This is a genomic window from Roseivivax sp. CAU 1753 (assembly GCF_054482575.1).
Map to the genome: position 1 here is coordinate 1 of NZ_JBTLRF010000001.1, position 223,645 is coordinate 223,645.

A 223,645-nucleotide genomic window follows, 5' to 3' on the forward strand; every position below is an offset into this window, starting at 1 on the left:
GCGAAAACGTTGATTGCAGGCCTTCATCAGAAGGCCGATACCCGCACCCGGAATGGCAAGGGTGTGCGAACGCGCATTTGCTAGCAAATACGCTGCCTCGCACTCCGCGCCCAAAGGGCGCGGATCTGGGTTTTACTCGGTTTGGTGGTCATAGCACGAGCAAAACACCCGGCTCCATTCCGAACCCGGCCGTTAAGTGCCGTCGCGCCAATGGTACTGCGTCTCAAGACGTGGGAGAGTAGGTCGCCGCCAAACCTAGCAAAACCCAGAAAAATACCCGCGCTCAAGCAGCAACGCGGTAGCGCAGACAAACCCGTATCTCTCGAAACGATCTCAGGACCCGCGACACACAAACGTCGCGATATCAGGGCAACCGCAAACCAACGCACCGCCCACACAACCAGGGCTCAAGCAGCGCAAGCAGTAGCCCAAACAACCAGGGCTCAAGCAGCGCAAGCAGTAGCCCGAACAACCAGGGCTCAAGCAGCGCAAGCGGTAGCCCGAACAAATGTCGCGGGATGGAGCAGTCCGGTAGCTCGTCAGGCTCATAACCTGAAGGTCGTAGGTTCAAATCCTACTCCCGCAACCAAAACCCCAAATCAACCAACCCCCACACACCAGGCAACCAGCGCCCGTAAATGACAGGGCGTTTCAACGCCTTGCGCGGCGGCATTGACCCAATGCATCAACTCTCGAGCGCGGGCTGGCGCCGGGTCGGGCCGGGCCCTGGTTCCGGCCGTGACGGACACTGTGCCCCGGTACAATTCACCAACATCCTGCAATATTTTTTGCGAATTTCGGGCTTTCTCCGTAGCAATGGGTATTCCGCAAGCGGAAACCTGCCGCTAGGGTCGCGGCACTTAACGATCCGCCGGGGAGGGGTCGATCGGACATCAGCGCTGCCTGCGGGCAGTGCCGCCGACAACTCCCGGGCCATTCAATGGGAGGAACCACATGGATCGTCGTTCATTTCTGAGAACGTCCGCACTGGGCGGCTCGGCTGCCGCGGCTTCGACGCTTGCCGCACCGGCATACGCGCAGGGCCAGCGGACCCTCACCATGGTCACATCCTGGCCCCGCGGTTTTGCGGTGCTGGACGATGCGGCCAGCTACCTCGTGGATTACGTCAACAAGCTGTCCGACGGCGAGCTGACCATCGACAAGAAGGCCCCGGGCGAGCTTGTGGGCGCGCTTGAGGTGTTCGACGCGGTCTCGTCCGGCCAGGCCGACATGTACCACTCGGCTGACTACTACTTCGTCGGCCAGCACCCGGCCTACGCCTTCTTCACCGCCGTGCCGTTCGGTGGCACCGCGCAGGAAGTGGCCAACTGGTATCACCACGGCGGCGGCCAGGAGCTGCACGACGAGCTGGGGTCGATCTTCAACCTCAAGGGCCTGATCTCGGGCAACTCCGGGTCGCAGTCCGGTGGCTGGTTCCGCAACGAGATCAAGTCCGCCGAAGACTTCAACGGCCTCAAGTTCCGCATGCCGGGCCTTGGCGGTCAGGTCCTGGGCAAGCTGGGCGCATCGGTCCAGAACATCCCCGGCGGCGAACTCTACCAGGCGCTGTCCTCGGGCGCGCTGGACGGTCTCGAGTGGGTCGGCCCGATGGCGGACGAGCGCGCGGGCTTCCAGGAAGTGGCCAAGATCTACTACACCGCGGGCTTCCACGAGCCGGGCTCGGCGCTGGCCTCTTCGGTCAACCTCGATGTCTGGAACGATCTGTCCGAAAAGCACCAGAACATTCTCAACATCGCTTCGCAGGCGGTGACGCACTATCAGCTGGCGGAAACGCTGGCCAATAACGGTGCCGCCCTTGCGCGTCTGCAAAGCCAGGGCGTCCAGACCCTGCAATTCCCCGACGACGTGTGGGATGCGTTCGGCGTGGCCTCGAAAGAGGTGATGGACGAGAACATGGGCGATGAGCTGTTCGCCAAGATCCGCGAGTCCTTTGACAAGAGCCTTGCGTCTTCGGCAGCATGGATCAACAAGTCCGACGGCTACTACGTCGAACAGCGCGTGCGCGTGCTGGGCGAGGGCTGAGCCCCAGGTCTGAACGACACCGAGGGCCCCGCACTTGCCGGGGCCCTTTCGCGATGATGGAACAGGGATAGCTCCGGCACGCGAGACCGGGGAGGGGGGACATATGGAACAGGACGCAGCAATCGGCCTTGGCGATGCGTTTGCAGCACTTGGCTCCGGCATCGTCTGGGTGCTCGGAAATATCGCGATGGCCTTCTACAACCTCGGCTATGCGATCACCCATCCCGGGCTCTGGCTTGACTGGTCCGACAAGGAATCGGTCATGCGCTTCGTCTTCTACGGCGGATCGTCGGATTTCTTCTTTGTGGTCTTCACCGCCTTTCTCGTGCTGACGGCGGTCGGGCTCTGGAACAACAAGGTCATGTGGGCCACCGTCATCGGGCTCGAGGGGCTGGCCAATGTGCTTGGCCGCGTCTTCGCCTGGGCGGGGCTTCTGATGGTCATCCAGCAGGTGGTGATCGTCTTCATGCAGCGCATCTTCACCCGGCCCGACATCTCGTTCGGTCTGGGCATTCCGCTGACCTTCGACATCTCTTGGTGGGCCGAAGAACTCAAACTTTACAACGCTTTGGTCGTGGCGCTCTGCCTGACCTACACCTTCGTTCAGAAGGGCCATGTGCGCGTCGACCTGGTCTATGCCTCGGTCAGTTTCCGCGCCAAGCGCGTGATCGACATGCTGGGCAGCCTGTTTTTCATGATGCCGATGGCGGTGCTGATCTGGATGTATGCCTGGTTCTTCATGTGGCGGCACCTCATCGTGCCCAAGCCGTCGGCGTCCGACACGCTGGAACGGCTGGTGATGAAGGCCCGTGCGATGCGCTGGAACGTCGAGACGATCGGCTTCAGCCCGAACGGCTTCACCGCCTATTTCCTATTCAAGATCCTCCTCCTGGCGATCGCGGGCCTGATCTTCCTGCAAGCCATCGCGTTCTTCTACCGCTCCTATCTCGAGTGGAAGGAAGGGCCTGAAAGCGAGGACAAATATCTCGACATCGACGTGCTGGAAGATCCGGTCGAAGTGCACGCGCACCGCGTCGATATCTAAGGGCAGGGGACAGAACATGCTTTTCGGACTGGACGGGGTCGAAATCGGCCTGATCATCGTCTTCATCACGCTTTTCTCGGCCATCCTGTCGGGCTTCCCGGTGGCCTTCGCCATCGGCGGCGCCGGGGTCATTTCCTTCGGGATCATCGCGGCGCTCGACAGCGCGGGGCTGCTCATCCACCAGGCGCTCGACACCAGCTCGGCAGAGTTCGCGGCAACCGTGGCCGAGGGCGCCAATGCCAAGGCCATCTCGGTCTTCACCCATCCGGACCTGCCGCGCATCGCCACCGGCGTGTTCGAGAATGGCTGGCAGACCGCGCTTGACCGCAACGTGTCCTTCATCGTCAACCGCATCAACGAACGCGTGCTTGCGGGCCAGTCCATCGAGACGCTGCTGGCGGTGCTGATGTTCGTGCTGATGGGCATCGTGCTCGAACGTTCGAAGATCGCCAACGACCTCTTGACCACCATGGCGCGGGTCTTCGGCCCGCTGCCCGGCGGTCTGGCTGTGTCCATCGTGGTGGTGGGGGCGTTCCTTGCCGCCTCGACCGGGATCGTCGGCGCGACCGTGGTCACCATGGGCCTTCTGGCCCTGCCCACGATGCTGCGCAACAACTACTCGCCCGAACTGGCCACCGGCGTCATCGCCGCCAGCGGCACGCTGGGCCAGATCATCCCGCCGTCCATCGTGATCGTGCTTCTGGGCACGCTGGCCGGGGACCTCTATTCCGCCGCGCAGGAAAACCGCGCCCAGCTTGCGGGCTGCACCGATGCGCTGACCTATCTCGGCGAACCGGCGGTGGTGTCGGTCGGCACGCTGTTCCAGGCGGCGCTGCTGCCCGGCATCCTGCTGGCCTTCCTCTATGCGGCCTATGCCTTCGGCTACGCGCTGCTGAACCCGTCAAAGGCCCCCGCGGTCGCGATGGGCGAAGCCACGGGCGAGGTCATCACCCGCGGCGAAAAGCTGACATGGTTCCTGATGGTGCCCGTGGCCCTGATCGTCGGCACTATCCTTCTGTCAAACGTCAACCTCGTCGGGTCGCAATCGACGCAGGTCGACAGCTTCACCACCTCGGGCGAAACCGCGTCGCTGCGCACCAATGTCGGTCCGGCCTGCCAGGCCTCGATGATCGACCTGCACGGCCAGAAAGCCTGGGACCGGGCCGTCGCCGAACAGGCCGCCATCGCCGAATCCGGCACCGGCGTCTCGAGCGAACGGCGCACGGCCGAACAGATCGAGGCCGCCCGCGCCGCGCAGATCGCCGACGCCGCCCCGATCGGCACCGGCATCGCCCTGATCGCGCTGTTCTTCGGCCTGATGCTGTCCGTGGGTCGCGGTGTCGCGCCCATCGACGAACCCTTGCCGCTGATCGCGGGCGCGCTCGGGACGCTGGCGCTGCTGCTGGTCGATATCGTGATCCTCGGGCCCACCACCTCGGTGCTGGCGACCCTGGCCTGGATCGTGCCGCCGTCGCTGGTGGCGCTCTGGGGGGTGAAACACGCCGCCGCCCGCATGGGCCGGAACGAACTGATCCGCGTGGTCTTCCCGCCGCTGGTGCTGATCATCGCGGTGCTGGGCTCGATCCTCGGCGGCATCACCAACCCGACGCCCGCTGCAGCCCTCGGCGCGGCCGGCGCGATCATGCTCGCGGCCTACCGAAAGCTGAGCGAGCAGGGCAAGGATCCGTGGATCATCACCTGGTCGACGCTGGCGGTGATCGCGATGATCCTGATCGGCATCAACTTCGACCTGCGCATCAACATCGAGTCGGTCTCCGCGGAATCCTGGTTCGGATTCTTTCTGGCCTACGGCGCGTATCTGTTTGCGTTCTTCGGCCTGCTCTATGCCTGCTGGGTGCTGTTCGCGGGCGGCGTGCTGACGCCTGCGGTGCGCGAGACCGCCAAGGTGACCTCGATGGTCTTCACCATCCTGATCGCCTCGCAGCTTCTCAACCTCGTGGTGATCTCCTTCGGGGGTGAACACTACATCCAGCAATTCCTGCAAAGCTTCGACAACGAGTTCAAGGTCTTCCTGATCGTGATGCTGGTGCTGTTCGTGCTGGGCTTCGTTCTCGACTTCCTCGAGATCATCTACATCGTCGTGCCCATCGTCGGACCGGTGATCTATGGCGGGTCTTTCGATCCGAAATGGGTGACCATCATGATCGCGGTGAACCTGCAAACCTCGTTCCTGACACCGCCCTTCGGCTTTGCGCTGTTCTACCTGCGCGGCGTCGCCCCGAAAGAGGTCACCACCGGCCACATCTATCGCGGCGTCGCGCCCTTCGTGCTGATCCAGGTCCTCGGCCTCGCGATCCTGTGGTTCTTCCCGGGCATCGTGACCATCGTGCCCGACCTGATCCCGAACTGAGCCGGCGCAACCGCAGAAAAGAAAAACCGCCGATCCACCTGCGTGGGTCGGCGGTTTTGCATCGGGCATCCCGGTAATCCGGGGCAGGCGCGCCCGCCCGGTGGCCGGACGCCATGCCTTCGCGCTTCCGTCAGGGGGGATGTGCCCGCACATGGCCACCGGCCTTGATGGCCCCGGTCCTGCAAATCGCGCCTAGCGCGTCGTGGTGTCCGGCAACGAGATATTGGCGACCTGCTCGGCGATGGGGTCGGTGCCGTGCGGCTCCAGCTCGTCGCTGAAATCCTCTTGCCCGGTCAGCAACTCCCACGCACCATGGCGAAACACCTCGAGCCCGGCAAAATTGCGCTTGTACCCCATCTTCTGGCTGCCCGGCACCCAGTAGCCAAGATAGACATAGGGCAGGTTGGCCTCGCGCGCGAGGTCGACATGATCGACGATCATGTAGGCCCCCAGCGATTGCCTCGGCAGGTCGGGCTCGTAGAAGGAATAGACCATCGACAGCCCGTCATCGAGCACGTCGGTCAGGCAAACGGCGGTCAGCTGCTCGCTCTCGCGGTCCATGTATTCGACCACGCGGCTGCGGATCGGGGTTTCCTCGACCATCGCGGCAAATTCGAAGATGTCCATGTCGGCCATGCCGCCATCGGCGTGCCGCGCATCCAGATAGCGCCGGAACAGGCTGTATTGCTCTTCGGTCGCCCAGGGGCTGGTGGCGCGGCGCAACAGATGGTCGTTGCGGTTGAGCGTGCGGCGCTGGCTTTTCGACGGCTGAAACTTCGACACGTCGATGCGCGCCGACAGGCAGGCCGAACAGTCCGAACAGGATGGCCGGTAGAGCACGTTCTGCGACCGCCGGAAGCCCTGCTTGGACAGCGAATCGTTCAGCCGTTCGGCCTGCGGTCCCTGCAACGCGGTAAACAGCTTCCGCTCCATCCGACCGTCCAGATACGGACAGGGCTGCGGCGCGGTAACATAGAACTGCGGTGCCAGGGGCAGCGAATGGCGCATGGATCGGTGGGTCCGGGACGTTGCTGAGACAATGGCGACGGTAACAATGAAATTCCGGGTCGCCAAGACCTCAAAAGCGCGGGCTTTCGGTGCATGTGCCCGCCGGTCCGGGACTGCCCCGGCCCGGCCCGGGGTCGCAGCAGACCGGCCACGGACCGGCCCGGGGCGGCACCCGGCTTAGGCGCGGCAGTTGATCATCACCGTGCCCAGGACCAGGTCGGTCAGGCTCTGCTTACGCTCGGTCGACAGCATCAGCAGGATCGAGCCCAGCTGCACGATGGCCGTCGCCACCGACAGCGCATAGCCCAGCGTATGCAGGAAGGCCGTGGCCGGATCGAGCCGGTTGGCATAGGCGTCGCGCAACTCGATCGACATCGCCCGCATGCCCCAGGTGGCCGATCCGGTGGCCAGCGTCACCCAGCGATAGGTGAAGCTGACGGCAAACCAGATCACCGGCAGGAAGAACAGCGCGATGCCAAGGGTCATGACCATGATGGGCACCATGATGATGGCCACGAAAACGGTGTCGATGATCCACGCCACGAACCGCTTCAGCGTCACGCTGTCATAGAACTCCGGCTGGCGTACCGGGTCGGGCAGATGGCCGGGATCGGGCCGATGATAATGGACGGTCGTCATGGGGGCTCCTTGCGCGGCTGGCACGGCGTCAAACGGTGCGGTGTCGGGGTCAACGGGCCCCGGAATGCGGGGCCCACTGCAATTGTTCAGGCGCTTTCGGGCGGTGTGTCGCCATCGGCGCGGGTCTTGCGGTCATCCATGAACTGGTCGAACTCGGCCTTGTCGCGGGCATCACGCAGCCGCTTGAGGAAGCTTTCGAATTCGGCCTGCTCCTGCTCCAGGCGGCGCAGCGTTTCGGACTTGTAGGCGTCGAACGCCATGTTGCCAGAAGGCTTCATCGCCGAAAAGGCGTGGCGCGTGGTCGAGGTGCGGCGGGAAGAACAGGAAAACATGCGTTTGCTCCAGATCATGTAGGCGAGAAGGGCAAGGCCCACGGGCCAGAAGAACACGAAGCCCAGGATCATGGCGATCATCCAGGCAAACTTGCCCTTCTGGTCGAGCCACGCCTCGGATCGGCTCAGCCAACCCGCATTGGCGGGAAGCGTGTGGGGTTCGGCGGCAATGCTCATGTCGGTCTCCATCTCGGCTTCATCGCGGGATTGCGATGTAAATGCCTTTCACATTACAACAGATCGGCATTCCGCGACCCGGTTTCAAGACGCGATGTGAATACTTTTTACATTTTTCCGCTCAATCGGTAAAATCCGCCCAAATGGCACCGGTCAGCCGCAGCAGATCCGTACCCGTCAGGCAGACCACATGCCGCGGCGTGCCCGCGGCGGCCCAGACCACGTCGAATGTCAGCAGATGCGGGTCGATCCAGGTCGCGATCGGCGCAAGATGTCCGATCGGGGCGACCCCGCCGATGGCAAAGCCGGTCTGCGCCCGGATCAGCGCCGCATCGGCCTTGCCCAGGGCGGTGCCCGCCAGGGCGCTGGCCTTGGCATCGTTGACCCGGTGGCCGCCCGCCGTGAGAAACATCACCGCCCGGCCGGTCCGCTCGGCGCGGAAGATGATGGATTTCACGATCTGGTCGACGTCGCAGCCGATCGACGCCGCCGCGTCCGCGGCACTTCGGGCCTGACCCACCTCGCGGATATCCGGCGCGACCCCGCCCGCGTCCAGTGCCCGTCGCACCCGCATCATGCTCTTGCTCATGAACACCCTCCATTGTCCCGACGCATGAAACGCCACCGCTTTTGCCTGTGCAAGCTGACGTAGCCGTTGCGCTTTTGCGCGGCGCATGGCCAAGTCGGCGTATGGATTTCGCTTCTCGCATGACCCGCTGCCCGCGTCCCTTCAGCCCCGACCAGGGCCGGGACGCCTTGACCGCCGCCGCCTGGGCCTCTGGCCCGATTGCCGATCTTCTGTCGGGCACCGCAGGCTCCAGCCCCTATCTGCGCGCCCTGATCGAGAAAGAGCACGACTGGCTCGAAGGCGCGCTCGACGACGTCGATGCCGCCCTGCCGACGCTGTTCGCGGCCCTGCGCACGGCCCCGCCCGACACCCGCGCCGATGATCTGCGGCAGGCCAAGCGCCGGGTGGCGCTGTTGATTGCACTGGCCGACCTGGGCGGTGTCTGGCCGCTCGAAGCCGTCACCGGCGCGCTGACCACCTTTGCCGACCTGTCGGTGCAACTGGCGCTCGAGGCCACCGTCGGGGCCGAGATCCGCCGTGGAAAACTGCCCGGCGCCACCGAGGATGACATTCCCCGGGCCGGTGGCATGGTCGCGCTGGCCATGGGCAAGATGGGCGCGGGCGAGCTGAACTATTCCTCCGATATCGACCTGATCTGCCTGTTTGACGAGACCCGGTTCGATCCGGCGGACTATCACGACGCCCGGTCGAGCTTTGTGCGCGCCACCCGCAAGATGTCGCAGATGCTGTCCGATCCGACCGGCGAAGGCTATGTCTTCCGCACTGACCTGCGCCTGCGGCCCGACCCGGCGGTCACCCCGGTCTGCCTGGCGATGGAGGCCGCCGAGCGCTATTACGAAAGCCTCGGCCGCACCTGGGAACGCGCCGCCTATATCAAGGCCCGCGCCGCGGCGGGGGATGTGGAGGCGGGCGCGCGCTTCCTGACCACGCTGACCCCCTTTGTCTGGCGCCGCCACCTCGATTTCGCCGCGATCCAGGACGCCCACGACATGCGGTTGCGCATCCGCAAGCACAAGGGGCTGGGCGGCCCGATCACGCTGCCCGGCCACAACATGAAGCTCGGGCGCGGCGGCATCCGCGAGATCGAGTTCTTCACCCAGACCCAGCAGATCATCGCCGGCGGTCGCGACCCGGACCTGCGCCTGCGCGGCACCGTCGAAAGTCTGCATCGCCTGGCGGAAAAGGACTGGATTCCCAAGACGTTGGCGGACACCTTGTCGGATCACTACCGGGCCCATCGCGAGGTCGAGCACCGGGTCCAGATGATCCACGATTCCCAGACCCATCTGTTGCCGAATTCCGACGAAGGATTCGACCGGCTGGCGTGCCTTATGGGAAAGGATTCCAAGGACTTGAAGGGCGAAATCAAGAGACGACTCGAAGAAACGCACGGGGCCACCGAAGGCTTCTTCAAGCCCGACACCACCGAAGATCACGACGCCCAGGAGATCGATTTCGGCAAGGACATCCTTGCCCGGTGGCCGTCCTATGCCGCCATGCGCTCGGCCCGCGCCGAGACGATCTTCGACCGGCTGAAGCCGGACATCCTGAAGCGGCTGCAAAAGGCCGCGCGTCCGCAAGAGGCGCTGGTCGCCTTCGACGGCTTTCTGGAAGGGTTGCCCGCGGGTGTGCAGCTGTTCTCGCTGTTTGAGGCGAACCCGCAGCTTATCGACCTTCTTGTGGATATTGTCGCGACATCTCCGGACCTTGCGCGGTATCTTTCACGCAATGCGCAAGTGTTCGATGCGGTCATCGGCGGCGATTTCTTCGCCGATTGGCCGGGGCTTGATGCCCTGCGCGCGGCCTTGGCCGAATTGCTGGCGCGGGAAGACGATTACGAACGCCGTCTCGACGCTGCCCGGCGCTGGGGCAAGGAATGGCACTTCCGGGCCGGTGTGCACCTGTTGCGCGGGCTTTCCACCCCGCGTGAGGCCGCCCGCCAATATGCCGACGTGGCGGAGGCGTCGCTGGCGGCGCTCTGGCCCGTGGTGGTGGCGGAATTTTCCCGCCGCTACGGCGCGCCGCCGGGCAAGGGGGCGGTTGTGCTCGGCATGGGGTCGCTGGGCGCGCGCCAGCTTCACGCGCGCTCGGATCTCGACGTGATCGTGATCTACGATGCCGATGGCGTGGCGGAATCAGATGGCAAGAAGCCATTGGCAACAAGGGCTTACTATGCGCGGCTCACGCAGGCGCTGGTGGCGGCGATCACCGCGCCCATGGCCGAGGGCCGGGTCTACGAGATGGATATGCGGCTGCGGCCCTCGGGCAACCAGGGCCCGGTGGCCACCGCCTTTCCCGCGTTTCGCGAATATCAGGAAACCCAGGCCTGGCTTTGGGAACACATGGCGCTGACGCGCGCGCGGTTCGTGGCGGGCGAGGCCGCGCTCGGGGCGACGGTCGAGGCGTTCCGCGCCGAGCTGCTGTCGAAGCCGATCGACCGGGGCAAGGCGCTGGTCGAGGTGGCCGACATGCGCGCGCGGATCGCCGCCGCCAAGGGGGCAGGCGCAGTCTGGGATCCCAAGATCGGGCGCGGTCGCCTGCAGGAGATCGAGCTCATCGCGCAGGTCGGCGCGCTGTTGTCCGCAAAGACGCCGCGCGGCGTGCCCGAGGGGCTGCGCGCGCTGGCAGAGGCAGGTCTCTTGCCGGACGCCGACGCCGAGACCCTCGTGGCGACCTATCGCTGTCTCTGGGCGCTGCAGATCGGCGCGCGGCTCGTCAGCGAGGGCGCATTCGATCCCGAAGAGGCCGGTGGCGGGGCGGTGGATTTTCTGCTGCGGCTGACCGAATTCGACACGACCGATGCGCTGGTCGCACAATTGACGCAGCGCACCGAAACCGCGGGCCGCATCGTCGACGCGGTCTTGCAGACGGGATCGACGACATGACCGCCATCGACCACGACCCCAGGGGGTTGATCCGCGAAGCCTACCGGATCGACGGGATCGGCATCGAGGATTGCCGCACCATCTTCCTGGATTGGGTGCTGGGCCTGCCGGTCGAGACCGACAACGCGGTCGCGATCCGGGCGATGCTGGCGCGATACGGCCAGTCCGGCCATCCCATGACCCGGGTGCTGGAAGAGGGGCTGGCAACGCTGGGCGCGCCGCGGCGTCGCGGCGGCTGGCGGGCCAGGCACTGACGGGCAGGGCGGCACGACGGCACAGCGCCCACGAGGCCCCGGATCGGGGTCCGGGGCGGTCGCGTCGGACGGCGCGGGTGTCTGTCCCGGGCCTGACCCGGGACCTCGGGGTCAGCGCGGCAGAGCGGCGGCCTCGCGCGCCAGGGCGGTAATGCCGTCCCAGTCGCCGGCCTGCATCAGGTCGCTGGGCGCGACCCAGGACCCGCCGACGCAGAGCGTGTTCGACAGCCCCAGATAGTCCGGCGCATTTTTCAGTGACACGCCGCCGGTGGGGCAGAAGCGCACCTGCGGCAGCGGCGCACCGATGGCCTTGAGGGCTTTCGCGCCGCCATTGGCCTCGGCGGGAAAGAACTTCTGCACCGTATACCCGCGCTCAAGCAGGTGCATGACCTCGGTCGCGGTGGCGACGCCGGGAAGCAGCGGCAGGTCGGCGGCTTCGCAGGCGGCAAGAATCGTATCGGTCGCCCCCGGAGAGACGCCGAACTTCGCCCCCGCCGCCACGGCCTTTTCGACATCCTGTGGTGTCAGCAGCGTTCCGGCCCCGACCACGCCGCCCTCGACCTGTGCCATTTCGGCGATCGCCTCGAGGGCTATGGGCGTGCGCAGCGTCACCTCGAGCACGGGCAGGCCGCCTGCCACCAGCGCCTCGGCGAGGGGACGGGCATGGGCGAGGTCGTCGATCACGAGGACCGGAATGACGGGGGCCAGCTTGCAGAGGCGTTCAGAGGCGCGGCTGGCATCTTGGGGTGTGATCATCGGCTGTTCCGCATGTTGGAGACGCAAAGGCGCGTATTTGTGAAATGGAAAGGGGCGGGGGTGGTCAGACCACAACCGCCGCACCGTCGGAGGCGAGCCCGACATTCTGGCGGAAGGCTTCGAACAACTCGCGCCCGACGCCGTGGCCGTTGTCGCTGAGGTCGGCCCGGGCGGGGTCGCGACTGTCGAAATCCGCCGCAAGGCAGGTGATCTCGCCCCGGGTGGCATCGACCCGGATCGTGTCGCCGTCGCGCACACGCGCGAGCGGGCCGCCCTTTGCCGCCTCGGGGGACAGGTGGATGCAGGACGGCACCTTGCCCGAGGCCCCCGACATCCGCCCGTCGGTGACCAGCGCCACCTTGAGGCCGCGATCCTGCAGCACCGCGAGGATCGGGGTCAGCGAGTGCAATTCCGGCATGCCGTTGGCCGAGGGGCCCTGGAAGCGCACCACCACCACCGTGTCTTCGGTAAATTCACCGGCCTTGAAGGCGGCCTTGACGGAATGCTGGTCCTGAAAGACGCGGGCCCGGGCCTCGATCACGTGGCGCTCGGGGGCGACCGCCGATGTCTTCATCATGCCGCGCCCGAGATTGCCGTGAAGCTGCTGCAGGCCGCCGGTCTTCTGGAACGGATCCTCCGCCGGGCGCAGGATCTTGTCGTTCTGGCTGACGCCCGCGCCGGCCGCATAGACCACGCGGTTGTTCTTGAGCTGCGGTTCCTGGGTGTAGAGCGACAGCCCGTCGCCCGCGACGGTTTTCACGTCCGCGTGCAGCAGGCCCGATTTCAGCAGGTCGCCGATCATGAAGGACAGCCCGCCCGCGGCGTGGAAGTGGTTCACATCCGCCAGGCCGTTGGGATAGACCTTCGCCATCAGCGGCACCGCGTTCGAGATTTCGTTGAAGTCCTCGAGGGTCAGTTCGATCCCCGCGGCGCGCGCCATGGCGGGCAGGTGCAGCACCAGGTTGGTGGACCCGCCCGTGGCCATCAGCCCCACCATGCCGTTGACGAAGGCCTTGGCGTCGAGGATGTCGCAGACCGGGCGGTAATCGTTGCCGAGCGCCGTGATCTCGGCGGCGCGTTCGGTGCCCGCCACGGTCAGCGCCTCGCGCAGCGGCGTGTTGGGGTTGACGAAGGACGCGCCCGGCAGGTGCAGGCCCATGAACTCCATCAGCATCTGGTTGGTATTGGCGGTGCCGTAGAAGGTGCAGGTGCCCGGCCCGTGATAGGACGCCATCTCGGCCTCCATCAGCTTGTCACGACCGATCTCGCCGGCGGCGAATTGCTGGCGCACGCGCGCCTTTTCGTCATTGGGCAGACCCGAGGTCATCGGCCCGGCGGGCAGGAAGATGCCGGGGATATAGCCGAAGGTGGCCGCGCCGATGATCAGCCCCGGCACGATCTTGTCGCAGACGCCAAGGTAAAGCGCCGCGTCGAAGGTGTTGTGCGACAGGGCGACCCCCGCCGCCAGCGCGATCACATCGCGCGAGAACAGCGACAGCTCCATACCGACCTGGCCCTGCGTGACCCCGTCGCACATGGCCGGAACGCCGCCCGCGACCTGAGCCGTGGCACCGACATCGCGCGCCGCGGCGCGGATCACGTCGGGGTAGCGTTCGAACGGCTGATGCGCCGACAGCATGTCGTTATAGGCCGTCACGATCCCGATATTGGGCGCACGGCCAACCGCCAGCGTGTCCTTGTCGCCGCCCATCGCGGCATAGGCATGGGCCTGGTTGCCGCAGGACAGGTGCGCCCGGCGCGGGCCTTCCTCGGCGGCGCGGCGCATCCGGTCGAGATAGGTGGCGCGGCGCGTCTCCGAGCGTTCTTCGATCCGGTCGGTCACTTTGGCGATGGTGGCATTGAGGGTCATGGGCGGGATCTCCTTCCCCGAGAGGGACGCATTCTTTCTTCTTCCCCGAGAGGGACGCATTCTTTCTTCGGATGAGTAACGCAGTTAGCGCTAACGGTAAAGGCAATTCCGTTGTCGGTCGGGCAGGTCTCGATGGCGGTCCGGCGGCATCTCGCAGATGCGCGCGGGGCGTGGGCGGGCGTGGGCAGCACAAGGCGTGCACGAATATTAACGTTAACGCGCCGCAATCCGGCCTGATTCGTGTCGCAGAACCACAGTCACAAGGAAGTCGCAAAACCACCGCGACGACAAGGGTTGCCGTTCCGTGGCGGCCAGAGGCGCCGCAGACGCGACGGATGGATTGGAGAACGATATGGTAACGGCAAAGCGCATCCTGGCCTTCGCGGCCCTGCTCGGTCTGACCGCCTGTGGCGGCATGGAGACCGCATCGCGCAACGCGATCGGCGAGAACCTGCCGCCAGCGCAGTACGAACCGCAATCGGCCCAACCGCAGACCCTGGCACCGGTGACGCTGGTCGGCTTCGAGGTCAGCGTGCCCGACAGCCTCAAGGTGTCGGAGGTCAACGGCTACATTCCGCGCGGCGATATCGTCTGGCGCGGCGATCCGCGCGGCGACCGTTACGCGCAGGTCAAGGCGATCTTCGAGGCCAGCCTGATGGAAAGCGCGGCGGATCTGACCGAGGGCGTGCCGGTCAACGTCAAGGTGGTGGTGCGCCGCTTCCACGCGCTGACCGAAAAGGCCCGCTATACCACCGGCGGCATTCACAACATCGTCTTCGATGTCGCGATCTACCATTCGGTGACCGGCGAATTGTTGCGTCCGATCAAGACCGTGAAGGCCGACCTTAAAGCTTATGGCGGGTCCAGTGCCATCGCCGCGGACGCCCGTGGCGAGACCCAGAAGGTCCGCATCACCGAGCATCTGCGCCAGACCTTCCTGGCAGAGCTGACGGTCGCGGCCGGGCACCAAAATGCCAGCCTCGGCGTCATTCAGGCGATGAACTACGTGCGCTGACTTCCCCCCGCGATCAGGACTGGATAAGAGGGCGCCATGACAGCGCCCTCTTATCCCGTGATCCGCCTGAAACCCAAGGCCAATGCCCGTGCCATCCGGCGCGGCTTTCCCTGGGTTTTCGCCAATGAGCTTGTGCTCGACCGTCGTGCCAAGGGCCTGCCGCCGGGCAGTATCGCCCTGCTCGAGGACCATGACCGCAAGCCCCTGGGGCTGGTCGGGGTCACGCCCGCCTCGAAGATCGCCGCGCGGATGCTCGACCCCGATCCCGAGGCGGTGATCGACACCGCCTGGCTGACCGCGCGGCTCACCCGCGCGTTGTCGCATCGCGACCGGCTCTATGATGCGCCCTTTTACCGCCTGATCCATGCCGAGGCCGACGGGCTGCCCGGCGTCATCATCGACCGCTTCGGCGATACAGCGGTGATCCAGCCCAATGCCGCCTGGGCCGACGCGCTGATCGACCCGCTTTGCGCCGCATTGGCAGAGGTCACGGGCGTCACCACGATCCTCAAGAACGCGGGCGGGCGCGGGCGCGCGCTCGAAGGGCTCGACGATGTGGATGCGCAGATGCTGGGCGCCGCCCCCGATGCGCCGCTGCCGGTGGAGATGAACAACGCCACCTACATGGCCGATCTGACCGGCGGCCAGAAGACCGGGCTCTTTTACGACCAGCGTCAGAACCAGGCCTTCGCCCAACGGCTGGCGCGGGACGCGCGCGTGCTCGATGTGTTTTCCCATGTGGGCGGTTTTGCCCTGGCGGCGCTGGCGGGCGGTGCCAAAAGCGCTTTGGCCGTCGACGGATCCGAGCCTGCGCTGACCCTGGCCCGCGCCGGGGCGGCGGCGATGGGGGTCGCGGATCGCTTCGAGACCCGGCAGGGCGATGCCTTCGACGCGCTGGCAGCCCTCGGGCAAGAGGCGCAGCACTTCGATCTGGTGATCTGCGATCCGCCCGCCTTCGCGCCCGCGAAAGCCGCGCTCGAGCCGGGGTTGCGCGCCTATGAACGGGTGGCGCGGCTGGCCGCGCCGCTGGTCGTGGAGGGCGGCTACCTTGTGCTGTGCTCCTGCTCGCATGCGGTGGACCTGTCGGCCTTTCAGGGCGCGTGCCTGCGCGGCATCGGTCGCGCCGGACGCCATGCGCAGCTGATCCATACGGGCGGGGCAGGGCCGGATCACCCGCTGCTGCCGCAACTGGCCGAATCGGGCTATCTCAAAGCGTTGTTCTTCCGCCTTTGAAGGTTCTGATCGACACCTGCGTGATGTACCCCACGGTCATGCGGTCGGTGCTGCTGGGGGTCGCGGCGACGGGGGCCTTCACGCCGCTCTGGTCGGCCCGCATCCTCGAGGAATGGGCCCGTGCCGCGCGCAAGCTCGGCCCCGGCGGCGAGGCGCAGGCGCGCGGTGAAATCGCGGCCCTGCGCGCCCGGTGGCCCCGCGCCGAGGTGACATGGAAGCCGTCGCTCGAAACGCGGCTCTGGCTGCCCGATCCCAACGACATCCACGTTCTCGCCGCCGCAATCGCCGGGTCGGCGGATGTGATCCTGACCCTCAACGCGCAGGATTTCCCGCGCGGACCTTTGGCCGGCGAAGGCTTGTCGCGGGCCGATCCCGACGCCTTCCTGCTGGGCCATTACCATGCCGCGCCGGGGCGTGTCGCGGAGGTCTGCGCGCAGGTCCTGGCCGAGGCGCGCCGCCTTTCGGACCAGCACTGGGAGATGCGGGCGCTGTTGAAAAAGGCGAAATTGCCGCGCCTCGCCAAGGCCCTGACGGTCGATGCCGCGCCCGGGCCATCTTGAACCCGGCCCCTTGGGCTGTTAGCTCGGACCGAACCTGACGTTTTCCCTTAGGCTTTGCAGGAGGCGCCCCCGGTGGCAGTCCCGGCCCCCCGTCTCGAGATCCGCAACCTTACCCGCCGTTTCGACGGCAAGACCGTCGTGGACGATGTGTCGCTGTCGATCATGCCCGGCCATGTGACCTGTCTGCTCGGGCCCTCGGGGTGCGGCAAGTCCACCACGCTCAGGATGATCGCGGGCGTCGACATGCAGGACGCGGGCGAGATCTACGTCGATGGCAAGCTGGTCTGCGACACCCTGTTCCGCATTCCCCCCGAACGCCGCTCGATCGGGCTGATGTTTCAGGATTTTGCGCTGTTCCCGCATCTGACGGTCGAACGGAACGTGGCTTTCGGGCTCAATGGCAGCCGGTCCGAAAACCGCGCCCGGGTCGAGCAGTTGCTGGGCCGCGTCGGCCTTGGCCACTTCATCGCGTCCTATCCGCACGAATTGTCCGGCGGCGAACAGCAGCGCGTTGCCCTGGCCCGGGCGCTGGCCCCGCGCCCCCGGGTGATGCTGATGGACGAGCCGTTCTCGGGGCTCGACAACCGCCTGCGCGACGGCATCCGCGACGAGACGCTGGCGCTTCTGAAAGAGGAAGGCACCAGCGTTCTGCTGGTCACGCACGAGCCGGAAGAGGCGATGCGCATGGCCGATGAAATCGCGCTCATGCGCGACGGGCGCATCGTGCAGCGCGGCGCGCCCTACAACATCTACAACGCCCCCGCCGACAAGGCTGCCGTGGCATTCTTTTCGGATATCAACGTGTTGACGGGCACTGTTCAAGGTGCTTTGACCGACACGCCCTTCGGCCAGTTCCTCGCGCCCGGCGTGCCCGACGGCGCCCGCATGGATATCGTGTTCCGCCCGCAGCACGTCTCGATCGACTTTGACCGGCAGGGCCGTGGCCCGAACCCCACCGCGATCCAGGGCACGCCCGCGCGCGGCATCGTCGAACGCGCGCGCTTCATGGGGTCCGAAAGCCTTATCGAATTCCGCATGGAGCATGACCGCGAAGTGCTGCGCGCCACGGTGCCGAACGTGTTTCTGCCCAAGGTGGGCACGCCGATGTGGCTGTCGGTGCGGCGCGATCGTTGCTTTGTCTTTCCCGCCGACGGTTGAAGCCACCCGCCACGGTCCCGCCGCATGCCACCGCACACCGGCACAGCCGCGTTCCGGCGCCGCCGCCTTTGGCGTCGCTTTTACCGTCAACGATGCCCGGTGGCGGCCCGGTAATCCTCAAGCCGCTTGCCCGGCTCGTCGACGAAGAGGCCGGGCAGGGGCATCAGCTCCTGCACCCGGTCGATGCGGAACGACAGGAAATCGCCTGCCGTCTCGTCCCAGACGATGGCTGTCCAGATCCGGCCCCAGTAATCCAGATGCAGCGGCCGCACCACGCGCGCCTCCGCCGCGTCGCGCAGGCGGATGCGCAGCTTCTGCCGGGCCCGGATCGCGGCCCGAAAGCCCGGCATGTGGCGAAACCCCTCCGCCGCCTCGGCGAAGGGGTAGGTGGCAAAACCAAAGCGCTTTGCGGCCATGCCGGTATCCTCGGGCAGCACCGCCTCGATCTTCTGCGACAGGGTCTCTGCCGCCTCCGAAACGCGGTCCATCCCTGCGGTTCCGACCGCCGCCAGGCCTAGGTGCAGCGCCTCCAACTCGTCCTCGGTCAGGTTCAGCGGCGGCAGCGTCGTCATCGCGCGCGCGGTAAATCCGCGCCCGCGTTCGCCCTCGATCGGCACCCCCGAGGCGGCCAGCGTGTCCATGTCGCGATAGATCGTCCGAAGCGACACACCCAGCGCCCGCGCCAGATCCTCGGCGCGGTGCAGGCGACCGTCCTTGAGGCGGGTCATCAGGGCATAAAGCCGGTCGGCACGGTGCATCGGTGATTCTCCGGGGGGCTGGTTCGGGCGCGGCCGGTTTTGTCATCAAACTGGCAACTGACAGAATAATGGCAAAGAATGCGACCGCACCACCCCGAATGCGGCCCCTTCCGCCGCATTGGCGCTTTTCCGGGGCCGCCGAAATCGTTATGCCGCTCTGCAGGAACTTCGCGGGACGGGGCGCTTGGCGCGTCTGAACATCCTGCCTATCGGGAGAGGCATCATGCTCAACAATATCGGCCTTCCGGGCCTTCTTCTCATCGCCGTCGTCGTGCTCGTGCTGTTTGGCCGGGGCAAGATCTCGAGCCTCATGGGCGAGGTCGGCAAAGGCATCACCGCCTTCAAGAAAGGCGTGAAGGACGGCTCGGAAGAGCTTGAAAACGAAGACGACAAGTCCGAGACGGCGCGTGACGTCACGCCCGAGACCGAAAAAGACAAGGTCTGAGGCGGCCTGATGTTCGATCTGGGCTGGACCGAGCTTCTGGTCATCGGGATCGTCGCGTTGATCGTGGTCGGCCCGAAGGACCTGCCGGTGCTCTTTCGCAATGTCGGCCGCTTCGTCGGCAAGGCCAAGGGCATGGCGCGCGAGTTTTCCAAGGCGATGAACGACGCCGCCGACGAGTCGGGCATGAAGGATGTGCAGAAAACCTTCAAATCCGCGACCAACCCGCTCAATTCGGCGATGGACGGGGTGAAATCCGCGGCGCGGGACATGACCAACCTCGACCTCGACAACACGTCGACCGGCAAGGGCGGCAGCGCCAAGCCCAAGCCCGAGATCAAGCCCAAGACCGACGCGGCCCGCAAGATCGAGGCCGCCACCGCCCGCAAGGCCGCCGAACGCAAGCAGCGCGAGGCCCAGGAGGCCCTGCAGAAGGCCGACGAGATCGAGAAATCCCTCGCCGCCCGTGACGGAGACAAAGCGTGAGCGCCGAAGACGACATCGAGGACAGCTCTGCCCCGCTGATCGAGCATCTGGCCGAGTTGCGCAACCGGCTGATCCACTCGGTCGTGGCCTTCATCATCGGCATGGTGATCTGTTTCACCGTCGCCACCCCGATCTTCAACTTCCTGACCGATCCGCTTTGCACCGTGCTGGCGGCGCGCGGTCAGGATTGCGACCTGATCTTCATCTCGCCGCAGGAAGGCTTCTTCGTGGCGATAAAGGTGTCGCTGCTGGGCGGCTTCATGCTGGCCTTTCCCTACATCGCCAACCAGATGTGGCGTTTCGTGGCCCCCGGTCTCTACCGCTCCGAAAAGGGCGCGTTCCTGCCGTTCCTGGTGGCCTCGCCCTTCATGTTCATCCTCGGCGCGTCCTTTGCCTTCTACGTGGTCACGCCGCTGGCCTATGATTTCTTTCTCGGCTTCCAGCAATTCGGCGCCGAGGGCGAGGCGCTGGTGGACGACGACGTCACCCAGGGCCTGTCGGTGGTGTTCCAGGGCTCGGCGCAGGAATACCTCAACCTGACCATCAAGTTCATCGTGGCCTTCGGGCTCTGCTTCCAGTTGCCAGTGCTGCTGACGCTGATGGGCAAGGCGGGACTGGTGTCGGCCAAGGGCTTGGGCGACGTGCGCAAATACGCCGTCGTCGGCATCCTCTTGCTGGCCGCACTGGTGACGCCGCCCGACGTCATCACCCAGGTGATCCTCTTCGTGGTGGTCTACGGCCTTTACGAGGTCTCGATCCTCCTGGTGGCCCGCGTCGAGAAGAAGCGCAAGGCGGACCTGATGGCGCAGGGGCTCTGGTTCGAGGATGACGACGACGACGGTGACGACGACGACGGTGACGATCCGGATACGCCCGCGGCTGCGCGCGACGATGCGGCGGACCTCGACGACGAGGAAGCAGAGGACCTCGCGGACGAGGTCGAGGACCCGCTATGGGCCGAGTTCGACGCGGAGGACGACACCGAAGAGGGCACGAAAAAGTGACCGATGAGGTGCTCACGCGGATCGCCGAGGCGCTGGAGCGGATCGCCCCGGCGCCGCGCGCGGCCCCCGATCTCGGCGCCGCCGAGGCTTTCGTCTGGCATACCGGCCCGGACCGGCTGGAGCCGGTCGCGAAGGTCAGCCGGGTCGACCTTTCGCTGCTCATCGGCATCGACCGCGCCCGCGACACGCTGCTGGCCAATACCCGTCGCTTCGCCGCCGGCAACGCCGCCAACAACGCGCTCCTCTGGGGCGCGCGGGGCATGGGCAAATCCTCGATCGTGAAGGCGGTCCATGCGGCCATCGTGGCCGAGGGCCATGCGCTGCGGATCGTGGAACTGCAGCGCGAAGACCTGCCGTCCGTCGCGCGCCTCCTGAACATCCTGCGCGCCTCCTCCGACCGGTTCCTGCTGTTCTGCGACGATCTGTCGTTTTCGCATGACGACCAGCACTACAAATCGCTGAAGGCGGTGCTTGATGGCGGCATCGAGGGTCGGCCCGAGAACGTGCTGTTCTACGCCACCTCGAACCGGCGGCACCTCATGCCCCGCGACATGATCGAGAACGAACGCTCGTCCTCGATCAGCCCCTCCGAGGCGGTCGAGGAAAAGGTGTCCCTGTCGGACCGCTTCGGCCTCTGGCTGGGGTTTCACCCCTGCACGCAGGACGACTACCTGGCAATGATCGCGGGCTATTGCGCCGCCTACGGCGTCGCCGTGGACGCCGAGACCCTGCGCGCCGAAGCCATCGAATGGCAGGCCACGCGCGGTGCCCGCTCGGGCCGTGTCGCCTGGCAGTTCTTCCTCGACCTGGCGGGACGCCAGGGCATCCGCGTCGATTGAGCCCTCGCGCCCGGGCTGACGCCCGGTCGTGCGGGCCAGATTGCGCCCGGGCTGCGCCCGGTCGTGCAGGCAGGATTGCACCCGGGCTCCGCCCGGTCGCCGGGGGCCGCGCCCGGGCTGCGCCCGGTCGTGCAGGCAGGATTGCGCCCGGGCTCCGCCCGGTCGCCGGGGGCCGCGCGGCTGCGCCGCGCGGGGCCTTTGGATATTGACAGGGCACATGAACGGCGTGGCGCAAGAGGTTGCGGCGGCGGGATTTTCTGCTGAGAGGCGCTTGAGCCGGCAGTCTGCCTCTCAAGACGCCTGTGCAATGGTGAACGGTCCGGAGACGCGTCAAGGCCGTGCCGCGCGTGCCGCGCGGTGCCTGCGGCAGCCTTGACCCGCCTCCGAACCGGGAGGGGCGCGGGGCGGGTCGTGATGCGCCCTAGTTCAGGTAGAGGTTCGGGTCGACCGCGTCGAAGCCGTCGCGCACCTCGAAATGCATGCGCGCCGGGTCGCCCGCGCGCACCTTGGCGATGCTCTGGCCGCGGCTGACCGCGTCGCCCTTGGCCACCGTGATGCCGTCGATATGGGTATAGACCGTCAGAATGTTGTCCGCGTGCTTGATCACCAGGATCGGGATGCCGTCGGTATTGGTGGTGATCGCCGCGACCGTTCCGCTGGCGGCGGCCTTGACCACCGTGCCCGCCGGGGCGGCGATGTCGATGCCGTCGTTGCTGCCCGGGGCATATTCGCGGATTATGGTGCCCGAGACCGGCATCCGGAACGCGCCCTGGGGTGCCGGGGCGTCGCTGACCTCGCCCACATCGGGCGCTGGGGTGGCGGGCGCGGGGGTGGCCGCAGGGGCCAGCGGGGCGGCCTCGGTGACCGGCGCGGGCGGCAGCGGATCGGCGGCCGAGGGCGGCATCGGCGTCGGTGAGCCCTGACCCGGAGAGGTCACGTTCGCGGCGACCTGGGTACCGCCGCCGGTGGCCAACGGGATCAGCAGGTACTGGCCCTCGCGCACGGAATAGGCCTGGTCGAGCCCGTTCCAGTCCGCCAGCGCGCGCGGCGTCACGTTATAGAGCCGGGCGATGGAATAGGCGGTCTCGCCCCGGCTGACCTGGTGACGCACGGGCTCCACCGCGCCGGGCTTCGGCGCGACGGTGCCCGCGGGCACCGGGGTCGCCGCGGCATTGTCGATGGCGGTCGAGGCCAGCGCCGAGATGTCGACGGCCCCGGTCGCGGCAGAGGGTTCGGCCACCCGGCGCGGCAGGGCCACGATTTCGCCCGCGCGCAGCGGGTCGTTGATCTCGATGCCGTTGTAGCGCGCCAACTCGCCCGCGGGCAGGCCGACCCGGTTGGCGACCGTCCCCAGCGTATCGCCGCGCTGCGCGACCGCCACCTGGTAGGTCGGGTAGGAAATCACGCCGCGCGCATCCGGCGCGGGCCGCGACGTCGTGGCGTTGATCGCGGCTTCCGACGTGTTGGCCGAGGTCGGCCGCATGTCGAAATCCATCGGCCCCGCGCAGGCGCCCAATCCCAGAACCAGCACACCCGCCCATCCCAGTCGCGCGCGTGCGGTTCTCACCGGTGCGATATCGGTCATCTTGCTCATCCTCAAATCCGCGTCCCGTTACGTTCGGGGCGTTCTGACGTCATTTCGCGCGCGGCTGCACGCATCAACTCTCGCGCCCGAGTCCCTCGATCAGGGGGACGAAACGCACAGGGCGTAATTCCTGGTAGTCAAAGCCATCCTCGGTCCGGGTGACCCGGATCAGGCTTTGCACCGCATCGGACTGACCGACCGGCACGACCATGATACCGCCGATCTTGAGTTGGGCCAATAGGGGGCCGGGCGGGTCCTCGGCGGCGGCGGTCACGATGATGCGGTCGAACGGCGCCTGATCGGGCAGCCCGAAGCTGCCATCGGCGGTAAAGGCGGTGATGTTTGTCAGCGCCAGCGCATCGAACACCTCGCGGGCTTCGCGCACCAGTCGGCGGTGGCGGTCGACGGTGTAGACGCGGCGCGCAAGCTGGCTCAGCACCGCCGCCTGGTAGCCCGACCCGGTGCCCACCTCGAGCACCTTGTCGCGCGGGCTGACATCCAGCGCCTGGGTCATCAGCCCGACCACCGAGGGCTGCGAGATGGTCTGCCCGCAGGCGATCGGCAGCGGCATGTCCTCATAGGCGCGGTCGGTGAAATAGTGCCGGATGAAGGGGCCGCGGTCGATTGCCTCCATCGCCGTCAGCACCCGCGTGTCGGTCACGCCGCGCGACCGCAGCGCAAAAAGGAACTGCATCTTGCGTTCCGCATCCGATGTCATGAAAGCGCGTCTTTCAGCCCGTCGAGATCGTCATGCGCGGTCAGGTCCGCGCGCATCGGCGTGACCGAGATGTAGCCCTGCAGGTTGACATGGGCGTCCGACCCTTCCGCCGTGGTCTTGCGTTGATCGCCGCCCTTGATCCACAGAAAACGGCGGCCCGCGGGCGACAGCTGCGGTTCGACCGAAAAGCCCGTATCGGGGCGCTTGCCCTGCGCCGCCGCGGTGATGCCGGCCACCGCCGCGGCGGGCACCGGCGGGAAATTGACGTTGTAGAACACCCGGTAGGCCGGATCCGCCGACGCGGTGCGCCCGATCAGGCGGCGGATCACGTCGGCGCCATGCACCCGGGCGGCCTCGAACATGTCGGACGCGTTCCAGATCTCGGGGCCGATGAACTGCGACAGCGCGATCGCCGGAAGATCCTGCAACGCGGCCTCCATCGCAGCCCCGATTGTGCCGGAATAGAGCACGTTCTCGGCGGAGTTGTTGCCGCGGTTGACGCCCGACAGCACCAGATCCGGCGGCGCGTCGGTCATCACGTCGTGGATCGCCGCCAGCACGCAGTCCGCGGGGCTGCCTTCGGCGGCGAAGGTGCGCGGGCCCAGCTCCGACACCATGAAGGGCTGCGAATAGGAAATGGTGTGCCCGACGCCCGATTGCTCGAAGGCGGGGGCGACGGTCCAGACCTCGCCCGAGGGGCCCGCGATCTCGGTGGCGATCTGTTTCAGCACCGCAAGGCCGGGCGCGTTGATGCCGTCGTCATTGGTGATGAGTATGCGCATGATCCCGCCTGTCTGACCGCTTAGGGGCGTGCATAGGGAATGGGGCCGCGCGGGGCAAGTCCGGGCAGGCGCGCGGCGCGCATTGCAGGGTTTCTGCGTGCCGACGGGGGTGGGGAATATCGCAGAGGTGTGTCGCGCGGTGGTGCGAAACACCGGGCGGCGTGCGGATGGTGCCGTGGGAGATGCGTTTTTTTGGAAAGATGAAGGGGCGGCGTGGCGCTATACATCGGATGTCGGGCTGGCGGGCGCGGTCGGGCTGGCTACAGGATCTCCGGCAGGAGGGCTGCGGCGGCGTCCTTCGGGCTGGGCAGGCTGGCCTTGTCCTCACCGGGGAAGAACCGGCCCCGGGTGGCGCTGCGGAACGGCGCGGGGGTCAGGATGCGCACATCCGGGCCGGTGTTTTCGGTCTCTGCCATCCACGACCGCGCCAGCGCGATCTGTGCTGCCTTGGTGGCGCCGTAGAGGCCGAAGAACTTCTGCCCGGCGCGCGGGTCGTCGAAAAACACCGCGCGGCCTTCGGGGCCGATCAGGGCCGAGACGAAGGGGATGAGATGGCCCATGGCGGTGACGTTGGTATCGACCGATTTGGCCCAGTCGCCCTCGGCGATGTGGTCGGCGGGGGTCAGCGGGCCCGCATGCACCGCCGTATGCACCCAGAGCGCGGCCCCGCCCCAGCGGTCATGCACCGAGCGGCAGAGATGCGCCATGGCATCGCGCTTGGTGATGTCCATCGGGGCCAGCGTCGCCTCGTGGCCACGCGCCTTGATGCGGTCGTCCAGATCCTCGAGCCCGCCCACGGTGCGGGCGACGGCGATGACGTGATGCGTCTCCGAGAGGGCTTCGGCCAGGGCGAAGCCCAGACCCCGGGACGCGCCGGTGACGAGGGCTGCGGGTTTTTCCATGGCGGTCATGTCGCGTGACGCGCGGGGCTTGTCAACCGCGCCGCATCAGCTGCCGGGGATTTCGATCCAGAGCGTGCGACCGTCGCGTGCGGCCAGCGCCAGGCGGGTCTTGTCGATGGCCGCGACCTGGCGATTGCCGACCTGGCTGCCGGGGGCGACCTTGGCGACCTCGCCCGAGGGCAGGCGCAACAGTGCTGTGGGCGCGTCTTCGGTGCCCATCACGCCCAGAAGGGCGATGACCGACAGATCGATATCGGCATGGGTGGTTGCGGTCTCGGCGACGTTTTCGGGTGTCGCGGGGGTTTCGGGGTTGGACATGTCCATCTCGATTTGCTGCGGTGCGGCGTGCGTATGCGGCAACCGTGGAAGGCTCAAGCCGGGTCATGCTGCATGTGCAGAAAGTCGCTGGCAGGCGGGCGGAGGATCGCCTAGCGCCGGCCGGTCAGGTGCGGGCGGATGTCCGCGCCGATGGCCGCATAGAGATCGAGCACAGCATCGAAGGACAGACCGTCGGTCACGGCCGCCACCAGCGCGCCGTCCGCGGGCCGGAAATCCGGTCGCGCCTCTGCCGGTCCCGCATGCATGACGCCCGCGGCACCGGTTTCCAGCAGCGGCGGCAAGGCATTGGCAAGCGTTGCGGGGAACCGCGCCGCGGTCCCGTCGCCCGCTTCGATCCGGTCGAGCACCGCGTAGAAATCCGGCGGTGACACCGCGAGCCAGGGCGCCAGATGGACCGCGTCCTCGGCCCCGCGCAGCGGGATTGCCAGATGCGCGCGCAGAAAACGCGCATCGCCCAGGCGGCACAGCTCGGAAGACAGCTTGTCGTCGCCCTCGGTCACCACATCGCCGGGCCCGGGCACCGCGAAAGGCCAGACATCCGGCGCATCGAAGCCGATATCGACCAGCCCGCCGAAACTGCGCCCGCAGCACGGGCAGGCATAGTCCGGATCGTTCAGCCGCTGCCAGCGGGCATCGAGCGCCAGCAGGTTCACTCGGCCGCCGTCTTCAGCTGAAAGCCCTTTTCGATCTGGTCCGACGGTTCGACCGGGTATTCGCCCGAGAAACAGGCGTCGCAATATTGCGGGCTCGCCTTGTCGCGGCCACTGGCCTCGCCCACCGCGCGATACAGCCCGTCGAGCGAGATGAAGCGCAGCGAATCGATGCCCAGATGGTCTCGCATCTCGTCCTCGGACATGGTCGCGGCCAGCAGCTTTTCGCGCTGCGGCGTGTCGACGCCGTAAAAACACGGCCAGGCCGTCGGCGGGCTGGCGATGCGGAAATGCACCTCGGCGGCGCCGGCATCGAGGATCATTTCCTTGATCTTGCGGCTGGTGGTGCCACGCACCACCGAATCGTCGACCAGAATGACCCGCTTGCCCTCGATCAGCGCGCGGTTGACGTTCAGCTTCAGCCGCACGCCCATGTTGCGGATCTGTTCGGTCGGTTCGATGAAGGTGCGGCCCATGTACTGGTTGCGCACGATGCCCATGCCGTAGGGGATGCCCGATTCGTGGGCAAAGCCGATGGCGGCGGGGGTGCCGCTGTCGGGCACCGGGCAGACCAGATCCGCCTCCACCGGGGCCTCGCGGGCCAGTTCCACGCCGATCTGGCGGCGCGTCTCGTAGACCGAGCGGCTGCCGATGATCGAATCGGGGCGGCTGAAATAGACATGCTCGAAAATGCAGAAGCGCGGCTTGCGCGGACGGAAGGGGCGGTGGCTTTGCACGCCGTCCTTTTCGGTGATGACGACCATCTCTCCGGGGTCGATCTCGCGCACATACTCGGCGCCGATGATGTCCAGCGCGCAGGTCTCGGATGCCAGCGCCCAGCCATCGCCGATGCGGCCCAGCACCAGCGGGCGCACGCCCAGCGGGTCGCGCACGCCAATCAGCTTGGTGCGGGTCATCGCCACCACCGAGAACGCACCCTCGACCCGGCGCAGCGCGTCTTCCATCCGGGCCGGGATGTCGCGCTGCAACGACCGGGCCATCAGGTGGATGATGCATTCGCTGTCCGACGACGACTGGAAGATCGAACCGCGCTCGATCAGCTCGCGGCGCAACGCATCGGCATTGGTGATGTTGCCGTTATGCGCGATCGCCGCCCCGCCCATCGAGAACTCGCCGAAGAACGGCTGCACGTCGCGGATCTGCGTCGGCCCCTTCGACCCGCTGGTGGAATAGCGCACATGCCCGATGGCCAGCGCGCCGGGCAGGGTCTGCATCAGCGATTGCGAGGTGAAATTGTCGCGCACATAGCCAAACCGCCGGGCCGAGTTGAACCCCTGTTCGGGCGCGTAGGACACGATGCCGCCAGCCTCCTGTCCGCGATGCTGCAGCGCATGCAGCCCGAGCGCCACGAAATTCGCCGCATCGGCCGCGCCGACAAGGCCGAAGATGCCGCATTCCTCGCGCAGCTTGTCATCGTCGAACGGATGGGCGGGGGGCATGTGGGCGTCGGACAAAGGGCAACCTTCCGAATCCATGTCTGCTGTCGCGCCCTGCTTAGTGCCTTGGACGGCGCGTGTCACGGTGTCATCATGCCCCGGCAGGGCGCGCCGCGTCAGGCGTCGTTCGCGCCGGGCGCTTCGCAGACGCCGACAAGCGATTCGTACTGGCGTGTCACCCAGCCCAGCGCCTCGTCGGGGTTGCGGGCCTCGATCTCGTCGGTAAAGCGCGAAAACACCGCCGCGGCGCGGCTGTCATCGACCATGGGGATGTCCTGGGCGGTGATCACCGTCTGGTAGACGAAGAACGCGATCGCCACCAGCAGCACGCCGCGCACCACGCCGAACAGAAAGCCCAGGCCCTGGTCCAGGCCACCCAGCACCGACCGGTGCACCAGGCTCGAAAACAGCGGCGTGAAGAACGACACCACGATCAGCGCCAGCGCGAACACCGCCGCGAAGGCCGCGATGATCGACAATTCGCAACTGTCCGACAGGAATTCCCCGATCACCGGCATTTCCTTGACCAGCGGCTGGACCTGCGGCGCGAAGATGAAGGCCAGGAACGCGGCGGCGATCCAGCCCGCGATGGCCATCACCTCGCGGACCAGGCCGCGCGAATAGGCCAGAAGTGCAGAAAGCACGATCACCACGGCGACGACGCCGTCGATTGCTGTAAAGCCTTCCATTGCCTGTCTCTTTCCTCAGCCGATTTTCAAAACGCGGATCAGCCCGCGCCGAATACTTCACCTACAAAGGCCGCGAGATCGCTCATTCTCGTCAGGCGCAGCCCGGATGCATCCACGTTCTTGCCGCCCTCGGGGGCGATGGCGGCGGAGAAACCAAGTTTCTGCGCCTCTTTCAACCTGTTTTCGGTTTGCGACACAGGCCGAAGCGCTCCTGATAGGCTGATTTCCCCGAAAACGACAGTTTCGGGCGGCAATGCCGCATCCTCGCGCGCCGAAAGTAGCGCCGCGGCCACAGCCAGATCGGCGGCGGGTTCGCGCACCTTCATGCCGCCCGCGACGTTCAGATAGACATCGAGCCCGGTAAACGGGATGCCGCAGCGCGCCTCCAGCACCGCGAGGATCATCGCCAGACGCCCGCCATCCCAGCCCACCGTGGTGCGGCGCGGCTGCGCCAGCGATGTCGGTGCCACCAGCGCCTGAAACTCGCACAGGACCGGCCTGGTGCCCTCGATCCCCGCGAAAACCACCGATCCGGGGCTGGGCGCGCCGCGTTCGGACAGAAACAGCGCCGACGGGTTGGTCACCTCTGCCAGTCCCGCGCCGGTCATCTCGAAGACGCCGATCTCGTCCGCCGGACCGAAGCGGTTCTTGACCGCGCGCAGGATGCGGAACTGGTGGCCGCGCTCGCCCTCGAAATACAGCACCGTGTCGACCATGTGCTCGACCACGCGGGGGCCCGCGATCTGGCCCTCCTTGGTGACATGGCCGACCAGAACAACGGCGGTATTTCGCCGCTTGGCGAAACTTGTCAGCTCATGCGCCGCCGCGCGCACCTGGCTGACCGAGCCGGGGGCGCTTTCCACGTGGTCGGCCCACATGGTCTGTACCGAATCGATGATCGCGAGGTCGGGCTTTTCGGCCTCCAGCGTGGTGATGATGTCGCGCAGGTTGGTCTCCGCCCCCAGCGACACGGTGGCATCGCCCAGCCCCAGCCGCCGCGCCCGCATCCGGATCTGCGCCGAGGCTTCCTCGCCCGAAATATAGACCACCTTCAGCCCCGCCCCCGCGAAGGCCGCCGCCGCCTGCAACAACAGCGTCGACTTGCCGATGCCCGGATCGCCGCCCACCAGAATCGCCGAGGCCGGGACCAGCCCGCCACCCAGCACCCGGTCCAGTTCGGACAGCCCGCAGGCGGTGCGCGGCGGCGGTGTCTCCTGCGCCGCAAGATCGCTCAGCGGAATGGTGCGCCCGCGCGTGGCCCCCAGTGTCTTGGCGGCGGGGCCGGTCGACAGCGGGGCCTCTTCGCGCACGGCATTCCATTCGCCACAGGCTTCGCAGCGTCCCGCCCATTTGGTGGTGACGTTGCCGCAATTGGCGCAGACAAAATTGGATTTAGCGGCTTTGGCCATGCCGCCGCTTGTGGCCGAGACGCGCGCCCCCCGCAAGCCGGTAGCAGCCGCCCTGACGACCGGCGCGCGTGTCGGCGCGGTTTACTGTGCCGCGCGGCGCGACAGCAGCTCGACGATCTCGCTGTCCAGCGGAAGACCTGCCTCGTCCTCTTGCTCGGGCCCCATGCCGGTCGCGGTTCCGGTCTCGGTGCGCTCGGGCGTATCCTCCAGCCAGTCGCGCGACGGTGCCGCCACCTTGGCGACCTCCGCATCGGCCTGCCAGGCGGCCACCTCGTCCGCATCGACGCCGACGGCTTCGGTCTCGTAGAGCTCGGGCAGCAGGTCCGACAGTTCCTCGCAGATCCGGGCCAGTTGCGACTCGGCGACCGCTTCGTCCATCTCGACCGCTTCGATCCAGCTGCGGATCTGCACCGCATGGGCCTTGGCCGCGTCGAGGCGACGGTTGAAATCGGCGACCTCGTTCTGGCGCTGGGTCAGGAAGTCGCGCGCCCGCATCACCGCGTCGTCGGAATAGACCCGTGCCAGGTCGCGGGCGAGGTGGCTCATCTGCGCCGCGACCTCGATCACCGGCGCTTCCAGTTCGGCCAGATCGGGATGCTCGCGCAGATAGGCGATGCGTTCGCGCACCGAGTCGAATTCGGATTTCAGGTTGAAAAGGCCCTTGCGGTCGGCCGCGTGGGCGGCGCGATAGGCGCGGGTCACATCCTCCATGTTGATATGGAAGCGGCGGTGCGACGTCTCGAGCGCCAGCACCCGGGCGTTGCCGGGCAGGTAGGCCAAAAGCCCCACCAGCAGCGTCGTGCCGACGATCTGCACCACCATCCCGGCCTCGGGATAGGCGACGCCGCCGAATTGCAGGGTCAGGTCGATCCAGGGCATGTAACCCAGCGCCGCGGCACCCGTCATGGCCAGCGCCACAAGCCCGGTGATCACCAGCAGCGCCGCGGTAACGTACTGGAAGGCAACCCGGACGGCCCAGAAAACGGATGTGACAATACGCGACATGGATGGGTCTCCCAAGACCACGAAAGAATCGGCCCCGACAGGGCGCATCCATCTATATTAGGCGGGATAATGCCGATGGGTATGAATTGTGTCAAAAAAAGTGTGCATTGTCATGAAAAGAGATCAAAATCCCGGTTTCGGTATCACTGTTCCCGATTCTGATACAATCACATCAGGGTCGCGCCCCAGAGCCCCAAAAATCCAAGCAGAACAACCACATGCAGCGCGTCTATCCAGCGCCTTGCGCGGGTCGGCACGAAGCCCGACACGAAAAACAGCGCCGACAGCGCCAAGGGGACCCGGACGCCCTGACCGGTGGCCAGAAGCTGTGCCAGCGGTGAATACCAGCCCTGCATGTGCAATCCGAGGGCGGGCGCGAAGGTCACCAGGATGAACAGCGCCGCCACCAGTGCGGTCAGACCGGCCAGCATCCGCGACGGCCCCCGCGCCAGCGCCGCGCGGATCAGCGCCAGGATCAGCAGCACTTCCAGATAGACAAACCGCTTGACGAAGATCAGCGCAAACAGCGTCGGATCGGGCTCGATCAGGCCGCTCACGTCGCGCCGCCGGAATAGCTGCGCGCATAGCGATGCCCGAGCGATGTCAGGATCTCGTAGCCGATGGTGCCCGCCGCCTCGGCAAGGCTGTCGACCGACTGGTGACGGCCCAGGAACTCGACGCTGTCGGGCAGGGCGGGCACGTCGGTCACGTCGATGCCGATCAGGTCCATCGAGACACGGCCCAGCACGCGGCAGCGCGTTTCGCCCGCGAAGACATGCGCACGCGGCCCCATGGCGCGCAGCAGCCCGTCCGCATAGCCCGCGGCGATGGTCGCGACCCTTGTGGGATGCGGCGCGACCCAGCTGTTGCCGTAGCCGACGGTTTCGCCCGCCGCCACGTCGCGGACCTGAATCACCGGCACATCGAGATAGGCCACCGGCAGCGCGTCGGCGAAGGGCATGCCGCCGTAAACCCCGATCCCGGGCCGCGCGAGGTCGAAATGATAGGCCGGACCCAGAAGGATGCCGCCCGTCGCCGCCAGCGACCGTGGCGCGTCGATGCCGTCGGTCATTTCCTCGAAGGCCCTGAGCTGGGCGGGGTTCATGCCATGCTCGGGCGCGTCGGCGCAGGCCAGGTGGCTCATCACCAGCCGGGGGGCCTGCGCCAGGGCGATGTCGCGCAGCGCGGCCCATTCGGCGGGCTCCATGCCGAGCCGGTTCATGCCGCTGTCCAGCTGGATGCCGAAGGGATGGCCGGGCAGGGCCTCCACGTGGCGCAGCATCTGGTCGATCGAGTTCAGCATCGGCACCAGGTCCGCGTCGCGGATGCGCGCCGCGTCACCGGCCATATGGCCGGAAAAGACGCAGATATCGGGGCCGGGGCCCAGTACGCGCCGCAGCGCCACGCCTTCCTCGGCAATCGCCACGAAGAACCGCCGCGCGCCCGCCTGCGCCAGCGCCGGTGCGACCCGGTCCATGCCCAGCCCGTAGGCGTCCGCCTTGACCACCGCCGCGGTCTCTGCGGTGTTTTGCCGGTCAAGGTTGCGCCAGTTGGTCACCAGCGCGTCGAGGTCGATATGAAGCGTCGCTTGGGTCATGTCCGCTCTTTGCCATGGCGGCGTCAGAGGTCAAGCCGGAATTGCGGGCACTCTGCCCGGTCGCCCCAGGTGGGCGCGGCGTCGCGCCGCCCTGAAGGGCAGCCCTCCGCCGCGCCCCGCCTGCATGGGACATGCATGCGGGGGACGTCTGGCGGGTGGTCGGGTGACATGTCGGGGTCGGGCCCTTGGCATCGACAGAGCCCCTGCCGAGATGCGGTTCAGGGGCAGGTCTGCCCTGAACACGGCCGCATCCAAGGGTGATGTCCGCCGCGCCCGCCTCAAGGCCAAGCCGCGCGTGCCGCGCGGTGCCTGCGGCAGCCTTGACCCGGACGCGGCGGACCCGCATGCGGTGCCGTCCTTGCCAGATCGGCACCGTTGCGGCGGCGTTTTGGGTGCAGTGAAAGCGGCGTCAATTCAACCGGTTGCGCGCCTGCGTGAAGACGTTGCATCAAGCGTCGCGCCGCCCCTGCAGGCGTGCCCATGCCCCTGATCAGAAGCCCTGATCGGGGGTCTGCCAGGGTTTTACCAGGTTGCCGAAGCGGGTGAACTGGCCCTCGAAGCTCAGCTCGACCGTGCCGATCGGGCCGTGGCGCTGCTTGCCGATGACCACTTCCGCCTTGCCGTGCAGACGCTCCATCTCTTCCTGCCAGGCGGCCATCTTGTCGAGGTCATGATCGCCGGGTTTTTCGCGTTCCTTGTAGTATTCCTCCCGGAACACGAACATCACCACATCGGCATCCTGCTCGATCGACCCGGATTCGCGCAGGTCCGACAGTTGCGGGCGCTTGTCTTCGCGGCTTTCCACTTGCCGGCTGAGCTGCGACAGCGCCATCACCGGGATCTCCAGTTCCTTCGCGATGGCCTTCAATCCCATGGAAATCTCGGCGATTTCCTGCACGCGGTTGTCGTTGCGCCCGGTGCCGCGCACCAGTTGCAGGTAGTCGACGATCAGCACATCCAGCCCGTGCGTCCGTTTGAGCCTGCGCGCGCGCGCGGCCAGCTGCGCAATGGGCAGCGCGGGCGTGTCGTCGATATAAAGCGGGCAGGCCTCGAGGCTTTTGGCCGCCTCGACGAAGCGGCGGAACTCCTCTTCGGTCATGTCGCCGCGGCGGATCTGTTCCGACGGCACTTCCGCGGCCTCCGACAGGATCCGTGCGGCCAGCTGTTCGGCGGACATCTCGAGCGAATAGAACCCCACCACGCCACCTTCGATGGCGCCCTCGGTGCCGTCGTCTCGCACCCCGCGCTTATAGGCCTTGGCGACGTTGTAGGCGATGTTGGTGGCCAGCGATGTCTTGCCCATCGACGGACGCCCGGCAAGGATCAGCAGGTCCGATTTGTGCAGCCCGCCCAGCTTCTTGTCGAGATCGTTGAGCCCGGTCGACACGCCCGCCAGCCCGCCTTCGCGCTTGTAGGCCGCGTTGGCGACATTGACCGCGCTGGTCACCGCGCGCAGGAACGACTGGAAGCCCTGTTCGGCCTGGCCCTGCTCGGCCATGCGATAGAGCGCCTGTTCGGCCTCGACGATCTGCTCGCGCGGCTCGGAGGCCACATCGACCTTGGCCGCCTTTGACGAGATGTCGCGCCCGAGCCCGATCAGGTCGCGCCGCACCGCCAGATCGTAGATCATGGTGGCGTAATCCTTGACCGCGAAAGACGCGATGGCGGCCCCCGCCAGCCGCATCAGGTAGGCCGGTCCGCCCAGCTCCTTCAGGCCCTCGTCCTCCTCCATGAACGCCTTGAGCGTCACCGGCGAGGCGAGGTTGTTCTTGGCGATCCGCGCCGCCGCGACCTCGTAGATGCGGGCATGGACCGGGTCGTAGAAATGCTTGGCGGTGATGATCGAGGCAACCCGGTCATAGACGTCGTTGTTGGTCAGGATCGCGCCCAGAAGCTGCTGCTCGGCCTCGATGGAATGGGGCATGGTGTCGGGCGCCTGCACCTCGGCGCCGGTTGCGTTGAAAGTGGTGACCTCGTTCATGACCGATCCGATTCTCGCGCATTTTCCGTAGACGGTCTGGTTAGGACACGGGCTGCGGATCGTGCAAATTGTATCTTTCTGGGGATAAGTCCCCCGACGCGGCAGCGCGCCCATATCTTGCGGCAGGTGCCGTCAGATTGCCAACATAAAGTGGCGCAACCCCGAATTGTTGCAACACGACGTTGCGGGAACGCGCCCGATCGCGTCCCTCATCGTTCTAGGTCGGTCTGTGTCGATCCGTGGCGTCTTGTGGCGTCCCGTGGCGTTCTGCGGGCGGGGTCAGCCCTGCCGTGCGGCCTGCCAGGCGCGCGGGTCGCGCAGGAAGCTTTCGACCTCGCCCAGCGTCTCGGCGTCGAAGGCTTCGCGGCGCTTGGCTTCGGCCAGCACGTCCCACCAGGTGCACAGATGGTGCAGCGTCACGCCATGATCGCCCAGCGTTGAAATCGTCTCGGGGAAGATGTCGTAATAGAAGATCACCGCCGTATGCGCGCAGGTGGCCCCGGTGTCGCGGATCGCATCGACAAAGGACAGCTTGGAGCCGCCATCGGTGGTCAGATCCTCGACCAGCAGCACGCGCTGGCCCTCGGTCATCGCGCCCTCGATGCGGGCATTGCGACCGTAACCCTTGGGTTTCTTGCGCACATAGGTCATCGGCAGCGCCATCCGCTCGGCCACCAGCGCGGCAAAGGGGATGCCCGCGGTTTCGCCCCCGGCGATGTTGTCGAAGGCCTCCAGCCCGGCGTTACGCATCACCGTGACGGTCAGGAAGTCCATCAGCGTCGCCCGGATGCGCGGGTAGGAAATCAGCTTGCGGCAATCGATATAGCTGGGCGAGGGCAGGCCGGAGGCCAGCGTATAGGGGTCTCGCGCGTTGAAATTTACCGCTTCGATATCCAGCAGCATGGCGGCGGTCAGGCGGGCCATCTCTTCGGGGGCGGGGTAGCTGGTGGGGATCATCTGGGGGCCTTTCAGGTCATGCGCTCGGGCGTTCGGTTAGCGCGAAAGGGCGGTCGGGGGAAGAGTTGGGTTCGGTCACGGTCCGGGAACGGCGATATCACAAGGGCGCTATCCGACGAATGGTCGGCACAAGCGACATGGTTCGGATGCGCCGATCCGGCGGCTTGGCGCTTCACGCGTCGAAATGCGCGCTTTGTCTCGACGGATCATCGCTTTGGTCGATCGGTGCGCTGGCTTGCCCGACGCGCCAATCCGGTGGGGCCGGATCGGCGCTGGCGGGGCAATCAATCCACCCGCCAATGCAGCGGAAAGCCCGGATCGAAGACCGTCACCGGGCCGTCCCCGGTCTCGATCTTGGCCGGATAGTCCACCGGATCGCCCCGGGTCAGCGTCACCGTGTCCTCGTGCGGGTCGAGCCCGTAGAACCTTGCCCCGTTCAGCGACGCGAAGCCCTCGAGCCGGTCGAGGCAGCCGTCCTGCTCAAAGACCTCCGCCAGGATCGACAGCGTGTTGGTGGCGGTGAAACAGCCCGCGCAGCCGCATCCCGATTCCTTCGCCGCGTCCACATGCGGCGCGCTGTCCGTGCCCAGGAAAAAGCACGCCTCGCCCGACATGGCCGCCGACCGCAGCGCCAGCCGGTGAATTTCGCGTTTGGCCACAGGCAGGCAATAATAATGCGGCCGGATGCCGCCCACCAGCAGGTGATTGCGGTTGATCACCAGATGATGCGTGGTGATCGTCGCGGCCAGATCGTCCCCGCCCGAGCGTGCATATTCGACGCCATCGCGGGTGGTGACATGCTCCATCACGACGCGCAGACCGGGCGTCGCGTCGCGCAGCGGGGCCAGAACCCGGTCGATGAACACCTTTTCGCGGTCGAAGATGTCGACCACAGGCTCGGTGACCTCTCCGTGCACGCACAGCGGCAGGCCGATCTCGGCCATGCGTTCCAGCACCGGGCGCACCTTGTCGAAATCGGTGACCCCCGAGGCCGAGTTGGTCGTCGCCCCCGCCGGATACAGCTTGACCGCTTTCACCAGCCCGTCCGCATGCGCCCGCGCCACGTCGTCGGGGTCGGTGTCTTCGGTCAGGTACAGCGTCATCAGCGGCTCGAACGCCGCGCCCTCGGGCAGGGCGGCCATGATCCGGTCGCGATAGGCGGCGGCATCGGCCCCGGTCACCACCGGTGGCACGAGGTTCGGCATGATGATGGCGCGGCCGAAATGGCGGGCGGTTTCGGGCAACACGGCAGCCAGCATCGCGCCGTCGCGCAGATGCAGATGCCAGTCATCGGGGCGGCGAAGGGTCAGGGTTTTCATGGCGTGGCGAATATCATGACCGCCGCGTCCGCACCAGTATCAAGCGTGTCTCCGGCCCCATCGCGCGGCGGCTGTCATCACACATTGAGTAGGGCGCGCCGATGGGGCAAAATGGGGCGATACCCGTCCACCCCGCAGCCGGAGCGGCCCCTCATGTTTCTGACCTTTTTCGTGGCCATCTGCGCCGGTGCCGCGGTGATGTCGCTGCAACCCCGCCTGACCGAGATCCTCTGACGTCACCTGGGCGAACGGCACATGCCGGATGCGCCGGGCCGCCGTGTCATCGCCTTTGCCGTGGCGCTTGCCATCGCGGTCGCGCTGTTGTGGTTGCTTGGGGTGCGGGCCAGCCCGATGGCGCTGCTGGTGGGCGGGCTGATCGGCCATTTCCAGGCGCAACTGCGCGAGGTCATCCTGTCGCGCCGCAACTAGGGCACTCCCGGGCGGCGCGTCCCGGTGCGTTGATCGCTGGTCAGCGCGCGGCGGTCTTGCCGTCCGGCGCGTCGGTATCGTCGTCATCGGGCCCATCGCGGCCATCCGTGCCCGACGCCCCAAGCTCTTCCCCTTCCTCTTCCATCCTGCGCAGCGCCCGCAGCCGTCGCCGGAATCGCGGCGCGGTCTTGCGACTGGCCACGTTCGAACAGAGCAGCCGCACAAGTTCCAGCCGCTCGTCGGATTCCACCCGCGCCAATAGCTTGCGCAGATAGGGGCCGTAGTCGCGTCGCGCCCGCATCAACCGGGCAAAGGCCAGATCGTCCAGCGTACCGTCCACCGCTGCGCGCAGCAGGGGCCGCAGCAGCTCCATTTCCAGCAGGGCACTCTGCAGGGTGCCGCCCATGAACGGCAGCCGCAAATTCGTGACATTGGAGCGATAAAACAGCGCCGCGTGCATCGCATCGAGGTATTCGCGCGGATCGCACAGCACATAGGCCCGCAGCGCGCCGTCCAGCATGTCGGGCGCATAGCCGTAGCGGTCGGTGAAATCCATGCGCCGATACTCGACGAACCGTTCGTCCCAGCCGGTCATCCGCGGATCGAGCGTGGCCTGCGGTTGCAGCGCCAGCACCGTCGCCCCGGGGGCCGCGACCGAATAGGCCGCCGCCGCGTAGCCGCAAGGCCCCGCGCCGAAAAAGATCACCCGGTCGAAATCGTCGAAGAACCCGTCATCGGTCAGCTGGTCGAAAAACCCGAAGACCTGCGCGTCGCGGAACCATGTGTCGTTCTTCGACACCACGGACAGCAGCGACCAGCCCTCGGCCTCGGCCACCTCGAGCGCGACGGGCCGGTTGGTCTCGGTCAGCGCTTGGATGCCCGAAAAGCTTTCGAAGCTGACCAGCAGCGTGTCACCGTCTTCGTTGAACAGCGCATGGTGCCGTTTTCCCAGCGGTTCGAAAAAGCCGTTGGTCTCGCCGATGCCCTTCAGACGCGTGCGCCAGGTATCGTAATCCAGCCCCGCCAGATCGATATGCCATGCAGTTTCGTTCGGCATGTTGCCACTCTTCCTCGGACTCGCCCGCAGACGTCAGCGCTGCTTTGTTGGAAACAATGCCCGCGCATTTTGACGAAAATGCGCCTGTGACGAGGAAATTCAAAGGGGTTACCGGTCAGACCTGCGGGTTTTCGTTGGCGCGCAGCCCGTAGGATTTCAGAAAACCCGCAGCTTTCGGGGGCAGCGGCTGCGATGGGCGCGTCATCATCAGCCGCCCCATCAGCGCGCGATAGGGCTCCTGCAGCATCAGCGCGTCGAACCGCGCCCGCCGCCAGTCGACCGCCGCCGCGTGCAGCCGCCCCAGCTCCGCATCCTGCCCCAGCGCCGCGCGGATCGGTGCCGCCATTGCGCTGACCGGCGCGATGCTGCGGTCCTCGTCGGTGTTGAAATTCCGCTCCACCCAGTAGTCCAGCCCCAGCAGATGATCCGTGTGCACCGCCCGCCCGCGCGCCGCCTTCAGCACGTATTCCTCCATCGAACCAAGCGGATAGTGATTGAGCTGGACAAGCTGCTGGTTGTCCTGACCAAAGGTCGAAAAGATCCGCCGGGTGCGGAACTGCGCGTCCAGTTCGCGCCCCGAGCCGTCGAACCAGCGCGCGTGCCCGACCTTTGCCTTGTCGGGGTCGCGGGGCCGGTGCACGCCCGGTTTGCGGTAGCTTCCGTCGTTGCGATAGAGCGTCTTGAACATCGCCGCCCGCCACGGCCAATGCATCACCTTCGGCGCGGCGCGGGTGAACCGCTCCGGCACCGGTGTCGGCGCGTAGCGCACCTGTCCCGCGCAGCCGAACAGCCGCCATGTCAGCGTGATCGCCTGCGCCTCGGGCAGCGCCTCGATCAGCGCGGGCAGGGTGCGCGCGCCCACATGCACGTTGACGAACTCGTCCACATCCAGCGGCAGGATCCAGTCGGCCTGCGCCACCACCGGTTGGCTTGCCGCATCCTTGAGCGCGGTGAACTGGATGCCGCCCTTGTCATACGGCCCCGGATTGCGGCAATGCGTGACATGGCCGATCTCCGCCAGCCGGTCGAGGATCGCATCGGTGCCGTCGTCGCAGTCGTTGCTATAGGCCAGCACATGTCCGATCCCCGCCGCCCGCGCGTGGGCCAGCCAGTCGAGCAGATAGGCCCCTTCGTTCCTGACACAAAGGATCGCAAGGATATTCAACGGCCTAGAAGCCTTTCTTGAAGCATACGACCTTGGCCTGCGACACTTTCGGGAAATAGGTCAGCCCGGCCTTGTGGAAGGCGTCGAACACCGCCTGCACGCCGTCCTGTCCGATCCATTGCGGATGCAATTCGACCACCGCCGCGCGCAGATGCGACAGGTCCGCCGCCGGCAGAAGCGCCGCCTCCGCGCCTTCGATGTCGCACACGAGGAAAGTCGGCTTTAGCCGCTCGGTCACCGCGTTGATGTCCATCTGCGGCACCTCCACCGTATCGATGATGCTGTCGGGGTCATCCTCCCGGCAAAGCGAGGAGCCGAGGAAGTCGCGCCGGATATAAAACGGCACCGGGTCGCCCGGCCCGTCGCTCAGCACCGCGTTGGTGGCCACGATGTCTTCACGTTCGTTCAGCCTGTGCACCGCGCGGATGAACGGCAAGAGCCTCGGGTTGGCCTCATAGGTCTCGATCGCCTCGAGCGGGCGGCGCCGCGCCATCAGCGTCGACATGTAGCCGATCCCCGATCCCAGTTCGAGAACGCGGTCGTCGCGGCGCAGAAGCTGGGTCACGGCCCGCGTTTCCTTGTCCTCGTAACCCTCTGACGTCAGGGCTTTTTCCGTCCTGCGCGATATGTATTCCCGGTCGCGCGGAAAGCGCAGCCCGTTCGGGGTCTCGAATGTGTCCGTCACCGCTTGCGCCATGATCTCAGCTCTCCATATCCAGCGCGAGCGCATAGGCCACGCGTTCCATCTCGGTCAGGTTCAGGTGCAGCGCCTGCTGATACAGGTCCTCGAATTCCGGCATGCCGTGCAGCTCTTCCGCCTTGCGCCGGTGCCAATCCTGACCGGTCTTGTGCAGCGCGGCCAGTTCGGGATCGGCGATCAGCCGGTCATATTCCGCCCGCAGGCGCGGCGTGTTGCGCTTGATCGTGATGTCGCGCGCGCCCGACCAGTCCATGCGGATCCAGTAGTTCAGCCCGATCGAGCGATCCACATGCAGCGCCCGCCCGCGCTGGCGCTTGATCAGGAACGACTCCGCTGAACGCAATGCATAATGATTGAGCTGCAAGAGGTCGTAACCAATCGATTTTTTCGAAGACCGCCAGCCGTTCTTGAGGGCCTCCGCGGTCATGTCCTGACCCGATCCGTTGACCCAGCGCACCTGCGCCTCGGCGCCCTCGACCAGCTTGTTGGGGCGGTGGCACGACAGCTTCTGATAGGCTCCGATATTGCGGAACATGGTCTTGTAGCCCCAGACCGTGTGCGGCTTGGGGCAGAACCTTGGCGCGCACTGGTCGAACTGGTCGATCACGAACGCATCGGACAGTTGCGTCACGCCCGAATGCCCGAACAACCGCCAGGTCATCGCCACATTGGTCGCCTCGGGCACGCGGGCGAAAAAATCGTCCAGCGTTCCGTCGCCGCAGCGGACGTTGATGAACTCGTCCACGTCGATATGGATGATCCAGTCCGATTGCGTCACCACCGGTTCCTTCAAGGCCCGGTTAAGCGCGAATTGCTGCGGCGAGTTGCCTTTCCAGGCGTCGTTGTTGCGGTGCTCGACGATCCCCATGGCATCCAGCCGATCCAGGATCTCAGCCGTCTGGTCCTCGCAACCATTTGTATAGATAAGGAAATTATCCACGCCGATGGCGCGGTGATAGGCCACCCATTCGAGGATGTAGGGGGCTTCGTTCTTCATGCAGCCGACGATGACGCGCCCGGTCGATCCCTCGGGCAGGACGCGCGCGGGCATCTCGGGGAAGGCCGCGGCCAGCTCTTCCTCGTTGACCGTGCCAAGCGTGTTGTGCGGCGCGAAGGGCGACCCGCGCAGCTGCGCGAACTTCTGCTTGGCCAGGGGCGGCAGGATCTTCGCCGCCTCGGTCGTCAGGCCGTCGTCAGGCACCGATGCGTCGCCCGCGGCCTCGCTGGGCAGACCGACCGCCAGTTGCGCCAGTTCCGGCGCCTTGGCCGCGCGTTCCTCCTTCGCCGCCTGCTCGATGCGCCAGCGCGCCGCCATCAGGTATTGCGTCGCCCGGAACCCGAACAGCGGATCGGCCTCGACCCAGGGGTCAGAGTCCACCGGCGGGATCAGCGGCGCCCATCCCAGCCTCGGGTGATCTTCGGCCAATGCCTTAAGATCATCCGAGAACATGCTGGAAACAGAATGCAAACTGCCAGGATCGATCGGTGGCCCGTCGACCTTCATCTCGCCCACCAGCCTGCGCCAGAGCGGGCGGCCCAGGATCGTCTCGGGCGTTTGCAACAGCCGCAGAACTACGTCGTTGAACAGCCGCGCACGGGTCATCCATGCGGCGGGCGGGGCGGCGGGCCGGTCCACCGCCTCGGCCTTGCCGAAGGACGCAGAGATCCCGAAGGCCTCGCGCAGGGCCTCTGTCGCGCCCTCCGACCACAGGCTTTCCGGATCGAGACCCCAAAGCCGCGTCGACTTGGCCCCGAAAACCGCATCCCATTCGGCCACCAACCGCTTGATATCCAACCAGAACGGCGCGCCCTGTACGTCGGCGAACACACCCTGTTCCGGGGCCGGTTCGGGCCGGGCCTCAAGCGCTGCGTCCCACCAGCTGTCCGCGCCCACCAGCGCCAGATCGCGCGACAGCGGCACCGCGCGCCCCTCGATCACCTGCGCCGCATAGGCCCGCGCCAGCATCCGCGCCGGATCGTCGATCTGCGCCAGGATGGTGATATCCTCCGACATCGGCGCCAGCAGATCGCGCAGCCGCGCCCGCTCGGACGTCGTGGTCAGGGCAGACCCCAGCTGGTGACACGACAGGATCAGCACCTCGGGTTCCGCCCGTGCAACCTCGGCCATCAGCGCCGCGGCCACCTCCGCGCGCAAGCCGGCCTGCCTGTCGGGCAGGGTGAAGCCCCGGTTGAAACGCAGCGTGTCGACCGCGTCCGGGTCGCTGACCGCCATGAACAGCCGCGTGTGGTTCCTGGCCCCGGGCGAGCGCGCGTAAAGCACGCCCTTCGATGCCAGTTGCGCCCGCTTGGCGTCGAACACGCGCTGCACCCGCTCGGAAGATTGCGCCTCGGGACCGATATGCACGATGATCCTCATGGCGCGGCCCCTTCCGCCGCACGGGTGTTGCCGCGCTCGTTGGCATGTCCCCACCAGGGCAAGTCGCGCCCGATGAACGCCCCGATCTTCGCCGGGGCCTCGGGATCGGTGATGTCGTATTCCAGAAAATCGTCCCGCGCCGCGAAGGCCGCGCGCAGATAGGCGTAATGCCCCTCGACCCAGCGCGTCAGCTCGGCCTCGTGCTGCCCGTAGCCCTCGGGCAGGCCCGGGATCGCGTGTTTCGGCAGCCGCCCGGTGCCGAGGTTGCGCCAGGCCATCATCGAGCCGACGATATCCTCGGGCGCGCGGTAGGACAGCAGAAACCTCGTGCCCGGATGATGCGCCGCGATCGCCGCGAGCAGCCCGTAATCGAACTGCGGCCAGTAATTCGCTCCGCCCCCGATGGCGCTGATCTCGGAAAAGGCGTCGAACTCCTCCATCGCCGCCAGCGGATCGCCGGTGGCGAAATACGCGTCATAAAAGCACTTGCCGACGAACTCGTCCCGCAACGCGTCATGCGCGCTCTGGCCTTCGCGGACCTTCCAGTCCGCCACGTTCAGCCCCGCCCGGCGCAATGCCTTGCCCAGCGTCGTGGTGCCCGACTTCGGCAGGCCAAGGTTGACGACACGCAGACGGCTCATGGGGCAAGCCCCAGCTCTGCCATCAACTCGGCCTCTCCGGGGGGCAGGGCCGGCAGGCGCTGCAGATGCGCGTACATCTCGCGATAGCTGTCCTGCGCCAGAAGCTGGTCGCGCTTTTCGACATGCGCGCGGACTGAGGCCGCATGCAGCGCGCCGATCTCGGGGTCGGCCTTCATCGCCGCCAGGGCGCCCTGCAGCGCGGGCAGGTAGCGCCGGATCGACAGGTCCTGCCAGGCCGGATCGTTGCGTTCGCGCCAATAGGTGTCGTCGAAGGCGCGGTTTTCGCGGTTCACGTCGCCCCGGTCGTTCTTGACCAGATAACTGTCGAGCGAGCGCAGCGCGTAATGGTTCAGCGTCGCGAATTCCCGCGCGCCGGCCGCCGGGAACTTGCGGATGCGCCGCGGATTGGCCGCCATCAGGAATTTCTGCGGCACCTTGCGCCCCGACCCATCGGTCCAGCGCGGATAGTGATGGGTCTCGACCCGCTTGCTGAAAAAAGGCCGGTGCGCGCCGTAGTATTGCAGTGGAAAATCCTGCCGCACCAGGGTCTTGACCTCGATCGCCGTCTCGCCGCACCACAGGTCGGGATTGTGGCTGCGGGTGAACTGTTCGATCACCGGGCGGTCCTCATAGCCGGTCACCCCGTCGCTGGCGAAAAACTGGAAGGTGACCGAGATGGCGCCGGGGTCGCCGCAGGCCGCAACCAGCGCCGGAATGGTGTGATCGCCCACATGGATATTGAGGAACTCGTCCACATCGGCGATCCAGACCCAGTCGGCGGCCTTGACCACGCTTTGATGCGCCGCGTCCTTCAGCGCCTCCATCTGGTAGTTGCGCCCTTCGGCCGGGTTCGGCAGATGCACAACCCCGCCCCGCGCCTCGAGCGCATCCAGCAGATCGTCGGTGCCATCGGTGCAGTCGTTTGAATAGAAAAGAAAATCCGTCACGCCCAGACGCCGGTTGAAGGCAATCCACTCCAGCAGGAACGGACCCTCGTTCTTCACGCAGGTCACCGCGGTTATCCGCATGCCCGCGCCCCTGCGCCATTGCCGCCCATTCGCCTGTCACCTTCCGCTCTGCCGTCCGGGTCCCGTTTTGCCACGGGTCCGTTTGTTTTTCCTGAACATAGAGGGATCGCGCAAATCGCGTCAATTCCGCATCCGCCCGCAACGGAAGGTCGCAATCCAACTGCGACCTATGCGCTATTGATTCCCGGGCCGGTTCCGGGCCCTCTGGCCCGAACACAACCCGCGAGGCGACACCATGACGGCACCGACATCCATCGACAACGTCCAGGACATGCTGGCCGCGACCGGCTATGTCTGCGGCCGATCCCTGGCCACGGTGGTGTTTTTGTCGCTGAAACTGGGTCGGCCGCTGTTTCTCGAGGGCGAGGCGGGCGTCGGCAAGACCGAGATCGCCAAGGCACTGTCGGCGGCGCTGGGACGCAAGCTGATCCGCCTGCAATGCTACGAAGGGCTCGATGCCTCCTCGGCGGTCTATGAATGGAACTTTCCCGCCCAGATGATCGCCATCCGCACCGCCGAGGCGCAGGGCGACGCTGACCGCGACATCCTCAACCGCGAATTGTTCGGTCCCGACTTCCTGATCGAACGCCCGCTGCTGCAGGCCATGCGCCCGGACGAAAACGGCGCGCCGGTGCTGCTCATCGACGAGCTGGACCGCACCGACGAACCCTTCGAGGCGTTCCTGCTCGAGGCGCTGTCGGATTTCCAGGTCACCATCCCCGAACTGGGCACCATCAAGGCCCCCGAACCGCCCATCGTGATCCTGACCTCGAACCGCACCCGCGAAGTGCACGACGCGCTCAAGCGCCGCTGCCTCTATCACTGGGTCGATTACCCGAACTTCGACCGCGAGGTGGAGATCCTCACCGCCCGCGCCCCCGAGGTCGCGGCCTCCCTGTCGCGCGAAGTGGTGGCCTTCGTGCAGCGCCTGCGCACCGAGGATCTGTTCAAGAAGCCGGGCGTCGCCGAAACCATCGACTGGGCCAAATGCCTGCTGGCGCTCGATGTCATCGATCTTTCGCCCGAGGTGATCTCGGACACCCTGGGCGCGATCCTGAAATATCAGGACGACATCCAGAAGATCCAGGGCTCGGAGGCCAAGAAGATCCTGGACGACGCCAAGGCGTCGCTCGTCGACGCATGAGTGTCGCGCTGATCCCCCGGCGCTCCGCCTGTGTCACGGTCACGGCATGCGTATTTGGAAAATGGAAAGACAGCAGCGCGGCGCTCTTGTCTTTCCATTATGAAAATACGCACATCCCGTCCTGTCCCACGGGCCGCACGGTCTGAGATGGTCGAATACGCGCCCCTTGAGGTTCCCGACACGCCGCGCCTGGCGCAGAACATCATTCATTTCGCCCGCGCGCTGCGCAAGGCCGGTCTGCCGGTGGGGCCGGGACGGGTGATCGACGCCATCCGCGCGGTCGAGGCGGTGGGTTTTTCCGAGCGGTCGGATTTCTACTGGACCCTGCATGCCTGCTTCGTGTCGCGGCCCGAGCATCGCACCGTCTTCACCCAGATCTTCCGCCTCTATTGGCGCGATCCGCGCTATCTCGAGCATATGATGTCGATGCTGATCCCGGCGGTCCGCGGTGTGCAGGACGAAAAGATTGCCCAGGCCGCCGAGCGACGGGCCGCCGAGGCGCTGCTGGACGGCACCCAGCCGGATCTGCCCGACCGTCCCGAAGAGCGCGAGGAAGACCTGCAAATCGAGATCGACGCCTCGCAGACCATGAGCGAGGAAGAGCGTTTGCGCAGTCTCGATTTCGAGCAGATGTCCACGTCCGAGATCGCCGAGGCCAAGCGCATGCTGGCCAAGCTGCGCCTGCCGGTGAAGCCGATCCTGTCGCGCCGCCAGTTGGCCGCGCGGCTGGGCCACCGGCCCGACTGGCCAAGAACCATGCGCGCGGCCATGCGCCAGGGCGGCGAGATCCGCAGCTTTGCCAAGACCAGGCCGCGTCCGCGCTGGCCGAACCTGGTGGTGCTTTGCGACATCTCCGGCTCGATGAGCCAGTACAGCCGCATGGTGCTGCATTTTCTTCATGCGGTCGCCAACGAGAAGGGCGCGGGCTGGGCCAGGGTCCACGCCTTCACCTTCGGCACGCGGCTGACCAATATCACCCGGCATCTGGCCACCCGCGATGTCGACCAGGCGCTGAAAGCCGCCGGGGCCGAGGCGCAGGACTGGGAAGGCGGCACCCGCATCGGGCAGTGTCTGCACGCCTTCAACCGCGACTGGTCGCGCCGGGTCATGGGGCAGGGGGCGGTGGTCTTGCTGATCACCGACGGGCTCGATCGCGACCCCGAGGAGGGCCTCGCGCGCGAGATGGAGCGGCTGCATCTCTCGGCCCGGCGGCTGATCTGGCTCAACCCGCTGCTGCGCTGGGACGGCTTTGCCCCCAAGGCCCGGGGCATCCGCGCCATGCTGCCGCATGTAGACAGCTTTCGCGCCGGGCACTCGGTGCAGACGCTCGAGCAGTTGGCCCAGGCCATATCCCAGCCCGACGACCCGGGCGAGAAGACCCGCCTGATGCAGGCCATCGCCGACGGCTGACGCAGCGGAATCGGCAAGAACCGGCCTTCTTTTTTGCGCCATGAAACCGGGATGCCGCGGCGGGCGTTTGTCCTGCGATGGCCCGGGGATTCCCCCGGGCGTGACAATTGGAGGATCACGATGACACGCCGGTTTCTCAAGACCACCACTGCCGCGGCCCTGGTTGCGGCGCTGTCCGGCCCGCTTGCGGCGCAGGATCTGCTGAGGCTGGGCAATCTGGCCCCCGACGCCGCGATCGCGATCATCATCGAGCAACGCGCCGCCGCCGAGGCGGAAGGCAACACCGCGCGGGTCGCGGAGCTTGACCAGATGCGCGCGCAGATCGAAGCGCAGATGACCCCTGCGCCCGAGCCTGCCGATGTGGTCGACCAGGCCGCCCCGTCCGCCGGTCCCGTCGATGGGTCCGAACCGGTGGATGCATCCGATCCGGTCGATGCCGCGACCCCGGCGGCTCCTGACGCTGAAGTCGCACCCGAGGCGGATGTCGCCGCGGGTGACGATGCCGCGCCGACCGCCGATCCGGTGCCCGCGCCCGTCCCCGTCCCGGTCCCCGCCGCCGAGGCAGAGGCCGCGCCGGTCAATGACGGTCAGGCGGTGGACGCCGATGTCGCCCCGGCGACCGCGCCGCTGGACGCGGACCTGAGGGACGCGCTGGAAGAGGCGGTCGGCCAGCAGGACGCCGAAGCGGAAGCCGAGGCCGCGGCAGAAGCCGAGACGGAAGCGGCGGTCGAAGCTGAGGTCGAGGCCGAAGCGGACACCCCGGTCGAAGCGCCCGAAGCAACCGCGGCAGAGGCCGAGGTCGTCGCGCCCGACCCGCAGGCCCAGGCCGACGTGATTGCCGAGGATGACGCCGCAACCAGCGCCGCCGCCGCCGCCGCTGCCGGTGACAGCGCCGGTGCCGAGCCCGAGATTGTCGAAGAGACCGTGACCGAAGAGACCGCGCGCGGATCGGACGAAGAGTTCGAGACCACGCTTCAGCAAGGCAATGCCGCCGCCGCACAGGCCAACGCGTCGGACGACAAGGACGACGACAACGACCGCCAGGATGAAATCCTGCGCGGTGCCGGGGCCGCCCTGCTGGGTCTGGGCGCGCTGGCGGTCGGTGACATGCTGCGCCCCAACGAGGCGGTCGTCTCGAACACCGGCGACCGCATCGTGGTCGAGCGTGACGGCCAGTTCCGTGTCCTGCGCAACGACGATGCGCTGCTGCGCCAGCCGGGCTCGAACGTGACCACCTATCGCTACGACGACGGTTCGACCCGGACGGTGGTGGTGCGCGAGGACGGCTCCGAGATCGAGACGATTCTCGCCCGCGACGGGCGTGTGCTGCGCCGCACCCGGACGCTGCCCTCGGGCGAAAGCTTCGTGCTGTTCGACGACACCGAGACCAAGGCCGAGGTGGTGGTCAACGATCTGCCGCAGGTCAACGACCGCCGCGTCACCAACTTCCGCGATGTGTCCGAGGACGACCTGAGCCGGGCGCTGCAGCGTCTCGACGGCGAAGCGGCGGGCCGCACCTTCTCGCTCAATCAGGTGCGCAACATCGATCAGGTGCGCAAGCTGATGCCCGAAATCAACGTCGATACCGTCAACTTCGAGACCGGCTCGGCGGTGATCCGCCCCGAAGAGGCCGAAGAACTGTCGGCTCTGGGGCGCGCGATCCGCAACCTGATCGCCGACAACCCGTCCGAGGTGTTCCTGATCGAGGGGCACACGGATGCGGTCGGCGGGGCCGGGTACAACCTGGCGCTGTCGGACCGGCGGGCGGAATCGGTGGCGCTCGCGCTGAGCGAGTATTTCGATGTGCCGCCCGAGAACTTGGTGATCCAGGGCTATGGCGAGAGCGATCTGCTGATCCCGACCCAGACCGGTGAGCGCGCCAATCGCCGCGCCGCCGTGCGCCGCATCACGCCGCTCTTGCAGGCGTCGCGGTAAGGTCGCGCGAGGTTGCGATTCCGTGTCCCCGCCTTCGGGCGGGGGCGCGGAACTGTCCCGCCGTCACGGCACCGGCCGTGCTTGTGGCGATGGCGGGATGTGCGTTTTTTGGGAAAGATGAAGCGCGATGTCAGGTCTTTGCCGGAAAGGACGCCGCGTGTGGCGATTTCGGGACTCCTGGCCTTGAAAAGGGGGTGCGATGCGACGGATGATGCAACAGGCGGGACGGGTGGCTTTGGCCGCGCTGATCGGCACCGGGGTGTCGGCGGCGGGTGCGGACGGTGGTGAGGGTGCGCTGTTTCGCGATCTCGATCCGGCACGGTCGGATCTGGCCGCGTTTCGCTGGCAGGCGCGGATCGTCCTGATCTTCGCGCCGGGCCCCGAGGATGACGCGCTGAGCGCCCAGATGACCGCGTTGAGCGCCGCCGAGGCCGGGCTGGCGGCGCGGGACATCATCGTGTTGACCGATGCCGATCCGACGCGCCGGGGCGCGCTGCGCCAGCGCCTCGCGGGGTCCGGCTTTACCGTTTTGCTGATCGGCAAGGATGGCGGCGTCAAGCGGCGCGGATGCGCCCGTCGCCGCCGACAGTCTTTTTGCCACCATCGACGCGATGCCGATGCGCCAGCGCGAGATGCGCGCGCCGGACTAGCCGAAGATTTCTTCGAACGCGCCACGATAAAGCGCCGAGAGCTCGGACAGCGGCGCCTCGGAGCTGCCGAAGCGGACCGTGTCGCCCTTGAACGCGCCCACGCTGCGGATCGGTACCTCGGCGCGGGTCGCCTCGACCATCAGTAGCTCTGCCGCATCGAAGCTGCAGGCGACCAGATAGCGGCCCTGGTCCTCGCCGAACAGCGTCGGCGTATCCTCGGGGTCGATCTGCACGCCGACCCCCGCCGCCTCAGCCATGGTGAAGGCCGCCAGCGCCAGCCCACCGTCCGAGATGTCCTGGCAGGCCTGGATATGATCGCGCATGGCGCGGATGAAGGTGCCGTTGCGCCGCTCGGCCTCAAGATCCACATGCGGCGCATCGCCGTCGGTGCGGTTGAACACCTCGGCCAGCAGCGCCGATTGCCCCAGATGGCCCAGCGCGTCGCCGATCATCACCAGCACGTCGCCGTCGCGCGGCAGACCGAGGATCGGGGCCTCGCCCGCCGCGATCAGCCCGACCGCGCCGATGGTGGGCGTGGGCAGGATGCCGGTGCCGTCGGTTTCGTTGTAAAGCGACACGTTGCCCGACACGATCGGCATGTCGAGCGCCAGACAGGCCGCCCCGATGCCTTTCAGCGCGCCGACGAACTGGCCCATGATCTCGGGCTTCTCGGGGTTGCCGAAATTCAGGTTGTCGGTCGTTGCCAGCGGTTTTGCCCCCACCGCGCAGAGATTGCGGAACGCCTCGGCCACCGCCTGCTTGCCGCCTTCCTCGGGGTTGGCCATGACGTAGCGCGGTGTCACATCCGAGGTGAAGGCCAGCATCTTGTCGGTGCCATGCACCCGGATCACCCCCGCGCCATAGCCCGGGCCCGCCACCGTGTCGGCCATGACCTGGCTGTCATATTGTTCGTAAAGCCAGTGCTTCGCGGTGTAGTTCGGACAGCGCAACAGCGCCCGCAGCCCGTCGACGGGGTCGATCTGCGGCACATCCTCAAGCGGCGCGGCGGCGGGCGTCGGCACCCAGGGGCGGTCGTATTCCGGCGCGTTGCCCGACAGCGCCCGCAGCGGCAGATCGGCCATCACCTTGTTGTTCTGCATGATCAGGAACCGGTCTTCGGCCAGCGTCTCTCCGACGATGGCGAAGTCGAGATCCCACTTTTCGAACACCGCGCGCGCCTCGGCCTCTTTCGCCGGGTCGAGCACCATCAGCATCCGCTCTTGGCTTTCCGACAGCATCATCTCATAGGCGGTCATGCCCGGCTCGCGGCAGGGCACGCGTTCGAGATCGAGCCGCACGCCCAGCTCGCCCTTGTCGCCCATCTCGACCGCCGAACAGGTCAGCCCCGCGGCCCCCATGTCCTGGATCGAGATCACCGCCCCGGTCTGCATCAGCTCGAGGCAGGCCTCCATCAGGCGCTTTTCGGTGAACGGGTCGCCGACCTGCACCGTGGGGCGCTTTTCCTCGATGGTCTCGTCGAACTCGGCCGAGGCCATGGTCGCCCCGCCGACGCCGTCGCGGCCCGTCTTCGCCCCCAGATAGACCACCGGACGCCCGACGCCCGAGGCGGCGGAGTAGAAGATCTTGTCGGCATCGGCGAGGCCCGCGGCAAAGGCATTGACCAGGCAGTTGCCGTTATAGGCCGGGTCGAACCGGGTCTCGCCGCCGACGGTCGGCACGCCGAAGGCATTGCCGTAGCCGCCGATGCCCTCGACCACGCCATGCACCAGCTGGCGCGTCTTGGGGTGCGCCACTTCGCCGAACGACAGCGCGTTCATCGCCGCCACCGGGCGCGCGCCCATGGTAAAGACGTCGCGCAGGATGCCGCCGACGCCGGTCGCGGCGCCCTGGTAGGGCTCGATATAGGACGGGTGGTTGTGGCTCTCCATCTTGAAGACCACCGCCTGACCGTCGCCGATATCCACAACGCCCGCGTTCTCTCCGGGGCCGCAGATGACCTGCGGGCCTTCCGTCGGCAGGGTCCGAAGCCACTTCTTCGACGACTTGTAGGAACAATGCTCGTTCCACATGGCCGAGAAGATGCCCAGTTCGGTAAAGCTGGGGTCGCGTCCGATGATTTCGAGGATGCGCGCGTATTCTTCGGGATTGATGCCGTGGGCGGCGATCAGCTCGGGCGTGATGGCCGGCTCTTGCATGGTCCGATGCTCCGATGGTCAGGCTTCGGGCGCTGTCTAAGCCAGGACCCCGGCGGTGTGAAGGGGGGGGCGGGCCTTATCGCCAGCCCGCCGCCTGCCGCGCCTCCCGGTCCAGCACCTCGGGTTGCCGCACCAGCGTGCCCTCCGCAAAGAAGGGCGACGCCGTCTGCCCGCGCAGCCGCGCCGCGATGCCGCGCCCGATCAGCCCCCAGGCCGCCGCCGCCATGCCGCGCTGCCTGACCGGGCGTGCCGCGTGGTTGGTGTGGACGTGGGTGCGGCAACGCCCGAACGCCTCCGTGCCCTGCGGCAGAACCATGCCCACGAAGGGCAGCGCGGGCGTCGCGATGGTGTTGGCGACCGGGGTGTCGCAGCAGGCGGCATACCAGCGCACCACCCCTTTCGAGGTCATCCGCAGCGCCCGCAGATGGTCGGCCCCGCGGGGGATCGTCAGGCTGTCGGGCAGGGTCTGGAGGATCAACGTGCCGCCCTCGGGACTCAGCAGGCCACCCGCCTTGTCCGGGTCGTTGCGGCAAAGATGGCGGATATAGCTCTGACACCCGTTGCAATAGCAGGTGATCAGCTTGCCCGGCATCGACCGCGCCAACACCCAGCGGGTCGCGTCACAGCTGCAAGACAGGGCGAGGGCGGGCATGGCGGCGTGTCTCCGGCGGGTCCAGCGCCGCCAGACTGGCATGCCATACCGTCCCGGAGCAATAAAAAGGGGCCGCCCGAAGACGGCCCGAGGTGAAGATCCGGCAGGTCGGGATACGGAAACCTGGCGGATTTCGGACCGGGCTCAGCCCGGCCAGAACCGGCGGTGCACCCCGGCCTGCACCATGTGATGCTCAAGACCGATGTCGCGCAGAAGATGCGGATCGTGCGGCACCTGATGCCGACGAAGCCGGGACCGCGCCGCCCGGGCCGTCAGCGCCCCGGCGAGTGTGCGCATGATAGCGGCGGCGACCCCGCTACGGGGCGCATCAGCCGGAGCAACCTTTTCGGCAGGCGATGCAGCGGTGGACATGGTCGGTCTCCCTGACGTGACGGGCGGGGGTCTTCGGTGGCGGAACGGGCAGGGGCAGGCGGCGGGTTTCGGATGCGCGCATGTTGCGCGCGTCGGGTTCACGGGCGTCGGATCGGTCGGGCTGTGTATTGACACAATGCGGTGTGCGGGTGCATCTGGCAGATACAATGAGTCGCGCCGGCCGATCGAGGAAAACATTGTCATGGATACAATTTTGTCGGGCTACGCCGCCCGGGCGCGCACGGGGCCGAAATACCGGGCGCTGGCCGAGGCCATCCGCGACGGCATCGCCACCGGGGCCCTGGTGCCGGGGGCCAAGTTGCCGCCGGTGCGCGACCTGGCCTTCGACCTCAGGATCACGCCCGGCACCGTGGCGCGCGCCTATACGATCCTGACCGACAGCGGTGCCGCCACGGCCGAGGTCGGGCGCGGCACTTTCGTGGCCGCCGATGCCGGCCCGCGCCGCGCCGCCCCCCTGCCGGTCTGGCCGCAGGGCGGTGGCGACCGGGACCAGCACGATGTCTCGCTCTATTCGCCCAGGCTGCCGGATTGCGGACAGGTACAATTGGTACAATCGGCCTTCGCCCGGCTGGCGCAGCACCCGCCCGAACGGTTGATGAACTATCCCTCCCGCCCCAGCTTTCGCCCCGCCCGCGCGGCGGTGATCGACTGGCTGGCCAGCACGCCGCTGGGGCCGGTCTCCGAGGCGGACCTCGTGCTGTCGCATGGCGGGCAGAACGGCATCGGGCTGGCGATGCAGGCGGTGCTCAGGGGCGCGAAACCCACCGTGCTGGTCGAGGAACTGTCCTATCCCGGGTTTCGCCGCGCCGCCGAACTGCTGCGCGCCGAGGTGGTCGCCGTGCCGATGGACCGGGACGGCCTGCTGCCCGATGCGCTCGACACGCTGGCGCGCAAGCACGCCGCGCAGATCCTCTGCACCTCGCCCGAGATCCACACCCCCACCGGTCTGCTGACCCCGCTGTCGCGGCGCCGCGCCATCGCCGAGGTCGCCCGCAAGCGCGACTTTCACATCATCGAGGACGATTGCTGCCGCATCGGCCGGTCGCACACGCTCAGCTACCGCGCCCTGCTGCCGACACAGGCGTGGTACGTCACCTCGATCTCGAAATCCGTCACACCGGCCCTGCGCGTGGGCTTTACCATCGCCCCGGATGGCTGGCAGGCCGAGCTGCGCCGGGTCGCCGAATATGGCTTTTTCGGCATCGCCCCGCCGCTGGCCGATCTTGTGGCCGACGTGCTCGGCGACCCGGGCCTGCCCCGGGTCCTCGATGCCGTGCGCGCCGAATATGGCCGCTACATCCGCGCGGCGGTGAACACGCTCGGGGGCTTCGATCTGACCTGGCGCGAGGACATGCCGTTTCTCTGGCTGCGGCTGCCGCAGGGCTGGCGCGCCGCCGCCTTCGTGCAGGCCGCCGAGGTCGAGGGCGTGCAGATCCGCGCCGCCGACGAGTTTGCCCTGCGCGACGGCTTCGCGCCCCATGCGGTGCGCCTGTCGATCAACGCCCAGGTCTCGCTGGCCGCCTTCGAGGCCGCGTTGGGCCGCCTCCGTGCGCTGCTGGAAAACCCGCCCGACCGCATCGCCGTCTGACGGGGCAGGGGCGCAGGCCTTCGAGGCCCCGGATCGCGGTCCGGGGCCGCGGCCCGCCTTGCCCATCCCCGCAACCGCACGCCCGTCACCCCGCACGCCCCGCGCACGGCCCCGGCACCGCCCGACGCCTGCGCCCCGCGCATGCCGCCCCAAAGCCATGGGGTAATATAATACCTATTTTGCAAGCCATTGTTTTCGCACGTCTTATCCCCGTCAACCGCGCTTGACTGTGCAACGGGCATGACTATAACCCGCCCATCGGATTGCGCCGCGCACGGGGATTGCCCCCCGTGTCCGGCCATACACACCAGGAACCACCAGGAACCCAAGGGAAACCTGAACATGAAAACCTTCTCGGCAACACCCGCCGACATCGAGAAGAAATGGATCGTGATCGACGCCGAAGGCGTTGTTCTCGGCCGTCTCGCCTCGATCGTGGCGCAGCGCCTGCGCGGCAAGCACAAGCCGTCCTTCACCCCGCACATGGACACCGGTGACAACGTCATCGTCGTGAACGCGGACAAGGTCCAGCTCACCGGCAAGAAGCGCCAGGAAAACTTCTACTGGCACACCGGTCACCCGGGCGGCATCAAGTCGCGCACCAAGGAACAGATCCTCGAAGGCGCCCACCCCGAGCGGGTGGTCTTCCAGGCCGTCAAGCGCATGATCCCCGGCAACCGCCTGGGCCGTCAGGTGATGACCAACCTGCGGGTCTATGCCGGGGCCGAGCATCCCCACGAGGCGCAATCGCCTGAAGTGATCGATGTCAAGTCGATGAATTCCAAGAACACCCGGGTGGCGAAGTAATGGCTGAGCAAATCAACTCCCTCGAAGAACTGGGCCAGGCTGCCGGCATCGACGCCGCCGCACCCCAGGCCGACGTGACGATCCAGCGCGAGCCGGTCCGCGACGCGCTGGGCCGCGCCTATGCCACCGGTCGCCGCAAGGACGCCTCCGCGCGCGTCTGGATCAAGCCGGGCTCCGGCAAGGTCACCGTCAACGGCAAGGAACTGAACGCCTATTTCGCGCGTCCGGTGCTGCAGATGATCCTGCGCCAGCCCTTCACCGTCGCCGGTGTCGAGGACCAGTTCGACGTGATGGCCACCGTCAAGGGCGGCGGTCTTTCCGGTCAGGCCGGGGCGGTCAAGCACGGCGTGTCCCGCGCGCTGCAGCTTTATGATCCCAGCCTGCGCGCCGCGCTGAAAGCGGCAGGCTTCCTGACCCGCGACAGCCGCGTCGTCGAGCGCAAGAAGTACGGCAAGCGCAAGGCCCGCCGCAGCTTCCAGTTCTCCAAGCGCTAAGCGTCGCACCACGACATCGGACAGGGCCGCTCTTCGGGGCGGCCTTTTTCGTGGCCCCGGTCCCGATCCTGCTCCCGAACCTGTTCCCGGTCCCGATCCCGGTCCCGATCCGGCGTCCCAGGCGCACGCGCCCCTTTTTCGCACCCTGAAACCGCGCTACCACCGCAACAGCGAAAGGACGGCCCATGCAGCGGATGCGCTTTGACGAGGTGATGGATCATGTGACGCAGGTGCAGGGCACGGTCGCGCCCGGGCGTCTCACGCTTTTCGCGATCCTGCGCGACGAGATGGATTTCCTGCCCGCCTTTCTGGGCCATTACCGCGCCCTGGGGTTCAACCAGTTTCTCATCTTCGACGACCAAAGCACTGACGGCACAGGACAATACCTTGAGGCGCAGCGCGATGTCGTGCTCTACCGGGCGGACCGGACCTTTGGTGCGCCGGTCCAGATCGAGGCCCCCGACGGCACCCTGAAAGAGGACCGCTTCGGCACCTATCTCAAGGCCGCGATCCCGCATGTGGCCTGCCCGGGTGACTACGTCGCCTATTTCGACGCCGACGAATTCCTGATCCTGCCGCCCGGCGTGTCGGACGCCGCTGACATCGTCGCCCGGCTCCGGGCCCAGAAGGCCGCCTGCGTCACTGCCTCGGTGGTCGAGTTCTTCCCCGAAACCATCGCCGACTTTGCCCTGCCCATGCCCGACACCGCCGCGGGGCTGTTCTCGGCCTACCCGTATTTCGAACCGGACCCGCTGGTACAACTCAACCCCGGTGCCGATCCCTCGCTGATCGGCGTCGCCAAGACCCAGGCGCTGTTCGACGCCTACGGCATCCGCCCGCGTGTCGAAGGCGGTCTGCTCAAGCGCCTGATGACCCCCAAACGCGACCGCAAGGCGCAACGGTTCATGCGTTCCCCGCGCCACAAGACGCCCTTCGTGCTGCGCGATGCGCAGACGTGGCAGGTCGGATCGCATTACTGCAACCGCCCGCCCTCGGACGACACCCTGCTGACCATCGCGCATTTTGTCTTCACGTCGCGCTTCGCGGACAAGATCGCCCGCGCCCGGTCCTGGGGCGCGCATACCTCGGGGGCCGCGAAATACCGCTACTACGCAGAGTTGCTGGACCGGATGCGGGCCGGGCAGGGGCGCTTCACCGGCCCCGACTCGGTCCGCTATGCGCAGCCGCAACAGATGGTCGATGCCGGTCTGATGCGCTGGTAGACGGTCACAGCACCCGGTCCGCTCCGGGCCAAAGCGCGCGCACCTGCGGCAGCCGCTCGGCCACCGCCGCGTAGACCGGCGCGTAATGCCGGGCGATCTCGATGCGCACGTCCTCGGACACTTTCGATCCCTTGCCGCGTGCATTGACCTGCCGCGCGCCCGCCTCGGCCTCGACCGGTACGCCCGCGAACTCCGCCAGCGCGCGGGTGCCCTCGGGCGTGAAGATCTCCTCGAACAGCGCAATATGCCGGTCGGACGCGGGAAACACCGCCTCGATCGCTTCCAGAGTGCGGTCATAGCGGCTGCGCGCCTCGGCCTCGGCGCTGGCGTAAAAGCCCCGCAGCGGCGCGTCATTGGCATCCGACAGCGGCAGGCGGCCCTTTTCCATTTCCATGCGCATGTGCGACCGCAGCCGCTCCACCGGGTCGCGCATGACGAAAATGGCCTTGGTGGCGATGCCGCGCGCTTCAAACCCCTGTCGGATCATCTTTAGCGTCTCGGATGGCAGGGCGGCATAGGACGGCGTGATATCGCCCGTGCGCACCACGCCGCGCTTGTTCAGCAAGCCCGCGAAATAGTCGAAATAGGCCGTCGGATCCTGCTGCAGGCGCCAGCGCAGATGGGCCGCGGGCTCGGCCCCGCCCAGCGCCGTCTTGGCCCGGGCACGGATGTGTCCGAACCGGGTCGGCGCGGCCACCGCGTAGCGCGCGAAAACGCCGCCCAGCCGATGCTCCCAGATCTGGTACTCGCCCAGTCGCCCGAAGTTGCTGCCCTTGGCCCGCGCCAGATAGGCCTGCACCCAGCTCGAGCCGCATTTCTGCCCGCCAAGTCCCAGAAAGAAGGTCGGCTGGGCCATCGGGCTATTCCGTATCGGTGCCGCGCAGCGCCAGGATCGCCACGATCCCGACCACCGCCAGCCCTACCACCGCGATATTGGCGGGCTGCGCGTTCGACACGATGACGCCGACCAGCGCCCAGATCACCGTCAGCCCGTATTCCGGCGCGCGGTGCAGCCGGTATTGCACCACAAAGGCGATGGCCAACCCGATGCTCAGCGCCAGCAGGGCCGCGGGCGTCTGCCCCATCCAGCCATACCCCGCCATGATCAGGCCCAGCGACACCGACGACGCCGCCGTCAGCCAGCCCGCATAGATCGCCACCGGCGACAGCTGCCAGAACCGGTCCTCGTCGCCCAGCCGGAACAGCGCCGCCAGCGCGGTGCCCAGCATGGTCCAGATCATCACCGTGGCCCAGAACACCGACACGTTGGCCACCGGGATCCAGCCCGCGCCGATCACCAGGCTCAGGGTCAGAAGCGGGCGCGCGGCGGCCCAGTCATCCTCGTCGCGGCGGCGCAAGAGGCCAAAGGCCGCGCCCGCGATCAGCCACAGATAGATCAGCCCCCAGATCGAAAAGGCGTAGCCCGCGGGCTGCACCGGCGGGTCCTCCTGCGGCACCGGGAACTGCCCGGCCGAAAACCCGTTGAACCCCGCGCTGAAGAACGGCGAGGCGGCAAAGGCGATCGCCGCCAGCAGAACCGCAACCGCCCAGACCGTCTTTGCGTTGTCGCTCATGCCAATTGCCCTTCCGCCGTGATCCGACGCCGACCGCCGGTATAGGAATGCAACACCTCGGGCAGGGTGACAGATCCATCCGCCTCCTGACCATTCTCCAGCACCGCGATCAGCGCGCGCCCCACCGCCAGCCCCGATCCGTTCAGCGTATGCACGAACGCAGGCTTGCCGCCGCCCGCGGGCTTGAACCGCGCGTTCATCCGCCGCGCCTGGAAATCGCCGCAGGTCGAAACGGACGAGATCTCGCGATAGGTGTTCTGCCCCGGCAGCCAGACCTCGAGGTCATGGGTGCGGCCCGCGCCAAAGCCGATATCCCCGGTGCAAAGCGTCACCGTCCGGTAGGCCAGCCCCAGCTTTTCCAGGATCCCCTCGGCGCAGCGCGTCATCCGGCGGTGCTCCGCGTCGCTTTCGTCGGGATGCACCACCGACACCATCTCGACCTTCTCGAACTGGTGCTGACGCAACATCCCCGCCGTGTCGCGCCCGGCGCTGCCTGCCTCGGACCGGAAACACTGCGTATGCGCCACGTAGCGGCGCGGCAGATAGCTCTCGTCCATGGTCACGCCGTTGACGATGTTGGTCAGGCTCACCTCGGCGGTCGGCACCAGCCACCAGCCATTGGTGGTGCGATAGCTGTCCTCTCCGAACTTCGGCAACTGCCCGGTGCCAACCATCATCTCGTCGCGCACCAGCACCGGCGTCCAGGTCTCGGCCAGACCGTTTTCTTCCACATGGGTGTCCAGCATGAACTGCGCCAGCGCCCGGTGCACCCGCGCCACCGCACCCGACAGCACCACGAACCGCGCCCCCGACAGCTTCGCCGCGGTTTCGAAATCCATGCCGTCCCGCACCGCCGCCAGCTCGTAATGCTCTTTCGGGGTAAAATCGAACACCCGGGGCGTGCCCCAGCGGTGAATCTCGACGTTATCGGCCTCGTCCTGGCCCTCGGGCACGTCGTCATGCACCGAGTTCGGCAGCTCCAGCAGCCTGTCGGTCAGCGCCGCGTCCAGATCCCTGGCCCGTGCCTGCATCGCCGCGACCTCGGCCTTCTTGTCGCCCACCAGCGCGCGCAGCCGCTCGAATTCCGCGTCATTGCCCGATGCCTTGGCCTGTCCCACGTCCTTCGCGGCGGCCTTCTGTTCGGCCTGTGCCGTCTCGGCGGCATGGATCGCCGCGCGGCGTTCCTCGTCCAGCGCAAGGATCGGCCCGGATGCGCCCTGGATCCCCCGCTTGGCCATGGCGGCGTCGAAGGCTTCGGGATTGTCGCGGATGGTGCGGATGTCGTGCATCTTGGGGGGCCTCGTCTCTGCGTCGCCTGAGTCGTGCGCGGTTATGCCCCAAAGCGCTCAGGGTGTGTAGGGGCGAGCCACCTCCCGGATGACCCAGGGGTCGACCGGCACCACCACCGCGTTGCCGTCCAGGATCGACGAGATCACCCCGACGATCCGGCGCGCGTCGCCCGACCCGTAGAACACCGGCCCGCCCGACATGCCTTTTGACGCAGCACAGCCCAGATACCACTTGCCCCGCCGTTCGCGCCCGTCGCAACCGTCGCGCAGCACCTGGGCGCCGGGCGCCTCGCGCGGATAGCCGATCAGTTCGAACGGCCCCGACGGCCCCGAGGCCCCGACCCGCAGCACCGGCATGTCGAGCGCCCGGTCCAGCCGCAACAGCGCCACGTCATGCGCCACCACGATGCCGTCTTCGTCCACAGCATCCGGGTGCAGCAGGATCTCCTCAACGCTGGCCGCCCCCAGATGCGCGCCATCCTCCCAGCCCGCAACAAAGCCAAGCCCCCGTGTGCCGCGCTTGCGCCCGTCGTCGAAGGTCACGCAATGCGCCGCCGTCAGGATCGTCGCCGGGCCCACCAGCGTCGCGGTGCAGAGCCTGAGCTTCGAGAACCCGCCCCCGAAAAGCCGCCCCACCGACGGATCGGCGGCGTGCAGCGGCGTGGCAAGCAGGATCAGAAGTAGGACAAGGCGCATCGTCAGGAGATAGCGACCGGGCAGGCGTCGTCAATCCGGGTCGGGCGGGGTGTAGGTTTTGGGGTCAGCCCACCATTTCTGCCATTCGCGTCCAAATCGAATTCCCAGTTCTACTTTCGGCCAATGAGTTGGCCATTTCACTTCGTCCGGTAGTTGAACGGTGGCATCGCCAAAGACACGTTCAAGTTCCAAATCCGAAATGCCAGTCATGCTCAAGTCGATGTGCCTGAATGCAGCTCCGCAAATATGACTGTGAGATAAGCGTGAGTGCGCATTCATGCGGCAATGGCTGAATAAAGCACATCTTAGAATTGCCGTCCGGAACGAAACGTTTTTCAAGTCGATATGCTCAATTTTCGCAAAGTCGAATTCGGTATATAGCAGGGAGCTCCAAGCCAAACCTTCACCCCGCAATTTGGCATACTGAAGCCAAGTCGCATCCATCTCTGCGCGTTGCAGTTTGGCTCCGCGCAGGTCGGCGGCGGTCATGTGCGCGTTTTGAAACTTCGCATGCGCCAATTTGGCATCGCACAGCTTGACACCGTGCATTGATGCGCCTTCGAAGTTGCCATATCTGAAATCGAGGGCGTTCAATCGAAACCCTTGCAAATTGGCCTTGGATAAATCGACGCAGTCCTCATGCTCCTTGTTTTCGACAAGGTTTTTATTGAGGCGGCCTACGGTCTGAACAGCCCGTTCCATATCAATTCGCTGTGCTGTCAGGCGCTTTGACCATAATGCGAACATTCTAAGAGAGGCGTCGTGTGGCGATACATGAAGTTCCTCAAGTGCCTCTTTTTTCGTCAGGCCCTCTCCGATGGGTTCATCTTGCATCAACCGCCGCACCTCCAGATAGGGATGCGTCTGCGCCGATAGTCCCGGCTCAACTCGCGCACGTAAAGGCAGAGCAGCCGCACCACGCGCTTGGCATTCTGTGGTAGCTCATCCACCAGCCCCTCCAGCCGGTCGATCGCGGCAGAGCGTCGCACGATGTCGTCTTCCCAGACATCGTGCGCCTTGTAGGCCCCGTCCTCATCCTTCAGCGTCACCTGCCGCCGCGCATAAAGATCCGCCGCCGCCTCGGTGATCTTCTGGTTATACAGCGATTCCTTGGCCGTTTGAGTCTGCTCACGCGACAGCTTCAGCCGGTTGAGCGTCACCGGCAGCGCCACCACCGCGCCCAGCGTCGCGGTCAGTCCGGCCAGCGTGATCAGGGTGAAGCGCCAGTCGACACCGGCCTCCAGCCCCGCGTCGCCCCGCATCGCCGGAACCGACAGCCAGACCAGCGTCCGGATCAACCCGTAGAACAGCCCAACGGTCAGCAGCCCCCACAGGATCGCCCCCGCTATGGCCAAGACCTCGGGCACCGCGGAAATTCCAAGCGCTTCGCGCCAGTCCCTGGTCGTCGCCTTTCCCGTGTCATCCGGCTTGGGCAGCCCCCATGCCACAAGGGCCGATCCCGCCAAAAGCAGGGCCAGCGCGATGGTCGTCCAGACAAAGCCTTCTTCGAAGGGAAGTGTGATCACCGTCTCGGCCGCCATGGGCGCGCTCCTCACTGGGATCGTCTCGGCGCGCGCATTGGCAGGGACCGCACCGGCAACACCTCGTAAACAATTGTTAATGAAACACAAAACCTTTCGCATGCGAAAGCTTTTTCTGCCCTCGGGCCAAAACGCGGCACACCCGCCGCGACCATCGCGCCGCACGGCCCCACAAACCGCCGCCAAGCCTGCTTGCATCACCGCGCGCCAATCCATAGGTTCCGCCAAACTTCAAACATGCGGGGCCGTGTGCCCTGTCCCCACCGACAAAGGAGCCCCCCATGGACGGCAGCGCACTGGCACAGTTCGTGCCCCTGATCCTGATCTTCGCGATCATGTATTTCCTTCTGATCCGCCCGCAGCAGAAGAAGATGAAGGAACACACCAAGATGGTCGAGAACCTGCGGCGCGGCGACCAGATCGTCACCCAGGGCGGGCTGATCGGCAAGGTCGTCAAGGTCAAGGAAGGCAACGAGATCGAGGTCGAACTGTCCGAAGGCGTCAAGGTCCGCGTGGTGCAGAACACCGTGGCGCAGGTCATCTCCAAGACCGAGCCCGCCAACAGCTAGGCCGCCGCGCCGCCCCCTTCCGTCAGAAAGCCCGTCCATGCTTCAGATCGACACCTGGAAACGCGTCCTGATCCTGCTCGTGGTGGCTGTCGGCGTGGTCTTCTCCGCGCCGAACCTGTTCTACGAACGGGTCGAGGCCCACAATGACGCGGTCACCGCGATCGAGCGGCAGGGCGAAACCGAGGAACGGCTTGCCGCGAAATCGGTCTGGCCCGACTGGCTGCCCGCGACCATCGTCAACCTTGGCCTCGATCTGCGCGGCGGCGCGCATCTGCTGGCCGAGGTGCAGGTCGCCGATGTCTACGACACCCGCCTCGAGGCCATGTGGCCCGAGGTGCGCGACCTTCTGCGCCCCCTGCGCGACGAGGTCGGCACCATCCGCCTGCGCAGCGACACACCCGGCGAATTGCGCGTCCGCCTGGGCAACCCCGACGGCATGCAGGCCGCCATCGCCGCCGTGCGCACGCTGGCGCAACCGGTGGCCTCGGTCGCCGCTGCCGGGGCCTCCGACATCGAGGTTGCGGGCCAGGACGACGAGTTGGTTGTCCGCCTGTCGGAGGCCGAGCAGACCGCCACCGACGACCGCACCGTGCGCCAGGCGCTCGAGATCATCCGCCGCCGCATCGACGAGGTCGGCACCCGCGAGCCGACCATCCAGCGCCAGGGCGAGGACCGCATCCTGATCCAGGTGCCCGGCATCGGCTCGGCGGCTGAACTCAAGGAAATCATCGGCACCACCGCCCAGCTGAGCTTCCAGCCCGTGGTCGGTCGCGCATCGTCGCAGACCGCCGATCCCGGCATCGGCAACGAGATCCTGCCATCGCTCGACGAAGAGGGCGTGTTCTACGAACTGGAACGCGCCGCCGTGGTCTCGGGCGAGGAACTGGTCGATGCGCAACCGGCCTTCGACCAGAACGGACGCCCCGCCGTCAACTTCCGCTTCAACTCCTCGGGGGCGCGCAAATTCGGCGACTACACGGCGGAAAACATCGGCAACCCCTTTGCCATCGTGCTCGACGACGAGGTGATCTCGGCCCCGGTGATCCAGTCGCACATCCCCGGCGGCTCGGGCATCATCACCGGCAACTTCTCGGTCGAGGAGTCGACCCAGCTTGCGGTGCTGTTGCGCGCCGGGGCGCTGCCCGCCGGGCTGACCTTCCTCGAGGAACGTACCATCGGGCCGGAACTGGGCCAGGACAGCATCGACGCGGGCAAGATCGCCACCATGGTGGCCTTCGCGATGGTGCTGGTGTTCATGTTCGCGGCCTACGGGCTGTTCGGCCTCTTCGCCAACGTGGCTCTGATCCTGAACATCGGCATGCTGTTCGCGGTGCTGTCGCTGATCGGCGCGACGCTGACCCTGCCGGGGATCGCGGGCATCGTGCTGACGGTCGGCATGGCGGTGGATGCCAACGTGCTGATCTTCGAGCGCATCCGCGAGGAACTGAAGACCGCCAGGGGCCCCGCCCGTGCCATCGAGCTGGGCTATGAAAAGGCGCTGTCGGCGATCGTCGATGCCAACATCACCACGATCATCACCGCAATCATCCTGTTTGCCATGGGCTCGGGTCCGGTGCGGGGCTTTGCCATCACGCTGGGCGTGGGCATCGTCACCTCGGTCTTCACCGCGATCTACGTCACCCGTCTGTTCGTCACCATGTGGTTCGAGCGCAAGCGCCCGAAGACCATCACCGTCTGAGAAGGCCCCCCCATGCGTCTCAAACTCGTCCCCGACGATACAACCTTCGATTTCTTCAGCCGCACCAGGATCTGGCTGGGGATCTCGGGCGTGCTGATGGCCATCGCCTTCGTGTCCTTCATGGTGCAGGGGCTGAATTTCGGTATCGATTTCCGCGGCGGCACCACGATCCGCACCGAAAGCGCGCAGCCGGTGGATGTCGGGGCCTACCGCGCCGCGATGCAGGGGCTGGACCTGGGCGATATCGTCATCTCCGAGGTGTTCGACCCCAGCTTCGGCGACGACCAGAACGTCGCCATGGTGCGCATCGGCGCGCAGGACGACGCCGAGGCGGTGACGCCCGAAACCATCCTTGCGGTCGAGGCGGCGTTGCAGGGGGTGGCCCCGGGCATCCGCTTCACCTCGGTGGAATCGGTCGGTCCGAAAGTGTCGGGCGAATTGATCCAGACCGCCGTGATCGCCGTCGTGCTCGCCATCGGGGCGGTGCTGATCTACATCTGGCTGCGCTTTGAATGGCAGTTCGCCGTCGGCGCCGTGGTGGCGCTGGTGCATGACGTGCTTCTGACCATCGGCATCTTCTCGGAGTTGCGGATCCAGTTCGACCTCGCGATCATCGCGGCGCTGCTGACCATCGTCGGCTATTCGCTGAACGACACGGTCGTGGTCTTCGACCGGGTGCGCGAGAACCTGATCAAATACAAGAAGCGCGATCTGAAAGAGGTGCTCAACATCTCGATCAACGAGACCCTGAGCCGGACGCTGATGACGTCGCTGACCACCTTGCTGGCGCTGATCGCGCTGTTCGTGCTGGGCGGCGACGTGATCCGGGGCTTCGTCTTCGCGATGATCTGGGGTGTGGTCGTCGGCACCTATTCGTCGATCTTCGTGGCCTCGGCGCTGCTCTATCGCCTTGGCGTCAAGCGCGACTGGGAAAAGCCGGACCCCGGGGCGGGCACGCAATTCTCGAATATCGACGCCTGAGCGCTCGCCGGGAAAGAACGGCGGGCCGCGCGTCGGCGGGCCTTGCCCTGTCCGGATCGCGCCCAATGTCCTATGATCCCGGGATCCGCCACGACTGAAAAGGAGCCGCGCCCATGCGCCTGAACGAGATCGTCTATACCGATGCGCAACCGGTCGACAGCTACGGGCCGGGGTTCTTCCGGATCGGTGGCACCGCCATCGAGGGCGCGCTGTGCCTGTCGCAACGCGGCACGACGGCCTGGGGCGGTTTCGAGGATGCCGCCACGCTGCTGGACCTGGCCGGTGAGATCGACGTGCTGTTCATCGGTACCGGGCGCGAGATTACTCATATTCCCAAGGCCTTGCGGTCCGAGCTTGACGCGGCGGGCATCGGTGTCGAGGTCATGGGCTCGGCCTCGGCCTGCCGGACCTACAACGTGCTTCTGTCCGAAGGGCGGCGGGTGGCGCTGGCGGTTCTGCCGCTGTGACGCGGATGTGCCCGTGGCGGCGGCAGGAGCGAGGGACCGGCCCCTCGCGCTCCCCGGAGTATTTTCGGTCCGATCGTGACAAGGGGCCTGTCTGCCGGAGCCGGGACACGCGGGCGGGGCGGGGTTCGGCGGCGCTCGCCGCGCCGGGGCGAAGGGCTGCGGGGCAAGGCCGGTTGGGACGGGCGCGGGGCGGCCTTACCGGGGCGTGCGGCGGGTCAGGGTCTTGGCAATGTTGCGCGTGAGCGGTCTGTCGGTTTCCCGGGGCGGGGTTGCGGTGCTTGACGGGGTCGGGTTGGCGCTGGCCCGGGGCGAGGCGCTGGTGCTGCGCGGACCGAACGGGTCGGGCAAGACCACATTGATCCGCACCATCGCCGGGTTGCAACCGCCGCTCGAAGGGGCTGTCGAGGGCATCGAGGCGGTGGCCTATGCGGGCCATCAGGACGGGCTGAAGACCAGCCTGACGGTGACCGAGAACCTGGGTTTCTGGGCGTCGGTCTATGGCGCGGGCGGTGCCTCCGCGGTGTCGGAGGCGCTGGCGCGGTTCGACCTCGGGGCGTTGCGGGACAGGCTGGCGGGCAATCTGTCGGCGGGGCAGAAGCGGCGGCTTGGGCTGGCGCGGTTGCTGGTCACCGGGCGGCCGGTCTGGGTGCTGGACGAGCCCACGGTGTCGCTGGATGCGGCGTCGGTGGCGTTGTTCGCGGCGGCGGTCAAGGCGCATCTGGCCGAGGGCGGTGCGGCGCTGATGGCGACGCATATCGACCTCGGCCTGCCCGAGGCGCGGGTGCTGGACGTGACGCCGTTCAAGGCGGATCCGAGGGCGCGGGCCGGTGACGAGGCCTTCCTGTGAGGGCGCTGTTGCTGCGCGATCTGCGGCTGGCGATCCGGGCCGGGGGCGGCTTCGGGCTGGGGCTTGCGTTTTTCCTGATCGTGGTGGTGCTGGTGCCGTTCGGGGTCGGGCCCGAGACGCAACTGCTGGCGCGGATCGCGCCGGGCATCCTCTGGGTCGGGGCATTGCTGGCGTGTCTGCTGTCGCTCGACCGGATCTTCGCGCTGGACTGGGAGGACGGATCGCTTGACCTTCTGGCCACCGCGCCCTTGCCGATGGAGGGGATCGTGACGGTGAAGGCCCTGGCGCACTGGGTCACCACCGGTCTGCCGCTGGTGCTGGCGGCACCGGCGCTGGGGTTGCTGCTGAGCCTGCCCGAGGGCGGCTATGTCTGGCTGTGCCTGTCGCTCTTGATCGGCACCCCGGCGCTGTCGGTGATCGGCACCTTCGGCGCGGCGCTGACGGTGGGGTTGAAGCGCGGCGGTCTGCTGTTGTCGCTGCTGGTGCTGCCGCTTTACGTGCCGACGCTGATCTTCGGTGCGGAAGTGGCGCGGCGCGGGGCCGACGGGCTGGCGGTGGAGACGCCGCTGGCGATGCTGGCGGGGCTGAGCTTCGGCACGCTGGCGCTTTTGCCCTTCGCCTCGGCGGCGGTGCTTCGGATCAACCTGCGGTGAGCCGCGGCGCGGGGGCGTGGACAAGCCCTGCCGAGATGTGAATTGTGCGCCGCGAGGCAAGTGCTTAAAGGATGGCCCATGTCGCTTTGGGAATACGCAAACCCCGTCAAGTTCATCCGGACCACGGACCGGGTGTTGCCCTGGATCGCCGGGCTGGCGCTGCTGTGTCTGCTGGTCGGGCTGGTCTGGGGGTTCTTCTTCACGCCGGACGATTTCCGCCAGGGATCGACGGTCAAGATCATCTACCTGCATGTGCCCGCGGCGCTGATGGCGATCAATGCCTGGCTGATGATGCTGGTGGCGTCGCTGATCTGGATCGTGCGGCGGCATCACGTCTCGGCGCTGGCGGCCCGCGCGGCGGCCCCGGTGGGGGCCACGATGACGGTGATCGCGCTGGCCACCGGGGCGATCTGGGGCCAGCCGATGTGGGGCACCTACTGGGCGTGGGATCCGCGGCTGACATCGTTCCTGATCCTGTTCCTGTTCTATCTTGGGTACATGGCGCTGTGGTCGGCGATCGAGAATGACGACACCGCCGCCGATCTGACCGCGATCCTGTGCCTGGTGGGATCGGTCTTTGCGCTGCTGTCGCGCTACGCGGTCAACTTCTGGAACCAGGGGCTGCATCAGGGGGCGTCGCTGTCGCTCGACAAGGAGGAAAACGTGGCGGATGTGTTCTATTTCCCGCTGCTGGTGTCGATCGCGGGCTTTGTGCTGCTGTTCGTGGCATTGGTGTTCCTGCGCACCCAGACCGAGATCCGGGCGCGGCGGATGCGCGCGTTGCTGGCAAGGGAGCGGATGGCATGATGCCCGAACTGGGAAAATACGCCGAGGCGGTGCTGTCGGCCTATGCGGTGTCGCTGGTGCTGATCGTGGCGCTGGTTGCGGTCAGCGTGGCGCGGGCGCGGCGGGTGCGGCGCGACCTGAACCAGGTGGAGGCGCGCCGTGGCTAGGATCTCTCCTCTGATGGTGCTGCCGCCGCTGATCTTCGCGGCCTTCGCGGGGCTGGCGTTCTTCGGTATGTTCCGCGACGACCCCGAGGGGTTGCCGTCGACCCGCGTGGGCCAGCCCGCACCGCCGATCACCGATGTGGCGCTGGAGGGATATCCGGGGCTGGAGCCGGGCGCGTTGTCTTCGGGCGCGGTGACGCTGGTGAACTTCTGGGCCAGCTGGTGCCCGCCCTGCCGGGTCGAGCATCCGCAGCTGCTGGCCTATCAGGCCGAGGGGCTGGACATCGTCGGCGTCAACATCAAGGACCAGGCCGGCAATGCGGCGACGTACCTGGCCGAGGAAAGCAACCCGTTCAGCGCGGTGCCCTTCGATCCGGCCGGGCGCACGGCGATCGACTGGGGCGTGACGGCCCCGCCCGAGACCTTCATCCTGGACGGCGACGGCGTGGTGTTGCACCGCTTTACCGGGCCGCTGATCGGCACCGATTTCGAGACCCGGTTCGTGCCTGCGCTGGAGGCCGCGCGGGCAGGCGGGGCGGATTGATAGACTGTCGATCGTGCGGTGTGCGGTGATTTGGTGCGCTGTGATTTCTTGCGCTGTGATCCGGTGCGCTGTGATCCGGTGGAGCGGGCCGGGGGCCCGCGCCGGGGATGTCGTCGCAGTCCTTTGGCCTGCGCCTCCGGTGGGGGTGGATTACGAGGTTCTGCGCGGACCGGGGCTGGGACAGGCGCTGGCCGCGGGGGCACAGGACAGCGATTGCCGTGGTTTGACCTCGGTGTGACTGGCGCCATAGACGGTCAGGCCGATCAGGATCAGCGCTTGCAGGATGGTCAGGATCTTCATGTCGGTGCCCCGGTCGTTTCTTGTGATTTGTCTGTTTTGACACCGGTGTAGCGTCGGGGCGGGGTGTTTGTCGGCTCACGAATTTGCGATGGGCGGGGACCTGCCGCCGGGCTTTCTGCTGCCCCGCGGGGTCTGTGACCGGGGCCGGGACCAGGGGCCGTGCGGGGTGTCAGAGGAAGGTCAGGCCCAGGGCGATGATCGTGCCCGACAGGATCAGGTGGATGATGCAGAAGCCCATGATATCCTTGGCGCGCAACCCGGCAATCCCGAGGATCGGCAGCGCCCAGAACGGCTGCACCATATTGGTCCAGGCATCGCCCCAGGCCACCGCCATCGCGGCGCGGGCCATGTCGAGGCCGAGCGCGTCGGCGGCGGGCAGGATCACCGGGGCCTGCACCGCCCATTGACCGCCGCCCGAGGGCACGAAGAAGTTGACGATTCCCGCCGACAGGAAGCTCCAGAACGGCAGCGTCGCGGGGGTGGCGAGGTTGACCAGCCCCTGCGAGATCGAGGCGGCCAGACCCGATTGCACCATGATCGCCATGATGCCCGCGTAGAACGGGAACTGGATGACGATGCCCGCGCCGCCCTTGACCGCATCGGTCAGCGCATTCAGCAGGTTGCGCGGCGAGCCGTGCAGCAGGATCGCCAGCGACAGGAAAAGGAAGTTGATGACGTTGAGCGAGAGCGCGCCGCCGCCGGCGAAGTGGTTCAGCGACCAGGCCAGACCGGCGAGACCCACGACAAGCGACAGCGCGGGGCTCAGTTCAAGCCATTCGGCGGGGGTCGGGGCGTCGGGCCGGGGGTGCGGGGCGTCCTCGAGCAGGGCGGGGTCGACGAAGATCTCTTCGCCCGCTTTCGGCAACATCGCGCGGTTGATGAACGGAACCGCAACAAAAAGCGCGGCCACGATGATCAGGTTGAACGGCGCGAAGATCGTTTCGGAGGTGGGAATGACGCCCGCCAGATCGGCGAAGGGATGGCCCTCGGTCGCGATGGAGAGCGGCACGGAGCCTGCCAGCCCGCCATGCCAGACGATGAAGCCGGAATAGGCCGAGGCCACCAGCAGGCGGTAATCGACCTTGACCACGCGGGCCAGTTCCTTGGCGAAGAGCGCGCCGACCACGAGGCCGAAGCCCCAGTTGATCCAGCTGGCGGCGAGCGAGACGAAACTGACCATCAGAATCGCGCCGCCGGGGCTGCGGGCGAGACCCGCGAGCCTTGCCAGCAGGCCTTTGACCACGGGGGTCGAGGCCATCATGTAGCCGGTGACAAGCACCAGCAGCATCTGCATCGAGAAGGTCAGCAGCGACCAGAAGCCGTCGCCCCAGATCTCGACCACCTCGAGCGGGCCGGTGCCCTGGGTGAAGACGGCGGCCAGGGCGGCCACAATGGTCAGCACGAGAACGAAGACAAACGGGTCGGGCAGGTAACGGTCGACGATACGGACCATCGGACGTGAGAGCGCGTTCAGCATGGTGTGACCTCCTCGATTGATGTTGGATGTGCCCTCTAGCAACTGTCCGCGCCAAACCCAACGGCTGCGGCGGGTTTGCAATTGTGCAAGCCCGCGCGCGCCGGAATGCCCCGGTCCGGGGGCGATTTCCGTCGGCGGGGCAGGCGTGCGGGACAGGGTGAATGCGCAGGCGGACACAGGAAGTCGATCGGGGGGCAGGCACGAAAAAGGCCGCGCGGGGGGCGCGGCCTTCTTGCGATTTCAACAGGCGCTCAGTGCGCCGCGTCTGTGCGCCGCATCTGTGCGCCGCGTTTACGCCGCCTTGGCGAGGTTGCGCAGCACGTAGTGCAGCACGCCGCCGTGTTCGACGTATTCCACCTCGATGGCCGTATCGATCCGGCACTTGATCTCGATCGTCTTTTCGGTGCCGTCCGCGAAGGTGATCTTGCAGGGGCACATCGCGCCCGGCGTCACGTTGTCGAGCCCTTCGATGGAGACGGTCTCGTCGCCCTTGAGGCCCAGGGACTTGCGGGTGTCACCGCCGGTGAACTCGAACGGGATCACCCCCATGCCGACGAGGTTCGAGCGGTGGATACGTTCGAAGTTTTCGGCGATCACGGCCTTGACGCCCAGAAGCGAGGTGCCCTTGGCGGCCCAGTCGCGGCTGGAGCCCGCGCCGTATTGCTCACCGGCGAAAATCACCAGCGGCGTGCCCTGTTCCTGGTAGGCCATGGCGGCGTCGAAGATCGGCATCTGGGTGCCGTCGGGGCCCTTGGTATAGCCGCCCTCGACGCCGTCCAGCATCTCGTTGCGGATGCGGATGTTGGCGAAGGTGCCGCGCATCATGACCTCGTGGTTGCCGCGCCGCGAGCCGTAGGAGTTGAACTCGCGCACGGGGACCTGACGTTCGACCAGGTACTTGCCGGCGGGCGTGCTTTCCTTGAACGACCCGGCGGGCGAGATGTGGTCGGTGGTGACCATGTCGCCCAGCATCGCGAGGACGCGCGCGCCCTCGATGTTGGTGATCTCGCCCTTTTCGGCGCCCATGTTCTGGAAGTAGGGCGGGTTCTGCACGTAGGTCGAGGTGGACGGCCAGTCGTAGGTCTGGCTGTCGGTGGTTTCGACCGATTGCCACTTCTCGTCGCCCTTGAAGACGTCGGCGTACTTTTCCTGGAAGCTTTCGCGGGTGACGGTCTTTTCGACCAGTTCCGCGATCTCCTTGGCGGTGGGCCAGATGTCCTTGAGGTAGACATCCTTGCCGTCGGGGGTCTGCGCGATGGGATCCTTGGCGATGTCGATGTTCATGTCACCGGCCAGCGCGTAGGCCACCACCAGCGGCGGCGAGGCCAGGTAGTTGGCGCGCACATCGGGGCTGATGCGGCCCTCGAAGTTGCGGTTGCCCGACAGCACCGAGGTGGCGATCAGGTCGTTGTCGTTGATCGCCTTGGAGATCTCGTCCTGCAGCGGGCCGGAGTTGCCGATACAGGTGGTGCAGCCGTAGCCCACGAGGTTGAAGCCGATGGCATCGAGATCGTCCTGCAGCTCGGCCGCTTCGAGATAGGCCGACACGACCTGCGACCCGGGGGCCAGCGAGGTTTTCACCCAGGGCTTGCGGTCGAGGCCCAGTTCGCGCGCCTTGCGGGCGACGAGACCGGCGCCGATCATCACGTAGGGGTTCGAGGTGTTGGTGCAGGACGTGATCGAGGCGATCACGATGGAGCCGTCATGCAGCTGGTAGTTATGCTCGTCGGTCTTCACGAAGCCGCGCTTGTGGTGGCCCTCGTCGCCGGGGATGTCCACCGGCTCGGGCGCGCCGCCTTCGCCTTCCCAGCGGACCTCGGCGGATTCGGTGGCATCCGCGCCGCTGCGCACGCCCTTGACGTAGTCGCCGAACGCCTTGGCCGCGCCGTCGAGCGCGATGAAGTCCTGCGGGCGCTTGGGGCCCGAGATCGCGGGCACGACGGTCGACATGTCCAGTTCGAGCGTGTCGGTATAGACCGGCTCATAGCCGGGCTCGCGCCACATGCCCTGTTCCTTGGCATAGGCCTCGACCAGCGCGAGGGTGTCCTTGTCGCGACCGGTGGTGTTGAGGTAGCGCAGGGTTTCGTCGTCGATCGGGAAGAAACCGCAGGTTGCCCCGTATTCGGGGGCCATGTTGCCGATGGTGGCACGGTCGGCCAGCGGCACGTTGTCGAGCCCGTCGCCGTAGAATTCCACGAACTTGCTGACCACGCCCTTTTCGCGCAGCATCTGCACGACCTTGAGCACGAGGTCGGTGGCGGTGGTGCCCTCGACCATCGCACCGGTCAGCTTGAAGCCCACGACCTCGGGGATCAGCATGGAGATCGGCTGGCCGAGCATGGCGGCCTCGGCCTCGATGCCGCCAACGCCCCAGCCCAGCACGGCCGCGCCGTTGACCATGGTGGTGTGGCTGTCGGTGCCCACCAGCGTGTCGGGATAGGCCACCGTCTCGCCGTTCTGGTCGGTGTCGGACCAGACCGTCTTGGCGAGGTATTCGAGGTTGACCTGGTGGCAGATGCCGGTGCCCGGGGGCACAACGCGGAAGTTGTTGAACGCCGACTGGCCCCACTTGAGGAAGGTATAGCGTTCGATGTTGCGTTCATATTCGCGGTCGACGTTCATCTGGAAGGCGCGCGGATTGCCGAACTCGTCGATCATCACCGAGTGGTCGATGACCAGATCGACCGGGTTGAGCGGGTTGATCTTCTGCGGATCGCCGCCCAGCGCCTTGATGCCGTCGCGCATCGCGGCAAGGTCGACCACGGCGGGAACGCCGGTGAAGTCCTGCATCAGCACGCGGGCCGGGCGATAGGCGATTTCGCGCGGGTTCTTGCCGCCCATGGTGGCCCATTCCGAGAACGCCTTGATGTCGTCGGTGGTGACGGTGTTGCCGTCCTCGAACCGCAGCATGTTCTCGAGCACCACCTTGAGCGCGATGGGCAGTTTCGAGAAGTCGCCAAGGCCGGCCTGTTCTGCGGCGGCAATGGAATAATAGGACACGGCGTTGCCGCCGACCGTCATGGTCTTGCGGGTCTTGTTGCTGTCCTGGCCTACGGTGATGGGCATGAATGAGCCTCCCTGGCTTGGCGTGACGATGGGGGTTTGGATGCTGTCTGCCCGATGCGGTGCCGCCGATCAAGGGGGCAGGGGCGAAAATGTATACCATAGTGCACAAAAAAGTTCCCGAGGGACACGGTTGCCTTCCGCTCGCGCACAATCGCAATTCCTTGATTGTTCATTTCACGTCGCCATGGCTACATCGACAAGACACCTTAGCGAGGTATCGAAACATGACAATGCGTCCCATGCTGTGCGTCCTCGCGGTCGCGGCCCTGGTATCGGGCACGAGCGCGCGTGCGGATGACATGCCGGTCGTGGTCGAGCTGTTCACCTCGCAGGGGTGTTCGTCCTGCCCGCCCGCGGATGCGCTGCTGGCCGAGCTGTCCGCGCGCGACGACGTGATCCCGCTGGCGCTGCACGTGGACTACTGGGATTACATCGGCTGGAAGGACAGTTTTGCGAAACCGGCCTTTACCGCGCGCCAGAAGGGCTATGCCCAGGCGTCCGGGCGGCGGTCGATCTATACGCCGCAGATGATCATCGACGGAGAGTTCGACGTGGTCGGCAACCGCCCGATGGACGTCACCGCGATCATCGACCGGCAGGAGGATCGTCCGAACCCGGTCGGCATCCTGATCGCGCGCACCGGCGGCACCCTGACGGTGACGCTGGACGCGACGTCCCCGGTGGGTGCGGTCGATCTGCATCTGGTACGCTATGCGCCGCACCGGAACGTCGCCATCGAGCACGGCGAGAATGCCGGGCACACGCTGGCCTATTCGCATGTGGTGACCGACTGGACGACAATCGCGCGCTGGGATGGCAAGGGCCGGTATCAGGGCAAGGCGGACGTGGCGGGCACGTCCCCGATCGTGGTGCTGGTGCAGAAGCCCGATCACGGCCCGGTGCTGGCGGCGGCCCGTTTGCGCTGACGTTTCATCTGGCGCTTGGGTTTCCAGCGCCGGTGGATCCAGAACCACTGCGCCGGATCCGCGATGATGCGCGCCTCCAGCCGCGCGCTGATGGCGCGGGTCATGGTCAGCGGATCGCTGTGATCGACGGGGGCCTCGAAGACGCAGGTGAAGGTGAGGCCGTCGGGGTTGCGGATGCCGAAGAACGGCACCAGCAGCGCGCCGGTCCTGAGCGCGATCTCGGCGGCCGAGGTCAGCGTCGGCGCGGGCTGGCCCAGAAAATCGAAGGTCTCCCCGGCGCTGTCATAGACATCGAAAAGCAGCACCGCCATGCCGCCCTCGCGGACGTGTCGGACAAGACCGATGGTGCCGCGGCGGCCCTGCTCGAACACCGGGCCGGAGAGCGCGTGCATGTTGCGCGCGTAGTGATCGTTGAAGAACGGGTTCGACATCGGGCGGTAAAGACCGCCGATCCGGTAGCCGCGCGCCACCAGTGCGGCGCGCGGGGCCTCGAAGTTGCCGAAATGGCCGGTGACGAAGAGCACCGGTTTGCCCGCCGCGCGGGCGGCCTCGATGGCGGGCAGGCCGTCGCCGCAAAGTGGCGCGTCGGCCATCCGCGTCAGCAGTTCCGCGACGCCGTAATTCTCGATCATGGTACGCCCGGCGTTGTCGGCCACGGCATTGGCGATGCGGCGGCGGTCGGTCGCGGGCATGTCGGGCCAGACATGGGCAAGGTTCGCCTCGGCGCGCGCCCGGTAGCCGGTCAGCGGCGCGATCACCCGGGCGACGGTGCGGCCCATGAGCCAGAGACGGAAGCGCAACGGCAGCCAGAGCGCGGCCCGGATCAGACCGCGCAGCGCCCGGTCGACCAGCCAGTCGGACCAGCTGCCCCGGGGGCGGGCGGTGTCGTCGTCATCCTTGGGGTCTTGCACGCCGCGGCCTCATCCTGTGACAGCTGGTAACAGCCCCTTGTCTTAGGACGGGGGCCGCGGGGCGGCAAGTCGCGGGTTCATTCCGCGTCGCCGGGGACGCGCAGCTGGATTTCGCCGCTGTCGGCCATCTCGCGGATGGCGGCGACGACCTGGGCCTGCGCCGCCTCCACATCGGCGCGCGGGGCACCAACGCGTTCGGCGCTTTCCTCGCGCAGGGTGGCGGCCATGCGGCGCGACAGGTTTTCCAGCAGGAAGTCGACCGAGCGGTTTTCCTGTTCGCCGAGCGCCCCGCCGAAGGCCAGCGCCAGCACGTCGTTGGCCACATCGCGGGTGACCTTGGGGGCGTCTTCGGGGGCGAGACGGGTGTGGATGTTCTCGAAGGTGAAGATGGTGCGGCGCACTTCCTCGGCGAAGGCGCTGTCGGTTTCGTCGAGGCCGGTCAGCACATCGTCGCGGGTGGTCGACTTCGAGAAGTTGAGGATGCTGCCGATGCGGTCGACCGGGTCCTTGGCGAAGGCGCGCGGCGGGCGGGCATCGAGTTGCGCGGCAAGGCTGAGGCCGATCCGGTCGACGGTTTCGGGCGTCACGCCGCCGGTCTTGGAGACCGCGTATGTGATGCGGCGGGCGCGGGGGCCGGGCAGGTGGCTGAGCAATTCCGCCGCCCGGGACACATCGAGCTTGGAGAGCATGACCGCCGCCACCTCGATGCTTTCGGTTTCGACCAGCTTGGCCAGCGTTTCCGACGATTCGCGCCCGATCCGTTCCCACGGGTCGCCGATGCGGCGCACCCCGGCTTCCTTGCGCATGCGCGCGGCGGTCTGCGGCGAGATGCGCCCGTCAAGCGCCGACAGCGCGCCCGCCACATCGCCGGGAAAGGACAGGCCGACTTCCTCAAGCTCGTCGGCGAATTCGGTGATCACGGCGTTCAGCGTGGCGCGGTCCACATAGCGCATGGTGCCCAGCTGGTGGGTCAGTTCGGTCTGCAGCGCGTCGGGCAGCGACGCCAGCGGCACCTCGGCGCCTTCGTTGAGGATGAACTGCACCACGATCGCGGCCTTGGCCCGCCGCCCGAGCGTCAGCGGCCGGCGCGTCGGCGCGCGCGGCGCCGCGGCGGGGCCGGACAGGGCCGACGGTTGCGGCAGGAAGGGGGTCAGCGAAGACATCAGGCGGAATCTGTCCGGTGCTAGGATGTCTTAACTGCTAGAACCCGGGGGTTAAGGAATCTTCACCAAACCGGCAAAATCGCATGAAAAAAGGCGACCCTCGGGCCGCCCTTTGCAGGATTTCGGTGCTGTCGCGGCCTGTCAGCCGCTGACAACCGTGCAGGTTCCGGTCTCGGTGTCGTAAACCATGCCTTCGGCGCAGGTCATCCGGGCCTCGTCGTGGCCACAGGCCGCAAGGGCCGAAACCGTCGTTGCCAGGGTCAGGACCATGGCCGTCAGTGCCGTTCGGATCATCGTGTCGCTTCTCCTTCTGGGTCAGCGAAAGATAGCACGGCCTGACCCGGCGTCAAAACGCGAATTGTCGCGCGGCGGGCGGCGTTTCAGTCGGTGCCGAAGACCCGCGCGAAGATCGTGTCGACGTGTTTGGTGTGATAGCCGAGGTCGAACTTCTCTTCGATCTGGGCGGGGGTCAGCGCCGCTGTCACGTCGGCATCGGCCAGCAATTCGGTCTTGAAATCAGCGCCTTCTTCCCAGACCCGCATGGCGTTGCGCTGCACCAGGCGATAGGAATCCTCGCGGCTGACGCCGGCCTGGGTCAGCGCCAGAAGCACCCGCTGGGACATCACGAGGCCTTTGAACTTGTTCATGTTGGCCAGCATGTTGTCGGGATAGACCACCAGTTTGTCGATCACGCCGGTCAGCCGCGCCAGCGCGAAATCGAGCGTGATGGTGGTGTCGGGGCCGATGTTGCGTTCCACCGAAGAGTGCGAGATGTCGCGTTCGTGCCAAAGCGCCACGTTCTCCATCGCGGGGACCACGGCCATGCGCACGAGGCGGGCAAGGCCGGTGAGGTTCTCGGTCAGGACCGGGTTGCGCTTGTGCGGCATCGCCGAGGAGCCTTTCTGGCCCGCCGAGAAGAACTCTTCGGCTTCCAGGACCTCGGTGCGCTGCATGTGCCGGATCTCGGTCGCGATATTCTCGATCGAGGCACCGACGACGCCCATGGCGGCGAAGAAGGCGGCGTGGCGGTCGCGCGGGATCACCTGGGTCGAGATCGGTTCGGGCTTGAGGCCGAGTTGCGCGCAGACATGTTCCTCGACCGCCGGGTCGATATTGGCGAAAGTGCCGACCGCGCCCGAGATCGCCCCGGTGGCGACCTCGTCGCGGGCGGTCTTCATGCGGGCAAGGTTGCGGTCCATCTCGGCGTAAAAGCGCGCGAAGGTCAGCCCCATGGTGGTGGGTTCGGCATGGATGCCGTGCGACCGGCCGATGCGGACCGTGTCCTTGTGTTCATAGGCGCGCCGTTTCAGCGCCGCGAGCAGCGCCTCGATATCGGCGATCAGCAGGTCGGCGGCGCGCACCAGCTGCACGTTGAACGTGGTGTCGAGCACATCCGACGAGGTCATGCCCTGATGCACGAAGCGGGCCTCGTCATTGCCGATGATCTCGGCGAGATGGGTGAGGAAGGCGATCACGTCATGCTTGGTCACGGCCTCGATCTCGTCGATGCGGGCGACGTCGAATTCCACGTCCCGGGCCTTCCAGACGGCGGCGGCGTTTTCGCGGGGAATCACCCCCAGATCGGCCTGCGCGTCGCAGGCATGGGCCTCGATCTCGTACCAGATCCGGAATTTCGTCTCGGGTGCCCAGATCGCAACCATCTCGGGGCGGGAATAACGCGGAATCATCGGGGTCAGCCTTTCCGGACTTGTCTCAGGGTTGGCGCAGGTCATAGACTGCAGGTGCAGCATGAACAAGGGAAGGGAGGCACCCATGGCGATCCGGCTTTCGACCTGCCCTGCACCTGATCTTCCGTTCGAGTTGTTCGATTTCGAAGGCGTATGGCGGTTTCGCCGCAAGATCACGGACCGGAAACTGGGCCAGATCTCACAGGGGCGCGGCACCCTGCGGCTGACCCGCGACGGCGACATGCTGAGATACGAGGAACAGGTCACGCTGGACATGCCCGGCCAGCCCCCGATCGAGGGCACGCGGCGCTATCTGTGGCGGGCCTGCCCGCGCGGCATCGCGGTGCTGTTCGAGGACGGTCGGCCCTTCCACGTGATCGGCCTGCCGGACCGCGCGCCCCGCGACACCCATCACTGCGAGCCGGACATATACACGGTGTCCTACGATCTGGGCGACTGGCCGCTCTGGTCGGTCACATGGGAGGTGTCGGGCCCGCGCAAGGATTACCGGATGGAGACGCTGTTTGTGCGCGACCGGTCGGCCGAGGACGCCTAGCGCTTGCGTGTTAGCCCTTGCACGACTGGGGCGCAGACGGCAAAACATCTGCAATGACGAGGAACAGGAAGGGGACATCCCGATGAATTTCGCGATCGAACGCAATGTGCTTGCCGACATGGTCGGTGCCAATGAAGGTGCCGCGCTGCGGGTCAAGCAGGTCGCCCTTGTGGTGCTGGGCATCGTGGTGCTGGCGGTTGCGGCCAAGATCCGGGTGCCGATGTGGCCGGTGCCGGTGACCATGGGCACCTTCGCGGTGCTGACCATCGGGGCGGCCTATGGCGCGCGGCTGGGTCTGGTGACGATCCTTGGCTACATGCTGGTGGGCGCGCTGGGTTTTGACGTCTTCGCCGGTTCGTCGGCGGAAAGCGCGGGCCTGAGCTACATGATGGGCGGCACCGGTGGCTATCTTCTGGGCTACGTGCTGGCGACCGTGGCGCTGGGCGTTCTGGCGCGCGCGGGCTGGGACCGGTCGGTCGGCAAGATGGCCGGCGCGATGGTGCTGGGCACCGTGCTGATCTACCTGCCGGGCCTGATCTGGCTGGGCATGCTCTTTGGCTGGGACAAGCCGATCCTGGCATGGGGCCTCTGGCCGTTCCTGATCGGTGACGGCATCAAGCTGGCGCTGGCCGCGCTGGTTCTGCCGCTGGCCTGGAAAGCCGTCGGTCGCGCCCGCGGCTGAGCTTTCACCGCAGTCCGGAAATCGCGGCGCATCGGGGCAATCCGGTGCGCCGTTTGCGTTGGGGGGCCGTCCCTATGATCCTGCAGAGAAGCCTGCCTTACGCGGTGTCGCGCAGCGTGCGCCTGCCCGGCACGCGGCCCCTGGGCGATGCGCCCTGGCTGCTGGTCGACGATGCCTTCGCCGCGCAGATGGCCGAACGTGAGGCGCTGCTGCGCGACCGGCGGGACGCCGTGGTGCAGGTGGATGCGGGCGCGCGGCCCGCGGTCGACGAGCTGTTGGCCATGGTGCTGGCGCATCTGCCCGGGGGCTACCGCCGCCACGGCGAAACCGTGACGCGCCCGGACGGGGTAAGCGTGCCGCTGGACGCGGACGACGCGATGGGCACGCTGACACGGCTGGTGCAGGAGGACCTGCTGCTGCTGGAAAAGCGCGGCGGGCCCGAGCATCTGCTGACCGCGGCCTCTTTGTGTTTTCCGTCGCGCTGGCGTCTGTCGGACAAGTTCATGCGACCGCTGGGCGCGATCCATGACCCGGTGCGCGCCTATGACGACGCCATGGCGCGGCGGGTGCAGCGGTTGTGCGACGGCTTGCAGGTGGGGCGTCCGATCTGGCGCTACAACACGGTCGAACATGACACCGGGGCGCTGTTCCAGCCCGAACCCGCGGCGGGTGCGGCACCGCGGGCGGGCGGGGCCGGGGTCGTCCGCTCGGAGCGGCAGGTGCTGATGCGCTTGCCACGGACGCGGGCGGTGGTGTTCTCGATCCACACCTTTGTGCTGCGCCCCGACGACATGCGCCGGGCCGAAGAGGATGCCGGTCCGCGCGACGCCGGGCGCTAGCCGCCGACCAGGTCGAGCACCGGGGCGAAAACGCCGGTCTTCCACAGCGCCAGACCGACACCGCCAAGCGCCGAGACCTGTGCCAGGCGGCGCAGGTGCAGCGCGACCGCAATCCGCTGCAAGAGGGACGGGCGGTCGTCCGGGATGTTCATGGCGTCGATGTCCGCATCGGTGTCGATGTCAGCGTCGCGGGCGGTGCGCGACTTGCGCGACCTGCCGGGGATCGTACCCGCGGACAGGGCATCGGCATCCGCATCGGGGTCCGTCGCGCCGCCGTCGCGCCGCGTCTTGAGCGTGTCCTGCGCCGCCTGCCGGGCCGCGGCGACGCGGGCGGCGCGTTCGGCACCATGTCCGGGCTCTGTCACCGGCGGGCTGCTTTCGAACATCCGCGAGAGGCTTTCCTCGATCTCGTCGACCGAGCGTTCGGTGATCGGGGCATCGACCATTTCGCGCCGGGCGCGCTTGGGCGAGACATAGGAGAACGAGCTTTGGAACTCCTCGGGGCTGAGCAGGGTGCGTTCGTCCAGCCATTCGACATGGGTGGCGTCGACGAATTGCAGCGCATGCAGCACGATGTCCGACAGGATCTCGACGCTCTTGTCGATGCAGGGCGCCGAGGCGCGGGGCCGGGGGGCGACGCGAAACACGATGCGGGCCCCGTCGCGGGGGGAAATGTCGATGTCGATCTTGACCATCAACGTGTCCGAGGCGACGGCGCTGTGGCGCACCGAGGCCTTGGGGGCCTCGCCGCTGGGCGCATCGAACCGCTTGAGGCTGTCGCGGGTGAGGCGCAAAAAACGTTCCGGCTCGATCCCGGTCAGGCTGGGAACGGCAAGGGCGGCATGGGGGCGAACGGGCAGGGTCATGGGTCAACCAGCTGTTTTCGGGTTAACCGGACCCTAGCCCTGCATTTGGGTCAAACTTTGGCCAAAGCCGCACGCCTTTGCGCCGATTTTGAAGCGTTCGCCGGTCAGCCGTCGATGCGCGCGCCCATGATCGCGATTGCCTGCTGATAGACGGTGGCGGCGTTCCATTGCTTGATGGCGTTGAAGTTCGGCTGGCCCTGCTGGTAGCCGGCCCCGGGCCGCCAGCCCTTCTGGCGCAGGAAATTCGCGGTCGAGGCCAGCGCGTCCGATTCGTTGTAGAAATCGACCCGGCCATCGCCATTGCCGTCCACCCCGTAGCGCAGCGCGTTGCCCGGCAGGAACTGGGTATGGCCCAGTTCGCCGTGCTTTGCCCCCTTGGTGGAGGCCGTGATCGAGCCCCGGTCGACCAGCTTCAACGCGCCCAGGGCGTGCGGTTTGAAGAAATCCGAGCGGCGGCAATCGAAGGCCAGCGTGGTGATCGCCGAGACCACCTGGGTGTCGCCCATGAAGCCGCCGAACGCCGTCTCCATGCCGTGAATCGCGATCAGGACACCGGCGGGCACGCCGTAGGCCCGTTCGAGCGATGCGTAAAAGCCGGGATTGCGCGCCTTGCGCTTGCGACCCTGGGCGACGATGGTGTCGGCCCCGCGCACCTGCATGAACTTGTCGAGCGAGTAACGGAAGCTTTTCTGGTTCCGGTCGGCATTGATGGTCGACTGCGAATACCGTGTGGCCGCAAGGGCTTGCAACCCGCGCTGGCCGACGCCTGCTGCCTGCGCCTCGCGCGCGAAATCGGCCTTCCAGGCATCGAACCCCGAGGCGGTATTGCTGCAGGGTGCGGCGATGGCACCGGTGGCGCCCAAGAGGGTGGCGATGGCAAGGGCAGGAAGGGAAAGGCGGCGACGCATGTGGACCTCATGGCGAAAATGACAGGTTGCTCAAAGGTTACGCGGAAATGTCGCTTTGGAAAAGCCGCATTCGCGCGGCAGGCGGGCAGGGGTCGGGCGGTGGGCAAGTCGGCGGTCGGGCAGGGATCAAGCCGGCGAAACCGGCCCGCCCGAGGACGGCCATGGCAGCCGGGTCCGTTACAAGCCGTTGGACTTTGACGCGCGGATCAGAATATTCGTGACTGGGTGAGTTGTCGTCAAGGATCGGGCCCGCGAGCATGGAAACCACCGTCAACGATCTGGACGACATCGCGGCTGACCTCGAGCGGAACGGGATCGCCCAGGTGCAATTCGACAGGCCGCTGAGCGCCCGTCTGCGCCCCCTGTCCCTGCATAGCGGGATCGCCGGGCCGCCGGTCGCGCGGCGTGACTACCTGCGCCGCCTGGGACGGCTGTGCGAGACCTGGGGGGACAGGCTGATCGTGCGCTTCTACGGGCACGAGCGCACCCGATTCGACGCGACCGTTCTGCGGGATCTGCCGGAAATACGCGCCCTGATCGTGAATTGCATCCGCGACGACGCGGACAACCTGGCCGTCATCGGCGAGCTGCCGCAGCTGGTACATCTGGAACTCGGGGTCTACGGGCTTGCGGACAAACAGCTTCTGCACCGCCTGCCGTTGGGGCAATTGACCTATCTGTCGATCGAGGAAACCAACACCAAGGCGCTTGATCTTGCGCCTCTGAGCGGTGCAGGGAAGCTGCGCGGCCTGGCGCTTTACGGGCACAAGAAGAACATTGCGGCGGTCGGTACACTGCCCGGGCTTGCGCAGTTCAGCTTCAATCCCTCGACGACTGTGTCCTGCGATTTTCTGAACGGCATGCGAGGCTTGCGGTCGCTGGGCTTCATGCTCGGGTCGGCGGGGTCGCTGGCCGAGATCACCGATCTGCCGGCCATCGAGGACATCGCGCTGACCATGGTCCGCGGCCTGTCCGATCTGGGGGATCTGCAACGGTTCCCCGGCCTTCAGCGACTGACGGTATCGGATCAGGCAAAATTGCAGGCCATCGAGACGGGCCGGGGCAATGTCAGCCTTCACCATCTGTGGTTTCACAACTGCCCGGCGCTGTCCGCGCTGCACGGGCTGGAGGCGGTGCCGGAGCTGCGGAGCCTGTGGGCCCGGAAGACCGGGCTCGACCTCGGCAGGATCGCCTTTCCGCCGTCGCTGACGCACGCGGCCGTCTTTTCATCCGCGGTGCAGACGCAGGACGCGGAACGCGCGGCGATCATCGCGTCGGGACGTATCCCCGAGCGGCATCCGGACATGCCATTCGCCGGAGGATGACAGCGCGGTTCGGATCGACGGTACGGATCTGATCGACGGCAGGGACCTGATCGACGACAGGGAAAAGGGCGCCCCCGGAGGGACGCCCTTTGAATTTGCCTGGGACTGTCGAGCGATCAGCAGCTGTAGTACATCGGGAACTCGACCGGATGCGGCGTGTGCTCGTAAAGCTGGATCTCTTCCATCTTCAGGTCGATATAGCCGTCGATCTGGTCCTTGGTGAACACGTTGCCTGCCAGCAGGAACTCGTGATCCGCCTTGAGTGCGTCCATCGCCTCGCGCAGCGAGCCGCAGACGGTGGGGATGCCTTCCAGCTCTTCGGCGGGCAGGTCGTAGAGGTTCTTGTCCATCGCCTCGCCCGGGTCGATCTTGTTCTTGATGCCGTCGAGACCGGCCATCAGAAGCGCCGCGAAGCACAGGTAGGGGTTCGCGGAGGGATCGGGGAAGCGGGCCTCGACGCGCTTGGCCTTGGGGCTTTCGGTCCACGGGATCCGGATGCAACCCGAGCGGTTGCGGGCCGAGTAGGCGCGCAGCACGGGGGCCTCGAAGCCGGGGATCAGGCGCTTGTAGGAGTTGGTCGAGGGGTTGGTGAACGCGTTCAGCGTCTTGGCGTGCTTGAGGATGCCGCCGATATACCACAGCGCTTCCTGGCTCAGGTCGGCGTATTTGTCACCGGCAAAGAGCGGCTTGCCGTCCTTCCAGATCGACATGTTGCAGTGCATGCCGGACCCGTTGTCGCCGTAGATCGGCTTGGGCATGAAGGTGGCCGACTTGCCGTAGGCATCCGCCACGTTGTGGATGATGTACTTGAACTTCTGCAGGTGGTCGGCCTGTTCGGTCAGCGAGCCGAAGACGAGGCCAAGCTCGTGCTGGCACGACGCCACCTCGTGGTGGTGCTTGTCGACCTTCATGCCCATGCGCTTCATGGTCGACAGCATCTCGGAGCGGATGTCCTGGCCGTGATCGACCGGGTTGACCGGGAAGTAGCCGCCCTTGAGGCCCGCGCGGTGGCCGGTGTTGCCCATCTCGAAATCCGCGTCGGTGTTCCATGACCCGTCGATCGCGTCGACCTCGTAGCCGACCTTGTTGATGGAATTCGAGAACTTGACGTTGTCGAACAGGAAGAACTCGGCCTCGGGACCCCAGTAGGACACATCGCCGATGCCCGAGGACTTGAGATAGGCCTCGGCCTTCTCGGCGGTGCCGCGCGGGTCGCGCTCATAGGCTTCGCCGGTGTCGGGCTCGACCACCGAACAGTGCAGGCAGATCGTCTTTTCCGCATAGAACGGGTCGACATAGACGGTGTCGGTGTCGGGCATCAGCTTCATGTCGGAGGCTTCGATCGACTTCCAGCCGGCAATCGAGGAGCCGTCGAACATGAAGCCTTCCTCGAGGAAATCCTCGTCGACTTCGTCGGCGATCAGGGTGACGTGCTGCAACCGGCCGCGCGGATCGGTGAAGCGGACGTCCACGTACTCGACATCCTCGTCCTTCATCAGCTTGAGAACTGCGTCTATGCTCATTCCCCGGGTTCCTTCCATTAAAAGTAACGTGTGTTTCTTTGACGGGTTAAAGCGCGTCCGACCCGGTTTCCCCGGTGCGGATGCGAATGGCTTGTTCGACCGGGCTGACGAAGATCTTGCCGTCGCCGATCTTGTCGGTCTTGGCGGCGTCGACGATGGCCTCGATGGCGCCGTCGACCTGATCGTCATCGAGCACGACCTCGATCTTCACCTTGGGCAGGAAGTCGACGACATATTCGGCGCCGCGGTAGAGCTCCGTATGGCCCTTCTGCCGCCCGAAGCCCTTGACCTCGACCACGCTGAGACCCTGGATACCGGCCTCCTGCAGCGCTTCCTTGACCTCGTCGAGCTTGAACGGCTTGATGATCGCTTCGATCTTTTTCATGCCTTGCCTCCTGGTGTTCCGTTTGAGACGCTGCAGACCACGTCCCCGGCGAAGGGACAATTGGCAGACAGCGGATTTCCGGTGTGGAGAATGCCTTAAAAATAGGCGAGGTCAATTCTTGTGCGACATGCTCAAAAATCAGGCGGAAATGAATCGCGGGGGCCGGGGGGATCGGTCGGCGCGCGTGCGGGGGCCGGTGCAGTTGCGTGTGCAGGTGCGGTTGCAGGTGCGGGTGCAGGTGCGGGTGCAGGCGCGGGGGCCGGGCGATGCAGGACGTGCTGACCTCGGACGCCATGCGCGCGCTGGAACGCGGGGCGATGGAGCGCGGGGCGGTGACCGGGCGCGCGCTGATGGAGCGCGCGGGACGTGGCGTGGCGGAAGAGATCCGGCGCAACTGGCCCGATCGGCGCCGCGCGGTGGTGCTTTGCGGGCCGGGCAACAACGGCGGCGACGGCTTCGTGGTGGCGCGGCATCTGGCCGGGGCGGGCTGGCGGGTGGCGGTGTTCCTGCTGGGCGCGCCAGACGGTTTGCCGCCGGATGCGGCGGCCAACCATGCGGCGTGGTGCCGGATCGGCGCGGTCGACCCCTATGACGACCGGGCGCTGCAGGCGCTGAGGATCGACCCGGGCGAGGCCTGGGTGCTGGTGGATGCGCTGTTCGGGATCGGCCAGCGCGCGCCGCTCGACGCGGTGTTGGCACCGGTGCAGGCGCTGCTTGCGCGGGTCGAAACGCGCCCGGCCATCGTCGCGGTGGACCTGCCGACGGGATACGACGCCGATACCGGTGCCACCCTGGCGACGCAGCCGCTGGCGGCGGATCTTGTGGTGACCTTCCATGCAAAAAAGCCGATCCATGCGATGAACGTGCTGGGCGATGCGCGCATCGCGATCGTCGATATCGGGCTGTGAGGCCCGTCAGACCGGTGCGGCCCGGCGGGTGCGGGGCGGCGGAACATTTGGGGGCACCATGTATCACGCGCCAAGAGATGTGACGGTCGGGCCGGGGGTGCGGGCGGCGCTGACCAAACCGGCGGATGCGCACAAGTACGATCACGGTCACGCGCTGGTGGTGTCGGGGGGTGCCGGACGGACCGGGGCGGCGCGGCTGGCGGCGCGCGGGGCGCTGCGGATCGGGGCCGGGCTGGTGACGCTGGCTGTGCCGGGATCGGCGCAGCAGGAAGTGGCGGCGCAGATCACGGCGATCATGCTGCGGCGCTGCGATGACGCGGACGCGCTGTCGGCGCTGCTGGAGGATGCGCGGCTCAATGCGCTGTGTCTCGGGCCCGGGCTCGGGCTTGAACGGGCGGCGGCGCTGGTGCCGGTGGCGCTGGCGGGCGGATCCGGGCGCAGCGGGGCGCGCAGGGTGGTGCTGGACGCCGATGCGCTGACGGCCTTCGCGCCCGATCCGGCGGTGCTGTTCGCGCGTCTTCACGACGGTGTGGTACTGACGCCTCATGCGGGAGAGTTCGCGCGGATGTTTCCCGACCTCGCGGAGGGGGCGGACCGGCTTGCGCAGGTGCGGCAGGCGGCGGCGCGGTCCGGCGCGGTGGTGCTTCTGAAGGGGGCGGAGACGGTGATCGCGGCCCCGGACGGACGCGCGCTGCTGGCCCGCGCAACGGGGCCTGACGCGGCCCCCTGGCTTGCCACCGCGGGGGCGGGCGATGTGCTGGCGGGGTTCATCACCGGGCTGTTGGCGCGCGGGATCGCACCGCTCGAGGCGGCGGGGTATGGCGCGGTGCTGCACGCCGCGGCCGCGCGCCGGTTCGGGCCGGGGCTGGTGGCGGAAGACCTGCCAGAGGCGCTGCCGGGCGTGTTGCGCGACCTCGGTTGCTGAGCGCGGGCGAGATTTTAATTAAAATCTCGCAACGCAATTTTAGTTAAAATTGCGCCACCGCGGGGTCAGGCGTCGTGTGGGACGGGGGGTGCGGCGGCGACCTCGAGCCCGTCGGCATAGACGATATGCGGGGCGTCGAAGACCAGTGCGACCAGCGTCATCTCACGCGGCCCGAGGGCGCGGACGAATTCGCCATCGACCAGCCGCGCGACCGGCACCAGGGCCCGGTCCGACCCGAACAGCGCCTTGGCGCGCCAGTCGCGGATCAGCACTTCCTGGGTGGCGGGCATGAGCGCGTCCTGATCGGGCCGGGTATGGCCGAAGGTGCCCGCGCGGATCGAGACCGCATCGACCGGCCCCTTGCGGATGATCACGTCGCAAAGCACCGCCATGCCGCTGTCGCGGGTGATGACGCGATCGCCGGGCGAGAGATATTCCACCGGCATGGTCCCGTCGAGCGTAAGCACGGAAGTGCCCGCGGCAAGCGCGTTGTGCATGTGGCGGATGGAGTCGTGGCGCAAGGGGGCTGTGCCCCCCGATGCGCGCCGGACCGTTTTCGGTTCCATAGGCGCTGTCCTGTCTGTTCCTGCCTCAGTTTTTCAGCCACGATATGCCAAGATCCGGTTAATGTCGCGCATTTTCTCAACCCATTTTTCCTCTCGCATCCGGCCCTGCGCTTTGCTAGAGAGCGCTCCAACTGGGGTCGGGCAATGTCCGGCCCCGTTTGGATATTGGCGGGTGTGGCGAAATTGGTAGACGCACCAGATTTAGGTTCTGGCGCCGCAAGGCGTGGGGGTTCAAATCCCTCCACCCGCACCAGAGGATGAGAAAAAGGACACCGACATGCAGGTCACCGAGACCCTGAACGAAGGCCTGAAGCGCGGATACGCGATCAAAGTGACGGCCGATGAGCTGAACGCGAAGGTCAATGAAAAGCTCACCGAGGCGCAGCCCGAGGTCGAGATGAAGGGCTTCCGCAAGGGCAAGGTGCCGATGGCCCTGCTCAAGAAACAGTTCGGCCAGCGCCTGATGGGCGAGGCCATGCAGGAAGCCGTCGACGGTGCCATGAACAAGCATTTCGAGGACAGCGGCGACCGCCCGGCGATGCAGCCCGAGGTCAAGATGGCCAACGAGGACTGGGCCGAGGGCGACGACGTCGACGTCCAGCTGAACTACGAAAAGCTGCCCGAGGTGCCCGAGGTGGATCTGTCGGGCATCACCATCGAGAAGCTGGTCGCCAAGGCGTCGGACGCGGATGTGGACGAGGCGCTCGGCAACCTTGCCGAGACCGCGCAGGACTTCCAGGACCGCAAGAAGGGCACCAAGGCCAAGGACGGCGATCAGGTCGTGATCGACTTCCTCGGCAAGGTCGACGGCGAACCCTTCGAGGGCGGCGCGGCAGAGGATTACCCGCTGGTGCTGGGCTCCAACTCGTTCATTCCGGGCTTTGAGGAGCAACTGGTCGGTGTCAAGGAAGGCGACGAGACCGCCGTCGAGGTCACCTTCCCCGAGGAATACGGTGCCGAGAACCTGGCCGGCAAGGCCGCGGTCTTCGACGTCACGGTCAAGGCCGTGAAAAAGCCGGTCGCCGCCGAAATCAACGATGCGCTGGCCGAGAAGTTCGGGGCCGAGGATCTCGAGGCGCTGAAGGGCCAGATCCGAGAGCGGCTCGAGGCGGAATATGCCGGTGCGGCGCGCCAGGTGATGAAGCGCCAGGTGCTGGATGCGCTGGACGCGCTGGTCAGCTTCGACCTGCCGCCGAGCCTTGTCGAGGCCGAGGCCAAGCAGATCGCGCACCAGATCTACCACGAAGAGCACCCCGAGGATCAGGGCCACGAGCACGGCGAGATCGCGCCGGACGCCGAGCAGCAGAAGCTGGCCGAGCGGCGCGTGCGTCTGGGCCTGTTGCTGGCCGAGTTGGGTCAGAAGGCCGAGGTGCAGGTCACCGATGCCGAGATGACCCAGGCGATCATGAATCAGGCGCGGCAATACCCGGGCCAGGAGCGCGCCTTCTTCGACTTCGTGCGGCAGAACCAGCAGATGCAGCAGCAGATGCGCGCGCCGATCTTCGAGGACAAGGTAATCGACCACGTGGTCGAGCAGGCCTCGGTGACGGAGAAGGAGGTCTCGAAGGAAGAGCTTCAGAAGGCCGTCGAGGCGCTTGACGACGAGTGATCCGACGCGCTGTCCGGTGAACGGGGCCGTCCTTCGGGGCGGCCCTTTATTGTTTGTGCGGTGTGTGGGCCAAGGTGCGGCTGGGTTGGTGGTCTTCGGGTCGAGCCCAGGGCCAGGGAATGACGTCGGGTGGTTCGGCTGTTGCGTGGGGGGGCCGGTGAGGCCGCGGATCGGGTCCGGGGCCCGTGTGGCGCGAGGCCCGGATCGGGTCCGGGGCGGGGGCGGATCGCAACGGCGCGCGTCAGGTCACGCGCAGGCCCCGGCACTGCGAATGAGGCACAAAAAGACCCGCGGGAGGGTGGGCTCCCGCGGGTTGCAAGTCGACACGGATGGCGGTGTCGGCTTAACGGTCGTCGCGCGCGTCGTCCAATTCGGACTTTTCCTGCACCGCAGGTTTGCCGGTGGCTTGCTCGACTTCGGTTTCTTCCTCGTCGAGCTGGGCCGCGCCCAGATCGTCGAACAGTTCCGCGATCTCGAACTCGGCCTGCGCCTCTTCCTCGGCGGCGGCATCCTGGATGGAGCGGCCGGACGCCTGCAGCTCGGCCTCTTCGGGCGAACGGGCGACGTTGAGGGTGATCGAGGTGATCACTTCGGGGTGCAGGTTCAGCTCGACCTCGTGCAGGCCCAGGATCTTGATCGGATCGCGGATGATGACCTGCTTGCGGTCGATCGAGAAACCGGCCTCGGAGCAGACATCGGCGGCGTCACGGGTGGTGACGGAGCCGTAGAGGTTGCCGCCGTCGGAGGCCTGGCGAATCACCACGAACTGCTCGCCACCGAGCTTGTCGGCCACGGCCTCGGCTTCCTTGCGGGTTTCGAGGTTGCGCGCCTCGAGGTCGGACTTGCGGCCCTCGAAGGAGGCGATGTTCTCTTTCGAGGCGGTCAGTGCCTTGCCCTGAAGGAGAAGGTAGTTGCGCGCGAAGCCGGGCTTGACGTCGACGACGTCGCCCATCTGGCCCAGCTTGGCCACGCGTTCCAGAAGAATGACTTGCATCTGCTTTTCTCCTTACTTGACGGCGTAGGGAAGCAGGGCGAGGAACCGCGCGCGCTTGATCGCACGGGAAAGCTCACGCTGTTTCTTCGACGACACCGCGGTGATCCGCGAGGGCACGATCTTGCCACGCTCGGAAATGTAGCGCTGCAGGAGCTTGGTGTCCTTGTAGTCGATCTTGGGTGCATTGTCGCCCGAGAACGGGCAGACCTTGCGGCGGCGGAAAAACGGTTTTGCTGCCATGGTTTATGTCCTTCTTTCTCGTGCGATCAGTTACGGCGTTCGCGACGGGTGTCGCGTTCGTCTTTTTTCTGCATCTGGACCGAGGGGCCGTCCTCGTGGGCGTCGACCTTGATGGTCATCACGCGCATGACGTCGTCATGCAGGCGCATCAGACGCTCCATTTCCTGCACCGCGGTCGCGGGGGCGTCGGTGCGCAGATAGGCGTAGTGGCCCTTGCGGTTCTTGTTGATCTTGTAGGCCATGGTCTTGACGCCCCAGTACTCCGACTCGACGAGCGTGCCGCCGTTGTCCGCGAGAATGGTGGAGAAGTGTTCGACGAGGCCTTCGGCCTGGGTGTTGGACAGGTCCTGGCGCGAGATAAAGACATGCTCATACAGCGGCATGTGGTCTCCGTTCATGTATTCGGCGCATTTCATCGGACAGGCGTTGATCCTTTCGCGCCTGGCCACGAGGTGCTGCGCGGGATGATGTGTCGTGCGAAAGGAGCGCTCCGTATACACGCATGGGGCCGTGGCGCAAGGGTTGCGCGGCACTGCGGCATCGGGGCCGGAGCGGAAGGGTGGGTGGCGGCGATCGGGGGGCCGGGGCGCGCGGCCGCGCGGCGGCCGCGCCGGAGGCTCTGCCTCCGGACCTCCGGAGTATTTTCGGTCCGTTCGTGAGGGGAAGGGGGCCTTGGAGGCCGCTCGCGCAGCAACCTGCGGGCGCGATGAGTCAGGAAATGTCGACGATGCGGACAAAGCGGAAATCGAATTGTCTATGGGATGTCCCCGCGTGCCCAGGCGATGCGCTGTCGTGGCATTGTGTTTCAGATGCAACGGATCGAAGCGATAATCACCCGGCCGTGAAAGGCCGGGCTTTGTGTCTTGTGATCGGTCAGAGACCGCATGGCGATCACAGGGTCTTACTCCTGGATTGACTCCAGATAAATTGTCAGGGCAAACGCGCGGCCTGACGCGATGAAAATGGCATCAGTTGCGTTCACGCCACGGTCTTCCAACGCATCGGCCATGAAGTAGTCGCCCCAGACCGGCATCTCGGACGGTCCGTGGCCGGGCGCTTCCATGCCCAGGACGATCGTTTGATAGGCATCAGCAAACGGAAACCGCCCGTCCGCGCGTTCAGAGAGTTTCGTCAAGTTGGGCGGCTCAACCTCAAACAGTTCCGCGATCTGACCTCCACCCTTGCCGTCGACACCGTGGCAGACCGCACAAAGCGCTCCGTATGCAGATTTGCCCAACACGATCGCGGAGTCCTCCGCTTGACCCGCACTTGCCGAAAGAACGAACGCGGTAGCTATCAGAATCTTCTTTAAGGCCATGGGTGGATCCCCTGTTAATGATGGTGCAGCATACTGCGCACTTTTCAGTACGAGATGGATGAGCTTTGCACCATAACCGAATACGCGACTGTTCCAAACCCTAACGGACGCATTGGCCTGGCTCGGGCAGGGGCCAGAGCCGGCACTACCCATTCCCGGCGCTCGTTCGTCGAAATTGATCACTTCGCAAGCCCTTTTCGCTGCAGCAGGGAAAACCTTTTCGGGCACAGCTCGGGCTCTGCGCAGTCATTGCCCGGAGATGGTCGGGGTCCGGAGATGGTCGGCATGCACCGCCGTGCGATCGTCACACATCCGGTCAGGGGGTTGCTGCGGGCCGCAAGCGGGCGTTGCAAGGAGGACGCCGGCCGTTTCGAAAGATGCGGCACCGATGAGGCTGCGGCGGGTCGGACAGGCCCCCGGTCGCGTGAGGCCGCGACGCGGGCGATGTGAGCGCGCGACTGCGCGGTGCTGGAGCGCAGGGTCTGCCCATGCATTTCCCCGGTGCTGCCGCAATCCGGTCCGATTTGTCCGATTATCTCGGGATCAGAAACAATTCCAAGGATCAGACCCATGGCCTATGTCAGTGACCTGCACAGCACCGAGCCCGCCGAGGTTTCCGTCGGTCTGTCGCTTCTGGCGCGGCTCTGGTTCGGGATGCTGGGGCTGGGATGCCTTGTGGCGGTTCCGGGGATCTGGCTGGTCGACACGGGCGTGCATCTGCCGGAACTGGCGTTGATCAAGCTTGGGCTGTCGGTCTTTCTCGGGGCGGCGGGGCTGGCCGGTCTGGGCCATGCCAGGCGCACCCGCTGAACCGACCCATTGTTCAATTCTCCACAGGGTCTGTTGAGTTACAGGCCTTTGGTCCGGGCGGCAAACGGGCCACATAGTTCAGAACGTTGATGCCAATCCGGCACCGTAATGGAGAAACTGTTCATGAAGATGTTTGCCGTCGCCGCCGCGCTCAGCGCGCTTCCCCTTGCCGCTTTCGCCGATGCCGAAAAGTGGACCCTCGACCCCAGCCACAGCCAGGTGGTGTTCAGCTATTCGCATCTCGGCTTTTCGACGAGCTACGGGATGTTCTCGGGGTTCGAGGGCGAGATCATGTTCGACGCGGACGCGCCGGCGAACTCCTCGGTCGAGGTGTCGTTCCCGGTGCGCTCGATGTTCACCGGCTGGGAAGGCCGGTTCGAGCATTTCATGTCCGCCGAATTCTTTGGCGCGGACGAGGGCGACATGGTGACCTTCACGTCCACCGGCATCGAGGTGACGGGCGACACGACCGCCAAGATCACCGGCGATCTGTCGATGAACGGCGTGACCAAAGAGGTCGTGCTGGATGCCACGCTGAACCAGCAGATGGCGCACCCGATGGAGAACAAGCCCTGGGTCGGGTTCGATGCCACCACCACCGTGCTGCGGTCGGATTACAACGTCGGGGCCTTTGCACCCTACGTGTCCGACGAGGTGCAGGTGATGATCTCGATCGAGGCGATGAAGTCCGACACAGACGAAGCCACGCTGCGCTAGGGCTGTTTCGCCCGCGCCGCGCGGGGGGAAAGCGGGCAGGTCCGGAGCGGATGCCCGGAAGACGATTGAAGGACCCGGCGCAGAGTGCACCGGGTCTTTGTTGTTTAGCCGGTGCGACGTGACATCAGCGACCGATGGCGCCGGTTGCGGAATTGTAGGTGCCCCAGGGTCGGGTGATCTTGGCGCCCGCCGCGACAACGTCGAAATTGTAGCTGGAATTGCGGGCCCCGCCGGTGGTGTTGCAGGGCGGCCGGAAGGTATGGGTCACCACCGTCGTGCCATCCGCATCGGACATGACCCTGGTGCTGCCATGCTCGAAAACAGCCCCGTTCGACAGGTTGTCATACATCCGCACCGTGATCGGCACGCCCGCCACGGCGGAGTGGGTTATCGTGATCGCGGGAATGGTGCCCTGACCACCGAGATCGGTACACAGGTTTGCCCGGTTCATCGCGGGGACCGATACGCCGGTCAGCGCGAAGTCCTGGCCGGTGCTCGTGACGCCGGGCTGCATATTGGTGTCGGCGCAAGCGGCAAGCGCCAAAGGGATCGCGAAAATTGTCATGAAACGCATGATACTCTCCTTGTCGACGGGCGTTGATGTTACGCCGGGAAGCGGGTGGATCAATGCGAATTTTTGCAACGGTATGATGGAAGCGGGGCCGATGCCGGTTGGAAGCGCGGGCCATCCGCGGGGGAGACCCCGGCGCGAGGCCGGGGCACGGTGCCGGTGTGCGGCGGCGCGGAGCTGCGGTGCGGGTTGATCCCCGGCCCCGGCGCGGGGCCGGGGCAGCGGCGCTGGTGTGCGGCGCGGGCACGCAAGCGCGCCGGGTGCGGCGTGGAGGTGCGGGGGGCCGGGCGGCGTGGTCGCGCCTGGTGTCAGGATCCGGCGTCGGTGGCCTCGGCGCGGCGGGCGATCAGGTCGACCCGAACCTCGACGGAAAAGCCCAGCTGGCCCGCGTCCTGCATGTTCGCGCCGACGTCGAAGGTGCGGCGATCGAGCGTCAGGCGGCCTTCCATCGCGGCGCTGCCATCCTCGGCGAAGGTCAGCTGGAAGGGCAGGGTCAGAGGTGCGGCGATGCCTTTCAGGGTCAGCGTGCCCTCGGCCGTGTAGCCATCGGCGATCTTGACGATATCGGCGCTGTAGGTGGCGCGGGGAAAGCTGTCGGCGGCAAGGAAATCGGGGCCGATGGCCTGGCTGGTGACCGCGCCCAGGGTGAGGGAACCTATGGCAACCTCGACGGTGACCGCGCCCGAGGTGCCCGGGGCGTCCTGCCGTTCGAACGCGATGTCGGCGGTCCAGTCGGTGAAGCTGCCGGTGACCTCGGCCCCGTTCTGCAGGATGACGATGGCAAGGGTGCCGTCCTCGACGACCCAGTCCGAGGCCACGTCTTCGAGTTGGGTCTCGGCGGCGGCGTCCTTCGGGGCAAACCAGCCCATTGCCCCGGCACCGCCCAGCACCACGGCCCAGACCGCGAGCGCGGCCAGCGCGGGCCGGGCATGGGATTGGGGCACGGGGGGCGTTCCGGCTTGGGTGTCGCCCGGCAGCATCCGCGCGAGGGTGGCGTCGCGATCGACGATCCGGTGCTTCAGCGCGCCGCCCACATGCGCCGCAAGCGTGACCCAGAGCGTGACGTTGAAGAGGTAGTGCAGCGTCGAGAAGACCTCTGACACGGTCTCCGAGCGCGGCACGAAGGGCAGCGTCTGGCCAAGCGGCCACCAGATCGGCGCGAAGCCGGTGGTGGCGGCGTGATGCACCCAGCCGGTCAGGGGAATAGCGACGATCGCGCCGTAAAGCAGCCAATGCGCGGTGTCGGCGGCGAAGGTCTCGAACCGGCGCTCGGGGTGGAGCGGCACGGGCTTGGGCTGCGTGACCGCCCAGAGGATGCGCAGGATCGCGGCGGCAAGCACGGTCAGGCCCAGCGTCTTGTGAATGGAAAAGACCGTGGTCTTGAACGCGACCTCGGCATCGGTGGCCAGCGGCAGCCATTGAGCCCAGAGCCCCAGCGCGATATTGGCGATCATGCCAAGCGCCACGGTCCAGTGAAAGGTTTTCGCGACCCAGCCATAGCGGGTGGCGGTGTTGGTGGCTGGCATCGGGATTTTCCTTGTTGCAGGTGCTGATCTGTCGCTCGTGACCTAGCGATCCGGGCCGCGCATGCAAACATGCCTCAGCGCACAGATCATGCGCATCCCGTTGCGTAACCCCAATGCGACCGCTAAGACCGTTTGACGACCCGACAAAAACGGGCCCGCATGAGAGGCCCCGGGGGACAGACATTCGGAGGACCACATGACCCGCGCTTTCCTCTTTCCCGGCCAGGGCAGCCAGACCATCGGCATGGGCCGCGACCTGGCCGAGGCCTATCCCGCCGCCCGCGCGATCTTCGACGAGGTGGACGCGGCGCTGGGCCAGAAGCTGTCAACGCTGATCTGGGAGGGCGAGGCCGATCAGCTGACCCTGACCGAGAACGCGCAACCGGCGCTGATGGCCACGTCGCTGGCGGCGATGCGCGCGCTCGAGGCCGAGGGGGTGAAGATCACCGATGCGGCCTATGTGGCGGGGCATTCGCTGGGCGAATATTCGGCGCTGGCCGCGGCCGGGGCGATCAGCGTGGCCGACTGCGCCCGTGCGCTGCGGATCAGGGGCCGCGCGATGCAAGAGGCCGTGCCGGTGGGACAGGGTGCCATGGCGGCGATCCTGGGCCTCGATATCGCGGCGGTGCGCGCCATCGCGGCCGAGGCCGCCGGGGACGGCGTCTGCGAGGCGGCGAATGACAACGATCCGGCGCAGGTGGTGATCTCGGGCAGCAAGGACGCGGTCGAACGCGCCGCGGTGCTGGCCAAGGAAAAGGGCGCGAAACGCGCGCTGATGCTGCCGGTCTCGGCGCCGTTCCACTGTGCGTTGATGGCGCCTGCGGCGCAGGCCATGGAGGCGGCCCTGGCCGATATCACCTTCGTCGCCCCGAGGGTGCCGCTGGTGGCCAATGTGCGCGCCGCTGCGGTCAGCAGCCCCGACGAGATCCGCGCGCTGCTGGTGGCGCAGGTCACCGGGTCTGTGCGCTGGCGCGAGTCGGTGATGTGGATGGCCGATCAGGGCGTGACCGAGTTCTGGGAAATCGGGGCCGGCAAGGCGCTGTCGGGCATGGTCAAGCGCATCGCCAAGGGCGCGGAGACACGCGCCATCGGCACGCCTGCGGATGTGGCGGCAGCGACGGCGTGATCCGAGGCCCCGGCGCAAGGCCGGGGCAGGGTGAGGCCCGGCGTAAGGCCGGGGCGAGGAGACGCGCAGCGCCGACCGAGCGGGCGGGGTGTGAGGCCCCGGCGCAAGGCCGGGGCGGGAACAACAGACAGGGCGCGGGGCAGCCGCGCCGGGACGGGAGAGTTGCAATGTTCGATCTGACGGGAAAATCAGCGCTGATCACCGGCGCATCGGGGGGCATCGGCGGGGCGATCGCCCGGGCGCTGCACGAGGCCGGGGCCACGGTCGGCCTGTCCGGCACGCGCGAGGCACCCCTGCACGAGCTGGCCGAGGCGCTGGGCGGGCGCGCCCATGTGCTGCCCTGCAACCTGTCGGATGCCGACGCGGTGACAGCCTTGCCGAAACAGGCAGCCGAGGCCATGGGCGCGGTCGATATCCTGGTCAACAACGCGGGCATCACCCGCGACAACCTGTTCATGCGCATGTCCGAGGACGAGTGGCAAAGCGTGCTCGACGTGAACCTCACCGCCACGTTCCGGCTTTGCAAGGGCGTGCTGCGCGGCATGATGAAGGCGCGCTGGGGGCGGATCGTGAATATCTCGTCCATCGTGGGGGCCACCGGCAATCCCGGACAGGCCAATTACGCCGCCGCCAAGGCGGGCATGATCGGCATGTCGAAGTCGCTGGCCTACGAGGTGGCGACCCGCAACATCACTGTCAACGCCGTGGCCCCTGGCTTCATCGAGACCGCGATGACCGACAAGCTCAACGACGACCAGAAAGCCCAGATCATGGGGCAGATCCCGATGGGCCGGATGGGCACGGCGGACGAGATCGCGGCGGCGGTGCTCTATCTGGCCAGCCCCGGGGCAGGCTATGTCACCGGTACGACACTTCACGTCAACGGCGGCATGGCCATGCTGTAAGACGTGGGTTGACGGCGGCCCCGGAAACCGTTTGCCTCTGACAGGCGCTGTGTTATGAGCGCATCCAGTTTTGGAACCGGGACATCACTCCGGGCCCGACACCCTTCACCTCCGGACCTAACCGGGGACACCGCATCACCCCGACCCGGGTGGCGCAAAATGGGCCAAGGCGCCCGGACAACGATGAGGAAATGACTATGAGCGACATCGAAGATCGCGTGCGCAAGATTGTGGTCGAGCATCTTGGCGTCGAGGAAGACAAAGTCGTCGAGAACGCGTCGTTCATCGACGACCTCGGTGCCGACAGCCTCGACACGGTCGAGCTGGTCATGGCGTTCGAGGAAGAGTTCGGGATCGAGATTCCCGACGACGCCGCAGAGACCATCCAGACCTTCGGCGATGCCGTGAAGTTCATCAAGGAAGCCGTGTAAGCGCCTTTTGATTGCGACCGAAACGATAAACGGCGCTCCGGATCGGGGCGCCGTTTTTTCTTGTGCCGTGCGGCGATTGGTGCGCAGCGGCGCAAGGGGCGGTGCGGGTGATGGCTCGGGTCCGCACCCGGGCCATGCGGCGGGTCTGTGTGGTGTATCTGTGTGGCGGGACTGCGTGCCCGGGCGCGGCCGCGTCACCCGCCCCGGGACGGCGCGTATTGGCGGCCTCGACAGGGGCACGGTGCCAGATGGCGGACAAAACCGACTTTTGGGACAGATCGCTGACCCGGATTGCATGCAGGATCCGGCCAAGCAGCCATTCGTTCCGGGTGCAGCGCAGGCGTGGGAAGAGTCCAAATTGACTTGATGTTCTTCGTAAGAATTGCGGAATCCTACTGTATTATTGGAGCACTGAAAACGATTCTCGCGGGAGGAATAATGTCTAAGAAGTTCAAATCCAGAGAGACTTTGGATCAACTCCTTTCTTCATGTTCCGAAACCCTGTTTCCCGCCGAAATGGGTGAAGCTCCCGTTAACGTCGATAGCAGAGACTCCGTTGGTGATACGCCATTGCATGTGATGCTTTGGCGCAAAAATACGTATGGAGCACTGTTACTTATCGAGGCAGGTGCCGACTTGAACGCCGTAGGAGACATGTCAGAAACGCCGCTTCATGTCGCCGTAAGCCGAGGAAACATTACAGTTGTGGAAGCGCTCTTGAAATCTGGTGCGAATCCGGCAGCTAAATCTGAGTTTGGGAAGTCAGCCAAAGAAATGGCCGTAGAACTGGGTGGCGAGATGCAACGGTGTTTTGACAACCTGTGATTTTATCGTCGTAGTATTGCAAACGGCAACTTTGTCCCGCGCCTCGGGCCTTCATGCGTCGTGGGTCCGGTCCGGGTCAGACATGCTTGACAATTGGGTCGGCTTTGCTGGGCACGGCTTGCCGACAGGATTCAGAAAACAGGTCGCATTGAGTTAAAAATAACGCGGCATTGGACGGGTGGCACGGGCTGGCATGTCGTGCTTGCGACGTCTTGTCTGTGGCGCAGGTGCCTCGGTGACGGGCGGGCGGATAGTTGCGCGACATTTGAGGCATCGCGGTGTCGCGGGAATGCGCCGCCGGATACGGGTCAGGACCGCCGACTTGGCTCGGGCCAGTACCGCCGCCGCGGTTCAGGTGGCGGGCGGGCCGTTCCCGGGCTGGTCGGCGTAGCGCGCCGGCACCGTATCGGCCTTGACCGCGCCGCGCTGGCCCAGCGGGCGTTCGCCCCGTCCGCGCGTCGAATCCCGGGCGGTCTGGTGCTCCATCTCGGCATTGACCTCGGCCCCGAGCAGGATGATGAAGGCCGACAGCCACATCCATGTGAGCAGGATGATCACGCCGCCCAACGCGCCGTAGGTTTCGTTGTAGCTGGCGAAATTCTTGGCGTAGATCGAAAACCCCATGGTCCCGAGCATCCACAGCAGGGTCGCCAGCACCGCGCCCGGCATCACCCAGCGCCACTTGGCCGCCCGCCGCGACGGCGCGTAGCGATAGAGAAACGCCAGCCCGCCCACCGACATCAGCGCCAGAAGCACGAATTGCGCGCCCAGAACCAGGGTCTCGACATAGATCGACACCCCGAGGAAGGCCAGCGCCGCAGGCGTGCCGATCATCATCGCAAGCGACACCAGAACGCCGAAAATCAGCACGCAGGTCAGCACATAGGCGGTGAAGTTCAATTTGAAAAAGCCGCGCCGCTCGCGTTCGCCGTAAGCCACGTTGATGCCCGACATCAGCGTCTTGACGCCGCGCGTGGCACCATAGACCGCCAGCAGCAGCGACAGGATCGACAAGAGCCCGGTGGCGCTGTCCGACCCGCCGGTGACCTGCACCACCTGGTCCTGGATAATGTTGGCCGCGTTCTCGGGCAGCAGCGTCGCCAGTTCGTCAAGTTCGGCGGCCACGTCGTTCGGGTCGAGCGCATAGCCCGCCAGAGAGATCAGTGCCGTCACCGCCGGAAAGATCGCGAGCAGGCCGAAGAACGCCACACCCGCCGCGATGACCATCACGTTGTCCTCGACCACGTCGGCATAGACGCGTTTGAGGATGTGCCACCAGCCACGGCCTGGGATCTGGATCGGTCTGGATGCATCCGCACCGGGGTGTGTTCTGGTCATACCGAATGCGGCCTTCTTTTGCGTCCGTCTTCGGCGCGAACATAGCGCGGCGCGAGGGAATCGCCACCGATGGCCGTCTTGACATGCAAAAAGGCCCCGGCGGTGTGTCCGTCGGGGCCATTTGTGGCAGGGGCACACGCGGCATCAGCCGTCGAAATTGACCTCTTCCATGATGCGCAGCGCCTCGGCGCGCAGGGCGGCGAGATCCATCAGGTTCACGTCGTCCGGGGTGAACGTACCCCAGGAGGCCACCAGATCAGAGGTCGCCGCATCGTGCCGGACGGGGTATTCGTAATTGACCTCGGCGTAGATTTCCTGCGCGCTGGTAGAGGCGAGGAACTCCATGAACCGCAGCGCGTCGTCGCGGTTCGGCGCCGCCGCCGTCATCGCGGCACCCGAGACGTTCATGTGGGTGCCGCCGGTCTCGAAGGCGGGAAACAGCACATTGACGCTTTCGGCCCAGGCGGTCTGTTCGGTATCCTCGAGCATCTTGCCCATGTAATAGGTGTTGCCGAGGGCGATGTCGCATTCCCCGGCCCAGATCGCCTTGACCTGTGCGCGGTCATTGCCCTGCGGCTTGCGCGCGAGGTTGTCCTTGACGCCGGTCGCCCAGGCCTTTGCCGCCTCGGCCCCGTGGTGGTGGATCATCGCCGACATCAGCGCGAGGTTGTAGGGATGGGTGCCCGAGCGGGTGCAGATGCGGCCTTTCCACGTGTCCGAGGCAAGGTCTTCGTAGGTGGTGATCTCGGCCGGGTCGACGCGGTCCTTCGAGGCATAGACGATGCGCGCGCGGGTGGTGACGCCGAACCATTCGTTGCCCGGATCGCGGAACTCGGCGGGAATGGCACCGGTCAGCACCGGACTGTCGACGGGCTGGGTGACCCCGGCGTCGACGGCCTGGCTCAGCCGCGCGATATCGACGGTCATGATGATGTCGGCGGGGCTGCGGCTGCCCTCGGCCTGCAGGCGTTCGTTCAGACCCTCATCGAGGAAGACGACGTTGGTGACGATCCCGGTTTCGGCGGTGAACGCGTCGGTGATCGGCGCGATCAGCTCGGGCTGGCGCTGGGAATAGATGTTGACCTCGGCGAGGGCCGGGGAAGCGGCGATCAGGGCAAGCGCCGCGGACGTGATGCGAAAGGTCATGACCTCTCCTTCGGGGTTCGGGTTATCGACTGCGAACTGGATGCCTGACGGAAATAGTCAGGTCAATACCTGACCAAAAAAATCGGACAATTTTCGGCACGGCAGATTTCCCGCATGGAAACGGCGCACGCTGTCGCCGATGCCGTCAGCGACGATGCAGGGCACCGCTGATTCTTGCGACGTCGGGGGGCAGGCGTCGCGGGCAACGCCTCAGCCGCGCGCGCGTTCGTCGGCTTTCGCCGCGTCCCACAGCGCATCCATTTCGGCCAGATCGCTGTCCTCGGGGCGCTTGCCCCGCGCGGCGAGCCCTGCCTCCACCGCCTCGAAGCGGCGGATGAACTTCTGGTTGGCCGCCCGCAGCGCGGCCTCGGGGTCGATCTTGAGATGCCGTGCGAGGTTGGCCATGACAAACATCAGGTCGCCGAACTCTTCCTCGCGGTGGGCGGGATCCGTGGCCTCGCGCAACTCGTCCGCCTCCTCGATGATCTTGTCGAGCACCTGATCGGTTTCGGGCCAGTCGAAGCCCACGCGCGCGGCGCGGTTCTGCAACTTGACCGCGCGGGTCAGGGCGGGCAATCCGCGCGCCACCCCGTCGAGCACGCCGGTTTCGGCCCGGCCCGCGCGCTCGGCGGCCTTCACCGCCTCCCAGTCGCGGGTCTGCTGTTCGGCGCTCTTGGCGTTCGATTCGTCGCCGAACACATGCGGATGGCGCGCCACCATCTTGTCGGCGATCGCATTGGCCACGTCGTCGAAGGTGAACAGACCCGCATCGGCGGCGATCTGGGCGTGAAACACCGCCTGGAACAGCAGGTCGCCCAATTCGCCGCGCAATTCGTCCCAGGCCTCGCGCTCGATGGCGTCGGCGACCTCGTGGGCCTCTTCGATGGTGTAGGGGGCGATGGTCGCGAAGGTCTGCGCCACATCCCAGGGGCAGCCGCGCTCGGGGTCGCGCAGCGCGCGCATGATGGCCAGAAGGCGCGGCATGCCGCCTTGCGGATTGTCGATCAGCACGTCATCCATGGCATATCCCTTTCGGCGGTCGCACGCCCGAGGGATGGCCGAAGCCCGCAAAGGAGTCCAGTCATGCCCCCCGTCAACCGCCTCGCCGAATTTGCCCCCGACATGAAAGCCTGGCGGCGCCACCTGCACGCCCATCCCGAGCTGGGCCTCGACTGCCACGAAACGGCGGCCTATGTCGCGGCGCGGCTGCGCGAGTTCGGCGTCGACGCGGTGCATGAGGGCATTGCGCAGACCGGCATCGTGGCGATCATCGAAGGGCGGGGCGCGGGGCCGGTCACGGGCCTGCGCGCCGACATGGACGCGCTGCCGATGTCCGAAGAGACCGGCGTCGAACACGCCTCGACCGTTCCGGGCAAGATGCACGCCTGCGGCCATGACGGCCATACGGCGATGCTGCTGGGGGCGGCGCGCTACCTGTCCGAGACGCGCAACTTCTCGGGCCGGGTGGCGCTGATCTTCCAGCCCGCCGAGGAGATCATCGGCGGCGGCCGCATCATGGTCGAGGAAGGCATCATGGACCGCTTCGGCATCGAGGAGGTTTTCGCGATCCATTGCGACCCGTCCAGCCCCGAGGGCCGGTTCTCGACCCGGGCCGGGCCGATGATGGCGGCGGTCGACGATTTCACCATCACGCTGACCGGGCAGGGCGGCCATGCCGCGCGCCCGCACAAATGTATCGATCCGATCCCGGCGGCGATGGGGCTTGGCCTCGCGATGCAGACCGTGGCGTCCCGCAACACCGATCCGCTGGACCGGCTGGTGGTGTCGATCACCCAGATCCACGCGGGCTCGGCGATGAACGTGATCCCCGGCACGGCGATGCTCGCGGGCACCGTGCGCAGCTTCAGCGCCGAGGTGCGCGACATGGCCGAACGCCGCATCCGCGCGCTGGCCGAGGCCCACGCGGCGGGGTCCGACCTTGGCGTCGAGATCGCCTACGAGCGCAGCTATCCCGCCACCGTCAACCACGCCGACCAGACCGCCTTCGCGGCGGATGTGGCGCGCGCGGTCGCGGGCGATGCGGGCGTCGATACCGACACCGCGCCGGTGATGGGCGCGGAGGACTTCTCCTACATGCTCGAGGCGCGGCCCGGGGCCTATGTCAAGCTGGGCCAGGGCATCGGCCACGGCGTGCACCACCCCGGCTTCGACTTCAACGACGATGTGGCCCCGCTGGGGGCCTCCTATTTCGTCAAGCTTGTCGAGACCCGCCAGCCTCTGAACCGGACCGCCGCCGAATAACGCGCGGCCCATCGGCTTCATCTTTCCAGAAAAACGCATGCCGGACACCGCCACCCCGCACGCCGCTGCTCAGACAGGACCCGACCGCCATGGCCCTAGAAGACGCCAAGACCCAGATCGACCACGCCTTTACCCGCACCGACGCGCGCGGGCTGTCCTTTGAAAACGCTTTCGCCGGGGCGACCTCGTTCCTGCGCCGCCGCTATACCAAGGACCTGGCGGGCATCGACATCGCCATCTCCGGCCTGCCGTTCGACCAGGCGGTCACCAACCGTCCCGGCTGCCGCTTCGGGCCGCGTGCCATCCGCGAGGCCTCGACGCTGCAACCTTTCGATCCGCCCTATGGCTGGGACGGGTTCGACCCGCTGGGCGAATTCGCCGTGGCCGATTACGGCGACATGGCCTTCGACTACGCCAACACGTCCGAGGTGCCGGCCCGCGTCGAGGCCCATATCGCGGGCATTCTGGACCAGGGCGCGGCGGCGCTGACCCTTGGCGGCGATCACTTCCTGACGCTGCCGATCCTGCGCGCCCATGTGGCGAAACACGGCCCCCTCGCGCTGGTGCAGTTCGACGCCCATTCCGACAGCTGGGTCGATGACGACCCGAACCGGATCGACCACGGCACCTTTGTCTACAAGGCGATCAGGGAAGGCCTGATCACGCCCGAACGCTCGGTCGCGGTGGGCATCCGCACCACCAATCCCGACACCATGGGGGTCACGGTGTTCGATGCGCGGCATGTCCATGAGCAGGGGGCCGCGACCACCGCGCGCCAGATCCGAGAGGTCGTGGGCGATACCCCGGCCTATCTGACCTTCGACATCGATTGCCTCGATCCGGCCTTCGCGCCGGGCACCGGCACGCCGGTCTGGGGCGGGCTCAGCTCGGCGCAGGCGGCGATCTGCCTGCGGGATCTTGCCGGTCTGACGCTGGTCGGCGGCGATGTGGTTGAGGTCTCGCCGCCATACGATACCACGGGGGCAACGGCCGTGGCGGGCGCGCATGTCGCGATGGAGATTCTCTGCCTCTGGGGATGGACCCGGCGCGGCCAGACGCGCGTTCGACCCTGACCACCCTTAACCGCGAGGCATCCTGTCGTGCTGAAACTTGTTTTCTGGCTCATCCTGTTCCTGATTGTCGCGGGCGTGGCCTATGTGCGCTTTGCGCCGTCCGACCCCGATGTCTGGCATGTCGACCCGCAGGTCAGCGCCGATCAGGACCTGGCCAATGGCGTGCGGCGCAGCATCCCCGCCGGTGACGGCACGCTGGCCGCCCTCGACCGCATCATCCTGTCGACCCCGCGCACCGAACTGGTGGCGGGCAGCGTCGATGCGGCGCATGTCACCTATGTGACCCGGTCGCAGTGGATGGGGTTTCCCGACTACACCACCGTGCAGCAGGTCGAGGACCGGATCGAGCTTTATGCCCGCGCGCGCTTCGGTCAATCGGACCTCGGGGTCAACCGCGCCCGGGTCGAGGGCTGGCTCGCGGATCTGGCGCAGGACTGAAGCCCGCCCGCCACGGGGACGCGGTGCGCCCGCCCCTTGACCGCGCCCCGGCGATGGGCAAGACCGCTGGGCATGATCCCCGAAGACCGCCTTTTGCAGATCACCGAACGGTTCGAGTACCTTGAAGCCCGCATGTCGCAGGGCGGCGGGGATATTGCGGCCCTGGGGCGTGAATATGCCGAACTGAAGCCCGTGGTCGACGTGATCGCCCGGTGGCGCGATCTGGCCGGGGGTATCGCCGAGGCCGAGGCGATGCTGGCTGACCCCGAGATGAAATCGCTGGCCGAGGACGAGCTTGAGACCCTGCGCCAGCAGCTGCCCGAGGTCGAGCGCGCGCTGCAACTGGCGCTTCTGCCGCGCGATGCCGCCGATGCGCGGCCCGCGATCCTTGAGATCCGTCCCGGCACCGGCGGCGAGGAGGCGGCGCTTTTCGCGGGCGATCTGTTGCGCATGTACCAGCGCTATGCCGAGGCCCGGGGCTGGCGGGTCGAGATCATCGAACAGCAGATGACCGAGCTGGGCGGCATCAAGGAAGTCACCGCCCGGATCGAGGGCGACGGCGTCTTCGCACGGCTCAAGTACGAATCGGGTGTGCACCGGGTCCAGCGCGTGCCGACCACCGAATCGGGCGGGCGGATCCACACCTCGGCGGCGACCGTGGCGGTGCTGCCCGAAGCCGCCGAGGTCGACGTGGCCATCGACCAGAACGATATCCGCATCGACACGATGCGCGCCTCGGGGGCGGGCGGGCAGCACGTCAACACCACCGACAGCGCCGTGCGGATCACCCATATCCCGTCGGGCATCGTCGTGACCTCGTCCGAAAAATCCCAGCACCGCAACCGCGAGATCGCGATGCAGGTGCTGCGCACGCGCCTGTTCGATGCCGAGCGGCAGAAGGTGGCGTCCGAGCGGTCGGATCTGCGGCGCGCGCAGGTCGGATCGGGCGACCGGTCCGAACGCATCCGGACCTACAACTTCCCGCAAGGCCGGCTGACCGATCACCGCATCAACCTGACGCTCTACAAGCTCGATCAGGTGATGGGCGGCGATCTCGACGAGGTTATCGACGCGCTGACCCAGGACGCGCAGGCGACGCTCCTGGCCGAGATGGGCGCATGAGTGCGGTCACCGGATCGCAGGCGCTGGCCGCGGCGACGCGGCGGCTGACCGGGGCGGGCATCACGGATGCCGGACGCGACGCGCGGCGTCTACTGGCGCATGTGCTGAAGGTGCCGCCCGGACGGCTGACGCTGTTCCTGCCGGAACCGATGGCTCCCGATCTCGGCGTGGTCTTCAACGTCCTGATCGAGCGCCGGGCCGAACGGGTCCCGGTGTCGCACCTGACCGGGCGGCGGCAGTTCTACGGGCGCGAGTTCCTGGTGACGCCCGAGGTGCTCGACCCCCGGCCCGAGACCGAAACGCTGATCGAGGCGGCGCTGGCCGAGCCCTTCGCGCGGTTTCTCGACCTCGGCACCGGGTCGGGCTGTATCGCGCTGACGCTGGCCGCCGAGGTGCCGGAGGCGCATGGGGTGGCCACGGACCTGTCGCCGGACGCGCTCGAGGTGGCGTTCTGGAACCGCAATACCTTTGGCCTGACCGACCGTGTGGCGCTGTGCGAGGGGGCGTGGTTCGCGCCCCTGGACGCGGGCCAGCGGTTCGATCTGATCGTGTCGAACCCGCCCTATATCGCGGCGGATGAGATGGCGCAGCTTGACCGCGACGTGCGTGACTACGAGCCGCGCATGGCGCTGACCGACGAGGCCGACGGGCTGACCGCCTATCGTGCGATCGCCAACGGGGCGGCGGCGCATCTGGACGCGCGGGGGCGGCTGCTGGTCGAGATCGGTGCCGGGCAGGGGGCGTCGGTGTCGCGCATCTTTACGGCGGCGGGGCTGGCGGATGTCCGGGTGCTGCCGGATCTGGACGGGCGCGACCGGGTGGTGACCGCACGGGCCTGACGGGGCGGGTTTGACGGGGCGCGTGACGGGGCGCGTGGCGGGGCGCGTGACGGGGCGGGGCTGAGATGGCGGGGTCCGGATGCGCCCCGTGCCCGCCCGCCGCGCCGCCGCAAAGATCCGCGCCCTTGACCCGTCGGCCCGACCCCGGGACAAGCATGCCCAGACCCCGCATCCGCAGAGAGGCGTGCACCCATGTCCCTGCTCGGTTTTTCTCTGGTTCTGGCCGCGGCGGTCTGCCACGCGACCTGGAACCTCTTCGTCAAGCGCATCAATGCCGGGGCCGAGCTGGTCTGGCTGTTCTCGGTCGTGGCGGTGGTGATCTACGCCCCGGTTGCGGTCTGGGCGCTGGCGGGATGGGACCACTACAGCCACCGCGACCTGTGGTTCATCGCGGGCAGCGCGCTGCTGCACCTGGCCTATTTCCTGCTGCTGCAGAAAGCCTACAGCGTCGGCGACCTGTCCATCGTCTATCCCACCGCGCGCGCCACCGGGCCGGTGCTGTCGGGGGGCTTTGCGGTACTGGTGCTGGGCGAGGAGATGGGCCTGCAGATGGGGCTCGGGGCCATCATCATCGTGTCGGGCGTCTTCATGCTGACCGGTGGTCTGCGCGGACGTCCCGAGGCGGCGATGCCGTCGCTGGTCTTCGGGCTGGCGACCGGCGCGCTGATCGGGTCCTACACGGTCTGGGATGCCTATTCGGTGACCGCGATGGTGATCCCGCCGCTGTTGCTGGACTACGCCTCGAGCCTTGCGCGCGCGGTGCTGCTGACGCCGGTGGCGTGGCGGCGCCGGGTCCGGGTGGCGCATCTGTGGCGCACCGAGCGTCCGGGCGTGCTGGTCATCGCGGTCCTCAGCCCGCTGGCCTACCTTCTGGTGCTGATCGCGATGACCTTCACGCCGGTGGTCTATGTGGCCCCGATCCGCGAGCTGTCGGTGCTGCTGTCGGTGCTGGCGGGCAGCATCCTTCTGGGCGAGGGCAACCTGAGCCATCGGTTGTCCTGGGCGGTCGTGATCCTGAGCGGCGTGGTCCTGCTGGCGACGTCGTGATCGGGGGCCGAGGGGGGCATGAGGCGCGCGCGCAAGGACGCGCAAAGCCGCCGTTCGCGGGCCGCGTTCCGGCGCGAAAGGCCCGGAAAACCCCGCGAACGCCCGCAGGCTCGCCCCTTGGCGGCGGGCAGGTCCGGCGGCGGAGGCGCGAAAAACACGCGGCGAATGCGCCTCAGATGCCGGTTTTATGGCCAAATCGACGCTTTTTTCCCGATATGCACTTGTGGAACGCCCGAAGCCATGCTTACTCAGACCTATCGGGCATTGGCTCTGACGATCGTTTCCGTCGCGCCCGGTACTAAGCCAAAACAAACGTGATCCGGCGAGGCGGGCGCACACAAGCGCCAGAGGATTGCGAACCACAGTCAGATACAGGACTGAAGCCGCGTTATGAGATCTTCCAAGTCACGGTCCCGGTCAAAGGGCAACCGCAACCGCAGCACGGTCGGCAACGTCGTCAACCGCGTCTTCGACAGTTCCGGTCCCGACGGCAAGGTGCGCGGTACGCCGCAGCAGATCATCGAGAAATACAACCAGCTTGCCCGCGATGCGCAGCTGGGCAACGACCGCGTTGCGACCGAGAACTTCCAGCAACATGCGGAGCATTACCTGCGCATGCTGAGCGAGGCGCAGCGCGAACAGGACCAGCGCCGCGAACAGCAGGAACGCGAGAATCGCGAGCGCCAGCAACAGCGCGACCGCGACGACAACCGCGCGGGCGACGGTCGGTCCGGTGAACCCGACGCGCCGCAGGGTCAGGGTGGCCAGGGTGGACAGGGCCAGCAGCCCGAGGCCCAGGACAACCGGGGCCAGGACAACCGGGGCCAGGACAACCGGGGCCAGGACAACCGGGGCCAGGGCGGCGACACTCAGACCAGCCCGCGCAAGCGGCGCAACAAGCCCGGCGGCAACGGCAACGGCAATGGTCAGGGCAATGACGGCGGCAACGGGGATGCCACCGGCGGCCACGGCGCAGAGGTGGTCGATCTTGGCGGCGACGACGGTGGTTCGCACCTGGTCGACACGCCGGAAAACGCCGAAAAGCCCAAACCCAAGCGCAAGCCGCGTCGCAAACCCGCCGAGTCAGGCGAAGCGGGCGATGACACGACACAGCCCGCAGCGCCGCCCGAGGATATCGCGAACAACAGCTGAACCGGCCCGCGCCGGGCACCCTTGGCGCCCCGCAAGGTCGGCGGTCCAGAGACACAAGGCCGGTCACCGCGACCGGCCTTTTGCATGTCCGGTGCCCGGTTTTAGGTGCCCGGCATCAATTGCCCGCGCGGATCTCGGCCACACGACGGGCCAGCGCGCAGAACCCCTCGAGCGGCACCTGCTCGGCGCGCTCGGTCGGCTTGATGCCCGCCTGCGCGAGAATGTCCTCGATCCCGGGATGCAGCCCCTTGAGACTGGCCCGCAGCATCTTGCGGCGCTGGTTGAAGGCCCGCGCGACCACCTCCTGCAGCACCTTCGGATCGGCGGGGAACCGCGGCTCGGGCAGGGCCGTCAGATGCACCACCGCCGAGGAAACCTTGGGCGGCGGGGTGAAGGCCTCGGGCGGCAGGGTCATGACGATGCGCGCCTCGCTGCGCCATTGCGCCAGAATGGCCAGCCGTCCGTAGGCCTTGTCGCCGGGGGCCGCGACGATGCGCTCGGCCACCTCTTTCTGAAACATCAGCGTCAGCGTGGTCCAGAACGGCGGCCAGGTTGCGGGCGTCAGCCAGCGCACCAGCAGCTCGGTGCCGATATTGTAGGGCAGGTTGGCGGCAATCGCGATCGGCGGCGTGAGATAGGCCAGCGGATCCACCTCCAGCGCATCGCCCTCGATCACCTGCAAGCGGCCCGGCCAGGCCGCCGCGATCTCGGCCAGTGCGGGCAGGCACCGGCTGTCCTTTTCCACCGCCAGCACCCGCCGCGCGCCCGAGGCCAGCAATCCCCGCGTCAGCCCGCCGGGTCCGGGCCCCACCTCGAGCACATCCATCTCCGACAGATCGCCCGCCGCCCGCGCGATCTTCGCGGTCAGGTTGAGGTCGAGCAGGAAGTTCTGGCCCAGCGACTTGCGCGCCCGCAGATCATGGGTCGCGATCACCTCGCGCAGCGGCGGCAGATCATCGAGGCCGCTCATCCAACCTCACCCATCGCACGAATTGCAGCCGCCAAAACGCTGAAATAAAACATCTCCATTCCGGAACATCCCGCCCTCCGCCGCGCGATCCCGGCGGGCATCCCGCGGCGTCCCTGCGCTTCATCTTTCCAAAAAAACGCATTCGCAGCGGATGCCCCGGGTGCTGCGTCGGCATATGGCCCCCGACCCACAAGCCGCCTCATTCCGCGCCGCCCGCCATGCGCCAGGCCAGCCGCAGCGCCGCGACGGTCGAGGACGGGTTGGCCACGCCCCGCCCGGCAATATCGAAGGCGGTGCCGTGGTCGGGCGAGGTGCGGATGAAGGGCAGGCCCAGGGTCACGTTCACGCCCTGATCGAAATCCAGCGTCTTGATCGGGATCAGCGCCTGGTCGTGATACATCGCCACCGCCACGTCATACCGGGTGCGGGCGGCGGCGTGAAACATCGTATCGGCCGAGAGCGGCCCCGCGATCTGCATGCCCTCGGCGCGCAGGCGGTCGAGCACGGGAATGATCAGGTCGATCTCTTCGCGGCCCATGCGACCGCCTTCCCCGGCATGCGGGTTGAGCCCGGCCACCGCGATGCGGGGCGACGGGATGCCGAACTGCGCGATCATCGCCGCATGGGTGATGCGCAGACGCCGCTCCAGCAGCGGCGCGGTCAGCGCGGCGGGCACGTCCGCGAGAGCCATGTGGATGGTGGCGGGCACCACGCGCAGCTGGTCTGAGGCCAGCATCATCACCACCTCGTCCGCATCGGCGAGATGGGCCAGAAACTCGGTATGGCCAGGAAAGGCAAAGCCCGCGCCCTCGGCCAGTGCCTGCTTGTGGATCGGCAGGGTGCAGAGCGCCGAGGCCTTGCCGGTGGCCACCAGATGCACCGCCCGTTCGATGGATTCGATCACGCCGCGGGCCTGGCCGGGCTGCGGTTTGCCGGGCACCCGGGGGCCATCCATCCTGAGTGGCAGCACCGGCAGGCCATCCCGCGCGGCGGATACAGCATCTGCGGGCTGGGCGATCTCGATCACCGGCACGCCGTCCGGCACATGGGCCGGATCGCCGATCAGGAAAAACGGCACCTGCGCGCCGAGAATGCGCCACGCCGCCGGGGCCAGTTCCGGGCCGATGCCCGCGGGCTCACCGCAGCTGACCGCGATGGGGGCCGGGCGGGCGTTGCGGGCGGGGGGCGCGGAGGTGCCGGGGGCCGGTATCATTGCTCGACGATATAGGCGTCGGCCTTGAGCTGCGCGAGATAGCTCTCGGACAGGGCGTTCAGCCGCCGGTTGCGCAGGCCAAGCGCCAGTTCCTGCCGGTCGGCGCCCTCGACCACCGCCCGGGTGCGCCCGCACAGCATCAGCACCATCAGGTTGCCGGACCGGGTGAGCGCCGTTGACACCTCGCCGGGATCGAGCTTGGACAGTTCGAAGGCGATGTCGGTGGGCAGCGAAGCGGGCGGCAGGCTTTCGCGCTCCAGCCGCGCGGCGGGCTGGCCCTTGGCGATGCCATAAAGGTCGTCGCAGCGGTCGGTCTGGCTGTCGATCACCCGCGCGCGGGCGAGGTTTTCGTTGGTGCGGCCACCGGGCAGGTAATAGGCGGCGTATTCGATCGCGGCATATTCCGGCGCGGAATAGCCGGTCTCTTCGATGCCGCGCAGCTGGAAAAGTGCGATGGCGTTCGGGATCGGCAGCGGTGCCGTCACCTCGCCGGGCGACAGCGCCAGAACGATGGGGCGCAGCTGCGGCGGCAGATCGTCCAGGTTCTGCCATGGCAGGCGCCCGCCCGCGCCGCGTGACGCGGTGGCGGAATATTGCCGCGCATAGGACGAGAACTCGCCTTCGGATTGCGACTGGGCGATGCGATTGGCGCGCGCGCGCACCGCCTCGGCCTGTTGCGGCGGCGCGGGAATGATGATTTCGGACAGCAGCACCCGGACGTTCGAGCCGACAGCGCCACCGGACAGCGCGCGGTCGATCTCGGCCTCCGAGGTATTGGCCCGCCCGGCAAAGCGCTGCTGCACGAGGATGCGCCAGGACAGCCCCGCCTCGACGAAATCGCGGAACGTCTCTTCGGCGACACCGGCCCCGGCGAGCGCCTGGATGAATTCCTCGCGGCTGAGATTGGCGCGGGCGGCAAACTCGGACATCGCGTCGCGCATGTCGTCGGGCCCCGGGACGATCCCGGCGCGGCGCGCCGCCTGCACCCGCAAGCGGTCGTTGATCAGCGCCTTGCGCGCTTCCTCTTCGGGGTCGCCGGGCGCGTTGAGCACGGTGAGCATGCGGGCGCGCTGCTGGATCTCGTAGCCGGTGATGACGCCGTCATTGACCCGGATCACCGGGGCGAACAGGTTCTGCGCGCGCGCCGGTGCGGCGGCGGAGACGGCGCAGAGCGCGGCCATCGCCAGCGCGCCGAGTGTCGGAGCCAGGGATCGTTTCAGAAGTTCGAGCATGTGCGGCGGTACTCCTTGGCGCTGCCCCCTGTGCTGAAGCCTTTCAGCGACACGGTCAGGCCGAAATCTGTGGATGGATCGAGATTAGTGGATGAGGCGAAGCGGCGCGAGACCGAAAACTCCGCCGAGACGCATTCGTTCTGCCAGGTCACGCCCAGACCGGCGCGATCCGACCGGTTGTCGCCCAGATCGTAGCGCCAGTAGCCGTCGGCGGACCAGTCCTGCGAAAAGGTATAGGCCCCGTCCAGGGTCCATTCCGACTGGGTGTCGGGGCGGTCTTCGTCGAGGTCGGCGCGCAGCAGCAGGTAGGCGGCGCCCAGCTCCATCCGCGTCGTTTCCCAGGCGACGCGGGCCTCGACCTTGTTCCAGTCCTGGTCGTCGGTATCGAGGATGCCGCGCCCGGTGAACAGAAGCCCGCCCCGGGTTTCGAAATGCGACGCGACCAGCAGGTCCGAGGTGCGGAAGCCCAGCCCCGAGGACTTGGTAAAGGCGGGGTCCACGTCGGCGCGCCAGATCTGGCCCAGCGTCAGGCCCGCCCGCCAGCCTTCGGGGTTTCTGTGGTACCAGCGCAGGCCCAGCGCCGACACGCGCCCGCGTTCGCGCCGGTCGTTGGCCGGAAACCGCGACAGCGCCAGCAGATTGCCCTCGTCGAATTCCTGGCGCGTGCTTTCGTCGGCGGCGGTGCGCGGGCGTTCGCCGCCGGACCAGGCGATCTGGCCCAGCGGTTCGATCAGCGTGGCGCTGCCGCCGCTGCCGCGCCGCAACCACGGCCAGCGCAATTCCAGCGCCGCGGCGGGGGTCAGCACATCGGCCTCGGGTTCGGAGGTGACGTCCTGGGCGATACGGATATGATCGGCGCTGACCTGCCCCAGCACGCCCGCGCGCACCCCCCAGGGCAGGGTATAGCGGTCGCGCCAGGACATGGTGGCCGACAGGCGGCTGACGTCGCGCCCGTCGACGATGCTGTCCGCATCGCCGCCATCGACCGGATCGTCCGAGGGGCGGTAATGCGCGTGCACTTCAGACGACAGGCGAAGTTCGCCACCCAGTGCCTTGGGAAAGTAGCGTTTTTCGTAATCGAAATCGATGATGGTCGAGGGCCGCGTTTCGGTGGTGTCCTCGTCGCGCAGGGTTTCGTAATAGTCGACTCCCGCCGAAAAGGCGCTGTCGCGATCGTAGCGACTGACGGTCAGGTAATTGCGCAGGCGGTCAGTCGAGGAATAGCCGTAGAGGTCGAGATAGGCCTCGTCGCTGACCGTTTGCAGACCGAAATCGAGCTTGAAATCGCGCGGCAGGTCGAATTCTCCGTTGAGAAACGCATAGGCGCGCACATCGTCATAGAGCGAATCGCGGCTGACGGCACTTTCGATCGTGATGTCGCCATAGCGGAAAGCGCGCCGGTAGCGCAGTTCGAGCGTGCGGCCCTCGGTCGACAGATACGGCGTCAGGGTGACGTCCTGATGCGCGCCGATGGGGATGAAGTAGGGCAGTTTCATACCGAAGCCCAGCAGCGACGAGGTGCGCACCTCGGGCGGAAGAAAGCCCCGGGCGCGCTTCAGCGTGGGATCGGGGATCCGCAGACGCGGGAAGTAGAAGATAGGAATATCAAGCACATGGAAGGTGGCGTTCTCAAAATAGATCTGCCGCGCCGCTTCGTCATGCACGACGCGACCGGCGCGGATCTGCCACAGGGGCCGCTGGTCGCGCCCGCAGACCTGGCACGAGGTCACCGCCACCTTGGACAGTTGCGTATAGCGCCCGTCAAGGCGGCGCGCCTCGACCGCGGCAAGCTGCAACTGTTCGTCCAGCACGATGCGCGCGCCCGACAGGATGCCGTTCTCGAAGCCGTCGTCCAGCGCGGCGGAGGTGGCGGTCAGCACGTCGCCATTGACCTCGACGATGCGGATCGGACCGTCGATCTGAAGCGTGCCCGCGGCCTGGTCGAACACCACCCGCTCTGCATAGAGCCGCCGGCCATCGTAGATCGCCTCGACGTTGCCTTCGGCGATCAGGACGCTGTCGTTTTCGACATAGACGATATCGGCGATCAGCAAGGCCGGGTCGGGCATGGGGTCGGGCAGCGGATCGGTCTGCGCGCGCGCCCATGTCGGGGCCAGCGCCATAGTCAGCGCCAGAGACAGCGCGACCGCCAGCACCAGCCCGCGCGCGGGCACGCGGCGGGAATGGCAGGTCAGATTGACAAGAAGCCGCTGCATCCGCCGCATCAGCCATCCTCTCGTTGCAGAAGGAATCCGAAAGCCAGCAGCAGCGACGCGGCGGGGGGCACCCAGGCCGCGACCACCGGAGCGAGCTGGCCGCTTTCGCCAAGTATCTGCGCGAAATTGCGGATGTAGAACAGACCGAAACCGATCAGAACCGCCGACAGCACCGCGATGCCGGTGCGCGCGATGCGGGCATGTTCCATGGTGAAGGCGGCCCCGACGAGGATCAGCGATACCAGAAAGATCGGCCGCGCCAGTTCCATCTGGAACCAGACCGCGTGGCGGCGGGCCGAGAACCCGGCCTGCTCCAGGTCCGATATGAAGGTCGGCAGGTTCCAGATCGAGATCGCCGAGGGCTGGCCGAAGCGGTCGCGGATGCGTTCGCGGGTCAGGGTCGAGGGGATCTCGAGCGTGGCCAGGGTGGCGGCGTTGGCTTCGGCGTTGATGCCGGGCCCGAGCGGCCAGCTCTTGATGTCGCTGAGCGCCCAGGCCCCGTCGATCAGTTCGGCCTCGCGGGCCAGAAGCCTGCGCGTCGGGCCGAGACCTTCGCTGTATTCGAGAAACGAGACATCGTAGAGCAGGGTGGCGTCGGCATTGGCGCGGCTGGCGCGGATCACGGTCTGGCCATCGGCGTCGCCCTGCCGCAGCCAGAGCCCGCCCGAACCGATGGAGATGACGCTGCGCCCGCCATCCTCGTAGAGTTCCTTCAGCTCGCTGTAGCGCTGCGAGGTGCCCGCGACGATGGGGTTCATGGCCGCGACCGCCACACAGCCCACCGCCAGCGCCACCAGCATCGGCCCGGTCAGCGACACGATGCCCGAGCGCCCGGCAGAGCGCGCGATCACCAGTTCGGACGACCGCGACAACGCCAGAAACAGCGCGATCGAGGACAGGATCATGATCAGCGGCAGCATCTCGTAGAGCGAGGCGGGCAGGTTCAGCAGGGTCAGTTGCACGATGCCGCCGAACGCCACCCCTTCATCGTCGAAGCGGCGGATCTGTTCGACCAGGTCGAGGATGAAGACGAAGGCCGCAAAGCCGCCGAAGATGCCCAGAAAGGTCATCAGGAAGCGCCGCGCGAAGTAGATATGCAGGGTCATGCGGTGGCCTCGGCATCGGGCGCGGCCATGCGTTTCGGGCGGCGGTCCCGTGCCGCGCTGCGCAACAGCAGGATCACAATGGAAAACCCGATGATACTGGGCAAGAAGATCAGGGACGCGGTGACGACGCTGGATTCCGCAGGGCCCTGCACGGCGCTTTCGAACACGTAGACCAGCACCACCAGGCCCACCGCGACGAACATCTGTCGGGTGACGCCGAAGCGTGAAAATTCGCCCGTCAGCAGCGTGGCAAAACCGAGCGCGGCCCCGACCATCGCCAGAAGCGGCTGCTGGATGCGCGAGAACAGCGCCACCATGAGCTCCGCCGGCCGTTCGCGGGTGCGCGCCATGACACCGGAAAAGTCGGTCACGATCTCGAAGGAGGGTGTCGAATCAAGCTGTTGCTTGCCGACGCTGCTGCTGTCGATCAGGCTCGAGACGCTGTAGGTCAGATCGGCGAAGGTGGTGGTCGAAAGCCGCTCGGTTTCGAGGTCGAGGGTCTGGGCAAGGCCGCTCATCATCACGATATTGGCGTCCTCGGCCGCATCGCCGACGACGAAGGCGCGGTCGGCGGTATAGGTCACCTCGCGGCCTTCCTGCCTGCGATCGGACAGGAAGATATCGCGCAACTCGCCGTCTTCGGTGATGTCGCGAATGTAGAATGTCAAGCCGGAAGAGGGGCTTAGGAAGACACCCTCACGTAACAGGCGCGCCGACGCGGCGTTCGAGATCTCGGATTCGCGCAGGCGCAGTTGTTCCAGGCTGTGGGGCACCAGCACATGCGTCAGGATCAGCATCATCGTGGCCACCACCGCGCCGAAATAGATTACCGGGCGCATCAGGCGCCAGGGCGAATAGCCGGTGGCCTGCACCACGGTCAGTTCGGAATCGCCGATCAGCCGCTGGGTCAGGTAAAGCGCCGCCACAAAGGCCGAAAGCGGCAGCACGCGGGCAATGGTGGCGGGCAGGCTGAGCGCCGTGAATTCAAGAAACACGCCCGCGGAATGGCCGTCCGAGATCAGCTGCTCGAACAGGATCACGGCGTGATTGACCCAGTAGACCGAAACCAGCACCAGCGCGAAAAAGCCGAACAGCACCATGAGGCGGGACAGGAGATATCTGTCGAATCTTGCCACCGATCCCCCCAGATCGCGTTGTGATTTTTCGCGACCCTATCGGATCGTCCCAGGCGGCGAAAGGTGCCTCTGGCCAAGGCGGCGTGTGCCCGCTACCTCTGGGCGAAAGTATCTGGACAGGAGACGGGCATGACCGACTTGCGCGACATCACGGTGACGGCGACGGACCTAGAGGCATTGGACAGCGTGACGGGGCGCGTGGCGGTCTGCGTCAGCCCGGACGGCACGATGAGCCCCGGCGCACGGCGGCTGAACCGGCTGTCGAAAGGCGCCGTCAAGCGCGCCGTCGAGGGCGACCGCTTCGAGAAGGCCAAGATCGGCGAGGTCCTTTCGCTGGGGTATCCGGCGGGCATGGCGGCAGAGGCCATCGACATCGTCAAGCTGTCGCGCGCGCCGGCGCAGGACGAGGCGCGTCGCGCGGGTGCGGCGCTTGGCAAGCTTACCCGCGGTCCCGTGCTGGTGCTGGCCGAGGCGACGCGGCGGGCGGCGGATATCGCGCTGGGGCTGGCGCTGCGGTCCTACGCGTTCACCGATCACAAGACCGACAAGGGCGATGCGCTTGAGCCGGCGGTCATGATGGTCTCGAAGCCCGACGAGGTGACCCCGCTGGTCGAGACCGGCATGGCGGTGGCGGCGGGCGTCGTGTTCACCCGCGATCTGGTGTCCGAGCCCGCCAACGTGCTGACCACCACGGAGTTCGCCGCGCGGCTTGAAGGGCTGCGCGATCTTGGCGTCGAGGTCGAGGTGCTGGACGAGGACCGCATGACCGAGCTGGGCATGGGCGCGCTGCTTTGCGTGAGCCAGGGGTCGGAAAGCCCGGCCAAGCTGGTGATCATGCGCTGGAAGGGCGGCGCCAAGGACGCGGCACCGCTGGCGCTGGTGGGCAAGGGCGTGGTGTTCGATACCGGCGGCATCTCGATCAAGCCCGCGGCGGGCATGGAAGACATGACCATGGACATGGGCGGCGCGGGCGTCGTTGCGGGCGTGATGAAGGCGCTGGCGCTGCGCAAGGCCCCGGCCAACGTCACCGGCCTTGTGGGCCTGGTCGAGAACATGCCCGACGGGCGCGCCACCCGGCCCGGCGATATCGTGACCTCGATGAAGGGCGACACGATCGAGGTGATCAACACCGACGCGGAGGGACGGTTGGTGCTGGCGGATGTGCTCTGGTATGCGCAAGAGCATGAAAACCCCGCCGCGATGGTCGATCTGGCGACGCTGACCGGGGCCTGCATCATCGCGCTCGGGCATGAGAACGCGGGCTATTTCTCGAACGACGACGATTTCCACCGCGCCTTCGGGAAGGCCGCCGCCGCCGAGGGCGAGGGCGCGTGGCGACTGCCGTTCGGGGCGGGCTACGCCAAGCAGATCGAGACGCCGCTGGCGGATATCAAGAACACCGGCGGGCGGGCCGCGGGCACCATCACCGCGGCGGAGTTCCTGAAGGTCTTCGTCAAGGACGAGATGCCGTGGATCCATATCGACATCGCCGGTGTCGCCCATGTGAGCAAGGACACGCCGCTGGCGCCCAAGGGGGCGACCGGCTGGGGGGTGATGGCGCTCAACCGGCTGGTGGCGGACCGGTTCGAGACCGAGTGAGGTCATGGGGGCCGCCTATTTCTATCACCTGACGCGGCGTCCGCTGGAAGAGACGCTGCCGGTGCTTCTGGAGAAGTCGCTGGCGGCGGGCTGGCGGGTCGCGGTCCGGGGCCGGGATGCGGCGCGGATGGACTGGCTCGACCAGCGGCTCTGGCTGGGGGCGGCGGACGGGTTTCTGCCGCACGGGCTGGCGGGCGGGCCGCATGATGCGCGCCAGCCGGTGCTGTTGCTGACCGGGGGGGCGGAGGCGGCCAACGATCCGGCCTGCCTGATGACGGTCGACGGGGCGGACGTGGACGCCCGCGAGGTGGCGCGGATGGCGCGGGTCTGCGTGCTGTTCGATGGCAACGACCCGGCGGCGGTGCAGGCCGCGCGGGTGCAGTGGAAAGCGCTGACCGACGCGGGCTGCTCGGCGCAGTACTGGTCCGAGGAAGCGGGCCGCTGGGAGATGAAGGCCGAACGCTAGGATACGGATTTTTAAACAAAAATCCGGGGGCCATTTTCTTGATGAAGAAAATGGCGCGGCGCGGGACAAATCGCGATATCGTCTGTGACGACCGGGTGCGCCACGCCATAAGCCACACAGGTTCCGATCCGGTCGGACAGTATGGTGAAACTGACAGAAGACCCATTCGTGATGACCGATTTTTCCGACCTCAAAGCCCTGTTCATCAATACATCGCTCAAGCGTGAACCGACGGAAAGCCACACCAAGTTGTTGATGAATGCGTCGGCAAAGATCATGGCGGAGCAGGGCGTATCGGTCGCGCATCTGCACATGCTGGACCACCAGATACCGCCGGGCGTCTATCCCGACATGACGGAGCACGGCTGGGACAGGGATGATTGGCCGCAGGTCTGGGAAAAGGTTCTGGCGGCGGACATTCTGGTGATCGGCACGCCGCTCTGGCTGGGCGAGGAATCCTCGGTCTGTCGCGTGTTGATCGAGCGGCTGTATGGCATGTCCGGCAATCTGAACGACAAGGGGCAGTCGGTCTATTACGGCAAGACGGGGGGCTGTGTGATCACCGGCAACGAGGACGGGATCAAGCATGCCGCGATGACCATCGGTTATGCCCTGAGCCACCTGGGCTACACCCTCCCGCCGCAGGCCGATTGCGGCTGGATCGGAGAGGCCGGACCGGGGCCGTCCTATGGCGACGAGACGGAAGGCGGCGGCCGTGTCGGTTTCGACAATGAATTCACCCAGCGCAACACCACGATCATGACATGGAACCTGATGCATTTGGCGCGCATGCTGAAAAGCGCCGGTGGCTATCCAAATCAGGGCAATGACCGGAAGGCCTGGGATGCAGGCGCGCGGTTCGGCTTCGAGAACCCCGAATACCGGAGTTGATGAGCGGCTGTTTGCAGTCGAACATGAGCCGCAAGGGCGTTCGAGCCGCGAGAAAGAGGGCGGTGTCGGCGCAAAGCTGGACGCGGAAGGCGCAGCGATTGCCGCGGTGAATGCTGCGGAAGGTGGAAACGAAGCGACGTTCGTCGATCAGAAAAACCGCCGGACCTTGCGGCAATATGCGCGGAATTGCTCTGGGTATTGCTTTGCGAGCCAACGTTCCTCGATGAAGATCCCGACCAGGTAGAGTAGTGCCCAGTTGATCAGCGTCGCGATGACCAACACGGCGGGAACGAGCAGCGCCCAACCGGCGAGGGCGAGCCAGGTCGCGATATAGATCGGGTTTCGCGAGAACCGGAATATCCCGTCGGTGCGAAGCCCTTCTTTCGATCCGAAGGCGTTTGCCCAGCCAAGCGTCCATGTTGCGCCGAATGCGATCCCGAAGCCGACCGTGATCAGGAGGATGGCCAGCAGGACAGTCGGGGTCGAAAACCGCAGGCCGACGCGCCAGAGATACAGGAGCGACGCGACGATCGACCCGTAAACCATGACCCTGAAAAGGGTCATGAAGGCGATTTGTTTCGCGGGCTGATCGTCCGGCGGCGGCCAGAACCTGAACGCCGGGTCGATGAGGTCGTATGCGGCCAAGGCCAACAGAATGGCGCTGGAAAGAAACGTCAGTATGGGAAGTGTGCCCAGCAGGAAATCGAACATGCGCGCATCTTAGACGGATCGGGCGTGTTGCCAATGCGATCGCGCGGCGCGCCCGGGATGCGTGCGGGTCTTGCGCGCGCCGTGCGCCTTGGCGCCCTCACGGGAATTTCGCCTGCCGGTCCGGGGCAGATTTTTCTTGAAAAATCTGCGGGGCCATTTTCTTGAGCAAGAAAATGGCGCGGGCGGCGCGATCAGCGTTCGAGGATCAGTTCGTTGCCTGCAATCTCGATGCGGGAATAGCGTTGCAGGTAGCTCATGCCGAGCAGCGACTGGCCGAGCGCGCCCTCGTTCACATAGGCCCGCACGTCGCGATCGGTGAAGGGGCCGAGCGCCACCCGGTCAAGCGTGACCGGTGCCGTGCGCACCTGGCCGTTGGCGGTTCGCGCCGTGGCGATAAAGGCCAGATCTTCGGCCTCGAGCCCGATCCGGGCGGCGTCCTTGCGGCTCAGCACCGTGCCCGTGGCCCCGGTATCGACAAGAAAGGAGACCGGCGTGCCGTTGATCGTCAGGCGCGCGTGGTAATGCCCGTCAGGCTGGCGGGGCAGCACGATGCGGCCCGCTTCGGTCATCACCTTCTGGACAGGGGCCACGGTGCCGCGGATGTCGTCCCAGAGCCCGATCACCGCGATCACGCCCGCGAAGATGAAGCCCCAAGCCGCCAGGGCCTTGAATTTCCGCCCGAGATTGGCCCGGTCCTGCACGAAGAACCAGAAGACCAGGACCGCCCCCAAGAGGGCGAGATAGGCGAATTGTCCGTAATCCATGCTGTCCATCGCATTGAGATAGGCATCAGGGGGCGCGATGGGAAGGGATCACAGGGTCGGTGTGCCGAAGCCGAAGGCCAGCAGGCCGTCGGCCACGAACTGCACCGACAGCGCCGCGAGCAGCAGGCCGAGCAGGCGGGTGATCACGGTGATGCCGATCTTGCCCAGCGCCCGCTCGATCCAGCCCGAGGCCAGCAGCAAGAGCAGCGCGATGGTGAGCACGCCGAACATCACCACGAGGACCGTCGCAAGGGCGGTGGCGTCGCGGGCCTGGCTGACCAGCAGGATCACCGAGGTGATCGCACCGGGGCCCGCCAGAAGCGGAATCGCCATCGGGAAGACCGAAGGGTCGGGCGCATCGTCATCGGCTTCGTCGGCCTGGCTGTTGCGGCGCTTGTTGCGGCGTTCGAACAGCATGTCGAGCGCGGTGAGGAACAGCAGCATGCCGCCGGCGATGCGGAAGGCGGGCATGGTGATGCCGATGAAGCCCAGCACCGCCTCGCCGAAAAAGGCGAACAGGCACAGGATCGAGGCCGCGATCAAGCAGGAGCGCAGCGCGATGGTGCGTTTCATGGCCGCGGGCATGCCGCGGGTCAGCGCAATGAACACCGGTGTCGTCCCGATCGGGTCGATGACCACGAAAAGCGTGGTGAAAGCGGCGATGATCAGGGTTGCATCCATGGCGCTGCGGTAATCCTGCCGGGCGGGCGAGGCAAGGGGCGATTTTTTTGCGCCCTGACTGTCCGTGGCGTGCAGACGGTTGGCGCCGGGCCCGTGGCGGGGGCGGGATTTGCGTTTTTCCGGAAAGATGAAGCGGCTTGCGGTGCGCCTTCAACGGCGGATGTTGCGCGCGGGTCCGGTTCGGTGCCCGGCGGTACCGCGCGGTCTTTTGCCGGGGGATCAGGCGGATTCGGCGGCGTCGAGCTTTTCCTGGGCTGCGACCCAGAGCGCTTCGGCCTTGCCGAGACCGTCCATGACCTCGGCGTATTTCTTGTTCCAGGTGGCCAGCTGGTGTTTCTGCGTCGTCTCGTAAAGCGCGGGATCGGCGAGTTTTTTCGCCAGTTTCTCGCGCATGTCCTCGATCTTCTGGACCCGTGCCTCGCATTTGCGCACATCCGAGCGCAGCGCCAGGATCGCGTCGCGCGAGGGTTTCGCGGGCTGCGGCGCGCAGGCCTTGCGCGGCTTTTCGGCGGGCCTGTCGGTGCCGAGCAGCATCTTGCGATAGGCGTCGAGATCGTCGTCGAAGGGTGTCACGCCGCCGTCCTTGACCAGCCAGAGCCGGTCGGCGACGAGGCTGAGCAGGTGCATGTCGTGGCTGACCAGGATCACAGCACCGGTATAGGCGTTCAGCGCCACCATCAGCGCCTCGCGCGATTCGATGTCGAGGTGGTTGGTGGGCTCGTCGAGGATCAGCATGTGCGGCGCGTCGATGGTCGCCAGCAACAGCGACAGCCGCGCCTTCTGACCGCCCGAGAGGCGGCCCACCTCGGTTTCGGCCTGGGCGGCCTGAAGGCCGAAGCCCGCCAGCCGCGCGCGGTGGCGGCCGGCAAGTTCGTCCGGGCGTTCGCGCATCAGGTGCTGCAGCGGCGTCTCGTCGATGCGCAGCTCGTCGACCTGATGCTGGGCGAAGTAGCCGACGCGCAGCTTCGAGGCCTGGGTCAGCGTGCCGGTGAACAGCGGCAACCGCCCCGACAGGAGCTTCGACAGGGTGGATTTGCCTTCGCCGTTGCGGCCCAGCAGCGCGATGCGGTCGTCCTGGTCGATCCTGAGGTCGAGATTGCGCAGGATCGTGGTGTCGCCGTAGCCGGTGGCGCCGCCTTCGAGGTGGATGATGGGCGGCGACAGTTCCTCGGGCACCGGGAAGGTGAAGACGCGGCGCTCGGCGTCCTCGGGCAGGGTGATGGTGTCCATCTTCTCGATCATCTTGACCCGGCTCTGGGCCTGCTTGGCCTTGGACGCCTTGGCCTTGAAGCGGTCGACGAAGCCTTGCAGATGCGCCCGGCGGGCATCCTGCTTTTTCGCCATGGCGGCCAGGTGGGCGCGTTTCTCGGCGCGCTGGCGGGCGAACTGGTCGTAGGGGCCCTGGTAATAGGTCAGGGTCTTTTCCGCGAGGTGCAGGATACCGCCGACGGCGCGATTGAGCAGGCCGCGGTCGTGGCTGATGATGATGACCGTATGGGGATAGCGCGCGAGGTAGCTTTCGAGCCAGAGCGCGCCTTCGAGGTCGAGGTAGTTGGTCGGCTCGTCGAGCAGCAGAAGGTCCGGCGACGCGAAGAGCACACCGGCGAGCGCCACGCGCATCCGCCAGCCGCCCGAGAAGGCCGAACAGGGCATCTGCTGCTTGGCCTCGTCGAAGCCCAGCCCCTTGAGGATCGCGGCGGCGCGGGCTTCGGCGGACCAGGCGTCGATATCGGCGAGGCGGGTCTGCACCTCGGCGATGCGGGTGGCGTCGGTGGCGGTTTCGGCCTCGGCCATCAGGCTGGCGCGTTCGGTATCGGCCTCGAGCACGGTGTCGATGAGCGAGGTTTCGGACGAGGGCACTTCCTGCGCGACGCCGCCGACACGGGCCCCGCGGGGCAGGGTGATGTCGCCGCCATCCAGCGTCAGCTCGCCCCGGATCAGGCGGAAAAGCGTGGTCTTGCCGGTGCCGTTGGCCCCCACGAGGCCGACCTTGTGGCCATCGGGAATGGTGGCGGTGGCCCCTTCGAGCAGGGGGCGGCCTTCGACGGCATAGGAGAGGTTCTCGATCTTCAACATGGGGGCCGCTTAGCAGGAAGGCGGGCGGGCGGAAAGGCGGTGCGGATGCGATTTCGCGACGTGCCGGGCCAAGGTGTCGCCATCGCGGCGACGCATCGCATGTTTTCAACGCCCCGGACCCGTGATATGGGCGCGCCAATCTTCATATCCGACGGCCGCAGGGCTGTCGGCACCAGACCAAGAGGCACTCATGGCAACCGAACGCACGCTTTCGATCATCAAACCCGACGCCACCAAGCGCAACCTGACCGGCAAGATCAACGCCAAGTTCGAGGAAGCGGGCCTGACCATCGTCGCGCAGAAGCGCATCCAGCTGACCAAGGCGCAGGCCGGGGCGTTCTATGCGGTCCACAAGGAGCGCCCGTTCTATGACGAGCTGTGCGAGTTCATGGCTTCGGCGCCGGTTGTGGTTCAGGTCCTCGAGGGCGACAACGCGATCGCCAAGAACCGCGAAGTGATGGGCGCGACCAACCCCGCCGATGCGGAGGCGGGCACCATCCGAGCGGAATTCGCGGAATCGGTCGGCGAAAACTCGGTGCACGGCTCGGACGCGCCCGAGACCGCCAAGGAAGAGATTTCGTACTTCTTCGCGGGACTAGAGATCGTCGGCTGATCGCCAAACGGCATCAAGCGGAACGGGATTTCCCGGACCGAGGTCGCGCAAAGGCCCCCGAAGGTGACTTCGGGGGCTTTTTCGTGGTGCGGGTGTTCCGCGCGGTCAGAACGCCTTGGCCCAGCGCACCGCGTCCTCCAGCCGGTCGTCGCCCCAGAAAACCTCGGTTCCGACGACGAATGTCGGCGCGCCGAAGACGCCCAGGGTCATGGCCCTGTCGGTCGCCGCGCCAAGCGCGTCGGCGATTGCGGGCGTTTGCGCGGCCGCGATTGCCCGGGCGGCGTCCTGTCCGATCTCGGTCAGGCTGGCGGACAGGTTCGGCTCTTCCCCGGCGGGTTCGCCCTTGCCGAACCAGCGGCGGTAGGTGGCGCGGGTATAGTCCGCGACCCAGCCTTCGGCGACGCCAAGGATGGCGACCCGGTTGGCCAGTTCAAGACCGGCCAGCGGATAGGGCGCGGGCAACCTGGGATCGAGGCCCAAGCTGCGGGCGCGGCGTTCGATGTCGCGCCACATGTAGGCGGTCTTGATCGGCTTGTCCTTGAAGGGGATGTTGTTCTGCGCGATCATCACCTGCCGAACGTTGAACGGGCACCACCGGAAGCGGACGTCGTGGGCCGCTTCGACCTCGGCCAGACGCATGACCGTCAGATAGCTGTAGGTGCTGCCGATCGCATACCAGAAGTCGATCCGTGCCATGCCATTGCCCCGGGTTGCGGCCAAATTCTGCGTGAATCCATGCGTGGCAGTCTAGCCGCAAACGGGATTTTCGGCAAATTGCCGGACCGAGCCGGGCCAGGTTTCGAGCAGAACCGGGTTAGGGGCGGCCCGGCGCTTGGGCCGACAGGGATGTCGGACACTGGCCCGACCCGCGCCGCGATCAGGCGACGCGGTCGGGCTGGCGCAGCTCAGGCCGCGCGGGTCATGTGGGGGGCCGCGAAGTTGTGGCGCGCCTCGATGTGATCGCGCAGCACCTTGGCGTTGCGGGTGTTGGACTTGTAGCCGACGTCGAACAGATCGCCCACCAGCGGCACGAGGCCCACCAGCCAGTCGATGCCGACATTGCCCGCCATCTTAAGCAGAATGGGCGTGGGCACATCCATGCGCCGCGCGGTGGCGATGATGTAGGCCGCAGGCAGCAGGGTCGCGGTGTCGCCCAGCCCCGGGATCAGGCCCAGGAGCGAATCCCAGCCAAAGCGGATGCCGGTGCCGGGCAGGCGGAAGGCGCGGTCCATGCGGGTCGCCAGCCGCTCGATGCGCGCGAGGCGCTGAAAGTCTGGATGCGTGCTCATGCCGTGCGCGGCCCGGTCTTGGCGATGATCCAGACGGCATGCACGATGCCGGGAACATAGCCGAGGATCGTCAAGAGGATGTTGAGCCAGAAATGCTTGCCCAGCCCGACCTGCAGGAACACCCCGAGCGGCGGCAGAAGGATGGCGACGATGATGCGAACGAGGTCCATGGCGGTGCCTTTCGTGCAAATTGCGTGATCGCGTTGCGTTGAAGGTCGAACGCAAGCGTTGCGGCTGCGGTTCCACCGTCAGCGGGATTTGCGCGCCACCACGCCGATCCGGTCCAGCGCATCGGACAGGCTGGCGGGCAGGTGGTCGGCTGCAGGTCGGGTGTTGGCCATCAGCGCATCGAAGCGGGCGCGCAGGGCGGTTTTCTCGGCGCCCTTGCAGTCGTTCCAGGGCCGCCCCTGAAGCGCCATGTGCAGCACGTAGTAGCCGATGAAATGGGGCCGGGTGCCGGTGGCCACGAGGCGCGCATAGGCGGCGTCGGCACCGAGGTCGCGCAGGGCTTCGGCGCTGTCGATCCCGGCGCGGGTGCAGGCGGTCTCCATCGCGGGGCCAAGGTTGCGGATCGAGGAAACGGGGCTGCGGGTCATGGTCGGCGGACCGGGATACGGGGCCAGATGCGGGGCCGCCCGGTGCGGACAGGGCCGGGGTCGGCGGACCCGGGCCGTGGTCCGGTGTGCGGCGAAGGCAGGGCGTGCGGGGCATGCGGGCGGGGCATCGGCGTTCCGGGGTCGGGAATATGGTGCCGTTTTGCCTGCCGCGCGTCCCGCAGGCAAGCCGCGCGGCTTGCAAAACGCCCGGGCGGCGGCTAGGCCTAAGGTATGAAACCGGCACGCACCCTTACCAGCTGTTGCATTTTCCGCTGATCCACCGGCGGGCCGTCTTTTCGTTCCTTTCCAAAAACGAAGCTGCTAGAGCCTGCCTTTGAGCACACGCCCGAGGTTTGAGGCACGTATGGACCTGACATTCACGAACACCAAGACGCGCAAGAAAGAGCGGTTTGTCCCGCTCAACCCCGAGAACGTGCGGATGTATGTCTGCGGTCCGACGGTCTATGACCGGGCGCATCTGGGCAACGCGCGCCCGGTGATCGTCTTCGATCTGCTGTTCCGGCTGCTCAGGCATGTGTACGGTGCCGACCACGTCACCTATGTGCGCAATTTCACCGATGTGGACGACAAGATCAACGCCCGCGCGGCAGAGGCGGGGCGCGATATCGGCGTCATCACCGAAGAGACGATCCAGTGGTATCTCGACGACATGGGGGCGGTCGGCGCGCTGGAGCCCACGCATATGCCGCGCGCGACGCGGTATATCCCGCAAATGGTGGCGATGATCGAGGATCTGATCGCCAAGGGCCATGCTTATGCCGCCGAGGGCCATGTGCTGTTCGCCGTCGACAGCTATGCCGATTACGGCAAGCTGTCGGGCCGCGCGGTCGAGGACATGATCGCCGGTGCAAGGGTCGAGGTCGCGCCCTACAAGCGCAACCCGATGGATTTCGTGCTGTGGAAGCCGTCGGACGCGGGGCTGCCGGGGTGGGAGTCACCTTGGGGCAGGGGGCGGCCGGGCTGGCACATCGAATGCTCGGCCATGGCGGATGCGCTGCTGGGGCCGAGCTTTGACATTCACGGCGGCGGCAACGATCTGATGTTCCCGCACCACGAGAACGAGATCGCGCAAAGCTGCTGCGCCCATCCCGAGGGCGGCTTTGCGACTGTGTGGCTGCACAACGAGATGCTGCAGGTCGAGGGCAAGAAGATGTCCAAATCGCTGGGCAACTTCTTCACGGTTCGGGATTTGCTGGATCAGGGCGTGCCCGGCGAGGTGATCCGCTTTGTCATGCTGTCCACGCATTACCGCAAGCCGATGGACTGGACCGAGGTGAAGCGCCGCGAGGCCGAGGCGAGCTTGCGCAAGTGGCGGGCGCTGGTCGCGGGGGTCGCGCCGGGTGCCGTCCCCGAAGGTGTGGTGGCGGCGCTGGCGGACGATCTCAACTCGGCGGGGGCGCTGGCGGTCTTGCGCAAATGCGCGGGCGACGGGGATCTGGCCGGGTTGAAGGCCGGGGCCGATCTGATGGGGCTGCTCACCGATGCGCTTGGCGGCTGGGACGCGGTCGATGTGGATCTGAGCGGGTTCGAGGCGCGTCTGGCCGGGGCGCGCGCGGCGGCGATGGCGTCCAAGGATTTCGCAGAAGTGGACCGGCTGAAGGCCGCGCTGGTGGCCGCCGGGGTCGAGGTGCGGATGTCGAAAGCCGGGGTGGAATTGGTGCCCGGGCCAGACTTCGATGCGACGAAGCTGGAGGCGGCGACATGAGCGCGGCGTTGCGTCTTGCATGCGCCCGGTCCGCGCGGGGCGGGACGGGCGCTGTCTGGATTGCGGGCAATCCAGACAGGGATGCGGGCCCGTTGGGCCTTGAGATATCAACCATGCGCCGCAATGGTTTCTCCCTGGAGGTCCGGCCATGACCGAACGCCTCTCGCTTTACGACACCACGCTGCGCGACGGGCAGCAGACCCAGGGCGTGCAGTTCTCGACGCCGGAAAAGCTTCGCATCGCCAAGGCGTTGGACGATCTGGGGCTGGACTATATCGAAGGCGGCTGGCCCGGGGCGAACCCCACGGATTCGGCGTTCTTCGAGGCGGCGGAGACGCGGCGCGCCACCATGACGGCCTTCGGCATGACCAAGCGGGCGGGCCGCTCGGCGGAAAACGACGACGTGCTGGCGGCGGTGCTGAACGCGGGCACACCGGCGGTCTGCCTGGTCGGGAAGAGCCACGATTACCACGTCGAGAAGGCGCTGGGGATCAGCCGGGACGAGAACCTCGAGAATATCCGCGCGTCGATCGCGCATTGCGTGGCCCAGGGCCGCGAGGCGCTGTTTGACGCCGAACATTTCTTTGACGGCTACGGCTCGGACGCGGGGTATGCGCGGGCCTGTCTTGACGCGGCGCTGGCGGGCGGGGCGCGCTGGGTCGTGCTGTGTGACACCAATGGCGGCACGCTGCCCGCGCGGATCGGCGACGTGGTGGCGGATTTGGTGGCCGAGGGCATCCCCGGCGACCGGCTGGGCATCCATACCCACAACGACACCGACATGGCGGTGGCCGGATCGCTCGCGGCGGTCGATGCGGGGGCGCGGCACATACAGGGCACGCTCAACGGGTTGGGCGAACGCTGCGGCAATGCCAACCTCGTCTCGATCCTGCCGACGCTGTTGCTGAAGGAACCCTATGCCAGCCGGTTCGAGACGGGCGTGTCCCGGACCGCGCTCCGGGACCTCACGCGGATCAGCCGGATGCTGGACGACGTGCTGAACCGCGTGCCGATGAAGCAGCTGCCCTATGTCGGCTCGTCGGCCTTCGCGCACAAGGCGGGGCTGCACGCCTCGGCGGTGATCAAGGCCCCGGACCTGTACGAACACATCGCCCCCGAGGATGTCGGCAATGCGCGGGTGGTGCCGATGTCGAACCAGGCCGGGCGGTCGAACCTCAAGCGGCGGCTGGCGGAGGCGGGGATCGAGGTGGCCGAGGACGACCCCCGCCTTGCGCGTATTCTGGACCGGGTCAAGGACCGCGAGGACGAGGGCTATGCCTACGACACCGCGCAGGCGTCGTTCGAGCTTTTGGCGCGCGAGGAGCTGGGCCTGCTGCCCGCCTTTTTCGAGGTCAAGCGCTACCGCGTCTCGGTCGAGCGCCGCAAGAACAAGCGCAACCGCATGGTGTCGCTGTCCGAGGCGGTGGTGGTGGTCAAGATCGACGGCGAGAAGAAGCTGTCGGTCAGCGAGTCGATGGATGCCACGGGGTCCGATCGCGGACCGGTCAACGCGCTGTCCAAGGCGCTGGCCAAGGACCTCGGGCGTTATCAGGCGATCATCGAGGACATGCGCCTGATCGATTTCAAGGTCCGCATCACGCAAGGCGGCACCGAGGCGGTGACCCGCGTCATCATCGACAGCGCGGACGGGCAGGGGCGGCGCTGGTCCACGGTGGGGGTGTCGGCGAACATCGTCGATGCGTCCTTTTCGGCGCTGATCGACGCGGTGAACTGGAAGCTGTGCCGCGATGTGGCCGATGCGCCTTCCCGCGCGACGGTCCCGGCCTAGCTGGGCTGTCATGGAGTTTGACGACGATCTGATTGCCTGCGCGAAGGCGGTGGAAAGGGGCGATCCGGCGCGGTTCCGCGCGGTGATGGCGGCCCCGGTGGCGGCGCGCGCGCGGCTGTTCCCGATCTACGCCTTCAACCTTGAAGTGGCGCGCGCGCCCTGGGTCACCTCGGAAGCGATGATCGGCGAGATGCGGCTGCAATGGTGGCGCGACGCGCTGGCCGAGATCGCGGACGGCGGCATGGTGCGCCGTCACGAGGTGGTCACTCCTCTGGCACTGGCGCTGGCCCCGGGCATGGCGGCCGAGCTGGACCGGCTGGTGGGCGCGCGGCGCTGGGATCTCTATCGCGACAGTTTCGAGGATGCGGCCCATCTGCATCGCTATATCGACGAGACGGCGGGGCTTCTGACGGTTGCCGCCGCGGCGTCGCTGGGTGCGGTCGATACGGATGTGGCGCGGGATGCGGGCTATGCGGCGGGTCTGGCGGCCTTCCTGCGCGCGGTGCCCGCGCTTGAGGCCAAGGGCCGCAAACCGCTGGTCGACGGACGCCCGCAGGCGGTGGCGGCACTGGCGCAGGGCGGGCTGGACCGGCTGGCCCGGTCGCGGGCCGGTCGCGGGCGCGTTTCGAAATCCGCGCGCCCGGCATTCCTGGCCACATGGGAGGCGGGGCCGATCCTGCAACAGGCGGTGCGCGATCCGCGCCGGGTGGCCGATGGCACGCTGACGCTCAACCCCGCGACCAGCGCCGCGCGGCTGGCGCTGATGCGCGCCACGGGGCGCTGGTAGGGGTTACTCCGCGGGCTTCGGGCGCGGGCGCAGCGCCAGCCAGATCAGCGCCGCCCCGGCCAGCGTCAGCAGCGGGATCATGGCGATGTTCACCGCCGCCCAGCCCGCCTCGGCGCTGCCGCCCGAGCAGTTCATCAACCCGCCCGAGGCCAGCGAGGCCAAGGTCACGCCGCCAAAGACGATGACGTCGTTCATGCCCTGCATCCGCCCGCGTTCCTCGGGGCGATGGGCGCCCGCGAGCATGGTGGTGGCGCCGATGAAGCCGAAGTTCCAGCCGATGCCGAGCAGGATCAGCGCGACAAAGAAATTCTCGAGCTCGACACCCATCAGGGCGACACCGCCCGCGCCCGCCAGGATCGCAAGCCCCGCGCCCATGATCTTTTCGACGCCGAAACGCGCGATCAGGTGGCCGGTGAAGAAGGACGGCACATACATCGCCAGCACATGCGCCGACACGATGTCGGCGGCATCCGCCTTGTCGTAGCCGCAGCCCACCACCGCCAGCGGGGTCGAGGTCATCACCAGGTTCATCAGCGCGTAGGACACCATCGCGCAGATCACCGCCACGGCGATGCGCGGGCTCTGGATCAATTCCAGCCGGGTGCGGCCCAGCGGCGCGTCGGGTTCGGGGGGCTTGGGTTTGGGGATGTCGAGGAACAGAAACAGCAGCGAGCCCACCACGTTGACCGTGATCACCGCCATGTAGGTGCCGATGAAGGGGATCACGAAAGCGTCGGCGGTGAATTTGACCACCTGCGGGCCGATGATGGCCGAGGCCAGCCCGCCCGCCAGCACGTAGGAAATCGCCTTGGGGCGGAACGCATCCGACGCGGTATCGGCGGCGGCAAAGCGGTAGAAGTTGTGCGCGGCGAAATAGACGCCGGTCAGCAGGCTGCCCGCGAGGAAGATCGGAAACGAGGCGTAATAGAGCCCCACCGCGCCGACGATGCCACCCAGCGCCCCGCCCGACGCACCGAGGAAGAACCCCGCCCGACGCCCGTATCGCTGCATGAAGCTTGACAGCGGCGAGGCCGACAGCATCGAGCCCAGGATGATCAGCGAGATCGGCAGCGTCGCGAAGCAGACATTCGAGGCCAGCGATTGCCCGGCCAGCCCGCCGATGATGAAGATCATCGGCATCTGCGAGCCCAGGATCGCCTGTGCGGCGACAAGGACGGCGACGTTTCGTTTGGCGCGGGACATTTCCATGCCGGTCTTGCTACCGGGGCGCGCGCGGCGCGGCAAGAGAGCTTGGCGATGGTGTCGCGGTCGGGCATTCGATAACCACAGTTGCATGGATGCAAAGGGAAAGACCGGGGTGGTGACGGGCAGCGCCGAGGCGCGCGCCCTGCTGGCGGTGTGGCCCGGCGCGGTGGCGCTGCGGCCGCGCGATCTGTCGGTGGCGGCGCTGCGGGCAAGGGGCATCGGCGTGCTGGTGGACGCGGCGCATCCGTTTGACACCGCGAGCCATGTCGCGGCCTGGCGGGTGGCAGAGGCGAGCGGGGCGGATCGGCTGTTGCTGTGCCGGGAGGGTCATCGCCAGCGCCCCGGGGATCGCTGGCTGCGGGTACGCAGCGTCGCGATGGCGGCGCAGCTCATCCCCGCGGGTGCGCGGGTCTTCGCCACCACCGGGGCCGAGGATCTGCCCGCCCTGCGCCTGCTGCACGGGCGGCTGTTCATCCGGCGCAGGCACGACAGGCCGGGGCTTTGCCCGTTGCGACACGGCACCTATCTGCGCGGCGCGGGGCCTTTCAGTGTCGCGCAGGAGATGCGATTGATGGCGCGGCTGGGCATCGACTGGCTGATCGCCCGCGATGCCGGCGGGGAAGGGGCTTATCCCAAGCTCGAGGCGGCGCGGCGGCTGGGGGTGCGGGTGGCGCTGGTGGCGCGGCCCGCCCTGCCGCCGGGACCAAGAGTGCGCAGCGCCGAGGAGGCAGTGTCATGGCTGATCAGCACCGGTCCCCGGGCCGGATCATAAGAACCGACGCCTGCGTCGCCGAGGGCGCGGCGCATCTGTGCCGCATCGAGCCACGCTTTGCCCGCGTGCTGGACGCGACGGGGCCCCTGCCGTTGCGCCGCAATCCCGACGGGTTTGCGCAATTGCTGAACGCGATCGTCAGCCAGCAGGTGTCGGTGGCCTCGGCCCGGGCGATCCGGGGGCGTCTGGAGGCGGCGGGCTTTACCACCGAGGACGCGATCCGGGCGGTGCCGGAAGAGGCGTTGCGCGCGGTCGGCCTGTCGCGGCAGAAGGCGCGCTATGCCAGGGCTTTGGCGGAGGCGGGGATCGACTACGATGCGCTGCGCGATGCCCCCACCGAGACGGTCGTGGCGACTCTGACGCAGGTCAAGGGTATCGGCGTCTGGACCGCCGAGATCTACGCGATGTTCTCGCTCGGGCATGCGGATGTCTTCGCGCCGGGCGATCTGGCGCTGCAGGAAGCGGCGCGTCTGCTGTTCGGGCTGCCCGATCGCCCGCGCGAGGCGGCCCTGCGCGAGATGGCCGTCGGATGGGCCCCGTGGCGGGCGGTTGCGGCCCGCGCGCTCTGGGCCTACTACCACGTGGCCAAGGACCGAGAGGGAACGTTATGACGCGCGTATTGCAAGCCGGACGCAAAGAGCCGCAATCGGGATCGACACGGTCGGTCGTGGTGTTCCTGCACGGCTACGGGGCCAATGGCGCGGACCTGCTGGGCCTGGCCGATCCGTTGGGCGAGCATCTGCCCGACACGCTGTTCCTGTCGCCCGACGCGCCCGAGGCCTGCGCCGGGGCGCCCTTCGGGTTCCAGTGGTTCCCGATCCCCTGGATCGACGGGTCGAGCCAGGAAGACAGCGAGGCGGGCATGCTGGCGGCGGTCGAGGATCTGAACGCCTTTCTCGACGGGGTGCTGGTCGACGAGGATCTGCTGCCCGAGCAGCTGGCGCTGGTGGGATTCAGCCAGGGCACCATGATGGCGCTGCAGGTCGCGCCGCGCCGCGAGGATGCGGTGGCGGGGATTGTCGGCTTTTCGGGACGGTTGTTGAACCCGGACCTGCTGGTCGACGAGGTGGTGGTGCGCCCGCCGGTGCTGCTGGTGCATGGCGACCAGGACGACGTGGTGCCGCCGCAATCGCTGCCCGAGGCGGCGGAGGCGCTGCAGAAGGCCGGATGGGCAGAGGTCTATGCCCATGTGATGAAGGGCACCGGCCACGGCATCGCGCCGGACGGGCTGGGCGTGGCGCTGGCCTTTCTGCGCGACAAGTGCGGCTTCTGACCTGGTGGCACGGGCGGCCCCGGCCGCGCGCGCGGTCGGGCACAATGCCGGCGATGCGGCCTGGGGGATGCCGGCGATGCGGTCGGTGATGCGGCCAGTGATGTGTCGGTGATGTGCCGGTGATGTCCGTATCCGACCACCAGTGATGTGGGGGTTGCCAGAGCGCCACCGCCATATATAGTGGTCGCACAGCAGGGGCGGCGCTCCCCGCCCTGGTGCGTGACGCGGGCATGCCGGGCGGAGGACGGGTCCCCTATGGATGGCGATTTCAGAACCCATTTTGTCCGTGAACCGGGCGCGCTCAGGCAGCATCCGGCGCTTGTGCTGAACGCCGATTACCGACCCCTGTCCTATTATCCGCTGAGCCTCTGGCCATGGCAGGAAGCGGTCAAGGCATCGTTCCTCGACCGGGTCGATATCATCGCGGAATACGACGAGGTGGTGCACAGCCCGTCGATGACCATGCATATTCCCAGCGTCGTGGTGCTGAAGGATTACGTCAAACCGCAAAAGCGCGTGGCCTTCACCCGCTTCAACCTGTTTCTGCGGGACGGCTTTTGTTGCCAGTATTGCGGGTCCAGGGGCGAGCTGACCTTCGACCACGTAGTGCCGCGCGCGGCGGGCGGGGTCACCAGTTGGGAGAACGTGGTGGCGGCCTGTGCGCCCTGCAACCTGCGCAAGGGGGCGCGGTCGCTGCATCGTTCGGGCCTGTCGCTGCGCAAACCGCCGCGCCAGCCCGGCGCCGAGGAATTGCGGAACATGGGCAGGAAGTTTCCGCCCGGGCACCTGCACGACAGCTGGCTTGATTTTCTCTATTGGGATGCGGAATTGCAGGCCTGACGCCGGGCCTGTGATCTGCGATATCCGAGGTCCGGCATCGGGCATCCGGTGCCCGGCCTGTCCGGCGCGGTGCCGGGTCCGGGTTGGTCCGGCCGGTTGCCACCGGGGCGAGAGGCCAGCCTCTTGCGCTCTCCGGCGTATTTGGAAAATGGAAAGCCGCGCGGTGGCCGGGGGCGCGGTTGGGGCGGGCGGCAAAAAGCCCGCGCGGCGGGACGGTCTGTGCGGCTCGGTGCCGGGTCCGGGTTGGTCCGGCTGGTTGCGACCGGGGCGAGAGGCCAGCCTCTCGCGCTCTCTGGCGTATTTGGAAAATGGAAAGCGGCGCGGGGTGGCCGGGGGCGCGGTCGGGACGGGCATGAAAAAGGCCGCCCGGGGGGACGGCCTTCGATCCGCTGCCGATCCGCTGCCCGACCGGTTGCCGGGGCAGGCGGAGGGATCATCGGGTCAGTTCGACGTCCGTTCGGGTTTCTGCGTCACCGCCGACGGGGGCACCGGCGTGCCGCCGCCCTTGCCCTTGGCCGACAGCGGGTCGTCCTGGCGCTGCACGGAGCCTTCGAAATGGGCGCCGGATTCGATCGCGATGGTCTTGTGGATGATGTCGCCCTCGACCCGCGCGGTGGCGGTCAGGCGCACCTTGAGGCCGCGCACGCGACCGACGATGCGGCCATTGATCACCACGTCGTCGGCGACGACTTCGCCCTTGATGGTGGCGCTCTCGCCGATGGTCAGCAGGTGCGCGCGGATATCGCCCTCGACCGTGCCTTCCACCTGGATGTCGCCGGTGGTCTTGAGGTTGCCGTTGACGTGCAGGTCCGCCGACAGCACCGATGCGGGCGGCTTTGCCTTGGGCGCCGTCGGCTTGAAGTCGGACTTGTAGTCGGGGGCTGCGGGACGCGCGTTGTCGGACGTCACCGCAGGCTTCTGGTCGTCCGCCTTGGGTGCGGGGTCGTTGATCTTGCTTTTAGAAAACATCGTTCGCAGCCTTGATGTAGGTCATGGGGTTCACAGGTTTCCCGCCGACGCGCACCTCGTAGTGCAGATGCGTGCCGGTGGACCGTCCAGTGTTCCCCATAGCAGCAATCTTCTGACCGCGCGAGACCCTTTGGCCGACCTTAACGTAGAGTTTGGAATTATGCGCGTAGCGCGTTTCGATCCCGAACTCGTGCTGGATCTTGACGAGACGCCCGTATCCCGACTGCCAGCCGGCATGGACCACGACGCCATCGGCGGTGGAATAGATCGGCGTGCCATGCGGCGCGGCGAAGTCGGTGCCCGCGTGCAGGCGGCCCCAGCGATAGCCGAACCCGGAGGTGAAGCGGAACGCATCCTTCAGCGGCGAGGCGAAGGGGGCTTTCTCGGCGGCGATGCGATAGAGGTTCAGCCGGTCCATCTGGCCGAGGATGCGGTTGGCGCGCTCGGCCTCGATCGAGGGTTCCTCGCCACGGGTCGAGAAGGACAGCGGCGTCAGCGGGCCACCCTGGCCGGAATAGCCGCGACGCACCTGATTGAGCACGGTGTCGGGGTTCATGCCCGCGGCCTTGAACATCTTGTCGAGCGGCTTGACCGAAACGGTCATCGCCTCTTCGAGCTGGCGGAAGATCAGGTCGTTCTTTTCTTCCATCAGGCGGATTTCGGTCGCCATCTCGTCGGCCCGCACCAGCGCGTCCTGGGCGTTGGCGACAACCTGGTCGCGTTCCTCGGCGGTGCGCGACAGGGCGGCGGTCAGGAAGGACACGGTTTCGTTGCCCGCGTCGCCCGCGTCGGGCACGGTGCCGCCCGATTCGAGGTTGGTGCGCAGGGTCGCGTACTTGTCGCGGACGACCTCGCGTTCCTTGATGGTGGAGCCGAGCGTTGCCTGCACCACGTCGAGCCCGGTCTCAAGCTCGCGCACCTTGTTCTGGGCCGAGAGCAGTTCGGACTGCATGATCGAGACCTGTTTCAGGGCGGCGTTGAAGCGTTGCTGCGCCGCACGGGCCTCGGTGGCGCGGGAGTCGCGTTCGCGCGACAGGGCGTTGAGGCGCTGTTCGTAGGTCATCTGGTCGCGCAGGGCCTGGTCGCGGAAACTGCCGGCCCCGATCGAGTCCATCAGCATCACCGCGGTGGCGATGATCGTCCAGGCGATGACGGTGGCGCCGCCGAAGGCAGCGATGGCCTGGGTCTCGGACCGAAGGCGGATGAACCGGGTATCGGTGTCGGACTTCAGAAAGAGGCGGCGTTCAGGAAAATAGCGCTCCAGGAGTGAGTGGAGCTTGATCGCAAGCTTCGTGCGCACTGTGATATCCTTTTCCCGTCCCTAACAGCGGTGCTCGTTTCCCCAAACCGGCACCTTGGATACAGGGGTTACAAACACATTCGCATTAGCGCAACTTTTTCAGGCTATATTGTGTTAACGACGGGCGAATTCGTGCCGCTTGAGCAGAAATCCGCCGACGGATCCAAGGGTTAGCGGTGATTCAGCGGGCTTTGGCGGGGTCGGAGCCCTCTGCCAGCGGCCAGTAGAAATCCGGGGCGAGACCGGCCTCGGCGCGTTTTTCTTCGTTGAAGGGCGGTTTGAGCGCGCCCTTGAAGTAGGTCCGCACGAGGCGCTGGAATTCCGGCGTGGGGTCGATGCCGTGGCGACCGCAGAGGAAATGGAACCACTTCGAGCCGTAGGCCACATGGCCCACTTCCTCGGCGTAGATCGTCTGCAGCGCGGCCACCGCGTCGGTGGCCCCGGCCTTGGCGAAGAGGGCGATCATCCCGGGGGTGACTTCGAGGCCACGGGCTTCGAGCACCATCGGCACCACGGCGAGCCGTCCGGGCAGGTCGTTTGCGGTATCTTCGGCGGCGCGCCACATCCCGGCATGGGCGGGCATGGCGCCGTAGAAGCTGCCCTCTTGCTCAAGGCAGTCGCACATCAGGTTGAAATGCTTGGATTCCTCGTCGCCCGCCTTGACCCAGTCATCGTAAAATCCGGGCGGCATGTCGATGTCGGCGAAGCGCGCGATGATGTCCCAGTGCAGATCGACGGCGTTCAGTTCGATATGGGCGACCGCGTGCAAAAGCGCGATCCGGCCCTTCTGCGAGCCGGGCCTGCGGCGCGGCACGTCGCGCGGGTCGCGCAGTTCGGGGGCATCGGGACGCGCGGGGCGCGCGGGCGGGTCGGCGCGGCCCACGGGCAACCGCGTGCCCGCGTCGCGCGCGGCGAACCAGCGGGCCGCATGGGCGCGCGACCTGGCCGTCTTGGCGCGTCCGTCGGCGGTGGTCAGTACGTTCACGGCCATGTCGCACAGGGTCGAGGGCTGCGGGTCTGGCTGCTTGTCGGGCATGGCGGCGGGCCTTTCGGGTCGGACGTTCGCCTCGGGGGCTATCAGAGCGCGCGGACGGCCTCCAGCACCGCGTCGGCATGGCCCGGCACCTTGACCTTGCGCCAGTCCCGGGCGATGCGGCCTTCGGCGTCGATCAGGAAGGTCGCGCGTTCGATGCCCATGAAGGTCTTGCCGTACATCTTCTTTTCGGCCCAGACGCCGTAGCGTTCGCAGACGTCGCCGTCGGCATCGGACAAAAGCGGCACGGCGAGCGATTTCTTGGCGATGAACTTGTCGTGGCTGGCGATGGTGTCCTTCGACAGGCCGAAGACGCGAACGCCGGCCGCGGAAAATTCGGGCAGCAGGCGGGTGAAATCCTCGTTCTCGCGGGTGCAGCCCGAGGTGTCGTCGCGCGGATAGAAGAACAGCACGACCGGGCTGCCGCGCAGCTTCGACAGGGTGACATCCGCGTCGCCGGTGACGGGAAGGGTAAAATCGGGGGCCATTTCGCCGGTCTGCGGCATGTGCTGTCCTTTCGGGTTTTACGAATGCGCGGTTTTCACTCCGGGCCGCGATGCGTTAGATCATGATCATGGACAATAACCCGAGCAAGGCACGCTTCCAGTGACGAGCCGCGAAAGTCAACCGGTGCGGCGCAGCGCGGGTCGCCGGGCCTTGCACTGGGGCGGCTGGACGCTGGGGCTTCTGGCCTCGGGGCTGGCGGCGCTGGCGCTTTTGGTCTGGTCGTCGCTCGACCGGCCGCTGGATGCGCCCGAGTGGCTGCGCGCCGAGGTCGAGGCCCGCATCGACGCGGCCTTGCCGGGGCTGGACGTGCGGTTCAGCGATCTGCGCTTTCAGCTGCTGAGCGCGGGCCTCGTGCGGATCGGGCTGAGCAATCTCAGCGTGGCGACCGCCGAGGGGCGACCGGTGGCGACCCTGACCGAGATGCGGGCGGGGCTGTCGGCGCGGGCGCTGGTGTCGCGGCAACTGGCGCTGCGCGAGGCGCAGGCCTCGGGGTTGATCCTGGCGTTGCAGCGGGACCGCGACGGCGCGCTGAGCCTGGGCCTCGGGCTGGAGCCTGCCGAAGAGCGGCCCGACCTGCCGACCTTGCTGGCCCGGATCGATCGCGCGCTCGACACGCCGCTGCTGGCCGGGCTGGACGCGGTGACGCTGGATGCGATCACGCTGCGCTACGAGGATGCGCGCGCCGGGCGCGGCTGGACCGCCGATGGCGGGCAACTGACGGCGCGGCGGGTGGCGGGCACGCTGCGGCTGGATGGCGACGTGGTGCTGCTGGGCGGGGCGTCGGGGCTGGCCGCCGTGTCGGTCCGTGCCGAAAGCGAGATCGGGGCGCAGGATCTGAGCTTCGGGCTCAGCCTCGACAATCTGGCCTCGGGCGATATTGCCACGCAAAGCCCGGCGCTGGCTTGGCTGGGCGCGATCAGGGCGCCGATCTCGGGCGATCTGAACGGCTATCTCGACACCGATGGCACGCTGGGCGGGCTGGACGTGGCCTTCGCGATCGGGGCCGGGGCGCTGCAACCCAATGCCGGGGCCCAGCCGGTGGCCTTTGCCGGTGCGCGCACCGCCTTTACCTTTGCGCCGCTGAGCCAGACGCTGCGCTTTTCCGAGATCGCGGTGGACAGCGCCGTCGGACGGGCGCGGGCGGCGGGGCAGGTGACGCTGCAGGCGGCGGGCGACGGGCGCGCGGCGGCTTTCGTGGGCCAGTTCACCTTTTCGGACCTGTCGGCCAACCCGCGGGAAATCTTCGATGCGCCGCTCGAGATTGCCGAGGCCGAGGCCGATCTGCGCCTGACGCTGGATCCCTTCACGCTTGAGCTTGGGCGTTTGCGGATCGTCGACGACGCGATCCCGCTGCGCGCCTCGGGACGGGTCAGCGCCGGGGCGGAGGGCTGGCAGGTGGCGCTGGATGCGACGGTGGCCCGGACCGATCCGGCGACGGTGGCGCGCTACTGGCCGGGGATGCTGGCCTCGAAGACCCGCACCTGGTTCACCGACAACGTCCTTGCCGGGCAGGTCCGGGATGCGCGGATCTCGGTGCGGCTGGCGCCCGGCGCGCGGCAGCCCGACCGGCATATCGACCTGCGTTTCGAGGGGGCAGAGGTGCGGTTCGCGCGCACGTTGCCACCGATTGTCGGCGCCGACGGGCAGCTGGTGATCGCCAATGACCGCCTGTCGGTGATGCTGGAGCGCGGCGTCGCGGTGCCGTCCGAGGGCGGGGCCATCGATCTGAGCGGATCGGAATTCGTGATACCCGACGCCCGCATCCGGCCCGCCCTGGGCGAGATCGGGCTGCGGACGCGGTCGACGGTGACGGCGGTGCTGGCGTTTCTCGACGCCGAGCCGCTGCGGGTGATGCAGCGCGCCAAGCGCCCGGTGACGCTGGTGGAGGGGCAATTGACGGCGCAGGGGCGCATCACCCTGCCGCTGAAGCGCGGGCTGAAGCTGCCGGACCTGACGATCGACGTCGCGGGCATCGTCGAGGAGGCCAGCAGCGACGTGGTGGTGCCGGGGCGGATGCTGACCGCCGACCGGCTGGCGGTGGCGGCGGGCGAGACCTGGCTTGAGGTGTCGGGCGATGCCGCGCTGTCGGGGGTGCCGGTGTCGGGCACATTCCGGCTGCCCTTCGGGGTGGGCGTGACCGAGCCCGCGCGGCTGTCGGCGCAGGTGCAGCTGTCGGACGCGGCGGCACGGGCCTTCGGGATCGCGCTGCCGCGCGGCATGGTGCAGGGCAGCGGACCCGGGCGGTTCGAACTGGACCTGCCGCGCGGCGGACGGCCCGCCTTTACGCTGCGCTCGGATCTGGCGGGGCTGGCACTGGCGATTCCGGCGGTGGGCTGGCGGCTGGGCACGCGCCAGACCGGCAGTTTTGCGCTGTCCGGGCGGTTGGGCACGCCGCTGGTGCTTGACGGGCTGTCGCTGTCGGGGGCGGGGCTGACCGCGTCTGGCAATGTGGCGCTGACCCCGGCGGGCGGTTTTGCGCGGCTCGATCTGCCGCAGGTGTCGCTGGGCGGATGGTTCGACGGTGCCGTGACGCTGGCGGCGCGGGGCGCGGGCCGCGTTCCCGCCATCACGGTCACCGGCGGCAGACTCGATCTGCGGCGGGCGACGTTCGGCACCAATGGCAGTGGCGGTGATGGCGGTGGTGGCGGCGGGGCCATTCCGCTCAGCGTGGCGCTGGACCAGCTGACAGTGACCGAGGGCATCGTGTTCGAGGGGCTGCGCGGCGACTTCCAGGTCGCGGGCGGGCTGAACGGCACTTTCCAGACCGGTCTGCGCGGGCGTTCCGTGGCGTTGACGGGCATCGCGGTGCCGCGCAACGGCGGCACCGCGATCCGTCTGCAATCGGACAATGCCGGCGCGGTGCTGGAGGCCACGGGCCTGTTCCGCAACGTCGACGACGGCAGCATGGATCTGTCGCTGGTCCCGGTCCGGGGCGTGCAGGGCACCTATGACGGCCGCGTCAGCGTGCGCGATGCGCGGCTGCGCGACGCCCCGGCGCTGGGGGCGATGCTGGACGCGGTGTCGATCGTCGGCATTCTCGATCAGCTGGAAGGGCCGGGCATCTTCTTTTCCGAGGTCGAGGCCGAGTTCCGGCTGACCCCGGCGCAGCTGATCCTGCGGCGATCCTCGGCGACGGGGCCGTCGATGGGCATCTCGATGGACGGCTACATCAATCTGGCCAGCAAGACGCTCGATCTGCAGGGGGTGTTTTCGCCGATCTACTTTCTCAACGCCGTGGGCGAGGTGCTGACGCGGCGCGGCGAAGGGCTTTTCGGGTTCAATTTCACCATCAACGGCACCGCGGACCAGCCACGGGTTGCGGTCAATCCGCTTTCGGTGTTCACCCCCGGCATGTTCCGAGAGATTTTCCGGCGGCCCGCGCCCGAGGTCGGGAACTGAGCGACTGAAACAGCCCCGGGGCCCGCGCGCCATGCAGCTTTCCGATTTCGATTTCGACCTGCCGGAGGACCGCATCGCCACGCGCCCTGTGCGGCCACGATCCGCGGCGCGGCTGCTGGTGGCCGAGGGCGCGAGGATCACCGACGCGGTGGTGTCCGACCTGTCGGACTGGCTGCGCCCGGGTGACCGGCTGGTCCTGAATGACACGAAGGTGATCCCGGCGCGGCTTTCGGGGATGCGCAGGCGGCAAGGGGCGGCGGGGACCACCGAGGCGCGCATCGAGGTGACCCTGCTGGAGCCACAGAGCGACGGCACATGGGGGGCGCTGGTCAAGCCGCTGAAGAAGCTGCGCGACGGCGAGGAGGTGGTGTTCTCGTCCGCCCTGTCGGCCGTCCTCGAAGGCCGGGGCGACGGGCAGGCGCGGTTGCGCTTCAACCTTGCGGGCGCGGATTTCGACGCCGCGCTGGCCGAGGCGGGCGCGATGCCGCTGCCGCCCTATATCGCCGCCAGACGCCCCGCCGATGCGCGCGACAAGGATGACTACCAGACCATCTGGGCCGAACGCGCAGGCGCGGTGGCGGCCCCAACGGCGTCGCTGCATTTCGACGCGCCCCTGCTGGCGGCGCTGGCCGCGCGCGGCGTGACCTTCACCCATGTGACGCTGCACGTGGGCGCGGGCACCTTCCTGCCGGTCAAGGTCGAGGACGTGACCACCCACAGGATGCACGCGGAATGGGGCGAGGTCAGCGCCCGGGCCGCCGACGAGATCGCCGCCACGAAAGCCGCGGGCGGGCGCATCGTGCCGGTCGGCACCACGGCGCTGCGGCTGATCGAGACCGCCGCGCGGGGCGGCGCCATCGCGCCCTTCGAGGGCGAGACCGACATCTTCATCTATCCGGGCTTCCCGTTCCGGGTCAGCGATGCGCTGATGACCAATTTCCACCTGCCGAAATCGACCCTGATGATGCTGGTCTCGGCGCTGATGGGGCGCGACCGGATCATGGCCATCTACGACCATGCGATCCGTGCCGGGTACCGCTTTTTCTCATACGGGGATGCGTCGCTGCTGATCCCTGAGCGGAGTTTGGCGCAAACCGACCGCCAGGCGGTTGATATGGCATTGAGGACGCCTGCGGATTCGCGTTAAGCGCGGGTGACATCCCGTCATTGGTGCGCATCATGTTATCGGTCCTAAACAAATCCTGGGCGCTGTTGCTGGGGATGACGCTGCTGATGGTGGGCAATGGCCTGCAGGGGTCGTTGCTGGGCATCCGGGGGGCGGGCCAGGGGTTTTCGCCCTTTGTCATGTCGATCGTCATGTCGGCCTATTTCCTGGGTTTCATCATCGCCTCGCAGGTCACGCCGCGCATGCTCCAGCGGGTCGGTCACGTGCGGGTGTTCGCGGCGCTGGGGTCGATCGTCTCGGCGGTGCTGATCCTGTTTCCGGCGCTGCCCTTCGCGGGCTTCTGGGTGCTGGGGCGGATCGTTCTGGGCTTTGCCTTCTGCGGGCTTTACGTCACGGCGGAGAGCTGGCTGAACAACGCCTCGACCAATGCCACGCGCGGGCAGGCGCTGTCGCTTTACATGATCGTGCAGATGCTGGGCATCATCACCGCACAGGGCCTGCTGAACCTGCCGGACCAGTCGGGCTTTCTGCTGTTCGTGATCCCGTCGGTGCTGGTGTCGCTGGCCTTTGCGCCGATCCTGCTGAGCGTGACGCCGACGCCGCCGTTTTCGTCGACCAAGCGGATGACCCTGCGGCGGCTGTTCGTCTCGTCGCCGCTCGGGTGTGTCGGCATGGCGCTGATGGGCACTGTCTTCGCGGCGCAATACGGCATGGCGGCGGTCTATGCGACCGAAGCCGGGCTGACGCTGCCGCAGATCTCGATCTTCGTGGCGGCCTTCTACGTGGGCGCGCTGATCCTGCAATACCCGCTGGGCATGGCGTCGGACCGGATCGACCGGCGCGTGGTCATCGCGGCGGCGGCGGCCATGGGCGGCGCGGCGGCGCTGGTGGCGGCGGCGTATTCGGGGTCGTTCTACGTTCTGGTCGGCGCGGCGGTGGTGATCGGCGGTACGGCCAACCCGCTCTATTCGCTGCTGATCGCCCATACCAACGACTTTCTGGAATACGAGGACATGGCCGCGGCGTCGGGCGGGCTGCAATTCATCAACGGCATCTTCGCGGTGGGCGGTCCGATCCTGACCGGCTACCTGATGGTGACGGTCGGCCCGTCGGCGTTCTTCGTGCTGATCGCGGTGCCGATGCTGATGCTGACCGGCTACGCGCTGTACCGGGCGACCAAGCGTCCGACGGTGACCGACCCCAACGATTTCATCCCGATGATGCACACCAGTTCGGCGGTGACCATCGAGGCGGCGCAGGATGTCTGGCACGAGCAGTCCGAGGCCGACGCCGAGCACGCGGCGCAGGCCGGTGCCGTGGTGCGGTGACGATGTTCTATGCCGTTGTCACAAAAGGTGATTTTGCAGCCCGCGCCACAGTGCTTAGGTTTTTGAGCATGGTGGTCGGTTCGAGTGTGAGGAGTATGGCATGACGGGACCGGAAGAAATCTTGGCGTTCTGGCTCGATGACGTGGGTCCGGACGGCTGGTACAAGCAGGACGCGGACTTGGACGAGACGATCCGCGCGCGCTTTCTGCCGACATGGGAGGCGGCGATGGCGGGCAACTTCGCGTTGTGGCTGACCTATCCGTCGGGCGCGCTTGGCTATATCGTGTTGCTCGACCAGTTTCCGCGCAACATGTTCCGGGGTCAGGCAAAGGCGTTTTCGTCCGATTCCGTGGCGCTGGCGGCGGCCAAGCAGGCGGTGCGGCGCGGTTGGGACCTGAAGATCGACGCGCCTGCGCGGCAGTTCTTCTACCTGCCGATGATGCATTCGGAGAACCTGTGCGATCAGGAGCAATGCATCCGGCTGATGAAGGAACGCATGCCCCAGACCGGCGCGGACAACCTGCTGCACGCCCGCGTGCACCGCGAGGTCATCCGCAAGTTCGGGCGCTTTCCCTATCGCAACGAGGCGTTGAACCGCGGCTTCACCAAGAGCGAGCGGTCTTTTGTCGAAGAGGGCGGCTACGGCCAGATCCTGCGCGAGATGCAGAAACAGGCGGCCTGAGCGCAGCGCGAGAGCGCGTCTGGTCGAGAAGGCATCGGACCCGAGGAGGCGTCTGGTCAAAGGCGTTTGGGCCAAGTGCGGTGCGGGGCTGTCTGCGTCGGCTGCGCGGAAGGCGACGGGAACGACGAAGGGCGCGACGTGGGTCCCGGGCGCGCACTGGCGGGGCGCGAGAAGGGCATTGGCGGTGTCACCCCGGCCCCGAAGCACCATGCGGGACAATCGGGGCGATATCAGCCGGAGGCGACGCTGCCGCCATCCACCGCCTTCGATTGCAGCTTTTTCGTCATGTCCTCGAGGAACGCCCGGCCGCGCCGCTCGGCGAGGCGCACACGCATGCAGGTGAGGTATTCCTCTTCCATCGTGGTCGAGGCCGCGGCCAGCACCTCGGCCACCTCCATGTGGAGGCGATCATGGCCGGTCGCGTCCATGACCTTGAGCGTGTCGCGGGCCAGATCGTCGGCCAGATCGGTCAGGAAGGACATGGGGAATACTACCTCGAGGTTTCGGTCAGGCGGCGTTTGACGTAGTCGGACACGTTGCCGATCATCGTGTCCATATGCGGCTCTTCGAAGAAGTGGCCGGAGCCTTCGATCTGCTGGTGGGTGATGGTGATGCCCTTCTGGTCCTGCAGCTTGCCCACAAGGGTCTCGGTATCGGCGGGTGGGGCCACGCGGTCGGCGGTGCCGTTGATGATCAGGCCCGAGGCCGGGCAGGGCGCCAGGAACGAGAAGTCGTACATGTTGGCCGGGGGCGAGACCGAGATGAAGCCGGTGATCTCGGGGCGGCGCATTAGAAGCTGCATGCCGATCCAGGCCCCGAACGAGAAGCCCGCCACCCAGCAATGCTTGGAATTGGCATTGAGCGATTGCAGGTAGTCGAGTGCGGAGGCCGCGTCGCTGAGTTCGCCCACACCCTGGTCGTATTCGCCCTGGCTGCGCCCGACGCCGCGGAAGTTGAAGCGCAGCACGGTGAAGCCCATGTTGTAGAAGGCGTAATGCAGGTTGTAGACGACCTTGTTGTTCATCGTGCCGCCGAATTGCGGATGCGGATGAAGCACGATGGCAATCGGGGCATCGCGGTCTTTCTGGGGGTGGTAGCGGCCTTCAAGGCGGCCTTCGGGTCCGGGGAAGATGACCTCGGGCATAGGGCGTCACGCCTCCTTCGTTGGAATTCTTGACGAATTCGATCAAGCTCTTTAGAATAATTCTAAATCCGGGCGCACACGCGTCTGGGCTTTGCCGCAGATATGCAAATCGACCGTTGAGGTCAATCGTTTAAGGCGCTGGCGCGGGATGCGGGGCGCGATGGGAGGCGCTTGTGAAGCTGAGCACCAAGGGGCGCTATGCGATGGTGGCACTGGTGGATATCGCCATGCAGGCGGAGGGTGAGCTGGTGACGCTGTCGGATATCGCCCGGCGGCAGGACCTGTCGCTGCCGTATCTGGAGCAGCTTTTCGTCAAGCTGCGGCGCGCCAGGCTGGTGGCATCGGTGCGCGGGCCGGGCGGCGGCTACCGGCTGTCGCGGCCGGCCACGGAGATCCGGGTGGTGGATATCCTGAGCGCGGTGGACGAGACCGTGGACGCCATGCACAAGGGTGCGGGCGCGTCCGGCGGGGCGTCGGGATCGAAGGCGCAATCGCTGACCAACCGGCTGTGGCAGGGCCTGTCGGCGCATGTCTACGTGTTCCTGCACCAGACGCGGTTGTCGGATGTTGTCGGCAACGCCATGGTGCCGTGCCCGGCGGTGCCGTCGCTGTTTGCGGTGGTGGACGAGGCGTGAGCGGGCGCTTGTCCATCCCGTGCGGGCTGTCCGCGCGATGCCCGGGCACCCGGTTGTCCGGCGGGGCGCGGGTGGCGGGCGGCGGCCTGCGTACTTGGAAAATGGAAAGCGCGGGGGGCGGCGCGTGAGGCGGGTCTATCTCGATTACAACGCGACGGCACCGCTGCGCCCCGAGGCGCGCGCGGCGATGATCGCGGCGATGGATGTGTCGGGCAACCCGTCTTCGGTGCACGCGGAAGGGCGCGCGGCCAAGGCGTTGGTGGAGCGCGCAAGGCGGCAGGTGGCCACGGCGCTGGGGGCGGACGGGGCGGATGTGATCTTTGTGTCGGGGGCCACCGAAGCCGCCGCGCTGGCATTGGCGGGGCGGGGCGTGCGCGGCGCGGATATCGAGCATGACGCGGTGGCGGCCTGGATCGATCCGGTCTTGCCGGTGGATCGCGACGGGCGCGTCACGGTGGACGATCCGGGCACGTCTGTGCTGCAGGCGGCCAACAGCGAGACCGGCGTGCTGCAGGACCTGCCGCAGGGGCTGGCGCTGACCGATGCGACGCAGATCCTCGGCAAGCGGCCTTTTGCCTTCAACTGGTCGGGCGCGCGCATGGCCATCGTGTCGGCGCACAAGCTGGGCGGGCCGAAAGGCGTGGGCGCGCTGGTGATGCCGCGCGGCACCGAGCTTGCCGCACAGATCCGCGGCGGCGGTCAGGAGATGGGGCGCCGCGCGGGTACCGAGAATGTCATCGGCATCGCGGGATTCGGGGCCGCGGCCGAGGCGGCGATGCAGGATCTCGACGCGGATCGGTGGTCGCGGGTCGAGAAACTTAGAAACATTCTAGAAAAGACCATTGCAGCCGACGCCGAAGAAACTAAATTTGTCGGAATAGGGGCGGCGCGGCTTCCCAACACCGCGTGCTTTGCGTATCCGGGGTGGAAGGGCGAGACCCAGGTGATGGCGATGGACCTTGCGGGGTTTGCCATCAGCGCCGGATCGGCCTGTTCATCGGGCAAGGTGCGGGCCAGCCGGGTGCTGACGGCGATGGGTCTTGACGCGACGGTCGCGTCCTGTGCGATCCGGGTGAGCCTGGGGCTCGAGACGACGGAAGACGATGTGATGCGCTTTGCGGAAAGCTGGCTGCATCGCTTGAAAAGACATCGCGCGAAGGCGGCATGACGTGCCCCCGCGCCACAGGTTGACATGAAGAAGGGTCGGACAATGACGGTTCTGGACACTCCCGAAGTGAAGGATGGCGTCGATCAGGAGACGGTCGACAAGGTTCGTACGCTGGGCGGCAAGTACAAGTACGGCTGGGACACCGACATCGAGATGGAGTATGCCCCCAAGGGGCTGAACGAGGACATCGTGCGGCTCATCTCGGAGCGCAACAACGAGCCGGAATGGCTGCTGGAATGGCGTCTCGGGGCGTTTCGCCGCTGGCTCGAGATGGCGGAGCCGGAGTGGGCGATGCTGAACATCGCGCCGATCCCCTATCAGGACCAGTATTACTACGCGCGTCCGAAATCGATGGAGGTGAAGCCGAAGTCGCTGGACGAGGTCGACCCGAAGCTGCTGGAAACCTACAAGAAGCTGGGTATCCCGCTGAAGGAGCAGATGATCCTTGCCGGTGTCGAGGGGGCCGAGAGCGCGCCCGCCGAGGGCCGCAAGGTCGCGGTCGACGCGGTGTTCGATTCGGTGTCGGTGGGGACCACCTTCCAGGCCGAGCTGAAGAAGGCGGGGGTGATCTTCTGTTCCATCTCGGAGGCGGTGCAGGAGCATCCCGAGCTGGTCAAGAAGTACCTGGGCTCGGTTATTCCGGCGTCGGACAACAAGTTCGCGACGCTGAACGCGGCGGTGTTTTCGGATGGCTCTTTCGTCTACATCCCGCCGGGCGTGCGCTGCCCGATGGAGCTGTCGACCTATTTCCGCATCAACGCCGAAAATACCGGCCAGTTCGAACGCACGCTGATCATCGCCGACAAGGGGTCCTACGTGTCCTACCTCGAGGGCTGCACCGCGCCGCAGCGGGACGTGGCGCAGCTGCACGCGGCCTGCGTGGAGCTGATTGCGCTCGAGGATGCGGAGATCAAGTATTCGACGGTGCAGAACTGGTATCCGGGCGACGAGGACGGCAAGGGCGGCATCTACAACTTCGTCACCAAGCGCGCCGATTGCCGCGGCGACCGTTCGAAGGTGATGTGGACCCAGGTCGAGACCGGATCGGCGATCACCTGGAAATACCCGTCCTGCATCCTGCGCGGCGATGACAGCCAGGGCGAGTTCTACTCGATCGCCATCACCAACAACTGGCAGCAGGCCGATACCGGCACCAAGATGGTGCACCTGGGCAAGAACACCCGGTCGCGCATCGTGTCCAAGGGGATCTCGGCGGGTCAGGCGCAGAACACCTATCGCGGGCTGGTCTCGATGCATCCGAGGGCGAAAAACTCGCGCAACTACACCCAGTGCGACAGCCTGCTGATCGGCGACAAGTGCGGCGCGCATACGGTGCCCTATATCGAGGTCAAGAACAACTCGTCCCGGGTCGAGCACGAGGCCACCACTTCGAAGGTCGATGACGACCAGATGTTCTATTGCCAGAGCCGCGGCATGGACGAGGAAGAGGCGGTGGCGCTGATCGTCAACGGCTTTGCCAAGGAGGTGTTGCAGGCCTTGCCGATGGAGTTTGCCATGGAAGCCCAACAGCTTGTCGCGATCTCGCTTGAAGGGTCCGTGGGCTAGGGCCCGCCGCAGGACGGAGACGCGACACCATGGGGCAAGGGCTGCTGGCAGAGCCGGACACTTTCGACGCCGCCGCGATGCTTGCGGCGGTATCGAACGGCACGCCGGTGAACTTTTCCCAAGTGGACGTGACTTGCGCCCGGGTCTTCGGGCATCCGCTGTGGTTCGCGACGGATGTCCAGCGTGACCCGATCCAGCGCGATCATCGCCAGGGCGCGTTCTACGAGCAGCCCGAACTCGAGGCCTTGCGGCGCTATGTGCCCCTGGGCGGGACGTTCATCGATATCGGGGCCAATATCGGCAATCACTCTCTGTTTGCCGCGTTGTTCCTGAATGCGCGCCTGGTCGTTCCGGTGGAACCCAATCCGCGCTGCCTGCGGCTCATGCTGCTGACCGCGATGCTGAATGGCGTATTGCCGCGATACGACACCCGGGGCCTGGGGATCGGCATGTCGGATACGCCGTCGGGGTCGTTCGGGCTGGAACAACGCGACCGGAACATCGGTGCCACGAAGATGCTCGAGGGTGAAGGCGAAATTGCCGTCACCACCGGCGACGCGGCCTTCGCCGATCTGAAACCCGATTTCATAAAGGTCGACGTCGAGGGCATGGAAATCAAGGTCCTGAACGGTCTGAAAGAGACGCTGAAGCGCGTCCGGCCGCGCCTGATGGTCGAGGTTGACCAGGAAAACGACGCTGCCTTCGACGCCTGGCTTTCCGAGGTGGGATATGTCGAGACGGAGACGCACCGGCGCTACCGGAGCAACAAGAACGTCCTGATCGAGCCGGGAGAGACCGCATGAAACTCGCGCTTCTCCCGGCGGCCCTGACCGGGGCGTTCTGCGTGATCTTCTCGATTGTTGTCAGCGTCTTGGCGGGCGTTCTTGATATGGGGATCTTTCTGATCGTGACCTTCATCTCGGGATTTCTGGGCAACCTCTTTGCGCAGGCGGTCACGCGGGGTTCGGGCCGATGAGCGCCGAGCTGCTGATCTGGCTGGTGGCGAAAAGCGCCGGTGCGGCCATCGGTGTCTTCATCGGGGCCTTCGTGGGTTTCGTGATCAAGGCGCGTCGTGGCCGAACCGACGGGTTGATCCGCGGCTCTGCCACCTTGACGGCGCTGGCGGCGGGCCTGCTGGCGCTGGTGGTGATGATGGTTTTCACTTGGATGAGGATGCCCTGATGATCGTTTCGACGACCCACACTCTGCAAGGATACCGGATCGCGGATTATCGCGGCATCGTGGTCGGCGAGGCGATCATGGGGGCCAATGTGTTCCGCGATCTCTTTGCCCAGATCACCGATATCGTCGGTGGCCGGTCGGGGGCCTACGAGGCCAAGCTGCAGGATGCCCGCGACACCGCCATGCGCGAGCTTGAGGCGCGCGCCCACGCGGTCGGCGCGAATGCGGTGGTGGGGGTCGACCTCGATTACGAGGTGGTCGGCGATACGATGTTGATGGTGTCGGTGTCGGGCACCGCAGTGATAGCGGAGCGCGACTGACATGGCAGAGACAATGCACGGCAATCGGATCGACACGCTGCGCGGGCTGCTGGCGCCCGAGCGGCTGACCGAGATCATCGACGTCGGAGCGAACCCGACCGAGGTCCCGCTTTACATGCCGCTGGTCGATGCCAAGGCCGCGCGCGTCACCGGGTTCGAGCCGCAGCCCGCCGCCTTCGAGGCGCTGGGGCCGCGGCAGGGCCCGCATGAACGGTATCTGCCCTATGCGGTGGGCGACGGCACGCCGGGCACGCTGTATATCTGCCGCAAGGATGGGTTCACATCGCTGTTCGAGCCCGAGCCGCTGACCCAGACCTACCTCTGGCGGCCGCGCTGGTCGCGGATGACGCAGGTGATGGACACCATTCCGGTCGAGACCCAGCGCATGGACGACATGGCCGAAATCGACGCGCTGGATCTGCTGAAGATCGACATCCAGGGCGGCGAGCTGGCGGTGTTCCAGAACGGCCGCGACAAGCTGGCGGATGCGCTGGCGGTGGTGACGGAAGTGGCCTTCATGCCGCTTTACAAGGATCAGCCGCTGCTGGATCAGCAGATGGGCGAATTGCTGGCGCAGGGGTTCCTGTTGCACAGTTTCCGCACGATCATCGATGCCGCGCTTTTCGACGCGCAGGGGCTGCATGTGCCGCGCGGGGCGCATACAAACGGGCAGTTGATCGACGGCGACGCCATCTTCCTGCGCGATCCGCGCCGGATGGAGGATTTCAGCGATGAACAGCTCAAGCATTACACGCTGCTGGCCGATGGCGCGCTGGAACTGCACGATCTGGCGGCGCGCTGCCTGACCGAACTGGTGCGGCGCGAGGTGGTGCCCGCCGCGGCGCTGGATGCCTACCGCCAGATGCTGCGCGAAGCCGACCCGGGGGCGCCATGACCGAGGCCGCAACCATCACCCGGCCCGAACTGACCCTGCCCGAGGCCGAGGCGGCATTGGTGCACGCGGAATATGCGCGGGCATCGGTGATCCTGGAATATGGCTCGGGCGGATCGACGGTGATGGCCGCCGAGATGCCGGGCAAGCGCGTCTTTTCGGTCGAAAGCGACCGCGCCTGGGCCGGGATGATGCGCGGCTGGTTCGCAGAGCATGCGCCCGCGCAGGGGTCCGAGGTCGACGTGATCTGGTCTGATATCGGGGCCACGAAGGAATGGGGCCATCCGGTCGACGAAAGCGAATGGAAGCGCTATCCGCGCTACCCGCTCGAGGTCTGGGGATTGACCGAGTTTCGCCAGCCCGACGTGGTTCTGGTTGACGGGCGGTTCCGGCAGGGCTGTGCGCTGGCGGCGAAATACATGGCGCGGGCCCCTGTCACGCTGCTGTTCGATGATTACGTCCATCGCAAGCATTACCACCAGGTTGAGGCCTTCCTTGGCCAACCACAGATCACCGGCCGCATGGCGCGGTTCGACGTCACACCCGAGCCGATCCCCCCGGATCGCCTGCTTCGGATCATGCAATTGATGACGCGCCCCTGAGACGCGAACACAAGACGGAAAAGGAAGAAACATGCTGGAAATCAAGAACCTGCACGTCAAACTTGAAGAAGAGGATAAGGCGATCCTCAAGGGCGTGAACCTCCGTGTCGAGGCGGGCACCGTGCACGCGATCATGGGGCCGAACGGGTCGGGCAAATCGACCCTGTCCTACGTGCTGTCCGGGCGCGGCGGCTATGAGGTCACCGAGGGCGAGGCGACGCTGCTGGGCGAGGACATCCTCGACATGGACCCGGAAGAGCGCGCCGCGGCGGGCCTGTTCCTGGCCTTCCAGTACCCCGTCGAAATCCCCGGCGTCGGCAACATGACCTTTCTGCGCACCGCGCTGAACGCGCAGCGCAAGGCGCGGGGCGAAGAGGAGATGTCGGCGACCGACTTCCTGAAGACCATCCGCGCCAGGGCGAAAGACCTTGAGATCGACGCCGAGATGCTGAAACGCCCGGTCAACGTGGGCTTTTCGGGCGGCGAGAAGAAGCGCAACGAGATCCTGCAGATGGCGATGCTGGAGCCCAAGCTCTGCATCCTCGACGAGACCGATTCCGGTCTGGATGTCGACGCGATGAAGCTGGTGTCGCAGGGTGTGAACAAGTTGCGCTCACCGGATCGCGGGTTTCTGGTAATCACGCATTATCAAAGGCTTCTGGACCACATCAAACCCGATGTGGTGCATATCATGGCGGATGGGCGCATCGTGAAGTCCGGCGGCCCGGACCTGGCGCTCGAGGTCGAGCAGAACGGCTATGCCAACATCCTGACGGAGACTGCATGATGGCCGTACCGCAGCTTAAAATCGACGCCACCGAGGCGCGGCTGGGGGGCATGCAGCTGCCCTCCGGCGGCTGGAGCGAGGCGGCCCGCAAGGATGCCCTTTCGCGGGTTCGGGCCATGGGCCTGCCGCATGCGCGCGACGAGTACTGGAAGTACACCAAGCCGGAAACGCTGGTGCAGGCCGACCCGCCCAAGGCGGCGCTGTTCGACAAGCCGGACACCCCGGCCTTCGATGCCGTGGACCGGCTTCGGGTGGTGTTCGTCGACGGCGTCTTCGATGCCGACGCGTCGGACGATCTGAGCCTCGAAGGCCTGACCATCGCGCGGCTGGGCGGCAGCACGGCGGATATTCACTGGGCGCGCGATCTCTATGGCAAGCTGGAGGCGGTAGGGCAAAGCCCGGTGGAACGGCCGCTGGCGGCGCTGAATACCGCCTTTGCCACCGATGGCGTGCTGATCCATGTCACGGGCAAGGTCTCCAAGCCGGTGCACTTCGTTTACCTGCACAAATCAGAGACTTCTGATGTGATCCTGCATCACTGCATCAAGTTGGACTCCGGCGCGGACCTGACCGTTCTTGAAAACGGTCCGGCGGCGGCGCGGTTCAACTGCGTGCTCGAGGTCGATGTGGCCGACAGTGCCGCCTTCCACCACATTCGCCTGCAGGGCCGCGACCATGAGCGGCGTGCCGCGACGCATGTCTTTGCCCGTCTCGGTGAAGAGTCGACCTTCAAGTCCTTCACATTGACCGCGAATGGCGCGCTGACGCGCAACGAGGTGGTGCTGGAACTGACCGGCGACAATGCCATCGCGCATGTGGCGGGGGCCTGCATGGGCGATGGCGCGTTTCACCACGACGATACGGTGTTCATCACCCACGACGCGGTGAATTGCGAAAGCCGGCAGGTCTACAAGAAGGTGCTGCGCAACGGCGCGCGGGGCGTCTTTCAGGGCAAGATCCTGGTCCGGAAGGGCGCGCAAAAGACCGACGGCTACCAGATCAGCCAGGCGCTGATGCTGGATGACGACGCAGAATTCGACGCCAAGCCCGAACTTGAGATCTACGCCGATGACGTCGCCTGTTCGCACGGCTCGACCTCGGGGGCGATCGACGAGGATGCGCTGTTCTACCTGCGGTCGCGCGGCGTGCCACAGGGCGAAGCCGAGGACCTGCTGACGCTTGCGTTTCTGGCCGAGGCGGTCCTCGAGATCGAGGACCAGACCTTGCAGGACGAGGTGAACATGCGGATCGAGGCGTGGATGAAGCGGCGACGGACCGTCTGAGGCCGTGGCGGTCACCAGCGATATCGTCGCCAGCTACCGGCGGCCCGGGGCGGTCATGCACCGCCTGCTGTCGGGGGCGCGGCGCGAGGACCGGGCGCTTGCCATCCTGATGGCGGCCTGCGTGCTGTATTTCGTGTCGCGCCTGCCTGCGCTGGCCCGGGACGCGCATCTGCAGGGCGAAGAGCTGAACCCGCAGCTTGGCGGGGCGCTGTTCGGCTGGATCTTCATCGCGCCCCTGCTGATGTACGGCATCGCGGCGGTCAGCCACATGGTCGCGCGCGTCGTCGGCGGGCAGGGGTCGTGGTACGGCGCGCGCATGGCGCTGTTCTGGAGCTTGCTCGCGTCAAGCCCACTGGTGCTGCTGAACGGGCTTGTCGCGGGCTTCATCGGCCCCGGGCCGGGGCTGTCGGTGGTCGGAGCGATCTGGGTCGGCGTGTTCCTGTGGTTCTGGATCGCCGGGCTGCGCGTCGCCGAAAAAAGGCACTTGGCATGACGCTTCACGCATATCTCCGGTTGGCCTGGCGCAGCGTCGTCGCCCCGCGCGAAGTGGCGCGCTGGCTGCTGTCGCTGAAGCTCGAGCACGAGGCGCTGCTGGTTTCGGCGGGGCTGGTGCTGGTGCTGAACACCGCGCTTGTGCGCGCCTCGGCGTTGATCACGTTGCCCGATCCGGCCATCGCGCCTTTCGTCGAACAGCCGCTGACCTTCTTCATGGGTCTGGGCGGCATTCTGGCGATGGTGGCGCTGGTGCTGACCTGGTGCGGACGCGCCGTGGGTGGGGTCGGTCGCATCGAGGATGTCGGCCTGATGATGATCTGGTTGCAGGGGCTGCGGGTCATGGTGCAGGCGATGATGCTTGTGCTGGTGCCGCTGTCGCCGGTGATCGCCACTGTCGTGTCGCTGGCGGCCTCGATGGTCGGGCTCTGGATTCTGGTCAATTTCCTGGCCGAAGCGCATCGGTTCCCGTCGCTGGGCAAGGCCGCCGTCGTGCTGCTTCTGGCGGTGACCGGGCTGGCGCTGGGGATGTCCTTCTTTTTCACGCTGATCGGGGCCACGGCCTCTGGGATGAACGGCAATGTATGACGTCTACGACATCCGCAAGGACTTTCCGATCCTTGCCCGCGAAGTAAACGGCAAGCCGCTTGTCTATCTCGACAATGGCGCGTCGGCGCAGAAACCACAGGTGGTGATCGACGCGGTAACCCGCGCCTACGCCGAGGAATACTCAAACGTTCACAGGGGCTTGCACTACCTTTCTAACCTTGCGACGGAAAAGTATGAGGGCGTGCGCGGCACCATCGCGCGGTTTCTCGGCGTCGCGGACGAAGACCAGATCATTCTGAACACGGGCACCACCCACGGCATCAACATGGTGGCCTATGGCTGGGCGATGCCGAGGATGGTCGCAGACGACGAGATCGTGCTGTCGGTGATGGAGCATCACGCCAATATCGTGCCGTGGCACTTCCTGCGCGAACGTCAGGGGGTCAAGCTGACCTGGGTCGATGTGGACAGCCGCGGTGCACTTGACCCGCAAGCGGTGATCGACGCCATCGGGCCCAAGACCAAGCTGGTGGCGATTACCCATCTTTCCAACGTGTTGGGGACTGTTGTCGATGTGAAGACCATCATCGACGCGGCGCATGAGAAAGGCGTGCCGGTGCTGGTCGACGGATCGCAGGCGGCGGTGCACATGCCGCTGAACCTCGATGCACTGGGCGCGGATTTCTACGCCATCACCGGGCATAAGCTATATGGGCCAAGCGGTTCCGGGGCGATCTTTGTGCATCGCGACAGGTTGGCCGAGATGCGGCCCTTCCTGGGCGGCGGCGACATGATCCGCGAGGTCCACAAGGACGCGGTCATCTATGCGGACGCGCCGATGAAGTTCGAGGCGGGCACGCCGGGCATCGTCCAGACCATCGGTCTTGGCGTGGCGCTGGACTACATGATGGGCCTCGGGATGGAGAACATCGCGGCGCATGAGGCGGGTCTGCGCGACTATGCCCGCAGCAAGCTTTACGGGCTCAACTGGTTGTCGGTGCAGGGCACCACGGACAACAAGGCGGCCATCTTCTCGTTCACCATGAACGGTGCCGCGCATGCCCATGATATCTCGACGATTCTTGACAAGAAGGGTGTTGCGGTCAGGGCCGGGCAGCACTGCGTCGGGCCGCTGATGGACCACATGGGGCTGACGGCGACCTGCCGGGCGTCCTTCGGGCTTTATAACACCACCGAAGAGGTGGATGTGCTGATCGAGGCGCTGGAACTGGCGCATGAGCTGTTCGGCTGAGCGGCCCAGCCGGTGCTGAACGGGCCGCGCGACGCCGCCTGACGCGGGTTCCGGCATTTTCCGCCGGTTCGGGCGCGCGCGCAGGGTTGCGTCCGGTTTTGAAGCCTTGTAGCACACGGCGCAGGCACCCGTAGCTCAGCTGGATAGAGCGCTGCCCTCCGAAGGCAGAGGCCAGAGGTTCGAATCCTCTCGGGTGCGCCATTTTACATATCTCACGGCGCAAGGTGCCTCCGATGGGGCGGGCTGACCGCCCGGCGTCCGGTTGGACGCTTGGGGCACAGTTCGGCGTATTGCCGTTCAGGCGCGCCATTTCCCATTGTCCGGACCGCGTGATCCGCCGGACCGGGCCGGTCGGTGCGCCGTCCGAACCCGGATCAGGGGGCCAGCGGGGCCGCGTCGAGGCGGGCGCGGATGTCGGCGTCGAGCGGCGTCTCGAAGCTGTTCAGGATGAACCCCAGGACCGAATAGAAGCCGACGGTTGCCAGCAGGTCGAGCGTGGCCTCCTTGCCGTAGGTGGTCATCAAAGCGCGGCGCGTGGCGTCGGTAAGGCGCGCGGCATCGAAGAGGTCGTCGACGGCGGTGCAAAGCAGGCGATCCTCTTCCGACATGGCGTCTTTCGGGCCGCGGATCGAAGCGATGCGGGCATCCGACAGACCCAGCGCGCGGGCGCGTTCGATATGCTGGTGCCATTCGTAATCCGAGCCCAGGCGATAGCCGGTGCGCAGGATCACCACCTCGTTGAGGACGCGGCCAAGCGCGGGGTCCTGCACGATATGCGCCCGCAGCCCCGACCAGGCGGCCAGCAAGGCCGGGTGATGGGCCATGGTGCGGTAGACGTTGAGACCCCCGGCGAACCCGTCGCGCATCGCCGCGATGTCGGCGGGCCAATCGGCGTCGGTGACGGGGGCAAGTCGGGTGCTGTCGGCCATGTCGGGCTCTCCGGGCGGGCGGCGGTGCTGGGAACGGGCCGGGAACGGGCCGCGGGCGGGTCAGACCACGTCAAAGGGTTCGAAATCGGTCGCGCGCGCCCGGTTCCAGCGGTCGAGATAGCCAAACTTGTCGCGCTCCTCGCGCAGCAGGAAGCCTTCGGGAAGGTAGGGATAGACCTCTTCGCCGGTGACCATGTCGCGCGCGCGTTCGCGCATCAGCAGGTGGTGCGGACGGAAGTCGCCGGGCGCGGCAAGGCCCGCGGCCCCGGTCATCTCGGCCAGCGCCTTGAGCGTATTCTGGTGGAACCGGAAAACCCGTTCGGACTTGGTCTCGACGTTCAGCGCGCGCTGGCGCATCGGGTCCTGTGTGGCGACGCCGACGGGGCAATGGTTGGTGTGGCAGGCCTGCGCCTGGATGCAGCCGATCGAGAACATGAAGCCGCGCGCGGAATTGGCCCAGTCGGCCCCAAGCGCCAGCGCCTTGGCGATGTCGAACGAGGTCACCAGCTTGCCGGACGCGCCCAGCTTGATGCGATCGCGCAGCCCCGCGCCGCGCAGGGTGTTGTGGGTAAAGGTCAGCCCCTCGACCAGCGGCATCCCGACATGGTTGGCAAATTCCAGCGGCGCGGCCCCGGTGCCGCCTTCCTTGCCGTCGACGACGATGAAGTCGGGCACGATGCCGGTCTCAAGCATGGCCTTGACGATACACATGAATTCACGCCGGTGACCGATGCAGAGCTTGAAGCCCACGGGCTTGCCGCTGGCATGGTCGCGCAGCGTCTTGATGAACCGCACCAGTTCCAGCGGCGTCGAGAACTCGGGGTGGCTGGCGGGCGAGATGCAGTCCTGACCCATCGGCACGCCGCGCGCCTCGGCGATCTCGGGGGTGATCTTGGAGGCGGGCAGCATGCCGCCATGGCCGGGCTTGGCGCCCTGGCTCAGCTTCAGCTCGATCATCTTGACCTGCGGGTCGGCGGCCTGTTCGCGAAACTTCTCGGGGTCGAAGCGGCCGTCGGGGGTGCGGCAGCCGTAATAGCCCGAGCCGACTTCGTAGATCAGGTCGCCGCCGCCCTGACGGTGATAGCGGCTGATCCCGCCTTCGCCGGTGTCATGGGCAAAACCGCCCATCTTCGCGCCGGTATTGAGCGCCAGGATGGCGTTGGCCGACAGCGCGCCGAAGGACATCGCCGAGATGTTGTAGAGCGAGGCCTCGTAGGGGGCGGTGCAGTCCGGCCCGCCGATGGTCAGGCGGAAATCGTGGTCCTTGAGGTGCTTGGGCGCGACCGAATGGGTGATCCACTGGTAGCCCTGGTCATAGACCCGCTGGCGGGTGCCGAAGGGGCGTTTGTCCTCGACGCCCTTGGCGCGCTGGTAGACGATCGAGCGCTTGTCGCGGGAAAACGGCTCCTCGTCCTGATCGCTTTCGATCAGGTATTGCCGGATCTCGGGGCGGATGCCTTCGAACATGAAGCGCATATGGCCGATGATCGGGTAATTGCGCAGGATCGAGTGACTGGGTTGGGTGACGTCGTAGACGCCGACCAGGGTCAGCGTGCCGAAGACCAGCACGCCCAGCAGGAACCAGATGCTCCAGTACACGGCGACAAGCGACAGCAGGGCCAGCAGGGCGACCCCGATCAGAACAGCGAAGCGCATGGTGTTTTCCCTTGGGTCAATGGCTCAGATCGTGGCGGCGATGGCGCGGTCGAGCTTGTCGGTCAACTCGTCAAGCTGCTGATCCTCGATGATGAAGGGCGGGGCCAGCAGGATGTGATCGCCAAGCTTGCCGTCGATGGTGCCCGACATCGGGTAACAGATCAGGCCCTCGGCAAAGGCCGCCTTCTTCAGCGTCGCGCCAAGTTTGCGGGCCGGATCGAAGGGGGCCTTGGTGGCGCGGTCGGCGACGATCTCGAGGCCGCGGAACAGGCCGCGCCCGCGAATGTCGCCGATATGGGGATGCTGGCCGAACCGGTCCTGCAGCCGCGCCACGAGCTTGTCGCCCTGTTCGTTGACGCGCGCCAAGAGACCCCGGTCCAGAATGGCATTGACCACCGCGTTGCCGGCGGCGGCGGCGGCGGGATGGCCGATATAGGTGTGGCCGTGCTGGAAAAAGCCGGTGCCATCGGCGATCGCCTGGTAGATCTCGGCGGTGCAGAGCATCGCGCCGATGGGCTGGTAGCCCGCACCCAGACCCTTGGCGATGCACAGGATGTCCGGCGCGATGCCGTCCTGTTCGCAGGCAAAAAGCGTGCCGGTGCGCCCCATGCCGCACATGACCTCGTCGAGGATCAGCAGGATGCCGTACTTGTCGCAAATCTCGCGGATGCGCTTGAAATAGCCCGGCGCGGGGGCGAGCGCACCGGCGGTGGCACCGACCACCGGCTCGGCCATGAAGGCCATGACCGTTTCGGGGCCGACGCGGAGCAATTCGTCCTCGAGTGCCTGGGCCGCGCGCAACCCGTATTCCTTGGCGCTTTCGTCGTCGCGGCGCAGGCGGTATTCATAGCAGGGATCGATATGGCTGACATCGAGCAAGAGCGGCGCGAATTGCTGGCGGCGCCATTCGTTGCCGCCCGCCGACAGCGCGCCGATGGTGTTGCCGTGATAGCTTTGCTTGCGGGCGATCAGGCGGCCCCGGTCGGGCTGGCCCTTTTCGACCCAGTATTGCCGCGCCAGCTTGATCGCGGCCTCGGTCGCCTCGGATCCACCCGACACGAGGTAGACCCGGTCGAGATCGCCGGGCGCGTGCGCGATCAGGAGGTCGGCCAGCGTTTCGGCGGGCTCGGACGTCAGAAAGCCGGTATGGGCGAAGGCCAGCTTTTCGAGCTGCGCCGAGATGGCGGCGATCACGTCCTTGTCGCCATGGCCAAGGCAGCTGACGGCGGCCCCGCCCGATCCGTCGAGGTAGCGTTTGCCGGTGCTGTCGATCAGATAGCAGCCTTCACCGCCGACGGCGACGGGGGGCTGGGAATGGCAATGGCGTGCGAAAATATGCGACATCGGTCCGCCTTCCTGCGCCGGATGCGGCGCATCATTGGTTTCACGGGCACGATAGGGAATGCGGCTGGACGCGTAAACCGAAAGGCGGCGCAAGCCCGGGGGGGCCTGCGGCGCGGAGGGCGCGCCACAGGCCAGGTCAGGGTAGGATCAGCCCGCCGCCTGGGCCGCTTCGGCGGCAAGTGCATCGGCAAGGGCGGCCTCGAAGATCGCGAGGCCTTCCTCGATGATGGCATCGGAGGCGGTCAGCGGCACCATGATGCGCAGCGCGTTGCCGTGCATGCCGCAACCCAGCAGGATCAGGCCGCGCTTGAGCGCATGGGCGATCACGGACTTGGTCAGCGCGGCGTCGGGCTTGGCGCTGTCGAAATCGGTGACGAACTCGACGGCGAGCATCGCGCCCAGGCCGCGGATGTCCCAGATCCGGAACGGGGCGGTGCGGGCACCGATCTCGGCGAAGCGGGCACGGAACGTCTCACCCAGCTGGGTCGAGCGGGCCAGCAGGCCTTCGTTCTCGATTGCCTCGATGGCGGCGAGGGCCGCGGCGCAGGCGACGGGGTTGCCGCCATAGGTGCCGCCAAGCCCGCCCGCGGCCAGCGCATCCATGACGTCGGCGCGGCCGATGACACCGGCAATCGGGTAGCCGCCCGCCATCGACTTCGCCACGGTGATCAGGTCAGGCACGACGCCCGAATGCTCGATGGCGAACCACGCGCCGGTGCGGCCGAAGCCTGCCTGGATCTCGTCGGCGATCAGCAGGATACCGTGGGTGTCGCAGATCGCGCGCAGGGCCTGCAGCATCTCGGTCGGGACCGGCACATAGCCGCCTTCGCCGAGCACCGGCTCGATGATGATCGCGGCGACGCGCGACGGATCGGCATCGGTCAGCATCAGCGTTTCGAGACCCTTGAGCGCGTCCTCGACGGTGATGCCGTTGCGGGCATCGGGGAAGGGCGCGCGGAAGATATCGGCGGGGAAGGGACCGACGTCCTTCTTGTAGGGGGTGACCTTGCCGGTCAGGCCCAGCGTCATCAGGGTGCGGCCATGATAGCTGCCCGAGAAGGCGATCACACCGGGGCGACCGGTAAAGGCGCGGGCGATCTTGACGGCGTTCTCGACGGCCTCGGCCCCGGTGGTGACCAGCAGGGATTTCTTGGGCGCATCGCCGGGGGCCAGCGCGTTCAGCTTTTCGGCCAGCGCGACATAGGGCTCGTAGGGGACCACCTGGAACGAGGTGTGGGTATAGCGGTCTTCCTGCGCCTTGGCGGCGGCGACCACTTCGGGGTGACGGTGGCCGGTGTTCAGCACCGCGATGCCGCCCGCGAAGTCGATATAGCGGTTGCCCTCGACGTCCCACAGCTCGGAGTTTTCCGCATGGGCGGCGAAGACCGGCGCGGCAGAGGCGACACCGCGCGGCACGGCGGCGTCCCGGCGCGCCAGCAGGACGGCGTTCGATGTGGCGGTCGGGGTCGCCGCGACGCTGGCCGATGCCAGGGCGGTGTTCATCGTCGATTCGGCGATTGTGGTCGCGCGCGCGGGCGCGGCCTTGGTGGTTTTCGCCTTGCTGCGAGGGGACTTCCGGGTTGTCTTGGTCATGGCGCGCTCCGGCCTGAAGGGGGTTAGATGAAAAAACTCATACGACGATTAATATAATTGTCAATCCGGGAAAGCTGTGCTTGCCCGGACCGGCAACGTGCCGCCGAGTTTGTCGCGATGTGGGTCCTCGCGCCAGTTGTTCAAGGGCAAATTGGTGATTGACGCGCCGCGAATCCCTGCGCTTAATAAATCAATCAGGTCCTTGAGAAGGGTGATCAATGGACGTCGGCGGGAGACTGAGAGCGGTCCGCGAGGCCCGGAAAATGTCGCAACGCGATCTCGCGGGGCGTGCGGGCATGACCAACGGCGCCATTTCGCTGATCGAGCAGAACAAGTCGAGTCCGTCGGTATCGTCGCTCAAGGCGCTGCTCGACGCGATCCCGATGACCATGTCCGAGTTCTTTTCCGAGGTCGAAGGCTCCGAGCCGAGCAAATACTTCTATAGCGCGAGTGAATTCATAGAGTTGTCGCCGCAGGATGTGGGCATGGGCGAGACCGCCGCGCGGGTGTCGCTGCGCCAGCTGGGCAATGCCGCCGATCACAGCCTGCAGATCCTGAACGAGCATTACCCGCCCGGTGCCGATACCGGACCCGAAATGCTGAGCCATCAGGGCGAGGAGGCGGGAATCGTCATCTCGGGCATCATCAAGATCACCGTCGACGACCAGGAGCGCGTCCTCAATCCCGGCGAAGGCTACCTGTTCGACAGCCGTCTGCCGCACAGGTTCCAAAATATAGGCGATTGCCCCTGCGTCATCATAAGCGCCTGCACGCCGCCAACATTCTGAGATTTGCAATCCGCCGAGAAGGCCCATAGCCTCGCGGCACCACAATCCGGACTTTGTTGATCCGGTAGGTACCAAGCATCGAACAGGGAGTAATCGATGAAAACGATCAGAACCGCTGCTTTTTCCACCTTGGCAATTATGGCCGCTCAGGGTGTCGCAGCGCAGGAATTCATCACCATCGGCACCGGCGGACAGACAGGCGTGTACTACGTCGTCGGTCAGTCGATCTGCCGTCTGGTGAACCGCGGCACCGACGAGCACGGGCTGCAATGCACCGCCCCGTCGACCGGCGGCTCCGTTGCCAACATCAACGCCATCAAGGCCGGTGACCAGACCATGGGCGTGGCCCAGTCGGATCAGCAGTACTATGGCTACAACGGCGAGCAGAGCTTCGATGCACCGATCGAGTCGCTGCGCGCGGTCTTTTCGGTCCACCCCGAGCCCTTCACCGTGGTCGCCCGTGCCGACGCCGGTATCGAGACCTTCGACGATCTCAAGGGCAAGCGCGTCAACATCGGCAACCCCGGCTCTGGCCAGCGGGCGACGATGGATGTCGTGATGCAGGCCGCGGGCATGAGCGCGGACGATTTCGCGCTGGCCTCCGAGCTGAAGGCGACCGAGCAGGCGCAAGCGCTTTGCGACAACAAGATCGACGCCTTCGTCTACCAGGTCGGCCATCCGAACGGCTCCATCCAGGAAGCGTTCTCGTCCTGCGGGTCGGTCTTCGTGGACGTCGAGGGCGACTACATCGACAGTCTGGTGGAAGCGAACCCGTTCTACGCCCCCGCGACCATCCCGGCATCGCTGTATGAAGGCATCGAGGAAGACACCAACACCTTCGGTGTGCGGGCGACCTTCGTGTCCTCTTCGGACGTGTCGGAAGACACCGTCTACGAGGTGGTGAAAGCCGTGTTCGAGAATTTCGACCGCTTCAAGCGCCTGCACCCGGCGTTCGAGAACCTCGCCGAGGAAGAGATGATCTCGCTCGGGCTGTCGGCACCGCTGCATGACGGCGCGGCCAAGTACTACAAGGAAAAGGGCTGGATGGAGTAATCCGTCCCGCTTGACACATTGCGCGTCCCGGTCCCGAATGGCGGTCGGGGCGCGCCCCTTGAAATACAATCGATTTTTCAGACGACTTACCGCGACACCGGCACGCATGCCAACAAGACGCCGGGTCCGCCGACAGGGAACAGTACCGATGAGCGACCAGAAGAATCAGGCCCAGGCAGCCGCCGTGGAACAGGAAGCCGCAGGACGCGCCGGGCTGAGCCAGGAAGAACTCGACGAACTGGTCGCCTCCTCTGACGCGGGCGGGCGATCGCCTTCGGGTCCGGTGGGCAAGCTGATCGTCGCGGTGGCGCTGGCGTGGTCGCTGTTCCAGCTCTGGATCGCATCGCCGATCCCGTTCATGGTCGGCTGGGGGGTGTTCAACGACACCGAGGCCCGTGCCTTCCACCTGGCCTTCGCGATCTTCCTCGGGTTCATGGCGTTTCCCGCGGCGCGCACGCCGATCCAGCTGGGTCTGGGCATCCTGGTGCCGCTGATCCTGACCGGCCTGTTCTGGCTTGGTGCCGATGCGGGTACGGGCTGGTGGATCCCGATCGTCGGCATTGCCGTCATCATCGGCGTGGTGCTGGGATCGCCCAAGGATCGGGTTCCGGTCTGGGAATGGGCCTTCGCGCTGATCGGCGCGGCCTCGGCGCTGTATATCTTCTTTGCCTATGAAGGCATCGCGACCCGCGTGGGCGCGCCGATCCAGCAGGATCTGGTGGTCGGCGTGATCGGTCTGATGCTGCTGCTCGAGGCGACGCGACGGTCGCTCGGGCCCGCGCTGATGATCGTGGCGACGGTGTTCCTGTGCTACACTTTCCTTGGTCCCTACATGCCGCAGCTGATCGCCCACAGCCAGAAATCGCTGGGCGTGGTGATCAACCACCAGTGGATCACTACCGAAGGCGTCTTCGGTATCGCGCTTGGGGTCTCGACCTCGTTCGTGTTCCTGTTCGTGCTGTTCGGGTCGCTTCTGGACAAGGCGGGGGCGGGCAACTACTTCATCCAGGTGGCGTTCAGCCTCATGGGTCACATGAAGGGCGGGCCCGCCAAGGCGGCGGTCGTGTCCTCGGCGATGACGGGCCTGATCTCGGGGTCGTCCATCGCCAACGTGGTGACCACCGGCACCTTCACCATTCCGCTGATGAAGAAGGTGGGCTTCAGTTCCGAAAAGGCCGGCGCGGTCGAGGTGGCCAGTTCGGTCAACGGCCAGATCATGCCGCCGGTCATGGGGGCCGCGGCCTTCCTGATGGTCGAATACGTGGGCATCCCGTATTTCGACGTGGTCAAGCACGCCTTCCTGCCGGCCGTGATCTCGTACATCGCGCTGGTCTATATCGTCCATCTCGAGGCGCTGAAACAGAACATGCAGGGTCTGCCGCGCGCCTATGTGCCCAAGCCCATCGTGCAGCGCCTGATCGGCATCGCCTTCATCGTCGGCTTCATCTGCGCGCTGAGCTTTGCGGTCTATTACGGCATGGGCTGGGTCCGCGTGGTGTTCCCGGACACGGCCGCCTACATCATCTTCGTGTTCCTGACGGCGGTCTATGTCGGGCTGCTCTACATCGCCTCGAAAGAGGAAATCCCGACGCTGGAGAAAGACAGTGACGAGCCGCAGGTGCTGCCACTGCCCGGTCCGACCGTCCGCTCCGGCCTGCACTTCATCCTGCCGGTCGTGGTGCTTGTCTGGGCGCTGATGGTCGACCGCCTGAGCCCCGGCCTGTCGGCGTTCTGGGCCGCGTCCTACATGATCTTCATCCTCGTCACCCAGCGCCCGCTGATGGCGATGATGCGCGGCGCGACCAACTACGCCGAAGAGACCCGCGGCGGCTTCATCGACCTGATCGACGGTCTGGTCACCGGTGCGCGCAACATGATCGGCATCGGCATCGCAACGGCGACGGCGGGTGTCATCGTCGGCGCGGTCAGCCAGACCGGCGTCGGCTCGGCGCTGGCGGACGTGGTCGAGGTGCTGTCGGGCGGCAACATCATGGCGATCCTCGTGCTGACGGCGATCCTGTCGCTGATCCTCGGCATGGGTCTGCCGACCACGGCGAACTACATCGTTGTCTCGGCGCTGCTGGCCCCGATCATCGTGACGCTGGGTCAGCAGAACGGGTTGATCGTGCCGCTGATCGCGGTGCACCTGTTCGTGTTCTACTTCGGCATCATGGCCGACGTGACGCCACCGGTGGGCCTTGCGTCTTTCGCGGCGGCGGCGGTGTCGGGCGGCGACCCGATCAAGACCGGCGTGGTGGCGTTCTTCTACAGCCTGCGGACCGCGGCGCTGCCGTTCCTGTTCATCTTCAACACCGACCTGTTGCTGATCAACGTGGGCTGGGTGCAGGGCATATTCGTGTTCATAACGGCGACCATCGCGATGCTGCTCTTCGCGGCGGCGACGCAGGGCTGGTTCCTGGCCAGGAACCGCATCTACGAGACGCTGGCGCTGCTGCTCATCGCCTTCACCTTCTTCCGTCCCGGCTTCTGGATGGACATGGTGGCCCCCCCGTTCGAGCGGGTGCCGCCGTCGCAGATCGAGGATGCGGCGATGCAGACCCCGGTTGGCGACAACCTGCGGCTTGAGGTCAGCGGCGTCGACGATGTGGGCGCGCCCATCACCTTCGTGGCATTGCTGCCGATCAGCGAGGGCGACACCGGCGAGGACCGCCTGTTCAACTCGGGTCTCGAATACATCAAGGACGGCGATCAGGTGGTGATCGACAACGTCGCCTTCGGCAGCCCCGCGGCATCGGCCGGGTTCGACTGGGACCAGATCGTCCAGGTGGTGCGGATGCCGATCCCGCAGCCGTCCAAATACTGGATGTTCCTGCCGGCAATCGTGCTTCTGGCCTTCGTGATCATGCTGCAGCGTCGCCGCCGCGAGCCAGAGCCGGCAACGGCATAACAGGGAGCGAGATCATGTTCGACAAGGTGCTTCTACCGATTGACCTCAACCACCCGGCAAGCTGGAAAACCGCGCTGCCGGCGGCCAAGAAATGTGCCGGGCCGGATGGCGAGATCCACTTCCTGGGCATCGTGCACGATCTCGGCTCGGCCATGATCAGCAGTTTCCTGCCCGAGGACTTCGAGGAACAGGCGCTGGCGACGCTGAAACAGGGGCTGGCCGATCTGGCCGCCAACGAGGCGTCGGATTACCCCAAGGTCGAGGTGCATGTCGCCATCGGCCACACACCCGAGACGATTCTGCGCATTGCCGACACGCTCGGGGTTGATCTTGTGGTCATGGCGTCGCATCCGCCGAACGACCTGCAGACCATGCTGGTCGGCTCGAGTGCGGGAAAGGTTGTGCGTCACGCCACCATTCCCGTTCTGGTCGTCCGTTAGGGCGACCCTTACATTCCGGCGGCGGGCAACTTGTCCGTCGCAACTTCAAGGAGGCTTTGGCCTGTATGACTCCCTTTGCAATTGCCGGTGTGCAGATGCATGTTTCCGCGCTTCACTCCAATGTGGAGGCGATGCGCCACCGCATTGACATCCTGATGGCGCGATTCCCCTGGACCCAGATGGTGCTGTTCTCGGAATTGGCGCCGTTCGGGCCGCTCGACCGGTACGCACAGCCCTTTCCGAACGACACGCTGAGCCAGTTCCAGGAGGACGCGAAGCGCTACGGTATCTGGCTCATTCCCGGCTCGATGTTCGAGAAGATGCCCGACGGGCGGATCTTCAACACTTCGGTGGTGATCAACCCCCAAGGCGAGATCGTGCAGAAGTATTCCAAGATGTTCCCGTTCAAGCCCTATGAGCACGGCATCTCTTCGGGCACGGACTTCTGCGTGTTCGACGTGCCGGAGGTGGGCCGCTTCGGCCTGTCGATCTGCTATGACATCTGGTTTCCGGAAACCACCCGCCAGTTGACCAGCCAGGGCGTCGAGGTGCTGTTGCACCCGGTGCTGACCGGCACCACCGACCGCGAGGCCGAATTGTCCATCGCCAAGGCCACGGCGGCGCAGTTCCAGTGCTACGTCATCGACGTCAACGGGCTTGGGGCAGGGGGCACGGGCCGGTCTCTGGTGGTCGATCCGTCCGCTACGGTGCTGCACCAGTCGGCGGGCCAGGAGGACATGTTCCCGATCGAGATCGACCTCGATATCGTCCGCCGCCAGCGCGAAACCGGCCTCAAGGGGCTGGGGCAGGTGCTGAAAAGCTTCCGCGACCGCGAGGCCGAGTTCTCGGTCTATGACCGGATGAGCGGGGCGGATTCCTACCTGCAGACGCTGGGCCCGCTTCAGACCCCGCACAAGGGGTCCCGGGCCGGTGTCGATGTCGCCGATCCGCGCACCGCACTGGCGCTGGACGCGGGTGCACCGCACGCACCCGAGCACGCCCCGGCACCGGCCTTCAAGGGACATGCCGGCACGATCGTGAGTTGAGATAACGAGAATCATTCGCGCAACGGAAAGATCCGGCGTGACAGGGAGGACGACCATGAACGTAGCCAAGACCGGATCGGACCTGCCGTCGATCAGCGACTATTACAGCGCGACCCAGCTTCGGGCCGACCGCTGGAGCGCGATGCGCGAAACTGCTGAATCGCTGCAGGTCCACGGGGTCGAGGGCAGACAGGGCAAGCGCCTGCTGGAAACGGCACGCGCGCTTCTGGATGCGCTCGCCCCGATCGAGAAATACTGGGCCTTCCCCGGATCCCACGCGTTCGAGCATCTCAGACGGATGCTCGAACAGCGCAACATCGATGATCTGGTCATCTCGGTCCGCCGGGTGGCGCGGGCGCTGACCTCGGGGGCCTACAGGCGGCGGTCCATTCCGCTGTCCAGCGAAGAAATCGACAACGAGGATTTCGAGGACGAAAGCGGCCTGGCACCCGAAGACCGGGCGCTGGGTCGGCCCTATTTCGAAGTGCTGATCGTCGACAACGTCAACGACCAGCAGGAACGGTTCCTGCGCAACAACCTGCACCGGATGCGCCGGGCCGAGGACAATTTCATCTACGAGGCGGTGGTGGTGCCCAGCCTCGAGGATGCGCTGATGGGCATTCTGTTCAACTACAACGTGCAGGCGGTGATCGTGCGGCCGGGGCTGACGCTCAAGTCGCAGAACGAGTTGCCGATCATCAAGCAATATCTCGACCACCTCAACCAGTCCGAGGACATGGACGGGATCGAGCCGCACGAATACGGCCCCGAAGCCTGTCGCCTGATCGCCAAGGTGCGCCCCGAGCTGGACGCCTACCTGATCACCGACCGCTCGGCCGAGGACATCGCGGGCATGGATCTGGGCAAGTGCCGGAGGGTGTTCTACAATCAGGAAGACTTCCTGGAACTGCACCTGAACATCCTGCGCGGCGTCAACCGGCGCTACAAGACACCGTTCTTCACCGCGCTCAAGGAATATTCCAAGCAGCCGACGGGCGTCTTTCACGCCATGCCGATCAGCCGCGGCAAGTCGATCAGCCGCAGCCACTGGATCCAGGACATGGGGGCCTTTTACGGGCCGAACATCTTTCTTGCGGAAACCTCTGCGACCTCGGGCGGGCTGGACAGCCTGCTGGAGCCGAAAGGCCCGATCAAGGAAGCGCAGGACATGGCTGCGCGCGCCTTCGGGGCCAAGCAGACCTTCTTTGCCACCAATGGCACCTCGACCTGCAACAAGATCGTGGTGCAGGCGCTGGTGCGCCCGGGCGACATCGTGCTTGTCGACCGCGACTGCCACAAGTCGCACCATTACGGCATGGTGCTGGCGGGGGCCAACGTGGTCTACATGGACAGCTATCCGTTGCACGAATACTCGATGTACGGCGCGGTGCCGCTGCGCGAGGTCAAGCACATGCTGCTCAAGCTCAAGGCGGCCGGAAAGCTGGACCGCGTGCGCATGGTGCTGCTGACCAACTGCACCTTCGACGGGCTGGTCTACAACGTCGAGCGGGTGATGCAGGAATGCCTCGCGATCAAGAAGGACCTGGTTTTCCTCTGGGACGAGGCATGGTTCGCCTTCGCGCGCTTTGGTCCCAGCTATCGCCAGCGCACCGCGATGTCGGTGGCCAACAAGCTGCGCGCCCGGATGCGCGACCCCAAGCACGCCGAGGCCTACGCGGCCCAGCAGGAAGAGTTGAAGGACGCGACGGAAGAGACGCTGCTGAACACGCGGCTGATCCCGCCACCGGATTCGCGCATCCGCGCCTATGCCACGCAATCGACGCACAAGACGCTGACCTCGCTCAGGCAGGGGTCGATGATCCACGTCAACGACATGGACTTCAAGGGCGAGGTCGAGCAGGCCTTCCACGAAGCCTACATGACCCACACGTCGACCTCGCCGAACTACCAGATCATCGCGTCGCTCGATGTCGGGCGGCGGCAGGTCGAGCTTGAAGGCTTCGAGTTCGTGCAGCGCCAGATCGAAAGCGCCATGGCGATCCGGCGGGCAGTGGCCACGCATCCGGTGCTGCAGAAATACTTCAAGGTGCTGACCGCCGGCGACATGATCCCCGAGGAATATCGCGAAAGCGGGGTGCAAAGCTATTTCGACGCCAAGGACGGCTGGTCCGACAAGTCCGAGATCTGGGCGATGGACGAGTTCGTGCTGGACCCAACGCGGGTCACGCTGGCGGTGGGCGGCACCGGCTGGGACGGCGACACCTTCAAGACGAAGGTGCTGATGGACAAGTACGGCATCCAGATCAACAAGACCTCGCGCAATTCCGTGCTGTTCATGACCAATATCGGCACCACGCGGTCCTCGGTGGCCTATCTGATCGAGGTTCTGGTCGAGATCGCAAACGACCTTGACGAACTGCTCGACGATGCGTCGAAGATGGAGCGGCGGTCGTTCGACAAGCGGGTCAAGAACCTGATCGAGGATGTCCCGCCGCTGCCGGACTTCTCGCGTTTTCACGACGCGTTCCGTGCTGGCAAGGACACCCCCGAGGGCGACATCCGCACGGCCTTCTTCCTCGCCTACGAGGAAGACAATTGCGATTACCTCGATCTCGATGACGCGCTGTTGAAGCGCCTCGAGGACGGCGAGGAAATGGTGTCGGCGACCTTTATCATCCCCTATCCGCCGGGCTTCCCGATCCTGGTGCCGGGGCAGGTCATCAGCGTCGAGATCCTGGCCTTCATGCGGGCGCTCGACGTGAGCGAGATCCACGGCTACCGACCCGATCTTGGCCTACGGGTCTTTACCCCCAAGGCCCTGAAAAACATAAAGAAAAAATAAAAACCTCAGGAAAAAATCGCGACAGAGAGGACAGATTCATGCCGAAGAAGACATTGAAGAACATCTCGGAGATCCGCCGCTACTTCCACACGAACCAGGACCCGATCTATTTCGTGTCCGCCACCAACTTCAACCTGTTGGGCCTCGACGAGTGGTCGAAGAACTTCAAGTATATCTGCTACATGGATTGCTTCGACGGCCGCCATCCCAACGTGCTGGTCCCGTCCGAGATGCCGCATGACGAATTCCAGTCGATCGAGGACATCAACAACTACCTGCTTCAGCACAAGGAAGTGGTCGATTTCGTCAAGGCGCGCGGCGGCAAGCCGAAGTTCGTCTTCCTGATGTTCGACGAGACCACCGAAAAGCTGGTCAAGGAACTGGGCGGCGAGGTCTGGTTCCCCAAGGCCAAGCTGCGTCAGAACATGGACAACAAGATCGAGACCGTGCGCATCGGCAACAAGGCGGGCGTGCCCTCGGTGCCCAACGCGCTGTCGGAAGTCACCAGCTACGCGCAGTTGCGCGAGGTCTGCGAGAAGAACAACCTCGGTCACGACCTGGTGCTGCAATCGGCCTTCGGCGACAGCGGTCACACCACCTTCTTCATCAAGTCCGAAGCCGATTTCCGCAAGCACGAGCACGAGATCATCGGCGAGGGCGAGATCAAGATCATGAAGCGCATCGATTGCCGCGGTTCGGCGATCGAGGGCTGCTGCACGAGCCAGGGCACCATCGTCGGCCCGCTGATGACCGAGCTTGTGGGCTTCAAGGAATTGACGCCCTATCGCGGCGGCTGGTGCGGCAACGAGATCTTCGCGACCGCCTTTCCGCCCAAGGCCCGCCAGAAGGCGCGCGAGCTGACCTTCAAGTTCGGCGAACAGCTGCGCAAGGAAGGCTACCGGGGCTATTTCGAGCTTGATTACCTGATCGACAAGAAGACCGGCGATATCTGGCTGGGCGAGCTGAACCCGCGGATCACCGGGGCCTCGTCGATGACCAACCACGCGGCCTTCGCGCATGCGGATGCGCCGCTGTTCCTGTTCCATCTGCTCGAGTTTTCGAAAAAGCCGTTCACCTTCGACGTGGAGGAGATCAACGCACGCTGGGCCGATCCGGACATGATCGACTCGTGGTCGCAGATGGTGATCAAGCACACCGACGACAACGTCGACATCATCACCGACGCGCCGCAGACCGGCATCTACAAGATGCAGCCCGACGGTCAGGTGGTGTTCGACCGCTTCGACTACCACCGCCGCGCTGTCGAGGACGAGGACGAAGCCTTCTTCCTGCGCATCTCGAATGTCGGCGACTACCGCTATGAGGGGGCCGATCTGGGCATCCTGGTGACCCGGGGCCGGTCGATGACCAAGGGCTTCCAGCTGACGGCGAAGTCGAAGCACTGGATCGACGGCATCAAGAATGCCTACTCGGCGCGTCCGCTGCCGTCGGCGAAGGCCTTCCAAGATCCGGCGTTCAAGATTATGTAGCGGCAATGAGTCTCACATTCCGCGCCGTTTCCGAAGATCAGCCCGGGCCGAAATGGGCCGGGCTGTTCGCCGAATACTGGCCGTCCTACCATACGTGGTGGGCGCGCGAGGGGGTGCGGAGCCGCCCGACCTATCTGGAAAGCAGACGCGCCATCCGGGACCATATGCCCGAGATGTCAGACCTTTACGAGACGCTGTGCGAGTTGGCGGGGGGCGGCGATTCCGCGGCGCGGTTTCTGAGCTTCTACTGTCCGCCGCGGTATCTTGCCGGCTGCAGCCAAGCGATCTGGCCCGGCGATGAGCCGCTTCTGGTGCGCAACTACGACTACAACCCCAACGCTTTCGACGCGGTCGTGCTCAAGACCCGGTGGGACGGGCGCGGCGTGATCGGCACCTCGGACGGGCTGTTCGGGCTGGTCGACGGCATGAACGACGCGGGGCTGGTGGTGTCGCTGACCTTCGGCGGGCGGCGGGAGGTCGGCGTGGGCTTTGGCGTGCCGCTGATCCTGCGCTACATCCTGCAGACCTGCACCACCACGAAAGAGGCCAACGCGGTGCTGAGCCGGGTGCCCTGCCACATGAGCTACAACGTCACCGTCATCGACACGGAGCGCAATTTCACCACCGCCTACCTGACGCCGGACAGGCCGACGCTGCTGACCCATGCGGCGGTGGCCACCAACCACCAGGAACGGGTCGAGTGGTCCAGCCACGCGCGCTTTACCGCCACCGTCGAGCGCGAGCGGTTCCTGCTGCAGCGCCTGACGCTGCACCCCGAAACCCGGGCGAAGTTCATCGGGGCGTTTCTCAAGCCGCCGCTTTATTCGACGGCGTTCTCGTCGGGGTTCGGCACGCTTTATACCGCCGCCTACCGGCCCCGGAAACGCACGCTCGACGTGCATTGGCCAAAGCAGGTCTGGTCGAAAAGCTTCTGCGACTTTCCCGAGGATTCGGTGCAGGTCGGCCTGCCGCTCGAGGCGCCGCCCGCGCTGCCATAGGCGCGCCGGGACCCTTTCAGATCACCGCGCCCGCCAAGGGGCAGAGCGGCGTCGCGCCCGAGGCGCGGCGGTGGCGTGGTGACGGATGGCAGGCAGGGGGCGGAGGACGGGGCCGGGCGCGCCGGATGCCGAATTGGTATTTGCGATGCGCATTGCGACCCGCTATTGAATGCGCATCAAAGATACCAATTAAAGGCAGGCGCCGATGTCATTGTCCGGAATTTTCCTTTGGCCGGGCACCAAGGTCTGTCAACGTCTGGGTGTGGACCCCGAAGGCGAGGCGGGACTGATCCGGTGGATGGTCAACACGCTGTTTTATTTGATCATCTGCCTGATCGTGGTCTGGGCCGTTGTGGCCTGACCCCGGCGCGACCAAGGCCCGCCGGGTCCGGGGCTAGCCGAACCCCGCCGCGCGGAAGTAGCGTGCGACGCAGCGGTTGATGTGATCGGCCAGCAGGCGGTCGGGGTCTGTCGGGATCTCGCCGAACTCCAGCCCCATGAAGGCCTGCGACACCAGCGTCTCGGGCAGCCGGGTTTCCGACAGGTTGGCCATCAACGTCCTCAGCGCCTCCGCGACCTGCGGGTTGGACCAGTAATAGCGGATGCGGTCGCTGTAGCTGTAGATCCGCAGGCGCGCGATCTCGGCTTGCGTGCCGTGGTAGTAGTCCTGCCAATAGGCCGGATTGTCGCGCATGCGCTGGTCGAGGACCGCGCGGATACCCGACGGCTGCGCGACATCCATCCCGGCCTCGATCTCGGCCAGGGCCCAGACAGCCTCGCGCATGCGGAAGGTCAGTTCCGGGCCGACCTTGAGAAAGAAGAAGTGGTTTTCCACCAACGCCGCCAGCGCTTCGGTCGACTGGTAATCGGTCGAGTGCGCCTCGAGCGTCAGGCCGTCCTCTTGCAGGATCGCATCCGACAAGGGGCGCGCCTTTTCGGGCACGAAGGGATAGACCGAGGTGTGGCCGAAATCGACGCCGGGCTGGGTGACGACCGACACGATCCGGCCCCAGGCATCCTGCAGACCCCGGTCCATGAAGGCCGCGCGGTGGGTGGCGATGGTGTCGTGGAACCGCTCGACAGAGGTCACGTCGAGCGCATCGGGCTCTTCGGTTTCGCCGCCCGGGATCGGCACTTCGGTGCCGATGATGTAGATCAGTTGCGACGGGTCGGGCGCGTGGGCCTCGGCCACGGCGCAAAGGTCGGCGGCGCGGTCCGCGATCTGCTGGAAGCTCGGGTTCGGTTCGCCTCCGCAGGCCATGCTGGCATCGAGGTGGATCTTGCGGAACCCGGCCTGCACGTAGCTTTTGACCAGTTTGCGCGCCTTTTCCATTGCGATATCAATAGGTTCTTGCCGCCAGGGGTTCGGGCCCAGATGGTCGCCGCCGAGGATCAGCTGGTCCATCGGCACGCCGGCCGTGTCGGCCATGCCATTCAGCCACGCCATGAAATCCGCCGCGGTCATGCCGGTGTAGCCGCCGTCCTGGTTGACCTGGTTGCAGGTGGCCTCGATGACCGTCGGAAAGCCTGAACGGCGGGCAAAGGCCAGCACCGCCCGCAGCACGTGTTCGTTGGCGGTGCAGAAGCAGGGCAGACCCACCGCTTCGCCCGCGCGGTTTCGTGCGATCAGGTCGGCAACGACGTTCATGAGGTACTCTCGGTATGTCGGTTCAGGAAGGCGGCGATTTCGGCGGGGCTGGAGTTGCCCTCCATCGGGCCGCGCCGGGTGACGGCCAGCGCGCCCGCGGCGTTCGCCTGCGCGCCCGCGTCGCGCAGCGGCACGCCCTGCGCCAGAAGCGAGACGAAGGTGCCGCCGAAGCAGTCGCCCGCGCCGGTGGGGTCGACCTCGGTGACGCTGTGGCCCGAAAAGTCGTGCTGTTCGGCGCCGCTGACCACGGTGGCGCCCGCCGCGCCGCGCTTGATCACGATGACATCCGCGCGGGCCGACAGAAGCCGCGCAATCGCGGCGTCCTCGGTCAGGTCGGGGAACAGGAAGTCCAGATCGCTGGTGCTGGGCATCAGGCAGGTGGCGCGGTCCATGACCTCGGACAGGGCGTCGCGGACGCTTGTTTCGCGCATCAGTTCGGGGCGGGCGTTGGGATCGCAGGTGATCTGCCCGCCCGCGTCGCCGACGCTGCGCACGAGCGTCATGATCGTCGCGCGCATCGCCGCATTGCCAAGCGAGGCCGCCGAGACGTGCAGGACCGTGTCCGCCGGGGTGACCAGCCCGTCCGGCACGGTGAAGTGGTCGGAGGCGGTGTTGGTCAGGTGGAAGATGAAATCCCGCGCGCCGCTGTCATAGTAGGACACGAAGGCGACGCCGGTGGCATGGTCGGGGTTGACCGTCACGCCGCGGATGCCGACGCCATCGGCCTTCAGGCGCGCCATCACCGCGTGTCCGAAGCCGTCATCCCCGACGCCGCCGATCATTTCGGTCCTGGCCCCCATGCGGGCGGCCTGATCCAGGAAGATTGCCGGAGCGCCGCTGGGGTAGGGGCCGGAGTATTCACCGATTCGGCGCAGCGCGCAGTTCCGGCGATGCGACACGAACTCGACCAGGATCTCGCCGGCGGTCACGATTGTCGGGGGTGTCGCCATGGCAGCCTCCTATGCCTGTAAAAATTGAGCTAACAAATTTTTTCCCACGTGTAAAAAATAAATCGACGCATTCGTTTTTATGCGTATGATCGATTGGCGGGCTTCGGGGAGATCCGCAAGAGGTGGGGGGAATCGGTGTCAAAGCCGCGCATCAATACCATGGAAGAGCTGTCGGTCGCCATTGGTGTTTCGCGCCCGACATTGTCGCGGTATTTTCAGGACCCAGCATTGGTCAAGGAAAGTACCGTCGCCCGGATCGAAGCCGGTCTGGAAAAAGTCGAATATGTCCCGAATTTTTTCGCGACCCGTCTCAATCGCAAATCGACGGGCATGATCGGGGTGATCATTCCCTATCTGAACGACCTGTTTTTTACAAAACTATTGCAGTCGGTCGAGGTGGCGGCGATGGAGTCGGGGCTGACCACCATCACCAAATGCTCACACTCCGATCCGGCGATAGAGGCCCGTGCCGCGGAGACGTTCATGTCGATGAAACTGGACGGTGCATTGGTCGCCCCGCTGGGCGAGAACAGCGATCAGGCGGTGCATTCGCGGCTGAATTCCCGTCTGCCGTTCGTGCTGATGGATTCGCGACCGAAAATCATGCCGAGCGTTGACTACGTTGGATCAAACCACATGCAAAGCACCAGTTTGATTACAGATTATCTGTGTCGTGTGGGCGAGCCGCCGGTCTTTCTGGCGATGCCGCGGGTCAACTTCAACGCGCTGGAACGCGAAAAGGCCTACATCGCGCGGATGACCGAGCTGGGGCACAAGCCCGAGGTGATCGGCACCGAAATCCTGCACGAGGGCTGGCATTTCGAGGCGCATGGCGAGGCGGTTCTCGAAGCGGAGTTCGCGCACGGGCGACTGACCGACCGGTCGATTCTTTGTGCCAATGATCGGGTGGCGATCGGCGCATTGCGGGCAGCGGCCAGACACGGGCTGGTACCCGGTCAGGGGGCCCGGGGCGGGTTGCGGATCGCGGGGCATGACGACTATCCGCTCTGCCCGTTTCTCAATCCCACCCTGACCACGGTCGCGCAGGATACCGACAAGATCGGTCGAAAGGCCGTGGCCCGCCTGATCGAGAAAATCAGGGGAGAAGTGCTTGATGATGCGCCGGAAATCACGCTTTTCGACGGGACGCTGATATTGCGGGAATCCGCGTGATGCGCGGCAATGCCGCATTGCAGCAATTGGGCGGTCATCAATGGCTGAAAAAATAAGTTGACTTAGCGCTAACATGGCGGCAGTCTTTGACGCGTGTAAAGGGAGGACTTCATGTCTATCAAGAAAACACTGCTGACCAGTGTGGTCGGCTTCGGCCTGAGTGCGGGCATCGCATCCGCGGCCAGCCATGCGACAACCATCACCATCGCAACCGTGAACAATGGCGACATGATCACGATGCAGAGCCTGATGGATGATTTCAACGAAAAGCATCCCGACATTTCGGTCGAGTGGGTGACTCTGGAAGAGAACGTTCTGCGTCAGAACGTGACAACCGATATCTCCACCGGTGGCGGCGCGTATGACATCCTGACAATCGGCACCTACGAGGTTCCGATCTGGGGTGCCAACGGTTGGCTGGTGTCGCTGAACGATCTGTCGGACGAATACATGGTCGACGACCTGATCCCGGCGATCCGCGGCGGCCTGACCGTCGATGGCGAGCTTTATGCCGCGCCGTTCTATGGTGAAAGCTCGTTCACCATGTACCGCAAGGACCTGATGGAAAAAGCCGGTCTGGAAATGCCGGATGACCCGACCTGGGACTTCATTCGCGAAGCGGCCATGAAAATGACCGACCGCGACAACGAGATCAACGGCATCTGCATGCGCGGCAAGGCCGGCTGGGGCGAGAACATGGCGCTGCTGACAGCCATGTCCAACTCCTTCGGCGCGCGCTGGTTCGACGAGGACTGGAATGCCCAGTTCGACACCGAGGCATGGGCCAACACGCTGAACTTCTACCTCGGCATGATGGAAGAGTCCGGTCCCGCCGGTGCGGCCAACAACGGCTTCAACGAAAACCTGACGCTGTTCCAGCAGGGCAAGTGCGGCATCTGGATCGACGCCACCTCGGCCGGCCAGTTCGTCGTGAACGACGACTCGACCGTTGCGGATCAGGTCGGCTTTGCGCTGGCACCGGACATGGGCCTCGGCAAGCGCGGCAACTGGCTCTGGGCATGGTCGCTGGCGATCCCGGCGTCGTCCGAAAAGCAGGACGCTGCCAAGACCTTCATCAACTGGGCAACCGGTCCGGACTACTCGGCGCTTGTCGCTGAAGCCAAGGGCTGGGTCGCGGTTCCTCCGGGCACGCGGACGTCGCTCTACGAGAACGACAACTACCTGAACGCAGCGCCTTTCGCGGCGATGACCAAGGAGTCGATGGGCACCGCCGATCCGACCGCACCGACGGTCGATCCGGTTCCCTACACCGGCGTTCAGTTCGTCGCGATCCCGGAGTTTGCAGGTATTGCAACGCAGGTCGGTCAGCAGTTTGCATCGGCACTTGCCGGTCAGCAGTCGGCTGAAGAAGCGCTTGAAGCTGCACAAGAGCTGACGGTCGAAGAGATGGAGGCCGCAGGCTACTAAGCCCGCAGCCTTGGATCAGGCGGCGCGGTTGCGCCGCCTGATCGCACTTGATCGCCGGACCTTTCGAGAGTTTCAATCGAGCCTCCCGCAAGCTTCGGTCCCTCGTGGCCAAATCCCCACCAAAAGAGGAGCCTTGTCATGGCGACAGCGCAGTCCCGATCCGCGGCCCGCTTCATGATCGCGCCAGCTGTTTTCGTCCTGCTCGTGTGGATGCTCGTCCCGCTTTGCATGACGCTATACTTTTCGTTCGCAGATTACCGGCCCATGCGCGGCGTGTTCGACGCCTGGATCGGCTTTGACAATTACGCCTCGTTCCTGACCTCCTCGTCCTTCATGAGTTCGTTGATCACGACGCTCTGGATGGTGGGTGGCATCCTGTTGATCACCATCACCGGCGGCATCGCGATGGCCTTGTTGCTGGACCAGCCGATCTTCGGGCAGGGGGTGGTGCGGATCCTGGTGATCGCGCCGTTCTTCGTCATGCCCACGGTGTCGGCGCTGGTCTGGAAGAACATGTTCTTCAACGTCGACAACGGCTTGTTCTCGTACCTCTACAAGGGGCTCGGGCTGCAACCTTACGACTTCCTCAGTCAGTCGCCGCTGCTGTCGATCATCGTGATCGTGGCGTGGCAATGGTTGCCCTTCGCGACGCTGATCCTGCTGACCGCGGTGCAGTCCTTGGACAGCGAACAGCTTGAGGCCGCAGAGATGGATGGCGCACCCGCGCTGGCACGGTTCCGCTACATGATCCTGCCGCACCTCAGCCGCGCCATCACGGTCGTCATCCTGATCCAGACGATCTTCCTCTTGTCGATCTTCGCCGAGATATTCGTGACCACGAACGGCGCATTCGGCACCCGAACCCTGACCTACCTGGTCTACCAGCGCGTGCTGGAAAGCCAGAACATCGGTCTCGGCTCCGCGGGCGGTATCATCGCCGTCATCCTTGCCAACATCGTCGCGATCTTCCTGATGCGGATCGTCGGCAAGAACCTCGATAACTGAGGGAGGAGAGTAGTATGGCCCGCGCTGTAACAACTCAGAAAAAAGTCATGTGGACGGCCCTGGCATGGGCGTTCGGTTTGATGATGTTCTTTCCGATCCTGTGGACGTTCCTGACGTCCTTCAAGTCGGAGGCGACCGCCATCGCCGATCCACCGGTCTGGTTCTTCTTCGACTGGACCACCGAGAACTACACGGCCGTGCAGGAGCGGTCGAACTATCCCAAGGCGCTGATGAACTCGATCATCATCGCGGTGGGGTCGACCGTGCTTGGCATCCTGATCGCGGTGCCCGCGGCCTGGGCCATGGCCTTCGTGCCCGGCAAGCGGACCAAGGACGTGCTCTTGTGGATGCTGTCGACCAAGATGCTTCCGGCGGTCGGCGTGCTGTATCCGCTGGTGCTTCTGGCGAAGTGGCTGGGCGTAATGGACAGCCGCATCCTGCTGATCGTCGTGCTGATGCTGATCAACCTGCCGATCATCGTCTGGATGCTGTATACCTACTTCCGCGAAATTCCGGGCGAGATCCTGGAAGCGTCCCGGATGGACGGTGCGACGCTGCGCGACGAGATCATCTATGTCCTGACGCCGATGGCGGTGCCGGGCATCGCCTCGACCATCCTGCTGAACATCATCCTGGCATGGAACGAAGCATTCTGGACGATCCTGCTGACCACCGTGGACGCGGCTCCGTTGACCAAGTTCATCGCCAGCTTCTCGGCTCCGGAAGGTCTTTTCTACGCCAAGCTTTCGGCTGCTTCGATGCTTGCCATCGCGCCGATCCTGATCATGGGCTGGTTCAGCCAGAAACAACTTGTCCGGGGTCTGACCTTCGGCGCTGTAAAGTAAGGAACACACTATGGGACGCATACAGCTTAAGCAGGTCAAGAAAGCCTTCGGTGACGTGGTCGTCATCCCGCCGCTGGACCTTGTCATCAATGACGGTGAGTTCGTCGTCTTCGTCGGCCCGTCGGGTTGCGGCAAGTCCACCTTGCTGCGCCTGATCGCGGGGCTCGAGGACACCACCTCGGGCAATATCGAGATCGACGGCAGCGACGCCACCGGTCTGCCCCCGGCCAAGCGGGGGCTGGCGATGGTGTTCCAGTCCTACGCGCTCTATCCGCATATGTCGGTGCGCAAGAACATCGCCTTCCCGATGAAGATGGCGAACATGCCGCAGGAAGAGCAGGACAAGCGCATCGAGGCGGCGGCCAAGGCGCTGAACCTGACCGACTACCTCGACCGGCGTCCGGGCCAGCTTTCGGGCGGTCAGCGTCAGCGTGTGGCGATCGGGCGGGCCATCGTGCGCGAACCCGCGGCCTTCCTGTTCGACGAACCGCTGTCGAACCTGGATGCGGCGCTGCGGGTCGGCATGCGGATGGAAATCTCGGAGCTGCACAAGAAGCTCGACACCACGATGATCTACGTGACCCACGACCAGGTCGAGGCGATGACCATGGCCGACAAGATCGTGGTTCTGCGCGCGGGCTTCATCGAGCAGGTCGGCTCGCCGCTCGAACTCTATCGCGCGCCGCGCAACAAGTTCGTCGCGGGCTTCATCGGCAGCCCCAAGATGAACCTGATCGAAGGCGCCGAGGCCGAAAAGTACAACGCCACCACCATCGGCATCCGGCCCGAGCATATCGACATCTCGGCAACAGAGGGGGCCTGGAAGGGCGTCGTTGGCGTCGCCGAGCACCTGGGCAGCGACACCTTCATGCACGTGCATGGCATCCCGGGCTGCGATCCGTTGACCGTGCGGGTCGGTGGCGAGGTCGAGGTGAAGCACGCCGACACCATCTACCTGACGCCGCAGGCCGGTCAGATCCACCGTTTCGATGAGCAGGGGTTGCGCATCGCATGAAACGGCTCGACGGCAAGTCGGCACTGATTACCGGTGCAGCCCGAGGAATCGGGCGCGGCTTTGCCAAGGCCTACATCGCCGAGGGGGCGACGGTCGCCATCGCGGACATCGACCTTGATGCCGCCGAAGCGACCGCCCGCGAACTGGGCGATGCGGCCTACCCGCTGCGCATCGACGTCAGCGATCAGGACAGCATCGACGCCGCCATGGCGTCGGTGGTGTCGCAGGCGGGCAAGCTCGATATCCTGATCAACAACGCGGCGCTGTTCGATGCCGCCGAGGTCGTGGACATCACCCGGGCCAGCTATGACAAGCTGTTCGCGGTCAATGTGGCGGGCACGCTGTTCACCATGCAGGCGGCCGCGAAGCAGATGATCCGCCAGGGTCACGGCGGCAAGATCATCAACATGGCCAGCCAGGCCGGACGCCGGGGCGAGCCTCTGGTGCTGGTCTATTGCGCGACCAAGGCCACGGTGATCTCGATGACGCAATCGGCGGGGCTGGACCTGATCAAGCACGGGATCAACGTCAACGCCATCGCGCCCGGCGTCGTCGACGGCGAACACTGGGTGCATGTGGATGCCATGTTCGCCAAGCTGGAAGGCAAGAAACCGGGCCAGAAGAAGGCCGAGGTCGAGGCCGCCGTACCCGCGGGCCGCTTTGCGGTGCCCGAGGACATGACCGGCATGGCGATCTTCCTGGCCTCTTCTGACTCCGATTACATCGTGTCGCAGACGTATAACGTCGACGGCGGACAATGGATGAGCTGATGAAACTCAATCTCGAAAACCTCGACAAACTGCCGGACGACGTCCGCAAGCCATCGTATGCGCGGGGCGACCTGTCGCCCGGTATCGTGCATATCGGTCTGGGCAATTTCCACCGGGCCCATCAGGCGTGGTACCTGCACCGGCTGATGGATCAGAGCGACGCGCTCGACTGGGCGATCGTCGGCGCGGGGGTGCGTCCGGCGGATGCGGCCCAGCGCGAGAAGATGCTGGCGCAGGATTGCCTCTGCACCCTGATCGAGCTGGACCCCTCGGGCAAGTCGGCGGAGGTGATCGGTTCGATGATCGACTTCGTGCCGGTGGCCGAGGACAACGCGCCGCTGATCGCGCAGATGGCCGAGCCCGCCATCCGGATCGTGTCCCTGACCGTGACCGAGGGCGGCTATTACATCTCGGCGGCGGATGGCAGTTTCGATGCCGATCACCCGGACATGCAGCATGACGCGGCCAATCCGCAGACCCCGCGGTCGGCCTTCGGCGCGATCATCGCCGCGCTGAAGCAGCGGCGCGATGCGGGCACCGGCCCGTTCACCTGCCAGAGCTGCGACAACCTGCAGGGCAACGGCGATATCCTGCGCCGGACCGTGCTGGGACTCGCCGCCCTGTCGGACAAGGATCTTGCCGCCTGGATCGACGATCACGTGACCTTCCCGAACGCCATGGTCGATTGCATCGCCCCGGCCACCGGCCCGACCGAACTGGCGCTGGCGCAGGGCTTCGGCATCGAGGATGCGGTGCCCGTCACCCACGAAAACTTCCGCCAATGGGTCATCGAGGACAATTTCTGCGCCGGGCGGCCCGACTGGGACAAGGTCGGCGCGACCTTGACGCAGGATGTTCATGCTTTCGAGGCGATGAAGCTGCGGCAGTTGAACGCCGGACACCAGATCATCGCGACGCCGGGCGAATTGCTGTCGGTCGACACCATCGCGGGCACGATGGCCAACCCGCTGATCCGCGACCTGCTGCACAAGATCGAAACCGACGAGATCGTGCCGCATGTGGCCGAGGTGCCGGGCATGACGCCGCGCGCCTATGTCGACCTGATCGAGCGGCGCTTTGCCAACCCCGAAATCCACGACACCACGCGGCGCGTGGCGTTCGACGGGTCGTCGCGCCATCCGGGCTTTCTGCACCCGATCATCCGCGATGCGCTGGCGGCGGGTACGCCGGTCGAAGGGCTGGCCCTGGTCGAGGCGCTTTGGGCGCGCATGTGTTATGGCACCCGCGAGGACGGCAGCGCCATCGCGCCGAACGATCCGGACTGGGATGCGCTGGTCGCGGTGGCGAAGACGGCCAAGGACAACCCGCAGGCCTGGCTCGATCAGCATGCGCTCTATGGCGATCTGGGCCAGAACGCGCGCTTTGCGGATAGCTTTGCGCGCTGGCTGACGCTGATCTGGCAGGACGGAACCGAGGCCGCGTTGAAAACCTATCTCAAGGAGTGATGCTCCATGCGGGGAATCGTCTTTCATGAACGCGGCGGCGTGTCCCTGAAAGACCTGCCCGACCCGCGGCCCGGACCGACCGAGGTGCTGGTCGAGGTGCACGCAAGCGGCATCTGCCACACCGATTTCGAGGTCCTGCGCGGCAACTACGGCAGTTCCGCCTTTCCGCTTGTGCCCGGGCATGAATATGCCGGTCAGGTGCGTGAGGTCGGCGCAGAGGTGACCGGTCTGCGGGCGGGCGACCGCGTTGTCGTCGATCCGAACCTCGAATGCGGCACCTGTCGGGCCTGCAGGCGGGGCTGGGCGCATCTGTGCGAAAGCCTCGGGGCTTACGGTGTCACCTGCAATGGCGGCTTTGCCGAGCAAAGCGTGGTGCAGGCGTCCGCCGTGCATCCCATCGGCGACATGGGCTATGACATCGCGGCACTGGCCGAGCCGCTGGGCTGCGTGCTGAACGGGCTGGATGCGGCGCAGGTGGCGCGGGCCAGAAGCGGGCTGATTTTCGGCGCGGGCCCGATCGGGCTGTTGATGGCGATCGGCATGCGCGTGTCGGGGGTGGACGATATCGCGCTGGTCGACATCGACGCGGGTCGGCTTGAGCTGGCCGAAAGCTTCGGGTTCCGGGGCGTGGCGTCGCAGGGCGCGGAGTTGACGACGTTGAAACAGGGCATCGATCTGGTGGTCGATGCGACCGGCGTGCCTGCCGTGGCCGCCGCGCTGATCGACTACATCGCCAATGGCGGCGTCGGGCTGTTCTTCGGGGTCTGCCCGTCGGATGTGCGGATCGAGATCTCTCCGTTCGAGCTGTTCCGCCGCCAGATCACCCTTGCCGGGTCGCATTCGCTGAACCACAATATCCCGCAGGCGCTGGACGGCCTGCGCGCCTATGGCGACGATATCGCGCGGATCGTGTCGCACCGGATGCCGCTGGAAGGGATCGCGGAGGTGTTTGCCAACAAGCCCCCGGCGGGCAGCCTGAAAGTCCAGTATTCACGGGGCTGAGCTGAGCCCTCGGTGCCTGACGCGCGGTGCCCCACGGGGCGCGCTGCGGGTGTGACGGCGGCTCTGGTTAAGGGCGTCAGGTTCGCCTAAACCAGCGGCTCGCCCATGCCGCCGAGGAGACGCCCATTGCAGAAGATCGACTTGCCGGAACGGCCCCATTGGCGCGACCACGCCGAGGAGGTGGGATTTACCTTTGCCGACATGCACGGCGCGCCCTATTGGGACGAAACCTCGGCCTATGCCTTTTCGCTCGACCAGATCGAAGGGGATATCGAGGACCCGTCGACAGAGCTGCATGCCATGTGCCGCGAGGCGGTGGCCCATATCATCGGCAGCGATGCGTTGATGGCGCGGCTTGCCATCCCCGAGGCGCATCGCGACCTCGTGGCCGAAAGCTGGCGGCGGGGCGATCCCGAGATCTACGGCCGCTTCGATCTGGCCTATGACGGGCAGGGGCCGGCCAAGCTGTTGGAATACAACGCCGATACCCCGACGTCGCTGTATGAAAGCGCCGCCTTCCAGTGGCAATGGCTGGAAGACCAGATGGCGGCGGGGGTATTGGCCGAGGGCTGCGATCAGTTCAACGGCATCCACGAGGCGCTGGTGGCCCGGTTCGGTGCCCTGTTCGAGGCCGGATCCGACCTGCACTTCACCGCCGTCGGCGGCAACCCCGAGGATTACGGCACCGTCGAGGCCATGGGCTGGGCCGCGCGCGAGGCAAAACTGGGGGCGCATTACTGCGACCTCGACAAGATCGGACTGAGCGAGGACGGCCATTTCCTTGACGACGAGGACCGGCGCATCGCGGTGCTGTTCAAGCTCTATCCGTGGGAAGACCTTCTGCGCGACCCCTATGCCGATCACATCGCCGGGTCGGGCTGCCTGTTTCTCGAGCCCGCGTGGAAGGCGGTGCTGTCGAACAAGGGGCTTTTGCCGGTGCTCTGGCAGATGTTCGAGGGCCATCCGAACCTGCTGCCGGCCTTTTTCGAGCAGGACATCAAGGACGCCATGACCGGGCAGGGGGCGGCGGCACCGGATGTCGCGGCGGCGTTCGGGCGGGCCGAGGCGGCCTTGCGGGAGGGCCATGTGCGCAAGCCGATCCTGTCGCGGGAAGGCGCGTCGGTGCGCATCGTCAAGAACGGCGAAGTGGTCGAAGAGGCGCAGAACACCGACTATGCCGAGCATCCGCGCATTCTGCAGGCCTATGCGCCGCTGCCGCAGCATGACGGCTTCCGTCCGGTGATCGGCGCCTGGGTCGTGGGCGAGGCCTGCGTCGGGATCGGCATCCGCGAAGACCGGTCGCGGATCACGCAGGACCTGTCGCGCTTCAAGCCGCATTACATTACCGGGTGATCTGCCCTACATATCCTTCAAGATCTGACCAACCGACAGGACCGACATGACCAAACGCTCGAACCGCGTCGCCATCGCCATTCTGGGCGCTGCGGCCTTCACGCTTGCGGGATGCCGCGAGGAACAGGTGGACGCGGCGGCGTTTCCCGACCTGCAGGCCTGTTCCGACGAGGCCACGCGCGGCGGCATGTTTTCGGTGCAGGACTGCGAGACGAACTTCGCCCAAGCCGAGGCGCTGCACGTCGAGGCCGCGCCGCGCTATGACAGTCTCGCGGTCTGCGAGGAACAGCATGGCGAGGGCGCATGCGGCACCGAGGCGGGCGAGATGCAGGGCGGATCGGGCAGCATCTTCATGCCGCTTCTGGCGGGATACCTGATCGGCAACATGCTGGGCGGACGGGCCGGGATGGCCGCCGCGCAGCCGCTCTACAAGACCAGCGACGGACGGTTCAGCAATGCCGCGGGCACCAGCGCCTATTCCAGCAATCGCGGTGCGGCCAAGCTTGGCACGTCGCAATTCACCCGCCCGACCGCAACCGTCGGCAAGGCCCCGATGACCCGCGCGACGGCAGCTTCGCGCGGCGGGTTCGGCAAGTCGGGGGCCGGGCGCACGGGCTTCGGCGGTTAGGCGGTCTCTTCCGTCCCGGGAATGCGGGCGGACCTCGACTGCCAGATCCCCGGTGGCGCGGGACCGCTCAGGGTTACCGGGCCGGGGGTGCGCCTGCGGGTGGTGCCGCGTCAGATATCGAGGAACACGGTTTCGCCCGGGCCCTGCAGACGGATGTCAAAGCGATATTGGCCCGCGCCGGTCTTTTTCGCGATCAGTGTCTCCACGCGCGGGCGCTGTTCGATCCGGTTGAGCAGCGGGTCGTGGGTATTGTCCTCATCCTCGAAGTAGATCCGCGTCTGCAGGCCGACATTGATGCCACGGGCCACAACCCAGAGCGAGATATGCGGGGCCTGCATTGTGCCGCCGCGCGCGGCGACCTTGCCCGGCTTGACGGTCCGCAGGGTAAACTCACCGGTGTCCGCGTCGGCGGCAAAGCGGCAATGGCCGGTAAAGGCCGGGTCGGCGCCGTCCTGACCGGGGAACCTGCCGGACGCATCGGGCTGCCAGCTTTCGATCAGGGCATCCCGCATCGCCCAGCCGGTGCCGTCGAAGACCGAGCCGGTGATCTCGATCACCGCGCCCCGGACATCGCCCGCGATGGGGGATGTGCCGATCTCGAACTCGTAGGCACCGCCATTGCCTGCATAGGTCGGCATCAATCCGATATGGACGTAGGGCCCCGCGGTCTGGGACGGGGATTCGGGCAGGATGTCTAACTTCTGGACCATCTACATGCCCTCCGGCTTGTTCTCGAACATGGTCTGGCGACGACCGCGCAACACGATGTCGAACTTGTAGGCCAGAAAATCGAGCGGCTTCGAGCGCGCCAGATCGAGCGGCGCGACAAGTCGGTCAAGCTGGCTGCGATCCTTGATCGTGGCGGCGATCGGGCAATGGCGGATCAGCGGGTCGCCCTCGAAATACATCTGGGTGATCAGGCGTTGGCCAAAACTGGCCCCAAAGACCGAGAAATGCACATGCATGGGACGCCAGTCATTGCCGCGGTTCGGCCAGGGATAGGCACCCGGGCGCACCGAGAGGAATTGGTAACCGCCGTCCTCGTCTGTCAGGGTGCGCCCGCAGCCCCCGAAATTCGGGTCAAGCGGTGCAAGGTAGCCGTCTTTCTTGTGGCGGTAGCGTCCGCCCGCATTGGCCTGCCAGATCTCGATCAGCGCGTTCGACACCGGGCGGGCGTTTTCATCGAGAACGCGGCCATGCATCAGGATGCGTTCGCCCACCGCCGCCGCCGCGCCTCTGGACCAGTTCAGGATCAGGTTGTTGTCGAGCGCACCCAGACAGCTGTGATCGAAGGTCGGCCCGGTTTCCTCGGACAGCCCGCTTTCCATCGACAGAAGCGGCAGGTTCGGCGACCGCGCGATGCTGGTCTTGTAATCCGGGTCAGAGGGCACCGGATGGATCGCACGGTTGCGCGGGATCAGGGGGCCCATGTCAGTCATTCCCGTTCTCCTCGAGTTCCGCATAGGTCTGTCTGGCAAGTTTGAGTGCGTGGTTGGCCCTGGGCACCCCGGCATAGATCGCCACGTGCTGCAGCGCCTGCGCCACGTCGACCCGGGAAGCACCGGTCCGCTGCGTGGCGCGGATGTGCATCGGAATTTCCTCGAAGTTGCCGGTCGCGGCCAGCAGGGCGATCGTCAGCATCGACCGTTCGCGCCGGCTGATGGCGTCCGACGCCCATACCGTGCCCCAGGCGCCTTCGGTGATCAACGTCTGGAAGGGGTCGTCAAGGGCGGTCCGCGCGGCCTCGGCGCGGTCGACATGGGCGTCGCCCAGCACCTCGCGCCGGGTCTTCATGCCTTTCTCGTAACGCTCTGTCATTTGACGATCCTTTTCGAATACCCAGGCACTTGCAACGGCAGGGCTTTCGGCATTGTCGGTCTCGGGCGGCTGTCGGCAGCCGGTGGGCGGATGCGGGTCGTATCGGGCAAGACCCAAGCGCGCCCCAAAGGGTGCGGCGCGGGCCCCGGGTACACGCTATCAAGCAATCCGCGCGATGACATGGCAAAATCCATCCGTCGGCATGCCGGGTGCCGCGGTCTTTTTGCGCGGCCCGAAACCCGATCCCGCCGCCGGGTGGTATCGACACTGCCCGGGTGCCGGTGCACATTGTCGCCGGGGTCGGCGATCCGACCGTCACGCACAAGACGGCCCGGCGCGCCGCCGACGCCATGCCGGGGGCCGGTGCTTGCGGTCATGGACGCGCGTTGACACGACGCCATGAGCAGACCCCGAAGGGTTCCGGCCCTTCTTCGTTGACGCGCTGACCGGGATGCCCGACGCAGCGGCCTGACCGCGACACCCATTCGATCCGCCCGCAACCGGGCGTGCGCCAAGGAGCCGACAGACACACCATGACCGACCCATGTATCATCTGCGTTGCCATCACCGGCAGCGTGGCGACCAAACAGAGCAACCCCGCGGTGCCGATCACCATCGTCGAACAGATCGAAAGCACGCAGGAATCCTTTGAGGCCGGTGCCAGCATCGCCCATTGCCACGTGCGCGACGATGACGGCAAGCCGACATCCGACCCCGACCGCTTCGCGCGGCTCAAGGAAGGGCTTGAGAAACATTGCCCCGGCATGATCGTGCAGCTGTCGACCGGAGGCCGATCCGGGTCCGGCCGCGACCGTGGCGGCATGCTGCCGCTGTCGCCCGACATGGCGTCGCTGTCGGTGGGGTCGAACAACTTTCCCACCCGGGTCTACGAGAACAGCCCCGATCTGGTCGACTGGCTTGCCTCGGAGATGATCGCCCATGACGTGAAGCCCGAGATCGAGGCGTTCGATCTGGGCCATATCGTGCAGGCCACGCGGATGGCGGCGGACGGTCGGCTGAAGGCGCCGCTTTATGTCCAGTTCGTCATGGGCGTCAAGAACGCCATGCCCGCGGACGCGCCGATCTTCGATTTCTACATCGAAACGCTGAAGCGGCTTGCCCCGGACGCCCAGTGGTGCGCGGCGGGAGTCGGCCCTGCGCAGTTGACCATCAACGAATGGTCCATTTCAAAGGGCGGACACACGAGGACCGGCCTTGAGGACAATGTCAGGCTTGATCGCGACCGGCTTGCGCCCTCAAATGCGGCCTTGGTGAAGCGCGCAGTCGATCTGTGCGAGAAATACGAGCGTCCGGTTGCCAACTGGCGGCAGGCGCGTGAAATACTCGGTCTACGAAAGGTATCGGTATGAAGAAAGTCTATCCAAACGCATCGGCGGCGCTGGACGGTCTGCTGCATGATGGCATGTTGATCGCGGCGGGGGGCTTTGGCCTCTGCGGTATTCCGGAACTGCTTTTGCAGGCCATCAAGGAGGCCGGAACGAAGGATCTGACCTTCGCCTCCAACAACGCGGGCGTTGACGATTTCGGCATCGGCATTTTGCTGCAGACCAAGCAGGTCAAGAAGATGATGTCGTCTTACGTGGGCGAGAACGCGGAATTCATGCGCCAGTACCTGTCGGGCGAACTGGAGCTTGAGTTCAACCCCCAGGGCACCCTGGCCGAGCGCATGCGCGCCGGTGGTTGCGGCATCCCCGGGTTCTACACCAAGACCGGCGTCGGCACCGTCATTGCCGAGGGCAAGGAAGTGAAGACCTGGAACGGTCAGGATTACATCCTCGAAGAGGGCATCTTTGCCGACCTGTCGATCGTCAAGGCCTGGAAGGCGGACGACACCGGCAACCTGGTGTTCCGCAAGACCGCGCGCAACTTCAACCCGCCCGCCGCCATGTGCGGCAAGGTCTGCGTCGCCGAAGTCGAGGAGATCGTGCCGCGCGGCAGCCTCGATCCGGACATGATCCACCTGCCGGGCATCTATGTGCACCGCATCGTGCAGGGCGCACACGAAAAGCGCATCGAACAGCGCACAACCCGCAAGCGCGAGGAGGCTTGATCATGCCCTGGGACCGCAATCAGATGGCCGCGCGCGCGGCAGAAGAGCTTGAAGACGGCATGTATGTGAACCTCGGCATCGGCATTCCGACGCTGGTGGCCAACTACGTGGGCGACAAGGATATCACGCTGCAATCGGAAAACGGCATGCTAGGCATGGGGCCGTTCCCGTTCGAGGGGGAAGAGGATCCGGACCTGATCAATGCGGGCAAGCAGACCATCACCGAACTGGCGCGCACGTCGTATTTCGACAGCGCCACGAGCTTTGGCATGATCCGCGGCGGCAAGATCGCGGCGGCCATTCTGGGCGCGATGGAGGTGGCCGAAAACGGCGATCTGGCGAACTGGATGATCCCCGGCAAGCTGGTCAAGGGCATGGGCGGCGCGATGGACCTTGTCGCGGGCGTGGGCCGAGTCATTGTGGTCATGGATCACACCAACAAGCATGGTGACAGCAAGGTGCTGAAAGCCTGCACCCTGCCGCTGACCGGCAAGGGCGTGGTCGACCGCATCATCACCAACCTCGGTGTGCTCGACGTGGTCGAAGGCGGTTTGCGGATCGTCGAATGCGCCGAGGGCGTCACCGAGGACGAACTGCGCGCAGCGACGGAGGCGACCATCGTCTGAGGCGAGAAGGCGCGGCGGGCCGGTGTTTGCCGACCCGCCCGCCGGACGCTCTGCCAGGTGGGGAGCCCGGCGGATCGTCGCGGGGATGCAGGCCGCAAGCGCGGGTCGCAGCTGTCCGTGCTGGTTGGCGGGGAAGTCCTTGCCGATGGCCGGATTGTTCTGTTTCGCGATTTGCGAGGCAATTTTGACCGGATATGACGGCGTTATGCGACTGAAAATGTACGATTTGTGCAAGCGTAACCGGCGGCGCCGGGGTCGATATCGGCAAGGATCAACCGGCAGCCCTGCGCCTTTGTGACCGGGTGGCGCGCCCCACGAATGCCCATATGCCGCCGTTCGGGACAGTGAACTTTTCAGACCGCGCGTTTGCGGGCACTATGCCGGAACAGATGTCGCCCGCGACGCGGGACCGACCGAGACAACCAACCGCCATGGTGTGCACCGCACCGGGCCAACAGGAGAACGACCATGTCCAGCAATCCCTTCGATCCCGCCGAAATGATGAAGACCTTCGACCCCGAAGCGATGCGCAAGATGTTCGATCCGCAGCACATGATGGCCGAGCTTCAGAAGACCGTCAGCGGTTTCGACGCCACGCGCCTGATGGAGCAGAACCGCAAGCAGCTTGAGGAAATGGCCGAGGCGAACAAGGCCGCGGCAGAGACATACCGGGATCTGATGGCCAAGCAGATGGCGATCTTTCAGGACGTGATCGCCCCGGCGCAAAAGATGCTCGCGGATCCGGCCAACAAGGACAACATGAAAGCCCAGACCGATGCCATCAACAAGGCGATGGTGGACGGTTTCGCGTTGATGAAGACCATGGCCGAAAACACGCGCAAGACGAATGAACAGGCTTTGGCGACCTTCAAGGCGCAACTGGACGAGGCCATGAAGGACATCAAGAAGACCTGACCGCATCATCGCGCGACTGGGGGCGGTGCCGTCGGGTTGGCGGGCTTCGGGCTGCCGCCTGCCGTCCCTCGGTCGCGCGGCGATGGCTGCGCGCGCCGCGTCGGGCGCGCCATCCGATAGCTATGCCTAATGCTGCATATGCGCGGGTATGACGGCAGGAGGGCGGGGGTTTTCCGGCACCGCTTGCGATGCCGGACAGCGACGCTCTGCCAGTGACGCTCTGTCAGTGACCCTGTGCCTGTGGCGCGGTGCCAGTGACACACCGCCGGGCGCTTTGTTGGGCGCGTTGATCTCGATCAATTACGTATTCCACAAATTGAATATAAAGAGGGCAAAGCCAGACCCCTGTCGGAGTGATCGAGATGACCAGCACCCACACATCCTGCCCGTTCCGCGCGATTCGGGTTTCGGGCATCGTCGCGCCGAGGTTGTCGCGGAATTGACCGCGAGGGGGCCTGCGCGGACCCGGTGCCAAGTGCGCGGGCGGCCCCGCCCGGGACAAGCGATCAAGCTCACCCCCGCCGCGCCGCCCAGACGTCATACCCATAGCGACGGAAAGTCAGCCAGATGTCAGTTTCAGACCTGAACCCCGAAACCGGAACGCGGTTGGCGCACCTGCCCATCACGCTTTTTGCCATCGGCATGGGCATGATGGGTCTGACGCTGGCGCTGCGCGCGGGCGAGACCAGCTTTGCCATGGGGCATGGCGTATCGATGAGCGTTCTGGTCCTGTCCGTCGCGATGCTGGCCGCGGTCGGGGCGGGGTATCTGGGCAAGGCGATCGCCTATCCCGACAAGGTCGTCGAGGACTGGCACCACCCCATAAAGATCGCGTTCTTTCCCGCGATCTCGATTTCGCTGCTGTTGCTTGCCACCGCGCTCCTGGACGTCAGCCCGGCGCTGGCCGAGCCGCTCTGGATGGGGGCGACCGTCCTGCAGGGCGGGCTGGCGCTGGCGGTGGTTTCGGCCTGGATCGGGCATCGGCCGTTCCAGACCCAGATGATGACGCCCGCGTGGTTCATCCCGGCGGTGGGCAATGTGATCGTACCGCTGGCCGGTGCCCGGCTTGGCTATGTCGAGGTCTCGTGGCTGTTCTTTTCCGGCGGCCTGATCTTCTGGATCGTGCTTTTGACCCTGGTGATGAACCGGCTGATGTTCCACGACCCGATGCCGGGCAAGATGGTGCCGACGCTGATGATCCTGGTGGCCCCCCCGGCGGTGGCGTTCAGCGCCTGGCTGCGGCTGAGCGGCGAGGTCGGCGCTTTCGGCCACTTCCTGCTCAGCGCGGCCTATGTCTTTGCGCTGCTGGTCACGACGCAGGCCGCCAAGCTGCGCAAGTTGCCCTTCGCGCTGTCGTGGTGGGCGCTGTCCTTTCCGATTGCAGCGCTTGCCATCGCCAGCTTCGGCTATGCGCATCAGGCGGCCTCGGAAACCCATCGCTGGATCGGGACCGGGCTGCTGACGCTGCTGATCGCGGTGGTGGCCTTGCTGGTGGCGCGCACCGCAATGGCCATCCGGGCGGGCACCATCTGCGTGCCCGAGTAAACCACATGCGACACGTTAACCGATACAATCAAAGGAAATCATCGTGAAACCAACGTTTCTCTTCCCCCTCGTGCTGACGACATCGCTGGGCTGTGCCGCCCTCGCGCAGCAGAACGCGCCCGGCGCGCACTTCATCGAGAACTGGGACCTGGACGGCGACGCTCAGGTCACAGTGGAGGAAGCCACGCAAAAGCGGGCCGAGATCTTCAGAATGTTCGATCAGGATGAAAACGGCGCGCTTGATGGCGTCGAATATGACCTGTTCGATGAAACCCGGAATGCCGACATGGAAGAGAACGCAGGCGGCGCGGCCGGTCCGATGCGCGGCGTTTCGCAGGCGATGTCGCGGGAGTTCATCGACACCGACAAGGACGGTCTGGTGACCGAGGCCGAGTTCCTGTCGCGCGTTCCGGCCTGGTTCGGGATGATGGACCGCGATGCGGATCAGCGGATCACCACGTCCGATTTCGGCCCGCGCAAGAACTAGGCGGCTGACCTCGCGGGCGTTCCGCGCCGATTGCGGGGGCGTTTCAGGGGCCGGGACCGGGATTTGAACAGGGGCAGGGGCGCGCAATGCCCTTGGCCCTGTTTCGCTGTGACAATGCCGATTTCCCGGGCGCCGCTCTGGTCGCCCAGTGCGGGCTCGTGCATTTCGCGCGGCTCGTACCGCGGCGCGGTCTGAGCGGCGCGGTCTGTGCGGCGCGGTCCGTCAGGTACGCCGCGCCATCGGCCACAGCGTCTTGAGGATTTCCGGCACGATCACGATCGGCAAGGTGAAAAGCCCGATCCAGATCCATTCCGACGACCCGATCGGCACCGTGCGCAACAGCACCTGCAAGGGGGGCCAGTAGATCGCCAGCATCTGCGCGCAGAGCGTCACCGCAAGCGCCCCCAGAAGGAACGGATTGCTGAACCAGCCGATCCGCCACCCCGGCAGGCGCAACGACCTGAACGCAAAGACGCTGAACTTCTCGAAAAAGATCATCGCGGTGAAGGCCGTGGTCCGGGCCAGCTCTACCCCCTGATCCATCAGGTGAAAGAATATCCACAGGCTCGACAATCCCGTATAGGTGCCCAGCAATACGATGGTGACCACGCCGCCCGCGCCCAGAATGGCGGTGTCCTTGCGACGCGGGGCCTGTTGCATCTGGTCGGGTTCGGACTTCTCCAGGCCCAGTGCCACCGCCGTGACGCCGTCGGTCACGAGGTTCATCCAGAGAATCTGGGTGGCAAGAAAGACCAGCGGTCCGCCGATGGCGATGCTGACCACCAGCGCGATCACTTCACCGGCATTCGACGACAGCAGATAGCGCACGAATTTCTGCACGTTGGCGAACTGGCGACGGCCTTCGTGGATGGCCCGCACGATGGTGGCGAAGTTGTCGTCGAGCAGGACCAGATCAGAGGCGTCGCGCGCCACGTCGGTGCCCCTGATCCCCATCGAGATGCCGATATCGGCCTGCCGCAGGGCAGGGGCGTCATTCACGCCGTCGCCCGTCATCGCGACGATCTGGCCCTGCGCCTGCAACGCCGAGACGATGCGCATCTTCTGTTCGGGCTTGGTGCGCGCAAAAAGCACATCGCCCTGCAACAGGGTGCCCAGGGTGGCATCATCGAGGTCGTCGAGGTCATGGCCCGTCAATTCCTTCGAGACGTCGAGCGACAGCTGACCGGCAATCGCCGCGGCGGTGATCGGGCTGTCGCCGGTGATCATGATCACCCTGATGCCCGCGGCCCGCGCCAGCGCAATGGCGTCCCGAACCTCCGCCCGTGGCGGGTCGATCAGCCCGACGAGGCCCAGGAACGTCATGCCATCCTCGGCGATCTGCTGATCCGGCGCGGGACGGCTGGCAAGCGCCATGACGCGCAGGCCCTGTTGCGCAAGGCCTTCGTAGGCCTGCGTGATGGCGGTGCGGTCGGTCGCGGACATGGCCTGCACGCCCGCGCGGGTCATCACCTGCGTGCAGATCTCGAGCACGTTTTCTGGCGCACCCTTGGTCAGCACCAGAACGTCGTTTTCCGCCCGGTAAAGCACGCTCATCCGTTTGCGCGCGCTGGAGAACGGGATTTCGGCCAGAAGCCCGCGTTCATCCGGCAGATCGCACCATCCCTTGTAGCCAAGGGTGATCAGCGCGCCCTCGGTCGGAGCGCCGATCAGATGCCAGTGCGCGCCGTCGTTGACCAGCCGCGCATGGCTGCAGAACAGCCCGGCCTGCAGCACCGCGTTCAGAACCGGGTCGTCAGAGGCGCGGATACGCGCGCCTTCGAACGCGATATGCCCGGCGGGGTCATAGCCCGTGCCGGTCACGTCATAGCGGCGGTCCAGCGTCCAGATCTGCGTTGCCGTCATCTTGTTTTCGGTCAGGGTGCCGGTCTTGTCGGTGCAGATCACCGACGCGGCCCCCAGCGTCTCGACCGCCTGCAGGCGACGGGCAAGGGCCTTTTGCCGCACCATGGCCGTCGCGCCAAGCGCCAGCGTGATCGTCACCACCGCCGGCAGGCCTTCGGGCACCATCGCCACCGAGAGGGACAGCCCGGTCATCACCATTTCGTTCAGGTCGCGCCCCAGCAACAGGCCAAGCGTCGTGACGCCGACCGCCACGAGGATCGCCGCGATGCCAAGCTGGTAGGCCAGCCCGCCCAGCTTTTTCTGCAGGTTGGTCGTCTTGGCGCCGACCGATCCGGTCAGCTGCGCGATCTTGCCGAACTCCGTCGCGGACCCGGTGGCGGTAACCCGCGCCTCGGCGCGACCGGTGTTGACCGAGGTGCCCGCGAAGACGTGGGCGTCGTCGCCGTCGGGGTCCTTGGTGACGGCCACCGACTCACCGGTGAGAATGCTTTCGTCGACGGTCAGCTCGGTCGATTTGACGACGGTGGCATCCGCGGCCACCTTTGCCCCCGGCGCAAGCACCAGGATGTCGCCCGGCACGATGTCCCGGGCGGGGATAACCTGCTCCTGCCCGTCGCGCACCACCATCGCCTGCGGTGTCATCAGCTTGCGCAGGGCGGTCAGGGCCGTCTCGGCCTTCCATTCCTGCACGAAACCCAGGACGGCGTTCAGCACCACCACCAGCCCGATGGTGGCCGCGTCGATCCTTTCGCCCAGCGTCAGCGCGACGCCCGCCGCCACGATCAGGATCAGGACCAGAAAACTCGAGAATTGCCGCAGCAGGACGCGCCACGGGCCGGTCTGCTTGACCGTTGGCAGCTCGTTCCAGCCGTGCGTCTGCCGCGCCGCGAGAACGTCTTGCGATGTCAGACCTTTTTGCAGCATATCGTCGGGCGCGTGGGGCACGTCAGCCACCTCATCTGGGAAATGTCGGGTTCGGTATCCGGTGCAATTCGGCCGGTCGCATTGAGCGATATCAAGACGACGCAAGCTCTATGCCGTAAAGCAGGGCAGTGCACCCGCAAACCGGAGGACCAGAAATGGCCAACACGTCAAAGACACAAGACACGGTCGCCTCGGCCGCCGCTGACGAATTCAACACGCTCGTGCATCTGCAGGAGGCCGGCCTTGGCAACCTGATGGGCATGAGCTCGGCCTGGATCGAAACCATCACCGACATGGGCGCGGAGGTTGCGGCTTTCGTGGCAGAGCGGATCCAGGAGGACGTCAAGACCCAGCACGCCATCATGCATTGCAGGAACGTCGCCGAGATGCAGCACGTTCAGGCCGAGTTCATCCAGAAGGCGCTCGAGCAGTACCAGGCCGAGACGGGCAAGCTGCTGCGGATGGGGACCCGGCACGTCGCCAAGCCCCCGACCGGCGATACCGACTGACGCTATTCGAGCACGTAGCGCCCCGGCGCTGCGGCAATGGGTTCAACGAGTGTGGTGCGGGTGTCCTGTGGGCGCCCGCTTTTGCTTTTCAGCCACTTTGCCCAGTGCGGCCACCAGGACCCGTTCCGCGGCGCGTGTCGGTCCAGCCAGTCCGGGGCGGTGACATAGGGGCTGCCCTCGGCCTTGTGCCCGCAGCGGAAATGCCGCCCCTTGTGGCCCGGTTCGGACAGGATGCCACCGTTGTGCCCGCCATTGGTCAGCACGAAGGTGACGTCGGTGTCTGTCAGCAGGGCTATCCGGTACACCGATGTCCAGGGCGACACGTGATCTGCCTCGGTCGCGACGCAGTAGATGTTGCTTCTGATATCGCTGAGTGCCACCGCCGCGCCATCGACCTCGTAGCGGCCCTTCGCAAGGGCGTTTTCGAGGAAAAGGCGGCGCAGGTATTCGCTGTGCATCCGCGCGGGCATCCGCGTGGAATCCGCGTTCCACGACAACAACGGGTTGTCCGGGGTGCGTTCGCCCAGCAGGTAGTGGCGGATGACCCTGCTCCAGATCAGGTCGTTGGACCGCAGCAGCTGGAACGCCCCGGCCATCTGGTCCGACTTGAGATAGCCGTTGGTCGCCATGATATCTTCCAGAAAGGCGACCTGGCTTTCGTTGATGAAGAGGCCAAGCTCGCCCGGTTCGGAAAAATCGACCTGCGCGGCCAGGAGACTGATGCTGGCAAGGCAGTCCTGCCCGTCGCGCGCCATCGCAGCCGCCGCGATGGCCAGCAAGGTTCCCCCGAGGCAATAGCCGGCGGCGTGGAGGCGTTCGTGCCCCATCGACCGGATCCTGGCAATGGCCGCGCGCACGCCCAGATCGACATAGTCCTGCATGCCGAGGTCCGCGTCCTCGGCCGTGGGGTTCTTCCACGACAGGATGAACACCTCGAACCCCTGATCGCGCAGGTAGGCGACCAGCGACTGTTCCGCCGTCAGATCGAGGATGTAGTATTTCATGATCCAGGCGGGGACGATCAGTATCGGTTCGGGGCGCAGTTTTGCGGTGGTCGGATGATAGCGGATCAGCTCCGCCAGATCGTTGCGCAAGACCACGTCGCCCGGTGTCGTGGCCAGTTGCTTGCCGACCGCGAACTGCTCGGACTGGCGGGGTTGCCTGGATTGCAGGCGGTTGAAATCCTCGAACCAGTAGCGCGCGCCGCGCATCAGGTTCAGCCCAAGTTCTTGCCGGGTCCGGTCCAGAACCACCGGATTCGTCAGGGCGAAGTTGGCAGGCGCGTGCATGTCGAGCCATTGGCGCGCGGCAAAATTCGCCACATGCGCGTGTTTCGGATCGACGCCGGGCAGGTTGCTGGTGGCGGTATTCCACCAGTCCTGCCGGGCCAGAAAGGCCTGTGCGAGAACGTTGTAGGGGAATGCGGACCACGCCGGGTCGTCAAAGCGCGGGTCCGTCCGAAGCTTCGGGTTGACGATTTCGGTCAGTGCCTTGCCCGCAAGTTCGATCTGCTTGTCCGGGGACCCCAAGAGATGCAGGGACCAGTCGAAAAAGGCCGTCGCCAGACCCGCGGGCGAGATGCCGCCCGTCATCTGGCCGATCGCCGCGTGCCACTGTGTATCCAGCCCGTGCGATGGGCGCGTCTGGTCGGTCATATGGTCGGTCATAACGTCGATCTTTCTATCAATTTCACGCCCGAGGCGATGCCGTCGCTGGGGTGGGTGATGACCTTTTCGCCGATCTCGAGACCGCTCAGCACCTCGACCATTCTGTCGTTGCGCCGACCGAGCGAGACAATGCGCTTTTCGGCGACATCGCTCTGGGCCACGAAGACCGCCCAGTCCGACCCGCTACGGAACGCCGCGCTCAACGGGATCTGCACCGCGTCATCGGCACGCCATTCGACGATCCGCAGGAAGACCGAGAAGCCGTCGCCGAGGTTGGCCCGTTCGCTGCTGTCGCTGGTCAGGGTGAAGAAGGCATTGACGCGCTGTTCCTCGATCCCCAGTGCCGAGACCTTGGTGCGGGCCTTGGGATCGATCCGGTCGAGCCTGGCCTCGAGCGGGGTATCGCCGCCCCATCGCTCCACATGGGCCAGCGCGCCGGGCGACAGGCGCACCGCGTCGTTCGACAGGATGTCGGCGACCAGTTCAAGCCGTGCCGGATCGCCGATGCTGACCAGCGGCGCGCCGATCGAGACGGGCCGTTCGCTGATCGCCGCGACCGACAGCACCACGCCGTCCGCCGGGGCCAGCACTTCCACACAGCAGCTGTCGGGCACCATGTCCGCATCGCTGGGGCCGAGCAGGGTCGCCCGCGCCCGGTCGATGGTGCCGTCGGACATTTCGATGCGCGCCCGGGCCACCTCGATGGCCGCGTTGGCGACAGCCAGCCGCTGGCTGTCCTCTTCCAGCCGCGTGATGGAGGCGACATTGCGGTCGACCAGCGCCTCTGTCCGGTCATATTGCATTTTTGCAAACCTCTGGGTTTCCATGGCCTGCGCCAGATCGGCCTCGGCGACATGGCGCGCCGCCAGCGCCTCTTGCAGGGCGGCCTGGGCCTGAAGCTGCGAGCGCGCGTCGAGCAGGCCGGAGGAGGACGGGCGCACGATGGCGACGACGGTGTCACCGGCGCGCACGATCTGGCCTTCCTGCACCGGCGACCGCATCGCTGTTCCCGAAATCGGCGATGCAACCTCGAAAAGATCACGCACCTGCGTCCGGCCATCGGCATTGATGGTGATTTCCAGCGGGCCGCGCGACACCAGGGCCAGATCGACGGGCACCGGGTCGTTGCGAAAGCTGACGAACGACAGCCCCGCGATCAGCGCGGCACCGACGCCCATCAGGATCAGCGAACGGGTTGAGGTTGGCATGATCTATTCCCTCGTTTTCATGACGGCGACCAGGTCGAGCCGGTCCAGCCGCCGCCGCACGACCAGCACCGACAGGAACGCCGCGCTCAGCACCACCAGGCTGGCAATCGAGAAGGTCGCAGGTTTCAGCACCAGCGGAATCGCGTAGAGATCGCTGGTGAAGGCCTTCGTCATCAGCCGCGCGATGCCCGCGCCGATCAGCCAGCCCAGAGGCTGCGCGAACAGGGCGATCAGCATCATTTCCCCCATCAGGATATACGACACCTCGCCCCGGCCGAACCCGAGGATGCGCAGGCTGGCCAGTTCGCGCGCGCGTTCGGAAAGCTGGATGCGGGCAGAGTTGTAGGTGACCCCGATGGTGATCAGCACGGCGACGGTGATGTAGATGGTGTTCATGACCACGACGTTCTGCGCGATGGTGTCCTGAAAGGCCCGCCGGATTTCGTTCATCTCGATGATGCCGGAGATGCTCGGCGTGGTCTTGATGGCGGCATGGAGCGCGTCTGTCTGCGTCTCGTCCAGCGTGATGTTCACGGTCGAGACGCGCGGCGCCTGGCGAAACAGCGCGTTCATGTCATCGAAGTCCATGTAGGCCCCCAGACCGAAGCGCAATTCGACCAGTTGCGCCACGTCCACCTCGATCGTCTCGCGTCGCCCGCTCAGGAACTCGGCTTCGACGACGTCACCCGCCCCGACCCCCAGATGGTCGGCCAGCCGCTCGGACAGGACGATGCCGCCGCGCGGCACATCCAGCGTCCGCCCGTCCGCATCGAGCACGCGGCCCAGATCGTTGCCGGGACGGCGCGCCTCGATACCGATGCGTTTGGACAGGTGGCCGTGCCGCAGGATGGCGGCCTGCATGTGCTGGCTTTCCGCCTGCAGCACGCCGGGCAGATTGCGCACATCCTCAAGCGCCGCTTCGGGAACCTCGTCGCCAAACTGCAGGATCGCATCCTGCCGGTTGGTCTGGTAGAACGCCAGATCGACAATCTCGTCCAGCGCGTCGTTGATGAAAGTCGCCGAGATCACCGACGCCACCGCCAGTGCCAGCCCCAGCGACGTCAGCAGGCTGCGCAGCGGCCAGCGCAGCAGGGACCGCAGGATCATCACGGTGGATTGCCGCAGCCGCAGCGACTCCATCAGGTCATCGACCGCGGACCGTTTGAAGCGCGGCGGGGCAGGCGGTTGCATCGCGATCGCCGGGGCCAGGTTCGCCGCTTTCAGCGCGGCCTGAAGCGCGCCCAGGCTGGTGGTCGCCAGACCGGCCAGACCGGCGGCTGCGTAGACCCAGTAGGACACCCGGAAGATCACATAGGGAAAATCGAAGAAATCCGCGTATTGCGCCGCGGTCGTCTGCGCCAGCAGCGTGCCCGCGATCCAGCCCAGGACAACACCGACCACCGCGATCAGCGCCGCGAGCATCAGGTAATGCAGACAGATTTCCGTGTTGGAATAGCCGATGGCCTTGAGCAGACCAATCTCGCTGCGTTCAAGCGTGATGATCCGGCTCATCACCATGCTGACCAGAAAGCCGGCAATGCCGAAGAATATCGGCGGCAGGACCAGCGCCATCCCCCGAAGTTCGTTCAGCTGGGTGTCGAGAAAGGCATCCGAGATCTGGTCCGTGCGATCATGCGCGCCAAGGCCGCCGAAGGGTTTCAGCAGCGTATCGAGCCGGTCGATCACCGGTTCGGGCCGCGCCCCCGCCGCCAGCGACAGGGACACATCGTTGAACGCGCCGGTCATGTCGAAGGCCGCGGCTGCCGTGCGTTCGGGCATCCAGACGATGCCGAAGGCCGCGTTGTCGGGCATCAGCGCACCCGGACCGATGGTATAGACGAACTCGGGCGACAGAACGGTTCCGACGATGACAAAAGCGCGTTTCTGCCCCCTGAGATTGGCGCTGAAACTGTCGCCCAGCGCAAAACCGCTGGCCTGCGCAAAGGGCGCATTGACCATGACTTCATCCGTGCGCGCCGGGTCCGGAGCCCGCCCCGACACAAGCAGCGGCACGTTCAGGACCGGCTCTGACGTTTCGGGGTAGGACAGGATGTGGCCCACGGCGGTGCGCGACCGTCCGGGGATATCGAGGATCGCGGCCCCGGCGATGCGGCCCTCGACGCTGACGACGCCGTCGATGCGCGCGATTTCGGCCAGCAGCGACAACGGCGCGCGATTGGTGCGCGCGAACACGTCGGCAAAACGGTTGCGTTCGTAATAGGCATCCCGGGTTTCGGACAGCGCCTTGTACATCCCGACCGACGTCAGCAGGATCGCCACGCCGCAGGCCAGGACAAGCGCGATCGCAAGGGCCTGGATCCACAGCCGCTGGAAGTCCCGGAAGAGTTTCCTGTCGATGGCGTGCATGCCGCTCACCACGCGATCTCGGACGGCGCGATGCGGTTGTCGTTCACCCGCACCTGGCTGATCTTGCCGTCCTGGAAAAAGATCACGCGATGCGCCATGCGCTGGATTTCGGCGTTGTGCGTGATCACGACGGTGGTCGTTCCGAAGCGGTCGTTGATGTCGCGCAGCACCTCGAGGACCTGCACCCCGGTGGTACTGTCGAGCGCGCCGGTCGGTTCATCGCACAGCAGGATCTGCGGGCGTTTGGCGATGGCGCGGGCGATGGCCACGCGCTGCTGTTCGCCGCCCGACATCTCGGACGGGAAGTGGTCCATCCGCTTTGCCAGCCCGACCAGAGCGAGCGCTTCGGCGGCGGGCATCGGATCGGGCGCGACATCGGTCACCAGCTGCACGTTTTCCCGCGCGGTGAGGCTGGGCACCAGATTGTAGAACTGAAAGACGAAGCCGACATGGTCGCGGCGATACCGGGTCAGGCCCCGGTCCGACATCTCGGTCAGTTCTGTATCCTTGAACCAGACGCGCCCGTCGGTGGCGTGATCCAGCCCCCCCAGAATATTGAGAAGTGTCGACTTGCCGCTGCCCGACGGGCCCAGCAGGACGGTCAACTCGCTTTCGAAAAGCTCCAGATCGACGCCGTCCAGCGCGAATACCTTGACGTCCCCGGTCTCGTATACCTTGGTGACGCCCTCGGTCCTGAAAATCGCATCCGCCACGAGACACTCCTGCTGCGCACGAGAGTATTGCAAACCGGGCGGAATGGGATTGATCGATCTCAATCCAGCCCGGACATGCGCAACGGAACGCCTGGATCGCCAGATCGCGCGGGCGTCCGGCAATTTCCGCAAGGGCCGCGTCGGCGGTCAGCCAGTGCCGGTACCCGCCGTGCGGTCCCGGAGGTATTCAAGAAGATCGTCGAAGCTGCGCATCCGGTCGTAATCGGCTTCGGGCATCGGCAGGGACAGGTCGCGGCCCAGGGCGGTGATCAGCTTGAGGAAATCCATCGAGTCGATATCGCACTCGTCGCGCAGATCGGCCGAGGTGTCGATTTCGTCGATCTCGACTTCAGGGGCGATGCGGCCCAGTTGCCTGATCAGGGCGTCGCGCGGGTCTGGTCTGGTCATAGCGCCTCCGGCGTTTGCAAATGACGGATGATTGCGCGCAGAAAGCCCGCGCCGCGGTGGCCGTCGCTGACGCGGTGATCGGCGGCAAGGGTGATGGCGGCGGTCCGGCGCGCGACGACGGCCCCCTCCTGCACGACGGGCGTCCAGCCGGGGGTGCCGATGCCGATGATGGCAACCTGAGGGGGAAAGATCACGCCGGTGATCCCGGCGACGCCACGGTCGCCAAGGCTGGTCAGCGTGATGGTCGGATCGGACAGTTCGCGGGCGCGGAACCGGCCCTGACGGACACGGTCCACAAGATCGCGAAGCCGCGCCATGAGATCGTCCAGATCGCCCGCGTCCGCGTCGTGCAGGGCAGGCGCGACCAGCCCGCCACCGCGCAGGTTGATCGCCATCCCCACATGGCGTTTCGGGCTCGGGGTGAACCGGTCGCCTTCAAAGGTCCCGTTGAATTCGGGAAACTTCGCCACGGCGCGGGCAATGGCCCGTAGATAGAGCGCCCCCACCAGCAGCCGCCCCTCGGGTGGCAAGGCGGCGTTGTGGGTTGCGACGAAGTCCTCCGCGGCGGTCAGGTCGATCGCGTCGGACAGGTAGTAATGCGGGATGTCGCGCTTGGACCGGGACATCGCGTCGGCAATGGCCTGGCGCATGGCCGTCAGGGGCGTGGTATCTGCCGCGCTGTGGGCCGCTGGCAGGTCTTTCAGGGCAATGGTCTTTCCGGTGCCGAGAGAGGTCAGATCGAACCCTGTCTGCGCGGCCCGGCGACGTGCGGCCGGCGTCACGCGCTGGCGCACCGCGTTTGGCGCATTCGTGGCGGGTTTGGGCGTGGGCTGCGGGTCTTCGGGCGCGGGTGGCACGGTTTCGGGATCGACTGGCTGCGGTGCCTCTGGCGGCGGCGGCGCGGGGTCGATGGGCTGCGGCATGTCCGGTCCGGTCGGCACTTCGGGCACCTCGGGCACTTCGGGCACTTCGGGCGCGGGTGGCACGGTTTCGGGATCGACCGGCTGCGGTGCTTCGGGTAGCGGGGGCGGCGGCGCGGGATCGACGGGCTGCGGCATGTCCGGCCCGGTCGGCACTTCGGGCGAATCGCTGTCCCGGATCATCGCGATCGGGCTGCCGACCGGAACCCTGGTGCCCAGCGGCACAAGCCATTCATGCAGAAAGCCATCCTCGAAGACCTCGATCTCGATGGTGCCTTTCTGCGTCTCGACCGCCGCGATGATATCGCCGCGCGCAACCGGTGCGCCGGGGGCGATCAGCTGTTCCACCAGGACTCCGGCCTCCATGTCGGCACCGAGCGAGGGCATCAGGAACGGTGTCATGGCACTTGCGTCATCAGCCGCCTTGCGGCGTCGACGATCCCGGCGGTCTGGGGCAGGGCCGCCTGTTCGAGGTGATGCGCGTAGGGAATCGGAACCTCGGCACTGCACACCCGTCCCGGCGGCGCATCCAGGTCGAAGAACGACTCTTCCGCCAACCGCATGCCGATCTCCGCCGATATGCTGCCGCTGCGCCAGCCTTCATCGACGATCAGCACCCGGTGCGTGCGGGCCACCGACGCGCGGATCGTGTCCATGTCGAGCGGGCGCAGGCTGCGCAGGTCGATCACCTCGGCCGAGACGCCGTCCTTCGCCAACACCTCTGCCGCGTCCAGTGTCTTGAACAGCGACCCGCCGTAGGTCACCAGCGTGATGTCGTCCCCGGCGCGGCGGATAACGGCCCGGTCGATGTCCACGGGGCCCGCGTTCTCGGCGATGTCGCCCGCCATGTTGTAGAGCATCACATTCTCGAAGATCAGCACCGGGTCGGGGTCTTCCAGCGCCGTCCAGAGCATCCCGCGGGCATCTTCAAGCGTTGCAGGCGCCAGCACGCGCAGGCCTGGAATGTGGGCATACCAGCCCTCGAGGCTGTGGGAATGCTGCGCGGCAAGCTGCTTGCCCGCGCCCGTCGCCATGCGGATCACCAGCGGCACGCCGAACTGGTTGTTGGACATGTGCCGAAGCGTCGCCGCGGTGTTCATGATCTGATCGAGCGCCAGCAGCGAGAAGTTGACCGTCATGATCTCGACGATCGGGCGCATGCCGACAACGGCGGCACCGATCCCGGCCCCGGTAAACCCCGACTCCGACAGCGGTGTGTCGCGGATCCGGTCTGGGCCGAACCGGTCCAGCAGGCCCTTGCTGACGGCATAGCAGCCGCCGTAGCGGCCCACATCCTCGCCCATCAGGAACACCCGGTCGTCGCGCGCCATGGCATCGGAGATCGCGGCTTTCACCGCCTCGCGATAGGTGGTCTGCACAAGCTTGCCGGGGGGCGGGACAGTAGGCGCGGCGGGCCGGTCCGGGGCCATGACATAGCGCTCGAGGGTGTCGAGGGGTTCGTCATGGCCGGCCTCGGCGAAGGCCACGGCCGCGTCGATCTCGGCGCGGACCTGGGCCTTGATCTCGTCGAGGTCGGTGGCGTGCAACAGCCCGCTCTCGATGGCCCAGTCCCGAAACCGCACGATCGGGCCCTTTTCGCGCCATTGCGCGACCTCGGCCTTGTCGCGGTAAAGCTGCGCGTCGAACATCGAATGCGCCCGGAAGCGGTAGGTCCGGCATTCGAGGAAATAGGGCTCCTTGGTTTTGGCGATGGTTTGCAGCGCCCGCCTCGCTGCCGCCTCGACCGCGACCACATCCATGCCGTCGACAACCTCGGAGGTGATCGCATAGCTGCGCGCCTTTGCGGAAATGTCGGTCTCGGCCTCCGAGATCTCGAGCGGGGTGCCCATCGCGTAGCCGTTGTTTTCACAGACAAACAGGACCGGAAGGTCCCACAGCGACGCCAGATTGAGGCTTTCGTGAAACTCACCCTCGGCGACGGCGCCTTCGCCGAAGAAACAGGCGGTCACCGCGTCGGTCGCCTGCATCCGGTCGGCCAGTGCGAGACCCACGGCCATCGGCAGGCCGCCGCCGACGATGGCATTGCCGCCGTAGAAATTGTGATCCTTGCTGAACAGGTGCATCGAGCCGCCGCGCCCGCCAGCGCAGCCTTCGGCCTTGCCGTACATCTCGGCCAGAACCTGCGTCATGGGCACGCCACGGGCAAGCGCGTGGCCATGTTCGCGATAGGTCGCCACCACCCTGTCCTGCGGCTCCAGAAGCGGGATGATGCCTGTCGCCACCGCCTCTTCGCCGTCATAGAGATGCAAAAAGCCGCGGATCTTTTCCTGTGTGTAGACCTCGGCGCATTTTTCCTCGAACAGGCGCAGGCGCAGCATCGTCGTCATGAGATCGCGGACATGGGTCGCATCGAGGCGGGGTTTCGTGCGCGTGACGGTCATGTCTCATCGCTTTCCAGGGTCGAGATGTCGCCCTCCGGCAGGCCGAGTTCGCGGGCCTTGAGCAGACGACGCATGATCTTGCCGCTGCGGGTCTTCGGCAAGTTCCGGCGGAACGCGATGTCCTTCGGGGCCACCGCGGGCCCAAGACGCTTGCGGGCATGTCCCAGCAGATCGAGGCGCAGATCCTCGCTGGCCTCATGCCCGGGTTTCAGCGCCACATAGGCCTTGACGATTTCACCTGCCGTCTCGTCGGGCAGGCCGATCACGGCTACCTCGGCCACCGCGTCATGTTCCATCAACGCGCTTTCGACCTCGAACGGGCCGATCAGGTGGCCCGCGCTCTTGATCAGGTCGTCGGCGCGACCGACAAACCAGAAGTAGCCGTCGGCGTCCCGCATCGCGAGGTCACCGCTGAGATACCAGCCGCCCTTGAAGCATTTGTCGTAGCGCGCCTGTTCATTCAGGTAGCCGCGCATCATCGACGGCCAGCCCGGGCGCAGCGCCAGCTCGCCGATGGCCATGGGCGTGGTCAGTTCCGAGACGGTGTCGCCCGCCACCTCGACGATGCCCGCGTCGATGCCGGGCAGGGGCTTGCCCATCGATCCGGGTTTGACGTCCATCGACGCGAAATTCGCGATCATGATGCCGCCGGTTTCGGTCTGCCACCAGTTGTCGTGGAACGGCTGGCCGAAGGTGTCCTGCCCCCAGATCACCGCTTCGGGGTTCAAGGGTTCGCCGACGCTGGCCATGAAGCGCAGGTCGGGGAACCGCCGCGCGCCGATGGCCTCGGCCCCGGCCTTCATCAGCATGCGGATGGCCGTGGGGGCGGTGTACCAGACGGTGACGGCCTCGGTTGCCAGGATCTCATACCAGCGCGCCACGTCGAATTCCGCCTCGTCCACGATCATGGTGCAGCGATTGGTGAGCGGCGCGATGATGCCGTAGGAGGTGCCCGTGACCCAACCGGGGTCGGCGGTGCACCAGTAGGTATCGCCGGGCCGCAGGTCGAGCGCGATGCGCCCGGTTTCGGTGTGGGACACCACGGCCTGATGCACATGCACCACGCCCTTGGGCCTGCCGGTGGTGCCCGAGGTGAAGTGCAGGAGCGCGGTGTCCTCGGGGTCGGTTTGCGCGGTCTCGAAGCTGTCGGATGCGCTGTCCATCAAGGGGGCAAGGGCGGTCGTGCCGGGGGCGTCGCCGTCGATGGTGAACACCGTGCGCAGATCCGGCAGGTCCGCGCGGATGCCCGCCACCTTGCGACGGTAAAGCCGGGTCGAGGTGACCAGCGCGGTCGCCGATCCGATCTCCATCCGCGCCTTGATGGGTTCCGGCCCGAACGCCGAGAAGAGCGGGCAGAACACGCAGCCCGCCTTCAGGGTACCGAGGGCCGCGATATAAAGGTCCGGCACCCGCCCGAGCAGCGCATAGACGCGGTCGCCCCGGGTCAGGCCGCTGGACAACAGCACATTGGCGAAGCGGTTGGTCGCGCGGGAAAGCGCGGCATAGGTGATATCCGTGCGCGCGCCGGACTTGGCGATCCAGCGCAGCGCGATCTGGTCGCCATGACCGGCGGCGACGTGGCGTTCGATTGCCTCATGGGCGATGTTGAGGTGCCCGTCCGGCAGACCGTCAAGCGACGCCTGCGCCTCGGTCCAGGAAAAGGCGTCACGGCATTGCCGGTAATCCGGCATGTTGGCCGCATCCCGCGTGTCGCGGCCCTTGCCGAGGATCGTGCCGGGCGGGCGATCGCCGGTCATTGGGCCACGAAGCCGCCGTCGACGGGAATGACCGCGCCGGTGACGAAAGAGGCGCGCGGCGAACACAGCCACATGATCAGCTCGGCCACCTCTTGCGGGGTGCCGATCCGTCCGATCGGGTGCATCGGGTCCATCATCTGGGCGCTGGTCTGGCTGCCTCCGGTGGCCTGATCCGCAAGCGAATCCAGCATGCGCGTGTCGATGCCGCCGGGGCAGACCGCGTTCACCCGGATGCCCGCCTTGCCATATTCGAGCGCGGCGTTCTTGGTCAGACCGGCCACCCCGTGTTTGGAGGCCACATAGGGCGACAGGCCGGGAAACCCGATCAGACCCGCCACCGAGGACAGATTGACGATGGCCCCGCCGCCGGTTTTCAGCATCGCCGCGATTTCGGCCTGCAGGCACAGGAACGGCCCCTTGAGGTTGATCGCGATGATGGCGTCGAAATTGTCTTCGGTCTGGTCGACGAAGGGCGTGATCCGGCCCTCGATGCCTGCGTTGTTCACCGCGCAGTCGATCTTGCCATAGGTGGCGACGGCCTTGTCGATCAAGGCCGAGACGTCCGCCGCCTTCGATACATCGGCAGGCACGAAGATCGCCGCGCCGCCGGCCTTTTCGATCAGTGCGACGGTTTCGGCACCGCCGTCGGCGTCGATATCCGACACCACGACATTGGCCCCTTCCGCGGCGAAACACACAGCGGTGGCGCGACCGATACCGGCGGCCGCTCCCGTGATGACGACGCTCAATCCATTGACGAGTCCCATTCTGCGCCTCCCTGATACGGCTGAAATCGTGTCTCCCGGCCTCAGGATGCGGCATGATCGGCGCAACGCGATTGACCAAAGTCAATCCGGCCGGACCGACCGGGCCATATCTTTGCCCATGCCGATCATCCGACCTGCGAAGGAGACCGCGATGCAGACCAATTCATTTCCGGCCTATGACCTCAGCGACAACACCACAGGCTGTTGTCCGCGGTTCAATCCCGAGGGATGGGACAATCAACACCTGCACTTCGAGAACAAGAAATTCGTGCGTGCCACGACACGCAGCGCCATGCACATACCGTGGAACATGGGCGCGGTCTTTGCGCGGGTGCAGGGCCATATCGAGGATGCCGCCGCCGCCGACCCGGCCACGGAAATCACGCTGAGCCATGATCTTTCGCCCTGGGAGGCCGAGCATTTCTTTGCCGTGTCCCGGGATGTTCCGGACGAGGAGGTGACGACCCTGTCGGGCGATTTCGTGACCCGCGTTTTCGAGGGGCCGTACCGGCGCACCAAAGAGTTCGACCACGACATGCGGGTGGCGGCCAAGGCCATGGGCAAGACCGCCAGCGACGTCTACTTCTTCTACACGACCTGCCCGAAATGCGCCAAAGCCTACGGCGAGAATTACATCGTGGGGGTGGCAAAGGTTTAAGGCGCGGCGCGGCGGCTCATTCGGCCAGGGACGCAACGTCGCAGGTGGCGTCTTCCGGCGCGGCGCCGTTCTCCGCGCGACCCAGGTTGTAGATGTCGGGATGGTCGACAATCTGGCCCGCACTGTCGGGAAACCGGGGGAAATAGCCCAGTGTCACCGGGATCGGCGGCGCGGGCGCATCGAAGGTCCGGCGGCCATTGGCCAGCCGGTGCACCTCGGCCAGGTCCATGTCGAGGACAAAGGCCGCCAGCCGGTCCCACTGCTGCACACGCACGCAGCCATGCGACAGGGCGCGATAGGTCTGATCGAACTTTTCGCGATGATTGGTGTCATGCAGATAGACCAGCAATCCCGGCTGCAGCCTGACGGCAAGCAGCCCGAGGGGATTGTTGGGGCCCGCGGGCCAGACGCGATCCTTGTATTCCCCACTGGCGATCATGGAGGGGGTCGGTCGCCAGGTCGGACGGAACCGCACGGTGGAGACGTAGGTCTTCAGGCGCGGCGTCCGGTGCCAGGGCGCCCCCACGATGACACGGCTGCGCAGCACCAGCGCGCCCTGATCGAAGGCCAGCAGCTCGAAGGAGGGGATATTCACCAGGATGGCCTTCCCCTCGAGCGGTATCCGGTAGGACACGCCCGCGCGGTCGAGCTGCGTCTGATACCCTTCGGCGGATGTCTTCGCGGGCAGCGCGCAGAACGCCACCAACAGCGCGACGGCGAGGGACAGGAAGACCCGATTTCTGTTCATGCGCATTGACCGATCTTTCGTTGTGCTGTGCATCTCACGTGCCGACCATCCCGTTCGAAGACCCGTCGGCACCGCTATCGTAGTGGGCTTGGCAGGCCTGTTCCAGCCCGCGAATGACGCGTTTGCCATCCAGGGGACCGCCATGTTGGGTGACGACGGTCGACTGGCCTTCGGGCTGATCCATCCGTTCGAAGTAGATCACCACCCAGTCGCGGGTCTTGCCGAACCGATGCGCGGTGGCGCTGTTCGAGAACAGCGCCGTGTAGTGCCATCCGTCCCGTTCGGTGTGCAGGATCGGCAGGCGGGCATCGCCCGTCGGGTTGAACCGGCGCGGCCGGATCGTGGGCAGCCGGTCGAGAGTGCCGCGATACATCCGGTCAATCGCAAGGATGTCGGCAACCGGGGGGTGCTGCCGGTCGGTCGGGGGCGTGCGCGGGCGTCTGCGCGCCAGCATTTCCGACAGCGAGTGGCGCAGGCCCTCGATCCGGCGCGGTCCGATTCCCCTGAGCGCTGCCAGCCGTCCGTCATACGCCGCGGCCTCCAGCGCCTCGAGGGTTTCGATGCCCAGGTCTTCATGGATCTGGCGGGCCAGGGTCGGGCCGATCATCGGCACGGTCTGAAGCACATGCTCGGGATCCGCCGCGCCCCGCAGCCGGGCCAGAAGGCGCGCGTCGCCGGTATCGAGGATTTCCGCGATGATGGCGGCGATCGACCGACCGATGGTCGGCAGATCATCCAGGGCGCGTTCTCCTCCGCGCTGGTAATCGAGCCGGATCGGGTGCGGCAATCCGCGCAGGTATTCCGCCGCGTCGCGGTAGGCCCGGACGCGGAACAGCGACCCGGCCTGCTGATCGAGAAGAGCGGCCACGTCCTCCAGCTTGTCCGCGACAAAGCGGTTTTCAGACAGCGCGTCGTCGCGTGCGGGGTCGATGCCCATGCAGTCCTCCGGTCATTGCCTGCGCCATCCTAGCCGCAGCCCCGATGCGGCGACTTGATCGCAATCAAACGGCGCAGCCGGGGCGTGCGGGGCGGCTGGGGCAGCCGGGGCAGGGTGCGGCGATGGCCCGCATCAGGCCTGCCCCGACGGCGCGCCCGACCCGCGCAACGCGGCGCTGATCTGCGCAACCGTATCGGACAGCGTGCCACCGGCGGAAATGACCTGCCAATCGGCGGGGCGCACCGCGCCTGCCACCTGCGCCCGCACCACGTCGGCATCGGCGTCGGACGCATCGCCGCGCCGTGCCGTGACCCGTGCGATCAGGGTATCGTCTGGCGCGTCCAGCCAGAACCGGTGCAGCGGAACACCGGCGGTTGCGGCGATGGCGGTCGCCTTGCGCCGGGCGGCGGGGTCCAGAAACGTCGCATCGATGATCGCGGAATGGCCGGTTTTCAGGATGGTCTGCGCGCGCAGGACCAACCTGTCATAGATCGCGGCACGGGCGTCGGGCGCATAGGCGGATGCGGCAAGATGGGTCCGGGGATCGGCACCCCGCACCGCCTTGCGCTCGGTATCGCTGCGCAGGTGCACCGCGCCGGGGGCCGCCCCGATGCCTGGGGCGAGGTGCTGCGCGACGGTGGTCTTGCCGCTTCCCGACAAGCCGCCGATCAGCACAAGCGCAGGCGCGGGAGGCGACAGAACCGCCAGCGACTGGGCCAGATAACGGGCGGCCTCGGGGCTGATCGGCGATGCCGTCGCGCGGGCGGTTTGCGCCAGCACCATGGCACGGATCGCGGCGCGGATCGCGATGAACAGGGGCAGCGCCGCCAGCCCATCATCCTCGTGGCCCATCGCCGCCAGAAGATAGGACCCGAGGGCCATGTTCGCCGCCCGATCGAGGCCGCGATGGTGCAGGTCCATGATCAGAAACCCGAGGTCGTAGAGGACATCGCAGGTGCCCAGAACCTCGTCGAATTCCAGTGCGTCGAAGGGGACCGGCTTGCCGTCGAGCAGCACCAGATTGCGCAGATGCAGATCGCCGTGGCAGCGACGAATATGGCCGCCCGCGCCGCGCTGGCGCAAGAGCAGTTCAACATGGTCCAGCGCGGCGCGGCTTCGGGCGTGGAACCGGGCGATCCGGGCCGCATCCAGCAGGTCCGAGAAGTCCGCGAATACCCGGTCCAGTTCGTCCAGAATATCGCGGATGAGCGTCGCGCCATCCGTGAACCGCTGCGGCGTCTTGAGGTGGTAATCGAACACGCCCTGCCCGAGATCGCGGGCCAGGGCGTCATCCAACCGGCCGGCGTCGGCGATCGTTGACAGTTCATCCGACGCCGGGAACTGCCACATGCGCAGGACCCATTCGACCGGCGTGCCATCGCCATCCAGTGCCAGATGCCCCCCCGCCTCGCGGGTGACGGGGATCACGCTGTCGTAGATCGCGGGGGCGGTGGGCGCATTCAGTGAAAGTTCGCGACGTATCATCTTTTCGCGCAGGGCCAGCGTCGACAGGTCCATGTAGTCGTACCGCACCGCGCGCTTGATCTTCAGGGCGACGTCGCCTGCCAGGAACACAAGCGCGCCATGGGTCTGGATGACCTCGACAGGCCCGCCGCCGGGATGGGTTTCCGACGATGAGAGGAAGGCGATCACCTCTGCCTGGGGGTCGGCATCCTTGCAATTCGGGGTCATGGGGTGCCGCGTGCCTCCGCTGCGCTGTGCCGGGCGGGGTGGCCGGGCCTTCTGATCAGGGCTGTATCAGTCAAAATCGGTACCGCAAGATCTGACCCCGGACGGATTGTTCCCGCCGCCAGCGCCGCCGCCAGTGATGCCGGTGGTCCCTGTGGCCCTGCCGCCCGCGCCGCAACCGGACGTGCAAGGGACCACGGGGATCGTCGGCGCGCCGGTCGCGCCCGGGGGGCTGACCGGCTCAGGCTAGGGCAAGTTACGCCGCGCCGATTGACACCGATCAATTGCATTGCGTCAATGGCATCTACAAAGCTGTCAGGTGTGTTTTTCGCGGTCGACGTCCCGTTTCCGGTGCATGGCAGTTCCGGGCGACGTCTTGGCGGCCTCTGGGCAGCGTCTGCACGGTTTCTGGACGGTTTCTGGGCGACGTCCGGTTGCGTCCCGGGGGGGGGGGCGAAAGCCCGCGGCGCAATGTCGACTTGCGCGGTGTCGATCCGTCCGGGGCCGATACGCGACACTGCCGGACCAGAAAGGACGATGTGCGATGTGTTGGAGCGTGGAGGCGACAGTCGGGATGATCGCGGTCGGCACGGTCGCCACCGCTGTCACCTATCGGCGCGGCGATCCGCCCGCATTCTGGCTGACCATGGGCTACTTCACCTTGATGGAGGCGCTGCAACTGGCGGGGTACGGTGTGCTCGACCAGTGCGGCACGCCTGCGAACACGTCGGTGACGGTGCTGTCCTATCTGCACATCGTCCTGCAGCCGTTCTTCATCAATGCCTTCGCGATGGAGCTGGTGCCCGGTGTGGTCAAGCGGCGGGTGCGCGTCGGGGTGTTTGCGGCTTCCGCGGCCTCGTCGCTGGTGATGCTGGCCCAGCTCTTGCCGCTGCCCGAGCTTGGCCAATGTCAGCCCGGCAGCCCGCTCTGCGCGGACAGGTGGTGTACGGTGACGGGTGACTGGCACATCGCCTGGGACGTGCCCTATAACGGCCTGCTGGTCGGGCTCGAGCGCATGTTCGGCCTCCATGCCGGGTTCCCCACCTACATGATCGCCGCATTCGTCCTGCCGCTGATCTACGGCGCGTGGCGCTTTGTCATCGTCCATGCCGTTGCGGGACCGATCCTTGCGGCCAGCCTGACGACCGACCCCAACGAGATGCCCGCGATCTGGTGCCTGTTCTCGATCGCGATCCTGCTGATCAGTCTCAGCCCGATGGTCAGGCGCACGGTGTCCACTCGGCGCTGGTGGGGCAGGCCGGTCGGTCCGGCCTAGGCCAGCGGTGCCGCCGAAGATGCCGCGCATGCCCGCCGCCGGGGCGCCGGCCGGGGTCGGGCTGCGGATCGCCCCGTCGGGCCGGGTCACAGACCGAAGGGATAGGTCTCGTCCTCTTTGCTGTCCGTGCGCGTCGGCAGTGCCGTGACCGCCTGCGTCTTGTCGAACCAGACGAACGCGTCGTACTGATCGGCCAGAGAGGCATGGGCGTAGTGGCTCGTGCGTTCGGTCTCGGGCCGGTAGATGACGCCGATATAGCGCTGCAAGCGTTGCGGGCTCAGAAGCTGCTGGAACTCCGGTGCCTGCGCTTTTCTGAAATCCCACAGGAAGCGGTCATGATCGACCGCGTGGCACAGCGCCTCGTGGCTTCCGGGGCGCGGCGGGCGGACGGTCATGATCTCCATCGGGGCGTCCCATTCGGACGCGGCGGCAACGGTGCCGGAGGCCGTCCCGAAGCCGATCAGCGCGGCGGCATCGCCAAATTCCTGGCGGCAGAGTTGACCGATATTCAACTCGCCTCGGGTGCGGCCCATGTCGGTGAAACGTGCATCGCCGATATGGGAATTATGCGCCCAGACGACGACTTTGCTGTCCGGCCCACGATGGTCCAGGATCCGGCGCAGCGTGTCGAACATGTGCTGGTCGCGCAGGTTCCATGACTGGCGCGAGCCATAGTACATGACGCGGTAATAGCGTTCCGCGTTGGCCACCAGTCGGGCGTTCTGCGCGGCGTCGAAGAACTGTTCGCCGTCATGATCGGCATAGGCCAGCTGCTTTTTGAACAGGTCATTGAGGATCTGCGTCACCGGCTTTTCGCATACCGAGAACCCGCGTGTCAGCGCCGCGCGGCCATAGGCCGCCGGATCATGCGACCATTCCGACAGGCAGGCGTATCGCGCGCGGGCCACCGCGGCTGCGGCGTCGTCGACGCGGTCGAGATAGGCCAGAACCGCCGCGATGGACGCGTTCATGTTGTAAAGATCGAGCCCGTGGAAGGCGACGCGGTCGGCGCTGTCCCGGGTGCCGTTGAGCTGGTGCAGATAGCGCGTGAAGGCGTCGAACTCGACGTTGCGCCACATCCATGTGGGAAAGCGCGAAAACGGCGGAGGGGTCATCGCCTCGGGGCTTTTGTGCCGGACATAGCGGTCCACCATCGCCGCGTCGGGCCAGTCGGCTTCGACGGCAACGACGGAAAACCCGTGATGCTCGATCAGACGCCGGGTGATCGCGGCGCGGGCGCGGTAGAATTCCGATGTGCCGTGCGTCGATTCGCCCAGCAGCACGACCCGCTTTGTCCCGAACCGGTCGAATGCCGTGGCGAAATCGGGGGCGCTGATCGCGGGCAGGGGTTCGGCAGCCGCGCCGAGCACCGCTTCGGCGGTGACGGTCGCGGGCGGCGGCGCGGGCGTCGGGCGGGGGGGCGCATCCGGGCGCAGGTGGTCCCTGAACCATCGGGCGGCATGCGCGACGGCCTCGTCCAACGTGCCCGGCTCTTCGAACAGGTGGCTTGCGCCGCGCACGATCTCGATCTTCTTGTCACATCGCAGCGCGACAAGGGCCTGTTCGTTCAGGCCGATGACGGTGTGATCGAGGCCGCCGACGATCAGCAATGTCGGGGCCTGGACCTGCGGCAGGTAATCCATCGCCAGATCCGGCCGTCCGCCACGCGACACCACCGCGGACACCCGTCCCCCGAGTTCGGCTGCCGCCACAAGCGCCGCCCCGGCACCGGTGCTGGCCCCGAAGATGCCCAGCGGCAGGCCGTCCAGATCCGGCTCCGAGGCGATCCACATCGCGGCTTCCACGACGCGATCGGCCAGCAGGGGAATGTCGAAGACGTGGCGTCGATCCTGTTCTTCCCCGGGCGTCAGAAGATCGAACAGCAAGGTCGCAAAGCCCAAGTCGTTCAGCGTTTGGGCCACATGGGCGTTGCGCGGGCTGTGGCGGCTCGACCCGCTGCCATGGGCGAACAGGACGATGCCCCGCGGGTCCGGCGGGACCGTCAGATCGCCGGGCAGAGCCAGCGGCGGAACCGCGATCCGCCGCCTGTGGAGGCGACTTTCGACCGCGTCCGAAGTCTCTGTCGGCTGGATCGCGACCTGTTCCAGCAGGGCCACGGTTTCGTCGTCGGTCAATTGGTGGAAGTCGCGATAAAAGCCGCCCACACCCCGGAAGGTGGTTGCCGGATACAGGCAAAGGATGTCGTCGGCCTGACCGGAGATGTCATCCAGCGCCTCTTTCGGCGCAACCGGAAGCGCCACGACGATGCGCGCGGGCCTGCTGCGCTTCAGCCCGATCAACGCCGCCTTCATCGTGGCCCCGGTTGCCAGCCCGTCATCCACCACGACGACGGTGCGCCCCGCCGGGTCGAGCCTTGGCCGAGTGCCCAGATACCGCGACTTGCGGCGTTCGAGTTCGGCCCTCTGGTCCGCCACGGCCTTCGCGATAAAGGCGTCGTCGGCACCGGACAGGCGTTTGACGGTGTCGTTGATGACGATCTCCCGGCTGGCCCCCTCGACGATTGCGCCAAGGGCGAGTTCCGGATTTTGCGGCGCGCCGATCTTGCGCACCAGCAGCAGATCGAGCGGCGCGTGAAGCGCCTTGGCGACCTCGACGGCCACCGGCACGCCGCCGCGGGGCAGGGCGTAGATCAGCGGCGCGTCAAGCCCGCGTGCCGCCAGAGCGTCTGCCAGTTGCCGACCCGCGTCGGCACGATCGGAGAATGGGAATGAATTCTGTTCCACGGTTTACAGACTAGTACCTGCGCGGACCTGCGGATTGAGCGCGATCAATCCCGGCGCACAATTCCTGCGCCCCCCGCACCGCAAGCCGCGCCCGAAGGCAGCGGCAAGTGGACCTGACGGGCGACGCGACCTGGCACCGGCCTGACCAATATCAATGACAGCTTGGGCCCGCCCACGCGAGACTGATCCCGAAGGGGGCGGATCGCGTGTCACATATCGCCAAAGACAAGGGGGCCCCGCCGCAGGCCAAGCCGACCCGGGTGCCTGCGCCGAGTCTGCCCACGGGCGGCGGCGCGATTTCCGGCATGGGCGAGACGTTCTCGGCCGACCTCGTCACCGGCACCGGCGCGATATCGCTGCCGATCGCCGCAAGCCCGGGGCGGTCAGGGTTCGGGCCGGATCTGGCGCTGACCTACAACTCCCGTTTCGGCAATGGTCCCTTTGGCCTCGGGTGGCGCCTGTCGCTGCCGTCGATCGAGCGCAAGACCGAAACAGGCTTGCCGCGCTACGAAGACGAGACCGACTCCGACGTGTTCGTCCTGTCGGGGGCCGACGACCTTGTGCCGGTTCACCGCACCGACCCGGGCGGTCACTGGGTTGCCGCCCATCCGGGATTTACCATCGCTTCCGACGGGTTCCGGGTGCGCGATCCCGACGGTCGCCCCGTCATCCACGAAGACGAACAGGATGGTTTTCGCGTCCGGCGCTATCGACCGCGTGTCGAAGGGCTGTTTGGCCGCATCGAACGCTGGAGCCGCATCGGCGCGTCCGGCGATGTTCACTGGCGGACGATATCCACCGACAATGTCGTCACGCTGTACGGCCAGGACGCGGGTTCGCGCGTTGCCGATCCGCTTGATCCAGGCCGCATCTTCACGTGGCTCATCTGCGAGACGCGCGACGACAAGGGCAACGGCATCCGATACCTCTACAAGGCCGAAGACGGCGCGGTCACGCTGCGCCCCGGTCAAGGCGATCCGTTCCGCGAGGCGCATCAGGCGAACCGTGGGGCCGCCGCCGATCCCCGCCGGACCGCCCAGCGCTACCTGCACCGGGTGCTCTATGGCAACGTCAAGCCTTTGCTCGACGCCCGGGGCGCGCGCCCGCGCAGCCTCGACGATCTGCCCAACGCGCCATCGGACACCGGGGCCGATTGGCTGTTCGAGCGATGCATCCCCGGTCGATATCTGCGCAAGGGACCCTCAGACCGAGTGGCTACGCAACCAGTCGATATCGATCTCGTTTGTTGAGACCGAGAGGGGCCGATCTTCCCGGCACCCCAAGGCGAGCGCGGACATATGATCTGGGCCAGTCCGCAGGGAAAAGAACTTCCAAAAGAGCATTCCGTCGAAGCCCGGATCGAACAGGGGTGCGATCGGCTCCAGTGAAAAGCCGAGCCGTTCAGGAGACAGGTTCATCCCCAGACCGGTGGCTTTCATATAGGCTTCCTTGAGGGTCCAAAGGGTAAAAAAGACGATGTGACGATCGCAGGGTCGGCAGGCTTGCAATGCCACGCATTCTTCGGGCGCGAAGTACCTTTCGGCGATTTCGAGTGGTGCCGGGCGGGCGAGACACTCGACATCGACGCCAAGGGTCACATCCAGGCCGAGGGCAACCAGGGCAATTCCGCGGCTGTGGCTCAGGTTGAAGGCAGGAGGCGCCACGTCGCCTTTCGGAACCAGTTCGGGTTTTCCGAAGCGTCCGCTGCGTATTTCGACCACGGCCGGGGTCTGCCCGGTGCACTGGCTCAAGAGGGTGCGGGCCAGCGCGTGGGCGGCAATGTAGTCCGATTTGTCTTGCTCGAATACAAACCGTTGGGCGCGTTCCCGCTCCGGGGCACTCAATCGCGTCTCCAACTCCCGACGCTCTATCGCCGAGATCCTTTCGGTCGCGATCCAGCACAGCGTGACGTGATCTTTTGGCATGGGTCCGTCGCATCAATCTGAAAGGCCGGTCTGGAGCCGCAACAGCCCGAGTTGGAGTGCGTTACCTTTGCAGCTGATCACTCCCTTTCCAGAACCGCGACGCCTGCGATTGTCGCCAGCTGATCCGCCGGGGGAAGCTGCTTGTCATTGGCCAAAAACATCTCGAGCAGTTCGATGATGGCATATTCACCTTCGCCGATCACACCCAGGGAAATGTTGGAATCGTCAAGCGCCCACGCGTAATCGCTGCTTATATACGGACCGCCGCCGATGATCGGCAGATCGGGGTGCCGTTTTTTGATATGTGCCAGGGTATCGTGAAAGAAGTTTTTGTAGCAGGACAGGGTCCGCGCGCCGATAACGTCGGGTTTGAATTCGTCGATCAGCGCATCGAGATCTTCGAGAGTGTCAAAATCCACAGCCGATTTGGCGATTTTTCCCGCGACGCGACCGTCCATCTTTTCGTTGATCATGGAATGTAGGTAAAGCATTCCCAAAGGCTGTTCCAGAACCGCGTAAACCGCGCCCTGGTCGGCCCGAAAGAGAGTGGAAAGATCCAGCAGCAGGATGCGCAGGGCATCATCGCGCGTTTCGGCAACGGGTTTTGACGAAATCGTCTCGACCCCGTGCTCGGGCACTTCCCAATCCGTCGTGCATTGCACGCCGTTCAGATCCTCTTTGGTCAATTGAAGGATATTCAAAAGGCCATCAAAATCGTCGATACGATAGGGCAATACGCTGTTGTATTTCTGGACCAACTCGTCTTCGTGAAAATGTTGCATCTGCACGGGCAGGACCGACAGCAATCGTTCGCGATTGAAGAAATACTGCACGAAGAACTCGACCTGCTTTTCCTTGGCAAATTCCTTGCTCCAGGGCAGGGTCTCGGGCGCGTCGTGATACTCGACACTTGGGGCGCGTTCGACCATCTCGCGCGATACGCCATTCTCCAGGGCGAACTCGACCATGTCGCTGCCGGGATAGATTTGAACCATCGACAGAACCGGGAAATGCAACCATTCGATGCTGCGTACAAAATCGAAGGTAAGTTCAAGCTCTTCCTCGGTTTCGCTTGGAAAGCCCATCATGATGAACAGATCGAGCATCAGATTTTCATGATGTTTATCAACGATATACTCGATGTTGTTCCGCAGCTTTTCAAGGTTCATGTTCTTCTTGATGGCGCGCTGGAGCCGGGGTGAGGCGGTTTCCAGAGCCAGCGCAAAGCTGACCACGCCCGCTTCGACCATGAGGTCGATATGATCGGGGGACAGAATGTCGCCGCGCAGACCGTTGGGAAAAAAGATCTGGATTTTCAGGTTGTTCCGGATGACCAGATTGTAAAAACCTTCGCTGATATCGCGCCGCAGGTTGAAGATATCGTCAACGAAGGAAAACCTGCGGAACCCGAGGTCGTAATAATACCGGACCTCATCGTAAATGTTTTGGGGGGACCGGTAATGCGGCTTTTTCGACATGATCCGGTGGCAATAGGTGCAGGAGTAGGGACAGCCCCGCGTCGCCAGGATCGGAATGACGCCATGCGCCATTGCCTCGCCAATCGAATAGGCATATTTTCTGATATCGATGAGGGATCTGTCGACAAAGGGCAAGGCATCGAGGTCCGTGATTGCCTGGCGCGCCGGGCCGAGACGGAGTTTCGACCCGGAATAGGATCGCATCCCTTCTGTCGGAACAGGGCTGACCAACGAGTGCGAACGCTTTGCGGCAGTCTGCGCCATGACCGTTATCTCCTGCTGTTGCTGGCGGTTCCTGCGAAGCGCCGGTCAAAAGAGACGTTCGCCGTTGCGTCGCCCGTTTTTGCCGTGTGCGCGCCGGCGTCTTTGTGTTGCTCAATGCATTTCGCCAATTCAGCGATTGTCGGGTAGTCGTACACAACCGTCAAGGGTAAGGTGACCTGGAAGAGATCTTCCATCCGGTAGGCCAGTTCTGCCGCAAGCTGAGAATGGCCGCCAAGATCAAGGAAATGGTCGCGGCGGCTTATCCCCTCCACGCCCAGCAACTTGCCCCAGACGAGGGCCAGCATTTCCTCGGTCTCGGTGTGCGGCGGGTCTTGATCCTGGCCTGATGCCGGGCGGACGGATCTGGGTTCGGGCAGGCGGCGCGTGTCAACCTTTCCGCTATGCATCAGCGGGAACGTGTCGAGGATCGTGAAGGTCGTCGGCACCACGGCGTAATGCAGTTTGCGTGACACGAATTGGCGCAATTCATCAGCTTCCGGGACCTTGTAGCCGACCGGTTGGACATAGGCGTCGAGCCGACGCGCGCCGTGGTCCTCGCCGGTTGCCACGACGACAGCGGCTGAAACATAGGGGTGCGCAAGGAGGGCTGTCTCGATTTCCCGCGGCTCCACGCGCACGCCGCGAATTTTCAATTGTTCGTCCAGTCGGCTCAGGTATTCGATTGCCCCGTCCGCGCGCCAGCGGCAAAGGTCCCCGGACCGATAGAGCCGCTGCCCGTGATCGCCGAAGGACGATGGCACAAATCGCTCGGCCGTGAGTGCCGCGCCGTTGTGATACCCGCGCGCAAGGCCATCGCCGCCGATGCAAAGCTCTCCGGCGGCGCCGACCGGGGCAAGCGCGCCGCCTTGATCCAGGATGAACAGCTGCGTGTTCGAGATTCCGCGCCCGATCGGGACATTGATCGCCTGCGGATCGACCGATGTCACGTGATGCCAGGTGGCGAATGTCGTCGCTTCGGTGGGGCCATAGATATGCAGCAAACGCGTCGGGCCTCCACTGCGCAACACATCTTGCACGAATGACGGGGTGACCGCTTCGCCGCCGAACAGGACCGTACTTGCCCGGTTGAAGGCCCACGGCGCGTCGCGCACGACGAGGTTGAAGAGGGTGGTCGTCAGAAGCATGACGCTGACCAGATGCCGCTCGGTGTGATCGGTGAATTTCTGCGGCGACAGGAGAAGCGATTTGGGAAAGAGCACCAGTCGGGCCCCGTTCAGCAAGGCGGACCAGGTCTCGAACGTGGAGCCGTCGAAAGACAGGTTCAGGGTCTGTGCGACGCTGTCCGAAGCATCGACGCTGAGGTAATTCGTGCAGGTCGCGAGCCGGTTGATGGCACGATGGGAAATCCCCACACCCTTTGGCGTGCCGGTCGAGCCCGAGGTATAGAGTACGTAGGCCAGATTGTCGGAATGCACCCTCTGCG

General features: G+C 66.2%; 214 protein-coding genes, 3 tRNA genes, 1 rRNA gene and 1 pseudogene (1 of these 219 cut by a window edge). 114 read left to right on the top strand and 105 right to left on the bottom strand.

The genetic code is table 11. From position 1 onward, the window contains the following. The first annotated feature begins 140 nt into the window (after positions 1-140). The 5 genes from rrf (at position 141) to ACXYMN_RS00025 (ending at position 5,459) form a co-directional block, all read left to right on the top strand. A 5S ribosomal RNA gene (gene rrf, locus ACXYMN_RS00005) occupies positions 141-255 on the top strand. A gap of 257 nt (positions 256-512) precedes the next feature. Further along, positions 513-589: transfer RNA gene (locus ACXYMN_RS00010), tRNA-Met, on the top strand. A 365-nt stretch (positions 590-954) separates the two neighbouring features. Further along, entirely contained in the window at positions 955-2,043 is a 1,089-nt protein-coding gene (locus tag ACXYMN_RS00015; RefSeq protein ID WP_459011315.1) for a TRAP transporter substrate-binding protein, read from the top strand. 103 nt (positions 2,044-2,146) lie between these two features. After that, a complete protein-coding gene (locus tag ACXYMN_RS00020; RefSeq protein WP_459011316.1) occupies positions 2,147-3,088 on the top strand; it encodes a TRAP transporter small permease subunit in 942 nt (313 codons plus the stop codon). A 16-nt stretch (positions 3,089-3,104) separates the two neighbouring features. Further along, positions 3,105-5,459: a TRAP transporter large permease gene (locus tag ACXYMN_RS00025; protein ID WP_459011317.1), complete on the top strand. Its 2,355-nt coding sequence runs from the start codon at positions 3,105-3,107 to the stop codon at positions 5,457-5,459. A 192-nt stretch (positions 5,460-5,651) separates the two neighbouring features. Here ACXYMN_RS00025 and ACXYMN_RS00030 read toward each other — a convergent pair whose 3' ends face one another. The 4 genes from ACXYMN_RS00030 to ACXYMN_RS00045 all read right to left on the bottom strand — a co-directional run bounded on the left by ACXYMN_RS00030 (position 5,652) and on the right by ACXYMN_RS00045 (position 8,204). Next, positions 5,652-6,467 (bottom strand): arginyltransferase, encoded by an 816-nt coding sequence (locus tag ACXYMN_RS00030; protein ID WP_459011318.1) that lies wholly within the window; start codon positions 6,465-6,467, stop codon positions 5,652-5,654. A 177-nt stretch (positions 6,468-6,644) separates the two neighbouring features. Next, entirely contained in the window at positions 6,645-7,106 is a 462-nt protein-coding gene (locus ACXYMN_RS00035) for an RDD family protein (protein WP_459011319.1), read from the bottom strand. Positions 7,107-7,192: 86 nt separating this feature from the next. Beyond that, entirely contained in the window at positions 7,193-7,615 is a 423-nt protein-coding gene (locus tag ACXYMN_RS00040) for a DUF2852 domain-containing protein (RefSeq protein ID WP_459011320.1), read from the bottom strand. Positions 7,616-7,736: 121 nt separating this feature from the next. Continuing rightward, a complete protein-coding gene (locus ACXYMN_RS00045) occupies positions 7,737-8,204 on the bottom strand; it encodes a YbaK/EbsC family protein (protein WP_459011321.1) in 468 nt (155 codons plus the stop codon). Positions 8,205-8,305: 101 nt separating this feature from the next. On the opposite strand from ACXYMN_RS00045, the gene ACXYMN_RS00050 reads away from it, so the two are divergent. Continuing rightward, positions 8,306-11,089 (top strand): [protein-PII] uridylyltransferase family protein, encoded by a 2,784-nt coding sequence (locus tag ACXYMN_RS00050; RefSeq protein WP_459011322.1) that lies wholly within the window; start codon positions 8,306-8,308, stop codon positions 11,087-11,089. After that, the gene (locus ACXYMN_RS00055) at positions 11,086-11,343 is read left to right on the top strand and encodes a hypothetical protein (protein WP_459011323.1); all 258 of its coding nucleotides are present in this window, start codon (positions 11,086-11,088) and stop codon (positions 11,341-11,343) included. The genes ACXYMN_RS00050 and ACXYMN_RS00055 overlap by 4 nt, the downstream gene beginning before the upstream one ends. 111 nt (positions 11,344-11,454) lie before the next feature. On the opposite strand, the gene ACXYMN_RS00060 is transcribed toward ACXYMN_RS00055, so the two are convergent. Together ACXYMN_RS00060 and edd are read right to left on the bottom strand one after the other, a co-directional pair. Next, positions 11,455-12,096, bottom strand: coding sequence for a bifunctional 4-hydroxy-2-oxoglutarate aldolase/2-dehydro-3-deoxy-phosphogluconate aldolase (locus tag ACXYMN_RS00060; protein WP_459012332.1), 642 nt, complete (start codon positions 12,094-12,096; stop codon positions 11,455-11,457). A 67-nt stretch (positions 12,097-12,163) separates the two neighbouring features. Beyond that, entirely contained in the window at positions 12,164-13,969 is a 1,806-nt protein-coding gene (edd, locus tag ACXYMN_RS00065; RefSeq protein WP_459011324.1) for a phosphogluconate dehydratase, read from the bottom strand. A 352-nt stretch (positions 13,970-14,321) separates the two neighbouring features. On the opposite strand from edd, the gene ACXYMN_RS00070 reads away from it, so the two are divergent. From ACXYMN_RS00070 to ACXYMN_RS00085, 4 genes are all read left to right on the top strand, one after another. Continuing rightward, positions 14,322-14,984 carry a DUF6778 family protein gene (locus ACXYMN_RS00070; protein ID WP_459011325.1) on the top strand — a complete coding sequence of 221 codons (663 nt, stop codon included), beginning with the start codon at positions 14,322-14,324 and terminating at the stop codon, positions 14,982-14,984. A gap of 36 nt (positions 14,985-15,020) precedes the next feature. Continuing rightward, positions 15,021-16,217, top strand: coding sequence for an RSP_2647 family RNA methyltransferase (locus tag ACXYMN_RS00075; protein ID WP_459011326.1), 1,197 nt, complete (start codon positions 15,021-15,023; stop codon positions 16,215-16,217). Next, the gene (locus ACXYMN_RS00080; protein WP_459011327.1) at positions 16,214-16,777 is read left to right on the top strand and encodes an RSP_2648 family PIN domain-containing protein; all 564 of its coding nucleotides are present in this window, start codon (positions 16,214-16,216) and stop codon (positions 16,775-16,777) included. Before ACXYMN_RS00075 ends, ACXYMN_RS00080 begins: the two co-directional genes overlap by 4 nt. A 72-nt stretch (positions 16,778-16,849) precedes the next feature. Further along, complete coding sequence (locus ACXYMN_RS00085) at positions 16,850-17,935, top strand: ABC transporter ATP-binding protein (RefSeq protein WP_459011328.1); 1,086 nt, start codon at positions 16,850-16,852, stop codon at positions 17,933-17,935. An 86-nt stretch (positions 17,936-18,021) separates the two neighbouring features. Here ACXYMN_RS00085 and ACXYMN_RS00090 read toward each other — a convergent pair whose 3' ends face one another. Further along, entirely contained in the window at positions 18,022-18,693 is a 672-nt protein-coding gene (locus ACXYMN_RS00090; RefSeq protein WP_459011329.1) for a helix-turn-helix transcriptional regulator, read from the bottom strand. A 223-nt stretch (positions 18,694-18,916) separates the two neighbouring features. On the opposite strand from ACXYMN_RS00090, the gene ACXYMN_RS00095 reads away from it, so the two are divergent. The 4 genes from ACXYMN_RS00095 to ACXYMN_RS00110 are packed head-to-tail and all read left to right on the top strand — an operon-like array spanning position 18,917 to position 21,464. Continuing rightward, the gene (locus ACXYMN_RS00095; RefSeq protein ID WP_459011330.1) at positions 18,917-19,138 is read left to right on the top strand and encodes a twin-arginine translocase TatA/TatE family subunit; all 222 of its coding nucleotides are present in this window, start codon (positions 18,917-18,919) and stop codon (positions 19,136-19,138) included. Between the two features lie 9 nt (positions 19,139-19,147). Further along, positions 19,148-19,621, top strand: coding sequence for a Sec-independent protein translocase protein TatB (tatB, locus tag ACXYMN_RS00100; protein WP_459011331.1), 474 nt, complete (start codon positions 19,148-19,150; stop codon positions 19,619-19,621). After that, on the top strand, positions 19,618-20,625 hold the full coding sequence (tatC, locus tag ACXYMN_RS00105; protein ID WP_459011332.1) for a twin-arginine translocase subunit TatC: 1,008 nt from the start codon (positions 19,618-19,620) through the stop codon (positions 20,623-20,625). The genes tatB and tatC overlap by 4 nt, the downstream gene beginning before the upstream one ends. After that, positions 20,622-21,464 carry an ATP-binding protein gene (locus ACXYMN_RS00110; RefSeq protein WP_459011333.1) on the top strand — a complete coding sequence of 281 codons (843 nt, stop codon included), beginning with the start codon at positions 20,622-20,624 and terminating at the stop codon, positions 21,462-21,464. The genes tatC and ACXYMN_RS00110 overlap by 4 nt, the downstream gene beginning before the upstream one ends. A 421-nt stretch (positions 21,465-21,885) precedes the next feature. On the opposite strand, the gene ACXYMN_RS00115 is transcribed toward ACXYMN_RS00110, so the two are convergent. From ACXYMN_RS00115 to pyrC, 15 genes are all read right to left on the bottom strand, one after another. Then, positions 21,886-23,049: a peptidoglycan DD-metalloendopeptidase family protein gene (locus ACXYMN_RS00115; protein WP_459011334.1), complete on the bottom strand. Its 1,164-nt coding sequence runs from the start codon at positions 23,047-23,049 to the stop codon at positions 21,886-21,888. A gap of 73 nt (positions 23,050-23,122) precedes the next feature. Further along, complete coding sequence (locus ACXYMN_RS00120; protein WP_459011335.1) at positions 23,123-23,767, bottom strand: protein-L-isoaspartate(D-aspartate) O-methyltransferase; 645 nt, start codon at positions 23,765-23,767, stop codon at positions 23,123-23,125. Beyond that, positions 23,764-24,549 carry a 5'/3'-nucleotidase SurE gene (gene surE / locus ACXYMN_RS00125; protein ID WP_459011336.1) on the bottom strand — a complete coding sequence of 262 codons (786 nt, stop codon included), beginning with the start codon at positions 24,547-24,549 and terminating at the stop codon, positions 23,764-23,766. The genes ACXYMN_RS00120 and surE overlap by 4 nt, the downstream gene beginning before the upstream one ends. Before the next feature lie 260 nt (positions 24,550-24,809). Further along, on the bottom strand, positions 24,810-25,451 hold the full coding sequence (locus ACXYMN_RS00130) for an SDR family NAD(P)-dependent oxidoreductase (RefSeq protein ID WP_459011337.1): 642 nt from the start codon (positions 25,449-25,451) through the stop codon (positions 24,810-24,812). Positions 25,452-25,496: 45 nt separating this feature from the next. Further along, complete coding sequence (locus ACXYMN_RS00135) at positions 25,497-25,769, bottom strand: amidophosphoribosyltransferase (RefSeq protein ID WP_459011338.1); 273 nt, start codon at positions 25,767-25,769, stop codon at positions 25,497-25,499. 110 nt (positions 25,770-25,879) lie between these two features. Further along, positions 25,880-26,443: a DUF2199 domain-containing protein gene (locus ACXYMN_RS00140; protein WP_459011339.1), complete on the bottom strand. Its 564-nt coding sequence runs from the start codon at positions 26,441-26,443 to the stop codon at positions 25,880-25,882. Next, positions 26,440-27,900 carry an amidophosphoribosyltransferase gene (purF, locus tag ACXYMN_RS00145; protein ID WP_459012334.1) on the bottom strand — a complete coding sequence of 487 codons (1,461 nt, stop codon included), beginning with the start codon at positions 27,898-27,900 and terminating at the stop codon, positions 26,440-26,442. Before purF ends, ACXYMN_RS00140 begins: the two co-directional genes overlap by 4 nt. A gap of 113 nt (positions 27,901-28,013) precedes the next feature. Next, positions 28,014-28,586 (bottom strand): CvpA family protein, encoded by a 573-nt coding sequence (locus ACXYMN_RS00150; RefSeq protein WP_459011340.1) that lies wholly within the window; start codon positions 28,584-28,586, stop codon positions 28,014-28,016. A gap of 38 nt (positions 28,587-28,624) precedes the next feature. Continuing rightward, positions 28,625-29,995: a DNA repair protein RadA gene (gene radA / locus ACXYMN_RS00155; RefSeq protein WP_459011341.1), complete on the bottom strand. Its 1,371-nt coding sequence runs from the start codon at positions 29,993-29,995 to the stop codon at positions 28,625-28,627. Between the two features lie 81 nt (positions 29,996-30,076). Next, the gene (locus ACXYMN_RS00160; protein WP_459011342.1) at positions 30,077-31,000 is read right to left on the bottom strand and encodes a DNA repair protein; all 924 of its coding nucleotides are present in this window, start codon (positions 30,998-31,000) and stop codon (positions 30,077-30,079) included. A gap of 167 nt (positions 31,001-31,167) precedes the next feature. Continuing rightward, positions 31,168-31,557: a hypothetical protein gene (locus ACXYMN_RS00165; protein WP_459011343.1), complete on the bottom strand. Its 390-nt coding sequence runs from the start codon at positions 31,555-31,557 to the stop codon at positions 31,168-31,170. After that, entirely contained in the window at positions 31,554-32,597 is a 1,044-nt protein-coding gene (gene alr / locus ACXYMN_RS00170; protein WP_459011344.1) for an alanine racemase, read from the bottom strand. The genes ACXYMN_RS00165 and alr overlap by 4 nt, the downstream gene beginning before the upstream one ends. Positions 32,598-33,087: 490 nt before the next feature. After that, the gene (locus ACXYMN_RS00175; protein ID WP_459011345.1) at positions 33,088-34,578 is read right to left on the bottom strand and encodes a replicative DNA helicase; all 1,491 of its coding nucleotides are present in this window, start codon (positions 34,576-34,578) and stop codon (positions 33,088-33,090) included. 279 nt (positions 34,579-34,857) lie between these two features. Continuing rightward, positions 34,858-35,535, bottom strand: coding sequence for an orotate phosphoribosyltransferase (locus ACXYMN_RS00180; protein ID WP_459011346.1), 678 nt, complete (start codon positions 35,533-35,535; stop codon positions 34,858-34,860). A 284-nt stretch (positions 35,536-35,819) separates the two neighbouring features. Further along, the gene (pyrC, locus tag ACXYMN_RS00185; RefSeq protein ID WP_459011347.1) at positions 35,820-36,854 is read right to left on the bottom strand and encodes a dihydroorotase; all 1,035 of its coding nucleotides are present in this window, start codon (positions 36,852-36,854) and stop codon (positions 35,820-35,822) included. 255 nt (positions 36,855-37,109) lie between these two features. Between pyrC and ACXYMN_RS00190 the strand changes: the two genes are divergently transcribed. Further along, the gene (locus tag ACXYMN_RS00190; protein WP_459011348.1) at positions 37,110-37,283 is read left to right on the top strand and encodes a hypothetical protein; all 174 of its coding nucleotides are present in this window, start codon (positions 37,110-37,112) and stop codon (positions 37,281-37,283) included. A gap of 40 nt (positions 37,284-37,323) precedes the next feature. On the opposite strand, the gene ACXYMN_RS00195 is transcribed toward ACXYMN_RS00190, so the two are convergent. From ACXYMN_RS00195 to ACXYMN_RS00220, 6 genes are all read right to left on the bottom strand, one after another. Beyond that, positions 37,324-38,340, bottom strand: a complete 1,017-nt coding sequence (locus tag ACXYMN_RS00195) for a phosphoadenosine phosphosulfate reductase (RefSeq protein ID WP_459011349.1) — start codon at positions 38,338-38,340, stop codon at positions 37,324-37,326. Between the two features lie 115 nt (positions 38,341-38,455). Continuing rightward, positions 38,456-39,505 carry a glycosyltransferase family 2 protein gene (locus tag ACXYMN_RS00200; protein WP_459011350.1) on the bottom strand — a complete coding sequence of 350 codons (1,050 nt, stop codon included), beginning with the start codon at positions 39,503-39,505 and terminating at the stop codon, positions 38,456-38,458. 4 nt (positions 39,506-39,509) lie between these two features. Then, a complete protein-coding gene (locus ACXYMN_RS00205; protein ID WP_459011351.1) occupies positions 39,510-40,202 on the bottom strand; it encodes an FkbM family methyltransferase in 693 nt (230 codons plus the stop codon). Between the two features lie 4 nt (positions 40,203-40,206). Further along, a complete protein-coding gene (locus tag ACXYMN_RS00210; RefSeq protein ID WP_459011352.1) occupies positions 40,207-42,582 on the bottom strand; it encodes a glycosyltransferase family 2 protein in 2,376 nt (791 codons plus the stop codon). After that, positions 42,579-43,223, bottom strand: coding sequence for a sulfotransferase family protein (locus ACXYMN_RS00215; RefSeq protein ID WP_459011353.1), 645 nt, complete (start codon positions 43,221-43,223; stop codon positions 42,579-42,581). Before ACXYMN_RS00215 ends, ACXYMN_RS00210 begins: the two co-directional genes overlap by 4 nt. Further along, on the bottom strand, positions 43,220-44,251 hold the full coding sequence (locus ACXYMN_RS00220) for a glycosyltransferase family 2 protein (RefSeq protein ID WP_459011354.1): 1,032 nt from the start codon (positions 44,249-44,251) through the stop codon (positions 43,220-43,222). Before ACXYMN_RS00220 ends, ACXYMN_RS00215 begins: the two co-directional genes overlap by 4 nt. A gap of 235 nt (positions 44,252-44,486) precedes the next feature. Between ACXYMN_RS00220 and ACXYMN_RS00225 the strand changes: the two genes are divergently transcribed. From ACXYMN_RS00225 to ACXYMN_RS00240, 4 genes and pseudogenes are all read left to right on the top strand, one after another. Next, positions 44,487-45,395 carry an AAA family ATPase gene (locus ACXYMN_RS00225; protein WP_459011355.1) on the top strand — a complete coding sequence of 303 codons (909 nt, stop codon included), beginning with the start codon at positions 44,487-44,489 and terminating at the stop codon, positions 45,393-45,395. Positions 45,396-45,542: 147 nt separating this feature from the next. Further along, entirely contained in the window at positions 45,543-46,805 is a 1,263-nt protein-coding gene (locus ACXYMN_RS00230) for a vWA domain-containing protein (protein ID WP_459011356.1), read from the top strand. A gap of 120 nt (positions 46,806-46,925) precedes the next feature. Continuing rightward, a complete protein-coding gene (locus ACXYMN_RS00235) occupies positions 46,926-48,740 on the top strand; it encodes an OmpA family protein (protein ID WP_459011357.1) in 1,815 nt (604 codons plus the stop codon). A gap of 211 nt (positions 48,741-48,951) precedes the next feature. After that, positions 48,952-49,245: pseudogene (locus tag ACXYMN_RS00240) on the top strand (DUF4174 domain-containing protein); the annotation flags it as partial. Positions 49,246-49,386: 141 nt separating this feature from the next. Here the strand turns inward: ACXYMN_RS00240 and purL are convergent. The 3 genes from purL to ACXYMN_RS00255 all read right to left on the bottom strand — a co-directional run bounded on the left by purL (position 49,387) and on the right by ACXYMN_RS00255 (position 52,570). Continuing rightward, the gene (gene purL, locus ACXYMN_RS00245; protein WP_459011358.1) at positions 49,387-51,546 is read right to left on the bottom strand and encodes a phosphoribosylformylglycinamidine synthase subunit PurL; all 2,160 of its coding nucleotides are present in this window, start codon (positions 51,544-51,546) and stop codon (positions 49,387-49,389) included. 76 nt (positions 51,547-51,622) lie between these two features. Beyond that, positions 51,623-52,198 carry a DUF6151 family protein gene (locus ACXYMN_RS00250; protein WP_459011359.1) on the bottom strand — a complete coding sequence of 192 codons (576 nt, stop codon included), beginning with the start codon at positions 52,196-52,198 and terminating at the stop codon, positions 51,623-51,625. 144 nt (positions 52,199-52,342) lie between these two features. After that, on the bottom strand, positions 52,343-52,570 hold the full coding sequence (locus tag ACXYMN_RS00255; RefSeq protein ID WP_459011360.1) for a DUF1127 domain-containing protein: 228 nt from the start codon (positions 52,568-52,570) through the stop codon (positions 52,343-52,345). A gap of 202 nt (positions 52,571-52,772) precedes the next feature. Here ACXYMN_RS00255 and ACXYMN_RS00260 point away from each other — a divergent pair, with 202 nt between their 5' ends. The 4 genes from ACXYMN_RS00260 (at position 52,773) to ACXYMN_RS00275 (ending at position 56,703) form a co-directional block, all read left to right on the top strand. After that, positions 52,773-54,179 carry an aminotransferase-like domain-containing protein gene (locus ACXYMN_RS00260; RefSeq protein WP_459011361.1) on the top strand — a complete coding sequence of 469 codons (1,407 nt, stop codon included), beginning with the start codon at positions 52,773-52,775 and terminating at the stop codon, positions 54,177-54,179. A 342-nt stretch (positions 54,180-54,521) separates the two neighbouring features. Further along, the gene (gene rplM, locus ACXYMN_RS00265; protein WP_459011362.1) at positions 54,522-54,986 is read left to right on the top strand and encodes a 50S ribosomal protein L13; all 465 of its coding nucleotides are present in this window, start codon (positions 54,522-54,524) and stop codon (positions 54,984-54,986) included. Beyond that, positions 54,986-55,480: a 30S ribosomal protein S9 gene (gene rpsI / locus ACXYMN_RS00270; protein ID WP_459011363.1), complete on the top strand. Its 495-nt coding sequence runs from the start codon at positions 54,986-54,988 to the stop codon at positions 55,478-55,480. The genes rplM and rpsI overlap by 1 nt, the downstream gene beginning before the upstream one ends. Before the next feature lie 185 nt (positions 55,481-55,665). After that, complete coding sequence (locus ACXYMN_RS00275; protein ID WP_459011364.1) at positions 55,666-56,703, top strand: glycosyltransferase family 2 protein; 1,038 nt, start codon at positions 55,666-55,668, stop codon at positions 56,701-56,703. 4 nt (positions 56,704-56,707) lie between these two features. Here ACXYMN_RS00275 and ACXYMN_RS00280 read toward each other — a convergent pair whose 3' ends face one another. Genes ACXYMN_RS00280 through ACXYMN_RS00305 form a run of 6 tightly spaced genes read right to left on the bottom strand, consistent with a single transcriptional unit; the run spans position 56,708 to position 61,803 of the window. After that, a complete protein-coding gene (locus tag ACXYMN_RS00280) occupies positions 56,708-57,559 on the bottom strand; it encodes a sulfotransferase family protein (protein ID WP_459011365.1) in 852 nt (283 codons plus the stop codon). A 4-nt stretch (positions 57,560-57,563) separates the two neighbouring features. Then, a complete protein-coding gene (locus tag ACXYMN_RS00285) occupies positions 57,564-58,277 on the bottom strand; it encodes a hypothetical protein (protein WP_459011366.1) in 714 nt (237 codons plus the stop codon). Beyond that, a complete protein-coding gene (serS, locus tag ACXYMN_RS00290; RefSeq protein WP_459011367.1) occupies positions 58,274-59,566 on the bottom strand; it encodes a serine--tRNA ligase in 1,293 nt (430 codons plus the stop codon). The genes ACXYMN_RS00285 and serS overlap by 4 nt, the downstream gene beginning before the upstream one ends. Before the next feature lie 57 nt (positions 59,567-59,623). Further along, positions 59,624-60,262: a trypsin-like serine peptidase gene (locus ACXYMN_RS00295; protein WP_459011368.1), complete on the bottom strand. Its 639-nt coding sequence runs from the start codon at positions 60,260-60,262 to the stop codon at positions 59,624-59,626. 30 nt (positions 60,263-60,292) lie between these two features. Beyond that, positions 60,293-61,096: a pentapeptide repeat-containing protein gene (locus ACXYMN_RS00300; protein ID WP_459011369.1), complete on the bottom strand. Its 804-nt coding sequence runs from the start codon at positions 61,094-61,096 to the stop codon at positions 60,293-60,295. Continuing rightward, the gene (locus ACXYMN_RS00305) at positions 61,096-61,803 is read right to left on the bottom strand and encodes a hypothetical protein (RefSeq protein WP_459011370.1); all 708 of its coding nucleotides are present in this window, start codon (positions 61,801-61,803) and stop codon (positions 61,096-61,098) included. The genes ACXYMN_RS00300 and ACXYMN_RS00305 overlap by 1 nt, the downstream gene beginning before the upstream one ends. Before the next feature lie 281 nt (positions 61,804-62,084). Here ACXYMN_RS00305 and yajC point away from each other — a divergent pair, with 281 nt between their 5' ends. The 9 genes from yajC to ACXYMN_RS00350 all read left to right on the top strand — a co-directional run bounded on the left by yajC (position 62,085) and on the right by ACXYMN_RS00350 (position 68,513). Further along, the gene (gene yajC, locus ACXYMN_RS00310) at positions 62,085-62,372 is read left to right on the top strand and encodes a preprotein translocase subunit YajC (RefSeq protein WP_459011371.1); all 288 of its coding nucleotides are present in this window, start codon (positions 62,085-62,087) and stop codon (positions 62,370-62,372) included. Between the two features lie 37 nt (positions 62,373-62,409). Next, positions 62,410-64,071 (top strand): protein translocase subunit SecD, encoded by a 1,662-nt coding sequence (gene secD / locus ACXYMN_RS00315; RefSeq protein ID WP_459011372.1) that lies wholly within the window; start codon positions 62,410-62,412, stop codon positions 64,069-64,071. A gap of 12 nt (positions 64,072-64,083) precedes the next feature. Continuing rightward, a complete protein-coding gene (secF, locus tag ACXYMN_RS00320; protein WP_459011373.1) occupies positions 64,084-65,052 on the top strand; it encodes a protein translocase subunit SecF in 969 nt (322 codons plus the stop codon). Positions 65,053-65,165: 113 nt separating this feature from the next. Beyond that, complete coding sequence (locus ACXYMN_RS00325; RefSeq protein ID WP_459011374.1) at positions 65,166-65,519, top strand: Mth938-like domain-containing protein; 354 nt, start codon at positions 65,166-65,168, stop codon at positions 65,517-65,519. Positions 65,520-65,748: 229 nt separating this feature from the next. Continuing rightward, positions 65,749-66,366, top strand: coding sequence for a heme ABC exporter ATP-binding protein CcmA (ccmA, locus tag ACXYMN_RS00330; RefSeq protein WP_459011375.1), 618 nt, complete (start codon positions 65,749-65,751; stop codon positions 66,364-66,366). Continuing rightward, the gene (gene ccmB, locus ACXYMN_RS00335) at positions 66,363-67,019 is read left to right on the top strand and encodes a heme exporter protein CcmB (protein WP_459011376.1); all 657 of its coding nucleotides are present in this window, start codon (positions 66,363-66,365) and stop codon (positions 67,017-67,019) included. Before ccmA ends, ccmB begins: the two co-directional genes overlap by 4 nt. A gap of 78 nt (positions 67,020-67,097) precedes the next feature. Next, positions 67,098-67,826: a heme ABC transporter permease gene (locus tag ACXYMN_RS00340; RefSeq protein ID WP_459011377.1), complete on the top strand. Its 729-nt coding sequence runs from the start codon at positions 67,098-67,100 to the stop codon at positions 67,824-67,826. Continuing rightward, entirely contained in the window at positions 67,823-67,972 is a 150-nt protein-coding gene (gene ccmD, locus ACXYMN_RS00345; RefSeq protein ID WP_459011378.1) for a heme exporter protein CcmD, read from the top strand. The genes ACXYMN_RS00340 and ccmD overlap by 4 nt, the downstream gene beginning before the upstream one ends. Before the next feature lie 13 nt (positions 67,973-67,985). Then, positions 67,986-68,513, top strand: a complete 528-nt coding sequence (locus tag ACXYMN_RS00350) for a DsbE family thiol:disulfide interchange protein (RefSeq protein ID WP_459012335.1) — start codon at positions 67,986-67,988, stop codon at positions 68,511-68,513. A 150-nt stretch (positions 68,514-68,663) separates the two neighbouring features. On the opposite strand, the gene ACXYMN_RS00355 is transcribed toward ACXYMN_RS00350, so the two are convergent. From ACXYMN_RS00355 to acnA, 3 genes are all read right to left on the bottom strand, one after another. After that, entirely contained in the window at positions 68,664-68,813 is a 150-nt protein-coding gene (locus ACXYMN_RS00355; RefSeq protein ID WP_459011379.1) for a hypothetical protein, read from the bottom strand. Between the two features lie 169 nt (positions 68,814-68,982). Next, positions 68,983-70,290, bottom strand: coding sequence for a short-chain fatty acid transporter (locus tag ACXYMN_RS00360; protein ID WP_459011380.1), 1,308 nt, complete (start codon positions 70,288-70,290; stop codon positions 68,983-68,985). 291 nt (positions 70,291-70,581) lie between these two features. Continuing rightward, entirely contained in the window at positions 70,582-73,356 is a 2,775-nt protein-coding gene (gene acnA / locus ACXYMN_RS00365; RefSeq protein WP_459011381.1) for an aconitate hydratase AcnA, read from the bottom strand. A gap of 224 nt (positions 73,357-73,580) precedes the next feature. Between acnA and ACXYMN_RS00370 the strand changes: the two genes are divergently transcribed. Continuing rightward, positions 73,581-74,282 carry a DUF1223 domain-containing protein gene (locus ACXYMN_RS00370; protein WP_459011382.1) on the top strand — a complete coding sequence of 234 codons (702 nt, stop codon included), beginning with the start codon at positions 73,581-73,583 and terminating at the stop codon, positions 74,280-74,282. On the opposite strand, the gene ACXYMN_RS00375 is transcribed toward ACXYMN_RS00370, so the two are convergent. From ACXYMN_RS00375 to purB, 4 genes are all read right to left on the bottom strand, one after another. Then, positions 74,246-75,193 carry a lysophospholipid acyltransferase family protein gene (locus ACXYMN_RS00375; protein WP_459011383.1) on the bottom strand — a complete coding sequence of 316 codons (948 nt, stop codon included), beginning with the start codon at positions 75,191-75,193 and terminating at the stop codon, positions 74,246-74,248. The two genes, ACXYMN_RS00370 and ACXYMN_RS00375, sit on opposite strands and share 37 nt — an antisense overlap. A gap of 77 nt (positions 75,194-75,270) precedes the next feature. Beyond that, entirely contained in the window at positions 75,271-76,356 is a 1,086-nt protein-coding gene (locus tag ACXYMN_RS00380; protein ID WP_459011384.1) for a flagellar motor switch protein FliG, read from the bottom strand. Positions 76,357-76,497: 141 nt separating this feature from the next. Further along, entirely contained in the window at positions 76,498-76,650 is a 153-nt protein-coding gene (locus tag ACXYMN_RS00385) for a hypothetical protein (protein ID WP_459011385.1), read from the bottom strand. 86 nt (positions 76,651-76,736) lie between these two features. Further along, positions 76,737-78,044 (bottom strand): adenylosuccinate lyase, encoded by a 1,308-nt coding sequence (gene purB / locus ACXYMN_RS00390; protein WP_459011386.1) that lies wholly within the window; start codon positions 78,042-78,044, stop codon positions 76,737-76,739. Positions 78,045-78,129: 85 nt separating this feature from the next. On the opposite strand from purB, the gene ACXYMN_RS00395 reads away from it, so the two are divergent. The 3 genes from ACXYMN_RS00395 (at position 78,130) to ACXYMN_RS00405 (ending at position 80,121) form a co-directional block, all read left to right on the top strand. Beyond that, positions 78,130-78,600, top strand: a complete 471-nt coding sequence (locus ACXYMN_RS00395) for a DUF6314 family protein (protein ID WP_459011387.1) — start codon at positions 78,130-78,132, stop codon at positions 78,598-78,600. Between the two features lie 82 nt (positions 78,601-78,682). Continuing rightward, entirely contained in the window at positions 78,683-79,282 is a 600-nt protein-coding gene (locus ACXYMN_RS00400; protein ID WP_459011388.1) for a biotin transporter BioY, read from the top strand. 74 nt (positions 79,283-79,356) lie between these two features. After that, positions 79,357-80,121, top strand: coding sequence for a heme-dependent oxidative N-demethylase family protein (locus ACXYMN_RS00405; RefSeq protein WP_459011389.1), 765 nt, complete (start codon positions 79,357-79,359; stop codon positions 80,119-80,121). Here the strand turns inward: ACXYMN_RS00405 and ACXYMN_RS00410 are convergent. Both ACXYMN_RS00410 and ACXYMN_RS00415 read right to left on the bottom strand, forming a co-directional pair. Continuing rightward, positions 80,118-80,987 (bottom strand): hypothetical protein, encoded by an 870-nt coding sequence (locus ACXYMN_RS00410; RefSeq protein WP_459011390.1) that lies wholly within the window; start codon positions 80,985-80,987, stop codon positions 80,118-80,120. The genes ACXYMN_RS00405 and ACXYMN_RS00410 overlap by 4 nt on opposite strands. A gap of 104 nt (positions 80,988-81,091) precedes the next feature. Next, positions 81,092-81,895, bottom strand: a complete 804-nt coding sequence (locus tag ACXYMN_RS00415) for a lytic murein transglycosylase (RefSeq protein ID WP_459011391.1) — start codon at positions 81,893-81,895, stop codon at positions 81,092-81,094. Between the two features lie 257 nt (positions 81,896-82,152). Here ACXYMN_RS00415 and ACXYMN_RS00420 point away from each other — a divergent pair, with 257 nt between their 5' ends. Continuing rightward, positions 82,153-83,220, top strand: a complete 1,068-nt coding sequence (locus ACXYMN_RS00420; protein WP_459011392.1) for a hypothetical protein — start codon at positions 82,153-82,155, stop codon at positions 83,218-83,220. Positions 83,221-83,336: 116 nt separating this feature from the next. On the opposite strand, the gene glnA is transcribed toward ACXYMN_RS00420, so the two are convergent. Further along, the gene (gene glnA, locus ACXYMN_RS00425) at positions 83,337-84,743 is read right to left on the bottom strand and encodes a type I glutamate--ammonia ligase (protein ID WP_459011393.1); all 1,407 of its coding nucleotides are present in this window, start codon (positions 84,741-84,743) and stop codon (positions 83,337-83,339) included. A 46-nt stretch (positions 84,744-84,789) separates the two neighbouring features. Further along, the gene (locus tag ACXYMN_RS00430; protein ID WP_459011394.1) at positions 84,790-85,128 is read right to left on the bottom strand and encodes a P-II family nitrogen regulator; all 339 of its coding nucleotides are present in this window, start codon (positions 85,126-85,128) and stop codon (positions 84,790-84,792) included. 266 nt (positions 85,129-85,394) lie between these two features. Between ACXYMN_RS00430 and ACXYMN_RS00435 the strand changes: the two genes are divergently transcribed. Both ACXYMN_RS00435 and ACXYMN_RS00440 read left to right on the top strand, forming a co-directional pair. Further along, positions 85,395-86,036 (top strand): NAD(P)H-hydrate epimerase, encoded by a 642-nt coding sequence (locus ACXYMN_RS00435; protein WP_459011395.1) that lies wholly within the window; start codon positions 85,395-85,397, stop codon positions 86,034-86,036. 58 nt (positions 86,037-86,094) lie between these two features. Continuing rightward, a complete protein-coding gene (locus ACXYMN_RS00440) occupies positions 86,095-86,961 on the top strand; it encodes an NAD(P)H-hydrate dehydratase (protein ID WP_459011396.1) in 867 nt (288 codons plus the stop codon). A gap of 65 nt (positions 86,962-87,026) precedes the next feature. Here ACXYMN_RS00440 and ACXYMN_RS00445 read toward each other — a convergent pair whose 3' ends face one another. Continuing rightward, the gene (locus ACXYMN_RS00445; protein ID WP_459011397.1) at positions 87,027-87,527 is read right to left on the bottom strand and encodes a Hint domain-containing protein; all 501 of its coding nucleotides are present in this window, start codon (positions 87,525-87,527) and stop codon (positions 87,027-87,029) included. A 168-nt stretch (positions 87,528-87,695) separates the two neighbouring features. On the opposite strand from ACXYMN_RS00445, the gene ACXYMN_RS00450 reads away from it, so the two are divergent. After that, a tRNA-Leu gene (locus ACXYMN_RS00450) sits at positions 87,696-87,780 on the top strand. A 24-nt stretch (positions 87,781-87,804) separates the two neighbouring features. Beyond that, positions 87,805-89,136, top strand: coding sequence for a trigger factor (gene tig / locus ACXYMN_RS00455; RefSeq protein ID WP_459011398.1), 1,332 nt, complete (start codon positions 87,805-87,807; stop codon positions 89,134-89,136). A 343-nt stretch (positions 89,137-89,479) separates the two neighbouring features. On the opposite strand, the gene rplI is transcribed toward tig, so the two are convergent. The 4 genes from rplI to ACXYMN_RS00475 all read right to left on the bottom strand — a co-directional run bounded on the left by rplI (position 89,480) and on the right by ACXYMN_RS00475 (position 91,871). Next, entirely contained in the window at positions 89,480-90,130 is a 651-nt protein-coding gene (gene rplI, locus ACXYMN_RS00460) for a 50S ribosomal protein L9 (RefSeq protein WP_459011399.1), read from the bottom strand. A gap of 12 nt (positions 90,131-90,142) precedes the next feature. Further along, positions 90,143-90,370: a 30S ribosomal protein S18 gene (gene rpsR, locus ACXYMN_RS00465; RefSeq protein ID WP_115977905.1), complete on the bottom strand. Its 228-nt coding sequence runs from the start codon at positions 90,368-90,370 to the stop codon at positions 90,143-90,145. A 26-nt stretch (positions 90,371-90,396) separates the two neighbouring features. Then, on the bottom strand, positions 90,397-90,753 hold the full coding sequence (rpsF, locus tag ACXYMN_RS00470; protein WP_459012336.1) for a 30S ribosomal protein S6: 357 nt from the start codon (positions 90,751-90,753) through the stop codon (positions 90,397-90,399). Between the two features lie 518 nt (positions 90,754-91,271). Further along, positions 91,272-91,871: a c-type cytochrome gene (locus ACXYMN_RS00475; RefSeq protein WP_459011400.1), complete on the bottom strand. Its 600-nt coding sequence runs from the start codon at positions 91,869-91,871 to the stop codon at positions 91,272-91,274. 387 nt (positions 91,872-92,258) lie between these two features. Between ACXYMN_RS00475 and ACXYMN_RS00480 the strand changes: the two genes are divergently transcribed. Together ACXYMN_RS00480 and ACXYMN_RS00485 are read left to right on the top strand one after the other, a co-directional pair. Next, positions 92,259-92,498 (top strand): hypothetical protein, encoded by a 240-nt coding sequence (locus tag ACXYMN_RS00480; protein WP_459011401.1) that lies wholly within the window; start codon positions 92,259-92,261, stop codon positions 92,496-92,498. A gap of 123 nt (positions 92,499-92,621) precedes the next feature. Further along, entirely contained in the window at positions 92,622-93,215 is a 594-nt protein-coding gene (locus tag ACXYMN_RS00485) for a YceI family protein (protein ID WP_459011402.1), read from the top strand. A gap of 124 nt (positions 93,216-93,339) precedes the next feature. Here ACXYMN_RS00485 and ACXYMN_RS00490 read toward each other — a convergent pair whose 3' ends face one another. Both ACXYMN_RS00490 and ACXYMN_RS00495 read right to left on the bottom strand, forming a co-directional pair. After that, positions 93,340-93,789: a hypothetical protein gene (locus ACXYMN_RS00490; RefSeq protein ID WP_459011404.1), complete on the bottom strand. Its 450-nt coding sequence runs from the start codon at positions 93,787-93,789 to the stop codon at positions 93,340-93,342. A gap of 305 nt (positions 93,790-94,094) precedes the next feature. Further along, on the bottom strand, positions 94,095-95,312 hold the full coding sequence (locus ACXYMN_RS00495) for a cytochrome b/b6 domain-containing protein (RefSeq protein WP_459011405.1): 1,218 nt from the start codon (positions 95,310-95,312) through the stop codon (positions 94,095-94,097). A 196-nt stretch (positions 95,313-95,508) separates the two neighbouring features. On the opposite strand from ACXYMN_RS00495, the gene fabD reads away from it, so the two are divergent. From fabD to ACXYMN_RS00515, 4 genes are all read left to right on the top strand, one after another. Continuing rightward, positions 95,509-96,438: an ACP S-malonyltransferase gene (fabD, locus tag ACXYMN_RS00500; protein WP_459011406.1), complete on the top strand. Its 930-nt coding sequence runs from the start codon at positions 95,509-95,511 to the stop codon at positions 96,436-96,438. A gap of 167 nt (positions 96,439-96,605) precedes the next feature. Further along, positions 96,606-97,343: a 3-oxoacyl-ACP reductase FabG gene (gene fabG / locus ACXYMN_RS00505; protein ID WP_459011407.1), complete on the top strand. Its 738-nt coding sequence runs from the start codon at positions 96,606-96,608 to the stop codon at positions 97,341-97,343. Positions 97,344-97,540: 197 nt separating this feature from the next. Further along, positions 97,541-97,774, top strand: a complete 234-nt coding sequence (locus tag ACXYMN_RS00510) for an acyl carrier protein (RefSeq protein ID WP_459011408.1) — start codon at positions 97,541-97,543, stop codon at positions 97,772-97,774. 438 nt (positions 97,775-98,212) lie between these two features. Next, positions 98,213-98,599 carry an ankyrin repeat domain-containing protein gene (locus ACXYMN_RS00515; RefSeq protein ID WP_459011409.1) on the top strand — a complete coding sequence of 129 codons (387 nt, stop codon included), beginning with the start codon at positions 98,213-98,215 and terminating at the stop codon, positions 98,597-98,599. A gap of 351 nt (positions 98,600-98,950) precedes the next feature. Here ACXYMN_RS00515 and ACXYMN_RS00520 read toward each other — a convergent pair whose 3' ends face one another. The 3 genes from ACXYMN_RS00520 to mazG form a co-directional block, all read right to left on the bottom strand. Further along, the gene (locus ACXYMN_RS00520) at positions 98,951-99,937 is read right to left on the bottom strand and encodes a YihY/virulence factor BrkB family protein (RefSeq protein ID WP_459011410.1); all 987 of its coding nucleotides are present in this window, start codon (positions 99,935-99,937) and stop codon (positions 98,951-98,953) included. Positions 99,938-100,081: 144 nt separating this feature from the next. After that, complete coding sequence (locus ACXYMN_RS00525; RefSeq protein WP_459011411.1) at positions 100,082-101,083, bottom strand: Fe(3+) ABC transporter substrate-binding protein; 1,002 nt, start codon at positions 101,081-101,083, stop codon at positions 100,082-100,084. Between the two features lie 210 nt (positions 101,084-101,293). After that, positions 101,294-102,103, bottom strand: a complete 810-nt coding sequence (mazG, locus tag ACXYMN_RS00530) for a nucleoside triphosphate pyrophosphohydrolase (RefSeq protein ID WP_459011412.1) — start codon at positions 102,101-102,103, stop codon at positions 101,294-101,296. A gap of 63 nt (positions 102,104-102,166) precedes the next feature. Between mazG and ACXYMN_RS00535 the strand changes: the two genes are divergently transcribed. The 7 genes from ACXYMN_RS00535 to ACXYMN_RS00565 all read left to right on the top strand — a co-directional run bounded on the left by ACXYMN_RS00535 (position 102,167) and on the right by ACXYMN_RS00565 (position 109,016). Continuing rightward, positions 102,167-103,345: a M20 aminoacylase family protein gene (locus ACXYMN_RS00535; protein WP_459011413.1), complete on the top strand. Its 1,179-nt coding sequence runs from the start codon at positions 102,167-102,169 to the stop codon at positions 103,343-103,345. A gap of 89 nt (positions 103,346-103,434) precedes the next feature. Beyond that, the gene (gene speB, locus ACXYMN_RS00540; RefSeq protein ID WP_459011414.1) at positions 103,435-104,418 is read left to right on the top strand and encodes an agmatinase; all 984 of its coding nucleotides are present in this window, start codon (positions 103,435-103,437) and stop codon (positions 104,416-104,418) included. A gap of 27 nt (positions 104,419-104,445) precedes the next feature. Continuing rightward, the gene (locus ACXYMN_RS00545) at positions 104,446-104,856 is read left to right on the top strand and encodes a DUF1499 domain-containing protein (RefSeq protein WP_459011415.1); all 411 of its coding nucleotides are present in this window, start codon (positions 104,446-104,448) and stop codon (positions 104,854-104,856) included. A gap of 72 nt (positions 104,857-104,928) precedes the next feature. Continuing rightward, positions 104,929-105,978: a peptide chain release factor 1 gene (gene prfA, locus ACXYMN_RS00550; RefSeq protein WP_459011416.1), complete on the top strand. Its 1,050-nt coding sequence runs from the start codon at positions 104,929-104,931 to the stop codon at positions 105,976-105,978. Beyond that, positions 105,975-106,817: a peptide chain release factor N(5)-glutamine methyltransferase gene (gene prmC / locus ACXYMN_RS00555; RefSeq protein ID WP_459011417.1), complete on the top strand. Its 843-nt coding sequence runs from the start codon at positions 105,975-105,977 to the stop codon at positions 106,815-106,817. The genes prfA and prmC overlap by 4 nt, the downstream gene beginning before the upstream one ends. Before the next feature lie 192 nt (positions 106,818-107,009). Next, complete coding sequence (locus ACXYMN_RS00560; protein ID WP_459011418.1) at positions 107,010-107,864, top strand: EamA family transporter; 855 nt, start codon at positions 107,010-107,012, stop codon at positions 107,862-107,864. 390 nt (positions 107,865-108,254) lie between these two features. After that, the gene (locus ACXYMN_RS00565) at positions 108,255-109,016 is read left to right on the top strand and encodes a DUF4167 domain-containing protein (protein WP_459011419.1); all 762 of its coding nucleotides are present in this window, start codon (positions 108,255-108,257) and stop codon (positions 109,014-109,016) included. Positions 109,017-109,131: 115 nt separating this feature from the next. On the opposite strand, the gene rsmA is transcribed toward ACXYMN_RS00565, so the two are convergent. The 6 genes from rsmA to ACXYMN_RS00595 form a co-directional block, all read right to left on the bottom strand. Further along, positions 109,132-109,986 carry a 16S rRNA (adenine(1518)-N(6)/adenine(1519)-N(6))-dimethyltransferase RsmA gene (gene rsmA / locus ACXYMN_RS00570; protein ID WP_459011420.1) on the bottom strand — a complete coding sequence of 285 codons (855 nt, stop codon included), beginning with the start codon at positions 109,984-109,986 and terminating at the stop codon, positions 109,132-109,134. Positions 109,987-110,185: 199 nt separating this feature from the next. Next, entirely contained in the window at positions 110,186-111,199 is a 1,014-nt protein-coding gene (gene pdxA / locus ACXYMN_RS00575; protein ID WP_459011421.1) for a 4-hydroxythreonine-4-phosphate dehydrogenase PdxA, read from the bottom strand. Beyond that, positions 111,196-112,431: a peptidylprolyl isomerase gene (locus tag ACXYMN_RS00580; RefSeq protein WP_459011422.1), complete on the bottom strand. Its 1,236-nt coding sequence runs from the start codon at positions 112,429-112,431 to the stop codon at positions 111,196-111,198. The genes pdxA and ACXYMN_RS00580 overlap by 4 nt, the downstream gene beginning before the upstream one ends. Beyond that, positions 112,416-114,656, bottom strand: coding sequence for an LPS-assembly protein LptD (locus ACXYMN_RS00585; protein ID WP_459011423.1), 2,241 nt, complete (start codon positions 114,654-114,656; stop codon positions 112,416-112,418). Before ACXYMN_RS00585 ends, ACXYMN_RS00580 begins: the two co-directional genes overlap by 16 nt. Further along, positions 114,656-115,753 (bottom strand): LPS export ABC transporter permease LptG, encoded by a 1,098-nt coding sequence (gene lptG / locus ACXYMN_RS00590; RefSeq protein WP_459011424.1) that lies wholly within the window; start codon positions 115,751-115,753, stop codon positions 114,656-114,658. Before lptG ends, ACXYMN_RS00585 begins: the two co-directional genes overlap by 1 nt. Then, entirely contained in the window at positions 115,750-116,889 is a 1,140-nt protein-coding gene (locus tag ACXYMN_RS00595; RefSeq protein WP_459011425.1) for an LptF/LptG family permease, read from the bottom strand. Before ACXYMN_RS00595 ends, lptG begins: the two co-directional genes overlap by 4 nt. Positions 116,890-117,018: 129 nt before the next feature. Between ACXYMN_RS00595 and ACXYMN_RS00600 the strand changes: the two genes are divergently transcribed. The 3 genes from ACXYMN_RS00600 (at position 117,019) to ACXYMN_RS00610 (ending at position 119,845) form a co-directional block, all read left to right on the top strand. Then, a complete protein-coding gene (locus ACXYMN_RS00600) occupies positions 117,019-118,488 on the top strand; it encodes a leucyl aminopeptidase (RefSeq protein WP_459011426.1) in 1,470 nt (489 codons plus the stop codon). A 4-nt stretch (positions 118,489-118,492) separates the two neighbouring features. Then, entirely contained in the window at positions 118,493-118,954 is a 462-nt protein-coding gene (locus tag ACXYMN_RS00605) for a DNA polymerase III subunit chi (protein ID WP_459011427.1), read from the top strand. A gap of 171 nt (positions 118,955-119,125) precedes the next feature. Then, a complete protein-coding gene (locus tag ACXYMN_RS00610; RefSeq protein ID WP_459011428.1) occupies positions 119,126-119,845 on the top strand; it encodes a flavodoxin family protein in 720 nt (239 codons plus the stop codon). A gap of 147 nt (positions 119,846-119,992) precedes the next feature. Here ACXYMN_RS00610 and ACXYMN_RS00615 read toward each other — a convergent pair whose 3' ends face one another. From ACXYMN_RS00615 to ACXYMN_RS00630, 4 genes are all read right to left on the bottom strand, one after another. After that, positions 119,993-120,556 carry a methyltransferase family protein gene (locus tag ACXYMN_RS00615; RefSeq protein ID WP_459011429.1) on the bottom strand — a complete coding sequence of 188 codons (564 nt, stop codon included), beginning with the start codon at positions 120,554-120,556 and terminating at the stop codon, positions 119,993-119,995. A 191-nt stretch (positions 120,557-120,747) separates the two neighbouring features. Then, positions 120,748-121,329, bottom strand: coding sequence for a retropepsin-like aspartic protease family protein (locus ACXYMN_RS00620; RefSeq protein WP_459011430.1), 582 nt, complete (start codon positions 121,327-121,329; stop codon positions 120,748-120,750). Between the two features lie 39 nt (positions 121,330-121,368). Then, positions 121,369-122,001 (bottom strand): MarC family protein, encoded by a 633-nt coding sequence (locus ACXYMN_RS00625; RefSeq protein ID WP_459011431.1) that lies wholly within the window; start codon positions 121,999-122,001, stop codon positions 121,369-121,371. 219 nt (positions 122,002-122,220) lie between these two features. After that, positions 122,221-124,077, bottom strand: coding sequence for an ABC-F family ATP-binding cassette domain-containing protein (locus tag ACXYMN_RS00630; RefSeq protein WP_459011432.1), 1,857 nt, complete (start codon positions 124,075-124,077; stop codon positions 122,221-122,223). Between the two features lie 190 nt (positions 124,078-124,267). On the opposite strand from ACXYMN_RS00630, the gene ndk reads away from it, so the two are divergent. Continuing rightward, positions 124,268-124,690, top strand: a complete 423-nt coding sequence (ndk, locus tag ACXYMN_RS00635; RefSeq protein ID WP_459011433.1) for a nucleoside-diphosphate kinase — start codon at positions 124,268-124,270, stop codon at positions 124,688-124,690. 105 nt (positions 124,691-124,795) lie between these two features. Here ndk and ACXYMN_RS00640 read toward each other — a convergent pair whose 3' ends face one another. The 4 genes from ACXYMN_RS00640 to ACXYMN_RS00655 form a co-directional block, all read right to left on the bottom strand. Continuing rightward, positions 124,796-125,386, bottom strand: coding sequence for a DsbA family protein (locus tag ACXYMN_RS00640; protein ID WP_459011434.1), 591 nt, complete (start codon positions 125,384-125,386; stop codon positions 124,796-124,798). A gap of 209 nt (positions 125,387-125,595) precedes the next feature. Further along, on the bottom strand, positions 125,596-125,979 hold the full coding sequence (locus tag ACXYMN_RS00645; protein ID WP_459011436.1) for a DUF4112 domain-containing protein: 384 nt from the start codon (positions 125,977-125,979) through the stop codon (positions 125,596-125,598). Further along, a complete protein-coding gene (locus tag ACXYMN_RS00650) occupies positions 125,976-126,149 on the bottom strand; it encodes a YqaE/Pmp3 family membrane protein (RefSeq protein WP_459011437.1) in 174 nt (57 codons plus the stop codon). The genes ACXYMN_RS00645 and ACXYMN_RS00650 overlap by 4 nt, the downstream gene beginning before the upstream one ends. A 78-nt stretch (positions 126,150-126,227) precedes the next feature. After that, the gene (locus ACXYMN_RS00655; protein WP_459011438.1) at positions 126,228-126,575 is read right to left on the bottom strand and encodes a TfoX/Sxy family protein; all 348 of its coding nucleotides are present in this window, start codon (positions 126,573-126,575) and stop codon (positions 126,228-126,230) included. A gap of 364 nt (positions 126,576-126,939) precedes the next feature. On the opposite strand from ACXYMN_RS00655, the gene cysS reads away from it, so the two are divergent. The 3 genes from cysS to ACXYMN_RS00670 all read left to right on the top strand — a co-directional run bounded on the left by cysS (position 126,940) and on the right by ACXYMN_RS00670 (position 130,877). Next, complete coding sequence (cysS, locus tag ACXYMN_RS00660; RefSeq protein ID WP_459011439.1) at positions 126,940-128,301, top strand: cysteine--tRNA ligase; 1,362 nt, start codon at positions 126,940-126,942, stop codon at positions 128,299-128,301. A 148-nt stretch (positions 128,302-128,449) separates the two neighbouring features. Further along, positions 128,450-130,090, top strand: coding sequence for a citramalate synthase (gene cimA / locus ACXYMN_RS00665; protein WP_459011440.1), 1,641 nt, complete (start codon positions 128,450-128,452; stop codon positions 130,088-130,090). A gap of 10 nt (positions 130,091-130,100) precedes the next feature. Next, positions 130,101-130,877, top strand: a complete 777-nt coding sequence (locus ACXYMN_RS00670) for a squalene/phytoene synthase family protein (protein ID WP_459011441.1) — start codon at positions 130,101-130,103, stop codon at positions 130,875-130,877. A 3-nt stretch (positions 130,878-130,880) separates the two neighbouring features. Here the strand turns inward: ACXYMN_RS00670 and ACXYMN_RS00675 are convergent, their stop codons facing one another. Beyond that, positions 130,881-132,080, bottom strand: coding sequence for an MFS transporter (locus tag ACXYMN_RS00675; protein WP_459011442.1), 1,200 nt, complete (start codon positions 132,078-132,080; stop codon positions 130,881-130,883). Positions 132,081-132,171: 91 nt separating this feature from the next. On the opposite strand from ACXYMN_RS00675, the gene ACXYMN_RS00680 reads away from it, so the two are divergent. From ACXYMN_RS00680 to ACXYMN_RS00695, 4 genes are all read left to right on the top strand, one after another. Next, positions 132,172-132,855, top strand: coding sequence for a precorrin-6A/cobalt-precorrin-6A reductase (locus ACXYMN_RS00680; protein WP_459011443.1), 684 nt, complete (start codon positions 132,172-132,174; stop codon positions 132,853-132,855). Next, positions 132,819-133,466, top strand: a complete 648-nt coding sequence (locus tag ACXYMN_RS00685; RefSeq protein ID WP_459011444.1) for a DNA-3-methyladenine glycosylase family protein — start codon at positions 132,819-132,821, stop codon at positions 133,464-133,466. Before ACXYMN_RS00680 ends, ACXYMN_RS00685 begins: the two co-directional genes overlap by 37 nt. Then, on the top strand, positions 133,463-134,128 hold the full coding sequence (locus tag ACXYMN_RS00690; RefSeq protein ID WP_459011445.1) for an alpha/beta hydrolase: 666 nt from the start codon (positions 133,463-133,465) through the stop codon (positions 134,126-134,128). Before ACXYMN_RS00685 ends, ACXYMN_RS00690 begins: the two co-directional genes overlap by 4 nt. A gap of 255 nt (positions 134,129-134,383) precedes the next feature. Then, positions 134,384-134,968: an HNH endonuclease gene (locus tag ACXYMN_RS00695; RefSeq protein WP_459011446.1), complete on the top strand. Its 585-nt coding sequence runs from the start codon at positions 134,384-134,386 to the stop codon at positions 134,966-134,968. 441 nt (positions 134,969-135,409) lie between these two features. Here the strand turns inward: ACXYMN_RS00695 and ACXYMN_RS00700 are convergent, their stop codons facing one another. From ACXYMN_RS00700 to ACXYMN_RS00715, 4 genes are all read right to left on the bottom strand, one after another. After that, a complete protein-coding gene (locus ACXYMN_RS00700; RefSeq protein ID WP_459011447.1) occupies positions 135,410-135,937 on the bottom strand; it encodes a bactofilin family protein in 528 nt (175 codons plus the stop codon). Then, positions 135,927-137,237 (bottom strand): DUF5930 domain-containing protein, encoded by a 1,311-nt coding sequence (locus ACXYMN_RS00705; protein ID WP_459011448.1) that lies wholly within the window; start codon positions 137,235-137,237, stop codon positions 135,927-135,929. Before ACXYMN_RS00705 ends, ACXYMN_RS00700 begins: the two co-directional genes overlap by 11 nt. Positions 137,238-137,418: 181 nt before the next feature. Next, entirely contained in the window at positions 137,419-138,228 is an 810-nt protein-coding gene (locus tag ACXYMN_RS00710; protein ID WP_459012337.1) for a ferritin-like domain-containing protein, read from the bottom strand. Positions 138,229-138,314: 86 nt separating this feature from the next. Then, positions 138,315-138,776: a peroxiredoxin gene (locus ACXYMN_RS00715; RefSeq protein ID WP_459011449.1), complete on the bottom strand. Its 462-nt coding sequence runs from the start codon at positions 138,774-138,776 to the stop codon at positions 138,315-138,317. 100 nt (positions 138,777-138,876) lie between these two features. Between ACXYMN_RS00715 and ACXYMN_RS00720 the strand changes: the two genes are divergently transcribed. The 4 genes from ACXYMN_RS00720 to ACXYMN_RS00735 all read left to right on the top strand — a co-directional run bounded on the left by ACXYMN_RS00720 (position 138,877) and on the right by ACXYMN_RS00735 (position 145,312). Beyond that, the gene (locus ACXYMN_RS00720) at positions 138,877-142,176 is read left to right on the top strand and encodes a YhdP family protein (RefSeq protein WP_459011450.1); all 3,300 of its coding nucleotides are present in this window, start codon (positions 138,877-138,879) and stop codon (positions 142,174-142,176) included. 31 nt (positions 142,177-142,207) lie between these two features. Beyond that, positions 142,208-143,323, top strand: a complete 1,116-nt coding sequence (gene queA, locus ACXYMN_RS00725; RefSeq protein ID WP_459011451.1) for a tRNA preQ1(34) S-adenosylmethionine ribosyltransferase-isomerase QueA — start codon at positions 142,208-142,210, stop codon at positions 143,321-143,323. Between the two features lie 32 nt (positions 143,324-143,355). Next, positions 143,356-144,630, top strand: coding sequence for an MFS transporter (locus ACXYMN_RS00730; RefSeq protein WP_459011452.1), 1,275 nt, complete (start codon positions 143,356-143,358; stop codon positions 144,628-144,630). A 100-nt stretch (positions 144,631-144,730) separates the two neighbouring features. Then, a complete protein-coding gene (locus ACXYMN_RS00735; RefSeq protein WP_459011453.1) occupies positions 144,731-145,312 on the top strand; it encodes a DUF924 family protein in 582 nt (193 codons plus the stop codon). A gap of 230 nt (positions 145,313-145,542) precedes the next feature. Here ACXYMN_RS00735 and ACXYMN_RS00740 read toward each other — a convergent pair whose 3' ends face one another. Further along, positions 145,543-145,794, bottom strand: a complete 252-nt coding sequence (locus tag ACXYMN_RS00740) for a hypothetical protein (RefSeq protein ID WP_459011454.1) — start codon at positions 145,792-145,794, stop codon at positions 145,543-145,545. Between the two features lie 8 nt (positions 145,795-145,802). Next, a complete protein-coding gene (locus ACXYMN_RS00745; RefSeq protein ID WP_459011456.1) occupies positions 145,803-146,456 on the bottom strand; it encodes an alpha/beta hydrolase in 654 nt (217 codons plus the stop codon). A 173-nt stretch (positions 146,457-146,629) separates the two neighbouring features. Here ACXYMN_RS00745 and iscR point away from each other — a divergent pair, with 173 nt between their 5' ends. The 15 genes from iscR to ACXYMN_RS00820 all read left to right on the top strand — a co-directional run bounded on the left by iscR (position 146,630) and on the right by ACXYMN_RS00820 (position 157,385). Then, a complete protein-coding gene (gene iscR, locus ACXYMN_RS00750) occupies positions 146,630-147,091 on the top strand; it encodes a Fe-S cluster assembly transcriptional regulator IscR (RefSeq protein WP_459011457.1) in 462 nt (153 codons plus the stop codon). Positions 147,092-147,215: 124 nt separating this feature from the next. Further along, positions 147,216-148,259 carry a cysteine desulfurase family protein gene (locus tag ACXYMN_RS00755; RefSeq protein WP_459011458.1) on the top strand — a complete coding sequence of 348 codons (1,044 nt, stop codon included), beginning with the start codon at positions 147,216-147,218 and terminating at the stop codon, positions 148,257-148,259. A gap of 42 nt (positions 148,260-148,301) precedes the next feature. Next, the gene (sufB, locus tag ACXYMN_RS00760; protein ID WP_459011459.1) at positions 148,302-149,825 is read left to right on the top strand and encodes a Fe-S cluster assembly protein SufB; all 1,524 of its coding nucleotides are present in this window, start codon (positions 148,302-148,304) and stop codon (positions 149,823-149,825) included. 29 nt (positions 149,826-149,854) lie between these two features. Beyond that, entirely contained in the window at positions 149,855-150,628 is a 774-nt protein-coding gene (locus ACXYMN_RS00765; RefSeq protein ID WP_459011461.1) for an FkbM family methyltransferase, read from the top strand. Continuing rightward, the gene (locus ACXYMN_RS00770) at positions 150,625-150,801 is read left to right on the top strand and encodes a hypothetical protein (protein ID WP_459011462.1); all 177 of its coding nucleotides are present in this window, start codon (positions 150,625-150,627) and stop codon (positions 150,799-150,801) included. The genes ACXYMN_RS00765 and ACXYMN_RS00770 overlap by 4 nt, the downstream gene beginning before the upstream one ends. After that, positions 150,798-151,007 carry a hypothetical protein gene (locus ACXYMN_RS00775; RefSeq protein ID WP_459011463.1) on the top strand — a complete coding sequence of 70 codons (210 nt, stop codon included), beginning with the start codon at positions 150,798-150,800 and terminating at the stop codon, positions 151,005-151,007. The genes ACXYMN_RS00770 and ACXYMN_RS00775 overlap by 4 nt, the downstream gene beginning before the upstream one ends. Further along, positions 151,007-151,327, top strand: a complete 321-nt coding sequence (locus tag ACXYMN_RS00780; RefSeq protein ID WP_459011464.1) for a heavy metal-binding domain-containing protein — start codon at positions 151,007-151,009, stop codon at positions 151,325-151,327. Before ACXYMN_RS00775 ends, ACXYMN_RS00780 begins: the two co-directional genes overlap by 1 nt. A gap of 1 nt (position 151,328) precedes the next feature. Further along, the gene (locus ACXYMN_RS00785) at positions 151,329-152,222 is read left to right on the top strand and encodes an FkbM family methyltransferase (protein ID WP_459011465.1); all 894 of its coding nucleotides are present in this window, start codon (positions 151,329-151,331) and stop codon (positions 152,220-152,222) included. After that, positions 152,219-152,821 (top strand): hypothetical protein, encoded by a 603-nt coding sequence (locus ACXYMN_RS00790; protein WP_459011466.1) that lies wholly within the window; start codon positions 152,219-152,221, stop codon positions 152,819-152,821. The genes ACXYMN_RS00785 and ACXYMN_RS00790 overlap by 4 nt, the downstream gene beginning before the upstream one ends. A 31-nt stretch (positions 152,822-152,852) precedes the next feature. Then, on the top strand, positions 152,853-153,608 hold the full coding sequence (sufC, locus tag ACXYMN_RS00795) for a Fe-S cluster assembly ATPase SufC (RefSeq protein WP_459011467.1): 756 nt from the start codon (positions 152,853-152,855) through the stop codon (positions 153,606-153,608). Continuing rightward, entirely contained in the window at positions 153,608-154,891 is a 1,284-nt protein-coding gene (sufD, locus tag ACXYMN_RS00800) for a Fe-S cluster assembly protein SufD (RefSeq protein WP_459012338.1), read from the top strand. Before sufC ends, sufD begins: the two co-directional genes overlap by 1 nt. 4 nt (positions 154,892-154,895) lie before the next feature. Next, the gene (locus tag ACXYMN_RS00805) at positions 154,896-155,384 is read left to right on the top strand and encodes a YIP1 family protein (RefSeq protein ID WP_459011468.1); all 489 of its coding nucleotides are present in this window, start codon (positions 154,896-154,898) and stop codon (positions 155,382-155,384) included. After that, positions 155,381-155,971, top strand: coding sequence for a YIP1 family protein (locus tag ACXYMN_RS00810; protein WP_459011469.1), 591 nt, complete (start codon positions 155,381-155,383; stop codon positions 155,969-155,971). Before ACXYMN_RS00805 ends, ACXYMN_RS00810 begins: the two co-directional genes overlap by 4 nt. Next, the gene (locus tag ACXYMN_RS00815) at positions 155,964-157,184 is read left to right on the top strand and encodes a cysteine desulfurase (protein ID WP_459011470.1); all 1,221 of its coding nucleotides are present in this window, start codon (positions 155,964-155,966) and stop codon (positions 157,182-157,184) included. Before ACXYMN_RS00810 ends, ACXYMN_RS00815 begins: the two co-directional genes overlap by 8 nt. Before the next feature lie 124 nt (positions 157,185-157,308). Further along, positions 157,309-157,385, top strand: a tRNA-Arg gene (locus ACXYMN_RS00820). Between the two features lie 173 nt (positions 157,386-157,558). Here the strand turns inward: ACXYMN_RS00820 and ACXYMN_RS00825 are convergent. The 4 genes from ACXYMN_RS00825 to gabT form a co-directional block, all read right to left on the bottom strand. Beyond that, entirely contained in the window at positions 157,559-158,113 is a 555-nt protein-coding gene (locus tag ACXYMN_RS00825) for a carboxymuconolactone decarboxylase family protein (RefSeq protein WP_459011471.1), read from the bottom strand. 60 nt (positions 158,114-158,173) lie between these two features. Next, positions 158,174-159,769, bottom strand: coding sequence for an FMN-binding glutamate synthase family protein (locus ACXYMN_RS00830; protein ID WP_459011472.1), 1,596 nt, complete (start codon positions 159,767-159,769; stop codon positions 158,174-158,176). Between the two features lie 24 nt (positions 159,770-159,793). Then, a complete protein-coding gene (locus ACXYMN_RS00835; RefSeq protein WP_459011473.1) occupies positions 159,794-161,113 on the bottom strand; it encodes an aspartate aminotransferase family protein in 1,320 nt (439 codons plus the stop codon). 147 nt (positions 161,114-161,260) lie between these two features. After that, the gene (gene gabT / locus ACXYMN_RS00840) at positions 161,261-162,616 is read right to left on the bottom strand and encodes a 4-aminobutyrate--2-oxoglutarate transaminase (RefSeq protein ID WP_459012339.1); all 1,356 of its coding nucleotides are present in this window, start codon (positions 162,614-162,616) and stop codon (positions 161,261-161,263) included. 308 nt (positions 162,617-162,924) lie between these two features. Between gabT and ACXYMN_RS00845 the strand changes: the two genes are divergently transcribed. The 9 genes from ACXYMN_RS00845 to ACXYMN_RS00885 all read left to right on the top strand — a co-directional run bounded on the left by ACXYMN_RS00845 (position 162,925) and on the right by ACXYMN_RS00885 (position 174,593). Continuing rightward, positions 162,925-163,494, top strand: coding sequence for a cupin domain-containing protein (locus tag ACXYMN_RS00845; RefSeq protein ID WP_459011474.1), 570 nt, complete (start codon positions 162,925-162,927; stop codon positions 163,492-163,494). 96 nt (positions 163,495-163,590) lie between these two features. Further along, positions 163,591-164,547, top strand: coding sequence for a TAXI family TRAP transporter solute-binding subunit (locus ACXYMN_RS00850; protein ID WP_459011475.1), 957 nt, complete (start codon positions 163,591-163,593; stop codon positions 164,545-164,547). A 148-nt stretch (positions 164,548-164,695) separates the two neighbouring features. After that, positions 164,696-167,455 carry a TRAP transporter permease gene (locus tag ACXYMN_RS00855; RefSeq protein WP_459011476.1) on the top strand — a complete coding sequence of 920 codons (2,760 nt, stop codon included), beginning with the start codon at positions 164,696-164,698 and terminating at the stop codon, positions 167,453-167,455. 14 nt (positions 167,456-167,469) lie between these two features. Next, positions 167,470-167,895, top strand: coding sequence for a universal stress protein (locus ACXYMN_RS00860; RefSeq protein WP_459011477.1), 426 nt, complete (start codon positions 167,470-167,472; stop codon positions 167,893-167,895). A gap of 65 nt (positions 167,896-167,960) precedes the next feature. After that, positions 167,961-168,941, top strand: a complete 981-nt coding sequence (locus ACXYMN_RS00865; RefSeq protein WP_459011478.1) for a carbon-nitrogen hydrolase family protein — start codon at positions 167,961-167,963, stop codon at positions 168,939-168,941. A gap of 55 nt (positions 168,942-168,996) precedes the next feature. Beyond that, entirely contained in the window at positions 168,997-171,744 is a 2,748-nt protein-coding gene (locus ACXYMN_RS00870) for an aminotransferase class I/II-fold pyridoxal phosphate-dependent enzyme (RefSeq protein WP_459011479.1), read from the top strand. A gap of 38 nt (positions 171,745-171,782) precedes the next feature. Further along, the gene (locus ACXYMN_RS00875) at positions 171,783-173,234 is read left to right on the top strand and encodes a biotin carboxylase (protein WP_459011480.1); all 1,452 of its coding nucleotides are present in this window, start codon (positions 171,783-171,785) and stop codon (positions 173,232-173,234) included. Between the two features lie 5 nt (positions 173,235-173,239). Beyond that, entirely contained in the window at positions 173,240-174,232 is a 993-nt protein-coding gene (locus tag ACXYMN_RS00880) for a C45 family autoproteolytic acyltransferase/hydolase (protein WP_459011481.1), read from the top strand. A gap of 211 nt (positions 174,233-174,443) precedes the next feature. Beyond that, positions 174,444-174,593, top strand: a complete 150-nt coding sequence (locus ACXYMN_RS00885; RefSeq protein WP_459012361.1) for a hypothetical protein — start codon at positions 174,444-174,446, stop codon at positions 174,591-174,593. A gap of 33 nt (positions 174,594-174,626) precedes the next feature. Here ACXYMN_RS00885 and ACXYMN_RS00890 read toward each other — a convergent pair whose 3' ends face one another. Further along, positions 174,627-175,880, bottom strand: a complete 1,254-nt coding sequence (locus ACXYMN_RS00890) for a class II D-tagatose-bisphosphate aldolase non-catalytic subunit (protein ID WP_459011482.1) — start codon at positions 175,878-175,880, stop codon at positions 174,627-174,629. Further along, positions 175,877-176,830 carry a sugar kinase gene (locus tag ACXYMN_RS00895; protein ID WP_459011483.1) on the bottom strand — a complete coding sequence of 318 codons (954 nt, stop codon included), beginning with the start codon at positions 176,828-176,830 and terminating at the stop codon, positions 175,877-175,879. Before ACXYMN_RS00895 ends, ACXYMN_RS00890 begins: the two co-directional genes overlap by 4 nt. A gap of 135 nt (positions 176,831-176,965) precedes the next feature. Here ACXYMN_RS00895 and ACXYMN_RS00900 point away from each other — a divergent pair, with 135 nt between their 5' ends. The 10 genes from ACXYMN_RS00900 to ACXYMN_RS00945 all read left to right on the top strand — a co-directional run bounded on the left by ACXYMN_RS00900 (position 176,966) and on the right by ACXYMN_RS00945 (position 187,515). Beyond that, the gene (locus tag ACXYMN_RS00900; RefSeq protein WP_459011485.1) at positions 176,966-178,003 is read left to right on the top strand and encodes a LacI family DNA-binding transcriptional regulator; all 1,038 of its coding nucleotides are present in this window, start codon (positions 176,966-176,968) and stop codon (positions 178,001-178,003) included. 111 nt (positions 178,004-178,114) lie between these two features. Further along, entirely contained in the window at positions 178,115-179,431 is a 1,317-nt protein-coding gene (locus ACXYMN_RS00905) for an ABC transporter substrate-binding protein (protein ID WP_459011486.1), read from the top strand. Positions 179,432-179,569: 138 nt separating this feature from the next. Continuing rightward, on the top strand, positions 179,570-180,436 hold the full coding sequence (locus tag ACXYMN_RS00910; protein WP_459011487.1) for a carbohydrate ABC transporter permease: 867 nt from the start codon (positions 179,570-179,572) through the stop codon (positions 180,434-180,436). A gap of 14 nt (positions 180,437-180,450) precedes the next feature. Next, the gene (locus ACXYMN_RS00915) at positions 180,451-181,281 is read left to right on the top strand and encodes a carbohydrate ABC transporter permease (RefSeq protein WP_459011488.1); all 831 of its coding nucleotides are present in this window, start codon (positions 180,451-180,453) and stop codon (positions 181,279-181,281) included. Positions 181,282-181,291: 10 nt separating this feature from the next. After that, positions 181,292-182,296, top strand: a complete 1,005-nt coding sequence (locus ACXYMN_RS00920; RefSeq protein ID WP_459011490.1) for an ABC transporter ATP-binding protein — start codon at positions 181,292-181,294, stop codon at positions 182,294-182,296. Beyond that, positions 182,293-183,066, top strand: coding sequence for an L-iditol 2-dehydrogenase (locus ACXYMN_RS00925; protein ID WP_459011491.1), 774 nt, complete (start codon positions 182,293-182,295; stop codon positions 183,064-183,066). Before ACXYMN_RS00920 ends, ACXYMN_RS00925 begins: the two co-directional genes overlap by 4 nt. After that, positions 183,066-184,532 (top strand): mannitol dehydrogenase family protein, encoded by a 1,467-nt coding sequence (locus ACXYMN_RS00930; RefSeq protein ID WP_459011492.1) that lies wholly within the window; start codon positions 183,066-183,068, stop codon positions 184,530-184,532. Before ACXYMN_RS00925 ends, ACXYMN_RS00930 begins: the two co-directional genes overlap by 1 nt. A 6-nt stretch (positions 184,533-184,538) precedes the next feature. Then, entirely contained in the window at positions 184,539-185,534 is a 996-nt protein-coding gene (locus ACXYMN_RS00935) for an alcohol dehydrogenase catalytic domain-containing protein (RefSeq protein WP_459011493.1), read from the top strand. 126 nt (positions 185,535-185,660) lie between these two features. Further along, positions 185,661-186,887, top strand: a complete 1,227-nt coding sequence (locus tag ACXYMN_RS00940) for a glutathionylspermidine synthase family protein (protein ID WP_459011495.1) — start codon at positions 185,661-185,663, stop codon at positions 186,885-186,887. 46 nt (positions 186,888-186,933) lie between these two features. Continuing rightward, on the top strand, positions 186,934-187,515 hold the full coding sequence (locus tag ACXYMN_RS00945; protein WP_459011496.1) for a DUF1190 domain-containing protein: 582 nt from the start codon (positions 186,934-186,936) through the stop codon (positions 187,513-187,515). A gap of 110 nt (positions 187,516-187,625) precedes the next feature. On the opposite strand, the gene pcaG is transcribed toward ACXYMN_RS00945, so the two are convergent. Genes pcaG through pcaC form a run of 3 tightly spaced genes read right to left on the bottom strand, consistent with a single transcriptional unit; the run spans position 187,626 to position 189,333 of the window. Next, positions 187,626-188,225 carry a protocatechuate 3,4-dioxygenase subunit alpha gene (gene pcaG / locus ACXYMN_RS00950; protein ID WP_459011497.1) on the bottom strand — a complete coding sequence of 200 codons (600 nt, stop codon included), beginning with the start codon at positions 188,223-188,225 and terminating at the stop codon, positions 187,626-187,628. Beyond that, a complete protein-coding gene (gene pcaH / locus ACXYMN_RS00955; protein ID WP_459011498.1) occupies positions 188,226-188,954 on the bottom strand; it encodes a protocatechuate 3,4-dioxygenase subunit beta in 729 nt (242 codons plus the stop codon). Continuing rightward, positions 188,947-189,333, bottom strand: coding sequence for a 4-carboxymuconolactone decarboxylase (pcaC, locus tag ACXYMN_RS00960; RefSeq protein WP_459011499.1), 387 nt, complete (start codon positions 189,331-189,333; stop codon positions 188,947-188,949). The genes pcaH and pcaC overlap by 8 nt, the downstream gene beginning before the upstream one ends. A gap of 533 nt (positions 189,334-189,866) precedes the next feature. Between pcaC and ACXYMN_RS00965 the strand changes: the two genes are divergently transcribed. The 6 genes from ACXYMN_RS00965 to ACXYMN_RS00990 all read left to right on the top strand — a co-directional run bounded on the left by ACXYMN_RS00965 (position 189,867) and on the right by ACXYMN_RS00990 (position 194,977). After that, positions 189,867-190,703, top strand: coding sequence for a beta-keto acid cleavage family enzyme (locus ACXYMN_RS00965; RefSeq protein ID WP_459011500.1), 837 nt, complete (start codon positions 189,867-189,869; stop codon positions 190,701-190,703). Then, the gene (locus ACXYMN_RS00970; RefSeq protein WP_459011501.1) at positions 190,700-191,404 is read left to right on the top strand and encodes a CoA transferase subunit A; all 705 of its coding nucleotides are present in this window, start codon (positions 190,700-190,702) and stop codon (positions 191,402-191,404) included. The genes ACXYMN_RS00965 and ACXYMN_RS00970 overlap by 4 nt, the downstream gene beginning before the upstream one ends. 2 nt (positions 191,405-191,406) lie before the next feature. Continuing rightward, complete coding sequence (locus ACXYMN_RS00975) at positions 191,407-192,030, top strand: 3-oxoacid CoA-transferase subunit B (RefSeq protein ID WP_459011502.1); 624 nt, start codon at positions 191,407-191,409, stop codon at positions 192,028-192,030. Between the two features lie 468 nt (positions 192,031-192,498). After that, a complete protein-coding gene (locus ACXYMN_RS00980) occupies positions 192,499-192,945 on the top strand; it encodes a hypothetical protein (protein ID WP_459011503.1) in 447 nt (148 codons plus the stop codon). Positions 192,946-193,512: 567 nt separating this feature from the next. Next, a complete protein-coding gene (locus ACXYMN_RS00985) occupies positions 193,513-194,490 on the top strand; it encodes an SLAC1 anion channel family protein (protein ID WP_459011504.1) in 978 nt (325 codons plus the stop codon). 43 nt (positions 194,491-194,533) lie between these two features. Further along, complete coding sequence (locus tag ACXYMN_RS00990; protein ID WP_459011505.1) at positions 194,534-194,977, top strand: EF-hand domain-containing protein; 444 nt, start codon at positions 194,534-194,536, stop codon at positions 194,975-194,977. 222 nt (positions 194,978-195,199) lie between these two features. On the opposite strand, the gene ACXYMN_RS00995 is transcribed toward ACXYMN_RS00990, so the two are convergent. After that, positions 195,200-197,785 (bottom strand): cation-translocating P-type ATPase, encoded by a 2,586-nt coding sequence (locus ACXYMN_RS00995; protein ID WP_459011507.1) that lies wholly within the window; start codon positions 197,783-197,785, stop codon positions 195,200-195,202. A 134-nt stretch (positions 197,786-197,919) separates the two neighbouring features. On the opposite strand from ACXYMN_RS00995, the gene ACXYMN_RS01000 reads away from it, so the two are divergent. Next, a complete protein-coding gene (locus tag ACXYMN_RS01000) occupies positions 197,920-198,273 on the top strand; it encodes a phasin family protein (RefSeq protein ID WP_459011508.1) in 354 nt (117 codons plus the stop codon). 2 nt (positions 198,274-198,275) lie between these two features. Here the strand turns inward: ACXYMN_RS01000 and ACXYMN_RS01005 are convergent, their stop codons facing one another. The 9 genes from ACXYMN_RS01005 to ACXYMN_RS01045 form a co-directional block, all read right to left on the bottom strand. Further along, entirely contained in the window at positions 198,276-199,940 is a 1,665-nt protein-coding gene (locus ACXYMN_RS01005; protein WP_459011509.1) for a PHA/PHB synthase family protein, read from the bottom strand. Further along, positions 199,937-201,148 (bottom strand): efflux RND transporter periplasmic adaptor subunit, encoded by a 1,212-nt coding sequence (locus tag ACXYMN_RS01010; protein WP_459011510.1) that lies wholly within the window; start codon positions 201,146-201,148, stop codon positions 199,937-199,939. The genes ACXYMN_RS01005 and ACXYMN_RS01010 overlap by 4 nt, the downstream gene beginning before the upstream one ends. Positions 201,149-201,151: 3 nt before the next feature. Continuing rightward, positions 201,152-203,515, bottom strand: coding sequence for an ABC transporter permease (locus ACXYMN_RS01015; protein WP_459012340.1), 2,364 nt, complete (start codon positions 203,513-203,515; stop codon positions 201,152-201,154). A gap of 5 nt (positions 203,516-203,520) precedes the next feature. Next, positions 203,521-204,228 carry an ABC transporter ATP-binding protein gene (locus ACXYMN_RS01020; protein WP_459011511.1) on the bottom strand — a complete coding sequence of 236 codons (708 nt, stop codon included), beginning with the start codon at positions 204,226-204,228 and terminating at the stop codon, positions 203,521-203,523. 147 nt (positions 204,229-204,375) lie between these two features. Then, complete coding sequence (locus tag ACXYMN_RS01025; RefSeq protein WP_459011512.1) at positions 204,376-204,636, bottom strand: acyl carrier protein; 261 nt, start codon at positions 204,634-204,636, stop codon at positions 204,376-204,378. Continuing rightward, the gene (locus ACXYMN_RS01030; protein WP_459011513.1) at positions 204,633-205,958 is read right to left on the bottom strand and encodes a dihydrolipoamide acetyltransferase family protein; all 1,326 of its coding nucleotides are present in this window, start codon (positions 205,956-205,958) and stop codon (positions 204,633-204,635) included. Before ACXYMN_RS01030 ends, ACXYMN_RS01025 begins: the two co-directional genes overlap by 4 nt. After that, positions 205,955-207,958 (bottom strand): pyruvate dehydrogenase (acetyl-transferring) E1 component subunit alpha, encoded by a 2,004-nt coding sequence (gene pdhA / locus ACXYMN_RS01035; RefSeq protein WP_459011514.1) that lies wholly within the window; start codon positions 207,956-207,958, stop codon positions 205,955-205,957. Before pdhA ends, ACXYMN_RS01030 begins: the two co-directional genes overlap by 4 nt. Next, positions 207,955-209,715, bottom strand: a complete 1,761-nt coding sequence (acsA, locus tag ACXYMN_RS01040; protein ID WP_459011515.1) for an acetate--CoA ligase — start codon at positions 209,713-209,715, stop codon at positions 207,955-207,957. The genes pdhA and acsA overlap by 4 nt, the downstream gene beginning before the upstream one ends. Then, complete coding sequence (locus ACXYMN_RS01045) at positions 209,712-210,482, bottom strand: glucose 1-dehydrogenase (protein ID WP_459011516.1); 771 nt, start codon at positions 210,480-210,482, stop codon at positions 209,712-209,714. Before ACXYMN_RS01045 ends, acsA begins: the two co-directional genes overlap by 4 nt. Positions 210,483-210,633: 151 nt before the next feature. On the opposite strand from ACXYMN_RS01045, the gene ACXYMN_RS01050 reads away from it, so the two are divergent. Beyond that, positions 210,634-211,140: a hydrolase gene (locus tag ACXYMN_RS01050; RefSeq protein ID WP_459011518.1), complete on the top strand. Its 507-nt coding sequence runs from the start codon at positions 210,634-210,636 to the stop codon at positions 211,138-211,140. A gap of 16 nt (positions 211,141-211,156) precedes the next feature. On the opposite strand, the gene ACXYMN_RS01055 is transcribed toward ACXYMN_RS01050, so the two are convergent. The 3 genes from ACXYMN_RS01055 to ACXYMN_RS01065 all read right to left on the bottom strand — a co-directional run bounded on the left by ACXYMN_RS01055 (position 211,157) and on the right by ACXYMN_RS01065 (position 214,517). Beyond that, on the bottom strand, positions 211,157-211,888 hold the full coding sequence (locus tag ACXYMN_RS01055) for a L,D-transpeptidase family protein (RefSeq protein WP_459011519.1): 732 nt from the start codon (positions 211,886-211,888) through the stop codon (positions 211,157-211,159). A gap of 34 nt (positions 211,889-211,922) precedes the next feature. Continuing rightward, positions 211,923-212,825, bottom strand: a complete 903-nt coding sequence (locus ACXYMN_RS01060) for a helix-hairpin-helix domain-containing protein (RefSeq protein ID WP_459011520.1) — start codon at positions 212,823-212,825, stop codon at positions 211,923-211,925. 132 nt (positions 212,826-212,957) lie between these two features. Then, positions 212,958-214,517, bottom strand: a complete 1,560-nt coding sequence (locus ACXYMN_RS01065) for a bifunctional aminoglycoside phosphotransferase/ATP-binding protein (RefSeq protein WP_459011521.1) — start codon at positions 214,515-214,517, stop codon at positions 212,958-212,960. 541 nt (positions 214,518-215,058) lie between these two features. Here ACXYMN_RS01065 and ACXYMN_RS01070 point away from each other — a divergent pair. Beyond that, positions 215,059-215,790 carry a DUF5765 domain-containing protein gene (locus ACXYMN_RS01070; RefSeq protein WP_459011522.1) on the top strand — a complete coding sequence of 244 codons (732 nt, stop codon included), beginning with the start codon at positions 215,059-215,061 and terminating at the stop codon, positions 215,788-215,790. An 86-nt stretch (positions 215,791-215,876) separates the two neighbouring features. On the opposite strand, the gene ACXYMN_RS01075 is transcribed toward ACXYMN_RS01070, so the two are convergent. Then, positions 215,877-218,534, bottom strand: coding sequence for an erythromycin esterase family protein (locus ACXYMN_RS01075; protein ID WP_459011523.1), 2,658 nt, complete (start codon positions 218,532-218,534; stop codon positions 215,877-215,879). Between the two features lie 206 nt (positions 218,535-218,740). On the opposite strand from ACXYMN_RS01075, the gene ACXYMN_RS01080 reads away from it, so the two are divergent. After that, on the top strand, positions 218,741-219,784 hold the full coding sequence (locus ACXYMN_RS01080) for a SpvB/TcaC N-terminal domain-containing protein (RefSeq protein WP_459011524.1): 1,044 nt from the start codon (positions 218,741-218,743) through the stop codon (positions 219,782-219,784). Here ACXYMN_RS01080 and ACXYMN_RS01085 read toward each other — a convergent pair. The 3 genes from ACXYMN_RS01085 to ACXYMN_RS01095 form a co-directional block, all read right to left on the bottom strand. Then, complete coding sequence (locus ACXYMN_RS01085; protein WP_459011526.1) at positions 219,737-220,459, bottom strand: 4'-phosphopantetheinyl transferase family protein; 723 nt, start codon at positions 220,457-220,459, stop codon at positions 219,737-219,739. The genes ACXYMN_RS01080 and ACXYMN_RS01085 overlap by 48 nt on opposite strands. A 77-nt stretch (positions 220,460-220,536) precedes the next feature. Further along, positions 220,537-222,201, bottom strand: coding sequence for a B12-binding domain-containing radical SAM protein (locus ACXYMN_RS01090; protein WP_459011527.1), 1,665 nt, complete (start codon positions 222,199-222,201; stop codon positions 220,537-220,539). A gap of 5 nt (positions 222,202-222,206) precedes the next feature. Next, positions 222,207-223,645 carry the final stretch of a non-ribosomal peptide synthetase gene (locus ACXYMN_RS01095; RefSeq protein ID WP_459011528.1) on the bottom strand. Its footprint extends 1,882 nt past the window's final position, so 1,439 of the gene's 3,321 nt are visible here — the last part of the coding sequence; its start codon lies off the right edge, out of view; the stop codon is at positions 222,207-222,209.

Bases quoted from the DNA above. Each gene is read 5' to 3' on its own strand.
- ACXYMN_RS00655 (WP_459011438.1), bottom strand. From the start codon at position 126,575: ATGACCCGCAGCCCCGTTTCCTCGATCCGCAACCTTGGCCCCGCGATG.
- speB (WP_459011414.1), top strand. From the start codon at position 103,435: ATGGCCCTAGAAGACGCCAAGACCCAGATCGACCACGCCTTTACCCGC.
- cimA (WP_459011440.1), top strand. From the start codon at position 128,450: ATGACCGAACGCCTCTCGCTTTACGACACCACGCTGCGCGACGGGCAG.
- ACXYMN_RS00645 (WP_459011436.1), bottom strand. From the start codon at position 125,979: ATGAGCACGCATCCAGACTTTCAGCGCCTCGCGCGCATCGAGCGGCTG.
- ACXYMN_RS00435 (WP_459011395.1), top strand. From the start codon at position 85,395: ATGCAGGACGTGCTGACCTCGGACGCCATGCGCGCGCTGGAACGCGGG.
- ndk (WP_459011433.1), top strand. From the start codon at position 124,268: ATGGCAACCGAACGCACGCTTTCGATCATCAAACCCGACGCCACCAAG.
- ACXYMN_RS00205 (WP_459011351.1), bottom strand. From the start codon at position 40,202: ATGGCGCAAGCGGTGACGGACACATTCGAGACCCCGAACGGGCTGCGC.
- ACXYMN_RS00825 (WP_459011471.1), bottom strand. From the start codon at position 158,113: ATGGCCGACAGCACCCGACTTGCCCCCGTCACCGACGCCGATTGGCCC.
- ACXYMN_RS00910 (WP_459011487.1), top strand. From the start codon at position 179,570: ATGGCGACAGCGCAGTCCCGATCCGCGGCCCGCTTCATGATCGCGCCA.
- ACXYMN_RS00135 (WP_459011338.1), bottom strand. From the start codon at position 25,769: ATGTCCAACCCCGAAACCCCCGCGACACCCGAAAACGTCGCCGAGACC.
- ACXYMN_RS00225 (WP_459011355.1), top strand. From the start codon at position 44,487: ATGACGGCACCGACATCCATCGACAACGTCCAGGACATGCTGGCCGCG.
- ACXYMN_RS00160 (WP_459011342.1), bottom strand. From the start codon at position 31,000: ATGTCGCGTATTGTCACATCCGTTTTCTGGGCCGTCCGGGTTGCCTTC.
- alr (WP_459011344.1), bottom strand. From the start codon at position 32,597: ATGACCCAAGCGACGCTTCATATCGACCTCGACGCGCTGGTGACCAAC.
- ACXYMN_RS00190 (WP_459011348.1), top strand. From the start codon at position 37,110: ATGCCGGATGCGCCGGGCCGCCGTGTCATCGCCTTTGCCGTGGCGCTT.
- ACXYMN_RS00920 (WP_459011490.1), top strand. From the start codon at position 181,292: ATGGGACGCATACAGCTTAAGCAGGTCAAGAAAGCCTTCGGTGACGTG.
- ACXYMN_RS00385 (WP_459011385.1), bottom strand. From the start codon at position 76,650: ATGATCCGAACGGCACTGACGGCCATGGTCCTGACCCTGGCAACGACG.
- ACXYMN_RS01060 (WP_459011520.1), bottom strand. From the start codon at position 212,825: ATGGGCATCGACCCCGCACGCGACGACGCGCTGTCTGAAAACCGCTTT.
- ACXYMN_RS00580 (WP_459011422.1), bottom strand. From the start codon at position 112,431: ATGCTCGAACTTCTGAAACGATCCCTGGCTCCGACACTCGGCGCGCTG.
- fabG (WP_459011407.1), top strand. From the start codon at position 96,606: ATGTTCGATCTGACGGGAAAATCAGCGCTGATCACCGGCGCATCGGGG.
- pcaC (WP_459011499.1), bottom strand. From the start codon at position 189,333: ATGACAGAGCGTTACGAGAAAGGCATGAAGACCCGGCGCGAGGTGCTG.
- ACXYMN_RS00935 (WP_459011493.1), top strand. From the start codon at position 184,539: ATGCGGGGAATCGTCTTTCATGAACGCGGCGGCGTGTCCCTGAAAGAC.
- ACXYMN_RS01090 (WP_459011527.1), bottom strand. From the start codon at position 222,201: ATGGCGCAGACTGCCGCAAAGCGTTCGCACTCGTTGGTCAGCCCTGTT.
- ACXYMN_RS00850 (WP_459011475.1), top strand. From the start codon at position 163,591: ATGAAAACGATCAGAACCGCTGCTTTTTCCACCTTGGCAATTATGGCC.
- ACXYMN_RS00880 (WP_459011481.1), top strand. From the start codon at position 173,240: ATGAGTCTCACATTCCGCGCCGTTTCCGAAGATCAGCCCGGGCCGAAA.
- ACXYMN_RS01065 (WP_459011521.1), bottom strand. From the start codon at position 214,517: ATGACCCCGAATTGCAAGGATGCCGACCCCCAGGCAGAGGTGATCGCC.
- yajC (WP_459011371.1), top strand. From the start codon at position 62,085: ATGGACGGCAGCGCACTGGCACAGTTCGTGCCCCTGATCCTGATCTTC.
- ACXYMN_RS01070 (WP_459011522.1), top strand. From the start codon at position 215,059: ATGTGTTGGAGCGTGGAGGCGACAGTCGGGATGATCGCGGTCGGCACG.
- purB (WP_459011386.1), bottom strand. From the start codon at position 78,044: ATGATTCCGCGTTATTCCCGCCCCGAGATGGTTGCGATCTGGGCACCC.
- ACXYMN_RS01015 (WP_459012340.1), bottom strand. From the start codon at position 203,515: ATGCACGCCATCGACAGGAAACTCTTCCGGGACTTCCAGCGGCTGTGG.
- ACXYMN_RS00220 (WP_459011354.1), bottom strand. From the start codon at position 44,251: ATGCGGATAACCGCGGTGACCTGCGTGAAGAACGAGGGTCCGTTCCTG.
- ACXYMN_RS00890 (WP_459011482.1), bottom strand. From the start codon at position 175,880: ATGAACGTCGTTGCCGACCTGATCGCACGAAACCGCGCGGGCGAAGCG.
- ACXYMN_RS00115 (WP_459011334.1), bottom strand. From the start codon at position 23,049: ATGACCGATATCGCACCGGTGAGAACCGCACGCGCGCGACTGGGATGG.
- ACXYMN_RS00735 (WP_459011453.1), top strand. From the start codon at position 144,731: ATGACGGGACCGGAAGAAATCTTGGCGTTCTGGCTCGATGACGTGGGT.
- ACXYMN_RS00775 (WP_459011463.1), top strand. From the start codon at position 150,798: ATGAGCGCCGAGCTGCTGATCTGGCTGGTGGCGAAAAGCGCCGGTGCG.
- ACXYMN_RS00855 (WP_459011476.1), top strand. From the start codon at position 164,696: ATGAGCGACCAGAAGAATCAGGCCCAGGCAGCCGCCGTGGAACAGGAA.
- ACXYMN_RS00280 (WP_459011365.1), bottom strand. From the start codon at position 57,559: ATGGCCCAGCCGACCTTCTTTCTGGGACTTGGCGGGCAGAAATGCGGC.
- purL (WP_459011358.1), bottom strand. From the start codon at position 51,546: ATGCAAGAGCCGGCCATCACGCCCGAGCTGATCGCCGCCCACGGCATC.
- ACXYMN_RS00495 (WP_459011405.1), bottom strand. From the start codon at position 95,312: ATGCCAGCCACCAACACCGCCACCCGCTATGGCTGGGTCGCGAAAACC.
- ACXYMN_RS00250 (WP_459011359.1), bottom strand. From the start codon at position 52,198: ATGCCCGCCCTCGCCCTGTCTTGCAGCTGTGACGCGACCCGCTGGGTG.
- glnA (WP_459011393.1), bottom strand. From the start codon at position 84,743: ATGAGCATAGACGCAGTTCTCAAGCTGATGAAGGACGAGGATGTCGAG.
- ACXYMN_RS00980 (WP_459011503.1), top strand. From the start codon at position 192,499: ATGTCCAGCAATCCCTTCGATCCCGCCGAAATGATGAAGACCTTCGAC.
- ACXYMN_RS00740 (WP_459011454.1), bottom strand. From the start codon at position 145,794: ATGTCCTTCCTGACCGATCTGGCCGACGATCTGGCCCGCGACACGCTC.
- ACXYMN_RS00870 (WP_459011479.1), top strand. From the start codon at position 168,997: ATGAACGTAGCCAAGACCGGATCGGACCTGCCGTCGATCAGCGACTAT.
- edd (WP_459011324.1), bottom strand. From the start codon at position 13,969: ATGACCCTCAATGCCACCATCGCCAAAGTGACCGACCGGATCGAAGAA.
- ACXYMN_RS00095 (WP_459011330.1), top strand. From the start codon at position 18,917: ATGCTCAACAATATCGGCCTTCCGGGCCTTCTTCTCATCGCCGTCGTC.
- acnA (WP_459011381.1), bottom strand. From the start codon at position 73,356: ATGCCCATCACCGTAGGCCAGGACAGCAACAAGACCCGCAAGACCATG.
- ACXYMN_RS00515 (WP_459011409.1), top strand. From the start codon at position 98,213: ATGTCTAAGAAGTTCAAATCCAGAGAGACTTTGGATCAACTCCTTTCT.
- rpsI (WP_459011363.1), top strand. From the start codon at position 54,986: ATGGCTGAGCAAATCAACTCCCTCGAAGAACTGGGCCAGGCTGCCGGC.
- ACXYMN_RS00030 (WP_459011318.1), bottom strand. From the start codon at position 6,467: ATGCGCCATTCGCTGCCCCTGGCACCGCAGTTCTATGTTACCGCGCCG.
- ACXYMN_RS00535 (WP_459011413.1), top strand. From the start codon at position 102,167: ATGCCCCCCGTCAACCGCCTCGCCGAATTTGCCCCCGACATGAAAGCC.
- sufC (WP_459011467.1), top strand. From the start codon at position 152,853: ATGCTGGAAATCAAGAACCTGCACGTCAAACTTGAAGAAGAGGATAAG.
- pyrC (WP_459011347.1), bottom strand. From the start codon at position 36,854: ATGAAAACCCTGACCCTTCGCCGCCCCGATGACTGGCATCTGCATCTG.
- ACXYMN_RS00380 (WP_459011384.1), bottom strand. From the start codon at position 76,356: ATGTCTTCGCTGACCCCCTTCCTGCCGCAACCGTCGGCCCTGTCCGGC.
- ACXYMN_RS01045 (WP_459011516.1), bottom strand. From the start codon at position 210,482: ATGGGACTCGTCAATGGATTGAGCGTCGTCATCACGGGAGCGGCCGCC.
- tig (WP_459011398.1), top strand. From the start codon at position 87,805: ATGCAGGTCACCGAGACCCTGAACGAAGGCCTGAAGCGCGGATACGCG.
- ACXYMN_RS00520 (WP_459011410.1), bottom strand. From the start codon at position 99,937: ATGACCAGAACACACCCCGGTGCGGATGCATCCAGACCGATCCAGATC.
- surE (WP_459011336.1), bottom strand. From the start codon at position 24,549: ATGCGCATACTCATCACCAATGACGACGGCATCAACGCGCCCGGCCTT.
- ACXYMN_RS00625 (WP_459011431.1), bottom strand. From the start codon at position 122,001: ATGGATGCAACCCTGATCATCGCCGCTTTCACCACGCTTTTCGTGGTC.
- ACXYMN_RS00215 (WP_459011353.1), bottom strand. From the start codon at position 43,223: ATGAGCCGTCTGCGTGTCGTCAACCTTGGCCTGCCGAAGTCGGGCACC.
- rpsR (WP_115977905.1), bottom strand. From the start codon at position 90,370: ATGGCAGCAAAACCGTTTTTCCGCCGCCGCAAGGTCTGCCCGTTCTCG.
- secD (WP_459011372.1), top strand. From the start codon at position 62,410: ATGCTTCAGATCGACACCTGGAAACGCGTCCTGATCCTGCTCGTGGTG.
- rsmA (WP_459011420.1), bottom strand. From the start codon at position 109,986: ATGAGCGGCCTCGATGATCTGCCGCCGCTGCGCGAGGTGATCGCGACC.
- ACXYMN_RS00090 (WP_459011329.1), bottom strand. From the start codon at position 18,693: ATGCACCGTGCCGACCGGCTTTATGCCCTGATGACCCGCCTCAAGGAC.
- ACXYMN_RS00930 (WP_459011492.1), top strand. From the start codon at position 183,066: ATGAAACTCAATCTCGAAAACCTCGACAAACTGCCGGACGACGTCCGC.
- ACXYMN_RS01005 (WP_459011509.1), bottom strand. From the start codon at position 199,940: ATGACCGACCATATGACCGACCAGACGCGCCCATCGCACGGGCTGGAT.
- ccmA (WP_459011375.1), top strand. From the start codon at position 65,749: ATGTTGCGCGTGAGCGGTCTGTCGGTTTCCCGGGGCGGGGTTGCGGTG.
- ACXYMN_RS00410 (WP_459011390.1), bottom strand. From the start codon at position 80,987: ATGACCCTGCCCGTTCGCCCCCATGCCGCCCTTGCCGTTCCCAGCCTG.
- ACXYMN_RS00340 (WP_459011377.1), top strand. From the start codon at position 67,098: ATGTCGCTTTGGGAATACGCAAACCCCGTCAAGTTCATCCGGACCACG.
- ACXYMN_RS00780 (WP_459011464.1), top strand. From the start codon at position 151,007: ATGATCGTTTCGACGACCCACACTCTGCAAGGATACCGGATCGCGGAT.
- ACXYMN_RS00230 (WP_459011356.1), top strand. From the start codon at position 45,543: ATGGTCGAATACGCGCCCCTTGAGGTTCCCGACACGCCGCGCCTGGCG.
- ACXYMN_RS00035 (WP_459011319.1), bottom strand. From the start codon at position 7,106: ATGACGACCGTCCATTATCATCGGCCCGATCCCGGCCATCTGCCCGAC.
- ACXYMN_RS00415 (WP_459011391.1), bottom strand. From the start codon at position 81,895: ATGCGTCGCCGCCTTTCCCTTCCTGCCCTTGCCATCGCCACCCTCTTG.
- rplM (WP_459011362.1), top strand. From the start codon at position 54,522: ATGAAAACCTTCTCGGCAACACCCGCCGACATCGAGAAGAAATGGATC.
- gabT (WP_459012339.1), bottom strand. From the start codon at position 162,616: ATGAACACCGCCCTGGCATCGGCCAGCGTCGCGGCGACCCCGACCGCC.
- lptG (WP_459011424.1), bottom strand. From the start codon at position 115,753: ATGACCCTGCATATCTACTTCGCGCGGCGCTTCCTGATGACCTTTCTG.
- ACXYMN_RS00395 (WP_459011387.1), top strand. From the start codon at position 78,130: ATGGCGATCCGGCTTTCGACCTGCCCTGCACCTGATCTTCCGTTCGAG.
- ACXYMN_RS00195 (WP_459011349.1), bottom strand. From the start codon at position 38,340: ATGCCGAACGAAACTGCATGGCATATCGATCTGGCGGGGCTGGATTAC.
- ACXYMN_RS00430 (WP_459011394.1), bottom strand. From the start codon at position 85,128: ATGAAAAAGATCGAAGCGATCATCAAGCCGTTCAAGCTCGACGAGGTC.
- ACXYMN_RS00700 (WP_459011447.1), bottom strand. From the start codon at position 135,937: ATGTTTTCTAAAAGCAAGATCAACGACCCCGCACCCAAGGCGGACGAC.
- pdxA (WP_459011421.1), bottom strand. From the start codon at position 111,199: ATGATACCGGCCCCCGGCACCTCCGCGCCCCCCGCCCGCAACGCCCGC.
- ACXYMN_RS00040 (WP_459011320.1), bottom strand. From the start codon at position 7,615: ATGAGCATTGCCGCCGAACCCCACACGCTTCCCGCCAATGCGGGTTGG.
- ACXYMN_RS00360 (WP_459011380.1), bottom strand. From the start codon at position 70,290: ATGCTGAACGCGCTCTCACGTCCGATGGTCCGTATCGTCGACCGTTAC.
- ACXYMN_RS01010 (WP_459011510.1), bottom strand. From the start codon at position 201,148: ATGCCAACCTCAACCCGTTCGCTGATCCTGATGGGCGTCGGTGCCGCG.
- pdhA (WP_459011514.1), bottom strand. From the start codon at position 207,958: ATGACCGTCACGCGCACGAAACCCCGCCTCGATGCGACCCATGTCCGC.
- ACXYMN_RS01085 (WP_459011526.1), bottom strand. From the start codon at position 220,459: ATGCCAAAAGATCACGTCACGCTGTGCTGGATCGCGACCGAAAGGATC.
- ACXYMN_RS00485 (WP_459011402.1), top strand. From the start codon at position 92,622: ATGAAGATGTTTGCCGTCGCCGCCGCGCTCAGCGCGCTTCCCCTTGCC.
- ACXYMN_RS00275 (WP_459011364.1), top strand. From the start codon at position 55,666: ATGCAGCGGATGCGCTTTGACGAGGTGATGGATCATGTGACGCAGGTG.
- ACXYMN_RS00610 (WP_459011428.1), top strand. From the start codon at position 119,126: ATGACCGATTTTTCCGACCTCAAAGCCCTGTTCATCAATACATCGCTC.
- ACXYMN_RS00830 (WP_459011472.1), bottom strand. From the start codon at position 159,769: ATGCGCTTCGCTGTTCTGATCGGGGTCGCCCTGCTGGCCCTGCTGTCG.
- ACXYMN_RS00020 (WP_459011316.1), top strand. From the start codon at position 2,147: ATGGAACAGGACGCAGCAATCGGCCTTGGCGATGCGTTTGCAGCACTT.
- ACXYMN_RS01050 (WP_459011518.1), top strand. From the start codon at position 210,634: ATGCAGACCAATTCATTTCCGGCCTATGACCTCAGCGACAACACCACA.
- ACXYMN_RS00180 (WP_459011346.1), bottom strand. From the start codon at position 35,535: ATGATCCCCACCAGCTACCCCGCCCCCGAAGAGATGGCCCGCCTGACC.
- ACXYMN_RS00620 (WP_459011430.1), bottom strand. From the start codon at position 121,329: ATGGACAGCATGGATTACGGACAATTCGCCTATCTCGCCCTCTTGGGG.
- ACXYMN_RS00235 (WP_459011357.1), top strand. From the start codon at position 46,926: ATGACACGCCGGTTTCTCAAGACCACCACTGCCGCGGCCCTGGTTGCG.
- ACXYMN_RS00815 (WP_459011470.1), top strand. From the start codon at position 155,964: ATGTATGACGTCTACGACATCCGCAAGGACTTTCCGATCCTTGCCCGC.
- ACXYMN_RS00210 (WP_459011352.1), bottom strand. From the start codon at position 42,582: ATGAGGATCATCGTGCATATCGGTCCCGAGGCGCAATCTTCCGAGCGG.
- pcaH (WP_459011498.1), bottom strand. From the start codon at position 188,954: ATGACTGACATGGGCCCCCTGATCCCGCGCAACCGTGCGATCCATCCG.
- prmC (WP_459011417.1), top strand. From the start codon at position 105,975: ATGAGTGCGGTCACCGGATCGCAGGCGCTGGCCGCGGCGACGCGGCGG.
- tatB (WP_459011331.1), top strand. From the start codon at position 19,148: ATGTTCGATCTGGGCTGGACCGAGCTTCTGGTCATCGGGATCGTCGCG.
- sufB (WP_459011459.1), top strand. From the start codon at position 148,302: ATGACGGTTCTGGACACTCCCGAAGTGAAGGATGGCGTCGATCAGGAG.
- ACXYMN_RS01000 (WP_459011508.1), top strand. From the start codon at position 197,920: ATGGCCAACACGTCAAAGACACAAGACACGGTCGCCTCGGCCGCCGCT.
- ACXYMN_RS00650 (WP_459011437.1), bottom strand. From the start codon at position 126,149: ATGGACCTCGTTCGCATCATCGTCGCCATCCTTCTGCCGCCGCTCGGG.
- ACXYMN_RS00370 (WP_459011382.1), top strand. From the start codon at position 73,581: ATGACAATGCGTCCCATGCTGTGCGTCCTCGCGGTCGCGGCCCTGGTA.
- ACXYMN_RS00605 (WP_459011427.1), top strand. From the start codon at position 118,493: ATGGGGGCCGCCTATTTCTATCACCTGACGCGGCGTCCGCTGGAAGAG.
- ACXYMN_RS00810 (WP_459011469.1), top strand. From the start codon at position 155,381: ATGACGCTTCACGCATATCTCCGGTTGGCCTGGCGCAGCGTCGTCGCC.
- ACXYMN_RS00350 (WP_459012335.1), top strand. From the start codon at position 67,986: ATGGTGCTGCCGCCGCTGATCTTCGCGGCCTTCGCGGGGCTGGCGTTC.
- ACXYMN_RS00045 (WP_459011321.1), bottom strand. From the start codon at position 8,204: ATGAGCAAGAGCATGATGCGGGTGCGACGGGCACTGGACGCGGGCGGG.
- ACXYMN_RS00120 (WP_459011335.1), bottom strand. From the start codon at position 23,767: ATGACATCGGATGCGGAACGCAAGATGCAGTTCCTTTTTGCGCTGCGG.
- ACXYMN_RS00510 (WP_459011408.1), top strand. From the start codon at position 97,541: ATGAGCGACATCGAAGATCGCGTGCGCAAGATTGTGGTCGAGCATCTT.
- ACXYMN_RS00770 (WP_459011462.1), top strand. From the start codon at position 150,625: ATGAAACTCGCGCTTCTCCCGGCGGCCCTGACCGGGGCGTTCTGCGTG.
- ACXYMN_RS00630 (WP_459011432.1), bottom strand. From the start codon at position 124,077: ATGTTGAAGATCGAGAACCTCTCCTATGCCGTCGAAGGCCGCCCCCTG.
- ACXYMN_RS00490 (WP_459011404.1), bottom strand. From the start codon at position 93,789: ATGCGTTTCATGACAATTTTCGCGATCCCTTTGGCGCTTGCCGCTTGC.
- prfA (WP_459011416.1), top strand. From the start codon at position 104,929: ATGATCCCCGAAGACCGCCTTTTGCAGATCACCGAACGGTTCGAGTAC.
- ACXYMN_RS01025 (WP_459011512.1), bottom strand. From the start codon at position 204,636: ATGACCAGACCAGACCCGCGCGACGCCCTGATCAGGCAACTGGGCCGC.
- rplI (WP_459011399.1), bottom strand. From the start codon at position 90,130: ATGCAAGTCATTCTTCTGGAACGCGTGGCCAAGCTGGGCCAGATGGGC.
- ACXYMN_RS00355 (WP_459011379.1), bottom strand. From the start codon at position 68,813: ATGAAGATCCTGACCATCCTGCAAGCGCTGATCCTGATCGGCCTGACC.
- ACXYMN_RS00875 (WP_459011480.1), top strand. From the start codon at position 171,783: ATGCCGAAGAAGACATTGAAGAACATCTCGGAGATCCGCCGCTACTTC.
- ACXYMN_RS00015 (WP_459011315.1), top strand. From the start codon at position 955: ATGGATCGTCGTTCATTTCTGAGAACGTCCGCACTGGGCGGCTCGGCT.
- ACXYMN_RS00715 (WP_459011449.1), bottom strand. From the start codon at position 138,776: ATGCCGCAGACCGGCGAAATGGCCCCCGATTTTACCCTTCCCGTCACC.
- ACXYMN_RS00130 (WP_459011337.1), bottom strand. From the start codon at position 25,451: ATGGAAAAACCCGCAGCCCTCGTCACCGGCGCGTCCCGGGGTCTGGGC.
- ACXYMN_RS00295 (WP_459011368.1), bottom strand. From the start codon at position 60,262: ATGCGCCTTGTCCTACTTCTGATCCTGCTTGCCACGCCGCTGCACGCC.
- ACXYMN_RS00965 (WP_459011500.1), top strand. From the start codon at position 189,867: ATGACCGACCCATGTATCATCTGCGTTGCCATCACCGGCAGCGTGGCG.
- ACXYMN_RS00300 (WP_459011369.1), bottom strand. From the start codon at position 61,096: ATGCAAGATGAACCCATCGGAGAGGGCCTGACGAAAAAAGAGGCACTT.
- ACXYMN_RS00975 (WP_459011502.1), top strand. From the start codon at position 191,407: ATGCCCTGGGACCGCAATCAGATGGCCGCGCGCGCGGCAGAAGAGCTT.
- acsA (WP_459011515.1), bottom strand. From the start codon at position 209,715: ATGACCGGCGATCGCCCGCCCGGCACGATCCTCGGCAAGGGCCGCGAC.
- radA (WP_459011341.1), bottom strand. From the start codon at position 29,995: ATGGCCAAAGCCGCTAAATCCAATTTTGTCTGCGCCAATTGCGGCAAC.
- sufD (WP_459012338.1), top strand. From the start codon at position 153,608: ATGGCCGTACCGCAGCTTAAAATCGACGCCACCGAGGCGCGGCTGGGG.
- ACXYMN_RS00915 (WP_459011488.1), top strand. From the start codon at position 180,451: ATGGCCCGCGCTGTAACAACTCAGAAAAAAGTCATGTGGACGGCCCTG.
- purF (WP_459012334.1), bottom strand. From the start codon at position 27,900: ATGCCCCCCGCCCATCCGTTCGACGATGACAAGCTGCGCGAGGAATGC.
- ACXYMN_RS00055 (WP_459011323.1), top strand. From the start codon at position 11,086: ATGACCGCCATCGACCACGACCCCAGGGGGTTGATCCGCGAAGCCTAC.
- ACXYMN_RS00835 (WP_459011473.1), bottom strand. From the start codon at position 161,113: ATGTCGCATATTTTCGCACGCCATTGCCATTCCCAGCCCCCCGTCGCC.
- ACXYMN_RS01055 (WP_459011519.1), bottom strand. From the start codon at position 211,888: ATGAACAGAAATCGGGTCTTCCTGTCCCTCGCCGTCGCGCTGTTGGTG.
- ACXYMN_RS00985 (WP_459011504.1), top strand. From the start codon at position 193,513: ATGTCAGTTTCAGACCTGAACCCCGAAACCGGAACGCGGTTGGCGCAC.
- ACXYMN_RS00405 (WP_459011389.1), top strand. From the start codon at position 79,357: ATGATCCTGCAGAGAAGCCTGCCTTACGCGGTGTCGCGCAGCGTGCGC.
- ACXYMN_RS00255 (WP_459011360.1), bottom strand. From the start codon at position 52,570: ATGTCCACCGCTGCATCGCCTGCCGAAAAGGTTGCTCCGGCTGATGCG.
- ACXYMN_RS00765 (WP_459011461.1), top strand. From the start codon at position 149,855: ATGGGGCAAGGGCTGCTGGCAGAGCCGGACACTTTCGACGCCGCCGCG.
- ACXYMN_RS00260 (WP_459011361.1), top strand. From the start codon at position 52,773: ATGGATACAATTTTGTCGGGCTACGCCGCCCGGGCGCGCACGGGGCCG.
- ACXYMN_RS00675 (WP_459011442.1), bottom strand. From the start codon at position 132,080: ATGTCCCGCGCCAAACGAAACGTCGCCGTCCTTGTCGCCGCACAGGCG.
- ACXYMN_RS00420 (WP_459011392.1), top strand. From the start codon at position 82,153: ATGGAAACCACCGTCAACGATCTGGACGACATCGCGGCTGACCTCGAG.
- secF (WP_459011373.1), top strand. From the start codon at position 64,084: ATGCGTCTCAAACTCGTCCCCGACGATACAACCTTCGATTTCTTCAGC.
- ACXYMN_RS00560 (WP_459011418.1), top strand. From the start codon at position 107,010: ATGTCCCTGCTCGGTTTTTCTCTGGTTCTGGCCGCGGCGGTCTGCCAC.
- ACXYMN_RS00845 (WP_459011474.1), top strand. From the start codon at position 162,925: ATGGACGTCGGCGGGAGACTGAGAGCGGTCCGCGAGGCCCGGAAAATG.
- ACXYMN_RS00905 (WP_459011486.1), top strand. From the start codon at position 178,115: ATGTCTATCAAGAAAACACTGCTGACCAGTGTGGTCGGCTTCGGCCTG.
- ACXYMN_RS00895 (WP_459011483.1), bottom strand. From the start codon at position 176,830: ATGGCGACACCCCCGACAATCGTGACCGCCGGCGAGATCCTGGTCGAG.
- ACXYMN_RS00285 (WP_459011366.1), bottom strand. From the start codon at position 58,277: ATGAGCGACAACGCAAAGACGGTCTGGGCGGTTGCGGTTCTGCTGGCG.
- ACXYMN_RS00400 (WP_459011388.1), top strand. From the start codon at position 78,683: ATGAATTTCGCGATCGAACGCAATGTGCTTGCCGACATGGTCGGTGCC.
- ACXYMN_RS00680 (WP_459011443.1), top strand. From the start codon at position 132,172: ATGGATGCAAAGGGAAAGACCGGGGTGGTGACGGGCAGCGCCGAGGCG.
- ACXYMN_RS00695 (WP_459011446.1), top strand. From the start codon at position 134,384: ATGGATGGCGATTTCAGAACCCATTTTGTCCGTGAACCGGGCGCGCTC.
- mazG (WP_459011412.1), bottom strand. From the start codon at position 102,103: ATGGATGACGTGCTGATCGACAATCCGCAAGGCGGCATGCCGCGCCTT.
- ACXYMN_RS01030 (WP_459011513.1), bottom strand. From the start codon at position 205,958: ATGACACCGTTCCTGATGCCCTCGCTCGGTGCCGACATGGAGGCCGGA.
- ACXYMN_RS00445 (WP_459011397.1), bottom strand. From the start codon at position 87,527: ATGGAACCGAAAACGGTCCGGCGCGCATCGGGGGGCACAGCCCCCTTG.
- ACXYMN_RS00025 (WP_459011317.1), top strand. From the start codon at position 3,105: ATGCTTTTCGGACTGGACGGGGTCGAAATCGGCCTGATCATCGTCTTC.
- ACXYMN_RS00480 (WP_459011401.1), top strand. From the start codon at position 92,259: ATGGCCTATGTCAGTGACCTGCACAGCACCGAGCCCGCCGAGGTTTCC.
- rpsF (WP_459012336.1), bottom strand. From the start codon at position 90,753: ATGCCGCTGTATGAGCATGTCTTTATCTCGCGCCAGGACCTGTCCAAC.
- cysS (WP_459011439.1), top strand. From the start codon at position 126,940: ATGGACCTGACATTCACGAACACCAAGACGCGCAAGAAAGAGCGGTTT.
- ACXYMN_RS00525 (WP_459011411.1), bottom strand. From the start codon at position 101,083: ATGACCTTTCGCATCACGTCCGCGGCGCTTGCCCTGATCGCCGCTTCC.
- ACXYMN_RS00585 (WP_459011423.1), bottom strand. From the start codon at position 114,656: ATGCGGCGGATGCAGCGGCTTCTTGTCAATCTGACCTGCCATTCCCGC.
- ACXYMN_RS00685 (WP_459011444.1), top strand. From the start codon at position 132,819: ATGGCTGATCAGCACCGGTCCCCGGGCCGGATCATAAGAACCGACGCC.
- fabD (WP_459011406.1), top strand. From the start codon at position 95,509: ATGACCCGCGCTTTCCTCTTTCCCGGCCAGGGCAGCCAGACCATCGGC.
- ACXYMN_RS00945 (WP_459011496.1), top strand. From the start codon at position 186,934: ATGACCAAACGCTCGAACCGCGTCGCCATCGCCATTCTGGGCGCTGCG.
- pcaG (WP_459011497.1), bottom strand. From the start codon at position 188,225: ATGGTCCAGAAGTTAGACATCCTGCCCGAATCCCCGTCCCAGACCGCG.
- ACXYMN_RS00785 (WP_459011465.1), top strand. From the start codon at position 151,329: ATGGCAGAGACAATGCACGGCAATCGGATCGACACGCTGCGCGGGCTG.
- ACXYMN_RS00175 (WP_459011345.1), bottom strand. From the start codon at position 34,578: ATGAACGAGGTCACCACTTTCAACGCAACCGGCGCCGAGGTGCAGGCG.
- ACXYMN_RS00440 (WP_459011396.1), top strand. From the start codon at position 86,095: ATGTATCACGCGCCAAGAGATGTGACGGTCGGGCCGGGGGTGCGGGCG.
- ACXYMN_RS00970 (WP_459011501.1), top strand. From the start codon at position 190,700: ATGAAGAAAGTCTATCCAAACGCATCGGCGGCGCTGGACGGTCTGCTG.
- ACXYMN_RS00050 (WP_459011322.1), top strand. From the start codon at position 8,306: ATGGATTTCGCTTCTCGCATGACCCGCTGCCCGCGTCCCTTCAGCCCC.
- ACXYMN_RS00075 (WP_459011326.1), top strand. From the start codon at position 15,021: ATGACAGCGCCCTCTTATCCCGTGATCCGCCTGAAACCCAAGGCCAAT.
- serS (WP_459011367.1), bottom strand. From the start codon at position 59,566: ATGCACGACATCCGCACCATCCGCGACAATCCCGAAGCCTTCGACGCC.
- ACXYMN_RS00865 (WP_459011478.1), top strand. From the start codon at position 167,961: ATGACTCCCTTTGCAATTGCCGGTGTGCAGATGCATGTTTCCGCGCTT.
- ACXYMN_RS00150 (WP_459011340.1), bottom strand. From the start codon at position 28,586: ATGGAAGGCTTTACAGCAATCGACGGCGTCGTCGCCGTGGTGATCGTG.
- ACXYMN_RS00745 (WP_459011456.1), bottom strand. From the start codon at position 146,456: ATGCCCGAGGTCATCTTCCCCGGACCCGAAGGCCGCCTTGAAGGCCGC.
- ACXYMN_RS00710 (WP_459012337.1), bottom strand. From the start codon at position 138,228: ATGGCCGTGAACGTACTGACCACCGCCGACGGACGCGCCAAGACGGCC.
- ACXYMN_RS00730 (WP_459011452.1), top strand. From the start codon at position 143,356: ATGTTATCGGTCCTAAACAAATCCTGGGCGCTGTTGCTGGGGATGACG.
- queA (WP_459011451.1), top strand. From the start codon at position 142,208: ATGCAGCTTTCCGATTTCGATTTCGACCTGCCGGAGGACCGCATCGCC.
- ACXYMN_RS00790 (WP_459011466.1), top strand. From the start codon at position 152,219: ATGACCGAGGCCGCAACCATCACCCGGCCCGAACTGACCCTGCCCGAG.
- ccmD (WP_459011378.1), top strand. From the start codon at position 67,823: ATGATGCCCGAACTGGGAAAATACGCCGAGGCGGTGCTGTCGGCCTAT.
- ACXYMN_RS00670 (WP_459011441.1), top strand. From the start codon at position 130,101: ATGGAGTTTGACGACGATCTGATTGCCTGCGCGAAGGCGGTGGAAAGG.
- ACXYMN_RS00690 (WP_459011445.1), top strand. From the start codon at position 133,463: ATGACGCGCGTATTGCAAGCCGGACGCAAAGAGCCGCAATCGGGATCG.
- ACXYMN_RS00860 (WP_459011477.1), top strand. From the start codon at position 167,470: ATGTTCGACAAGGTGCTTCTACCGATTGACCTCAACCACCCGGCAAGC.
- ACXYMN_RS00600 (WP_459011426.1), top strand. From the start codon at position 117,019: ATGACCGACTTGCGCGACATCACGGTGACGGCGACGGACCTAGAGGCA.
- ACXYMN_RS00325 (WP_459011374.1), top strand. From the start codon at position 65,166: ATGCGCCTGAACGAGATCGTCTATACCGATGCGCAACCGGTCGACAGC.
- ACXYMN_RS00615 (WP_459011429.1), bottom strand. From the start codon at position 120,556: ATGTTCGATTTCCTGCTGGGCACACTTCCCATACTGACGTTTCTTTCC.
- ACXYMN_RS00565 (WP_459011419.1), top strand. From the start codon at position 108,255: ATGAGATCTTCCAAGTCACGGTCCCGGTCAAAGGGCAACCGCAACCGC.
- ACXYMN_RS00925 (WP_459011491.1), top strand. From the start codon at position 182,293: ATGAAACGGCTCGACGGCAAGTCGGCACTGATTACCGGTGCAGCCCGA.
- ACXYMN_RS00640 (WP_459011434.1), bottom strand. From the start codon at position 125,386: ATGGCACGGATCGACTTCTGGTATGCGATCGGCAGCACCTACAGCTAT.
- ACXYMN_RS00070 (WP_459011325.1), top strand. From the start codon at position 14,322: ATGGTAACGGCAAAGCGCATCCTGGCCTTCGCGGCCCTGCTCGGTCTG.
- ACXYMN_RS00305 (WP_459011370.1), bottom strand. From the start codon at position 61,803: ATGGCGGCCGAGACGGTGATCACACTTCCCTTCGAAGAAGGCTTTGTC.